The organism is Bacillus cereus group sp. BfR-BA-01350 (assembly GCF_022663775.1).
Classification (GTDB): Bacteria; Bacillota; Bacilli; order Bacillales; family Bacillaceae_G; genus Bacillus_A; species Bacillus_A paranthracis.
The window spans coordinates 115344-346029 of record NZ_JAKUGD010000001.1 but is presented as its reverse complement, the minus strand read 5'-3'; the positions used below and the strand labels follow the sequence as shown (position 1 = coordinate 346029).

Below are 230686 nucleotides of genomic sequence, written 5' to 3'. Positions count from 1 at the left end.
AATAAGCGATCGCTCCAACGCCTGCTAATGCAATTAAAATTTGCTCTGGACCGTAAGCAACCGATGATAAAGCGTCAGAAGATAAAATTGCTAGTGCCTTCGTTTTATTAAGCTTTTGTTCTCCTAACTCAGTTGATTTTAACGGTCTTCCAATTAAAAATCTTTTAATAGATGAAACCAATGCTGTCCACTCTCCAATAATTTTGTACGAACTTTTCTGCTAGTTACAGCGGATAAACGATTTCTTCAGAAAACAAAAAATGTCTACAAGCCATAACGAAATAGACTTGTAGACATTATTTTTTTTGTCGCACAAGCTCCACCTTCCTTCTCAATATAACGCTTACGAGGTTAGCTGTCGGATTCGGGCCTATGAGTAGCCCTACCTTTTTCAAGGATTCACCCCATTGGATTAAGAACTAATCCATAAGAACGGGTCCCCCGCACCATGCGGTTTCAGCGATTTAGAAAATTGAAACTGTGGATTATAATACTCCTTTATTTTCAAAATGTAAACAAAAATTTTGAAAAAGAAAAAATTAAAATGATTGCGCATAATCCGCTGGTAAATATACATAATGAATACTAAAAAATCGATAAAGGAGACCCATATGTCTAAAGAAAAGAAACCTATTTTTTCCGATTCCTATTTAGATGCATTAGCAAATGAAATTAATCAATTATACGGTAAACGTGAACAGGAAATAAATTTGACAGATAGAACAAAAAGAAACAAATAATTTGTCGTAAAAAAGAAAGCAATACACTTATATATTGCTTTCTTTTTTATTTTTTCATACATCCAATTCTATTGCAGATCTATTCAAGATCATTTTTTCATACACTTTCAAATTTTGATATACTGCTCCTAATAATGGTGCTTCTATAGAAAATTGTTTTGCTACATCTAGTAAGTATCCTTGCAAGTGCTCGCCTTCAATGGACGAATCTTTTTCCATATCACGTTGCATCGATGACTTCATATTATACGAAATTTTATCAATTGTTTTCATATGTTCTTGGACAATATTATCTTGAATTGGTGCTCCTATACATCTCATAATTTGCATACATTCTTCAAATAAGTTTTGGATAAAATCGTGTCCACCTTCACTTTCACGAATCGGTCCTATCGGTGCCCGCATTAATGTCGTCACACCCGACATTACAGCAATAAATAAATATTTATGCCACATATCTTGCATAATGTTTTCACTTAAAATAAAACTAGATTTCGTACCTGTAAATGCTTTAGAAATATGCTTTATTCTCTCTGAATCTTGAGACTTCATTTCTCCAAACACAAGTCTGTTGGCAGCGCTAGTTTGTACAATTTCTCCTTCATCGTTTAAAGTCGTCTCGATAAAGCATAAACCGCCAATTACTTTTTCCTCACCGAATTCCTTTTGTAATAGCGATACATGAGCGATACCATTTAACAATGGAATGATTGCAGTATTTTCGCCAACAAACGGCTTCAAATCTTGAATTGCCTCGTTTAAGTGATACGCTTTTGTTGAAAATAAAATAACATCAAATGGAGCAGTTCGATCTTCTTTCGTTATTAATTTCGGTTGAAAGGAAAAATCTCCGTTAACACTTCGGATTACAAGCCCTCTTTCCTCCAATTGTTTTTTCCGTTTACTACGAACAAGAAAAGTAACATCTTCTCCTTTTTCTACTAAGCGTCCCCCAAAAAATCCTCCAACGCCTCCCGCTCCTAATACTAAAATACGCATACAACATCCCCCTTTTCAAAATACAATTTTATAACATTCAGTATACATAACATTATACATGTCCCCTACTAAATAAGCTGAATTTTCATTCTTAATCAAGTATAAAACAGGGGTTATTTTCAAATGAATTTGGGCATGTTGTTTTTATAGCATATTTGGAAAGGAAACAATGTAAATGGAGGCAATACATACAATCGAGGAAAAAGATGTAACAACAGCTATATTTCAATTTATATTCCCGTTTTCTTTTAAAACTGGATATGAACAAAATATGTTCCCTTTCTTACAGAAAAATGATTTTCACCCTTTTCGACTCGATCATCTTGAAAATGAAAATACATACTACGGAAAGTTTCAAGTTTCACATCAAAATATGGAAGCATATTATCTTTCATTTACAAATAAAATACTCTTTCCTCACTCAGAGCATCAAAAAGGATTGCAGCGCTATTCTAAAGATCTTAACTTAACTGGACATTTAACAACAAATCTTATTTCCGTTCCATTCAACATTCATTCTATTGACGTAACACTTTGTCCTTATGAGCTTGGCTTCTTAACAATTCGGACAGAAGTAGAAACCGCTCCAAACATAACATTATCAGAAGCAATTGAATTTGCGGCCCGTTTCCGTGTACTTGAAACTAAAAATGATACAAACGAGACTATTTGTATTGAATGTAATGGAAAAAAGTATTCCCAAGTGGAAAGATTCATTTTTGGTTATTTATTCCATGGCATAACAGATTTCTTTGAGAAGAAGAGATTAAGAAGTTCTTACTTTCAAACCTTTCCTTTCTTTGAAGATCAGCGAATGTACGTACAAACTTTATTATCTATAAAAGAAGATATGGAGCTTACTGAAGTGGATGTTTATCGTACTTCTAGTCTTTCCGGGTTAACAAGTGATGGCAAGGCATATGTGAGTGCAAATAATTTTCCTTATATTCATGACTATTTAAAAAAACATGCTTACCAGAGATGGGCTCCAAATCGTTATTTCATTATGGAAGAACATATTTTTACATGTGTAACAAATGAAGGAGAACGCGAATTTACTAAACTTGCGAGTCAAATGTATGGGGAGTTTTATTACGCTTTATTATTAAATCTATTTCATAAAATTGTTTTATTGAAAATGGCCAACGCTTATGCTGAATTAAACATTGAACAAGATACAAATGAAATAGAGAAATTAATTTATTCAATCAATTCGTTTACGGCGAATTACTTTTCTTTAGAGCTAGTATCCCAATCACAGAGTGAAGATATTTTCTTCCGCTTAAGAAAGCTTTTTAACATCGAGATACTATACTCGAATGCAAAACAAAATCTTGATAGTTTGTTTAAATATCAAGAAAATGTTGCTTCAAAAAAAGATAGCCTTTTACTATTAATTTTAACGCTCTACTCTGTAGTAGGCCAAATGTTAGGGTTTACTATGATTGATCTGTTAAGAAACACCGATTCAAACAAAATTTCGTCACCACTTGAATTTTTCGCGCTGTTAATAGCAATTAGCGGCATAGTCATTTCACTTATTTTAGGTGCGCAAAGTTTATACCAATGGGGCATACAACATAAACGAAGAAAAGCGTGGGTAAAACAAACTGTACTTTCTGCTGTGAGAGAGAAAAATGATGAGAAGTAGGTTATTTTCACATTACAAATACGTAGTACACGTTTCAGTAAATTAAATTTTTATCGACGATTTTCCGATTATATCAGCGCAACTCGAAATATATCAGCGATTTTTAAGATATATCGACTTACCGACAAAAACCGACAAAAAACACACGTAAAAAAGTACTCCAAATTTTAGTTTGAAGTACTTTTTTAAACTATTATAGCTTACTTCCCTGCTTCGATTTGCTCTAATGCAGCAGCTACTTGTTCTTCTGTTAATTCATGTTGTATTACGTAGCGGTTACGTGGGCTTACACGGCATTCGTGAGAACATGCACGTAAATATTTCGCTTCGTTTTCTTCAGAACATAAAATTTTCTTGTTACATTCTGGATTTGCACAGTTTACATAGCGCTCACAAGGTTCACCTGTAAAGTGGTCTTTACCAACGATAACATGTTCTTTTTGATTTACTGGTACAGCGATACGCTCATCGAACACGTAACATTGTCCATCCCAAAGCTCACCTTGTACTTCTGGGTCTTTTCCGTACGTTACAATACCGCCGTGAAGCTGACTTACATCTTCATAGCCTTCACGAACTAACCAACCAGAAAACTTCTCGCAACGAATTCCACCTGTACAATAAGTTAAAATCTTTTTACCTTCAAGTACTTCTTTATTTTCTCGAATCCAATCTGGTAATTCACGGAATGATTCGATATCAGGTTTAATCGCACCTTTAAAGTGACCTAAATCAAACTCATAATCATTTCGTGCATCAATGATAACTGTATCTTCTTGTTTCATTGCTTCATAAAAATCTTTTGGCTCTAAATACTTCCCAGTTATTTCGTGTGGGTTAATGTCATCTTCTAGACGAAGTGTAACTAACTCTGGACGAGGACGCACATGCATTTTCTTGAATGCATGACCATCAGCTTCATCTATTTTAAATACGATACCGTCAAAACGTGGATCGTTGTTCATTGCTTCCATGTATTTCTCTGTTTGCTCTACAGTACCAGAACAAGTTCCGTTAATACCTTCTTTAGCTACAAGGATTCTTCCTTTTAACTCAAGTGAATTACAAAATTCTAAATGCTCTGCCGCGAATTCTTCTGGGTTTTCAATTGTTGTGTACATGTAATATAGTAATACTCTGTATGGTTTTGTAGTTGCCAATGTATTTCTACCACCTATCTAATTTTTAAAATCATGTATAAGTTAACGTCCATATCAAAACATATATAATAAGAAAATGAATCCCATTTCCTTCTCTTTATACTATTTTCTATCAGTTAACAAAAATAAAAAACAAGATTACACACCAAAACACTGTGGTTATGTTGTAATCCCAATATATTATATATCATACAAATGCAATTCCATCAATTAATATGCTGTATTATCGGCTTTATGTTCACATAAATTTCAAAAACAGCCCTTTAATTCATTATGTTTCCCCGCCTCATCACACCATAAACTCCCAATTTTTAATAACACCACACCATTCATTGTATAAAGGCATATAATTTGCACTAAGGAAACATTTGTGTTCAAATAAAAATGTAACCTAGTACATTTAAATGTATTGAAATAAAGAATAAGAATACTTACAATAATTTCATCAAGTTAACATTTCAAAGGGGAAAACGACTATGAATAAAGATATATCAAAAGATGAACATGTCCCTTCTCAAAGTACAACTGTTCAATCAGCGCATTTAGCATTAAGCGGACAAACGAAAGGCTTAAAAAGGCTATTACCATTCTTAGGTCCTGCTTTCATCGCTTCAGTCGCTTATATTGATCCTGGCAATTTCGCGACAAATATTGCCGCTGGATCACAATATGGATATTTATTACTCTGGGTAATTCTTGCTTCTAATTTAATGGCTGTATTAATCCAAACTTTATCCGCTAAATTAGGAATCGCTACGGGCAGAAACCTTCCTGAGATCGCTCGAGAAAACTTCCCAAAACCTGTTTCCATCGGTTTATGGATACAAGGTGAACTCGTTATTATGGCGACTGATTTAGCTGAATTTATTGGAGCCGCACTCGGATTGTATTTATTATTTGGGATTCCGATGTTACCCGCAGCTTTAATTACAGCTGCTGGATCATTTATTATTCTTGAATTTCAACGCAGAGGCTTTCGTCCATTAGAAGCGATTATAACAGGGATGATTTTTATTGTTGTTATCGCTTTTGGTGTACAAGTCTTTTATGCAAAACCGGAATTAAGTCCTCTACTTTCAGGACTTTTCATTCCAAAATTCCAAGGCGTAGACAGTATATTACTTGCAGCTGGAATTTTAGGTGCGACAGTTATGCCGCACGCAATCTATTTACATTCCGCCTTAACACAACGCCGCGTAGTCGGAACAAATGATGAACAAAAGAAAAAGATTTTCCGCTTCGAGTTTATTGATATCATTATCGCAATGATTATCGCTGGAGCAATTAATGCAAGTATGTTAATTGTTGCTGCTGCACTATTCTTTAAAAACGGCTTGCATGTTGAAGATCTTGATGTTGCTTTTAACCAGTTTAGTAACTTAGTCGGTCCTGTATCAGCTGCTTTATTTGGAATTGGTCTCTTATCAGCAGGACTATCTAGCTCTTCTGTCGGTACAATGTCAGGTGATATTATTATGCAAGGTTTCATTCGAATGCATATTCCGTTATACTTACGCCGCTTTATTACAATGATTCCACCATTAGTTATTATCGCTTTAGGTGTAAATCCAACTTACGCTCTAGTCATGAGCCAAGTCGTCTTATCATTCGGTATTGCCTTTGCATTAGTACCACTTATTATGTTTACAAGTAGTAAAAAAATTATGGGTGCACTCGTTAATCACCGCATAACCACCTTTATCGCTTGGATCATTGCTATACTTGTTATCATTTTAAATATTTTCTTACTGTATCAAACATTTGTAGGGTAATGAAAAAAGGGTATTCCAATTTTAATTTGGAATACCTTTTTTGAATGAAATGATTTTCTTCTAGTTACCACTTATGTATGTCCCTCTTTCTGGCATCATGACACCATTTTCAGTTCGAAAGTAAAGTGGCAATCCTTCCGCAAAAAACATACTTACCTTGGACGGATCTTGCCTTTGATGATGAATATGTAAATGCGGCTCACTTGAACTTCCTGAGTTACCGACTTGAGCAAGAAATTCTCCTTCATTTACACGTTGTCCTTCTCTAACTTTAATGGACCCTTTCTTTAAGTGGGCAAGAATCAAAAATGTCTCTGTTTCATCTATCCGTAAATATATGTAATTCCCTGCCATTGACTGAAAATCATCCAATCCGGGAATTAAATCTTTTTCATCATTATTGATTGATACAACCGTCCCAGAAGCTGGTGCCCTTACTTTCGCTCCATATATACCGTAATCCTCTAACTTACTACTTTTCACTTCAGCAGGTGGAATGAGAATATCATATGCCCATCGTTCATTCGGTTTTATAACGTGATAGTTCATTTCTAACCAATCACCACCCCAGCCTATTAATGCTCGTTCATTCAAAGGAAAACGAACTACTGCTTTAGGACTCATAGATTGTATATCTGCTGGGTAAGCAATTCTACCTATATTAGCAAACCAACCGACAGGCCAAGCTCCAATGATAGAAAACAGAATGATTAAAAATAGCGTTCTATCTATCCGCTTTCTAAAAATGCCTTTCCAAAAAAATATTATTACTGATCCTACCAAGAGGAAAACTGAAATAAAACTAAAAGCCTGAATACTCCACCAAACAAAAACTGATGTAACACCATTAGCTACATAAACTAAGATCCAACTTATAATTAAAAAAGAAACTATAATCACTAATAAAAATTTCTTCCACATGTCGCATCCCTACTCTCATATCCTTTTTCTCAATGATACAAAGTAAAAATTACGACATATAAAAGAAATACTTACGACTTTCTTACTTTTTTATACTGCGGTAATTTCACAGTGAAAACTGTTTCTTTATCGTTACTACGTACAGTTAGATCCCCTTGATGGAGCTCGGCTATACTTTTTGAAATTGCAAGCCCCATTCCTTTCCCACCAGTATAAGAACTACGTGATTTTTCACTACGATAAAATTTCTCAAAAACGTAAGGAAGGTCCTCTTCCGGAATACATTGTCCAAAATTTTTAATTTCTACTTCAACATTCATTGTTTTATTGGAAATTTCAATTGCAATTTCCTTTCCATCTTTTCCATACATAATACTATTACCTATTACATTTTCAAATAGTCTCACTATAAGTGCTACATCAACTTCTACATGCAGCACTTCATCACTTTTAATATAAAAGCTCATATTAGCATCATCTAATTGTGGTACAAAGTCAATCATGATTTGTTCAATTAATGCTTTCATATCTACTTCATCTTTATGTAATTCAATCTCTCTATAATTTATTTGACAGTATTCTAATAAATCATCTACTTGATTTTTTAATTCATAACTTTTTCGCTTTAATATACTTACATACTGTTCACATTCTTCTCCATTCGAATGAAGTTTATTTCCTAACAGATCTGCATAACCGATTAAAGATGTTACTGGCGTTCGTAAATCATGAGAAATATTACTAATCATTTCATTTTTCATTTCCTGTGATTTTTTTTCATTCTCGATAGACTCTTTTAAGCTTTTCGCCATTCTATTAACATTTGCCGCTAGTTCACCAATCTCATCGCTTTTCGAAATAGGTATATGTATTTCAAAATTGCCTTCACTTATTTCTTTCACGTTCTTGTTAATTTGAGACAACCTTTTCATCAGCGTTTTTGTCATGAATGCAAAGTATGTTGTAGTAAAAATCAAAAAAACTATAAAATATAAAAATGAATATTTTCCCTCTAAAACATTAACCTGACTATATATATTTCCAACCAAAATTTGAAACACTATTATACTTACAGTCGCTAACAAGATGCTACATATGAATGCGATAAAAAACTTAGCTCTAATGCCTTGTAATGATTTAATCTTCAATTTTATATCCGACTCCCCAAACATTTTGAATAAACTTCGGTTCTTTTGGATTCTCTTCAATTTTATTTCTTAATCTTGCGATATGAACCATTACTGTATTATTGCTTTCATAAGCCCTTTCTTTCCAAACGCTCTCATATATTTCTTCAATAGTAAATACACGATTCTTTGCAGCTGCCATTAAGTACAAAATTTCATATTCCGTTTTTGTAAGATTGATTGTTTCTCCATATAACATTACTGTTCTCGACACTTCATCTATTTCTAAACCTCTAATGTTTATTTTCTTTTCTATTACTTGGACAGCATTTTGATTGAAATATGTATACCTTCTTAATTGGGCTTTCACTCTTGCGATAAATTCAATTGTACTGAACGGCTTCACAATATAATCATCTGCTCCCGTACTAAATCCAATAACTTTATCTACATCCGATGATTTGGCGCTTAAAAATATAATTGGTAAACTATGTTTCTCTCTAATCCGTCTACACAATTCTATCCCATCCATTTGTGGCATCATAATATCCAAAATAGCAAGTTGAATGCTATTATTATTTATAATTTCTAAAGCCTCTTCTCCGTTATGAGCACTAAAAACTTTAAAACCTTCTTGCATTAAATTCACGTTCATAAATCGAATAATATCTTGATCGTCATCTACAATTAAAATTGAATTTTTCTCCATATACAAACCTCTTTTTGAAATATATTCCACAATCCATTTTATCATAAATTAAAACCATACTCCCCCTTGAATAATCTTTATTTTCAGACTAGATTATATAATAACAACACATTCTAGTTTCAAAAGAAATGGAGTGAAAGCATGTTTCCTATTTTGAAAACTGATCGACTCATTTTACGAGAACTTACTGAAGAAGATGCACCGGGTATACTACAATGCTTCTCTAATACTGACGTACTGCGCTATTATGGCCAAAAACCGTTACAAGATATTGATCAAGTTAAACAAATCATTCATAACTTTAAGTTGAGTTACAATGCAAGAAGCGGTATAAAATGGGGAATCGAATTAAAAGACAAGAAAGAACTCATCGGTACCATTGGTTTTCACGATTGGTCTTCTGAGCATAAACGAGCCAATATAAGTTATGCCTTTTTGCCTGAACACTGGGGAAAAGGATATGCGACTGAAGCTGTTTCTGAGGTTATATCATACGGTTTCCATACGATTCATTTAAAACGGATCGGGGCAATTGTATTTCTTGAAAATGAAGCTTCCAATAAAGTACTATTAAAATTAGGCTTTAAAAAAGAAGGCGTTCTAAAAAATTATATGTATCAAGATGATATCCCATATGATACGAATTTTTACGCTTTATTAAAATCGGTTTAATAGAATTCATGTGTAAAAAACCTTACTTCTAAAAAGTAAGGTTTTTTGTATTTATTCATTAGCGATATAAGCATTCTTATAAGTATAAACACCACCAAATTGATGCTTTTCAATTCCCTTTACGTAATCCTTTTGTACATATGCTGAACCAATATGATACAGCGGTGCTACAGCTGCATCTTCTAATAATACCTGCTCAGCTTCTAGCAATGCTCCCCATCGCTTCTCTGGTTCTAGTACAAAATCAGTTTTCGCTTTCTTTATTAATTCATCGAAACGAGAATTAGAGTAATTCATTTTATTATTCTGATTACCCGTCGTAAATAGCTCTAAATAACTAATTGGGTCTTTATAGTCAGGTCCCCAATTTGCCATAGTTATATCGTAATCACCTGTTTGTTCTAACTGTAATTTTTGCTTAAATGGCTGTTGTTTAATTTGTATCGTTAATCCATGTAAATTCTTTTCTAAATCACCTTTTATATATTCTGCCATACGTTTTGCATTATCTTGTTCAAATGTTAAAAACTCGAAGTTTACTTGGTCTACTCCAAGCTCTTTTTTCGCTTCTTCCCAAATCTTTTTCGCATTTTGCAAATCATATGAAGAAAGATTTCCGTTTTCTTTTCTAAAATCCTTACCAGTCTCTTTATTTACATGACCAACTGGTACCATTCCACTGGCAGGTTTTGCCCCGTTATTAATAAAGTGAGCAACGAAGTCCTCTTTATTTAACGCTAATGAAATAGATTGACGTACCTTTTTATTTGCTAATGCATTATTTTTTTCATTAAAACGTAGCATAGCAATTCCAGAATCACTCGACATATGTAATTCCTTATTCCCTTTATACTTGTCTACAAATTGAGAATTAATAGGTACCCTATCTAAATTACCAGCTTCGTATAAATTAACAGCCGTCATTGTGTCTTTTACAATATGAAAGTTTATTTCGTCTAACTTCACTTTCTTTTCATCCCAATATGTATCATTTTTCTTTAATTGAAACTCTTGTTCATGCTTCCATTTCTCTAATACAAATGGCCCATTATATATGAGATTACTAGGTTCCAATGCATAATTCTTTCCTTGTTCTTTCAAAAATGATTCATGCTGTGGTAAGTAAATAGGTAGCGCTAACAACTGTAAAAAATACGGGATTGGCTGTTCAAGTTCCACTTCCAATTTATAATCATTTATAACTTTAACCCCAAGTTCAGCAAGAGGCACTGTTCCCTTATTTATCTCTTTTGCATTTTTCACGTAAAAAAGCATATACGCATATTGAGACGCTGTTTCAGGATTAATTGCACGTTTCCATGCAAACATAAAATCATTTGCTGTCACACTGTCTCCATTTGACCATTTTGCATCTTTACGCAAATCAAATGTATATTTTTTACCATCTTCACTTCTTTTAAACGATTTTGCTACTGCTGGAATCGGCTGATCTTGATCATCTAATACATACAACCCTTCAAATATGTTCTGCATAACGTGCGCTGACGTACCATCCATCGTTTTCGCTGTATCAAGAGAAGGAATTTCTTCTGATACTGTTACATTTAATACTTGTTTTTTTGCCTCTTTATCACTTTTATTTTCCTTATTATTACAAGCTGTTAATAATAAGGATGTAACAAGTGCCATTACCATTAAATGGCTCTTTTTTCGCTTCATGAGTTGTTCTCCTTAAATATAAAATATTATAAAGCGTTATATATTATAGCAGAAATATGAACAGAAAGATGCGACATTCTTTTGAATATTTATTCGTTCAAGAAAAAAAGCTATCCTTTTTAAAAAGGATAGCTTTTTCAATTACCTATCTTTGCAAACCTCGTTTATATCGACTTGCTTCAAATATAATACGCTCTTCATCTAACGTTTTACATTCGCCATTCCAAACGACACGTTTTCCGTTAATAATTACATCGCTTATATCTTTTCCACTAGCAGCATATACAAGATGCGATAATACTTCATCTGCTGGTTGTAAATGAGGCTTATTAGACGGATCAATTGTAATGAAATCAGCGCACTTTCCAACCTCAAGTGATCCTGTTTGTTTCATGCCGATTACTTCAGCCGCTCCTTTAGTTGCAAGTGTAAGAGCTGTTTCAACCGGTAACGCTGTTGCATCTTGGTGAATACCTTTTTGTAGTAAAGTCGCTATGCGCATTTCTTCAAACATATCTAAATTATTGTTAGATGCAACACTATCTGTTGCAATTCCTACTTTCATTCCTGCTTCTAACATCGCTTTTACATTCGCTATACCAGACCCTAGTTTTAAATTACTATTCGGATTATGAGCTACTCGAACGTCATGTTCCGCTAAAAATGCACGCTCATTGTCATCTAATACTACACCGTGTGCAATCACTGTTGGTCGTTTAAACAATCCGCAACTTGCCGCATATTCTACTGGACGTTTTCCGTACTGCGCTTCAATATCACGTACTTCACGCTCTGTTTCGGAAAGGTGAATATGAACCATCGTTTGATTTTCTACTGCAATACGTGCACACTCTTCTAACAGTTCTGTACTGCATGTATATGGACTATGCGGTGCAACCATCGTAGTTAACATACCACTTTCGTTATAGTAACGCTTCACATATTTCTCAGCTTCTTCAATTGCTTTCTTTTCATCCTCTTTCGTTCCGAAGCTAAATAAAGTTCTTGAAACAGCAGCTCGCATCCCGCTCCTTGATACCGTTTCCATAATTGCATCTTGATCTACTCCAATTGGATTAAACATATCAGAGAAAGATGTTGTACCACTTTTCACCATTTCAAGTAATCCTAATTCCGTACTAGCAACCGCAAGTTCTGGAGTAAATTGACTTTCAAGTGGCCAAATTCTTGTCTCAAGCCACGGCTGTAATAACATATCATCACCAATACCTCTTAAGAGACTCATTACAACGTGTGTATGTGTATTGACAAGCCCTGGTAAAACCCATTTTCCTTTCATGTCAATTACTTCATCTACTTCAAAATCATTAGCGAATTCTCCGCTCTTCACATCTATAATTTGAGCATTTTCTACAATGATATATCCATTTTCTATCACTTCATTTTGTTCATTCATCGTTACGATTGTAGCGTTTACATAAGTTGTTTTCAAAAGTATTTCCCCTTTCAACTCTATGAAGATCCCTTTAATAAGTTACCACCATTATAGTAACTTATTAAAGATTAAGAGTCAAAAGATAATTTCAATTCTTTCGTTATCTTTTTCTTCAACATGCAATATTGTTTTTCATTTGTATCTGCAAATGCTTCTTCTCGATTTGATTCTATATCCATATAATTCAGTTTTTCATTAAATTGAGCCTCTGTAAAATCAAACCTCTGTCCATCTATAAAGTTATAAAAGTGCCACGCCTCTCTTACTTTTGTCTTTTTAATCTCTCCTCCGTATATGTCTTGAACGACCAAAGCCGTTACACCACACTGTCCCTTTGCTGGATTCTCAGTCGTCCACTTTGAACTTGTTTCAATCGACCACGATCTTATTAATGCTTCATATATTCTTTTTTCCTTTACATCATCCACTCTAATCTTCCCCTACTATTAATAGTTTTACACATCATATTTCAAAAGAGGCAGTAAACGATCCTTAAAGACCGTTGATGGTGTCTCTCCGATTAACTGTGCGCCCATTTTCAAGTAATATCCTTTTGCATTCGGATCACTATCAATCGTAAAACTTTTTAAGCCTAGTTCATTTGCTTTTTCTATTACATACTTCCAAATTATTTTCCCGTAGCCTTTCCCTTTGTAACGAGGATGAATGTACAGGAAATCGAGAGCTTTATCATTACGTAAAAATGAGAAAAATCCAATCTTCGTATTATCGTTTTCAAAAACATATACAAAATTATTATTTATATACTCTTCTGTAATAGTTAAATCTTCCTTACAGGCAATTATGAATTCTTCACTATAATCCCACGTCGCTTTTGATTGTAGTGCGAGTTCACTTAATTCATTTGCTTCACTTAATAACGCTTCTCTTATCTTCATGATTCTTTCTCCTCACCTTCGATATGTAAACTATTAAAATGATTCGAAAAGTAATTAAAAAACCCTCTTATTTTCATAAATCTTTATTATAATCAGTACGGCCTGTAGCAATGTATTTAAAGAAAAAAACGCCATCTTTGAAAGTTGGCGTTTTCTTCTTCTAAAATTTTTTTCAAACTCAATCTTTCGTTTTACTATTTCTAACGATACACACCTATACAGTTTCTACTACCGCTTCAAGCATTGTTCCATTTTTAGCATAATTCGTATGCCAAGAAAAAGCTTTTTCTAAAACATGAGGAGTTTGTCCACCTCTCGTTTTAGCTTCTTCGTAATAAGCTCTTAGCTGATCACGATACATTGGATGTGCGCAATTCTCGATAATTAATTCCACTCTTTCTCTTGGGGCCAGTCCTCTTAGATCAACATACCCTTGTTCAGTGACGATAACATCTACATCGTGTTCCGTATGGTCCACATGTGAAACAAAAGGAACGATACTTGAAATGTTGCCACCTTTCGCAATCGATTTCGTAACAAAGATAGCTAGGCGAGCATTTCTCGCAAAATCACCAGAACCACCGATACCATTCATCATTTTTGTGCCTAAAACGTGAGTAGAGTTCACATTTCCGTATATATCTAATTCTAAAGCAGTATTAATCGAGATTAATCCGAGGCGACGAATGATTTCAGGATGATTAGAAATCTCTTGCGGGCGCATCATTAATTTGTCACGATATTTTTCAAAATTGGAAAATACTTTTTGCATTTTCTCCTCAGAGAGTGTGATTGAACAGCATGAAGCAAAATTGACTTTTCCAGCATCCATAAGATCAAAGACCGCATCTTGTAAAACTTCAGAATACACTTCTAAATCTTCAAACTCCGAATCTAACATTCCATGAAGAACAGCATTAGCCACTGAGCCAATTCCTGATTGTAACGGTGCTAAACGATTTGTTAATCGGCCTACTTCGACTTCTTTTCGAAGGAACTCTATTAAATGCTGTGCCATAATAACAGTTTCTTCATCCGGAGGAACAATTGTCGAAGGTGAGTCTAATTGGTTCGTAAACACAATCCCTTTCACCTTTTCAACATCGATTGGAATGCCAATCGTTCCAATTCGATCATCCGTTTTCACAATCGGAATTGGAAGTCTTTCTCCTTGTTTACCTGGTTCATATAAATCATGCAGTCCTTCTAACTGCGTGGATTGAGCCATATTCATTTCAATAATAATGGACTTAGCATTTAAAGAAAACGCTAAAGAATTTCCTATTGAAGTTGTTGGAATAATCATGCCATCTTCAGTAATCGCAACCGCTTCCAAAATAGCAAAATCTACATCCATAACGTCAGCGCGAAGTAACTCTGATGTATGAGATAAGTGCTGGTCCACAAATAAAAAATCTCCGTTATTAATTCCTTTTCGCATAGTCGCATCAGCTTGGAAAGGCAATCTTTTCCCTAAAATTCCTGCTTCCGCAAATAATTTATCTACATCAGAACCTAAAGAGGCACCAGTATAAACATTTACTTTAAAAGATGTATCATTCTTAACTCGGTTTACAAGCGCAAATGGGACTGCTTTTACATCACCTGCACGTGTAAACCCACTTAAGCCTAAAGTCATTCCACTTTCAATCCATGAAGCTGCTTCTTCAGGTGTAACTACGCGATCTTTCAGACGTTCATCCCTAATTCTATCCAAATTATTCTCCATATGTAATCCCTCTCCCTATGAATATTCATAATTATTTTACACTTTAACAGTATCTAAATAGGGATTTCAGTATACAATGGCAAAAATTCAGACAAAACAGCGAATCTAGTCTCTAAAGCAGAATAATTTAGAATCCTAGAAGTTTACGAAAATAACTAGCGTATGATTGACTAACTGGAACCCTCTCTCCATTATCCATAGAAAGTAAAAAAGTAGAATGCGTATCAGGATAAATCGCTTGAATATGATTCACATTTACAATAAAGGAACGGTGGCATCTAATAAATGAATCTTTCGGAAGTAAGTATTCGAATTCTTGTAACGAGTATTTATGTGTCCCTGTTAACTCTTCTGCATTTACATACGTCTTTTTATCTTTCGCCTCTAAATACATGACTTTTGAAAAAGGAACCGGAATCCAGCCGTCCGTTGTTTTTAAAGTAACGACTGATTTTCCGTCCGTTAAAGCTGGATAAATGGCTGTCACGCAACCTTCAAGCTTTCCATTGTTTGAGAATGGTACGGCCATACCATGATAAGGAATACCAAAAACATCCCGATTCATAAACTCAGAGGTTTTTTGGTTTGTCACCATTGCTTTATGAGCAATCGTTCCTTCCTTTATAGGATCACCGACACTAATCTTTAAATCAATTCGTTTACTTGGCCGATAGTATATATATTCTTTCGTATTCGATACAGCAATTGAAATTTCATCTGAAAATAATTCCCCAACAACATCTAATAGTAAACCTAATGTTTTATCTTCCATTCTATTAACACCTCATTCACTATTATACTACTATTATGATTGGCCTCTGTTGCTTTATAAAAAGTTTGATTATTAATTTTATACATTTATCTCCTCATTTGCACAAGGCTTTCTATCTATTTAATTATATAGAATATAACCTACCTTCAAATATGTAAAAATGATATGAACACTACATCAGTAAATACTTGCAACACCTACAAACAAAAAGTCCAAACTATAAACAGTCTGGACTTAGCTTTCATTCTCATTTATTATGTTCTTCTAACCACGAAATCAAATCTTGAAATACTTCATCTCGATTTACTTCATGGAACATTTCATGTCTTCCATTTTCATATAAACGCAGTGTTACATCTTTCACGCCACATTTTTTATAATTCTCATATACTTCCTTTACACCTTTCCCCATATCCCCCACAGGATCACGATCTCCTGAAAAAATATGTATTGGAAGGTTTTGCGGTGTTTTCTTGAACTCTTCTAGTTTATTTACTTCTAATACACCAGAAAATAATTCTCGATAAAAACTAGTCGTACAAATGAATCCACATAATGGATCCGCAATATATTTATCTACTTGATTATTATCTGAAGATAACCAATCAAATTTTGTACGATTTGGTTTAAAGTGTGAATTGAAGTTTCCGAAAGATAAAAAGTTTAGCATCGGACTTTTCGTTTTTTCCCCGCGTAATTTCATCTCAATTGTCGCTACTTTATGACCGATACTTCCTAAAAGCCCTGGATTTCCACCAGTTCCTGAAATAAGAAATCCATCATACAATTCACCCTTCAATTGTACAGCACGCCTTGATAAAAAAGAACCCATACTATGTCCAAGTAAAAATAACGGGCATGTCTGCTCTTTTCTTATCGTTTCAGATACAAAGATAACATCAGATACAGCCTCATTCCAACCTACATTGGGTTTAAAATGACCATAATCTTCTTCTCTCTTCACCGTTTTCCCATGACCTTTATGATCATGCGCATAAACACCATATCCCGCTTCTAATAACGCATCAATAAAGTCTGTATAAACACCTGCATGTTCTGTCATACCATGTGCAATTTGAATAATCCCTTTCGGTTCACCTTCTGGTAACCACTTACGTAAATAAATTTCCGATCCATCCATTGCCGTAACGAAACTTTCCTGTACGTTCATTTCGTCAGCTCCCAACTCTATTATGTATCTCAAAAAATGAATATCCATTCATTATTCTTATTATGTATTATATGCAATTGCCTTCATTATGACAAATGACTCACTTTTCTAATTAGCTCTTAATTTAATATGTTGACGAACTATAGATAAAATTATATAGTTACTTACATAAAGTAATTATTATATTTTTAGGAGGTTTCTATTATGATGCCATCATTATTTTTAGCACACGGCTCACCGATGCTCGCTATTCAAGATACAGAATATACAAGGTTTTTAAAAACGCTTGGAGAAACATATAAACCGAAAGCAATTGTTATTTTCACTGCTCACTGGGAAAGCGAAGTACTAACGATTTCCTCATCAGATAACGAATATGAAACAATTTATGATTTTGGAGGTTTTCCTCCAGAGTTATACGAAATTAAGTATCGTGCAAAAGGTTCTTCTAGCATTGCATCCATGTTAGAAACAAAGTTTAAAAACAAAGGTATTCCAGTTCATCATAATATGACGAGAGGTTTAGATCATGGCTCATGGACACTATTGCACCGTATGTATCCAGAAGCAAATATTCCTGTCGTACAAATATCAGTCAATCCATTCCTTCCTGCAAAAGAGCAATTTAAGGTTGGAGAAGCATTAAAAGGACTTGGACAAGAAGATATTTTAGTAATTGGTAGCGGTGTTACCGTTCATAACTTACGAGCACTGAAATGGAATCAAAGTACACCCGAACAATGGGCAATTGAATTTGATGATTGGATTATAAAACATATGCAGACTAACGATAAAGATGCATTATTTCATTGGGAGAAAAATGCCCCTCATGCTCAATTAGCTGTACCAAGAGCAGAGCATTTTGTTCCTTTATTTATCGCTATGGGAAGTGGTGAAAATAGTGGTGAAGTCATTCACCGCAGTTACGAGCTTGGTACGTTAAGTTATCTTTGCCTCCAATTTTAAATAAAAAGGATGAAGTAATCATTGCTTCATCCTTTTCTTTTTCATTCACCTAGTTAACTAACTTCCAAATGTCGTTTCTCTGATACCTCTTCGTTCTTATTATGAAAATAAACCCAAATGCACGCAATAAATAATAGTGATGATGTAGAGAAGAAAACATATTGGAAGCCTGCATGTGCTGCAATTTGTCCACCAAGTACTGGTCCAATCATATTTCCTAAAAACTGAAACGATTGATTATACCCAAATATTCGTCCCGTTACATGAGTTGGTGTATGTTGTTTTAGTAGAGTTTGTACGGAAGGTAATAATCCTGCTTGTGCGATACCTAATAAAAATCGAAGAATTAATAGTTGCCAAGCTGAGGTTACAAATGCTTGCGGGATAAAAATAATTCCTGCAGCAAACAACGCTACAACTAACGTTTTTTGAGGACCGATATGATCTGATAATCGTCCTAATCTTGGTGCTGCCAAAATAACAGCTAATCCTGTCGCTGACATAACGGCGCCTGCAATTGTTTCAATATGCGCTGTTTGAGGACCAACTAAATTTTTCACGTACAATGTAACAATTGGCTGAACAGACATATTAGCAAGTTGAATAATAAATGTTGTTACAAACAAACTAATAATTAAATGCTTAGCTGGAACCATCGTCCATACTTTTTTCGTTTGTACTTTTTTTGCTTGAGCAGAGTGATTTTCTTCATGTAGAAAGAAAAAAACGATGAGAAAGGAAAGGAATAAAAAAGCTCCTGTAACAAGAAAAACATGACGCATTCCAATTAACTCAGATAAATAACCTCCAAGTAATGGACCAAGTAATGAACCGCTCACGCCACCAGTTGAAATTGTAGAAATTGCCCAACCTGAATGCTCTTTCGGAGTTTCTGCTGCAATAAATGTCATCGCTGTTGAAAGGAAACCAGATACTGCTCCCATCAAAAATCTTAGTGCGACTAGCTGATACACATCCGTTACAAACCCCATTAGCGTCATAATAATCGCCATACCAAGGCTCGCACGAATTAGCATCAATTTCCGTCCATGTATATCACCAAGCTTTCCCCATATTGGTGATACGATCGCACCCATTAAAAATGTTACACCAAATGCAAGTCCCGACCACTGTGCAATACTAGAAGTGCCCGTCACACCTAATTCCTCAATATAAAAAGATAAAAAAGGAATTACTAAACTCATACCGGCTGCAGTGGTAAAACAACCTAGCCAACAAATCATTAAATTTCGTTTCCAGCTGGCCATTTTCACACCTTCTTTCTTTAGATACCCATTCTACACCCTTTCTTGTAAAAAGTTTAGTAATTTGCTTTATTTGTAAGATTTACTACAAAACCCGCTATTTTCTAATAAAAATCACTACATTCCCACATTTTTTTCATAATAAAACCAACTCCACCTAAATGAAGTTGGTTAATAACCCATGATTGGTACTAAACGTGCATTACAACATCTCTCATAAAACTCAATTGGGCCCGCTTGCCCAATAATTGCATATTCATAACCCTCTTACTTCATACTATGCAGACTACAATGTAACAATTGCTTCCCTATACCTTTCACACGATTTTGTTTCGCCGTGCCCATTGGACCAAACAATCCTTTCTTTCCTCTCACTACGTCATAACAAGCAAAACCTACTATCACTTCTTCTTGTTCTGCTATATAAATAGGTACATTTTCTTTATATGTACGAAATCCGTACTCTATCGAATGTAACCAACGTTCACCGAATTCCTCACTAACAAAACTTACTAATTTCCCAAAATCAGAAGAGTTAGCCTTTCTAACATGACAAGTTAAATGAGTATAAGCAGGAACAAAACATTTTAAATCAACCGCTAAATCTCTTGGCTCTTCTACAATACGTAATATCTCTTTTTGTATTTGTGGATTTTCAATAAACGTATCCACGCGAAAGAGTGCATATATAACATGTCCTTCGTTCATTAATAGTTGCTGAAAACGTTCCATACGTTTTTTCGCTATTTGTAAAACTTCTAGCGTCTTATATGATAACTTATAATGCCCTATTTTTTTATACTCTTGATTCGTTAAATCATTTTGTTTTCGTATTGAAAGCTTTTCTAAAAAATCTGTACCCACGTTACGAAACAAATACATATACAACTCGCTGCATACGCCAGTACCTTCTTTACACATGCCAATAAATAAATGAACTGGTTGAATGATATTACTTTCTCCCTCTTCTGCTGCAATCTTCAATATGTTATGCACACGTTTTGTAAATTGAAATCCCTCCATATGTATTTCCTTCCCCTACTTTACTATTAAACCGTAACTATAAATAAGTGAAACAATGATTCCAACTACTAATATACCTGGAAGTAAATTTGCGACTTTAATTTTAATAAATCCCAGTAAGTTCAATCCAATAGCAGCTATCATAATACCGCCTGTAGCTGTCATTTCCACTATAAATTGATTCATTAATTCTTTCGGGACAACACTATTAATTTGTGTTGCAAAAACTGCGATGCCACCTTCATATAAAATTACTGGAATCGCTGAAAATACTACGCCAATCCCTAGAGTTGTCGTTAATATAATAGAAATAAATCCGTCGATAATCGCCTTCGTAAATAAAATATCGTGATTTCCGCGAATACCACTGTCGAGTGCACCCAGTATCCCCATCGCACCAATTGCAAAAATAAGTGTAGCTGTTACAAACCCTTCTGATATGCTCCCTTTCCCTTTTGATCCAACTTTATTTTCTAGCCAATCCCCTAACTGTTTTAACTTTCCTTCTAATTGTAACCATTCCCCAATGACCGTACCAATTACTAAACTTAAAATGACAACTAGAAAATTTTCACTTTTTAATGCCATTTGAAGTCCAAGCACAGTAACCGCTAAACCGATTGCGTGCATGATCGTTCCCTTCATACTTTCTGGAATCTTACTAAATAATTTACCTAGTAAAGTACCAAATATAATACAAACCCCATTTACAACTGCTCCTAATATAACCATTTCTCGTTCTTCACCCTTCGAATTCTTTATTTCTATATTTTGGTTTACACATTGATTTACAGGTTATCTATATGTTAACTTAATATTGAGAATATTAACAAATGTTTTTCACTACATAAACCGCATTTTTTTGTATCTGTACATACACCAATTACTTTTTTATAGACTCATTGCTAATCTAATTGCGAGATAAACTCAAAAGGGAAGGTATTTATGAAAACTTTACTAAAACGATTTTTGTTAATAGCCTTTTGTATTACACCAATTGTTGTATTAATTAACCACTCTTTTACTTCAAAGGCGACAGACAAACCCGATTTCCAAAACAAATCTAGTAAAACTACTTCAAAAAGCGACAAGAAAATAGAAGACCCGGAAATTACACTCACCTTCTCTGGTGATACAATGTTCGATTGGCAATTACGTCCGGTAATCGAAAAAAACGGGGCTGATTATCCATTCCAGCATGTAAAAGAAGAAATAACAAAAGCTGATATTTCTTTCGTTAATTTAGAGTCAGCATTTACAACGAAAGAAAAGAAAGCTCCTGGACAACTGTTTTGGATTAAAAGTGATCCATCCACGCTTCAAGCGATAAAAAACACTGGATATGACATCGTAAATATTGGGAATAACCATACACTTGATTATGGACAAGATGGATTATTAGACACGATTTCTCACGTAGAAAAATTAAAGTTCCCTTACATTGGAGCCGGAAAAAATGCAAAAGATGCATATACTGCACGAGAAATGACTGTAAAAGGAAAAAAATTCAAATTCCTTTCATTCGTCCGATTTATGCCTGATTTTACTTGGGTAGCTGATGACAATAAACCTGGCGTTGCGAACGGGTATGATTTAAATCTTGTAACAAAAACAATTAAAGAGCAAAAGAAAGATGCAGACTATTTAATTGTCTATATGCATTGGGGTGTCGAAAAATCAAATCGTCCGGTAGATTATCAAAAACAATATGTAAATAAAATGGTTACAGCAGGAGCCGACGCGATTGTCGGAAGTCATCCACATTGGTTACAAGGGTTTGAATATTATAATAACGTTCCTGTCGCTTACTCATTAGGAAACTTTTTATTCCCAAGTTATGTGAACGGAAAAAGTGCTGAAACTGGTGTATTAACTTTAACTTTTAAAGGAAAGGATGTCCAAATGTCATTCAATCCTTATATCATCCGTAACAACCAAGTTTCCCCTGTAAATGAGGAAGAAAAGAGAAAAGCTCTACAATATTTACAAGAAGTTTCAAGCGATGTAGAAATTGATGATACCGGAAAAATAAAAAACAGACGAAACTAAACAGCACATAATCTATTTTCCTGTAATATACATTAAAGAATAGGTGATGAACATGCTAAAAGATTTATTAGAAAATGTAAGTTTGTTAGAGAATATTTATAAAATGTCTATAGCCGTTCTACTTTTATGTTCACTTTTCTCTGTTAGACTCCTAAAAAAACTAAAACGGGAACGAAAACTTACTACCTTTGAATTTACTATGTATGTAATCATTCGTATTGCGATACTCTTTTGGTTAGCTAGCTTTATTCTTCTTGAATTTAATGAATATCTAGTTTAACTATAAAAAAGATAGAACAAGCATTATATTTCCTCGCTTGTATCTATCTTTTTTATTTGGGTGCTAACTCTTTCCTTCCATTAAATAAGCAAATCAAACAAAACAGGATTTTTATTAAGCTCCATAAATTGAATGTTATTTTCTTTAAAACGGGTAATTAATTGCTCGTAATCTTCTTTATGTTTTAATTCTACTCCGACTAATGCTGGACCATTTTCCTTATTATGTTTCTTAATATACTCAAAGCGAGTAATATCATCTTCTGCTCCTAATCCTTTATCAAGAAATTCTCTTAACGCACCTGAACGCTGTGGGAATTCAATGATGAAATAATGCTTTAACCCTTCGTAAATAAGAGAACGTTCTTTCATTTCTTGCATTCTATCAATATCATTATTCCCACCACTTAGCGTACATACAACTGTTTTACCTTTTATTTCATCTCTATATAAATCAAGCGCTGCAATAGATAGCGCACCAGCCGGTTCAGCTACAATTGCATTTTTCTTATACAGTTCTAAAATCGTCGTACAAACCTTTCCTTCTGGTATTAAAACAATATCATCAATTACATCTTTACACGTTTCAAATGTTAACTTTCCTACCTTTTTAACAGCTGCCCCATCAACAAAACTATCTATTTTCTCCAATGCGACATTTTCATTTTGAAGAAAAGCCTCTTTCATAGATGCAGCTCCCATTGGCTCTACACCAATGATCTTTGTAGCAGGACTAACACCTTTCACATATGTACCAACTCCTGATGCTAATCCACCACCGCCAATTGCTGTAAAGATATAATCAACCGTTTTCTCCATATCATGCATAATTTCAACTGCGACTGTCCCTTGACCAGCAATAACATATGGATCATCAAATGGGTGAACAAACGTCATCCTATTTTCTTCACAATAGCGCTGTGCTTCTTGGAAAGAGCTATCAAATGTATCACCAACTAATACAATTTCTGCGAAATCACCACCGAAAAATTGTACTTGTGACACTTTTTGTTTAGGTGTCGTCGTCGGCATGAAAATTTTTGACGGAATCTTCAATAAATTACACGTATAAGCTACTCCTTGCGCATGATTACCAGCACTTGCACAAACAACACCGTTTTGTAATTGCACTTTCGGTAAACTTTGAATTAGATTATACGCACCACGAATTTTGAAAGAGCGAATTAATTGTAAGTCTTCTCTTTTTACATAAACGTCACAATCATATTTCTCAGATAAAACTGTATCACGTTGTAACGGTGTTTTAATAACGATATCTTTCATGCAATTATGAGCCATTAAGATATCTTCAATTTTCACTCTCTCCTTTACCTTTTGCACCATTTCATATCATCCTTATCTCTTTTATATTGGCTCAATCAAAATTTGGGACTTTTAAGACTGCACCTGTATTCGCCGACGTTACCATCTGTGCGTAGCGCCCAAGCCATCCCGTTTTCACTTTCGGTTCTGGTCGTTTCCATTCTTTTTTACGCTTATCTAATTCTTCATCACTAATTCTTACTTCTAACAACCTTTCCTCAACATCGATACAAACGATATCCCCTTGTTCAAGAAGTGCAATCGTTCCGCCCGCAGCTGCTTCTGGTGAAATATGCCCTACTGAAATACCACGTGAAGCACCAGAGAAACGACCATCCGTTAATAGCGCAACATCTGCACCTAATCCCATGCCAGCAATTGCTGACGTTGGTGCTAACATTTCCGGCATACCAGGACCGCCTCTTGGTCCTTCATAACGAATAACAACTACATCGCCTTTCTTCACTTTCCCAAGCATAATACCCGCAAGAGCCTCATCTTGTGAATTAAAAATAACGCATGGTCCTTCAAATCGTTTTACTTCAGTTGCCCCACTTTTAATAACTGCCCCATCCTTCGCAAGGTTTCCTTTTAATATACGTAATCCACCTTCTTCACTATGAGGGTTTTCAAGAGAATGAATAACTTCCTTATCTTTAATCTCTGCATGAGCAATGTTCTCTCTTAACGTCTGCCCCGTAGCAGTAATACGATCTAAATGAAGTATTCCTTCTTTTCGGCTCATCTCTTTCAAAATTGCACTAATCCCGCCTGCACGATCAATATCTTCCATATGCCAATTGGAAGCAGGGCTTACTTTACATAAATGTGGTACACGCCTTGAAACGGCATCAATACGGCTCATATCATAATCTAGTCCTGCCTCATGTGCGAGTGCTAATGTATGTAACACTGTATTTGTTGAACCGCCCATCGCCATATCAAGCGCGAACGCATCATCAATTGCTTCTTCTGTTACGATGTCTCTCGGTTTAATATCTCTTTCAATTAAAATCTTTAATTTTTCTGCTGCTTCTTTAATTAACTCCTCACGTCTCGGATCAATAGCCAAAATACTTCCGTTACCAGGAAGAGCTAAACCTAACACTTCACATAAACAGTTCATAGAGTTCGCTGTAAACATACCGGAACAAGAACCACAAGATGGACAGCCATGATCTTCAATATCCTTTAATTCTTCTTCTGAAATTTTCCCAGATTGATACGCTCCTACTCCTTCGAAAACAGAACTTAAATCGACAACTTCTCCTTTAGATGTTTTTCCTGCTGCCATCGGGCCGCCCGAAACAAACACAGTCGGAATGTTAATACGTAGTGCAGCCATCATCATACCTGGTGTAATTTTGTCACAGTTTGGAATACAAATCATGCCATCAAACCAATGTGCGTTTACAACCGTTTCCACTGAATCTGCAATAATTTCACGACTCGGAAGCGAATAACGCATACCGATATGCCCCATCGCAATACCGTCATCTACTCCAATTGTATTAAATTCAAAGGGAACCATGCCTGCTGCACGTACTGCTTCTTTAACAAGTTTCCCAAACTCATTTAAGTGCTTATGACCTGGAATAATTTCAATAAAAGAATTACAAATAGCTATAAACGGTTTATCAAAATCTTCATCTTTCAAACCAGTTGCTTTTAATAAACTACGATGCGGCGCTTTATCAAAACCTTTTTTAATCATGTCACTTCTCATCTTGTCAAATCCCCTCTTACGTATTTTTCACTTACAATCTATTACTCTATTTCTTTACTAATTCTTTCGGTGCATGAATCCAGCTCATCATTTCACGAAGCTCTGCTCCTACTTTTTCTAACTGATGATTTTGCTCTGCTTTTTTCATCGCATTATACGTTGGACGCCCAGCTTGGTTTTCTAAAATCCATTTCTTCGCGAATTCACCTTGCTGAATTTCTGTAAGTACTCGTTTCATTTCTTTCTTCGTTTCATCTGTAACAATTCTCGATCCTGTTACATAATCTCCGAACTCTGCCGTATCTGAAATAGAATGGCGCATGTTCGTTAAACCACCTTCGTACATTAAATCAACAATTAACTTTAATTCATGTAAACATTCGAAGTATGCAATTTCAGGGCGATATCCGCCTTCTGTTAACGTTTCAAAACCAGCTTTCACAAGTGCAGTTACACCTCCGCAAAGTACCGCTTGCTCACCAAACAAATCCGTCTCTGTTTCTTCTTGGAATGTCGTTTCAATTACACCTGCACGTGTACACCCTACACCTTTTGCATACGCAAGCGCTACATGTAATGCGGTGCCCGTTGCATCTTGATGTACTGCGACTAATGCTGGAACACCATTTCCTTCTTGAAATACACGGCGAACGAGATGACCTGGACTTTTTGGCGCAAACATCGCTACATCTACGTAACTTGGCGGATTAATTTGGCCGAAGTGAATGTTAAATCCATGTGAAAAAAGTAACATTTGTCCTTCACGAAGATTCTCTTCTACCTCTGCTTTATACACATGAGCTTGCTGTTCATCTGGCAGTAACATTTGTACAACTTGCGCGGTTCGAACTGCTTCTGAAACAGACATCACTTCAAATCCATCTGCTTTTGCTACTTCAAAAGACTTACCAGGCCGAACACCAACTACAACTTCCACACCAGAATCGCGTAAATTTTGCGCCTGTGCATGACCTTGAGACCCATAGCCAATTACCGCAACTGTTTTCCCTTGCAATAACTCTACATTTGCATCTTGCTCATAATATGTTTTCATACTCCATACACTCCTTATAATTTGTTTACTTGCAGTACATTGATTAACTTTTTCAACTGACCGACGAGTAATATTGCTTCTTGTTCTGTACAAACTGCCGTTAACTCCATTTCACTTTCATTTAAATTTAATGAAGAAATATAATAACCACGCCGAGCAAAAATTCCACTTATGCGTAATAAGACATTTGGATCGTTATCGATAACTAATGAAAAAGTATGACTCATTCTTCCCACCTCTTCATAATCATTTCGTTATTCCCTTTATTTGGTGGAACCATCGGAAATACGTTCTCACCTTCTTCTACACAAAAATCAACTACGACAGGTCCTTCATGAGCAAATGCTTCTAACATCACTTGTTTCGCCTCAGTTGAATTTGTCGCTCTTAACCCTTTCACTCCATAAGCTTCTGCAACTTTCACAAAATCTGGCGATCCAATTTTCGACTCTGATAATCGATTTTCATAAAACATTTCTTGCCATTGCCTTACCATCCCTAAAAATTTATTGTTTATAATAAATACTTTTACAGGGATGTTATTTTCAGCAATTGTTTGTAGTTCTTGAATATTCATTTGAAAAGAAGCATCACCTGCAATACAAATAACGAGTTCTTCTTCTTTTGCAAGCTGAGCACCAACTGCCGCCGGGAAGCCAAATCCCATCGTTCCTAATCCACCTGATGTTAGAAAAGTCCGCGGGTTTTTCGCTTTATAAAAATGCGCAGCCCACATTTGATGCTGTCCTACTTCTGTCGTAACAATCGCTTCACCATTCGTTAATTCACTTACTAAGCTAATAACATGCTGTGGTTTTAACTCACTTTCTTTTTGAATATAGGAAAGAGGGTATTCTGCTTTCCATTCCTCGGTTTTCGTAAGCCATTCATCTGTCTGTGTACAAATTGGCATATGTAACAACATGTGTAACGCTTTTTTCACATCTCCAACAACTGGATATTCCACAGTTACATTTTTATGAAACTCCGAAGGATCTATATCAATATGTACCTTTTTTGAATAGGGAGAAAAGAGTTCTAATTTTCCTGTTACACGATCATCGAAGCGAACACCTAAAGCAAGTAATAAGTCACATTCTGTTACTGCCATATTTGCAGCGTACGTTCCATGCATACCGAGCATTCCTAAAAATAATGGATCTCCCGGCGGATATGCACCCAGTCCCATTAAAGTTGACACGACTGGAATACGATTCTCCCTCGCAAATTTGATAAGTTCATCAGATCCACCTGAGTGAATGACACCTCCTCCAATATAAAGAAGTGGGCGTTTCGCTTTTGAAATTTCTTTAGCTACCTCTTTAAGCTTCATACTATCTGGCATGGCCTCTATTTTGTACCCTGGAATCTCAATTACTTCATTGTAAAAACTTGTTACCTTTTCAATTTGAACATCTTTTGGAATATCAATTAATACTGGTCCTGGCCGCCCGCTTTCGGCGATGTAAAAAGCTTCTTGTACAATACGTGATAACTGATTCACATCACGAACTTGGTAATTATGCTTCGTAACAGGTACTGTAATTCCGACAACATCAGCTTCTTGAAACCCGTCTTTTCCAATGAGTGGTGTTGCAACTTGCCCTGTAATGACAACTAAAGGAATCGAATCCATATAAGCATCTGCTAAGCCTGTAACTAAATTCGTCGCCCCTGGGCCAGAGGTAGCAAATACTACCCCGACCTTTCCAGAAGCTCTTGCATAACCTTCAGCCGCATGAATAGCAGCTTGTTCATGACGAGTTAATATATGCTTCAATCCACTTTCATATAGCGCATCGTACACTGGTAAAATTGCTCCGCCCGGATAACCGAAAACAGTCGTTACGCCTAATTTCTTTAAGCATTGAATAACGTGTCCAGCTCCTGTCACTTCTTCACACTGCAATTTCTCATAAGTTGTATATTGCTTCATTTCAATTAACTCCTCTCCCTACCTACAGTAAGCTTTCTGCCAGCCCTGGAACACGTACGCCTCTTTCTCTCGTTAACTTTTTAAATTCCTCAGTCAATTGTTTCGTTACACTTCCTGGTTTCCCATCTCCAATTTCTCTTGAATCAACCTTTACAACTGGAATTAATTCAGCTGCCGTTCCTGTTAAAAACACTTCATCCGCTACATATACGTCATGGCGAGTGAATGGTCTTTCCTCACACGGAATACCCAGTCGCTCACATAACTCGATAACACTATTTCTCGTAATGCCTTCTAATGCCCCTAAATATGACGGAGGTGTTAACACTTTTCCATCTTTCACAACGAAAACATTATCTCCAGATCCTTCACAAACATATCCTTGTTGATTTAACATAAGTGCCTCTAGCACTCCTGCTTGTGCCGCTTCAATTTTTACAAGTACGTTATTTAAGTAGTTCATTGACTTAATTCGTGGGTCTAATGCATCTGGCATATTACGTCTTGATGCAACAGATACGACACTTAGTCCATTATCGTAAAATTCCTGTGGGAATAATTTTAATTGTTCTGCAATGATAATAACGCTCGGTTTCACACAACTTCTCGGATCGAGCCCTAAGTCCCCTTTTCCTCTTGAAACAATTAACCGAATATAAGCATCTGCATACTCATTTTTTTGAAGCGTCTGTAAAACTGCTTCTTCCATTTCGTCAACCGTCAGTGGGATTGTAAGTAAAATAGATTTTGCCGATTCATATAATCGTTTTACATGTTCTTTTAAACAAAATACATTTCCACCGTAACTACGAATCCCTTCAAATACACCGTCTCCGTATAAAAAACCATGATCATATACTGAAACAACTGCCTTTTCTTTTTCTACAAATTCCCCATTCATATAAATGTACTGATTTCCCATCTCACATCGCTCCTCTTTTTTTCTCTCTATTTTTGCAATCTATTTCTATATCGATTGCTGAGATGAGTGTTTTTAGCAGAATATTCAGTATATAAATCTTAAAAATATACTCGTCTCAACAATCGATTACATACATACTTGTAGCAATCCATTGCTGAGACGAGGGAATCGTGGTACCACTCAGCTTCCTTACACTTCTCACGAAATGTAAGCTCTGCAAGTCCAATTAGACTTTTGTTTTTCTATCGGAAACAACTCCGCTACTTTTTACTAGCTTTCAAAAGTAGTGCTCCGAGGTGATTTTCAAAGATTTGATTGTTACCACCCTCACAGCCTTGGGGCAGCTCTCTGAAACAATCTTTATCATTTACTCTCCTCTTCTACGCATTTTCTTATTCTATTTTTTAAAATAAAAACTCTCGCCTCAGCAATCAACTACTACAATTTAGTAGCTTTGATTGCTGAGGCGAGAGTTTCGCGTTACCACTCAGCTTCCTTATACTTCTCACGAAATATAAGCTCTGTAGGTCCAATTAGACCCCCGTCCTTTTACCGGAGACGATGCCGTCGCCCTCTACTCAGTTTCCCTTTCGCAAGCGATGCTCCGAGGTGATCTTCAATGACTCGATTGTTACTACTCTCACAGCCTTGGAGTAGCTCTCTGAAACGATCATAATCATCTACTTTCCTCTTCTTTGCATATACAACATATAAAGTTAGAAAATTCCCAATTAACTTTCATTTGTTAAACGTATTATAGGACGTTGTTCTTTTCATTGTCAACATGTTTTTTAGAAATATTTTTAATAATACATATATTTTCGAATCTTTTTTATTGCGCAATAAAACTTTTTATATAATACTATATAAAACATATATATTTAGGAGGATTACAGCAATGTCCGAAAAAACATACGAACTCGCAACCTTCGCAGGCGGTTGCTTTTGGTGCATGGTAAAGCCGTTTGATGAACTTCCTGGTATTCATAAAGTACTTTCTGGCTATGCAGGTGGTCATGTAGAAAACCCAACATATGAACAAGTAAAAGCGGGTACATCTGGTCATTTAGAAGTTGTACAAATTACATTTGATCCTTCTATTTTCCCATATGAAAAATTACTGGATTTATATTGGCCACAAATCGATCCAACTGATGATGGCGGACAATTCTTTGACCGTGGTCCATCTTATCGCACCGCTATTTTTTATCATACCGAAACGCAAAAAGAGCTTGCTGAAAAATCAAAACAAACTCTTGCAGAAAGCGGTATGTTTAAAGAGCCAATCGTAACTGAAATTCGCCCAGCTGCACCTTTTTATGAAGCTGAGGAATACCATCAACACTTCTATAAAAAGAACCCAGAAAAATATGCTACTGAGCAAAAAGAATCTGGCCGTGAAGACTTTATAAAAGAAAATTGGCAAAAGAAATAATAAAAACGCATCGTGCTTTTTTTCAAAGTGCGATGCGTTTTTATTTTTGATAAAAGTACCATACAATGATGAGAACAACCGCTGTTAATGTCCAAAGTGCGATTTCGTTTTTCACTCTACTCTTTTTCTTAGTCATTTCGTTTCCTCCTAGTATAGCAATTAAACATAGTCAAGACTTCCTTTGTTTAATTGTCCACTTCATAAAAGTAAATAAATCCTTACAAATTCTTACAACAAGACCACCAACGATTCCGATTGTAATTGAAATTACTAACATCTGTACAAAACTAAGAGTAGTTGTGTACGTTATGTAGATAACAATACATATAAGTAAAACATCCGGTAAAGAAAGTAAAAACTTTTTAAACATTTCTTTAGCTCTCCTATGTTTTATTTATAAATTATATCTTTTAAAAAAGAAATCTATTACCGTTTCTTAAATAAAAAACCTCCAGTTTAAGCACTAGAGGTTTTCCATTTTATTTCTTCAATCTCTCAATAAAATCCTGTAATTTATCAAGTGATTTCATATTCTGATTACAGGCCACGGCATCTTTGCAAATATAGTTTCCCTTTTTCACGAAAGTTCCTGGTATATCACCTTTAATTTCAACTAAAAACATCCCTACTTCTTCATGTCCGTGACATAAAGAACAAATGCTCTTTTTATTTAAACTTTGAAACGTTCCTTGCAGACCAACAAACTTATTTTTATCATTTTTTGCTATAATAAATTTCCTGCTTGACCCTTTATCAATCCAGCTTAAATAAGATAATTCTTTCATGTCCATTTCTTCCATATCAGGAAGTTTTAATTTTTTCACCTTAGGAAATAATTTTTTTAATGTTTGTGCTGTAACTTCCTGAAACGGAATGACGTACGGATTTATTTTCATTAAAAACGATTCTGCATCTTCTCTATTTTGAACTGTTAATACCGTATCGATTAACTCTTTCTGCTCATCCGTTAAATTCTCAAATACATGTATTATCTTTTCAATTGCTAATGATTTTAACGCTTGAATGACACCTCTATCATTTGCCGTTGCGTGCCCATTCGCTAAAATATAAGCTTGTGATTTTATAAAATTATATTGATCACTTCTAATAAAAGCTTCCATCTTTATCACTCCATACAAATTGTTGATCTAATCTTATTGTATACAATGATTTAGCTTTTTGGTATGTAAAAGATAACTTAGAAACGAATATTACATACATCGATTATATTTTACCGCTCCATTTCCTGACAAAAGAAGCCATCATCTGTTTTCCATTCCGCATATAACACGTCCTCAAATTTAGTAATCCCTTTTTTCTTTATTTGTTTATACAGCCATCCTTCATCAAAGCCCGCTTCTCTCAAATTATCTTTCACTACTTTTCCATCACTAATTAATGAAATTGGTAAGTATACAGGCTTATGTTTTAAACTTAAATCATTTATAGTAGGAGATTCGTATTTACTTTTTTTCAGAACACTTATATTTCCGTTAGGTTCTAATATCATATATTCAACTTCTCGGATTGAAAATATATCTTTTTGTTGCCTAAGCATTTGTTGTAATTGGTTAATGTCCAAATGATTTACACTTAATTGTTCACGATCAATCTTTCCATTACGGATAATAATGGAAGGATATCCTTCAAAAAACCTTCTTGTTCCTCTGATTTTTTGCGTTATCACTTCTATTGTATAAATTAAAATTACCCATACAAATACTGAATATAAAATAGACCACACTTTAATTTTAGGATCATATATTGAATTTCCAACGAGCTCACCAAGGACGATAGCAGAAATAAAATCAAAGGGTGTTAGCTGAGATATTTGTGTTTTCCCTAGTATTTTTGTAGCAATTAATAGAACAAAGAAACCAATTAAAAGCTCTATCGTTATTTGTCCAATATGATTCATATATGTTCACCTTTCTACTTTTCAAGTGCTCTGTATACCATTTTATAAAAAAACGGCACATTTTTTCTATTATCATGCCCGTTCACATCTCATATATCCAATACATATAAAACAAAAAGAGTCTGATTCAAAGTAATATGAATCAGACTCTTTTCCTCTTATTTAGAATACACAATCTTTTTAATCGTTTCTCCGGAAAGAAAATACTCTTCTGCAAGTTGATGAATAGCAATTCCACTTTTAAACGCTTCTTTAATGGCTTTGTTTCTTTCATCTAACTGTTTTCTTCCTCCAGATCGTGTCCCCCATTTATAATGTTTCGTTTCTTGTTTTGGAATGTAAATTGTTTCACCTTGTATATACTTTTGAATTTCAGTAATTAAACTCTCTGGTAAAACTGCCTTAGCTTTTACGTATTTCATTTCTGCTCGCCCCTTATTTTTTATGGTTCATTTCAATAAGGTGCAAAGCCAAATATAAAAATGATTCGAGCTCATTTAGGCGATTGTATATTACTTGTCTACCTCACGCAAAGTATCGCCATTTCCATACTTGGCTTTGCATGAGACGCTGCAGTGTCCGGCAATTGAATGATAATCGCCATGTAAACACCTCCTAATATACCTTTTTCATTACATTATATGATAAATTCCTTCCCCTTGCATCCACATCCTTTTTAAAGCATGAAATTACTTAGTTTGATATAATACTTTTTAGTCCAATCAAAAACTATAGTGAGGTTGCTTTATGAAAAAGAAAATAATTATTACAATCGTTACATTATTCATTATTACTGTAGCATTATTCGGAACATACAAATTGATGAATGCAAGAAGCTTTCAATTATTTGGAGATTTAACAAATCGAGTAGAAACAAATGAAAAGGTGATTGCTTTAACTTTTGATGATGGCCCTACTAACAATGTAAAACAAATATTACCGCTACTAGATACATACAATGCAAAAGCTACTTTCTTTTTAATTGGAAATGAATTAGAGAAAAACCTATCGTTAGGAAAATCTATCGTACAATCTGGACACCAAATTGGAAACCATACATATTCTCATAACAGAATGGTTTTTAAAACACCTTCTTTTATTAAAGAAGAAATAGAAAAAACAAATTCATTAATCCGCCGAATAGGATTTACAGGCGAAATTGATTTTAGACCACCTAATGGAAAAAAATTAATTGGACTACCATATTATTTAAATAAAAATAATATCGAAACGATTACATGGGATCTTGAACCTGATACTTTTTATAAATCTGCGGCAGATAAAATTGACTACGTTTCTAAAAATGTAAAACCAGGTTCTATCATTTTACTGCACTCTATGTATGATGAGTCTAATGAAAATTTACAGACTATCGAAGGTATTCTAGACTCTTTATCTAAAAAGGGCTATCAGTTCGTAACAGTAAATGAATTACAAAAAAGTGCAAAATAAAAAGGTAGCGTATCATAAAACGATACGCTACCTTTTTGTTTAAATAATGCCAAGTACATTTAAGAATACGATAATAATCGCAATTGGTGCGATGAAGCGAAGTAAGAATAACCATAATACAAACAATTTATAGCCTTTATTTTTACTTACACCAAGCTCTTTCATTAATACATCTTTCTTCATTTTTAAAGGAACAAAGATAGAAACTAATAAAACACCAAGTGGCATTAATACGTTACTAACTGCATAATCCGCTAAATCAAAGACTGTCTTTCCGAAAATCTTCAGATCGCTTAATATACCAAATGACAATGCTGATGGTACTCCTACAACGAAGATTAATAAACCTACGATTAAAGCCATTTTTTCACGTTTCCCTTTACCTTTTGCAGTTAAAGATGCCACGCTAATTTCTAACATCGAAATCGCTGATGTAATAGTAGCAAAGAAGAATAGTAGTAAGAAAACGATGAAGAAGAATTTTCCGAATGCCATTTTACTAAAAATAGCTGGCAGTACGATAAATAATAGTCCCGGTCCTTGAGATGGTTCCATTCCAAATGCGAACACTACTGGGAAAATTGCAAGTCCTGCAAGTAATGTAATTACAAGCGTTAAAGCTACGATAGAAAATGCTGAACGCGGTAAACTTTCTTCCTTCGGTAAGTATGAACTATACGTTACCATTACTGCTACACCGACCGATAATGAGAAGAACGATTGACCCATCGCATATAAAATTACTTCTGATGTTACATTTGAGAAATCAGGTTGTAAGAAGAAACGAACCCCTTCTCCGGCACCATCTAACGTAAGTGCACGAACGATTAATACAAAGAATAAAACGAATAGCGCTGGCATGAAATATTTATTTACTTTTTCAACACCATTTTGTACACCTTTACTTACAATAAAAATAGTAATAAGGATGAATAATAGCTGTGATCCTACTGCTAAATACGGATTGGAAATGATTTCACCAAACGTATCTTCGTATGCTCCATTTCCTTCCCATAGTCTACCTGTAATTGCATTCCATAAATATAATAAAATCCAGCCTCCTACAACACTGTAGAAAGAAAGTAATATGAAACATGTTACAATCCCTAATTTCCCTAACCATGGCCATAATGTTTTTGGTGCGATTTCTCTATACGCATCAACAGCCTCTTTTTGTGTACTTCTTCCAATTACGAATTCAGCTAATAATAGCGGTAAACCAATTAATAATGTGAAACCGATGAAAATAAGGAAGAACGCGCCGCCCCCTCCAATTCCGGCCATATACGGGAACTTCCAAATTGCCCCTAGACCAATCGCTGAACCTGCCGCAGCTAATACGAAACCTAATTTCGATGTCCATTGCTGTGAATTCATTTGTTAATCTCCTCTCTTTATCTTTTTCTGTTTTACAATTCGGTATTTATATTGTTCTATCCACACTCTTTTCTAATACGTTCACTTCCTCTCTACTAATAAAAAACGCCCCTACGTAAATACGTAGGGACGACAAAAATATCGCGGTACCACCCTAGTTATGAAGATACACCAAAGTTAGGACCTAAATAAAAAACGTCCCTACGCAAATACGTAGGGACGATAAATTATCGCGGTACCACCCTAGTTATGAAGCCACAACAAAGTTAGGACCTAAATAAAAAACGTCCCTACGTAAATACGTAGGGACGATAAATATCGCGGTACCACCCTAGTTGTGAAACAATCTTCACCACTTTATTTGATAACGGTATAAACTACCGTCTTTCATTTCCTCATAATGTGAGATTTATGAAAGATGCTCCAGGACGAACTTCATGAATAATCTATATACTGATTCACACCAACCATCAGCTCTCTGTAATAGGGAGATATTCACTACTATACCCTTTCATTGCCCAAATATTATTTTCCGAATTGATTACTATCATTTTTATCACACATTAAAAATAGTGTCAACTTATATTTTGAATTTTTACGTATTACATTCTATTTGAAAATGTAAAATATGACTTTTAAGTGAATAATATTAGAATATTTATGTTCCATACTATATTAACTACTCTAACAGGTTTATAGTAATATACGATAAACGTAAGACAGCACGAGTAGGAGGAAAGAATTTTGTCTACTTCAAAAGTTTTAAAAGGAACTGCTTTATTAAGCGGCGCAACAATGATTTCACGTATATTAGGTTTTATATACTTCTTCCCTTTTCAACTATTAGTCGGAACACAAGGGGTCGCTTTATATGGATATGCATACTCTTGGTACGGAATTTTATTAAGCTTTTCAACTGCCGGTATCCCTATTGCCGTTTCCAAATTTGTTGCAAAGCATAATGCGCTTGGTGATTATAGTACAAGCAAAAAATTATACAACTCTAGCGTAAAATTAATGTTGTTTATGGGATTTTTAGGGTTTTTAGTTTTATTTATTGGAGCACCATACATATCACAATTTATTATTCGCTCGAAAACGCCAGATCCACAATTTATCTCTGACGTAACACTTACGATGCGAGCATTAAGTTTTGCACTTATTATCGTACCAGCTATGAGTGTTACACGTGGTTATTTCCAAGGTTTTCAACATATGAAACCAAGTGCTGTTTCTCAAGTCGTGGAACAAATTGCACGTGTTGTTTTCATTTTAGTTGGTAGCTTTATCGTCTCAAAACTATTAGGAGGTTCCGTAGCCTCTTCTGTTGCAGTTGCTACGTTTGGAGCTGTTATCGGAGCACTTGCAAGTGTCTCTATTTTAATGATGTACTGGAAAAAATATAATGGGTTAAAACCTCCCGAAGGTGAATTAAAATCAAGAACATCCCATATCCCATTAAAAAATATTTATATAGAATTACTTCGCTATGCAATCCCAATTGTATTTGTCGGCATCGCAATTCCACTTTACACGTTAGTAGATCAATATACTGTAGCTGATGTCCTTAGAGCGATGGGAGAGCCGTTAGAAACAGCAAATGCAGTTTTCGCTTATATAACGAACTATGCCCAAAAGTTAATTATGATTCCAGCTTCACTTGCAACTGGATTCTCCTTAACGATCATTCCGGCTATAACGAAATCTTATACAAGCGGGAAATTAGAAGAATTACAAGAACAAATTTCAAAGATATTTCAAGTCTTGTTATTCTTCACAATCCCGGCTGCATTTGGTCTTGCTAGCATCGCTTACGATGCATTCCGCATGGTTTATGTAAATCCTGAAATCGCACTTGGTGGATCACAATATTTAATTTCATTCGCACCGTCTGCTATATTAAGTGCGATTTTCACAGTTTCAGCAGCTATTTTACAAGGAATCGATTATCAAAGAAAAACAATGATTGCATTCTCAGCCGGAATTCTCGTTAAAGTTGTAGTAAATACACCGCTCTTACATTTATTTGGCGGACACGGTGCTGTACTTGGAACCATTCTTGGATACCTCGTTTCCAATAGTATTATGTTGTACTGCATCGTTAAGTTTGCGAAATTTAAAATTAGTGAGACAGCAAAAACAGTATTTCTTATTACAATTTACTCCGCAGCAATGTCTGCTGTTGTGATGGCATTAAAATCAATTTTAACATGGTTAATTCCTGGACAAACTTATATGGAATCACTTCTCATTGTCGTTATATGTGGCGCCGCTGGAGGGCTTGTTTACCTTTTATTCGTATTAACAAGTGGACTTGCTTCACATATTCTCGGTGATAGAATTCAACGCTTACCTATACTGGGGAAATTAGTAAAATAAAAAACAAAGAGATGTAACAAGGGTTACATCTCTTTGTTTTTTATTTCGCATATTGAATACGCTTTTGCTGTTCAGCAATATGTAATTCCGGAGCATGGTGTTCTACTAACTGTAATAGCTCCTCGATTAACACTTCTAACTCTTGTACACTATACTCCGGTTTCCCTATTAACGTATTCGCCATACGCTCATATAAGTTTTCAGGCTTAATAATCATTCGTTCCACATTATATGGCATCCATTTAAACGCCGGGTGATGTACATACATTTTATTCAAACCAAATAAGACCCCAAATATATTCCTTTGTGCTTCACAAATAACATCATATAGCATAAGCCAATCTTTTCGTTTTAAAAGCGCCTCTCGATTATGCCAGCGATTGCTTAACCAAAGATTTTCTGAAATCATCCGTTTCGCTAGATTTTCTGGATATGCTACCACTCTATCTTTTAATTCATTCACTTTCTCTTCCCCATACAAACTAACACCGTCATGCACGGATGATACAATACATTGTTTTTCATAACTTATATCATATTGATCCACCACATCCGAAATCACTTTCTCTACTGTTTCTGTTAAAAAGTTACTAATCTCTAATTTAATTCCTTCTTTCGTCAAATACGTTTCCGACCATTCTTCTTCCTCATAAGGATGATATGACAAAATTGTTCCACCAATATAGTTAATAGGCCCTTTACGATCCTCATTCTCTGGTGGCATTGACCATAAAATATGTAGTTCTATATCTGAATGTTCATCTTCTAGCTTTCTAGCTACTGAACCGGCTAAAATAATAGCCTCCACTTTTGGGTTCTTCCTATAAATCTCTGACATTTCTATCGCTTTCTCTTTTAATCCCACTTCATTTCCCCCTATAATTGCATTACAGCCTTACTTCTTTTATTTATTTCGATATTACACATTTTATTCCCTTTTCAAAGTTCCACTACATCATATTTCTACCCAATAACGTTGTACAATTTCCCCAGTATGAGAAGAAACTACTTCATTTTCTAACACACCGCCAACCTTTTGAATCGTTTTAGCCGAAGCGATATTAGCTTTATCACAAGTTATTAACACTTTCTGCAATCCTAATTTTTGTGCTTCATCCAATGCAAATTGTAGTTGTTTTGTAGCGTAACCTTGGCGACGTTTATTTGGATGGACACTATATCCAATATGACCACTTTCCCGCAATAATTCTGAGTTTAGTCGATGTCTAATATTTACAAAACCTATAAGTTCCCCTTTTTCAAAACTTAAAAATTGGCTAGACGGTACTCGATTACCTTGTAAGTTTTCTCCCGCTTCTTGTATACTCACTTTTTCAAACCATTCATCGAGAGAATCAAAATTTTGTAAAGAACTACTGCCGTGTGGTTGTTCATCAGCATGTAAAAACGCATCGCGATACTCCATAATTTGTTTGCTATATTCATATGTTGGTTTTAATAGTTTCATTGTTATTCTCCCCCTCTTTACAACCTAAAACAAACACCTTACTCGTAACAATTTCACGAGTAAGGTGTTTTTATCATTTTCATTCAAATAATCCCATACTCAAATAACGCTCACCTGTATCAGGTGCAATACATAAAACTTTTTTACCAGCGCCTAATCGTTTTGCAATCATAATTGCGGCATAAACAGAAGCTCCGGAAGACGGCCCTACTAATAAACCTTCTTGTCTAGCTAAGTTTCTCATTGTCGTTAAAGCCTCTTCATCTGCAATTTGAATAATTTCGTTATACACTTCTGTATTTAAATTTTTCGGGATAAACCCCGGACTTGTTCCTACTAGTTTATGAGGACCTGGCACACCGCCTGATAAAACGGGAGATCCTTTCGGTTCTACTACTGCAATATATAAGTTTGGTAGTTTCTCTTTTAACGTTTCACCAGTCCCTGTAATAGTTCCACCAGTTCCAGCCGTTGCTACGAATGCATCAAGCTTTCCATCCATTTGTTCATAAATTTCAAGTGCAGTCGTATAACGATGAATATTCGGGTTTGCTGGATTTTCAAATTGTTGCGGAATAAAACTATTTGGTATTTGCTTTTGCAGTTCTAACGCCTTCGCAATTGCTCCTGGCATTCTTTGTTCTGCCGGTGTTAAAACTACTTCTGCTCCGTATGCTTTTAATAAATTTATACGCTCTTTTGACATATTATCTGGCATAATTAAAATCGATTTATATCCTTTTGCGGCTGCATTCATTGCTAAGCCTATTCCTGTATTTCCACTTGTCGGTTCAATAATTGTATCTCCCGGTTTGATGAGACCATTTTCTTCTGCAACGTGCAGTAAATTATAGGCAGCACGGTCTTTCACACTGCGCGATGGATTAAACATTTCTAGTTTTACATACACATCTGCTGCGTCTTCTGGAATAAATTTAGATAATCGGACGACAGGTGTATCTCCTATTAATTCTGTTACGTTTTCACATAATTTCATGGCGCATCCCCTATTCTATCGTTTTCTTATCACTTGGTAATAACCAAGAAGTAAGTCCAATTAATGGTAGACAACTACATAGTAACATAATGAATTGTAGACTATATATGTCCGCTAATTTCCCAAGGACTACAGATCCTAAAGCGCCGAGTCCAAACGCAAGCCCTACAATTAATCCAGATACCATTCCTACTTTTCCAGGAACAAGTTCTTGCGCATAAACAACAATTACACTAAAACTACTTGAACTAATAAAACCGATACATAAAAATAGCGGTACGACCCACACGAGCGAAACGTGAGGTAATAAAAGTGCAAGTGGTGCTGAACCTAGCATTGAGAATACAATAATTGTTTTCTTTCCAAATCGATCTGCTAATGGACCACCGAAGAAAGTTCCTAATACGCCGGCAATCATAAATGCGAATACGAAATACTGGGCATTTTTTATAGATAAACCGTAATGCTCAATTAAGTAAAATTGATAAAAATTCCCGATACCAGCACCATACCAAGAGCGTACAAAAGTAAGAAAAACAAGAAGTAAAATAACAAATTTAATATGTGTACTTACAATCGCATTTTCCGCCTCAAGCGCAGCCCTCTTTTTTCTTCTCACAGCGCCAGTCGCTAATTCATTTCTATACCAATTTGATACGAAAATTAATAATACAATTCCTACCGCTGCAAAGGCAGTAAAACCTAAAGAACCAATTTGACCGAGTGGAACGAAAATTAATGCTGTAAAAATAGGAGCTAGAGAATTCCCTGTATTTCCTCCCACTTGATAAATCGCTTGCGCTAAACCTCGCTTTGCACCAGCTGCCATATAAGCAACTCGAGCCCCTTCTGGATGAAAGACTGCGGAACCTAATCCGATAAATAAAACAGAAATAATAACAATAATAAAGTTCGGTGCAAATGCAAGTCCAATCATCCCAAGCATACTCGAAAACATTCCGAGCGGTAATAAAAATGGTGACGGTTTCTTATCCGAATACATACCAAAAACCGGTTGCATAATCGATGATGTCATATTTAAAGCAAACGCAATCCACCCTACTTGCATATAGGATAAATTCATCGTTTTTTCCAAAATAGGAAACAACGCGGGCACAACTGCTTGCATCGAATCATTTAAAAAATGACCGAAACTAATCGCAAATAATATTCGATATATTGTCGGTGTTTCTACTCTGTTTTTTTGCGAAACTGCCTGCATATGTGAATCTCTCCTTTCTGTAAAATATATATATTTATTACAGTAGGTGTAATAAATTCTGACTTTTGAAACATTTCTATTCTATACTGGTTTCATTTCTTTTTCCAGAAATATCACCTTTTAAATAATATATTTTTTCTATATGCTTTATCGGATTTATTTATAGAAATTTTCTATATTTTCTTTTATACTAAGGCAGAGATGAAGGAAAGGATGACAACTATGAAGAAAAAAACAAAGGGAATCGTTGCACTCTCAATCACATTATCTATGTTTTTAACAGCATGTGGTCAAAAACAAGAGGCAACAACTACCGGAGAGAAGAAAAAAGAATCTTCGAAACAAGTGTTAAACATTGTAGAAGCTGGGGAAATTTCTACACTTGATTCATCTATCGCAACCGATGGGTTTTCTTACGCTGCATTAAACAACGTAATGGAAGGATTATATATGCCTGGTCCTGATAACAAACCTGTTCCGGCAGCAGCTGAATCATACAAACTGAGCGAAGACGGAAAAACATATACATTTACATTACACGATTCAAAATGGTCAAATGGCGATCCAGTAACTGCCCATGATTTTGAATATGCATGGAAACGTGCCGTTAATCCAGAAACTGCTTCTGAATACGCACATATTATGTTCGATATTAAAAACGCTGAAAAAATAAATAAAAAAGAATTACCAATTGATTCATTTGGTGTAAAGGCGATTGATAATAAAACTCTTGAAGTACAGTTAGAACACCCTGTTCCATACTTTTTAGGTTTAATGGGATTTGCAACATTTTATCCTCAAAACCAAAAGATAGTAGAAGCGCAAGGGAAAAATTACGGGCTTGAAGCTGCAAATGTAGTTTATAATGGGCCGTTCCAATTAAGTGAATGGAAACATGATACAAGTTACAAAATGACGAAAAACCCGAACTACTGGGATAATAAAAATGTGAAGCTAAATGAAATTAATGTAAATATCGTAAAAGATACTTCAACAGCCGTTAATTTATTTGAAAGTAAACAAGTAGACCGTATTACGATCAATTCAGAGTTTGTTGATAAATATCAAAAAGATCCAAGCTTAAAGAAAATGGAACGTCCTTCTGTGACATTTTTCCGATTTAGTCAAAAGAATCCTTTATTAGCAAACAAAAATGCTCGTAAAGCTATTTCGCTTGCTTTTGATAAACAAGGAATCACAACAACGATTTTAAACAATGGTTCTATACCTGCGAATGCATTCGTTCCAAAAGGATTCGTAAAAGGACCTGACAATAAAGATTTTCGCAGTACAAGTAATGTAAAAGTAGAAACAAATGTGAAAGAAGCTAAAACACTATGGGAAACTGCGAAAAAAGAAACAAATTTACAAAACGCTTCTCTTTCAATCATAACAACTGATGAATCGAACGATAAAAAAATTAGTGAGTTTTTAAAAGGTGAACTGGAGAAAAACTTACCTGGACTAAAAATCACATTACACCCACTTCCAGTAAAAGCATTTTTAGATCGTGAAGGAAATGGCGATTTTGAAATTTCACTTTCTACTTGGGGACCAGATTATCCTGATCCTACAACATTTTTAAATATGTTCGTCACAGACGGACCGTTTAATAAGATGAGTTACTCAAACAAACAATACGACGAATTAATTGAGAAAACGAGCTCTACTTTAGTAACGGACTTACCAGCACGTTGGAAAGCGTTCCAAGATGCTGAGAAAATCTTACTTGAAGATGATGCAGCCATTGCTCCAATCTTCCAATCAGGGCTTGTATATTTAGAACGTCCAACCATAAAAGGTGTTGTTATTCGTCCATTTGCAGGAATTTATTCTTATAAATGGGCTTCTATTACAGAATAAGAAAAAGGCGATCCTAAAACATATTAGGATCGCCTTTTTATTAAATTGCAAAACGCTTATACTTTTCGTAATCGCTCGTCTTACATTCTACTTCTAGTTTCGTACCTTCGTTTTCATAACTCGTAGATAGAACGTGCGCATGATTATTGAAATAAGAAACTACCTGTCCTTGATCATATGGAATTAACATTTCACACTTCGTATACTCTTTATAGATGTGTGAGCGAATCATTTTTACAAGTTCTTCAATTCCAACGTGTTTCTTCGCTGATAAATAAACACGGTCTTCTTGTACTTTCGGAATTTCAACATCTACCATATCTGATTTGTTATAAGCATAAATTGTTGGAATATTTTCTACTCCAATTTTCTTTAACGTTTCATTTGTAATATCAATTAACTGTTCATAATTTGGATTTGCGTAATCTACAACATGAATAAGTAAGTCTGCTTCCGCTACCTCTTCTAATGTTGAACGGAATGCTTTCACAAGATGATGCGGTAATTTACTTACAAATCCAACTGTATCTGTTAATAAGAATGATTTGTTATCTGGTAAATCAATATTTCGCACCGATGTTTCTAACGTCGCGAATAACATATCTTTTTCAAATACTTGTTTTTCTTCTGTACCATTGTAAATTTCAAGCATCGCATTCATCGTCGTTGATTTTCCCGCGTTCGTATAACCTACTAATGCTACAACAGGAATTTCATTTTTCTTACGTTGTTTTCGCTGCGTTTGACGCTGCGCAACAAGAGCTTCTAAATCTTTATTTAAAACTGAAATTTGTTCTTCAATTTTACGACGATCCAACTCTAATTTCTTCTCACCGACACCTTTATTTTTCGTACCAACACCGCCGCTCTGTCTTCCTAACGATTCACGAAGACCAATTAAACGAGGCATCATATACTGAAGGTGGGCCACTTCTACTTGCAACTGCGCTTCTTTCGTTTTCGCACGTTGCGCAAAAATGTCTAAAATTAATATGGTACGGTCAATTACTTTACAATCTAAATCTGCTTCTAAATTTCGAATTTGAGAAGGCGATAATTCGTCATTAAAGATGACCATATTCGCACCTACTTCATTTACATAGGCTGCTACTTCTTCAATCTTTCCTTTTCCAATATAATGGGATGGATTTACACGTTGTAAATTTTGCGTCACTTGTCCAATTACCTCTACATCACAAGCTTCTGCAAGATTCGTTAGCTCTTCCATCGAATATGCAAAATCATCCTCATTACCTAAATTTACTCCAACTAAAACTGCTCTTTGTAATAATTCTTCCATATATTTATTCCTCCATTTCGATTACGTAAAATAAAAAACACAGGTCGCTGCCTGTGTTTTCGTAAACGGATAAGGGTTCACCAAAGAAATAGAAGAAAGTTGTGCTTTCATCCTATCTCATAGTTAAAAAGTCCCAAGATCGTATGCGTATCCACTATAAGTGTTCACCTATACAATCCCATTCTATTTATAAAGGCAAAACAAAAAGAGGGCGTATTCGTCCCTCCCTCTTTTTCACATATAAGCTTAATAAAGGGTTCCTTTAAAATAGGCAGACCAATCCCGTTCACTCTGCACACAGACAGAGCCTTTGAGCGCTATTCAATTATTGGCACAAAGTATTGAGACGTAATCTGATTAAGATCAAAGGAAGCCCCTCCGTTCATTTTAAGTTACATAAAGTGTAGCATAAGTAATTCGCTTTCACAAGATTAAACCACCTATAGAAACAGAAAGAAAATCTTTATATATTTACTTTAATCGTCATTTTTTGCGAGTTCTTCTCACAACAAAAACAATGATTAATAATAGACAAATGGAAATGATAGCAACTTGCCACCAACTGAAACCGCTCACCATCTCCCCTTTTAAATCCACTTTCTTCGTTGGAACAGACTCTTTTGCAATTTGACGTAAAGCCACTTTGTCCGCCCCTGCCTCATCTAATCTCTTCGTTCCACTACAACTATTTGTGTGTAATTGTTTTTCAGATCCTCTTTGAGAAGAATATATTAAGTACTCTCCTCCTTCCACGAAATGAAACACACAATCACCACCATTTGTATATACAATAATTTGCAAAGAATTTGTCCCTTTCCAAATTTTCTTCACTTCAAATAATACTTCAATTCCACCTCCTTCTTTCCTTCCAACCTCAATTACTTGTCCCTCAAACACTACATCGTTTTTTTGAAAAGCCTCTTCTGCTGATACGTTAATACAATCACAAGCATAAGATTTCTCTGGAAAAATAATAAAAATAAAGCTACAAATAATGACAAAAGGCAACATACGTAAAATTCTTTTCAAGGAGCCCAACTCCCTTCATTATCAATTTTAGAAACTTCTCGTATATTATTTTTACAACACTCGCTAAATTCCTCCATAGTAAGCTAAGTCGTTCAATACACTAAAAATCTATATTGACTTTTTTATAACCTGATATTAGTATCAGGTTATAAAATAAAGTTAGGAGCTGTTCCTATGAATTCTAAATCCCGTATTACTGCAATTGGTACTCATGTTCCAGAACAAATATTATCAAATCATGATTTAGAAAAAATGATCGATACGAATGATGAATGGATTGTACAAAGAACAGGAATGAAGGAAAGAAGAATCGCTAGCGAAGATGAATACGCCTCAAACTTAGCCATTAAAGCAGTTGAAAATTTATGTACAACATATAAGAAAAACTTAGAAGATGTCGACTGTATCATTGTCGCTACTACTACTGCTGATTACGTTTTCCCTAGTGTTGCTTGCCAAATACAACAATACTTCAACATACCTCATACAATGGCATTTGATTTAAATGCCACTTGCGCTGGTTTCACATATGGCTTGCACGTCGGTAATAGCTTGATTACTTCTGGATCACATAAAAAAGTACTTGTCGTAGCGACAGAGACATTATCAAAAGTTACTGATTACACCGATAGAACGACCTGCATTTTATTTGGCGATGGTGCTGGAGCTATTTTATTAGAAAGAGATGAAAACAAACCGAGCTTTATCGCGTATCATATGGGCACAAACGGTGACGGCGGAATTCACCTATACAGAACAAATTTATCTACCACTATGAATGGCACACAACTACAAACAAATGAAAAAATCGTTCAAAATGGGAGAGAAGTATATAAATGGGCAACACGCACAGTACCAGCAGGTATAAAAGAACTATTACATACCGCAAATATGCAAAAAGATGATATAGACTGGCTCATTCCTCATAGCGCTAACTTACGCATGATTGAATCTATTTGTGAAAAATCTCAAATTCCAATACAAAAAACATTAACGAGCGTGGAATATATGGGGAATACATCTTCTGTCTCTATTCCACTCGCTCTAGATTTAGCTAGAAAAGAAGGAAAATTAAGTAACGGAGACACACTTTTACTGTACGGATTTGGTGGTGGTCTTACACATTTAGGTCTTATTGTGGAGTGGGATTTAAGTTAAATGCATGAAAAAGAGGTTCTAGTCAATAACTAGAACCTCTTCTTTAATTTCTTTCTCCTTTTTGAGACCATATCACAACAGGAATAAGCATGAAAGCTAAAACCCCTCCAGCTAATGATAATGCCGCATAACTTGAATTCGCCACTACCATACCTGACATCGCTCCGCCTGAAGCTCCAGCTAACGCAATAAACACATCTATTTTCCCTTGTGTTTTTGCACGTGTGGAAGGTATAGTTGCATCAACAATTTGAGCAGTACCACTGATTAAACCGAGGTTCCACCCTAATCCAAGTAAAGACAAAGCAACGATTAATAGTATTAAAGAATCACTTGGTGCTATTGCAGCTATGACACCTGCTGCTAGTAAAATTACTCCGCCTGCTATACTCATCGTAGTTCTACCGATTTTATCAATTAACATTCCTGTAACAAGAGACGGAAGATACATTGCCCCCACATGAAAACCAATTACAAGTCCTACTGCACTTAATCCATGACCGTGGTGTCCCATATGAACTGGCGTCATCGTCATAATCGCAACCATCACGATTTGCGTAAGTATCATTACGATAGCTCCAACTGTAATGCCTCTTTTATTTTCTTTCGCTTTTTCTATTACCGCTTGCCCTTTATATGTATGTTCTTGTTTATATGATTCTATCATATTAGCAATAAGTAACGGATCTGGACGTAGCATAACAAAAAGGACAAGACCCGCCAGTATAAACGCCGCCGCTGATAATATGAATGGGCCAGCAAGTTCAGGAATTCCAATTGAATGAGCAAACCTTCCCATTACACCTACTAAATTTGGACCTGCGACTGCACCAAAAGTCGTCATTACCATCGTAATACTAATGGCAGTTGCTCTTTGCTTCTTATTCGCTAAATCCGTTCCAGCATAACGCGCTTGTAAATTTGTAGCTGTGCCCGCGCCATATATGAGTAAAGAAACTAGTAAAAGAATAATACTATTTATTAAAGCTGCCAATACAACTCCAATAGCCCCTAGTCCACCTACTATAAAACCCGCTGCAAGCCCTACGCGGCGACCATACTTTTGCGATAACTTCCCAACAAAGAAAGCCGCTATCGCAGATCCCATCGTAAACATAGCAGCCGGTAAACCTGCAAATGCATCTGTCCCAAGCATTTGCTGCGCAAGAAGTGCACCTACTGTAATCCCAGCAGCTAACCCAGCTCCGCCGAACATTTGTGAAATACTTACGATTATTAACGTTCTTTTGTATAATTTTTGTTGCTCTTCCTCTGTATACATACGATTACTTATTAAAGCCCCCGCCTTATGTAACAATTCTTCATCCTCCCTTTGAAATTAAACCCTCTTGTTAATGTACTATGTTTAACATTACATATTCAATGCCGTTTTCTATTTATCTCTTTCATTCTAAAAAATTTTCTAACCAAACTCGACTTCTCTTATGCTATATTAAAAATATTACTATTCACAATATGTAAGGGGAAAACAAAAAAACAGGCTGCTATTAGCCTGTTTTTTTACACTTCCTCTACTACTCTTCCACTTTTCTTTTTACTCAAAACCTTTCTTTCCGAAAATAACAAACTTACTAAAGCACAAATTAAAATAATTGGCACACTCGCTTTATATAAATCTGTAAAACTCATCGCCATCTGATTCTTAGCATAATGGTTTACATCATTCGAAAATGCGAGTACTTCTTTCTTTATACTTTCCTCTTGTTTTTCAACTTCATTTGTCACTTGATTCATAACTTCTTCTCTTTTTATATCTCTATATTCTACTGGAACAGCATTTAACACTTCATCTACTTTTTGGTGGATTAATTCGTCTTTTTTCTCTTTATGTAACCCTACAAATTTTTCATTTTGATGCTTTTCTACATTCGTTTCTATACTTTGATTCTCTATTTTTTCTTTTGTCATTTGTAATATCTCCGCTCGCTGAGTATTACCTACATGAATATTACGCACCTTTTCTTCTGCATAACGATATACATTCTCTTTATTTACAGTTAAGTTGTGAGTTAAGTTAGATACAAATATTGCGACCGCTAAAACAATACCTACTTGCCGCAACATTGACACGACACTTTGAGAAGCAGTTAATAGTTCCCCTTCAAACGAAGAAGCACTTAAAACTGTAATTGGACCTACTACTAAACCATACCCAACACCTAGTATCATACATGGAATAATAATTTCTATATTTGTTGAATTAACATCAATCATTTGCAGCCAATAATAAGATAAGCCCATAACAAGAAAGCCTGACAAAATAATAGTTACTTTTCCGAGTTTTTTAATTAAAGTTGCTGCAGCTGGTGAGACAAAAAATATCATTGCTGAAATAGGTGTCACTAAAAAAGCTGCTTCAATTTCCGTTCGACCTTGTATTTTCGTCAAGAACGTCGGAAGCAATACAGTAACTCCAATTAAAAATACATTACTTAATATGACAACGATAGATGCTCCGACAAACATTCGATCTTTAAATAAATTTAAATTCACCATGGGGTTATGAATCTTTCGCTCTACTAAAACAAATAGAATAAGAGAAATAGTGCTAATTGCATAACAAAACAAAGCTATATTACTTTGCCATCCCCATGTATTACCTTTTACTAATATGAGAGTAAAAGAAAAAATTGCTAAGCTACTTAATAGTAGTCCTACCCAGTCTATTTTTGAGATAATACGTTCTTCATTTTTTATTTTTAACATAGTGCAGCATAAAATGATTCCAAGAATACAAATTGGAACATTTACGAAGAACACCCATCTCCAACCAAAATTTTGTGTAATAATTCCACCTATTACTGGTCCCATTGCAGCTGACAGACCTTGTGTTACGCCTAAAATTGCAAGTGCAACATGCCTCTTAGCTAACGGCATAGCTGATACACCAATTACCATACTAGTTGGAAATAAAATCGCTGCCCCTACACTTTGTATAAAGCGAGAAAAGATAAGAAAATCCCCTGTATTAGCAAAAGCACAAAGTACCGATCCACCACCAAAAATCACCAGACCAAGAATATACATCTTTGCTTTTCCAAAGATATCAGCTATCCGCCCTAGCGGGATAGCAAGTACCGCTATTGTCATTGTATAAACATTTAATACCCAAGACATCTTTTCTAATGAAGTATTTACACTCGTTTGTATCGCCGGTAAAGCTATATTCATAATTGTCGTATCAATCATACAAAGAAATATACCTAAACACATTAAAAGGACAATCTTAATACCCTTTGATTGCTCCATATTCATCCACCCCTTTATTTATTGTGAACGTGTTTTTCATTCTTCTGTTTTATTGTTTTTTGCTTCTAATTGTTCTAGTTTTCTTTTCAATGTCTCAACTTGAGCACTATACGATGCGATACCTACATCGAGTGAAATTTCCTCAACAAAAGTAATACCTTCTCTCCACTTTTCATATTTCAGACGTAGATCCGCAATGTATGCTTCTTTCCTTTCAATTTCATCCTCAATCCATTTTTTAATTGCCTTATCATCACTATAATTACCGAAATACATCCTCATTAAAAAATCTGAACGCAAAACATCTTTCTCTACATCCGTTTGCATGTATTGATAAAACTCTTCACGCCCTGCATCTGTAATAAAGTACATTTTCTTATTCGGTTTCCCTTCTTGCATAACAACTTCTTTTTTTATTTTCCCCTCTTTTTCCAACTGACGTAACGTTGGATAGATCATCCCAAAACTTCCATCAAAGAAATGAGTAAATACATCTTCAAACACAATTTTAATATCATAACCAGACAATTCTTTTCCCATTAATAAGCCTAAAACAACATCTCTTCCTTTCAAAATAAGACCCCCACATAGTATATAATCAATAATCATATTAACATTGTTAATATGATTATTGATTATATACCTTATTCTGTTATTTGTAAAATGTTTCTAAATAAAAAACACCCTGTAATTTTATTGTTCAAAATTACAGGGTATTTCTACTTTATATTTCATAAACAAACTTTGTACTATTTTACAACTACATCTTAATTCGTTTTAAAATCTTCTGTCTTACCTTCTTTCATCTCATAATAATACGAAGGTAATTCTATATTATGTTCTAACAGGTAATCCTCAATTAACGAAATAATTACTTTCAACGTTTTCAATCTAGCGTATAATTTATCGTTACTCGCAATAATTTGCCACTTCGCATTTGGCTTATTTGTTTTTTCAAACATTTCTTCCATTGCTTCAACATACTCGTCCCATTTTTCACGGTTACGCCAATCTTCATCTGTAATTTTCCATCTTTTCAAAGGATTGTTCTCTCTATCTTTAAACCTCTTTAATTGTTCATCTTTACTAATATGATAGAAGAACTTCCCGATTATATAATGATCATCTGTTAATAGTTTTTCAAAATCGTTGATCTCGTCATACGCTCTCGTCCACTCTTCCTTTGTAGCAAAACCTTCAACCCGCTCAACTAACACACGGCCGTACCATGAGCGATCAAAAATAGTAATTTGCCCGTACTGAGGAAGTTTACGCCAGAAACGTTGCAAGTAATGGTATCGTTTTTCATGAGGTGCTGGTGCTCCAATTGGATTTACTTGAAACCCACGCGGATCAAGGTGTTCCGTCACTCGTTTAATCGCCCCACCTTTTCCAGCCGCATCCCAGCCTTCCATAACGAGCATAACTGCAATTTTTTCTTCTTTTACAATTTGCTGCAACGCTAATAAGCGCCTTTGATATTTTTCAAGTTTCTTATTGTACTTAGATTTCGATTCAATTCTTTTCGTTACATCTACTTTAGCAAGAACTCCATTTTCCATAAAACAAATCCCCCTTGTTGTATGACACTGTTATTTTAACATATTATTGGAAAATTTTTTACATTAGAAAAAACTGTGTAGAAAAATCTCTACACAGCTTCCTTCTCTAATTGCACATCTACTTCAATATTCTCATTTTTATTTTTCATGGCTTTCATAAAGAATATAGCAGTTAATATAACGGTAATAACTGCACCTATAATATAAGATGTGTTTAACGGGATATTAAAACCAATTTTCGCATTTAAAATATAAATAACAGTCATAAGCGTCATAAATATCGCTGGAATTAAGGAAACAACATACGGCTTTCCTTTTATGAATAAATACATCGTTCCAATCCATAACGCAATTGCTGCAGTCGATTGATTAGCCCAAGAGAAATATCTCCATAATAGTGTGAAATCAATTTTCGTTAAACCGTATGCAATAACAAACAATGGAATTGCAATCATTAAGCGGTTTTTCAATTTCGTTTGATTAAAATTGAAATAGTCCGCAATGATAGAACGTGCCGCACGAAATGCAGTATCACCAGATGTAATTGGTAGTACAATTACTCCGATAACAGCAATCGTTCCACCGACAGCCCCTAACATTGTCTTTGAGATTTCACTTACAACCGCAGCTGGTGTACCTGATTTAATTAACTCATTTAATTCACCATATGAGAAAATACTCATCGCCGCAGCCGCCCAGATCATCGCAATAATCGCTTCTGCAATCATCATACCGAAAAATACATATCTGCCGTGCTTTTCAGTTTGAATTGTCCGTGAAATAATTGGTGATTGTGTTGCATGAAATCCTGATAAAGCACCACATGTAATTGTCAGCATTAATAATGGAAAAATCGGCGCATTATCTGGATGCATATTTTCAAACGTTAATTCTGGGATAGGAGAACCTTTTATTATCATCATTCCCCCTATGCCAATAGCACTTATTAGCAATAATGCACCTAATACCGGATAAATCTTTCCAATAATTTTATCAATCGGCAAGATTGTAGATAAAATGTAATATATGAAAATAACGGATAAAATAATAGTTATTGACACTTTCCCTTGCAATACAATATCAAGTAATGATGCTGGTGTTGTAATAAACACAGTTCCTACTAATACTAAAAGTAACAGTGAAAAAACATTTACAATGTGTCTCATTGCATTTCCTAAAAACTTCCCTGCTAATTCAGGAATATGCGCCCCTTTATTTCGAATAGAAATCATCCCTGTAAGATAATCATGAACAGCACCTGCAAAAATAGCCCCTATTACGATCCAAACAAAGGCAACTGGTCCATATAAAGCACCTAATATTGGCCCAAATATAGGTCCAGTACCTGCAATATTTAATAATTGAATCATAGAATTCTTTCGCCTATCCATAGGTACATAATCTACGCCATCTTGGTTCACATAGGCCGGTGTCTTTCTTTTGTAATTGACTCCAAATATTTTTTCAATAAACTTTCCGTATGTAAAATAACCAATTATCAATACGACGATTGATGCTAAAAATGTAATCATTACTATCCCCTCCCCTTTACAGAAAATGCTTTCCTATTTCCATATAAGAAAACGCTTTCAATTTATTCTAGCATATTTAACCAAATTAACTAAATGGTTTTTATAGAATTTTTAGTATATTCTTTTTATAATAAAAACATCCCCCTCATAACAGTAAGAGTAACTTGATTATTCGTAACTTAATCCATTCCAACGATAAGGCTTAGTACCTCAATACTTATATACACAATTACTGCATTACATGGATTCAAATCTAATAACATTCCAGAAATAAATATATACAAAAATAACAATTGTAGAAAAATACCGCTTCCCATACTTACGAGTTCTTTCAATATATCTTCCCCCCTAAATCGCATGGTATATTATCTCAAAAAGAGAAGAAAATAACAAACAAATTCATTAAAGAATGGGAGCTCTCAAAAAATGAAACGAAAAATATTAACTCTCTTTACGCTTATATGCTTAGCACTACCAATACAAGCTAGTGCATACACATTTCAATCACTACCAATTGCATCAAAGTCTAAACAATGGTATATCGAAATTGATAAATCTCATAACGTAAACAAGCAAGCAATCCAGCCAAAACAAGGTGTATTTGATACATATAGTTTACTCGTAAAAAACATCGGTCATGATGTATCAAACGTATCCGTGGAAATACTTGATAACAATCCTACCTCTAAAGCTACCTTTAAACCTACTACACCTAATGAAAATATTTCTAAAAGTCATACAAGCTTTGACTACATGGTATTCCCATTAGACTTTAATAGCCATAATTTTAAAGTTGTGATTACTTGGGAAGAAAAGAACTTTTCTTACAACGGCCATCCAGTAAATGAAAGTAAAAAACTGAAACAAACATTTGTATTTAATGAAGAGTAAGCCCTAATTTAATTAGGGCTTACTCTTCATTTACAAAACCAGTTTGAATGGCTTCTGTCACTTCTTTTGTGATGTCCAGTTTTGTTGCATCGGTGCTAATTTTCTTATGCCAAATATGCACGGAAGGCTTTTCGTTACAAAAATGTTTTATTAATACTAGTTGATTATATGCTAGCTTATTTTCTCTATGGGTAGCAATATAGACTGTGAAATTTTTTGCTTCAAAGATCTTTTCCTGCAAAGTATATTGGTTGTCCCATTCCTTTGCGACTATATCGTTCAAATTTTTTATAAGCATATAAGTCGTTCCCACCTTCCCTTATATCATCAATCAAATCTTCGAATACTCGGCACACATAATGCTACTCCAATTGTTACAAGTACTAAAATAGCTAATGTTATAATCGTTATCTCGCCACCTATGACAGTAGCTAACCACCCTACAACTACATAACCTAGTGGCAATAAAGCAAATGAACCTAACATATCAAGGCTTGCCACTCTTCCAAATGCTTCTTCTGGCACGAGCTCTTGTAAACTCGTTTCCCAAATGAGTCCAAATATCATCATACCGAACCCTTCAATTGCCATTAATACAATTAAAACAGGTGCCCAAGCAATAAACGGCATTATTAAAAGCGCACAACCACTTATTAAAACACCACCATAGGCAAGTATTCCCCGCTTATACCACCGTTCTCTCCCGCCGAATATTAGCGCAGCAACTACAGCTCCAACACCAGAGGATGCCATTCCTAATCCATACACGTATGCTTCAAAATGATGATGAACATTAAATAACCATGGAATTAATACGACAATAATTCCTGCATAACAAATATTGATAAAAGAAAAAACTAAAATTGTAATCCATAGCCACGGATGACTTTTTAAAACGAAAACACCTTCCATAAACTCTTGTTTGTAATCGATCTTTCTTTTTTCAATCGTTTTTACTTTTTTAAACTTTATTTCCCTTAAAAATAATAAACAAAAAAATGATAACAAATATGTTACTGCATCTAGTCCAAACCCTATTCCAGCAGATGCAACTGAAACGATTAATCCTCCAAGAGCCGGTCCAATTAGTCGTATACCTTGATTGCTCATTTGCGTTAATGCATTAGCTGCATTTCGAATTTCTGGTACAAATACTTTCGCTCTTACAGCCGCATATGCTGGCTGAAATATCCCTTCCATAAGTCCATATAATGCTATGAGGACATATAGAAGCGGAATTGTTAAATCATCCATAAATATAAGTGTTGCAAGTAATAGCATTAATATGCAGCGAACTATATCTGTAAATAACATTACTTTCACTCGATCCATTCGATCTACGATTAATCCCGCAAACGGTAACGCAAGAATATTAGGAAGCATGTACATTGCCATAGTCATTCCCATTACAACTGTTGATCCAGTTAATGAATATACAACGACTGGCAAAATAACCATCGTTATCGAACTACCTAAAGTCGAAAGCAATTGCCCGATCCATAAAAATTTAAAATGTGGTGACGCTTTAACCGGCAATAACAATTTACCGATATAACTTAAACTTTTCTCTGTTGGTATTTCCCCTTGCATATACCTCTCCTCTTTTCAAATTAAGTTAACAATAAAAAACAGAAAATTCAATCTTCAACACTTTTAATTATATATGAAACGGTTTAATTATTGGTAAAAACATAAAAAAGAAACTCATACTGAATCTAAAAATATTACATGTTAAATATAAATAAAAAAGGTGTTTTCATAAGTGAAAACACCTTTTTTATTTATAATTTTAAGTTCTTCTTCAATGTCCAATATTTTTCTTGCGCATTTTCAAATGAAAATTCTACCCAGCCATTTGGATCTTCACGATATACATTTACTTTTGTACCATTTTCTAGTTTTCCAACTTCATTTTGTGTCACATTTGGTACACTCTTAATTGGATTGTTAAACGGGAATGGAACTTGATAGTAAGATCCTACCGATTGGACAGTAGCTTTTGCATCTTTTGCATAATCTTTATATGGAATCGCTTCACTTAATACTTCTACATTTAATGTATTAGGGTTTTTCGGTAGTCGTTTTGCATTTTGGTAATCTGCTTTATTAAAAGGCTTAATGCGTTCCATGATATTAGCGATTTTCCCAGCCCATGCTGTATCTGTTGAATACATAACATTCATTGCTGGCAATGTGTAACCTTTGAAATATCTTGCACCATCTTCTAAGTAGTTCTTTTTTACATAATCAGCGTTATATGAAATACTTAGTCCGTATGACGGTAAATATTTTGCATATGCAAATGGATCACGATCATATGCTCTTAAACCAAATAAATTATGTTTACGATATGCAATTTCTGATTTACCGTAACCAGATTCTAAGATTGCATGTGCAGCTAAGTATAGTGCATTCACACCATACTCATTTTGCGCTTTAATAAAGTCTTGTCCAATTCCAACTAACGGGCTATCTGGATGGAATCTTTGAATATAATTATCAATCTCTTGCGCTGTTACGTTAGATGGTAATGTCACATCTAGATTAATATATGATGGTTGTTCAGCAGGAACATCCTTTTTAATTTGCATCGCTCTATATAACAATTGTGCATAGCTTTCACGTGTTAATACACCTGATGGATCAAATCCTCCAAGCTCATTCCCTATTGATACACCATTAGATTGCAATGCACTAATTGCTTCTTTTGCCCACCAATATGATGCATCTATATCATTAAATGTATGTGGTGCTTTTACTTCTAATTTAAATGCTCTTTGCAAAATAACAGACATTTCAGCACGAGTTAATGATTCTTTCGGTCTAAACGTTCCTTTATCATCACCTACGAAAATCCCCATATCTGTTAATGCTAAAATTTCCTTTGGGAACATTGTCGTTCCTGCACTAATATCAGAGTATGGATTTTTATAATCACTTTTTGCTTCTGGTTTTAATGCGCGATACATTAATGCTGCTACTTGCTCACGAGTTACAACATCTCCGAAGCCGAATTTACCATTATCGTAACCTGCAATAATCCCTTTTGACGTTAAATCATTAATTGCTTCAAGTGCCCAATGATTTTTTGGAACATCTGGAAATTCTTTTGTAGATGCAAACGAAGTTGCTGGAGCCATCACTACTTGAAGCGCGACTGTCACTGCTAACACATTAGAAATAACTTTTTTCATAAATTTTTTAACACGTTTTTTATATGCTTGTCCCGTGTTAACTTGCCTCCCTTTATCGTATAATTTTCCCTATTAAACTAACAAACTCTTAAATAGTCAACAGTAAAAGTATACGTGATAAAAATCAACTAATCTACCATTATTTTATTTATAATCAACATAATACGATATATCTTTTTATTTCGATACAAAATTACATAAAATCACATAAAAAGCCCATCTCTATAAAGGCGATGGGCTTAGTAATCAACATTATTATTTTGTTAAATGGGATTTAGAAACATCAAAGCCTTTCCACTCATAATAATCTAAAATCCCCTCATAAATTGCCTCAGCAGCTATTTGTCTTCCAGATTCTGAAGCTAACTTCTCATAATCTGTACTATTATCTAAGAATGCTAGCTCCGTTAGTACTGCTGGCATTTCATTTTCTCTTAGTACATAAAAATCTTCTGGTTTTACACCACGATCTCTTGTATCTAGAGCTTTAACTAATCTCTTTTGTATTTTATTAGCTAACATATAACTATCTTTTTCACGTTCAGTTAATTCTTTCTTTTCAGATCCTTTATAATAAAAAGTTTCTGTTCCATATCCATCATGTTTTTGAGAAGCATTTGCATGGATACTTACAAAAATATCTCCATTATGTTCCTTTGCGAAATCCACACGCTTTTTAAGGTCTTCTCCTTGTTTTTCATCAAGGCGAATATCTGTTTCACGTGTTAACATCACGCGGAATGGAGTTTGTTTCTCTATTAAACTTTGTAATCTTTTAGATGTATCTAATACAATATCACTTTCATGTAATCCTTGCGTTGCCTTCCCAGGGTCTGTTCCTCCATGGCCCGGATCAATAATAATTACCTGTTCTACTAAAGGGTTACCTATTTTAAGAGAATCTGACTTTGCAATAAACTTCGCTGCTTCTGCTTTCGTTACAGTTTTATTAGGTAACCACTCTGTTTTATTTACACCTTGTGAAATATCTAATTCTACTAAAATGTTGGCCTTATCTTTCCCCCAACTATCATTTAAATCTGCAAATTTTGTTTGTACTGGTTGTTTTACTTTTGCCTCTAATTTATATGCTTCAACAAGCATCGCTGCCATTGAAACTCGGTCAATTTTCCCAGTTGGATCGAATACGCCCGCTCCTTTCCCTTTAACAACGCCAGCTTTTTCTACGGCTGCGATGAATGGAGTATACCATTGGTTTTGAGAATCACCGAAAGATGGTTTAGCATTTGTATCGATTCGTAAGTTTAAGATTTTAGCCATCATTGTAGCTGCTTCTGCACGAGTGATTTCTTTTCCTGGCTCAAACATTCCTTTTTCGTTACCTGTAACTGCACCTTTCTCTACTAAATAGTAAATAGAGTCTTCTGCCCAATGTTTAGCTGGGACATCTGGAAATTTTTTCGTTTGCGCGAAACTACTAGATGAATAAGATAATATACTAGCTGCAATTACTCCTGCTGCGATTATTCTATTTTTCATAGAATATATTCCCCTCTCAAGTACGATGTATTTATGTAACAGACTAATTATAGTTCTGAAAATTAGTAATAGTCAATTGAAAATTGTATAATTTTGTATTATTATTGTATTTTTTGTCATACATAACTATAGTTAAAAACTATAAGATTTTATTAAGAGGAGAGATTCATTTGAGCAACAATTGGAAAGATATAGAGCACCGTATGTATACAATGTGTATGATTCAGCGGAATAACAAAGTATTGTTAATACAGCGCCCCAATCACCTTGGCTTCCCTGGTTACATCGCTCCCGGCGGAAAAGTAGATTTTCCAGAAAGTATCGTTCAAGCTACTAAACGGGAAGTAAAAGAAGAAACTGGATTACTTGTTTCAACTTTAACCTTTAAGGGATTAGATGAATACGTAAATCCGAAAGAAAATGTTCGATATATGGTATTTAACTATTGGACAGATTCATTTGAAGGTGAACTCCTTTCGAATCCTCCTGAAGGTAAATTATTATGGGTACCAATCGCTACAGCACTAAATCTTCCTATGCAAGATTGGTTTAAAGAAAGATTTCCATTATTTTTTGAAAAAGGTACGTTTGAAATTCAACGTGTTTGGGACAAAGACTTAGATAAACAAGTCGCTATGACAATTACCCATACGTAAAAAAAGCTTGGAATCTCTCCAAGCTTTTCTTACTTCTCCTCTATTTTCTTAATCTCATAATCAATTTCTAAAAACTTAACTCCAAATATCCACATTTTATGGTTAGCTTCTAACATTTGATTGGTGCCCTCTTTAATAATAAACGTCTCAGCTAACGGTAAACGGATTGTAAAGAAACGAGTATGTATATAGATCCCCTCATCTCCCTTACCATTTCTTCTCAGCTTACTAGTAATAATTAAATTATTATTATCATTACGTAATTTTAAAACCCCCGTCATATTCGAACATGGTAGAGGCAATGCGATATTCATATATGTCTCATTCTTATACGTATGTTTTGAGTAAAGAGCTACAAAAATAGATGCTCCTGCTTCATTTTTCCTTAACCAAGCTCTTACACTCTCCCTTCCATCCTTCTCATCCATTATCCCTATGATAGAGCCGTGCATCGTTTCCCACTTGCCGCCCATTCCTAAATGTATTTGTCCTACACGCTTACTCATTTTCTCATAGCAAAATGCAAACGGGCGGAACCAGCGAGTCCATTTAATATGCGATTGTAATTCATACTCTGTTGTATTTTCATAAAAACGAATAATACTTACAGGAATCTTGGCCCTATCAAATATCCCACTATGGAAATCATTCATTTTATCAACTAAACCTTTGTATTCCTTGCTATCTATTACATTTCTGTTATGTAAAAATGCTTCACCAACTGTCGCCTCTCCTCTTAATCTGCTCATTGGTTTCCCGTAATATTTATAGTTCGGAACACTCTTTTCAATCATCCAGCCGACAAATGCCGGCAACGCTACTCCAATTCCATTAACAACACCGTGAATCCAAACCATTTGAGCAATTGTAATCGTCATTACATGTTTCAAATTCCCATACGAATATATAAGTGAAAACATAATTGTTACCATGAGCGTACTAGACGATATGATTAGGAGGATTTTTGCACTGATAGCATTAAATTTCGCCCGCCAAACATAAATTCCATACCCATAAATCGCACATAAATATAGGAACACTGCAAAAAATTCAAATACCCTTGAGTACGTAATTCCAATCGCAACTGTCATCGGTGAAATGACTATAATAAACATAATTGCATCATATACTTTACTGCTCTTTTCTCTCTTCCGCCCTATTAAACCAGCTGATAATGGCAATAGAAATGCAGAGTAATGAAAATGTGCAGCGGTAAGCAAAATGATGTCAGAACTAAAGTGCATAATGGAGAGTTTTGCTACAGAAGCAAAAAACCAAAAACCACCTAAAAACAAATAAATAAACGCACTATCGATAGCTGTCTCTTCTAACGGTGTCCATCCTCTTTCTAGTAATCTATTTATACCAAATAACGCAACGATCCCCGTATATACAAACCAAATTATCGCAAAGATATATTGATTTGTTACGAAAGCTAACATTGCACAAATCGCTGCTATCGGATATAAAAACGATACGGATTTATAAAATAATACATACGATCCATTTCGTGCTCTTTTATCAATAATACAAAAAGACATCGGTATACATAACAAAATAGATAATAAAATAATTGCTTCAACTGGGTTTACATTTGACCACTCACATATTAGAAAAATAATATAACAAGCAAGCCCAACTATTATATTTTTCATATCATTTATTTCCTCTCCACAAATGTTCCCTTATATGAAAATAGCGAACCAATTAACGGATTTTGTACTTGAACATGAATTCGAAAACATTGTAATTCGTCATCATAACTTTCAACAATGTTTGCCTCTCCGTATAAAAATTTCGGTAAAGAGATTTTTCTTCCAAACATGTAAAACCATTGTTTCTTTGAAGAGATATGCATTGCCCCTAACTCATCAATATAAAAATCCAATGTAGAGACGAGTAAATGTGGTTCACCAAAATAATCTACAATTTCATTTTCATCAAGTTTCATTACCGCATTAAAATATCTTTTCTTATTACGAAAGTAAAAAGTACGATTCCACCGCACAAGTTCATGTCCATGTTCATCTCGCTCAGCGGTATTATGTATTGTAAATGGCACTTTCTTCCCACGCTCAGGGAAAAACATTCGAAACTTCGATGCAATTTTTAATATCAATTTTACGAAAAAAGAACCTCCGTAAATTTCATCCATCTTTCCTTCTCCAGTAAAGCTATTTTCTTCTGTAATCTCATAGCGTTTCTGTAATTTTGGATGAAGTTTGTTATAAGAATCCCCTAATAGTCTTTCATACATATTAGCCATACATTATCCCTTTCTCTTCCTCTTGCAATTTTTTGCACTTGGTAAATCAAAACTATTTATATAACCGACAATCGATAATCCAATTAGAAGAAGATTTAACGTAATTGGATTAAACGGCTTTGTAAAGCTTGCGATATTCGTAAATCCTGCCACTATCGTTAAAGCTATTAACATAAAAATATGTAGTATAAATAATTTTTGTTTTGGAACTGGAAATAGCCATATGATACCAAAAATAATTTCTAACATCCCTATTACTTTAAGAATTGCAATACTATTTCCAGTTGAATCAATAATCGCAGAAAGCATCTTCATCTCTTCTGGATGACTGAAAATTATTTTTGGGAAGATCCCTTGATACATCCATACAAATGCAAATAAAAAACATACGAGCCAATATGTCATTGTTCTTCTAATTAGCAACCTAGGATGAAGCCCCTTTTCTAACCATAATTTTAAAGCATCAAAACTCCAAGCAGTTGCCCAGCCTAATAACGGCCGAAACATATAGAAATCTATTACATTCCCTATACGACCAAACCTCGTATCATAATCATATTGCGTCTCAAAATGAATGTGTTCTTTACGGGGTGTATACTTCCAATAACCACGCCCTATTTGAATAAGAGATAATGTATTATCCGTCCAAAATTTCAAAGAAGAAATCCGTTCTCCTGTTTCTTTTCTTATCTCACCTATCGATTCCCCCTCCCCAGCTATTTCAAGTCCAAATCCAATTTTTGTTTTATATGAAAACTTCTGTGGTTCTCCTTCTTTTTTCTCTACATACAAAATTTCAGTAAAGCGAGCATCCCATTCTGTATGTATATGTGGTTCTTGCGTGTATTTCCATAATTTCTCCATTGTTGTGTTCATTTCTGCCGAAACATAAATAGGCTTTTTCCCCTTCATTCCTCCACCTCCAATGCACTATAATTTTAATGTACATGTAATAAATTTATTTTGCTACATTTTTCACAAACTTTCTAACAAAAAGAAAGAATTTTTAAAATATATACAAAACACTTGATTCCTCGAAAAATATAAATTATTATAAAACAAATGTTACCAACAACTTCATAAATCAAACACTCTCGCCTAAAACGTGAGATAGAGGTTGCGATACTTATGAGTATTCTAATGGAGACACAGAGATGTCTATGAAATTAGATGAAAGGAAGTATTGCCGAAATCGATATATTTCTCTGTATGTATCGATTGGGGCTGTTTTCGAATAGAAACAGAACTGTCATATGTACAGACGTGTACATATGAAGAGCTATCTACAAAAAAGAGATATCATTTTTATGGTATTCCTTTTTTGGCGGTTTTTTTATTAGCTCCGTTTTCTGTTTCCCTTTTCCTGTAACAGCACCATCCTCACTTATTTGAGATGGTGTTTTTTGTTTTTCTCTGGTAACTACAGGAATATTGGGATTTATATATGTCCTAATCTATTCTTAAAAATGGATGAAAGAAGGAATTCGTAATGGAAACGATTGTACAAAAATTTGGTGGCACTTCTGTCGGAAGCGTTGAACGCATTCAACATGTAGCAAATTTAATTATTGAAGAATATGAAAGAGGACATAGTATCGTCACTGTCGTTTCGGCAATGGGAAAAAGTACAGATGAACTTGTCGCACTCGCTAACGCGATTACAGAAAATCCGAGTAAACGCGAAATGGATATGCTTCTATCAACAGGAGAGCAAGTGACTATTTCATTATTAACGATGGCACTACAAGCAAAAGGTTATAACGCAATTTCATTAACAGGATGGCAAGCTGGTATTACGACAGAATCTGTACATAATAGTGCACGGATTACTGACATTCATACAGATCGAATTCAATCTTATCTTGCTGAAGGTACGATTGTTATCGTAGCTGGCTTCCAAGGCGTTAGTGAAAACCATGAAATTACAACGCTTGGACGCGGTGGTTCTGATACAACTGCTGTTGCATTAGCTGCTGCACTGAAAGCTAAAAAATGTGATATTTACACAGATGTGACAGGCGTATATACGACGGATCCACGAGTTGTAAAAGATGCTTATAAATTAGATGAAATTTCTTATGACGAAATGTTAGAACTTGCAAACCTCGGTGCTGGTGTATTACACCCGCGTGCTGTTGAGTTTGCTAAAAATCATAATGTCATTTTAGAAGTTCGCTCAAGTATGGAACAAGAAAATGGAACAATTGTAAAAGGAGAATGTAACATGGAACAACAATCAATCGTTAAAGGTATTGCATTTGAAGATAATATTACACGCATCACAGTGAAAGGATTGGAACAAGGCTCGCTTTCAACAGTTTTCTCTACATTAGCAGCGGCACATATTAATGTAGATATCATCATTCAAAGTATTACAAATGAAGGAACTGTTCATCTCTCCTTCTCCATCCATTCTAATGATTTAAGAGAAACATTAGAAGTATTGGAACAAAATCAAGAGGCACTTCACTATGAATCAGTAGAATATGAAAATCATTTAGCAAAAGTATCAATTGTAGGATCTGGTATGGTCTCTAATCCAGGTGTTGCTGCGAATATGTTCACTACTTTAAAAGAAGAAGATATTCATATTAAAATGGTAAGTACATCAGAAATTAAAGTGTCTGTCGTTATTGACCGCCTTCATTTAGTAACAGGTGTCGAGGCGCTGCATCAATCATTTATGGCGAAAATTGAGCCTTTAGTGCAGATGAGCTAATTTCTACTAGTAAAACTTAAAACAAATTATATGAATCTACTTCCTTCCTATATAAATAGAAAGCTATTTGCATATAGAGTAATAAGAAATGTATTTATCATTTAAATAATACACTTCATTCTATACAACGATCGGGCCCTTTAAGAGCATACAGCGTAGAAACATTTTTCGGGGAAATCGCGGTATTGTTTGTTAACAAGATACTATATGACATACTTAAAAACAGCTTGTCACATTTTCCTATACTGTGACAAGCTATTTTTTGTTTGAAAGAAATTTGTAACTTTTTAATAGTATAATTAAGAAGATGATTAGATAATACACTTTTACATATAAGGAGATAAAGACAATGTCAAAAAATAAATTACTCAGAATGGACAATGTTAGCATCGTTGTAGAATCCCTTGATCATACAATCTCTTTCTTCGAGGAGATTGGGTTAAAACTCGAAGGGCGTGCCACTGTAGAGGGTGAATGGGCCGGTCGCGTAACTGGACTCGGTTCGCAGTGCGTAGAGATTGCTATGATGGTAACTCCAGATGGCCATAGCCGAATTGAACTTTCGCGATTTCTTACCTCGCCTGCTATAGCAGATCACCGGGCAGCTCCTGTCAACGCCCTCGGTTATTTGCGCGTCATGTTCACCGTTGAAGACATTGACGAAATGGTATCTAGGCTTACTACTAAGCATGGTGCTCAGCTCGTTGGCGAAGTAGTTCAATACGAGAACTCTTACCGTCTCTGCTACATTCGTGGAACTGAAGGCATTTTAATCGGTTTAGCGGAAGAACTCGGTAATAAATAAGTAATTTTTTATAAGAAGTCTTTACTAAAGTAAAAATATTTGAAAGAACTTTACACTTAATAAAACTTAGATTTTGAACCCCGCCCTAGCTTTAGAACGGGGTTATACTTGTTTGAGCTTTTTAACATACTATTAACATCCTAAAATTATTATAAAACAATTTAGTTTCTTGTTATACTCTTTCCTAGGAAATATAACTTACTCTTCTCACTTTTTGTCATATATATCTTTTCTTTTAAAAAACGATCTGAACTCATTCAAAATAACTTTCTTCACATCCGAATAAAAAACCATCATGAATAGTGCAATTACTAATACAACCACCTGTATTTTTTCATAATCAATGAACGCACTCATAATTAGTAAACCAAATCCAATATAAAAACCAAACTCGTTCTCTTTCTCAAAATCCTCATCTTCTGCATCACTATGTATTTTCTTTTTGAAATCTTGATTCCCTTTTATCAACTCATCTAGCGTAACATTATACATTTCGCTCAGTAAAATGAAATTATCAATATCAGGACAACTTTTATCATTTTCCCATTTACCCCGCTTTAACAGGCAGTAAATCTCATCAAAGCTTTTAAGCATAATCAAGGCAGCCAGATGCGATTAACTGCCTATAAAAGCCCGATTGGTTCAACTAATAATCAGTAGGATAAATCGCCCACTGATTAAAGTTTCACTTTATATACCGCTTGCCTGGTCACACCAATCTTTTTAGCAACATCCTCTTGTGAAAATCCATTTGACTCTCGTAATTTTTTTAACTGCTCCCCTAAGCTCATAACGTCCCCTCCTTTAACAAATTATTACATAAAAAGATATATAAAAGAAAGAAACCATTAGTAAAACTCACTGTAAACCATTCGTTTACACAATAAAAAGAGAGAGAATAGCTCTATATTTAAGCTATTCTCTCTCTTCTATTAAAATAGATGAATGTTTTCTTTCTTGCAAGCTTCACGTAAATCGTCAGGCCATACAGAAGATTGAACTTCACCAATATGTGCTTTACGTAAGAAGTACATGCACATTCTCGATTGTCCGATACCACCGCCAATTGTTAATGGTAGTATGTCTTCTAAAATACCTTTATGGAAATCATACTCACGTTTATAGTCTTCACCTGTTTTCGTTAACTGCTCATCAAGTGATTTACTATCAACACGAATTCCCATTGATGATAATTCAAATGAAGATTGTAGTACTGGGTGCCAGAATAAAATATCACCGTTTAATTTCCAATCATCATAATCAGCTGCGCGTCCATCATGCTTTTCACCTGAACGAAGTGCATCACCAATTCCGATAATGAAGACTGCACCGTGTTCTTTTGCAATTGCATGTTCACGATCTTTCGGTGTTAATTCTGGATATTTATCTTCTAGTTCTTGAGAAGTAACGAATACAATTTCTTCTGGTAAATACTTCCCAAGGAACGGATACTTTTCAAATAAGTGGTCTTCTAAATCTTTGAATATTCCATAAATTGTTAGTACTGTTTTTTGTAAATAATCTACAGTACGCCATTCTTTTTGAACGATTTTTTCCCAATCCCATTGGTCAACGTAAATAGAATGTGTTGCATCAAGTTCTTCATCACGACGGATCGCGTTCATGTTTGTATATAAACCTTCACCAGCTTCATATCCATATTCATGGAGTGCAAATCGTTTCCACTTCGCTAGTGAGTGCACAATTTCTAATTCTTCTCCTGAGTGTAACATATCAAATTCAATTGGACGTTCTACACCGTTTAGGTGATCGTTTAATCCTGATTTTTTCGTTACGAATAATGGTGCAGATACACGGAATAATTCAAGTCGTTTTGCTAATTGATCCTCGAAAAATGTTTTAACTTCCTTAATTGCGATTTGAGTCTCTCTTACTGTCATTAATGATTGATACATGGTGGTTTCCTCCTAAAATGTTTGGATGTTGTGAAAAGAAGCCAACAAAAAAAGCCCTTCTTTCCCAAAAAACTGGGACGAAAGGCTTTGGTTCCGCGGTACCACCCAAATTAGCAACAGAGGTTGCTCACTTATACAATACGGAGATGCAATATCTCGATACTGTTCTTCTTGTAACGGCGAAGTTCCCGGCTAAGTCTACTTTCCTATCAAGGATTTCGGTTAGCAACTCCAGGAGGTTCTTCATAATAGGCTTCGTATCAGGCTCACACCATCCCTGACTCGCTTAGACTACGTCCTACTACTACTCGTCCTTTCATAGTCGTTTTGTTGTCACATCTCTGAAACATTTTATTAATGATTATTCTATACAAAAAATAAAGAAAGTCAACAAAAAGTTTTAAAATATTTTTCAATTCTTTATTTTACGGCTTTATTGATTGTTTCCAATATACCTTCTTTACTTCTTTTGCCTAGGTATTCTAAAAAACGTCTCACTAACTGAAACTAACGTATATACGACGATTAATGTAATCGTTCGAAATATAGAATCCGCAGTATTTCGTATTATTTTCATTTTCTTTGTAATTCCTTTCAGTTTACTTGCAAATTCATGATATACTATAGCATTCAAGCAGTTTGTTTTCCTTAAAGCAAACATAGTCATTTATAAAGAGTATTTTCTAAATCATTGACTATTATCAAATTAGATTTTTATATAACGGAGTGATTATATGAGTAAAACGAAAGCAAAACCGAAAAAAGGTGTAGGACAAGGTACAGGAAGTAAAGGGTGGAACCGTTGGCAATCAAGTGCAAAAAAGAAGAAAGCTGCAAAGCCATACAAAAGTAAAGGTACAAAGAAATAACATTTAGTTTCTTTACTTTGTACAAAATAAAATATAATTATTACAACGAAAAAGCTATGCCCTCATATATTTGAAGGCATAGCTTTCTTTATTAGATCATTAAAATATCTCGAATTTCTTCTTCCGTGATGGATGATAATTTCTCTTCTCCCGGCTCAATCACTTCAGCAATTAAATTTTTCTTACTCTCTTGCAGTTCATGCATTTTTTCCTCGATTGTTCCGTGAGCCACTAACTTAATAACTTGTACCGTATTTTTCTGTCCCATCCGATATGCCCGATCTGCTGCTTGTTGTTCAACAGCTGGATTCCACCATAAATCGTATAATATAACCGTATCGGCACCCGTTAAGTTAAGCCCCGTACCACCAGCTTTTAAAGAAATGAGAAATAGGTCCCCTTCCCCTTCGTTAAATCGATTACATAGCTCTACACGTTCTTGCGAAGGTGTATTTCCGTCTAAATAAAAGTATGGAATCGCTTGACGATTTAATTCACGACCAATAATGGACAGCATCTTTGTAAATTGAGAAAAGATTAAAATTCTCTTACCAGTACTTCTGCATTCCTCTAGTATGTCTAACAGTTGCTCAAATTTAGCTGAACTCCCTTTATAATCATCAACGAATAAAGCGGGATGACAGCAAATTTGTCGTAATCTCGTTAAGCCAGCTAAAATTCTAATTTTATTTTTACGTAACGTATCTTTGTCTAAATGTTTTAACGTTTCTTCTCTTAATTTCGCTAAATAAGCAGCATATAGTCTCTTTTGGTCTGGTAATAACTCCGATGACTGTAAGTGCTCTATTTTATCTGGCAGCTCCTGTAATACATCTTCTTTTAATCGTCTTAATACGAAAGGTTTTACGCGCTTCGCTATATCTTCACGCCTTAAATCACCGAACTCTTTTCTTCCTGGCAATAATTCTGGAAATACAACGTGGAAAATAGACCATAGCTCTTCTAATGAATTTTCTACAGGCGTTCCTGTTAGTCCGAAACGATATTCAGCTTGAATTGTTTTCACTGCTCTTGCAGTTTGCGTTGTCGGATTTTTAAACGCCTGTGCTTCATCAAGAAATAGCGTATGAAACGGCCTCGCATACGACCTTATATCTCTTCTTAGTAATGGATATGACGTAATTACGACATCAAATTCTGCTACATCTTTTAAAATTTTTCGCCGTTCTGTCTGATTTCCATCTGCAATAACTGCTCTAATATGTGGAGCGAATTTTTTCAATTCACTAAACCAATTATAAATAAGCGAGGACGGTGAAACGACTAATATAGGCAGCTTCTTCTCTCGAATTTCAGGCAAAACAGAATCTATATAAGCAATACTTTGCAGCGTTTTTCCAAGTCCCATATCGTCTGCTAAAATACCGCCAAAACGGTAATAGGCAAGTGTTTTCATCCATTCGAACCCGTATACTTGATACTCTCTCATTACAGCATGTAAAGTTTGTGGCACTGTAAATTTTAATTTTTTCGGGTTTTGAATGCTTTCAACTAAATCTTGAACAGACTCATCTAAACTTAAAACATTACCTTCATGAAGTCCGTTCATCCATTTTACACTCCGAATAAGCGGAACATTCACTTCTTCCCCATGTAAAAATTCTTTTCGAATACCTGATTCTTTTACAAACTGATTAATTTCATTAAACTCTTTGCTCTCTAGTGATAATAGAGAACCATTCGCTAATCGGTAATATTTACGTTTCTCCTCAAGAGCCGCTAATACACCTTTAATTTCAGCTTCCGGTATTCCTTTTATATCAAAACGAAATGACAACCAATCAATTCTTTCTTTTCTTCTCACTCTAATAAGAGGTGCGGTATCCTCTTTATGAATGCGTAATTTGATTGCTGTTGTCGCGTAAATATCAACTAAACCTTTTAACGTTGGAACGATGTGATATAAAAAGTTATACTCAGCTTCTTCATTATGCATAAAGTAACCGCCTTCTGTTTTTGCAAAGGCACTTTCACTCATAATGTCTAAAATTTCTTTTTCCTTTTTCTCATCACGATTAAAAACAGAAGGTTGCCCGTCTTCTTCTAGCGGATTAATCACGACGTTTCCATAATGAAATTCAAGACCTGCTAGCAAACGATTTTTCACACGATCTAAATATAGCTTTGCTTTTAACGATGGCGTTTCAACACGATCGGATATGACTTCATCAATGCGCACTGTTCCAAGTTTCATTAATCCAGGCACAACTTTCGCTACGAAATGTTCCATCTTATTTTCAGGAATATAAAACTGATTGCTATTTGAGCGACTCATCATCTTTTGCAATTCAATAAGTCGCATACAATCTTCCATAGATAAATGATATAATTTCCCATCGTAAAGAGCGTTGTTATACATCTCCAAAACTCGAACACGATTTAGACCGTCTATATGAAGGGTAAACCCGCCATTATTCCCTTTCGTAAACTCAAAATGTAATGGCAATAACCCTTTTGAAATGTGTAATCCCTGAAACAGTTGCTCATTTTGTTTCAGCTTTACATACTCGGCTCTAGAAAGTGCAGAGAGCATATCATTCCAAGAAGCTGGCGGTATAAATATCATACTTTTATCTTGTTTCGCATGTACTTCTAGTGCATCTTCATACATTTTTTCGTTATGATATATTTTAATGAGTTGTTGTATAATCGCGTCTGTTTCTTGTTTAAAACTGTGTACATCTGGCGTATATGTAAATTCATTGGAACAATGAAAAGTCTCTCTCTTCTCCACTTTAGAAAGAAATTCTCTAATATGATTTATAAAATATGTTTTGGCAAGTTTTAACTGAATTCCAAGAAGAGCCCCACCGCTTTTCGTCGCTACCGGTGAACATATAAACGCAACATCTAATATTTCACGTGTATCAAACCGATGTTGTTTACTTTTTGGCCTCAGTGGTTTATCTGCAAACAACTGAAACATCCCGTTTGTTAATTGATCATTTCTGCTACTAATAGAGCCCATTCCACCCGTTTGCTGGTTATAATTTATTTGTATCAATACAGCTGCTACATGTTGACAGTACGTTTGGAAAGACGCTAACGAAGGACAACTACATCTCGCAACAACATCACCTTTCTTAGCTTTTTCTACCGTAACATGAAAATCCTCGTTCCCTTTTACCGTCGCCTCACAAATTTCTTTCGTTTCATCATAGTAATTCACGATTACTTTATTTGATTTATAATAAGCTTCGCCTCTTTTATATGAGGTTTCTCCACATACTTCTTTAATAATCGATTTATTTAATGTAAAACTCATTGTTTTGACACTTCCTTAATGTAAAACCATTTTCTCTTACTTAACATTTTACATGCTTCACGAGAAAATATAAAATGTTGATTTAACAAAAAAAGATGCTTATTTATAAGCACCTTTTCACTCTATCTCCATCAGTCGTTTCGCCTCAAAATACAACACTTGAATAAATTTTTTCGTATTAATTCGTATATGGCCAGAAGTCGCTACCCCATCCTTTGTCATTTCTGTCATCCGTTTTCTAACTACAGTGAAATCAAAAAACTTCGGAGCATAACTTTCAAATTTCGGATTTGAAAAGTCTGTTAGTCCAAGAGAAGCTAAATGGTTTAATGATTGATAAATTGCTCTTCTTACACGTTGTTCAGATGCTTTTCTCTCCTTCTCTATATCTGCATCTGAAGCTAGTTCCCCTAATTTTTTTACTGTTATTTGGTGAAAGATATCTTTTAAAGCAGGAAATCCAAACTCAAATGTTTGCGCCTTTTCTTGTCCATTTAAATATTCTAGCATACTAAGTAAATCTTTACTTCCGTTCTCTCCCGCAATACCGAGTTCTGATAGTAAGAAGCGTCCTGAATCTGATATCTTTTTCCCTTCTTGCACTGTTTCACTACGCATTTGCAGCTTTTCCCACTGAAACACATTATTCAATGATTTTTGAATGTCATATATAGAACGTTCCAAACGAATACGTTCTATCACTTTTCGTACAACAGATACTACTTCTATTTTGTTTAGTGGTTTTGTAATATAATATTCTACACCAAGTGTATATGCCTCACCAATGAGCTGTTTCGATTCAACTTGGGAAATCATAATAATTTTCCCAGTAAATGAAGATGCTATATGGCGAACTGTTTCAATGCCGTCTCTCATCGGCATTAGTAAATCAATAAATAAAATGTCCACTTTTTTATAATTTAACTGTTCTGCTTCAATAAACGCTCCATCTTCCGATTCTCCAATTACTTCCCCAAGATCGCCATCCTCAATAATTTGCGAAAGCATCGAACGGAAAACTTCATCATCATCTACGATATAATAAAACAAACCTATTCCCCTTCCCGCTTTAAACTGCACTCCGGTAAACAAACGATAAACTTACACCCGTTCCCATTTTCATTGTCTTCTAACCTTACTTCTCCGCCGAGCTCTGTTACCATTTCATCTATGTAAGAAAGTCCAATACCTGTGGACGGTGTTCCTGTTTGATCATACTTTGAAGTAAACCCGGGCTTAAATACTAATTTCTTATACTTTTGTGCGATACCTGGGCCATCGTCAATCACTTCAAAGATTACATTTGGTTCTCTTTTATATAACTTAATACGAATGAGACCTCTATCTTCAATTGCTTCAACTGCATTCGCAACTAAGTTATTAAAAATTGATAGCACCGTATACACGTGATATGCAGCGTGTTCACCTTCTATATGTTTAGAAAAACGTATATCTTTCTCTAACATTTCAGCATACTTTTCATTTATTCTTACAATCATTTCTGTAAGCTCATGACCTTCTACATACTCAGCCACATTTTTATCTAATAACAGTTTAGATAATCCTGCAAAAATCCTTTGATTATCCTTTTTTATTTCGTGCACTTCTCCTGCTATTTTCAATGCTGTTTTACTGCTGGAATCATCATTCGCTTGTAAATTCCGATATAATTGATACGCTTCTTGTGTAATTAATTCTGCATTTTGTAACGTTTTTTTCAAATGAACAGATTCTACATATAAATTTGAAAGGTGCATGAACATTTTTTCATTTTCTTTTCGAACTTGTGATTCTTTTAATTTCGTTTCATATAAATTCATCATATTTAAAAAGCCAAGTGCAAAGAAGCTACGGAAAATAGCAATAATGATGAGTTTATTTACTTCAGAAATTGTTATTGTTGTACCTAGTACTAACATGTGATAAAACGCAAGTTCCGACATACTTGCAACAATTTCAATTGAAATTCCAAGACATCCAATAACAATTGGCTTCTGATGAAACTTATTCACCCTACAAAGTGAAAAAAGACTTCCATAAATAAAATAATAAAAGAACACAGGATAACGCAAATAAAATGATTCTGTCATATGAAATGAGCCTTGCATGACCCAGTCAAGGCATACTCGGAATAAGACTACACATATACCGACAAGAATACCCGCAGCCGCTGCTGGTATTCTTCTTAAAAATAGTAATAAAAAGAAGAATAACGGTGTCCCAAAGCTAACACGAAACGTATCATTAAAAGGATGAAAATTAAGCTCTCCAGCAATCGGAACAACAACCATTAATATAATTAAAAGAGATATATCTTTCTTCCATAATTGATTCCAATTCAAAGGTGCCACTTCCTATACTCTTTTTTCAGTAATAAAAGTGAAAGCCCGCTTATATTATAAACGGGCTTTATTTCTATATTCTAACCTTTTCTACCGCTTTTATTTGGCGATACTCCGGCTCCCAGATTGCTTCTTTCACTGCAATCTTAATATCGTTATCACTTAAGTTCTCTCTCGCAACACCTTCCGCAACGGCAACTTTCGCTACTTCAATTGCTACCATTTCCGAGATATTACGTAACTCTTCAACTTCTGGCAAAATAGGTGCTCCTGGCTGACTTGTATCAACCATACTTGCAACTGCTTCAGCTGCTGCTGCGAACATTCCGTCCGTCATGACGCTTGCACGTACGACAATTGTTCCAAGACCAAGACCTGGGAAAATAAGTGCATTATTTGATTGTCCAATCACATACGTTACACCGTTATATATAACTGGTTCAAATGGACTTCCTGTTGCAACTAATGCTCTTCCTTCTGTCCACTCGATTAAATCAGCTGGTTTTGCTTCAGCAAGTGGCGTCGGATTCGACATCGGTAAAATGATTGGTCTTTCTACGTGAGAAGCCATTTCTTTAATAATTTCTTCTTTAAATGCGCCTGCAACAGTTGATGTACCAATTAAAATTGTCGGTTTCACATGTTTCACAACTTCAGCAAGTCCAATCACACCATTTTCTTTCCACTCACTTACTTCCGCTTCTTTTCTTGCATATGGAATTTGGAAATCAAGAAGATCTTCCATGTTATCTGTAACTAATCCGTTACGATCAATACACCAGAAACGCTTATATGCTTCTTCTTCTGATAAGCTGGCGCGTACCATCGCATCTCTAACTTGGTCTGCGATACCGATTCCAGCCGTACCAGCACCAAACACAACAACGCGGTGTTCACTTAACGGTACACCAGAAGCTTTTACTGCCGATAATACAGCGGCAAGGGAAACTGCACCTGTACCTTGAATATCATCATTAAATGTACAAATATCATGACGATATTTATCTAAAATTTTTCGTGCATTACGAGAACTGAAGTCTTCCCAATGTAAAAGTGCTTTCGGGAATTGCTTATTTACCGCTTGTACAAATGTATCAATAAATTCATCGTAAGCTTCACCTGTTATACGAGGGTGACGATTTCCAATATAAAATGGATTGTCTAATAATTCTTCACGATTTGTACCCACATCTAAAATTACCGGTAATACGCGGCTAGGATCGATTCCAACTGCGGCCGTATAAACAGCTAATTTTCCAATTGCGATGTTAATGCCACCAACGCCCCAGTCACCAATTCCAAGTATGCCTTCTCCATCTGTTACAACGACTAAATCAATATTTTCTGCTGTTGCACCGATATTGGCGAATGCTTCTTCAATACCTGACGGATCGTTAATTGATAAATACACACCACGTGGTTTACGATATTCATGACTATATCTTTGAATCGCTACACCGACAGTTGGTGTATATACGATTGGTAACATTTCGCGTAAATGATCTGTTAAAATACGATAAAATAATACTTCATTTCGATCATGTAACGCTGTTAAGTATACATTCTTTAATAAATCATCCGGCTGAGAACAAAATTGTTCGTATGCTCGGCGCGCTTGTTCTTCTAACGTTAAAACTGCTGGCGGTAATAACCCTTTTAAACCTAATTCTTCTCTTTCTTCTTGCGTGAAAGCAACCCCTTTATTTAAAAGTGGTGTTGATAATACTTCTACTCCTCTTAATGTCGTTTCTAATGAACCATTAGAAGCTACTGTAAACTTACTCATAACATCCCTACCTCTATTCATATATAGCATTTCTATATTGTAAACAAAAAAGAGGGGCTTGTCCCCCCTCTTCTTTTAGTTTTTCTTTAAAAGAGTTGCTCCTGCAATCCCTGGGTGTGTCATTTCAAATGGATCTAGAATTAACTCTAAATCTTCTTGTGACAATACACCATTTTTCACACAAAGTTCTCGAACGGATTGCCCTGTCGCGATTGCTTCTTTCGCAACGCGAGCTGCTGCTTCATAACCGATATGAGGGTTTACGGCTGTAATAATTCCTACACTCTTCTCAACATACTCTTTTAAGCGATCTTCATTCGCTTCAATTCCTTTTAAGCAATTATCTGTAAAGGCACGGAAACCGTTATTCATAATGCTAATTGATTGTAGTAAGTTGAAAACAAGTACTGGTTCCATCACGTTTAATTCTAATTGACCTGCTTCTGAAGCAAGACAAATTGTATGGTCGTTACCAATTACTTGGAATGCAATTTGATTAATTACTTCTGGCATAACAGGGTTTACTTTCCCTGGCATAATAGATGAACCTGGTTGACGAGCCGGTAACATAATTTCTGCTAAACCAACACGTGGACCTGATGCCATTAAGCGAAGGTCATTCGCAATTTTAGACATATTCATCATACATACTTTCAGTGCTGCAGATACTTCTGTGTATGCATCCGTATTTTGCGTTGCATCTACTAAGTCTTCTGCACCAACTAGTGGTAGTTCACTAATTGCAGCTAAATGTTTTACAACAGCTTGAATATATTCTGGATCTGCATTTAAGCCTGTACCAACTGCAGTTGCTCCCATATTCACTTCATATAAGTGTTGACGTGACTGCTGAATTCGTTTCATATCACGTTCAAGTACGCGAGAGTACGCTTTAAATTCTTGTCCAAGACGAATTGGAACAGCGTCTTGCAAATGCGTACGACCCATTTTAATAACATGATCGAACTGTTCTGCTTTTAATTCAAATACATCGTGCATATAACCCATCGTTTGTAATAAACCTTCTAATGCGTTTAATGTTGCGATATGAATCGCCGTTGGGAATGCATCGTTTGTTGATTGCGCCATGTTTACATGACTATTTGGACTAATATAATGATAGTCTCCCTTTTCCATTCCTAATAATTCAAGAGCACGATTGGCAATGACTTCATTTGCATTCATGTTCATTGAAGTACCTGCTCCGCCTTGGATTGGATCTACGATAAAATGATCATGCCATTTCCCATCGAGAATTTCTTGAGCAGCTTCTGCGATCGCGCCGCCCTTGTTCAATTCCAATCTTCCTACATCTGTATTGGCAAGCGCTGCAGCTTTTTTTACAACTGCGAACGCTCTAATTAAACCTTCATGGATTTTGTATCCTGTAATTGGGAAGTTTTCAACTGCACGCATTGTTTGTACGCCGTAGTATGCATAGTTTGGTACTTCTTTTTCACCTAAAAAGTCTTTTTCAATTCGAACACCATTTTTAACTTCAGTTAATGTTGCCATGATTATTCACTCCTTAACGATTTCTTATGCTGCTTTTGTTTCTTTGACTGTTTCTACATATTGTTTTGCTTTCTCATTATCGAATTCGCCTTCCCACTTCGACATAACAATGGCCGCTAATGCATTTCCTAATACATTGACAGATGAGCGAATCATATCTAAAATGCGGTCAATTCCCGCAATTAACGCGATACCTTCTAGTGGTAACCCCATTGAACCTAACGTTGCTAATACAACAACGAACGATGCACCTGGAACTCCCGCCATACCTTTGGATGTTAACATGAGAACGAATAATAACGTTATTTGCTCTGTCAGTGACATGTGCACACCGTACATTTGTGCAACAAACAATGCCGCTAACGCTTGATAAATAGCCGATCCAGTCAAGTTAAATGTATAACCTGTCGGAATAACGAAAGAAGCAACTGCCTTTGGACAACCGAACTCTTCCATTTTTCTCATTATATTAGGTAAAACAGCTTCTGAACTTGCTGTCGTAAATGAAAGAATAAGTTCTTCTTTTAAAATTTTCATTAATGTAAAAATGTTTACGCCAACCATTCGTGCATTAATACCTAATACAATCACAACGAATAGTATAACAGTTACGTATACAGCTAGCACTAGTTTTCCTAAAGGAAGTAGTGTTGCTACACCAAATTTTGCAACCGTAACCGCAATTAATGCGAATACACCAAATGGTGCAAATTTCATAACTTGATTTGTAACCCAAAACATCGCTTCGAGTACACCTTCAAAGAAATTAAAGACAGGCTTTCCTTTTTCCCCAATTGCTGCAACTCCTAAACCGAATAATACTGAGAAGAAAATAATCGGTAATAAGTCACCTTGTGCAATCGATTCAAATACGTTTTTCGGTACGATATGAACAATCGTCTCAGCGAATCCTTGCTTCTCTGTAGCATCTGCTGTTTGTTTATAAGAAGAAATGTCACTTTGCTGTAAGTTATTCATATCAACGCCAGTACCTGGCTGGAATATATTCGCCGCAAGTAATCCCATTAAAATAGCAATTGTCGTAATAATTTCGAAATAAAGAATGGTCTTCCCGCCCAATTTCCCAAGCTTCTTCATATCGCCTACACCAGCTACCGCAACAATTAATGCTGAAATAACAATCGGTACTACAATCATTTTAATTAAGTGAATAAATATATCCCCAATTGGTGTGATATAAGAAATCGCCGTTTTATTACCATAGAAGATTGCCCCTACTACAATCCCTAAAACAAGTGCGACAAAAATTTGTGTCGCTAATCCGAATTTTTTCATTTATGTTCATCCCCTTTATGCGAACGCTTTCATTTCATATTTATAAAAGCTTACTCACACATCATATAGGGGAACCTACAAAATCATACAAAAACCTACAAGTTCGTCACAAAAAATTCGAAAATTTTTCTTTTCTTTTTCATTGACACCTTTTCGTTAAAAAAAGATAAAATATACTTGATAAGTAATCAGATTGTTTTGTATAATCAAAAAGATATATACTTACAACAAACCAAAATGAAAAGGAGTGGATGATATGAAAAATTACGTACAAAAATTCGTCTTATCTTCTTCTTTTCTTTTTCATTTTCTTAAAAAGGAACAAGGGCATTCGCCTTTGTTCCTTTTTTGTTGCGATCTATATAGGGGGAATTGTTATGAGACCATATAAACGTGTCTTAATTAAATTAAGCGGCGGTGCACTTGCCGATCAAACCGGAAATAGCTTTAACTCCAAAAGATTAGAACATATCGCAAATGAAATTTTATCCATCGTTGATTTAGGTATCGAGGTATCTATCGTCATCGGTGGCGGTAACATTTTCAGAGGTCATTTAGCTGAGGAATGGGGAATTGATCGTGTAGAAGCTGATAATATCGGGACGTTAGGTACCATCATTAATAGCTTAATGCTACGCGGCGTTTTAACAAGCAAAACAAATAAAGAAGTTCGCGTTATGACTTCCATCCCGTTTAATGCTGTAGCTGAACCATACATTCGCCTACGTGCAGTCCACCATTTAGATAACGGGTATATCGTTATTTTTGGAGGTGGTAACGGGCAACCGTTCGTTACGACAGATTACCCAAGTGTTCAAAGGGCTATTGAAATGAATAGTGACGCAATATTAGTCGCAAAACAAGGAGTAGATGGCGTCTTTACTAGTGATCCAAAACATAATAAAGCAGCAAAAATGTACAAAAAACTAAACTATAACGATATTGTTAGGCAAAACATACAAGTAATGGATCAAGCCGCTTTACTGCTTGCTCGAGACTACAACTTACCAGCACACGTCTTTAACTTTGATGAGCCTGGGGTTATGAAAAGAATTTGTTTAGGTGAGCATGTAGGGACTTTGATTAATGATGATGCTTCATTGCTTGTGCATGAAAAATAATTATTTCCCATCAAAAAAGGGCGTCTTTTCTAGACACCCTTTCTTCCTTTATCATCACAAATAAAAATCAATCCATCCCGCAAATTTCTCCTTACAACGCTCCCAAAATGATAACTTCTCAAAAAATTCTTTCGTCATTTCTTTTGAATCATGAAAATCCTCCGTTAATGCATTATTAACTTGTCCTACAATTGAACCACCATGAATATACAAGTTCATTTCATCATTTATATTGAAGCTACGCGAAGTAAAGTTTGTTGTGCCAATAACGGTTAATTCATTATCAATAAGCATTAATTTTCCATGGAACATTCCTTTTTTATACCCATATACAGTAATCCCATTATTAATAGCTTGACGTATGTATGGATACGCCGCTTCTTTTATAAGAGGTAAATCTGGTTTATATGACCAAAGTATTTTCACTGTAACACCACGCTTTTGTGCTGCGATTAAAGCATTCATGCATTCTTTATTTTTCGGTATAAAATACGGCGTTGCAATTACAATTGAGTGCTGAGCTTGTTTTATTAGCTCTATATATTTTTCAGCAACGTAATGCCCATTGTAACTGACCATAGTATGCAATGTATTCCCTTTACTAGCCTTATTCGTACTCCTCTTTATATCTTCTTTCGTATCTCGTTTCCAATCTAAAGCAAATTGTTCCTCTAAATCTTTTGCTCCTTCCCCTTTAAGGCGCACATGATAGTCACGCCAATATCCAAAATGCTTATCTTTACCTAAATACTCATCTCCTATATTAAAACCACCTGTATAGCCAATCTCCCCATCAATTGTCGTAATACGGCGATGATTACGATGGTGAAGTGAATAAAACCCGAATGGTAATTCAGGCTTTCTACTATATGTAAAATGTACACCACTTTCCCGCAATTCACTTATCATCTTTCTTTCAAATGATAAATCATTAATGCGATCCACTGATAAATAGACGTTTACTCCTTCTTTTGCCTTCTCTTTTAATAAACTTAAAAAAGTATGGCTACTTTTATCATCCGACAAAATAAAAAAATACGTGTAAATAGATTGCTTTGCTTCTCTTATGTCAGTAAATAGCTGTTTATAAAACGACTTCCCTTCTACATATAATTGAAAATCACTATAGTGAGGGGCATACTCTGTCGGCATATTTTTGCCAGCTTCCATTTTCCTTCCTAAGGTAACGTCAATATGCATCCAAATTAAAATAAAAACGAAAATAGCAATAATAATAGAAGTAACTCGCAATATTTTTTTAATCATTTTAATTTCCTTCCGCTCGTTTTCTTTCCTCCTTTCTATTTTGTCATTCAAATTTAGATTTCATGCTTTATACAAAAAAGGATGTGACTTTACATCACACCCTTTTTGTATTAAACAAAGTTTCTCGCATCATTATTTCTTCCAAATTTATAAATGGCAATTAAGAAGAACGCAATCGCAAAAGCGAATAAAATTAATATGTTTAAATACAACTCAGAGAACGGAATTCCTTGTTGTAATTTTGCTATCGTATCTAATAACCAACGCTGCGGAAGAAAATTAGCTACTTTTTGTACTGCATTTGGCATAATGTCGTACGGGAAATAACATCCAGCAAGCAAACATGTTGGTACTATCACTAAATTTTGCATTGCATTTGAAGCAGCTGAACTTTTTGAAAAAGACACAATGACTAATGATAAACCAATTGCAATTAAAGCGAATATCATAAGCACACCAATCATTACTATGAAAGGCATATTAATATTTGTATGAAAAACATTCGTCAGAAATAGTACTGCAATGACAATTTGCAATGTTAATATCATCATATTTACTGCCACATTGGACAATATAAATTTCTTTCCGTCAATTGGTGTTGATAATAATCTAAAGTACGTTCTATTCTCTTTTTCTTTTAAAATAAATCCTGATAAGTTCACTGCTGAAAACAACATAAACATAATAAGATAACCCATCGTTTGATTTGTCATATCTTTATTTTTCGAAGTATCTTCTAGCGTCTCCGTTTTCATTTTAAATGAACTTTTTTGATACCCTGCGTACATCTTATCAAATGCACTTTGATCTGTTCCTGCTACTTTACTAATAGCTGCTACATTATCAATATAATTGTATAAATATGATTTTATAAATCCTGTTACTTGATCACCTTTAATCGATGCAATTTCAATATGATCTGGATTCCCTTCTCGAACGCTTTTTGAAAAACCAGAAGCTAATGTAATAACTCCATCAAGTTTTTTAGAAGTGAGTTTATCTTCTATTTCAGACTCCTTAACCTTACTCACATTCACATGATTTAATCCTTCTAAAAACTTTATCGTATCGTTTGCTATCGGCTCATTTTCTTTATTTACAATCCCGATATTTAACGTTCCTTGCCCTGCATTTCCGTATATCGAAAAAGAGATGAGCGTCCCAATTATTGGCAAACTAATAATAATCAATAACCCTTTTTTATTTTTCAAAAGTACAGATAACGTTTTTTGTATGAGCCATAAAATATCTTTCATACTATAGCCCCTCCCGTCTACGTAATGCAATAATTGCAATTAATAAAAAGAGTGCTGATATTCCAATGTTTAAAGAAATGACTGGTAGTGCTGCCCCTACATCATTCGCATAAATAATTTTCATAACAGCTGTATTTGCCCACGTTAATGGTGATAAATTCGTAACGAAATTTTCTTCTATTACGAAATATGCACCGCCAAAAATAGAAGCTAATTGCACTACCACCATAATAATTGCTCTAGACGATTCAGGTGTTTTTGTAATATATCCAATCCCTAAACCGAAGCTAATTGCTAGAAAGACTTCTGTTAATAAAATAAGAAATATGATTCCAAGGTGATCTCCCCAATTCGCTTGAAAGACAAATTTACTAAATAACATAACGAGTAATATGCACAGGGCATTTGCTACTAGACTACCAAGCACTTTCCCAATGAAAATTTCAGCCTTACTTATAGGTGCAGCAATAAGGCGATCTCCTGTTTTACGTATTCGTTCTCCTCGAATTAGAAAACTTGCTCCCATCGCAGCATACAGCGCAATCATCGTCGTCATTACAACCGCATAGTAATCCATAGAACCCGGTTTATTCGCAGCTTGTAAAGATGTTTCTTTTATATAATCATTATGATTTCCATTTGAAATAACTGCGCTCACCTTACTAGGATCAACTTTTGCAACTTCGGCTGCTACATTGTACTTATCAACAAATGTTATAAGCATACCTTCCACAATACTTCCCTCAATACTACTTTTGTCACTTCCGTAAGTTTTTGCACCATCTTTATTTAATTCTACATAAGCAGCATATTTATTTTGCTTCACTGCTTCCTTCCCATCTATACCTTCAGAAGCTTTTTTAAAATGAATCCCCGATTTATCAACTTCTTTCGCAAATGCTTCAAATGCTTGAGAAAACGTGCTACTCGCTTCATCTTTATATAGCACCTGTATATCTTTAATTGAATGACTATCACTATTAAACGCATTACTTAATGCTGTACCTAACACAAGCATAAGCACAATCGGAAAAGCTAACATAAAAACTAAAGTTCTTACGTCTCTGAAATCCCTTTTCATATGCATAATTGCAATATTGAAGATGTTCAATTGATGAACCTCCCTTTACCTTTTCTTCATTTACTCTTTATTTATCTCGTAAGTTTCTTCCAGTTAACGTAAGGAATACCGTTTCTAAGTTAGGAGCCTGCTCCTCTAACGAACGGATTTCAATGTCATGATTGATGAAGTGCTGAACAATTTTATTTAAATTATTTAATCCTGCATCAGAATTTACTTTAATTACGTTCTCTTCAATTTGAACAGCTTTCACACCGTTTATCTCTTTTAATTTTTCTACATCTAAATTCTCTACCGATTTCACTTCAATCCAAATATCTTTCGTATCAGTAATAATCGCTTTTAACTGCTCTTTCGTTCCTTCTGCAATCACTTTACCGTGATCTACTATCGCTATTTTCGTACAAATCTCTTCTACCTCTTCCATATAGTGACTCGTATAAATAATCGTACTTCCCATTTCGTTTAATTTCCGAACAGACTGCAGGATATAATTTCTTGACTGTGGATCAATTCCAACTGTCGGCTCATCCATAATAATTAACTTCGGTCTATGAGCAATTGCACAAGCGATATTCAGTCTTCGTTTCATCCCACCAGAAAAGTTCTTTGGATAGCTTTTCTGTTTATCGCTAAGTCCTACAAATTGAAGAGCTTCCTCGACCCTAGCTTTTAATTCAGCTCCTCGTAATCCGTACAATCCAGCAAAGAATTTCACATTTTCATAGGCTGTTAACTCTTCATAAATTGCAATATCTTGCGGAACGATACCGATATTCATCTTCGCAAATCGATTATGTTTCTTTATATTTTTTCCTAGTATGCTAATTTCACCTTCATTACTTCTTAACAAACCAGCAATCATGTTGATTGTCGTACTCTTACCAGCACCATTCGATCCTAAAAAGCCAAATATTTCTCCTTCTTTAATAGATAAAGACATATTATCAACTGCGATGAAATCACCAAATTTTTTCGTTAAATTTTTAATTTCTAAAGTATTCATCGTTTCACCCCTATTTCGGTTTCTCTGCTTTTAGTATAAACAAAAAGAATGAACCTGCTCAGTGCAGAAGTTCATTCTTTTCACATGAGATTATTCACTTTTTTCATATGAGATGATTCATCCTCATATCGGTAGCAACATTGTTACTGAAAAACCACTTGTTCCATCTACAATAATTTTACCATTTACAGACGCCGTTCGTTCCTCCATCCCCATAATCCCGAGACCTTTTTTAACAAGTGTTGCACCTTTTCCATTATCCTTCACTTGCACTTTCACCATCTTGTTAAGTACATGAATATCGATTGAAATGACTGTCGCATCAGCATATTTCATCGCATTTGTTAATGCCTCCGTAACATTTTCACCGATAATCTTCCACTGAATCGGTGAAATCATATCTAAATTCCCTTTATATACGAAAGGAATATTTATATCATGCTTACCGGCAAATTCCTCTATGAATAATTTCATACGATGAATGCCAATTTGCTCAGTTGGTGGCTTCATATTTTTTAATGTAATCCGAATGCTTTCAATACCATCTTTTGAAATATGAATTGCATTTTGTAATAACTCGGCAGATTTTTCTTTATCTATCCCCATTAATCTCTTTGCTGCTTCCATTTGAATGAGTGCCCCTGTCATCGAGTGGCCAATTTTATCATGAATTTCCTGTGATAACCGGTTTCTCTCTTCTAACTTAAATGTGTACTCTGATTGTCTTATATACTCTTTATTTTCATTTAAGCTTTTCGTCAGCCGCTGCATATCTTTTCGCATCTGATCATTTTGTGATTCAAGCTTTACTACACGCGATATATACCGTTCTGCCATAGTTAATACGAGAAAGGAAAATGCAACAATTAATCCATATGTCATTCTAATACTTTCATTTGTAAAGATAATAGGAATCATCATAATGATAAATAGCTGCCATTTCTTCTCTATATAACGGAATATAACTTCATATAAGTTCAATGGCAAAAACAAAATAAAAAACGGATGAATCTTCCATGTAAATAACATAACTAGACCAATTGATACGCAAGTTAATATGTTTTTGTACGTATCTTTTTTACATATAGAAATCAGCACGTTTACAGAAAGATATAAAAGCAAAGTAAGTATAATCCATGGTAAGTTCGCAACATTTAAATACATGTAACTAAACACAATATATATAAAGACAATTAATTTACTTACAATTAACCAAAATTCCATATCTTTAATCTACTTTCCCTGTTAAATAATAAATCGCGATTTGTGTACGATGTTCCAGTCCAGTTTTCCCTAAAACTGACGTAATATAATTTGCAATTGTTCCTTCTGATATGAAAAGTTGCTTCGAGATTTCTTTATTCGAAAAGCCTTTTGCAATTAATGCGATAATACTCAGCTCTCTTTCAGTAAAAAGACTTTTATCTATTTTACATTCTTCCTCTTTACTTTCCATTAAATTAGACTTAATTTTATCGAGAACTACATCTTGCATAACGGTTTGACCGTTATATACTCCTTTAATCGCATCTCGAATACGCTCTGGATCATTATTTTTTAATAAATAACCTTTTGCTCCGTTTTTTACTGCGTCCAAAATATATTCATCATCATCGAACGTCGTTAAAATAAGCGGTTTCGTTTCTGTCTCTTCACAAATCAATTTCGTTGCCTCTACCCCGTTCATATTTGGCATACGAACGTCTAAAAGTGCGATATCAACGTCGTTCTTTTTGCAATATTCCACTGCTTCTTTCCCATCATTTACTGTATCTACCACTTCGAACTCTTCATATGTATTTAAAATAATTTTCATACCTTCTCTTATAAAAGAGTTATCATCTGCTATTAATATTTTAATTTTCATGTTTGTTAGTATGGATCTTCCCCTACTAACATTCACATCCTTTCTTCCCGTAACATTTCTTACTTGCTCATTATATACTTCTCTTTACCATTTTTTCACACCTTTTTTCATCTAGCCCCCTTCCTAAAAATATATTATTCTTTTTTTACAACATGTGTAGGGTGACTTATCATTCTTTACGTCTATATAATAGAATGCGTCAAAAAGGAGGGAGAGACCCATTGAGGAAAAACAATTAATTGAAAAAGCACAGCAAGGAAGCGAACATGCTTTTCGTATCCTTGTGCAAACATATCGTCATTATATTTTTCAAGTTATCTTTTCTATTTTAAGACATGAAGAAGATGCGAAAGATGTTACACAAGAAGTATTCGTAAAAATTCACGCCTCTCTCCCAAATTATCAATTTCGCGGATTAAAAACGTGGATGGCGCGTATTGCCACCAATCACGCTATTGATTATAAGAGAAAGAAAGCTAGAGAAAACGAAGAACTCTCTTTATGTAAAGAAACTGAGGAAAATATAAAATCCTCTCATAATATTGAGGCTTTATTATTGACGAAAGAGCAGAAATTACTCATTGCTCAAAAACTGAGAGAACTTCCCGATAATTACCGTGACGTCGTTCTCGCACATTACTTAGAAGAAAAAAGCTATCAAGAAATTGCTTTACAGGAAAACATCGAAGTGAAAACAGTCGAAATGAAACTGTATCGGGCAAGAAAATGGATTAAAAAACATTGGAAGGAGGAAGAGTTTCTATGATGCATTATTCAAAAGAAGATTGGCGCAATTATACATTAAATGTTATAGAAAGCAATGAACGTGAATCTATGGAAGAACATCTTTATGAATGTGATCATTGTTTAGCACTTTATATGGAAAGTATTGATGAACAACAGGAAAACCTTCCAATGATAAATGATGATTCATTTACGAACGAAGTTATGACGCAAATTAATTTTGAAACGCTACAACCTAATGAAAATATAAAAACAAACTCACTAAAGCGCACCATCGTTCACTACATAATTGCGACTGCGGCTACAATTATTTTTATGGTAAGTGGTTTATTCCAATATATTTTCACAGCGACATCAAATTTCGAGAAATCTTCAAAACATAACGAGTCTTCTATCTCACAACAAATTGTAAACAAATCGGTAGATACATCAAAAAAGGACGGAGGTTCAAAGCATGAATAAAAATCCCTTTTTAGCACTTGTATTAGGGCTAATTCCTGGGCTTGGACATTTATATTTAAAGAAGTTTGGACGGTTTATTTTATATGGTGGAGGAGCTTTATTACTATTTTCCATTGCAGTTTTTTGCGTAGTAGAATTAATAGCGCGCGAACTTGCTTTTCTTTCTCTATTTTTACTAGCCGTGTTATGGGTGGTCAACTTACTAGATTTAGTTATCACAATTATTAACCAATCGAAAAAACAAGCAACCGGAGAATTGACAGAGTCCTCTAAAGAGAGCGAACGATTTTATATCATTCTTCTTTCCATCATCCCTGGACTTGGTCATTTTCAATTAGGACTTATGCAACGTGGCCTTACATTTTTAGTAGCTTGTACAGGAATCGGAAGTATGATCATTTTCGTTGCTCTTTTAACATCTCAAGAAAGTTTTCTTATCTTTCTCGTGACGTTACCTGTTTTATGGATTTATAATTTCTTCGATGTTGTTCAGCAACTCCAGAAAAAAGAACGTGGTGAGCAATTAATTGATCGTACCATTTTCGAAGATTTTGAAGAGCACCGTGAACAAGGAAAAAAAAGTAAAACATTCGCTTCTATTTTAGCGATGTTTCCTGGAGCAGGACATATGTATTTAGGCTTACAGCGCCGTGGTCTTCAGCTTATGGCAGCCTTTTTACTTTCAATATATTTACTCGACTTATTAAGACTTTCAGCGTTTTTATTTTTAGTACCCATCATTTGGTTCTATAGCTTTTTTGACGCTTTACAACAAACTGCAAAATATGGAAAAGAACGTGTAAATGATGAACCTATCATTGATTATTTTATCAATCATCAAAGGTGGATCGGTATTGGATTAATTACACTCGGTGGTTATTATTTATTAGATCAAACAGTCCTTCCTATTTTGAATGATTACTTCGCAACTATATTTAACATTCATCTTAGCGAGCTGTATTATCGCTATTTCCAAACATCTATCGTTGCACTCCTCTTAATTGGTGGCGGCTTTAAATTGTTACTTGGAAATAAAGAAAATAAAGGTGGTACGAAAGAATGAGAACATGGCGCGTTGGAACATTTTCAATGGGGCTTTCTATTATTGCATTAGGTTGCTTCTTACTATTTTCAGTTATAAAAGGTACTGAGGTATTAGATTCCTTAACAGCATGGTGGCCTGTTTTACTTATTATACTTGGCGCGGAAATTTTACTTTACCTTCTATTTTCTAAGAAGGAACAATCATTTATTAAATATGATATTTTTAGTATTTTCTTTATCGGTGTTTTAGGAAGTGTTGGCATTGCTTTTTACTGTTTATTATCAACTGGATTACTAGATGAGGTTCGTCATTCTATTCATACTACTCGCCAAACGAGTAATATTCCAAGTGGACAACTTAATATACCTGAATCTATAAAGAAAATTGTAGTGGATGCAGGGCAGCACCCTCTAACAATAGAGGGAAATGATACAAATCAAATTCATCTTCTTGGAACATATGAAATGACGACGAAAGCTAATGAAAAACTTAATTTAAAACAAGAAGATTTTCTTTCCGTTCAAACAGCCGGGGAAACGATGTATATCACTTTAAAATCATTACCAATTCAACATACGTTATGGAATTCCGCACCACAGGTCAAACCGACACTCGTTCTTCCACAAAATAAAAATGTAGAAGTTCGTGCTTCAAATAACGAACTATCCCTTTATCCAGGTCAATTACAAAATAATTGGTTTGTACAGGAAAGTTCAAATGTATCTGTTCATTTAACGAAAGAAAGCGATGTGTCTTTAATCGCCATAACAAACAAAAAAGAATCCCACGGAAACACACCTTGGGAACAAGTTGAAGATGTAACGAAAAAAGAAGAGAATACTTCAGAAGAAAATCCAGAATTAAACGGGCAAGAACATTGGTATAAAAATTCGATTAAAACCGGGAATGGAACGTACAAGTTAAATATTGAGAAAGCTTACAATTTAAATATGAGCGTTATTGAAAAATAAAAAAACCTTCCGCAATTGCGGAAGGTTTTTCTCATATAATCGCTTTAATTCCCTCTAACACTAAGCCAATCATAAATCCGCAAACAGCTCCGTTTACTCGGATCCATTGCAAATCTTTACCGACGTTATTTTCAATCATTTCAATTAACGTTTTATCATCTAACTTATCAAGATTTTCTTGCACAAGCTTTCCGATTTTCGAATGGTTATTCTCAACAAGCTTCACAACTTGTTTTTGTAACCAATCTTCTATTTTTTGAACAGTCACTTCGTCATCTTTTATTTTATTCATTTGTTTTTGTAAAAATGGAATAACATACTTATCCGCAAATTCTTCATTGTTTACAAAGGCAACTGCTTTTTGCTGCACTTGTTCCAGCATCTCTTTAATTTTGTCAGTAGCGTTCCAATTGGCAATCCATTTTTCTTTCCAATTTTCTAATTCTTGTAGTAAAGCTTCATTTTCTTTTACATTTATTATTTCTTGACGAATTTTCGCTAATATAAGTTGTCTCGTGCTATTATCAGCATCTTGTAAGCTGCTAATATTACTAATAATAAACTTCTGCAAAATACCGCCAATTTTATCTTCATCTACAATATTCATAAATGATTTCAAAGTAAACTGCAAGAATCCATCTACTTTTATATTTTCCATCGCCTTCATACCTAAGCTTCCGAGTTGGTAGCGAGCTTCATCTTGCGCTGTCCAGTCTTTCACTTTTACCAATATGTAATCAAGTGTCTTTTCATCATATTCTTGCACAACTAATTGATCAACAAGTACTTGTAAAATATTACTTGTATTCATTGTATGCAAATATGTTTTTAATTCTTTTTCAATAATAACCGCTAATTTTTCCGTATCTATTGAAACAATCGCTTTCTCCGCAATCGTTACAATCCCTTTTTTCACAGCATCAGACTGCATTTCTCTCTCTGCAATTTGCAGCACCATTTGTGCTAGTTGCATTTCTTTTACTTTATTCGTAATACTTTCTTTCGTTAGCCACTCATTTTCTAACGTATTAATGAGTCCTTTCGTTACTCGTTTACGATTTTTAGGTAACAAAGCTGTATGCGGAATTGGAATTCCCATCGGGTGACGGAATAATGCTGTAACTGCGAACCAATCCGCAAGTCCACCAACTAACCCAGCTTCAAATCCACCTTGAATAATCTCACCAGCTACCGTCCCTTGAAAAGGAATAGAAGCCGCAAAACCTACTCCCATAACCCCAAGCGAAATACCCGCTATATATTTAGTCTGTAATGACATCGTATACACATCCTCTTATTATGTAAAATAAAGCTTTTTTGTTGTATTTATTCAATATTAGTTATCCTTTATCTATACTATAAAGAACTATTGTGAAAATAACAAAGATTTTTATGTACATGAAAAAATGAGGCTACAACTAGCCTCATTTTTCTAATATTGTTAATGCCTCACCTGTTTTATAATACCCATTCATCACATCTTCTGGAACCATACTACCGCCCGTTCCCCATACAATATGAGCACCTTTTTGCATCTTCTCCATTAACTGTTGCTTTTGTAAATACGCATCTTCTTTACATACTTTCACTGGTCCTATCATACCTGCTAATGCAGAAGGTTCTAAATAAATATTCTCTGTATCAGCTAGTTCTTTTAACAATCTATATAACTCTTCATCGCTTACTGTGTAATTCCCACTCAAAAATGGTTCCATCGTTTTACCAACAAATCCAGATGGCCTTCCTACCGCAAGTCCATCCGCGTCTGTTACATTATCAATTCCGATATCTTGAACGGCGATTTTATCATGAAGTCCTGTCATTAACCCGATTAACATACATGGAGAATGTGTTGGCTCTGCAAAGAAACAGTGTACGTTGTCTTTATACAATAACTTTAAACCAAATGCGACTCCGCCAGGTCCGCCACCTACTCCGCATGGCAGATAAACGAATAAAGGATGCTCTTCATCCACTACAATCTCTAACTCTTCTAATTGTTTTTGTAAACGCGATGCTGCTACTGCGTATCCTAAAAATAAATCATGTGAGTTTTCATCATCTACAAAATAACAACTAGGATCTGCATCTGCTTGCTGGCGCCCCTCTTCTACAGCTTTACTATAATCAGCTTCATATTCAATAACATTTACACCTTTACTTCTTAATAAATCTTTTTTCCATTGTTTCGCGTCTGCTGACATATGAACCGTTACGTTAAAACCTAGTTTCGCACTCATAATCCCAATGCTTAGCCCTAAATTACCTGTAGAACCTACAGCAATTGAGTATTTGGCAAAAAACGCTCTACATGTATCACTATCTAAAATGGAATAATCATCTTCTTCTGTTAACATACCGTGCTGCAAAGCTAATTGTTCAGCATGTTTCAACACTTCATAAATGCCGCCTCTAGCTTTAATTGACCCTGATATCGGAAGATGACTATCACACTTTAATAATAATTCTCCTAATATAGGTTGCCCGTAATTTTTCTCTAAAGACTGTTTCATAGAAGGGATTTTCACTAAAGGTGATTCTATAATACCGCCTGTGTCTTTCGTTTCAGGAAAAACTTTCGCAATGTATGATGCAAAACGCTTTAACCTCTCCTCCGCATCTTTTACATTCTCTTCACTGAGTGGCGAATCTTTTATTGCCGTTTCATACTTTTCCATGTTCGGATTCACCCAAAACACTTCTTCTATTTCAATCAATTTATTTAATAGTGGATATTCCTCTTTTAATTTCTCTATTTCCTTCATTCCTCTTCCTCCTCATCACCTTGTAGCTTACGATTTAATAAATTATAATTAAATTAATTTTAATATAGTTTAACATAAATTATCCACTTTAGTTAATTTCAATTTAACTTATTTAAATATAATTTAATAATTAGTAAGGAGATTTTCAATATGGAAAATATAGATATTGGTAAAAAAATTGAAAAACAAAGAAAAGAAAAAGGTTTAACGAGTAAAGAACTAGCAAAGATGGCCGATATTACGCCATCTATGTTAAGTCAAATTGAACGCGGGTCTGCTAACCCTTCTATCCAAACATTAAAAGTACTCGCTAAAGCTCTTGATGTTCCAACATTTAGCTTTTTACTTGAAGATACCAATACAGACGATTTAATTGTACGTTCTCATAAACGCAAAAAAATGATTATCGATAATTTATCATATGAAATGCTATCACCTGATTTCACAGGAAATTTAGCAACAGCAATTATGACCGTCCCGCCGAATACAGCTTCATCAGAGAATGTACTAGAACATAAAGGTGAAGAATTAGCATTTGTATTAGAAGGGAAAATCACATTACATTTAAATGAAGAAGAATACATATTAGAAACGGGTGATAGCGTAAAAATACCCGCTTATTTAAAACATAAATGGGTAAATCCATTCGAGAAAAATGCCATTGTTTTATTTTCTGTTACTCCGCCGATTTTTTAAAAGATGTAATAAAAATAGCCACGTGCGGATTCCTCCATACATGGCTATTTTTATCTTTTCGGCACGAACAAAATCCCTAAACTCATAACACAAAAACTTAGTATTTGCTGCATCGATAAACCAAATAGAACCGAATTCTGTTCACTAACAAGCGAAATAATAATATGAGCAAACCCCTCAATAATTAGAAAAACACTTATATTCTTTCCATTTCCAAGCCTTTCATTTTTCATCCATAACAAGCCCACTATACAAAGAGCCAGAATGATCTCGTATACGAATATAGGATGATATAAAAAATTAGATTCATATACTTTCACACCCCAAGGCAATGTCGTTTGTACTCCTACTTTTTGGTGGAATAGAAAATAAAAAATAATACTCATACATAGCGCAATAGGTATTGCATCAAGTAAAGTATGAAGCGAAAATTGCTCCTTTTTACTTTTCCAAACAATGTATACACTTGCAATTATGCATCCTACTACAATATGTTTCGTACTTCCTATAGCTAATAATGCTTGCAGTGGCGACCTAATAGCCCATACTGGATTTAAAATTGCCGGTGCAAATTTCCATACAAATACGATGATAAGAAAAGCATTTGTTACTGCATCCATCATTTTTTCATATGGTACACTTTCGTTCTTCATCTTTCGTTTCATCAACATAAATCCAAATAAACTTCCAATTATAAGAGATACGGGTTGTAACCTTACGATCCACTCCATCACTATGAAATCCCCTCTTAACTCTCAATTAATTTCTTGAATTTCTCTTCTAATTGATCTGGAGGTAGTACGCCTCGTACTTGCTCTACAATAATTCCATCTTTATTAACAAAAAATGTAGTTGGTAAAGAAAACACTTTATAATCTAATCCGGCTACTCCGTCCATATCTAGTAAAACAGGAAACTTAAATCCGTGACGATCCGCAAAAGCGCTCGCTTCTTGCACTGGATCTCCTATTGTTGCATTTACCGCAAAGATTTCAACATCCTTTTTATATTTATCATACATACGAACTAAGTCAGGTGCCTCCATTTCACATGGACCGCACCATGATGCCCAAAAATTAATAAGATATGGTTTTCCTTTTGCATCATTTAATGAGTGCAGCTTCCCGTCTAATCCTTTTAATGTTATGTCTGGTGCTTTAAATCCTACTTGTGGTAATACTTCTGTTTTCTGTAATTCCGCTTGTTTCGCTTTTCTTTCTTTTTCTTCTTTCTTTGAATTATAAAAATTAACTCCGGCCCAAATTAATGCTCCGGCTAGTATAATAGCAATTAGTTTCTTCACTTTTCTTCCTCCCAAAACACTACATAAAGTAGTGTTAATTCTTAAAAAAAGAGGCTATATGCACTCTCCGACAATCAGTACAACCGACATACAGAATAAACCTACTGTTACATATACCGAATTCGTATGTAACGGAATAGTAAGCTTAACAACTTTTTCATGTAACACTTGCTCAATTCGTAAATTTATTGCTGTTTTTGCAAATGAAGCTGTCACACATCGGTTTTCCATTGCCTTTATTTTAATTAATTTTAATAACGCGCTACCTAACTCAAACGAAGACTCCATTTTTTGCATCGCATATTTATCAGCAGCTAGCTCCTGATACGTGTGATACCGCTGTAACAACCCTTTTAATATCGGTATGTACATCATTCCTTCTGCTAATAACGTAAAACAAAATAATTTTAGCGGATCTCGATTGTTTTGATGATATTCTTCATGAAAAATAATCGCATCCATTTCTTCATCTGAAAATGTTTGAATCATCCCTTCTGATATGACAACTTTCGGACGAAATAGCCCAATTGTAAATGCCGCAACTTCCGCAGTCGGCAATATATATATTTGCTTTCCTTTTCGGATGAAAGGGATAAGTACTTTTTGTAATCTTTTACTATAAAAAAATTGTCGCCATATCCTTTTACACACGATAAACACAGTAAGTAGTAGAAATCCAGCGATTATAATACGAATGAGCGATAACTCCTTCATATGTTTTTCTAATTGAAACAAGCAAAAATTCGAAAGAAAGAACATCTTATTTTGAAACAGAAATGGATATGTAACGTAATACACTAGCATACTGAAAAAGAGTATACTAACAATTCCTGCTAACAATACGATTTTACGCATTTGCCATTTCATTTCATTAATCCTCTTTTTTTAACTGACTCAATCTATCTTCTAACTTTTTTATTAAAGTCGGATCAACCTGCTCTAACTCATCTAGCATATGATTTACAACTAAATCTCCAAATTCCCCCATCAATTCCTGTGTCATTTTCTTCGTTTGATTGGATAAGAATTCATCTTTTGTTTGTACAGCACGATATATGCCACTTCTTTTCACAGTTTGTTTTTCTAAGTGTAATTTCTCTACTAACCTGTTCATAACTGTCATCACAGTGTTAAAATTCACAGGTGATTCTTCACTTAATTTCTGCTGCACTTCTTTAATCGTAATACCCTCGCTAGACCAAACAATCTCCATAATTTTTGCTTCAAGCGGTCCAAAGAAATGATTTAACCCTTGCTCATTTAGCTTATAGTTTTGAGTAAACATCATGCGGCTCCTTTCACACTACGAATTGTAGTATAAATTACATGAAAGGTCAAACGTAAATGATATATACAAAAATGAACTACCTATCATAGGCAATTCCATTCATTTTAAACCTAATTTTTCACCAAATGTATCAAAGAGATACTGCTCTAATATTTGTACACTAAACTTCTCATTACGTCCAAGTGCAAACAATTCTCGATCTTTCGCTACGATCGTATCTAACGGGATAACGACATTATCCACTATTTTTGTAATTTCAATGATGTTACTTTTTACATTTACCTCTGTTTTAAATTCAATGTTTTCTAATACGATATGCGAGCGTCTTCCTGATGCAAAAAAAGTAAAGTTAGGATTTTTATAAATACCAATTTCACTCTCTAGCGGATATAAATACTGAAAAATGATATCTCTATGTCCATCTTTTATTATTTTTTCATCCTTCTCATCATCCAAGTATTCTTTCACCTTCGTTGTAAATTCGAATCGAAAATCCACTTTTTTCACGCTCCCTCTTTGTATTTTTATATTAAATAAATATATTGAAATAATTTTACCATATTGTAATACAAGTTCCTATTAAAAGTAAAAACTCATTTGTAAAATCTCTATTATTTCCGATTCCTTTTTAAAGTATAAGCACTCATTCAATATGAATACATGCTTCTTTATATCCATTTAAACATATTGTTTCCATATTTTGAAACAATAGTATGAAGTATTATATATTAATAAATTGTTTCTAATTCATTTCCCAATATAACCAGCCCTTGCTTTACTATTCCGATATATTTAAACTATATTTTCTACTTAATCATTACATCACAGAAGGAATGTAACTCTCTTCTATCGAATTTTTATATAACAAAAATGATTAGGTGGTGCTTTACTATGAAATTAGCTGTCATTGGTGGCGGTGATTTACAAGATTCCAATCACTCGCCTATTAATGAGCGACTTATAGAATTAACAAATAAACAATATCCGAAAGTATTATTCATTCCTACAGCTAGTCATGATGATGAAAGCTATATAAAATTATTTTTAAACACATTTGAAAAACAATTACACTGTGACGTACAAATTTTACGTATTATAGCTGATACACCTTCTAAATATGAAATAGACGAAATGATTCAGTCTGCTGATTTAATTTATCTCGGTGGCGGGAACTATATTCAAATGGTTACAGAATGGAAAGAACATAAACTCGATGAAAAATTACTATTGGCTCTGCAGCAAGGAACACTCATTGCAGGATACAGCGCTGGTGCTATGTGCTGGTTCACATCTAGCATCCGCTCAGATTATGAAGGTTCCGGTTATATAGAGAGCAACGGCTGGGGAATTGTGAACAAAAGGTTTTGTCCACATTATAATCAATTAAATAGAATGAACGCCTTCCATTCCTTTTTACAAAATCATCAAGGGAATATAGAAGGCATTGCACTAGAGGATAATTGTGCCTTATATATTACAGAAGAATCTTTTGAAATTATCGGTGAACCAGAAAAAGCGTGGGAGTTTTATATGAGTGATAACAAACTCATTAGACAACATTTTGATATTACTTTAAAAAGCTATTTGTAACCTACACTTACAAAAAATGTCCCTAAGTATAATAACTTAGGGACATTTTCAATATTTAACTCACTAATCGTGTAATTCGTTTCTTCTGCCATGAAAGCTTATAATATGCATATTGTAGTATTAAACTGACAATAAACGCTGCTGGGTACCCAATCCATATCCCTTCTATGCCAAGACTTGTATGGTAAGAAAGGTAATACGCTACAGGTACTTCTACAAGCCATATTGATACGACGCCGATAACAGTTGGCCATAATACTGTACCACTCGCTCGCATTGTCGCACTAATAATTTGCGCATGCCCGAAAATTAAATAACTCCATAATGTAATCATAACTAGGCTATGAGCAATTTCAATTGTAGTTTGACTCGTTAAAAATAGTGATAGAATGTCTCTTGAGAACAAGTAAATGAGAGATATTAGCACACCACCGATGACGTAGTTCATAATAATTCCGGCCTTCACAACTTTCTGCAATCGATTAAATTGATTCGCACCAATTGATTGGGCAGCAAAAATGGAGACTGTAATACCAAGACTAACTGCTGGCATTTGCACATAACTTGCAACTTGGTTCACAACGCCATAAGCTGCTGTTGCATCCGAACCGTAACGATTTACAAACGCGATTACCGCAATTTCTGATAATGAAACTAATATCATATTAATACTCGCTGGAATACCAAGTCGTAGTAAAAGCTTTAATAACCCCCAATCCATTCGAAGATATTTCCTTACCGTACTATCTAATTGTAGTGGGTGATTTTTTTTCTTTAAATACACTAACATGACAATAAACGTAATAACTGTAGATATAACAGAAGCATAGGCTGCTCCATACACATCTAATTTTGGAGCACCTAACCATCCAAAAATAAGGATTGGTAATAAGATCATATTTAGCGCTGTACTTACAATTAAAAAGTAAAATGGCGTTTTAGAATCTCCTGTACCTCTCATAAACGTTGTGTATGCGAAATATAAAAATAAGATTGGCATCGATATAAATAAAATACGTGCATAATGTACACTTATTTCAATAATATTTTCTGGCGTCCCCATAAGGCGCATAATATCCATTGCAAAAATACTACCTACTATCGCTAACACAACTCCAATAATAAAGGTAAATGTTAGCGTCGTACCAACAATCGCTTTTAAACGATCTTCGTTTTTTGCCCCAAACGCCTGACCTATTAAAATAGAACTACCTGAACCAATACCAATTACAAATGAAACGAGTAAGAAAAATAGAGGAAAGAATGCCGATATGGCCGCTAAATCATTCACTCCAAGCCATCTTCCTACTACTACCATACCGAATAATTGTCCAACTGATTGTAGTACATTACTTAATAGTAACGGTACTAAAAACATGGACATCGATTTCCAAATCGGTTTACTCTCACTTTCTAACTTATGTGACTCCGCACCTTCTTTATTGTTATTTGTAGGTGGTTTCAAATTTCATTTCTCCTTTTATTAAAAATCTGTTTTTCAACTTCTATCTCTTTGTATAGTTGTTATAACGATGTGCTTCTATTCATTTTCTTGTCCCTATATTATAACTTCACCCAATATTGGCTTCCATCAGCTGTTCTATCTAAAAACCCGTATTCGATTAAATATCTTCTCAAAGTTACAAAATCCGGATATACGCTTTCTATAATAGCATTTACTTCTTTTTCAGTGTACTTTTTATGACTATCAAACTTCGTCACTAAATGACGTAATATAATTAATTTACGCTTTTGCTTTTTTGGAAATTTAGAAAGCGGTCCATCTAATCCCTCTGTAAAATGCGTTTTTAACACTTCATCATTTTCTTCTTCTGTAATATTGTAACGATCATCTACCATCGTTGCTGTTCTATGAATGGGTACAAATTTCGTTTGTACTTTTGATTTTTCTTCTGACAGTTCCATTAACGCTAAAAACACTTTCGCTTGCTTCATTTTCTCTCGAAGTGTAAACCGATGATTGCGGATGGTTGAAGTACTTCCGCCATCCACCTCTTTCACAATCTCTTTATCATTCAGCCCCATATGGAAAAACTGAACCATCTTCTTTTGCAAATCCGTTAAACCCGTATACTTCTTATCAAGGTTTAATAAATAGTCAAACATAGATGTATGTTCGTTTTGCACATGCAATTGTACAAACTTCTCTGCTTCATACAAAACTTGATTATCTTGATAAATAACACCCTTAATAAACGTTTCTCCACAAGCTAAACAAATATACTCTTCCGTTTCCTCATCAAACACATACCCTTTTTTCAATCCCTCTACCGACGCATCCCAAAACTTCTCTGAAATATCGCTCATACTAAACACTCCTTTAAAATGTCCGTTTTAAAATAAACAAATTTCAATAACGTTTATTATCACTTCATCATCTTAACATAAACAAAATAAACATTTCAATGTTTCGTTTACCTATTTTTCAAACCTTTATAAAAAATGTCTATAAAATATTCTTTAAAAAGGACATGAAGCAATAAAAAGCGAATGTATTTAATAAATAAATTACGATAGGATGTGAAACAAAACATGACTATTCTGCACGACCCTTGGTTTACTGTTAAACAAATTGCCCAAAATACATATGCAATTAGTGAATATGGACATTGGGAGAAAGTACATTCAATTTTAACTACAAAAAAGGTGTTTCCGTATACGAAAACACCTTTATCTTTTAAAGATTCTATTTACAGTCTCAACTAAAACCTTACTTGCTTGTACAAATGTATGCTTTCGGTTTCTATCTTCAACAAATGTATTAGCACAACTCCCCATAATCATCATACAACTAATTATGACTAACACTATCTTTCTATTCTTGTAAGTCACTTCATGCCACTCCACTATTACAAAACTTCTTTTGAATGTATTCCATCAAGAAATTTTACATGAATAATAAAACGTGTGAATATGCAATTATGCATATTCACACGTTTTATTACGATGTTATGATTTAATTTAGTTAAAGTACACGTATACCGAGGTGACTAACTTGAAATTTAAAGCGAAAAAAAATCCATTTCACGTCATTTCTATTACATTATTTATCATGATTTTTTTCATTTCACTATTTTTCCAAAATGAAAATTCTATTTTTTTCACCCTCATGATGCTGCTAAATATCGTGAATCTTTCTTCATTCTATTTCTCTCACTACAACGTAACGGAATCATCTCTTTTCGTAAAACATGGTTTCATACTACGTACTGAAATTCCCTTTGAAGATATTCGCCACATTAAATACTCTGGTAAAAAACTTCATTCAAAGAAATGGACTAGACAGCAATTAGAAATCCATTATAATTTATTCGACTCTGTGACAACTTTCGTACCACAAGAAGAAGAAAAATTCATTGCACTTTTAAAAGAAAACTGCCCACATATGAAAATATTGAATATGTCTGCTAACAAATAATATATTTTGGCATTTACAGTAATAAAAAAACCAAGATTCTAAACAAAGAATCTTGGCGTTTTTATTACTCTTTCGGAGCAATCATTTTTTTCGGATCGACAATTTCATCAAATTGCTCTTCTGTTAGTAGTCCAGATTGCAATGCTGCTTCTTTTAAAGTTAACCCTTCTTTATGAGCATGCTTCGCAATTTTCGCTGCATTTTCATATCCGATATGCGGATTTAATGCTGTAACAAGCATTAATGAACGATTCACATTCTCTTTAATGACTTCTTCATCTGCTTCAATACCAACTGCACAATTATCATTAAATGAAACAATTGCATCTGCTAATAAGTGAGCAGATTGTAAGAAGTTATATGCAATAACAGGTTTAAATACATTTAACTCAAAATTGCCTTGGCTCGCTGCAAATCCGATTGTTGCGTCATTTCCCATCACTTGTGCTACAACCATCGTTAACGCTTCACTTTGCGTTGGATTTACTTTACCTGGCATAATAGAGCTTCCTGGCTCATTTGCTGGAATAATAATTTCTCCTAGCCCACTACGTGGACCACTTGCCAGCCAGCGCACATCGTTAGCGATTTTCATTAAATCCGCTGCTAATGCTTTTAATGCCCCATGCGTATATACAACTTCATCATGACTCGTTAATGCATGGAATTTATTTGGTGCAGAAATAAATTGCTTACCTGTAAATTGGCTAATTTCCTCAGATACCATCTCACCAAATTTAGGATGGGCGTTTATACCTGTTCCAACTGCAGTACCACCAATCGCAAGCTCTTTCATATATGTATTGCTCTCTGCAATCATACGCTCTGTTTTTTCAAGCATACGGTGCCATCCACTAATTTCTTGTCCTAATGTTAACGGTGTCGCATCTTGTAAATGTGTACGACCAATTTTTATAATATGTTCAAATGCTTTTACTTTTTCTGCTAACGTTTCTTTTAATTTCGTAATTGCTGGTAACACGTGATTTTCTACTGCGAGTACACATGCTACATGAAGCGCCGTTGGAAATGTATCATTTGAACTTTGAGACATGTTCACATCATCATTCGGATGAATATGTACGTCAAATCCTTTCTCTTTCAAAATTTGATTCCCTCGGTTTGCAATTACTTCATTCACATTCATGTTTGACTGAGTACCACTACCTGTTTGCCATACGACAAGTGGAAAATGTTCATTCCATTTCCCTGCAATCACTTCGTCAGCTGCTGTCACAATTGCTTCTGCTTTTTCTTCTGATAGCTTTCCTAATTTTTGATTGCTAAGCGCTGCACTCTTCTTTAAAATTGCAAATGCTTTTACAATTTCAAGCGGCATTTGCTCTGTTCCAATCGGGAAGTTTTCTTTACTGCGTTGTGTTTGTGCTGCCCATAATTTATCAGCTGGAACTTTAATTTCTCCTAATGTATCTCTTTCAATTCTGTACTCCATGTTTTCATCCCCTTGAAAATATAATACCTACATCTCTTATAATAACAGACTTCCTCTTAAATGATAAGAATTCTCACTCTTATATACAGATATTTTATATTTATTTAAAAAAATTCCTCTTGACCTAAACTTAAGTTTAGGCTGTATCCTTTCCTTTGTAACCTACTATAACACTACTGGAGGAATTCAATATGAAAAAATATGCTTTTATAACAGGTGCGAATAAAGGAATTGGATATGAACTTGTTCGTCAATTAGCCGAAAAAGATACAACAAAAAATTGCTAAATATGAGGACGAGATAACTTCTTCGACCCCTATTAGAAAATAAAAAATCACCTTCTACAACACGTAGAAGGTGATTTTTTATTTATGACGCTTCTTTTCCTTTTTCAGCATCATCTACATACCAAATGAACTTGCCTGTATATCCGTAAATAACTGCTAAAATTAACGATACGAAGCTTAACCACATAAATGGAATGTATGATATCGTCGCAACACCTAAAATACCAGCCATAAAAATACCGTTATCCGACCATGGAACCATACCTGAAGTTAATGTTCCACCTACTTCTGAGTTACGCGCTAATACGCGGCGGTCGATTTTTAGTTTATCATAACTTTCTTGCATAATTTTCGGTGTTAAAATAAGTGATACGTACATCGCACATCCAAATATGTTCGCTAAAAATGCAACGATTAATGTAGATAATGTTACATTACCAGCAGAATTTAATTTCTTTTCGAATTTTGATACGATTACTTTTAAAACACCTAATTTTTCAAGTAATCCACCAAACCCTAAACCGAAAATAATTACGGCTACTGAACCGAGCATACCGTTAATTCCGCCACGGTTTAATAACTTATCGACAAACTCAACGCCTGATTGAATTGAGAATCCGTTATATGCTGTTCCAATTGCGTCTCCAAAGTGCATTCCTTGGAAAACAGTTGCCCAAATTGCGCCAAGTAAAGCTCCCATTGCAATTGTAGGCATAGAAGGCTTCTTCATTGCTAATAGGACAATAACAATAATCGCCGGAACTAACATCCATATTTTAATATCAAAGTGTTTTAATAATGATTCCTTTAAAAATTCTACTCGATTTAAATCTACGTTATCTCCGCCATACATCCAACCAGCTACAGTAAACATAATGCTAGTAATAATATACGCTGGAACGTCTAATACAAGCATAGCTCGTACGTGTGCAATAACATCTACTTTTGCCATAGATGCTGCAAGTACTGTACTATCAGAAAGTGGCGATAATTTATCCCCGAAATAAGCACCTGAAAGAACTGCACCAGCAACAAGTGGTAATGGTAACCCAAGACCTTCACCAATCGCCATCATAGCAATACCTGCTGTTCCTACCGTTCCCCAAGATGTTCCTGTTGCGATAGAAGTGATCGAACAAATAATTAATGTTGCTAATAGGAATATACTAGGGTGAATAAATTCTAATCCATAATAAATTAATGTTGGTACTATCCCACCAGCAATCCATGTTCCAATTAAAGCACCTACTGCAACTAAAATGAGTATTGCTTCTAATCCGTTAGAAATCCCTTTTGTAATTGCATCTTGCAATTCTTGATAACGAAATCCTAATCTTAATCCAAGCGCAATTACTAAAAACCATGAAATAAATAGCGCTAATTGAATTGGGAGATCAAAAATCGTTTGGAAGGAAAAGACAACAGCAAGAAATAATAATAAAAGAACTATGATTTCTAGCATCGATGGTAATCTTACACTTTTCATTTTTTTCTCTCCTTACAAGTCGATAACATGACGTGTGTCGTCTTACATGTATGTAATATACAATTAGCGAAGACAAAACAAAATTTTCATATTATTTCGATTTATTTTTCCAGTATAATATATTGGACACCTTTTCTATTGTAAAAGTAGATGCTACTTTTCGCAATGGAAAATATAAAAAATGTTACATTTTTTATATTTAACAATCAAAGAGTAACTTTTTTAATATTTGCCAACATAAAACTTTTTACTATTATCCTCACCGTTTAAAGGAATATCATTATTCCCCACACAAAAAAGCACGCATCATTCAAATGATGCATGCTCCACTTTTATTTATACATATTTTGTATTTCTTCTTTATTTTTAAGTATTTCCATAAACTTATCGCTACAACCTTTCGGAAATAATACGCCGAGTCCATATGAATGCTGGAACTGAAAATGAGGGTGCTTTGCTGTGACTTCATCCCAAAACTTATACACGCCGAAGTTTCGATCTTTCACCTCAATATCATGAAATAACACAATACCGTTATTCGCAAGTTTCGGTAACCATGTTTTATAATCATGAGAAACTGCTTCATACGTATGATAGCCATCAATATGCAACAAATTTATCGTTCCATCTTGAAATTGATCAACAGCCTCATCAAAAGTAGATTTAATTAAATTACCTATATTGGGATAGCTCATTTTCACCACTTTATCTACGATTTGGAAAACACCTTCTCCATATGGACCTGTATGCCCGTCTCCAGTCCAAGTATCTACAGCAAAACATTTTGTAGATAATCCCCCATCCTTTACCCCTTGACAAAAACTGAAAAAAGAAGCGCCTAGATGTGTACCTAGCTCAACTAATATTTCTGGTTTTTCAAATCTTACTAAATCGTATGCGAACTCCAAATGCCCAAGCCACGCAGTATTCGCACGAATAAATGGACTAAAATTATCAAATTCAAATGTTGGTTTATGAGTAACCCAGTTCATCGCGTATCTCCTTCTACACATATTTTTAACAAACCAAATTACTCTTATCTTTATTTTTTTATCCTGTTGATTATGATTTAATTTTATAATTTTATCTCTCTTTATTTAACCTGCTCGCTTGTATCGTAAATATAACTGGAACTATTCAAATCTCCACCATACAACACAGAAATTTCAGTTTATTTTTTATTCATTTCGTGATATATTGCATATTGTATACAATATATTTTCTGAAAGGAGGACTCTATACATGATGGATCCAAATCGTTTAAAAGGAATCATTATGGTTGTCATCGGTGCTTGTTTATGGGGCTTGTCCGGAACAGCTGCACAACAACTTTTTCAATATGACAATATTTCTACTGAATGGTTAGTTACAATCCGATTACTTATATCTGGCATTATCTTACTCATTATTGCATCATTCGGAACAAGCAAAAAAGAAATATTCGGCATTTGGAAACAAAAATCTGATGCTTATAAAATGATATTGTTTGGTTTATTCGGTATGCTTGCTGTACAGTATACGTATTTTGCTTCTATTAAAGAAGGAAATGCCGCCGTTGCAACATTATTACAATATTTAGCTCCTATATTTATCACTGTATACTTACTTTTCAAATGGAACGTTCGTCCATCAAAAATTGATTTTATTTCAATTACCCTTTCATTAGTAGGTACTTTCCTCTTACTAACAAACGGGTCTGTGCATAACTTAGCTGTTTCTACACCAGCTATTATTTGGGGGATTTTATCTGGATTATCTCTCGCTTTTTATAGTTTATATTCAAAGGGATTACTAGAAAGATGGTCTTCCTCTGTTATCGTTGGATGGGGCATGATTATTGGGGGTATTGGTGTAACGATTGTACACTTTATTTCTACGAAAGAATTTATTTTATTATCAACTATGAAATATGTAAAACTCAGTACCCTACCGCTCATCACATTTGTCGTCATTTTCGGAACACTTATTGCTTTTTATTTATACTTAGACAGCATACGATACTTGACTCCGAAAGAAACGACATTATTCGGTTGTACAGAACCACTCGCAGCTATTATTTCTTCTGTACTTATATTGCACGTGCCATTTCAATCTTTTCAGTTAGTAGGTGCTTTTTGTGTCATTGTAATGGTGCTTATCTTAAGCCAAAAACCGGATGAAGGGAAACAAAAATTAAAGCTTGTTACTGCGAAAAAGGAAAATATACAATGAAAGGATTGAATTCACTATGCCTGTCCCTCAAAATTATAAAAAACAAGGAAGAGTTTCAGCAAAATCACTTGTTTTAAATCAACTACAAGATTGGATTATTGAAGGTGTACTGAAGCCCGATGAAAAAATTAATGATGGGGAATTGGCTGAAGCACTAGGAGTAAGTAGAACACCTGTAAGAGAAGCCCTTCAAATATTAGAGCTTTCTGGATTAGTGGAAATGGTACCTGGGCAAAAAACAAAAATTGCTCCTATTAAGTTAGACGACATACCTACTATTTATGAAACGATGGCTGGTCTTCACTCTATTATAGGTAAGCAAGCACTTCAACACACTACAGAAGCTGATTTGAAACTACTTTCTGAAATAAATAATGATTTTCAGTACTCTATAGAGAAAAAAAACGCAAAACAAGCTTTAGAATTAGATATACAATTTCACAATGCAATTTCTTCTATTGCTAAAAATCAATATATTGAACCCTTTCTAGAAAATATGCAACTTCACGTTTTACGCCTTGAATATTTATTTTTCCAAAACTTTGTTCCAGCAAGTCAATCTATTGATGAACATCACGCTATCATTCAAGCACTGCAGAAGCAGGATGAAAAACAAATGGAACAAATGATGACTCAAAACTGGCTCCGTCCAATGAAAGAAATACAAAAAATAATTTCTACGAAATAGAAAGAGAGCTGGCTACATAAAATCGTAACCAGCTCCCTTTTTACTAATCTATATAGTTATGCCTGAATATCTGCATAATCTTCCATATCTTCGTATTCTTTTTCCAATTCCTCTAAAGACAGCTCGTATAACTGTCGGTCGCGAATTTTAAACACACCTGCTCCAATTAACTCATCAATTAAATGCCTCTTACGATTTTCAACAGCAAAACGGAGTTGACTACTCATCTTTTAAAAAAACTCCTTTCTACGATTATTGAAAATGATAATCTTTATCAATTACCACTTTTGATTATAAAAGATGACTCTTTATAAGTAAAGTAATTTCATGAAATATTTACCTTACAAAGTATTTGTGGCCACATTATATATATGTATGCCGCGCGAAAAATGTTATGACACTTTTTCTTATCCTTTTTCTTTCATACTTTGCAAGTTGTCTCACTATGATGAAATTCACCATCTATTTCTACTTGAATGGTGACATGTTCTACATGAAACTTCTCTTTTAATACTTCCGTAGCCTCTTTTAATACACTTTGTGTTTCATTTCCTTTAATAATCAAGTGGCAAGTTAATACTTGAAAATCCGATGTGACAGACCATATGTGCAAATCATGAACTTCTTTTACAACCGTAATATTTAACAATGTACTTTTTACCTCTTCAATATTTATGTGCTTTGGTGCACCTTCCATTAATATATGGACCGTATCACGTGTTACACGCCATCCACTAATAATGACTAAAATAGACACAAGAATACTAGCAATCGCATCTGCAGCAGTCCATCCGAAAAATTTAATAAGTAACGCAGCAATAATCGCTCCAACTGATCCTAATAGATCACCTAATACGTGTAAGAAAGCACTTCTTAAATTCAAATTCCCCTTTACATCTCCGCCTCTCATTAATATCCAAGCTGATAAAATATTAATAAGTAGACCAAGTACAGCAATAATAAGCATCCCATTACTAGCAATCTCAACTGGCTCTTTAAAACGGCGAATTGCTTCAATAAAAATGTATATTGAAATGACAATAAGGACGACACCGTTACATAATGCCGCTAACATTTCGACTCGCTTATATCCATATGTTTTCGCAGTTGTTGCTGTTTTTTCTCCGAGTTTAAACGCAAGTAAACTTAAAGCTAAAGATACTGCATCACTTAGCATATGCCCCGCGTCAGATAGTAGTGCTAAGCTATTTGTTACAAATCCCCCAATAACTTCAGCAATCATAAAACTGGTTGTTAGTAAGAATGCAAGTAGTAACGCTTTTTTATTTTTAGAATGCCCATGATCATGCGAATGTCCCATACAAAATGCTCCTTTAAGTGCAATATCTGTATGTTAGTATGAAACAAATTCCCTATCTTTATCCCGCTTCCTCTGTATACACACTTCGATACTTTTCAAACAAGTCCTTTTTCTCAACAAAAAATAAGACTACTTCTTTCTCAGCTTCATATTGTTTACTAATGAAAGAAATTTGAAGGAGGTTATTGAATTGAAACGACTATTTCTCTGTATGGAACGTGAACTTGTTGTAGTAAAAGAACGATATGGTAACTATGAAGCAGCGTATCACTTACAAAATATGCAACCTACCTGTATCGCTGTTGATCCATTTCAAAAGAATCGTGTCTATTGCGGCACATTTGGACGAGGTCTCTGGTTAAGTGACGATAGTGGAGATTCATGGAGGCCAATTGGAGATTCGTATCGTTACTTTGATTTTCCAAAAGAAGATGGTATTTTACATTCTTCGATCACTTCCATTACGATAAGCCCGAATGAACAAGTTAACGGCTATGGCGTCGTTTATGTCGGCACAGAACCGAGCGCTTTATTCCGTTCAGAAAATGGTGGTGAAACGTGGACAGAACTGAAAAATATGAAATCATTATTATCTTCTTATACGTGGGCTTTTCCGCCTAGACCTTTTACCCATCACGTACGCTGGATTACAGTTGATCCAAACAATCCAAATACAATCCACGTTTCAATCGAAGCTGGTGCTGTTATTCAAAGTAACGATAAAGGGCATACATGGATTGATAAAAAATTCGGTGCTCCTATCGATGCTCATCAATTACTTATGCACCCTGAAGCCCCAAATCGCCTTTATGCATCATGTGGTGACGGCTTTATGGGCGGACCTGATCGCGCATATCTTGAAAGTTATAACAGTGGAAACAGCTGGATTTCATGTAGTGATGGACTTGAACATCATTATTTATATAGCATGGCTATCGATCCAGCTGATTGTAATACAATTCTCGTTTCTGCCGCACCGAGTGCAGATCTCGCTCATCACCGTATTCCTTATGAATCTTATATTTATCGTAAAACGAAAGACACTCCGTTCCAGCAAGTACAGCAAGGACTACCATCTGCAATTGGTACAGTCATTTCGATGTTTGCGACAAACGAAGCAGAACCACATACATTTTACACTTTAAATAACAACGGCGTGTTTCAATCCAATGATAGTGGTGAATCGTGGGAACAACTAAACATTCCGTGGAAAGATGAATATAAAACGCAGCATCCGCATGCATTGCTCGTTACTAGTTCTTAACGAAAAGAGACTGCCTAATCGTTTTAGGCAGTCTTTCTTTTATTTCTTTAAATCAATTACGATATCATCTAGAACAATATCTTTGCTCTTCGCTTCTTTTTTTGGTACTTCTATTTTTTTCTCTTTCCCATTCACATACTCTACTCCACCATGATTTTCAGGTGTATGTACTCGCAAGTGCACGCGAGGTGTAACGATAAGCTTTGTTGCATTTTCATTTAACTTTTGGAATGTGGAACTCCAACTACTTTTGTGCGGTTCTGCTACTGTACTAGTTCCGCCATTTCCTTCACCAGCATATTTATTTCCTAAATCATCTTTTATTTCTAATTCCACATCAGCGCTATCCCATATACTTCTTAATACTTTAGATTCTTCCTGATTGAAAAAAACGATAAATGACATCGGAGTTACTTCCATTTTGTCTATATTTACTTTTATTAATTCATTTTCAGAAACCCCATTAACCTTTACTTCTTTACTATTCATTGCTTTTAAACTAAGTGCGAAGTTCCAGTTTCCCTTTATTACATTACCTTCATAATCCAACTCAATTGCCTCTATATCCCACCAAACATTTGCAACATCTAATCTTTCACTACCATGACCACTCATCGTAGTCATTCCTACATATTTCCCCTCTTCAACTTTTGTAACGTTCGAACTACCTCCTCCGCCATCAAAGCCCATAACTTGCGGACTTCCAAATGGGAACGGTTTCTCTCCTAAATCTTTTTCGCTCTCAATAGAATATGTGATTGTAATAGTTCTACCATCGAACACAGCATCATTAATTGTAACTTTAACCCCATTACTCTCCCTCGTCATATTCAATTCAGTCGAAAACTCTTTATAATTTTCATATAACCCTGTTCTACCATTATCTAAAAATCGGAATATGTCACCTACTATTGGTAATCCTCCAGCGTATGTCGGAAATCCGATGCCAAGCATGGCAACCGATACGCCGACTAAAATAGATGCAGCAGCAACGCCTTTTTTCCAACTTTTCATCTTTTTCTTCGTACGTATCGATTGTTTTACATTACGCTTTACTTTTTCTTTTTCAATTTCAGAAGCCTCAATTTCCTCAAGTTCTTTTTCATCTATATCAATATCATTTAATAGTTCATAAATGTCTTTCATATTACACTACCTCCAAAACTAATATTCGTAGCATTTTGTTGTAGTTTCTTTTTTCCCCGGTACACACGATTATCGATCGCTGCCCGGGTTAACCCTAACTTGTCACTTATTTCTTCTGTCTTCATACCGAGTAAATATTTCATAATGAACACTTTTTGATCTAACGGTTCTAATTGATTAATAAGCTTCAATAACTCTTCCCTATCTTCCATAACGATTAATTCGTCTTCTGCCGACTTTTCTGTACTAATATGAAACTCATCCGAAATAATTTCAACTTTTTTAGTCGCTTTCCGGTAATAATCAATCGCTTTAAACTTCGCAATTGCCGCAATCCACTTTTTAAAATCATTTGGTTCTCCATGAAATTTATTTGCGTTATTCCATATGGAAAGAAATATATCGTTTACACATTCCTCTATTAACCCATCATTTTGAACAGGAAGAAGAACTTTGTGCGTGATTCCTTTTATGAGTGGTAAGTATGTATCAACAACAAATTCTAGCGCATCTTCTTTTTGCCGCTTTAATCTTTTTATATAATTTTTCTCATTTGATTTCATGTAGCGATTCCCCTTATTTTTTTGTAAAAGCTTTTACACCCTATATAACGTCTAAAAAAATATTTTCTCTCATCTTTTTATTATTTTTTATATGTAATGGAATACTTTCCCTTAGCCATTGTCTCACATAACTATGCGTTCAAAGAAAATTTTCTCAAGTCTGCAATTTAATTCATGTAGTATACTATTTATATAGTCATTCTTTAACTTAGTGTACATTTTATTTCGTTAATCTACTATTTAAAATTAGGAGATGAGATGTGTATGTGTGGAATTACAGGTTGGGTAGATTGGAAAGAAGACCTTTCAAATCAACATGTTATTTTAAAAAAGATGGCAAATCGTATTGAGCATCGCGGTCCTGATGCTGAAGGATTTTGGTTTTCACCTCGCGCGGCTTTTGCACACCGCCGTTTAATTGTAATTGATCCAGAAGGCGGGACACAGCCGAAGACATTTCGTGCTGGTGATTATACGTATGCTCTTACTTATAATGGAGAAATTTATAATTTCCGTGAGCTGAGGGAACACCTTCAAAAATGTGGTCATACATTTGAAACGCATTCAGATACAGAAGTTTTACTACATGCTTATTTAGAATGGAAAGAAGACTGCGTGCAACATTTAAATGGTATTTTCGCTTTCGCCTTATGGGATGATCAGAAGCAACAACTGTTTTTAGCACGTGATCATTTAGGTGTAAAACCACTCTTTTATACAGAAAGAAATGACAGTATTATTTTCGGATCTGAGATTAAAGCATTATTAGCGCATCCATCTGTCCCCGCTGAAGTTGATGCGGATGGCATAAATGAAATATTTGGATTAGGCTTATTTCGAACTCCAGGATGTGGCGTCTTTAAACATATTCAAGAAGTGCGTGCTGGACATTGTATAACGTTTACACGTCATAAAAAAGTAGTTACGAAGTATTGGAATTTAGAAAGTAAGACCCATACAGATTCTATAGAAGATACATCATCGCATATTTTATCTATTTTACAAGATACAGTAAGAAGACAATTAATTGCCGACGTCCCTCTCGTTTGCATGTTATCAGGGGGATTAGATTCTAGCGGGATTACTGCACTAGCAGGGAAAGAATTTGCTGATGAAAATAAAACACTTCATACGTATTCCGTTGACTTTGTAAATAGCGCAAAAGATTTCGAGCTGACATTTGCTCGCACTGGTTTAGACGCTCCTTGGGTAAAACGCGTTTCTGAACATGTAGGGACATCTCATCATGATATTATTGTGAATGCTGAAGAATTAGCAAATCACTTATTCGTTCCCCTTCGCGCAAAAGATTTACCGAGTGCTGGTGAAATGGAAACTTCACTATATTTACTATTTTGCGAAATGAAAAAAGATGCGACCGTAGCTTTATCCGGAGAATCTGCTGATGAAGTATTCGGTGGATACCCTTGGTTTCACCAAGAAGAATTACTATATGTCGATAAGTTTCCTTGGCTAACAAATTGGAAAAACACTTCTCCTCTTCTTTTAAATGAAGTAAATAACCAATGTAACTTAGAAGACTATATTGATTCACGATTCCAAGAAGCGATACTTGAAGTACCTACTCTTGAAGGCGAAAGTAAAAAATCCGCGAAACAACGTCAAATGTTTTATTTATTTTTAACGAGATTTCTCCCATTCTTACTTGACCGTAAAGACCGTATGAGTATGGCTGTAGGATTTGAAGTTCGTGTACCGTTTTGCGATTATCGATTAGTTGAATATTTATGGAACGTTCCTTTTAACATAAAAAGCATTGATAATATTGAAAAAGGCATTTTACGTAGAGCACTGAAACCTGCTTTACCTGACGATGTACGCAATAGAAGAAAAAGTGCGTATCCAACTTCACAAGACCCACATTATTTACAAACAATTCGTCATTTATCACTCGACATGTGCAGTAATAAAAACAATCCTATTTTCTCACTTATTAATCATTCCACATTACTTGCCATTGCCGATCAAAGTAATAAAGAAATTAACAATTTCGAAGCAAGAAGTGCTATGGAATACATGCTACAAGTAAATGAGTGGTTAAAAACGTATCACATCCATATCGCTTAACAAAAAGAAGTTCAAGGATAAAAACCTTGAACTTCTTTTTTATTAATTAGCACATTGTTTGTTATCAGTATCAATGGACCATCCAATAATTGTGGCACAATCTCTCCCTTTCCACTGCAGTACATTTGTTAATACTGGTTCAATCTGTAAGCAACTTCCATCGTGCAATATTTCTACTAAAGATTGGTCATCATCAAACCTTCGTTTATCACACTCTAAAATACCGTCTGTTGCCATTACAATGTGATTCGTTCCTTTTTCTAATCCTCTTACACCTGACGTAAAGCAAGGTGTATTTGCTGCAAAAATATTTTTCCTACCGATATATTCGTAATTCTTCCGTTTATTTAATCGTCCTTTTCCATTCTTCGTTTTCTCAGAATGGAATAAATATGCGAAACAATTACCAACTGATAACCAATATAAAAATTCACCTTTTCGCAAACAAATTAAGCATGCAAGTTCCTCATCATCTTGATCACATTTTTCAATAAACAGCTCATCTGTAAATAATGCTAATAAGTACATATGTGTATGATGAAAAGCTAAATGTATCGGGTAGGAAAATAACTCTTTTAGTTTCTCTTTTCTTTCTGAAATTGCTTCTATTATATAATCTATATTTTTTGTTTTGTGGTGTGTATCAAAAATCATAACAAATTCAAATTGTAATTCAGGATCCCACCAAGCAAGCACCGCATCTCCTCGTTCATATGCATCACTCTCTTGATTCCCCCCATATACGCCGACTGAAAGAGGACCACATTTTTCAACATGTATTTCATCTACATACATCTGTTCATGACTCATCCATTTGAATGTATTCACAGCTATCATCCTCTCTCTTGCTAAATGTATACCTTTACACATAGATTACCTTATATTTCAATAAAAATAAACTTTTTCAACATTTTTTATCCAAATAAAAGGATTTTATTTCTATATTAACGAATATATCTTATTATACGATATAAAAACAGGAGGATTTATCATTATGAAAGACATCAATCAGCATTGGGAGAGCATTTATTATCACTTACGATATGAATATGAAGACAACCTTTCTCACCAAGCCATTCGTATTTTACAAATCGTTTCTCGTGAGAAAGATATAACAATTGGAAAAGTCGCTACTGAGCTTTCTCTCTCTCATAACACAACATCTGAACACGTAAAGCGCCTTATTCAAAAAGGTTTTATCATGAAAGAAAGAAACAAACAAGATGAAAGAGTTGTGAACCTTACTTTAACGAAAGAAGGCATTGAAGTATTAGAAAAGCATACTTTACTAGATAAAGAAAAGATAAAAATATTAGAATCGCAGTTATCGAAAGAAGAACAACAATTAATCGAAAAAGCTTTTTCGTTATTAGCGAAGGAGGCAAAGTATGCATTTCCTCGTTAAAGTAATCGTTTCGGCACTTATTATCGGTGTTATTACTGAAGTCGCTAAACATTATAGTACGATTGGCGGGTTTATTGCTGCCCTTCCTCTCGTAAGTTTACTGAGCCTATTTTGGATTTCTTTCGAAGGCGGGAACAAACAAGAATTAAGTCAATTTGCTATAGGTGTATTATATGGATTTCCTGCATCTGCACTACTATTATTTATCGTCTATATGGGTTTAAAAAACTCGTTTTCACTTAGTACATCTGTCCTATTCGGTATAGGTGTTTGGTGTATTGTTTTCGCTTGTCAAAAATTATTTCAAGCTTAGTTAGGAGGGTTTACTATTTATAAATTTGTAGAGGTATTGGGGCAAACTATAGAAGTATATATAAAAGGATGTAGTACACAAACTGTAGTCATTCAAACCGGAATGACTTGCTCATTTTATGATTGGTTTCCTATTATAGAAAAGCTTTCACAACACTTTACAGTCGTTTCATACCATCGCCCAGGTTACGGAAAAAGCGAACTAGGGAATCATTCACGTACTACAAGACAAGCGACACAAGAACTACATATGTTACTACAAAAACTAGATATTCACGAGCCTATCATTCTAATTGGTCATTCCTACGGAGGCTTATGCGCACAACATTTTACGATGTTACATGAAGATAAGTTGCAAGCACTTATTTTAGTTGATTCTACTTCCATGAACTTACACCGATTAGATGAACTTCATTTACCAATTTCTGATCAAACAGATTCGGATGATATGTGGCTTCAAAAATATAATACATATTCCAAAATGGATGTACACATGCTTTCTAATGAACTAAAACCTATGCTAGCCGGTCAATCAAGACAACAAATTGAATTTTCTACCTCTCCTTCATTATATAAAGCGACAGCTTCTGAACTATCGGAGTGGAAAAACTGTGCTCTTTCACTAAAAGAGCTATATAAAACATTAGAAATACCATTAATCGTTATCGGTAGAGACCCTCAATATTCTATTACTCAGTTGACTGAGGGCGGCATACAAAAAGAGGAAGCGACACAACTTGAAGCAATGTGGCAAGAACTGATTCATGAACAATTACAACTCTCAATAAACAGCCAATATATACTTGCCGAACATGCTGGTCACGAAATAGAAAATGATCGACCAGATATTATTATTGAGGCTGTTCACTCCCTAAAAATAAAAAAAGGAAGCAACTAAAGCTGCTTCCTTACTTATCTATTCATAATCTTCTTCATCATCGATTTCTTCGTAATACGCATTCCCATTACTTACATATATAGGACCATTCGCAACGTCAATACGTAATACCCATGCCCATGGCACAGCTAAACGCTTATGTATTGCTCGCCAAAAGCTCATTGATTTTCTTTCGTACTCCTGGAACTCCTGAAGTAACTCTTTGTAGGAGGAACCGTCTAACTGAATATTTGTTTCTAACAAACGAGAATGGGCATAGTACTGCAGCTCTAGTTCAGCAGCAATTTCCATTTCTTCTTCCGTTGCCATACCTATAATTGTTCCATCTGCTGGTGCAATTTCATATACGTTGTGAACTTCAATAAGCCCTTCTTTCTCTTTCTCAAACATGTAAACAGCCTCCTTTAACATATATTTTTTATGTTACAAAGTCATACTTCTACAATAACATCTCTCTTTCCTCTTTTTTTGATAAACTTTTACAAATTATTTATCTGATGACCCGTATTCTCTATCCTTTCGGCAGAAACTAAATCCTCATTATGAAAATTCAACTTAAATATATCGGGCATACGAATTGTTTTCCAAAATCGAAAATCATATTTTGAATCAAAATAATTCATAAGTAATACCATAATATTCCCATGAGTTCCTATTACAATATTCTTATCTTCATATTTTTTTAATATATTTTGCATACATATTACAGCACGCCTTTGCGCTACATCATTTGATTCTCCGCCTTCGTATGCAAAACTCCAATCTTCCCACACATTCTCGATAGCATCATTAAAATCTGCTACTGGCTCTGAACTTAATAACCTTTCTCGTAAATCTTCTTCTATTTCTATTGATACATGATATGTATTCGCAATTCCTTGTACAGTTTGAATTGCTCTTTTGTACGGGCTAGAAAGCACAACATCAATATGTTTATCTTTTAATAAGCGTGTTACATTCTCTGCATCTAAGTGCCCTTTTTCAGATAAAGGTCGCTCCCGTTCTTCTTTTGTATAGGTAGAATGGGCATGGCGAACGAAATATATTGTTGTCATTTATTCATCTCCTTTTTCCGTTTCTACCCAAATTCAATACATTACCATCAAATCCCTTTACTTTTACAATAAGTGCCGCCAAATTTAAATGTTGATTTCCATATTAATAAAAGAGAAACACCCCATATGGTGTTTCCCTCATTTAAAATAGCCTACATTCAATTAAATACTTTATCAATTTTATTTCTGTCGTATTCTAATATCCAATCATTATATGTATGATAAATACCCCTAATTGTATTAGGAGAGGTAGCTAATACATCACAACCTCTATCATCATAAACATGAAATATAGTATTCTTGTTAACATTTATGAAATACACCCTATGAAAAATACATGGTTTGATTCCCATATCTTGATTACAAATTGCTTTTAGCATAGGAATGTATTTCAAGTCTGAAACTTTACATTTCAAAGTATATCTATGCGTTTTATATACCCCGTCTTCATCGTCTTCTGGAAAAATATAAGGGATTGTATTTTTCTGTAACTTAAACAAATCAGACTTCTCTTTTACATACTTAGAAAAGATATTCAATTTGTGTTTGAAAGTTTCACCGTCTGCAAAATCATTTACATCCACTACAATATAAATATCGTCTGTTTTGGAATGTAAAGACTGAAATAAAGTAATGGCTCTATTATAAACGCCTTCTAAATATGGGCAGTTTTCATAAATATTAGTGCAATCATAGTTCACACCTAATTTAAAGCGAATACCAATATCCCCATTATAAAATAGAGGTGGTCTAAGTTCTAAATTTGGAAACGTTTCAAGCATATACTCCCTCAACCTCATCTCAACACCTACCTTTAATAGCATCTTGTTTACATAATAAAATTATTCTATTATAATTTATTTCTAAATTTCTCACTTGTTATAATGTCTCGAATAAAATAATCTATATTATTTCGCAGCTTTTGATATGCAACTTGATCTTCTATATCGTTAAACATAATGACAACTTCTACTTTATTCCCTTTCTTATCTGTAGTATACAAGCTTTTGGTCAATACGAATTCGGTAGAACCACCTTTTTGACCAGCATATTCAAACTTATTATTTTTAACTGTTCCTTTGAAAATGTTCTCGATTTCTTCTTGTATTGATTTTGGAAAATACTTTCTACTATTTATCTTTTCCATTATACTCATATAATCTTTAGCGTTTGCACCCACTAATCGATCTGACCAAATTCGCTGAAATTCCATATCTACCTTTAATGGGATATCCCGTTTTTTCCATTCTTCTTCATCTTTCATCCATTCCTGTATTTGTAACACATGTTTATTATATTCATCTTTTGACATGTTACGTAACGTTTTTAATGACTGATTTTCTGGCACATGAAGTTCTTTTTCTACGTATCCTCTCATATATAGTGCAGCCGTATAAGAAGTAAACTTATCATGACTAGTAAGCTCTAACTCTTTTATACTTTCATTTACTCTTTCTATTCCAAGCTTTTCTAACAAATATGTTGTATTTGCATTAGAACTATAATGAATCATCCCTTTAGCGACTTCTTCTAAAGCGATTTGTCCATTTTTCACTAACTTTCTAGCTGCAGCGTCTGCTAACCAGTCAGGATGTGCTCCACCATCAGTATTTTTAACGTAATATTTTTCTAGCTCCTGCAATGAAATTTGTTCATCTCGGCTTATCTTTCCTTCTGACACTTGCTTAGCAAATTCAACTGCTATTACGATTTTTGCCATACTCGCTAATGGCAATTTTTTATTTTCGTTTATAGAAGTTAATACTTCTCCATTTCTTTTAATAAGTAATGAACATGTTTCATCTTCTTTATGTTCTTTTATGTACTTTAATACGTAATCAGGATCTTCTTTTGACAAATAGTAATTCATAATAACGAAGAAAGCTATAACAGCTACTATAATGACTCCTACAATTATTCCTATAACCTTTAATATGTTCACAATATACCCCCTCTAATACATTCCCTTCTATCTCATAATTATAACGAATTAAATTACAAAATTATACAAATAGAGTAACTCTTCCTAAAAAGAAAGAGTTACTCTATTTCACATGGTGTTATTTGTCCATTTAACGTAACTACTATATTTGACTCGTCACTTTCTTTAACGCTACTTATACGATTTGAGTTAAGAGGACCAATTACAACTGACTCCTTAATTGGCGAAAGGTCCTTCTCTAATTTTTCTGCACTTACCCCGTATGCAGCTTGAAATACTTCTGGCGGTGTTAATCTAAGTATGTCTGATCCTTCTGCTGTTTCAAACTGATCGTTATTGAAGAACAAATGTAATTGTACTTCTTCTGTTACTGCTGTGATCCAATGCCACCATCCCATTGGAATAAAGACAGTTTGCCCCGCTTTCACATGATAATTTTGCAATTGATTCGTTTCGGGATTTAAGATGGATGTAACTGCTTCTCCTGATACTACAACATCCAATTCCCACGCATTCGGATGCCAATGTGGTTCCCGCATATGCCCTTTTGTCATAAATAAATCAACAAACGCACCACCTATCATTGCTGGTAACTGCGTTGACGTAACTTCATATGCAACGTTTTTCTCATTCCTCTTAAAAAAGATATTTTTTCGTGAATCAAAGAAAAGATTTGGAGTTCCTGAACTTTTCTTTAAATTTTTATTATCTGGAACATAACCTGAACTACTCATTTTATCCCTCTTTTCCACTCCGAACATTTCGGCTTTCACACTGTATCGTATGGAAAAAATGTATGAATGTGCCTATCATTCACATAACAAAAAAACATGCCTCATAATGAGAACATGTTTTGTGATATCCTTCACATTATTTAGCTAAAAATAAACTTTTTACTTACCATGATGTAACATTAAATCACTAAGTTCCTCTTCAATGTGATTTAATTTCGCAACGCCTTCTTTCCATTTATGAATATAACGTGAAACCCCAACGAAAAACAAAACAATAATTGTGGAAAGAATAATACCATACACGATTGCTACAGTACTCATAGTTACACTTCCTTATAATTAGTAATGTGGTTATTAGTTATATTTTTATTATAAACCTTTTTCTTTTAAAATACTTCGATTTCAACTTTTTGTAACAAAATTGATTTTTCTAATAATAGTACATAACATTATAATGCTAGAAGAAATCTCTTTCTGATTCCTTCTAGCCTTATAATTGAAAGAACTAAAACTCTCATTCATAGTCCTTTTACTTTACACCGACTGAAACTGTTTCTGGCAATGTGCTACCACCATCAATGACAATGTGTGTACCTGTTATGTAGCTTGATTCATCGGATGCTAAAAAACCTGCTAACTGACCTACTTCTTCAATTTTCCCTAAACGTCCTAAAGGAACACCAGAAGCAATTCCATCGATTACATTGCTCGGCTCATTTGGATCAGATTCATTTGCTATTTGCTCTGCCATTGGTGTCATAATGTAACCTGGACAAATTGCATTTACAGTAATATGATGTTTTGCAACTTCTCGTGCTAATGCTTTTGTAAATCCCCAAATTGCTGCTTTCGTCGTTGCATATGCAGTTTCACCTTCATCAGCAACCAATGTTCCTGTTACAGAAGACATATTCACAATCTTTCCGTAACTTTTCTCAATCATATATGGCAATACCGCTTTAGAAAAATTCCATACCCCATTAATATTTACTTGAAATTGAAAATCACGCATTTCATCTGACATATCTAAAAAATTTGCAAGTCGAATAACACCAGCGTTATTTACTAACACATCAATCTTTCCGTACTTCTCATATGCATCTTTCACTACTTCTTTTACAGCATTCATATCAGCTACATCGACGACATAACTCACAGCATCTAACCCTTTACTTACGATATTTTTGGCAGTTTCATGAACTGTCTCTGAAATATCAACAAGTAATACTTTCGCCCCTAGCTCTGCAAATACATGTGCAATTCCAGCTCCGTTCCCCATCGCAGCTCCTGTAACAAAAGCGACCTTACCATCTAATTTTCCCATTTTATAACCCCCTTATAAAATATATAACGTCTTTACATTTTTATCATACCAAATATTCCCTCTCATTCTTTACAAAGCTCCATTTGTTAAAAAACGTTCAAAAAAAGAAAATTTTTCACAAATTATACAAAACTTCACCTTATGTACTATTACCATATGAGTTATATTATTTAATAGGAAAAAGGGGATGATATAGTATGACGACTTGGTTTATTGTTATGTTGGTTGTATTTGGAGCATTTAAAATTATCGTTTCGAGCCTTCCTAACACTGTTATTGAATCCATTATTAGCAAGTACGAAACACATCCACAGCTCGAAGAAGAGACTGCGACTGTTACAATCAATGGAAATAACGTAGAAGGCGAACAAAAATCCAAAATTATTCATGATTTTAACGAAGGTTTATTTTTAGATCGCTATTATGCACCGCCACACAATGAGGGTACTCCTTTAATTATCAATGCAAAACGCGGCAAAAAGGATTTTACATTTTATATTTATAGTCATGAAGAGCATGTTGATGTTGTAAAGCAATATAAAAAGAAGGTAGTTGCTTATAGTTTACGTTCTAAAAACCTTCAAAATAGTGATATGTTCGTGTCAGCTGATTTAGCTTAGTGCTCATATATTAAAGAAGGAATCCATGACATATGGATTCCTTCTTTAATAATTACTGAAAAATAAGCTCTGTCTTCAAACTATCTTCCGGTAACAGCCATCCTTTTTGTTCTATACTCTTCATTAATACTTCTCTTTGTTCTTTCGCAATACTTTCCTCATTTGTTTTAAACGATACTTCTATTACGAAATCATCTTCGATTTTCCCTGTATTACTTAGTGGCCAAACTTCAATATTCGTTTTACTATTTTCAAACTCCCCTGTATACCTTTTCATTAATACAGGACCGTAAATACGGGAATCCCTTAACATCTCTTCTCCCCAATTCGTATACAACCATTTGTTCATTTTCCCTGGTAACTTTTCTAATAACATGTTTTGAGCAGCTTGTTCGTCTGGTAGATCAAGTACTCCATATCCTTTAGTACTGTAACTTTTCTTATTTGAAATACTTAACGTTTTCTTTTCAAATCCCCAATCTATTTCCGCATCATAGTTATCGGTTTTACTATCAAATCCATCATTTTTAGCTACTTCTAGTGCATCTTGAATTACACCGTTTGGAATAGGGTATCTTTTTTTATATGTTAGCTCAAAATCTTTACTAAATTCTTTCTTTCGAATTCTAGCAAACCAACCTTCATTACTTAAATTTTTATTTGCAGTATCTAAAAACTGTACTTGTATTCTTTCATAATTTGTACCAGCCTGGAAATGCTCTAGTACATCTTGCTTCATCTCTTTGTTAGGACCTAGTACTTGTTCTGGCTTTAATAATAACTTCACTTCAAAACTAGGTGTCATTGGACTAGCAGCAAACCCTTCCTTATCGGAATAAAGGAAACAACAAAAGAAAATACTTACGAATACAAATACTTTTTTCATATACCTATCCCCTTTACATGTTAAATAACTTCTATACGTTCCATAGTAAGTGAATATACATTTTCATACCCTGCCGTGCTAAGCTTTTTCTGTAATCGATCTGTATCCTCTTTTAAAGCGTGTACTAACACCGTATGTTCCGGTAATAATGCATTTAACATCTCTTTCACATCTCTTATACTTTGGTGAACTTTATATGGAACTCGCTTCACCCTACATTCTTTACCTATACGTTCTTTCAAAACTTTTTCTGCAAAACTCCCTTTAGCAACATGCCCAGTAAAGATAATAGAATTTCTTTCTTCATGCCGAATTTGTTCATAATATAACTGCGCTCGTTTCGTTTGCATATTCGCATCACTCATTACAATTATTCCAAAACTATGTTGCGTACCGCTTTCATCATCCATAACTATTATGTTTCTTTTTAAACTCTCCAACAGCTCTTCAAGTTCTTCATTATTTTTGATCCAATCTTTATATACGATCATTTCTTCGAATCCATCCAAAATTTCTTGATCTACTATAATGGGAAATTCTTTATATTTTTCATATAAATACAACACGATATCTTGCGCCCTACCAAGGGGTGGCAGAGGTAGTAATGCTATCCCTTTTTGCCCCGCAGCTCGTTCAATTTCTGCACATAGTTCGTTTACTCGTTCATGTTGCGAAACATCATCAGTATGATAAGCGGCATCTACAATTGCAACTTTTATATCGCCGCGCAATTTCTCAGGTAAATTCGCTCGTAATATGTTAGACTCTGCTGAATAATCGCCAGAATAAAATACATATGTATGACTCATATCCACTAAAAACCAAACAGCTCCTAATACATGCCCACTATACCCCCATTGAAACCGCAATGTAGGAGTAATCTGTATCCATTCATTCGGATTACTAATCTCATCAACATATATATAATTTAAATCTTTCACATTTTGGTCGTTATATGGCACATTCCATCCTTGCGTCACATTGTAGTTTCTCCATTTTTCATAGTAAGCTGGGAGTTGCTCCTTCGTATAACGAGTTGTCCAGATTTTTTTCTTATATCCATACTTCGCTAATAAAGGTAAGCCCATCGTATGATCTTCATGAATATGTGATAAAAATACTGCATCTAAAAACGGTACAACTTCCCGCTCTATTTTTGGATAACTATCCTCATATGATCGATTAATACCACAATCAAATAATATTTTTGTCTCTTTATTTTTTACGAAATAGCAGGAGCGACCGTATTCTCCCGCTCCTCCCCATACTTCTACCCTCATCATGCTACCCCTTTTCGTTTTTGCTCCATATGCTGCAGAAGTAATAAACATAGTGTTGTAAGTCCAACTGAAACGACAGCCATCGCCATTCCAATAGATACTTCTCCTTGTTCAAATTGAGCAAAAATAAATGTTGCTGACGTTTCTACTGATGGAGGTAGTACGAGAAGCGATGCTACTAACTCCCTTATCGAGATTGTAAATGTCATCGCCCATCCGGCAAGAATACCTGGGATAATAAGAGGTAATATTATTTTTCTAAAAATATACATATAATTCCCAGAAAAAATACTTCCTGCCTGCACGAGAGAATCATCGATTTGCCCGAGCGATGATTTTACATACTGCACTGTATAAGGTAAAAAAAGAACAACGTACGTTACGATTACCATGACTGGTGTATTGTAAATGGACAGGGGCATATAAGGGGAATTCCAAAATAAAATAAGCCCTACAACCATCACGATTCCTGGTACCATGTTCGGTAACATACCGCACATATCAAGCCATTTTTCAGAGGAATTTTTCCCCTTTCGAATCATAAGTGCTAAAAAGACGCCAATCATAACAGCAATAATCGCTGTTACGAGTGAAAAAAGAAAACTGTTCCATAGAGCTTCTAATCCTGGAGATCCGATTGTAAATAATGCTTCATAATGGCTCGTTGTAAAGTTGTGTAACTGTAAGCCTCCGCCTCTTAATTTTGACAAAGAAGCAATCAGTATAGAAAAATACGGGATTCCAATTGATACGATTAATAAACCAATTACATAAACCCATGCTACAACGCGCACATATATAGACAAAGTGTACCTTTTAGATTTCACACCTTTTCCACTAACCATTGCATATGAATACTTTCGATTTAATACGTTTTGCATATACCAAATGAGCATACATGCGCTAAGTAGTAAAGAAGATAATGCTGTGGCACTACTAAAATCAATTGGCCAACTCGAAATAAATTTATGAATTTCTGAAGTCAACACGTGAAATCCGATTCTCCGCCCAAATGTAGCCGGCGTTCCAAATTCAGCAATCGTCTTTACGAAAATGAGTAAAGCACCCATTACATAACTTGATACTAATAACGGTAATATTATTTTTCTTAAACGATAGAAAAAGCTTCCACCATGAACTGCTGCCGCTTCTTCTTTACTACTCCCAATTTGAAGTAATGTATTCTTCAACATGAAGTAAAGAAATGGGAATAAATGCAGACTCATAATTAAAACCATACCTCCTAAGCTAAAGAACGAAGATGAAACCGTCTTTAGCATCGGAAAAAACTGTTCAAAATATCCGTTCGGTTGCATGAACAAAATCCAGCCCATCGATCCAATATACGGCGGTGTCATAAATGGAATCATAAAAACAATATCTAACTTGCTATGCTTTCCAACATCTGTTTTGCTCATAATGAAAGCTAGTGGAAATGCAAAGATAGTTGCCCCTATTACTACGAGTACACCTAGAAGCATCGAATTCAGAAAAATCCCAGCTAATCCACCACTCTGCATCACTTCAAACGGCTTTAAAAAATTCCAACTACTATTTTCATATACACTAGAAAGTAAAATGAGAAAAAGCGGAATGACGATTAACATCGCCACAAGTAACAAAGCTACCGTCATTCCAACTTGCCTTACTGATATGAATCGATTTACCATGTAATCACCATCTTATTGAAATACTTTCTTAAATTGTTTTCCTATTTCATCTTGTTCTTTCTCAACTGTTTTCCAATCAATATTTAATACTGGAATCTCTTCCACGTTTGGTCTATTCTCCGCTTTTATATCTGTTCTACCAGGCAATAAATATGCTTTAGAAATTTGTTTTTGTACATCATCTGATAATAAATAATCAATAAACTCTTTTGCACCTTTTACATTTTTACTATCTTTCATAATACCTGCCGCACGTGGGCTAATAACTGTTCCGCTTTTTGGATAAACAATATCAACCGGTTCACCCTTTGCTTTTGCACTGTACGTCATATAATCAACACCCGCAATGACCATATCTTTTGCTCCTGTTACAACTGGATCTAATGCTTCTTGGTTTGCCCCTGCTACTGTAACTTCATTTTTCTTAAGCTGTTCAAATAAATTCCATCCATCTTTTCCATTCTTTTTCACATATCCTGTCACAAAGTCTAAAGCTGAACCTGAAAGTGCTGGATCTGGAAGATTCACTTTCCCTTTCCATTCTCCTTTCGTTATATCGCTCCAATCTTCAGGCGCTGTCTTCACATTTTTTGTGTTATACACAATCCCTAACGCTGAAGCACTATATCCAAAATAATGTCCTTTATCATCCGACCATTCAGAACGAAGCTTATCAGCTTGTTTCGCTTCTTTATAAGCTAACGTTTGACCATCCTTTTTTAATCCTTCCATCGCTGGTAAAGAAGCAAGTACGACTACGTCAACGACTGGCTTTTTCTTTTCAGCTTCCATTCGCGCTAAAATTTTTCCCGTTGTCCCTTGAAACATTTCTACTTTTATACCCGTTTTCTTTTCAAAGTCCTTTTGAATTTTTTCTGCTAACCCTTTTGGCCCTGCACTGTATACGACAATTTTCTTTTCATTAGTCGTTTTACTTTTTGCATCTGCATTACCTGTCTTTGAGCTACACCCTGTTACGACTGCAGAAAATAATAAAGTACATACGAATAAAGACTTAAGCGAACTGAATTTCTTCATACGATTTTCCCCCTATATGATGAATACATTTTTTTGGTACATATAACGATACTGGTTTCCCAATGCTTAGCTTACTATTGTGATAAGCTGTCCATATTCCGAGTGTCCCCATGTTTACTTTCACTTCATAACGTTCCCCTACATATGTAACGTGCTGAATTTCACCTGTATATATTTCGCACACTTCATTTTTCGTCCAGCTTACATGCTCTGGGCGAACCATTTGTTTCCCCTCTACAAGCCAATTTGCCTTACCAACAAATTTTGCAACAAATTCATGAGATGGCTTCACATAAATGTCTTCTGGTGTTCCTTTTTGTAATACTTCTCCTTGTTTCATGACAATAATTTGGTCTGACATTGACATCGCTTCTGTTTGATCGTGGGTTACATACAATGCCGTTAAACCAATGGAATGAACGATATCCATAAGCTCTAATCGCATTTCTTCTCGCAAAATTGCATCGAGTGCACTGAGCGGTTCATCAAACAAAATGAAATGCGGCTTTGTTACAATCGCTCTAGCAAATGCGACACGTTGCTGCTGTCCGCCAGAGAGTTCATGCGGATAACGTTTCTCCATCCCTTGTAAGCGAACTCGCTTTATTGCCTCTTCTACTTTTTCCCGTAATTGATTCGTTTGCTTTGTAGCTCTTAAACCAAATGCAACATTTTCAAATACAGTCATGTGTGGCCATAAAGCAAAATCTTGAAATACCATACCGATATTACGTTCATGAGGAGATGTTTTTATTTTTTTAGAAGAAGAATACATGCACGTATCTCCGAAATATATTTCACCTTTATCTGGCTCTTCCAGTCCTGCAATCATTCTGAGTAATGTCGTTTTCCCGCATCCCGAAGGTCCTAAAAGTGTGGTGAATTCACCTTGTTTCATCACAATTTGTAACGGCTTTAACGCTTGTACTTTTCCAAATGATTTTTCTAATCCACTAATTTTAATATCCATCGTTTCACCTCTCTCCCCTCACTCTTAACCTGCTTTCATTCTATATGGAAGATTTATACTGAATGTTAATGTACTGTAAAGATTAAATTAAAAAACTTCTAATAAACTATTTATTTCTATAGATTTTTTCTATAGTTAGAAGAAAAAGGGGCAACTTGCCATGAATCTCTTAAAATTAGAAATTGTAGTGCTTATTAAGAAATACAAAAAGCTCACGATTGTTGCAGAACAGCTTGGAGTTAAACAACCTACTATTACATTCCATATAAAAAGCTTAGAAGAGGAACTCGGTGTACCTTTATTTGAATTACGTTCTGGAAGATATTTCTTAACAGAGGCTGGTGAGGCATTGCATCATTATGCTTGTAAAATAGATGCGCTTATGAAAGAGGCTAGACGGGTCACGCAAGAGTTTAAAGATTTTCATAAAGGCGCTATAACAATTGGCGCTAGCTATGTACCAGCGACTTATCTTTTACCAGAAATTGTTTATCAATTTCAATGTGAATTTCCAAATATAAAAATAACACTCATGGTAAAAACAGCCCCTGAAATTCGAATGATGCTACAAAATCATGAAATCGATCTCGGTGTAATTTCCGCAGCACCGTTTGATGAATCATCTTTAAAACAGACGAATGTAATGCCTGATACACTTGTTCTTGCTTTCTCCAAAGAACATCATTTTTCAAAAAAAGAAAATGTATCATTACAAGATATCGAAAAGGAACGGATATTACTACATCGTAATCCATCTACAACGAGAGATTTACTTACAAAATGGATGTTAGCTCATAACATTACATTCCAATCAAAAATTGAATTAGATTCATTAGAAACGATGAAACAAATTTTAAAATACGGTAATGGGGTTGCCTTTATTTCTAAACTTGCTATTGAACAAGAAGTACAACGAAATGAACTACGCTACATACCGATCCCTGAATTTGAATTTCAACGTAACATTTATACCATTCATCATGAAGACAGATGGAATTCTAAAATTATTTCTTTTTTACTACAGAGTATCACTTCTTATGCAGAAAAAAGTTAAAAGGCTGTCGTTATACACGACAGCCTTTTACACTATGAATCTATTTATTTTTCTTCGCTTCAATTTTTGCTTGTGCCTCTTCAGCCTTATCTAATGCTTCTGAAACTTTTTTCTCTTTTTCTTTCACATCATCTATACTATCTACAGCCTTAATGAGTTTATCAATTCCTTCTTCTTCTACTTTTCTCCGCTTTGCTACTCTTTCATTCACTTTCTCTTCTACATCTTTTGCTTTTTGAAGCATATTTTCGGCATTTGATGTTACAGCTGTTTCAAGCGCATCGTCTTTTTTCATTTGTAACACTTCATTTGCAATGTCTTTCGCTTCTAAATACTTACCGTCTTTTAATGCCGTTGCTCCGTGATCCATTTTCTCGGCCATCTCTTTATATGATTTCGCTTCATTTCCTGATTCCTCTTTTTCTGCTTTTTCAAACCACATTGTTGCATCACTATATTTTTCATCTTTCAATGATTGCATACCTGTTTCAATATATGTGTCATAATTGCTACATCCAGCCATTACGACTAATAGAAAAAGCATAACAAAACTTAATTTTTTCATGCTGTTGTCTCCTTTTCTTTGCCTGCTCACTATACTGTAACATACATGAAAAAGAGTTTCAAAAACTAAAATACTAATTTGGTCATTTTTATTATTTTCTTGTTTTTAAGCCGACACATCCACTTGTTTTTTCGCCATATGTTGCCTTACTCCAACTAATACAACTAACAATAAACCTCCGCCTATTGTCATCATAACAATGCTAGTTGGCAACATATCTAACAATAACCCATATACAATCATACCGAGCGGTGCGATTGCAGTCGCAATTGTTTCAAGTAGGCCAAACACACGCCCTAGGTAGCTCGGATCTGTCGTCTTTTGCATATGTACTTGCATTGGAATATTTACAATCATAATTGCTATACCAGTTAACATCATGAAAGCAATATAGTAAATAAAACTTGCTACTTTTGGAATGGTAACTAACAACGGGAATACTGTACATAAACTTAAACCTGCAAACAAAAACAGTCCAGTATAAATAGAACGAAACGGATTATTCACTTCTTTACGCACTGATAAAGTAATCGCACCCATTAGCATTCCGACTGCTAACATTCCCTCTACAGTTCCGAGTTGCTTTGAAGATAAATGCAATGTACGTATGATAATGTATGGCAGTGCAACGGTTAGCCCACAAGCAAAAAAGTTTACCCACAATGCTATTTTCATTAAACCATATATTTCATGTTGTCGTTTTACATATGAAAAACCTTCTTTTATACTCGTCAAGAAATGCTCTTTACTCTCAGCCACTTCTTTTTTATATAAATCAAATACAATAAATAATTGCAAAATAACCGCTAAAAAGAATGTAATGCTATTTAACAAAAAGAACGACTGAATTGAAAGGAAACCAAATACAACTCCGCCAATAATTGGCCCTAAAATATTTGATAAAGAAGCTGCCGTTTGATTTAAAGCACTCGCTTTTTGAATACGCCCCTCATCTACTAAATTAGGAATAGACGAAGTTAATGCAACAGAATAAAAACTTGCACAAATTGATAATAATGCTGCTGAAACATAAATAAAAAGAAGTGATGGTCCAAATATAGTAGCAAGGATAAACATGATAAGCATCGTTAAACTACTTAATAAATCTGTACCGATGACAAGCCATCTTCGACTCACACGGTCAGCTACAGCACCAGCAATTGGTCCACAAATCATCCGTGGAAGTGACCCGCAAACGAGTGTAGTAGCAAAGCCCATCCCAGAACCTGTTGTCTTTAATACATATAACCCCATTGCGAACGTATAAATACCTGCGCCTAATAAAGACGTCATTTTTCCAATCATCATTAAAATGATATTTCTCGTTGCAATCTTCATTCTTGAATCATTTTGATCTATACTTACATCTTCCATTATGACACTCTCCCTTCAAAAGTTAAATTGTGTTAAACTTATTATATAATCAACTTTCCAATTATTACAACAAAAAAAGTTTAATTGTATTTAACTTTTTGATTATAAAGGAGCTACAATATGGCAACTCTCGGCGAAAAAATTAAAGCATTACGAAAAGAAAAAAAACTTACACAAACTGAGCTAGCAGGTTCTGAACTGACAAAAAGCATGCTTAGTCAAATTGAAAACGGAAAAGCTACACCTTCGATGAAAACATTACAATATATTGCAGAAAAACTTGGATGTGAAACGAGTTTTTTATTAGAGGAAGACGATGATGAAATTGTAGAACTCATTCAAAAAATGGAGCGACTCATAAAGAATAAATGCGATGAAGTATATGAAACTTTACTACCTATCGTTCAAAAAGAGCTACCTTCTACTTTAAATACAGCTCGTTTATATAAACAGTTCATAACAGCAGCAGCTGTTATGAACGATTATAATATTGAATATTACGTTGAAACCGCTGTTTCTATATTTGAAAAATATACTTTGTATCGCGAAAGTACTGAAACGAAACTACTGTTTTACTATATGCTCTTCAAGCAGAAAAAATATAAAGAATGTTTACAGATGATCGCCACAATTCGTGATGAATATAAAGCGAAAAATTTAGAAATGGATCTTATTACACATATACAACTATACTTAAAAGAGGCAATTATTTTACTCGCATACGGCAATTATGAAAAATGTGAAAAAGTCATTTTAGATGCACTTGCATTTTCAAAAAAACATCAAGTGTATTATAAAACAGATGAATTTTATCGCATTTTATCTTATCAAAAAATCATCACAACTGATAAAGAACAATATTTATATTACATAAAAAAATCGGAGCAATTTGCCATTTTTACAGAAGATACTTTATCCGCTGCAAATGTAGATATATTAAAAGCTTATTACTACAACACTGTTACGAATGAATATACAATCGCATTGGAACATCTAGAACAATTTCGAGAAAAACTAAAAAATGATCCAATTTTCCAAGACGATGGGCTGTATTATCTTGAAAAAGGAAAATCTTTGTATGGTTTAAAACGTTATAAGGAAGCTTTGGAAACATTAAAACACGCTACCATACCAGATTATATGAATCATCCACTTGATCAATCGTGGGTATTAACAGCTGGGTCTTATCGTGCCCTTTGCTATATAGAACTTCAAGATAAAAAATCTGCCTTAACAGAGGCAAAAGAAGCTGTTCAAGCAATAGATAGCTATCCTGATTCGATCTTCACTTCATTTATTAAAGAAACATTACAAATAATACAAAAACTTTAAGAATGTCTCGAAATGGTATATTATTCCTCTTTTTTAGCAAAGATAATAATGATGGGAGGAATATAAATGAATATTCAACGTGCAAAAGAGCTTTCTGTGTCAGCGGAGCAAGCGAATGTTAGTTTTCAAGGCATGCCTGTTATGATTCAACACGTCGACGAAAGCAATGAAACCGCCCGCATATATGAAGTAAAAAACCCAGGACGCGAATTAACAGTTCCAGTTAATAGCTTAGAGGAAATATAAGAAATGCCACTTCATTTTTTGAAGTGGCATTTTTCTTTGTTCTATTTAAGTATCATCATCCCTATTTGCTCCTTAGTAATCCATACAAACCAATACAAATTACAATGAAACCTACTATTCCACAAGCTAGTTTTATAATTATATCTCTTGTTTCATAACTTCTAACTTCGACTATACTCTTTTTCAGACGTTCCATTTCCTTTTGCTCACTTTCTACTCGCTCCCCATATACTAACAAACGATATTTACTTGATGTATATGGTTCACATGTAAGCAGTGTAACTTTGTCTTTTCCTTTTACTACATTTAATTTATCCACTTGATTTGGATTAATGATTTCACGTCCAATTATTTTATACACGTGCTGCTTTCCAAATACCTTTACATAGAATACGTCTCCTTCCCTTAATCGATCAAGATGACGAAACATCGTTGCCCTGTGATATCCACGATGTCCTGCCAATACAGCATGTGTATCTTTCCCACCAATAGGTAAAGAAGTCCCTTCAATTTGCCCTACTCCTTTACTTAAGTTTTCTTGACTTGCTCCTAAGTATATTGGCAACTCCTCATTTATTTTTGGAATTGAAATCGTACCAAATATCTCCTCTTTGTTTATAAAATTTAACTGTTCATTTTCTATTTCAGCACCATGAACAAATGGATCATTCATGTTGAAAGTAGTTCTTCCTAACAAACGATTATAGGTTTCCATCTTACGAAATTTCTCATTTATATCTTCTACTTTTAAGCCATCAACCATTTTTTCATAACATATTACTCTTGTTTTATACACATAATTGTTTATATAATTAGCAACCATTGGATATAGAAATAGAAATAATCCTGCAAGGAACAATACTAAACTTATTACTCCCCTTCTCACACACTCACCACTCTATACATACCATTTTCGTCTTTTTAAATATATCAATAAGAGTATGACACAAATCATAATGATAGGAAGAATAATCATCCAATCTTCTAAAATGAATGTCTTTGGAATCATTTCTTTTTCTCCGTCATTAAATGGAACACGATGTCCTCTTACCAATAAACGATGTGTGTTCACTCCATAAGGGGTACACGTGATTAATGTTGCATAATCTTGACCTTGTACTACTAATAAATCCTCTATCTCATTTGGTAATACAACTTTTATTTGATCTACCTTGTAAGCAAGAATTTTATCTAATGAATGAATATAAAATATATCATTCTTTTCAATTTTATCTAGATGGGTAAACATTAGCGCTGAAGGCAAACCACGATGTCCAGTTAATACTGTATGTGTATTTTCTCCCCCTACTGGTAATGAAGATTTATTCAGTTGTCCAATTCCACGGCTTAACACTGCTTCCGTCGTTCCTTGATAAATTGGTAGATTCACATCTATTTTCGGAATTTCTATATATCCCATAACATCGCCGATATTTAACATATCTACATATGAACTTTTTTTCTCATCACCATTTTCATGAAACGGATCCGAAAATGTTTGCGTCGTATTTTGAACCTTCTTATTATATTCTCGCGCTTCCGTTTCTTTACGATCAATCTCTTCTTTCTCTAACTTCTTTACCGCTTCATCATACATACTTACTTCTGTATAATGAGTTCTCGTGGCAAACCAATTGCTTACAGCCGGATATAGAAATATGCTTAATCCTAGCAAAAAAACACTTCCAAAAATAATATTTCGTTTCATAACATCCTCTTTCACTACGGATAAAATGTGGAAAAGAGGAAAGCATAAATCTTTCCTCTTCTCAAAACTCAATTATTATAAATTAAGAATTCTTTACAGGTTTTTTTCTAAAGAAAATAAACGCTGCTGTTGCCATTAATAACAGACCTGCTACTGTAAAGAAGATTGTTCCTATACCACCTGTTGCTGGAATAATCCAACCGCTCTTATTATTCTCAACCTGTAGCTCTATTTTTTGGTGTTTTTCATCAATTGTAATATCAATCGGATCTCTTAACTTTTGATATTGCTCAACTGCACCGTCTTTATCTTTATACTTTGGTGCTTCCGTTTCAACAATTTGATATTCACCGTACGGTATTTCATTCCATGTAATAATACCATTTGCATCGGTTACATCGTTCATTTCTTTCCCATTAATTTTTATAACATTACCTTTTTTATCTTGTAATTGGAACTTTGCACCTTCTAATTTAAGTGCCTTATCTTTACCATCAACTTTTTCAATTTTAATATTTCCTACTGTCGGTGTAACTACTACTTCATTAGATGGCTTTCCGTCTTTTTCTGATGAAACATCATCTTTATTCGTGAAATCAAGTGAAGCTACGTTCGGAATTTCTATTCCGGCTTGAGTATCTCCTTTAATTTGTGCAGTAATTTGTAAATGTAGCTCTTTTCCATTTATTTTTGAAAAATCTTCAATCGTAGCGGTTACTTTTTGGCCTTCTACAACTACTTTTACACTACCATCTTCAACTTTCTTTCCATCAATCATAACAATTGGGTGACCTTTTATTTCCAAACGCTCATCTAAAATATCTGTTACGACATATTTTTTATATAATTTAATATCTTCTGGAAGTAATGTTTTAATATCATACGTATAATCTGTTTCTTTATTAATTCCAGCTACTTTTGAACCGTTATTTATACTTTTAGTAATGGTAGGTTCTTTAAAGTTCTTTATATCGTCCAGCTTAACTACTTTACCAGATTCCTTAATAGAGAAAGGGTGCTCTTCTTTACTAGTTAAATAATCTGTTGGAGCCTTATGCTCAATAAAATAATAATAATCTCCATATTCTAGAGAATCTACATGAATTTTACCATCTTCTCCTGTTACTAATGAACTCGGTGTCTTAACTTGTGTACTTGTTCCATCTTTATTCTTTTTAAATAAATGGAACTCTGCATCTTTTAATACTTTACCGCCTTCACCTTTTTTTACGAATTCTACTGAACCACGTTTTGTTTCATTTTTAGGGTAAATATGAACATCGTAATTTAAATCTTTACCGTCTGGACTTGTCATTGGAATATCGACAATAAAAGTAGTCTCGTCCAATTCAATATGTTCTGGGCCTTTAATAGCTTTTACTTCATAACGTCCTAGCGGAAGGTTTGTAAAGACAGCTTCCCCTTTTGCATCTGTTATCTTTGTAATTGCAGCGTCTTTTACTGGCTTTGCATCTTCTTTTATAACAGTTCCATCTTTTGAGATTTTTTCAAATGACTCAATTCGTTTAATTTCAAAAGTTACACCTTCTAAAGGTTTTGCATCTTCTGGAACAGTTTGTCCTTCTTTTCCATTACCTTCTGTAGTTGTTTTAGAATCTTTACTTTGTTCAAATTTGTGAATCGTTAACGTACCTGTACTTCTAGATTCCGCACTAACAATCATGTTAGATAACGTTGAAAAAGCTAACATACAGATTAAAAATAAACTAAAAATCTTTTTCATTGTTGTCCACTCCCTATCATTTGCATTACTTTTGTTATTTCTATCTCTCATTATTTCTCTTTTTAACAAAGAGGAAGAATGTAACAAACATCAATATTCCACCAATTGCATAATAAATAATTGTCCCTATTCCACCAGTCTCTGGAATAACAAATTCACTCTTTTTATTTACTATTCTTATTCTTTGTGAATCCATTCCAGATTTCACTTCTATTTCTACTGGTTCTCTCATCAACATATATCCTTTTGGTGCTTGTACTTCTTTTAATGTATATTTGCCAACTATTAATGGAATAGAAGTTGCCAAACCATCTTTATCGGTTGTTAATTTACATACTATGGTTCCATCTTTGCTAATCACCTCAAATACTGCGCCTTCCAACTTGAGATTTTCATCGTTCGCATCTACTTTTTCAATCTCAAATTTCCCTAATGCTGGCGGTACTACGAATACTTCATTTGACACGGATTTATTCTGATCAAACAGTAATTCCGCTTTATTTGGAATACCATTATTTGCATTGTATTTCGTTAGTATATCTGCATCTACATTATCATTTAATCTTGACTTAATATGCATTGTATACGATTGATTCGCAAGATAAGTATAATTTCCGTCCTGCTTCGGCAACTCAATACTTACTTTCTTTAATTGTTCATCAATTTGCGGTATAACTTCTATTTCTTCTCCATCGCTGTTTACAAGTTTTACTTGTAGGATCGTTAAAATGTCTTCTAAGTCATCCTGCAATACTACTTTTTCGAGGTTCATAACATCATTACCAAAATTATAGTTTACATGCCATGTAAACTCTTCATCTATACTTTGTATTGTCGCCTTTTCCACTTCTTTCTCATCTGCATCCGAAACCATCTTTCTTACTTTAGGTTCCTTTGCCTCTACATTTGTTTTTACATTCGGTTTTTGTGGTGGCAAATCTTCATTATCTGGTGTTTTTCCCTCCACAACCGCTATGTTCTCAATTTCTTTCGTTTTTAATGCATCTTGCGTAACTTTCACGCTAAAAGTTATAATTCTTTCTTCTGTATCAAGCACGTCACCAAAGTTTACTTTAATCGTATTATCCTCATACGATCCCTCATCTTCGTCAACTGCATCTGTCAGGAAATTCCCATTCAATTTCATACTCCCAGCTACATACTCTATACCTTCAGGAAGTTTATCCATTAGACGCATGTCTTTAATAAGCCCATTTTCCACTTTATTTCGAGCTTTAATTTGATACTCAAATTGATCATTAACATGAAGTTTTTCTTGTTTTATACCAATAATCTCTTTTTTCGACTCTAGTTGTCCAGACAACGGATCAACCGGTGTTTCAACTTCTGGCTTCTCCTTATCTTTCGAACTATCAGTCTCAACTATTGCTATATTTTTTATTTTCTTATTCGCCATCTCCGGTTTTACAACAACTTCAAACGTGATTGCTTTCTCTTCCTCACCTTTAAGATCGCCGAAATGAGCATAAATCGTTCCATCTTTTAAATGTGCATAATCTTCATCTTCAACATCCGTTTGTTCCTTCCCGTTTATCTTTAACGTATTTGGAACATACTCTACTCCTTCAGGAAGATTATCCGTAATTTTAACTGCCTTTAAGATGGAATCTGGCACACTATTTTTAGCATGAATTGTATATTCTAGTTTGTCGCCAACTTTCAGCGTACCACCGTTTATATCTTTAGCTAGTTTAGTAGCTACTAACTTCCCGGGTTTCTCTTCTCGTTCGGGTAATACTTTAACTACTACTTTATTAGAATCGTTAGCTTCAACCTGACTTCCTGTTAACTCATCAACCCCTTGAACAACAGCGATATTAGGGACTTCTGTTTCTACCTTCTCTCCCCCTAATTTTGCTTTAAATTCAATTGTTGTCTCAGGTGTTTTATCCGTATAGATTCCACCTTTTGTAGCATTTGCTCCTTCACCAATTCTTATTGTTAACTTTCTTGTCTTTGCATCATAGTCAACTTGTTCTGTTTCATTTCCAGCATTCGGACCAGAAATGATTTTCACCGAATTTGGTACAAATTCTAGACGCGAATCTAAAACATCTTCAATTTTTGTATCAACAGAACTCGAATTCGGTTCAATGTTTTTCACCCTTAAACGGTATGTAACTTCATCACCTGGCTCATACTTTTCTTTTGCATCTACTACTTCCTTATCGATGACAAGCTCTGGCGCTGTTGCATTTACTGCAAAAGCTAATGTGTTTAATACGTAGTCATCACCAGCTGTCGCAGCTTTTAAGCGTATTTCCTTTTGCGCTGGTTTAATATATCCTGCTGGTAACTTGATTAAATCTGCATCAACTCCCAAATTATTTTTATAATCTGGGTTAAATGTACCCGGATACTTATCTCGCATATGTTCTTCATATTCAGAAATAGTGGAATTGAATATATTACCAGTTGGATTGAGCTTATCATTAATTTCTTTCCAAGCATTATCTGTGTGAACAAACAGTTTATCACCTTGCCAATATCTATCACCTTGGACAGCGAAAACAGAAACTTTCGGATCTAAATCTCCAGTTTTTGAAGCAATAAAGTTTTTCACTGTGAATTCTTTTTCACCTGATCCAGTAGCTCTTTTCAATCCACCATCATAAACAGTAAATGCTTTTCTTGTTTTTGACTTATCTTTCGTAATAACTAACATGTACCAACCAGCAAATGAATAATATCCATAATTATAGGCAAGTTTTGTATTTGGATAAGGAATATTTGCTACAGTATAGCTTCCTCCTTTTGAATTAGAGGACTGTAAAAGCTTTGTAACATCTGCATAGTTAGAATAATAAGTACCATCAATACCAAAACCATAAAGTAAACCACTTCCGTAATACGTATTACTTGGTTTTACTTGAAAGCTCTTGCCTGTTGGAGTAGTAAACTTAATTGGTGATACATACTGTTGTTGCGTTAATTCATAACGTGTTGAACTCCAATATAATCCAGCCCATTCAATTTCAGCATCTTCTGGAACGGGAATGTATGCCTTAGATGAATTTGTAGTTGTTGGATCATCATCTACATCAATGAGTTCACGGGTATAACCATTCGGTGCTGTCGCATAGGTATACGTTATATCCGAATACAATGCTGTTTTCTTCTGATCTTCAGTGGCTTTAATACCTAAATTTACATTCCCGGTAGAGTACATATCACCTTTATGAATAGATTGATAAGTCGGTGCATCAAATCCTTCTGCATCTGTAACTGCTGCTTGTGCCGTATTAATTGGACTTAAAAACTGCAACTGAGATAATAGCAAGAATAAACTCATAACAACTACAAATACATTTAATATTTTTTTATTTTCTTTCCTCCTACTGTACAAAGAGGTCACCTCCTTCAATAAAATTCATTAACATATTATATAAATATATCTTATACGTATTATTCTAATATAAATCACATATTTTGTTAACAAAATATGTGATTTATCCCTATTTTAAACATTCATATATAAAGATTTTTATCTCTAGTGATAATAAAATTTCGAACATCAATATAGAAACCATCTTACTTCATTCAAGTGACAATAAAAAAACGAAATATTAATAAGAAGCATGACTTCTTTTCTATTTATTACATGCTAAACTATATGAAAAGGAGGATTGTATATGAAAAATACTTCACAAAAAACGAGTCATTATTATGCAGTTATTTTCACTTCTCATTTATCAAATGATACGACAGATTATAGTGTCGCCGCTGACAAAATGGAAGAACTTGCAAAGCAGCAACCTGGATTTCTAGGCGTAGAAAGTGCACGAGATCATTCAGGACTCGGAATCACAATTTCTTATTGGAAATCACTTGAAGCAATTGAAAATTGGAAACAGAACGTCTTACATAAAGAAGCGAAAAAAAGAGGTCGTGAGCAATGGTATGAACACTTCCACCTACGTATCTGCCTTGTTGAGAAAGAATTTAAGTTTCATAGAGGTACTTTGTAGATATGAAGAAAAAATTAGCTCTCATTGCTGTTCATGAAATATATGGTGTGAACGATCATATGCATCACGTTACCCATCACTTCACTTCATCTCATATAGATGTATTCTGTCCTAATCTGCTACAATCGCAACATGCATTTCCTTATAGTGATGAAGAAAAAGCATATCATTTTTTTATGAATCATATTGGATTTGAAGATGGAAAAAAGCAAATTGAAACATTCATTACCCATCTTTCTAGTAGTTACACACATATTGGACTTATCGGCTTTAGTGTTGGTGCTACCATCTCATGGCTATGTAGTAACAATCCGAACATAGATTTTATTATCGGATGCTACGGTTCCCGTATACGTGACTATATTCATATGAAACCAACATGTGCTACCTTACTTATTTTCCCTGAAAAAGAAGCTAGTTTTTCAGTATCCTCTTTCATTCAATCGTTGCAGCAACAAAAAAATCCTTTATTAGAAATAAAAGAACTACATGGTGAACATGGGTTTCTGAATCCGTACACTAAAAAATATAACGAGTACTCAACAAAGCAAGCATATAATTTAATAGATGCATTTCTTGTAAAAAACACTTTTATAAAGGAAATCTAAATGACGCTTACATTATTCTTACTTATTTTCATGCTCATTGCCTTTTTCTTAGCGCTAACTATTATTTTAGCAACTGTAAAAAAGGGGGAGTTTTCCAAACGCCCCTACTTACAATCTATTATCGTTTGCATTATATTTTTTACAAATTGGATTTTATATTTATCAACTTTTTATGCGTTACTTCCTGAAAAGATTAGCGAGTTCCTATTCCTGCCCATTTGGTTTTTCCTTTGTATTTTAGGTTTTATCACTTTTTGGCGCGAATGGAGAAACAATCGTGTGTTCTCGATATGTATCGGTTTTCTTTCCTTTATTAGTTTTTTATTTGGTTTATTGTTGTTAGTTCTTTCGGGGATATGACTGTTATAAGGAGGATAAAAATCCTCTTTATAACAGTCTTTTTCGTTCCATAACGAAAGGAATTATTAAATAAAGAGCGTAAGCAATCACCATCCAAATGGTAAATGACATGATTTGCTGTGAGGTTAATTGTGAGAATATATTAGAAGAATGATACAAGATGTAAGAATCTAAAGTTAAACCAATCGCTGTGCCACATATACCTAACTTAATAACTGCATATTTCGAGGTATCCAGTTTTTGATATAACCACATTACAAAATATAAAGCTATAGCTGTCCCTAATTCAAGCAACGCCATTTGTAGAAAAAATCTATTTGAAGTGTATTCTAATAAAACAGAAGAACCGAAAATAATGAAGAACGCTGAGGCAAAAAACCAAACGCCGATAGAAAATAAAATAGTGAGCCAAAGTTTATTATTCACTACCATTACCTCCCTTTTGTAGCTCTATGAACTTTTCCAATAACAGGTACAAATCACCATATACTTTGTCGCTAGAAAAAGATGGATTGAATAAGGCTTGCAATGCCAAACCGTCAATTAATGCATTACATAAAACGCTCCATGTTTCAATTGAAATTTGAGATGTCATATTATCTCCTACTATTTCATTTAACACCCTTGCTAGTTCTTGATTTTCATACTGTAACAGTTCACCAATTTTATCTTTCATCGCATCATTTTGCAATCCACTAGCCACTAATTGAAAAAACAAATGATGATACATTGAATCTTTCACGCATCTACTTTCAGCAGACTGTAAAGCCTTTTCTAACTGTACATCCTTTCCTATTTGTTGCCACGACGCTTTACAAAACGATTCAGTTACTTCAAGTAATAATTGATCTTTCGTTTTAAAATGATAATATACGGTACCTTGTGTAACTTGAGCACTCTCTGCAACTGCTTTTAATGTCAACTTTTCCATCCCATGCTCTGCAATAATTTCTTTTGCTGCTTGTAGTAACTTCTCTTTATTAACAACATTCGGTTTTGCCATTTCTATGCCTCCTTTTAAGTCAGTTGAATAACTAACTTAAATTATACAGAAAAGTCAGATAAAACAAAAGGAAGAAAAGCCAACTTTCAACTTTTCTTCCTTTTATGTTTACCTTTAGATTTCACTGTCACTGATTCACAAGGTGTGTAATAAATTTGAGGTGTCGCCCTATCAACAAACATCATAAACGTAATAAAGCCGATAATAAAGAAAATAAACAACGTTAATAAAATTGCTCCTATCGTTAAAAGTATCATAACACCACCCCTATATTTTTCATGTTATTACACTTTTCGCTATTATATGAGCGTAATCCTTTTTAGAAAAAGAAACGTAACAAAATAATCACAATCACACCAGTTAATACTGTACCTAATAAACTACGAGTATATATCGCTACAAGAAATGTTGGAATTGCTGCAATCAAGTAATCCCACTGCATCGTGTCATGCATAAATAAAACTTGCGCTAAAAGTGCTGCTAATATCGCGATTGGTATGTAATTTAACCATTTTAAACCCCAGTCTGGAATTTGTAGTTTGCTAAATACGAGTAGAGGTAAAATACGTGGCACGAGTGTGACAGCTCCTGCTGCTAATAAAAGTAATATTACGTCTAATCTCATTTCCATTTTTCAATCACCACTCCAATCGTCGCAGCTAATAATGTTGCGATAATAACCGCTATACTATCTGGCATAAATAAGTGTGAAACGTATGCAAGTATAATCGCTACAATTGCAACAGTAAGATGAATTGCTAGCTTCGGTTTACTACTTATAAGCTGAAGTACAAATAATCCGATAAACATTGCTGGTAATGCATAATCCATCCCATACGTATGCGGGTCTGGTATCCACTCACCAAATAGCCCGCCAATGATAGTAGCAAGAATCCAATTTAAATACGCTGTTACGTTAAGGCCGATCATCCATCTTTCACCTAAATATCCTTTTTGTGCTGCATGCTGTACTGCAACACCGAACGTTTCATCTGTAATTTGCGAACCGATGATTAAGTTTTTAAATAGAGGAATTTTTGTAAAATACGGTGCAAGTGCTGCACTCATTAATAAATGACGTAAATTAACAAAAAATACAGTAAAAATAATTGCGGAAGCAGGAGCACCAGCTGCATACATACCAGCTAATATAAACTGAGCAGAACCTGCATAAATTAAAGTGGACATAAACGCAATTTCAATAATGGAAAAACCTGCTGTTTTTGCAATTACACCAGCTGCTATACCGATGCTTAAATAGCCAAATACAGTTGGTAAACAATCTTTTACTCCTTGCTGAAATGTATCATCGCTCTGCAAAGCTACATGTGCCTCAGCTTTACTCATCCTTATCATCCTCCATTCCTTCCAGAGTTCGTTTTCCTGTTACGACATGAACTAAATCTATATTTTCACGCCATAACGTATCTAACTTATCAGCTCCAAATTCCTTTGTGATTTCTTCAACCATAATATCGTGGCGCACATACTCTGTAGCAACGAGAACTAGCGCTGGGTCATATGTTGTAACAGCCCACGAAGTGCTATCATTTGAGAAGTTCGCAATTAATACTTCTTCCCCGTCACGCGCGATTACAGTTAAATGACCACCCATTCTCTTTTCAACAACGTGAGGCGTCATATAATTATGGTGAAACGTCGCGCCTATTTTTGTATCAGGAGCGCCAAATAAGATTGAAAATATATGTACGCCTTCCTCTTCCTTTTGATGAATGTATGGCTCAATTTCATGCACTTGATCTTCCCATACAGAAATCCATAACTCTTCCTTTGCTCTATTAATTATATTGCAAATTTCTTTTAAAACACGATCATTTGAGCGAATATGCGAAATTACATCTATTTGTCGCTCTTGTTCTAAACCATTTAATTTCTCATCTAAAAATTCAAAGGACTTCTCAAAGTCTTTTCGCATTCGATTCATTAATTCGGTAGCTGGTACTGGTACATATTTAACTGGTTCAGAAGGTACAATATGTACTGCTCCTTTATCCATTAACTTTCCGAGTACCTCGTAAATCATAGAACGAGGTACTCCTGTTTGTTTACTCACTTCATACCCAGTTACTGGGAAATGTTTTAGTAGTCCAATATACGCTTTACATTCGTACTGGGAAAAACCTAACTTTTGTAATTCTTTTATAATTTCATCCATCAGTACCCCTCACAATCTAAATCGCTCTAACTTCAAAGCGACGATTTTGCTTCCCTTTACTTTTTACTTTATCAATAACCAGTGTTCCTATTTCACTCGTATTTTTCACATGTGTGCCTCCACAAGCTTGTTCGTCTAAATTTTCAATTGTAACAATGCGGATTTCTTGGATAGTAGTTGGCAGGAGGTTTATTGCTGTTTTAATCATTCCTACAGCATTTTCTGCTTCTTCGCGGCTCAAATAACCAGTGGAAATTTCTTTATTTTGTTCAATAAGTTTATTCACTTTCTTAACAATTTCTTCTACTTCTCCGCTCGATAACTCTTGTAACTCATTAAAATCGATACGTGCTTTGTCAGGATAAATTTGATTTCCAGTGCATAGAGCTCCATATTTTTCATAAACGACAGCTCCGATAAGATGCAGCAAAGAATGATGCCGCATTAAATTATGACGTCTTTCCCAATTAATCTCTAATTTAACTGGACCTAATTTTACTTGAGCTCCATCTTTTATATAGTGAACTATTTCTCCCTGCTCCTTCTTTACTTTTTCAACTTCAAATACAGACCCGTCTTGTACAATGACACCCGTATCACATTCCTGCCCTCCACCAGTTGGATAAAAAACTGTTTCTTTTACAAATACCTTATTCCCTTCTACTTTTATCACTTCTGTTTCGCAACTCGTTTTGTATGCATCTTCTAAATATAATGCCGTTGTCATACTCTCACCTCTTTAGTAGTTATAATTATACCTACTAATATAAAAAAGAAGCTCCGCAAAGTCAATTGATAATTCTGAAATTTAAAATTAATAAAAGACTCCTTTATTAGGAGTCTCCTATCTCAATATTTCATTCGCTTCTTTTTCATAAATTTTATCAAATGAAGTCATAACGCGTTGTGATGCTGAAATCATTTTTTGATCTGTCATAAGATCAGCCATCTCCTTCGTCATATCTACATTTGAATTTTCTAGCATATGGTTTTTTACTAATCCTGTTCCGTTCGGTAAATCAGCAATGTTTCCTTCTGCTAGTGTAAAGCTTTTGTTTTCACGTTGCACAAGGCGATTATTCGCTTCTGCATCTACTGTTTTCGTTTGCAAGCGGGCAATATTATTTTGTGTTACTTCATCATATAATGTACCATCTGCTTGTACAGCTACCTTTGCTCCTTCAGGAATACGAATACGTTCATTATTCTCTCCCATAACATAAGCACCTGAAGATGTTTGCAAGTAACGATCACTATTTATTGTAAAACTACCATCCCTCGTTAAGAATGTTTCATCGTTTTTAGATGTAACGAAAAATGATGTTGTACCGGCTGCACCGTCATCTAAAAAGAAATCTGTAGCACTATTTGTCATTTGTATATTTCCTTGTACTAAGTTCACATGCGTTGCGGCTGGCACTACAGCATAATCGACCGAACCGATATTTGTTACAGCCCCATCTCCGCGACGATATGTGTCTTGTACATCAAATACTTTAGAAGTCATATTTTCTGCTTTAAATCCTGTCGTTTGAGCATTTGCAACGTTATTTGAATGAACATTAATACGCTGCATGTAATTCATCATACCCATAGAACCTATATAAAGACCGTTCATACTCGTTTGAATAAGGCAGTTGCCTTATCCTTCACCTCTTTTCTATGATGTTTGCAACATTTGTTTCGCTAAATGTTCCGCTGTAGCGATATGTATGTTTTTCTTCACGTCTTGTCCGTCTGTCATTAATACAATAGGAGCTGATGATACTGCTGGAATTTTCAACAATTCACCACTACTTGCCGTTTCATCAAATTTCGTAAAGACGATACCATCAATATGAATATCCTTAAAGTTCGTAATGATTTCGATCATGTCTTTACTTTTCATCGAAGCTGATAACGTTAAACAAATATAATCTGGCTCTACTTGTCCCATCGTTTCAATCATTTCTTCCACTGTTTCTGACGCACGATAATTTTTTCCAGCTGTATCAATTAAAATATAATCGACGCGCGCTTCTTCTTTAAAGTACGTAAGCGCTCTTGTCATTGCAGCTTCATCACGTACAGCGATTACTTCAAATCCAATTGTCTTTACGTAATCTTGCAATTGCTGCACTGTTCCAATGCGAGAATGGTCTGTCGTAATAAAACCAACCGTTTTTTTCATACCGTGAAATTGCCATGCCATTTTCGCAAGTGTCGTCGTTTTTCCAACACCAGTTGGTCCAATTAATGCAATTGTTTGTACTTCCTTTTCAAATACGTTTTCCGTATTGAAATGAGAGCTCATATCTTCCAATATATATTTGATCACTTCTTCTTCTGTAATCATCGTTGCATTCTCAAACTTCACTTTTAACTTTTCAGCATATGCATGAATGAAGTATTGTTCTACGTCGTTTTGCTCTAGCATACGAATTACTTTTTGAATAATAAATGGTACAGATTCTTGCTTTTCTTTCTTTACAACCACTTCTTCTTTCTTGACAGGAACGACTTTTTTCACAGCTTTTTGCTTTTTCGTTACTTTCGTTTCTTCCTTCTGTTTCACAACGACGATCCCTTTGTTAAACAGCTTTAATAGTTTCTCTTTCTTTCTTGCCCATTCTTCACTATTTCCTGTTTGCATCGCCGCGTATGACATAGGAGTCGTCACGTTTTCTAAATTGTGTAGTACCGATTGAATTCCGTTCGCCTTCACAATTTGTTCTGAAGGCTCATTCACAACATCCATTAATTGCGCATGAAATTGAGCTGTGCCTTCGTTCACTTCTTCCTGTTTATCCTCTGGAAAAGCAACTAACATTTCATAATTCTTTTTCCAAAAAAACGGGATATTTCGTTTCACACTTTCATCGACAACGTAATAATAATCTGTACCATATTGGTCAAATAACTTTCGATACAATTCATTTTTCGAAGCTGCTTTTATTCGCATTAACGCTTCTTTCTTTTCTGTACTTTCCATTACTTCACCCCCTACTATTCAATATAGGCAATTTGATCTACAACAATTTCTGGTGCTAATTCGCTAATACAAAGTACTTGTGCTTCTACTTGATAACGCTCAAGAAGTCTTACAATCGCAAATCTGAAATCTTTTCTACGCGTTAATAATACTGGTTCTCTTCCCATTAACCTCGCTTGTTTCAATACGCGTTGTACTTGCTCAACAACTCGCGTTTCTAAATCTAAATCCCAGTTTAATAAATAACCTTGATAAGAATTGTTCACAACATCTGCGTCTAACTCAATTGAATCTGAGAAGAGCGCCGCATATATTTTACCGTCAGGATTTTTCGCATTTTCACAAATAACTTTTGAAATACATTCCCGGACGAATGACGTTACACCGTCAACATGATTTTGATAAATTTCTTTTCCGTCAATAATACCTTCGATAATGGTTGGTAAATCACGAATAGAAATACCTTCTTTTAGCAATTGTTTAATAACATTTTGAACGAGTGATAAATCAATTTCTTTCTTCTTAATCTCTTCTAATAAAACGCCGTTATCATTTTCAAGGGAGTTAATTAAGTCTTTCACATGTTGACGCTGAATTAACTCATGAAGATTACGTCTAACGACAACATCTAAATGCGTAATTAATATGCTAAGTGGCTCTAACACTTGATAGCCTTTCAATTGTGCATCTTGTACCATATGCTCTAAAATCCAATATCCATCTTCACCAAAAATCGGATCTTTCGCTGGTTCTGCATCTAAATCGGCCATTACATTCGGTGTTTTCAGTGCTAATAAGTAACCTGATTTCAAAACACCTTCAGCTGCCTTCGCACCTTTAATGCGAATAATGTAACGTCCGCGTGGTCTAAAACTCGTATTATCTTTAAAGTTAATTCCAGGAACGTTAATACCAAGGTCGGTAATAATCGACTTCCTCATAAGAACAACTTTATCACGAGCTGTTTCCCCGTTAATTTTCTGCTTTACAAGTGCTGCTAAATCTAAACCTAGTTCTACAATAATTGGATATTTATCTGTAAATACGCCGAATGAATCTTCCACTTGTTGCAGTTGCTCATCTTCACCTTGAATCATTTCTATTTCTTTTTGAAGCTCGTCTTCTTTTTCTTTCTTTATTCGGTTTTTATTACGAATTCCTAAGAAGATAATTGTTCCACCAACGAGCGCGAATGGTAGAAATGGTAGCGGAGTGAAAATACCCATTGCGATAAATAAACCACCAAGTGCATATACAACGACTTCATGCGCTAATAACTCTTTAAAGATACCTTCCGTTACCGTATCCGGTGAACCGTCAAATACACGCGTTACGATAATACCTGTTGAAATCGCAAGCATTAACGAACCAATTTGGTTTACAATTCCGTCGCCGACAGTTAGCTGCGTGTAATGAAGAGCCGCTTCACCAAAGCTCATGCCCTGCTGCATCATACCAACAATTAAACCGAAAATAATATTTACGAATAAAATGACAATCCCGAAAATAACGTCCCCTTTAATGAACTTTCCGGCACCATCCATCGCTCCGTAAAACTCTGTTTCCATATTTAATTTTTTTCGTTTTGCCTGTGCATCTTTTTCTGTAATAATGCGCTGATTTAAATCCGCATCGATAGACATTTGTTTCCCAGGTAAAGAATCAAGTGTAAAACGAGCTGCAACTTCAGCTGTACGTGATGCACCGTTTGCAACGATAAACTGGAATATGATTAATACTGTAAAAATAACGATACCAATTAATAAGTTCCCGCCAATTACGAATTGACCGAACTCTTCAATAACATGACCGGCATTTCCGTTTGTCAAAATCGCTCGCGTCGTCGATACGTTAATCGATACGCGGAAAATTCCGATTAATAACAACATCGTCGGAAATGACTTTAATTCATCCCACTCGTTAATACTTGTCGCTCGCATATAAATAAGCACTGACATACTTAGTAGAAAAACGATAATGATATCAAGTATAAATGGTGGAAGTGGAATTAAGAGCGCCACTACGAATGACGCTGCTAAAAAGATAGAAAAATAGGTTCTTGCAGAATCTATCTTAAACAAAGAGATCTCCTCCAAACGCGCTATTATACTTCAAGTTCATTCGTTTGAATTAAATAGCGCATAACTTCAATTACAGCTACGTATAAATCTTCTGGAATCGCCTCATCTTCCTCGACTTGATAATATAAAGAACGAGCAAGTGGACGGTTTTCCACCATTGGTATTTCTTGTTCACGGGCAAGCGTTCGTATATATAATGCGAGCTCATCTTCCCCTTTTGCAACGACAATTGGCGCTGCATCAACGTGTTTATTGTACCTGAGTACGACCGAAATATGAGTCGGGTTATTTACAATAAACGTTGCGCCATCCATCTTCTTCGCAATTGTCCCTTGCAATATGGCGTGCATAAAGTTTTTTCGTTTCCCTTTTACTTGCGGGTCCCCTTCATTATCTTTATGCTCTTGTTTTACTTCTTCTTTTTTCATCTTAATATCTTGTTCGTACTCCCACTTTTGATATATAAAATCGATAATAGAAAGAACAATTAATATAATTAAAATAGCTAAAAAGATAAATTTAATTTGCCTAATAATTTCAGTAAGTGACGCAGTCCAGTTAAATCCAATCATACTAACGATTTTCTCTAAATTCTTTTTAAAAAGAACGTAAGCGACGTAACCGATTAATCCCATATAAAACAATGATTTCAAAATATCTACTAAACTTTTACGACTAAATAATCTCGTAAAATAGTTTTTCGGATTAATACGTGACGCTTTTGGCTTAATGACTTTAGAAGAAAATAAGAAACCAACTTGAATCATATAATTGAATAAATGAAAAGCGTATACGAGTATTAATATCGGAGCTGATACTTTCAGAAGTAATATACCCATTAAATAAAAATACTCAGTCGAATCTGTATTTTTTCCAATTTGATCAAACAGCACCGCTACGGAATTCGCAATCTCAAACCCTAGCCAATCTCCGAAAAAGTAAACGACAACTGCTAATACAAGAATGGAAAATAAATTATTTAAATCTTTACTCCGGGCGATATTCCCTTCTTCACGCGATTTTTTACGCTTCTGCGGGGTGGCCTTTTCTGTTTTATTATCCTTTGCCATGCGCGTCCCCCTACTTCGTTAAGAAAAAGTTAAATAGTTTCGTATATTCCTCAAGCAATACATCCGTCATATTTTTAAACACATAACCGAGCATCGGTACACTCATCGCAATAAACAAAATACCACACGTTATTTTAATTACGTACGCATTCATAAAAACGTTTAACTGCGGTGCGTTTTTTGCGATTAATATAAGGACAAAGTTAATAATGAATAAACTTCCCATTAGCGGAAGCGCAATTTCAACCGCTGATGTAATTGCAAATAATAACGTTGCGAGTAGACTATCTAAAAAACTAGTCGTCAGCAATTTTGAAATCGCCTCTGTATATTGAAACGACTTTAAAATCGTGGCAACGAAATAATTAATGCCGCCAAGCGAAATGAAAATAATAAGAAAGAACATATCAAAAAGTGTTGAAAGTAAAGTAGACTGTGATCCTGCATTTACATCAAATAAACTTGCCTGTGATAAGCCGATATCAAAGTCTAAAATATGTCCAGCCATTTTCGGAATGTTCCACAGCATTTCTACAATTTTTGAGAGAGATAATCCAATTACAATTTGTGTTGCTGCATAAGCTGCAACGTCCCAAACTGTCTTTATATGAGAGATATCCACTTGATCAGCAACTGTAACCGAAAGACCGAGCCCGAATGTAACCTTCGCCATCGCTGGAATGGATCGACCAGAGAAAAACGGTAAAAAATATAAAAATGAAGTAATGCGGCAAAACGCAAAAAACGTCGCCGCCCATAATTCCATATTCATTTCAGTTCCCCTATCTTAGTACGAACGCAATAGCGATGGAATTTTATCAAATAAATCTAAAATAAGCGTCGTTAACTCTTGAAACATCCACGGACCTAAAATGATAATAACGAGTACAATACTCGCCATTTTCGGTAAAAATGTCAGCGTTTGCTCTTGAATTTGCATCATCGCCATAATAACAGCGATGATAATAACGACAATCATACTTACACCGGCAACCGGCATTAAAATCATTACCCCTTTATAAAAAAAGGTTTGAAAAATATCTATAATTGGTGACGTATTCATTTATATGACTCCTATCACATAGCATCAAACGCTTCAGGCGACCGTTTTAAACATAATGTCGACGATTTTTGTATATCCACCTAAATATACGAAAACGAGTATTTTAAATGGTAAACTTAAAATCATCGGCGGTACCATCATCATCCCGAGGTACATTAACAGTGTACTAATAATCAAATCTATAAATACAAACGCTAAATAAATGAACATCCCTGTAAGTAAACCTTTTTGAATTTGCGTTAACGTAAAGGATGGCACAAGCGTAAATAGTGAAAGGTCCTTTAAATCTTTCGGTAACTCTTCTCCGCGTACTTTCAGCATCATTTTTAAATCATGCTTATACGTATGCTTCGACATATACTCTTTCATAATTGGAGCTGTCGTCTCCGCAGCTTGACTTACTGTTATTTTCTCTTTCGTCATCGGATCCCACACATCGCTCTTCAGTTGCCCAAGTACAGGCTGCATCGTAAAGAGTGATAAAAATAATGCAAGTCCAACAAGTACTTGGTTCGGTGGTAAATTCATTACCCCGAGTCCTTGACGTGTAATCCCAAGAACGATCATAAAATAAGTAAAATGTGTAAATAATAGAACGATAGATGAAGATAATGATAAAAGGGTAACGAGCGCAAATAGCTGTACACTTGAATTACTCGTAAACTCTTTTCCATTTTCGAAATTAATAAAACCGTTTTGGGCTGCATACGCTGGATTTACAAAAATAATTGAAAAAACGATAGAAAATACGAAAATAACGGCTAATAATGATAACTGTTTCTTTATTCTCATGATGGATCCTCTACTTTTTTCGTTTCACTCTTCACCGCGTCTTCTAGCGCTTGTTGAAACTGATTTCCTGTTCCTGTTAATTGCACAGATTGTACACCGTTATTACTAATAACAGTGAACACTTGCTTGCCGTCTACTTCAAATAAAAAGGCGCTCGTTTGATGATTTAAATAAACGCCGTCCTTCACTTGAATGTGGCCATTTTCACCTTGTTTAAAAAACTGCTGTTTGCGCGTCTTTTTCGTCATATAATATGCACCGTAACCGAGCGCACCAAACAGTAAAACGACTTGAAATAAGGTCGTCATATACGACATATGACTCCTCCTCTACTCTTTATCTTGCATTTGACTTTGTGCTTTCATAAGCGCAGCTTGCTTCTTGTCAGCTTCAATTTCAGAAATAATAATACCGAACTTCTCGTCCATTACGATCGCTTCCCCAATGCCGACTTTCATATTACTTAAATACACATCTACTTTATGTCCTAAGTTTTTCTCTACTTCCAGAACATCGCCCACTTTTAACGCTTTCACATCACCAAGTGTAATAGATGTTTTTCCAAGCTTTACACCAAGTTCAATCGAAATATCTGAAACAGTATCAATATGTGCTTTACTTGCTTCATTTCGCTTTCCTGCAAATTCTTCTAACCCCATTAATGACACAGGAGATACTTCATGCTTCATATGGATCCTCCTACTCTACAAAACTTTTAAATAAGAGCGCCTTACGCGTTCCGTCTTTTCCAATAAAACAATTAAATTTATGCTTTCCATCTACATAACCACGCAATTGGTCCGAAACTTTCGTATAAAGCGGAATAATATCGCCCTCTTCAATTTGTTCAATCTCACCCATTGTCATCTTCTGCTCACCAATCGCAACGTGAACAGGTTTATACACTTGATTTACTTTCACTTCCACTTCAGACGTATACTTTTTACGCTTATCCGAAGAATGTTCGACAATATTTTCAGACGTTAACTTATCCATAATTTCTTCAACAGATAAGAATGGAATCCCAATACGCACCGTCGTATTCCAAAAATCTGTTTTCATATTTACGTTCAGCAATGAAATAATATCGCTCGCTGTCGTAATCTTAAGTGCATTTGGATCTGTCTCAGTCGTTACAAATGTCGGTTTAATCGCAACAACGCTTTCAAATGATTGCTCTAAATTTTTACATAAAAGTGAGAATATATTATCAAGCGTTAAAAACTCAAATGCTGTTAACGGTCTACGCATCGTAAAATTACGCTTACTATCTCCGCCAAGCCAGCATTCATGAATATAAATAACAAACGCTAAATCAATCTCAATCACAATTTCTCCAAGCTCTGGGAGTCCGAGATCAATGACGCAATATAAATAATAATCTTTCGGCATTTTCTCCACATACTCACTCGTAAATGGAACTTGCTCAACTGTCGAAGGCTCTAGCTCAATTGGAATACGCATACGCGCTGACAACGTCTGTGACGTCTGTTTCCCAAACGTCGAAGCAATCGCTTGCAGACTACGTAAATGTTCCACACCGAACTTCTCCGGTCTATTAAAATCATACTCTTGAAATTTATTTTGCTTCCCTGCTACTTGTGTGAAAGCTGGCATTTCCTCGCCTTCATTTACCGCCTTCAGCAGGGCATCAATTTGTTCTTGGCTTAATTTATCGCCACTCATGAAAATCCCCTTCCCTACCTTTTCAACTCAACGATTTCGACATACATTTTTCCATTTTTCGTCAAAATCTTTCCGGTTCCAATCTCTTCATTCTCAAGCATAAGACGCACCGTATTTTTCGTTGAATTTTCAAGACGATACAATGTACCTTTCGTAATATGAAGCAGATCCTCAATTTTCTTTTTCGTATTTCCGATTTCAAAATAAATTGTTAACGGAATATCATCTTGTAATTTCAAATCTAGCCAACTCCCATATCATGTTCACGAAAATTTCATATTCTCTCTATATAATGAAATTCTTTATTTTGAAACGTCGATATTTAATATTTTTTTAATATATCCTTGCGTTTCTTTAAATGGAGGTACACCCCCGTATTTTCTCACATTACCAGGACCAGCATTATAAGATGCAAGCGCTAGTACTAAATCGCCGTTATTTCTCTTTAAATAACCACTTAACTCTTTCACGCCGCCCTCAATACTCTCAGCTGGTGAAAATGGATTTTTTATACCCATCTCTTTCACATTCGCTGGCATAAGCTGCATAAGCCCCATCGCCCCTGCATGAGACACCGTTTTCGGATTGAAATTAGACTCAACTTCAATCATTTTTTGAATTAATGTTTTCGGAATTCCATATGTACGACTAACGCGCTCAATAATATCCTCATACTTTCCTTCATTCAAAGAACGTATTTTCTGAATATTATACTTCTCCGTTAATTTCCACGTATCAGCAACCTCATTTTTCGTTTCTGGGAAACGTCGCTCAAACTCTTTTTGTGCAACTTGCACTTCATCTGCTTTCTTCGTTTCAGACTTACTTACTCCCTCTACTTTATGAATAGGTTCCCCCGGTTTATTAACAACCGTTTCTATTTTAGTAGATTGTACCGGCTGACTCATATCCTCTACTTTTGCCGGCTGCGTAGTAGCCTTCGTCTCCTTCACAGGTTCACTCTGCAATTTCTCTTGAAAACGACTACTAACGAAAGCCTGTGGACTACTTAACTTTTGCTGAAATTGTCCTTTTTTATATGCAAGTACTTCTTTTACTATATTTCCAACTACCATAATATCACCTTTTCGGTAAACAAAGATAATCTAATATTAGAGTTTTTTTTAAAAGTTTGCAATAATCCTTTGTAATAAAAAAACAACTAAATTGTTAAACTGTTATTTTTTTATATTTATTAATTCAAATTTTCAGTTGACACTTGATATAGCAAGGATTACAATAAATTCGAAATTGTTTTTTTTGTATATTACCGTTTAGGAATTAACAGAAAAATCAAAATTAAAAAATGGGGGTTCTTAATCATGAGAATTAATACAAATATTAATAGCATGCGTACACAAGAGTACATGCGCCAAAACCAAGCAAAAATGAGTAACTCAATGGACCGTTTATCAAGCGGTAAACGTATCAACAACGCTTCTGACGATGCAGCAGGTCTTGCAATCGCAACTCGTATGCGTGCACGTGAAAGCGGATTAGGTGTTGCTTCTAACAACACACAAGACGGTATTTCTTTAATCCGTACAGCTGACTCAGCAATGAACTCAGTATCTAACATCTTACTTCGTATGCGTGACCTTGCTAACCAATCTGCAAATGGTACGAATACAGATAAAAACAAAGCGGCTCTTGATAAAGAGTTCTCTGCATTAAAAGAGCAAATTGACTATATCTCAAACAATACTGAGTTCAATGACAAAAAATTATTAGATGGTAGTAACAAAACTATCTCTATTCAAACACTAGACTCTGATGTTACAGGTAAACAAATTCAAATCCAATTATCTAACACTTCTTCTACTTCACTAGGTATTAAAGGATTATCAATTAATGGTGCTGCTTCTGGCACTCCAATATCTAGCGTTGCAACAGATTTAATCAATGCAGCAACAGGTACAAACGCGAAGGAAGCAGGCTCTGCTGAACAATTAAAAGCTTACGTTGCTGCTGGTGACCCTGCTACGCACGACTCAGCAAGAAGTGCGGCAGTAGCAGCCTTTGAAGAAAACTTTAACAAAGTTAAATCAGCTATGACTGCAGAAGATGTAGCTAAAGTTTCAGCAGCACTTGATACTTTCAAATCTACTAGTGTTCCTGGCAATACTGACGAAAATGTACAAGCAATTGGAAAAGCATTTTTAGCGGCTGCTAAACCAATTGATACTGATGATGTAACAGCTGCAAACCAAAAAGCTCAAGAATTATCAGATTTAGCAGCTGATGATGATGCCGGTTTAGCAATGAAAAATTTTGTAGCTGAATTTGATAAAGTTAAGCGTGGTATGAATAAAGAAGATGTAGCTAAAATTTCAGAGGCTATTGATAATTACAACAAAGTTGATGGTTCTGGTAAATCTTTAACAGCAGCACGTGCAATTGGTGATATGTTTAAAGCTGCAACATCTTCAGCAGCAGAAACTCCTACTGGAAATGCTAATTTAGCAATTAAAGCTATCGACGAAGCTCTTGAAAAAATAGCTTCTAACCGTGCAACTCTAGGTGCTACATTAAACCGTCTTGACTTTAACGTAAACAACCTTAAGAGCCAACAATCTAGCATGGCTTCAGCTGCTTCTCAAGTAGAAGATGCTGACATGGCGAAAGAAATGTCTGAAATGACTAAGTTCAAAATCTTGAACGAAGCTGGTATCAGCATGCTTTCTCAAGCAAACCAAACTCCACAAATGGTTTCCAAATTATTACAATAATCCATTTGAGATGAATAAACCTCTTCGCTTGCGAAGAGGTTTATTTTTTCTATATAGATAGATTCAAAGCTTTCTTTTTGACTTAAATAGAAGCTCTAGCCATATTTTGAAGCGGTCAGGGCTTATTTTCGTTCTCTTCCCTTGTTTTAAAACAAAAAGATACAATAAGCATAAGGCTTTCTATCCTTCCATAGCTATTTACTAGCCTTAAAACACCTACCGCATATAACAACCTATAAAGAGTTGCTATTATGCGTATTGATACGAATGTTTTGAGTATGATTGCTAGGCAGTCGTTGTATGGAAATAAGCAATGCATGAATATTATGGATTTTTTTGCGTCAAGTAAGATATGTATTTTGATTCGTATTGTTTCTCAAGTTAACACAATCCTCCTTTACCGTTGTGTTCTTAAAAACATTCCCATACAAAAGCAAAAGGGAAATACATATAAACTATGTACTTCCCTTTTATTTTGTACCCAATACTTTTATGGCGCTACCGTCATAACTTGTCCTCTACGGTCGATCCTTATTTTCATTTTTCCGTCTTGTGCGTTATATAATCCCAGTTTATGTAATTCTATTTTACAATCTTGTACGAAAGTTGGTAATTTACGAATTTGATCGACATCGGAACTTTTAATGAAATAAGTTAAATGTTGCGTCATATCTTTCACATCTTGTACAAGCTCTTCCTTTTCACGTTTTAGCCTTTCATTTTCTAATTTTAACGCTTGCAATTCACTTTCAAGACTATTTCTATTCGACTCTTCTTTGAAATGCCCTGCAGCCATGCTAGACAGCTTATAAATACCTTCCATAAACTGATGCAATTCATCTTCTTTTCTTTCACTATATTGACTAATTGTTTCAAAGTTATCAACGATACCAGATATAATTGTTACGAGACTTTTTTCATTCTCTTTATATGGAACTTCCTCTTTTAATACCTGTTTATTTTCTTTTTTTGGTTCAACATTTGTTTCTTTTACAGGTATATATTTACGCTTTCTTCCCGGTTTTTGTTTTTCAATATTTTCAAACGGTATTTCACGTTTTTTTAATTTGTAATACGTATTTTGTAATTGACTTTCTGTTTTCGGGAAAAGATTTAGTTCGTTTTTACTAACATATTTTGAAATGTTAATAATGTTTAAATCGTGACGTTGGCAAAATTGATACACTTCATACAGTAACTCTAGTTCAGACTTGAGCCATGTGATCGTTGATTTTTCATATGCTCGCATCCCGCCATGTTTTTCTATATCTATTTGAAATAATACCATTCTATTATGTAAATCAACTAGTTCTTCATATTTTACTTGGAATTGTTTTTCTATTTTTTTAAATTCCGCTTCTAGTTGCATATCGTTCATTTTATTATTTGACATGTTTTGTAAGAGACTTAATACATTGATTGCTGTGTGGTGATACATAATCTGTGCCACTCCCCCTCATCCTTTCACAATTCTCATCTGACTCCCATGTCTTTTCAGAAAATAGCAATTTTTTCATATCCATATTATAACATTTCTAAATTGTCTGTCAAATAATAAACATACAAAAATGTATAGAAAGTATAGAAATAGAAAAAGATTTTTTATTCATATGCATAATTGCATATGAATCACTTTTAATTATATTATATGGTATTTAGAATGTAATTTCACCGAAAAAATTTGCGTTATCACGAAAAATTACTAAAATAATCCAAAAATGCATTTTTATATTTTTAAATCAAACATCTTCAAATGAAGATTGTTCATACATACAACCAAAAACACTCCAAAAACATTCCATCTTTCCACCTATACAGAATATAGAACACTAAAAAGGAACTAACCAATACTACATATGGCTAGTTCCCTTCTCTCCACTATAATAATAGAATTGTAAATAGCGTCTGCAAACCCTCAATCAAGGCCTCACTTCTTCTACTTACCTAATAAAACCACTCCATATCTCTCGTCTCACATCGTATAGTGCTTTATTAAGCGCTAATTACTACCATACATAGCTAGTTCATCTATTCCTATAAATAGATGAGAGTTATACTCCAACTCTTCTAAAACTATCTTGGCCACTCTCTTGCCTCACTTACCCAAAACCACTTCATATCTCTGGTCTCACATGGCATGAGGTTTTATTAGGCACTGACCGCCACCACACATAGCTAGATCTTCTATTCAAGCAAAACAAGCGCTTTTAACACTCTTTTACAACACTAACTTATCTACTAAACCGATTAACTCTTGAATATCTGGCTTGCTTACTTGAGCATTTGCTCCCACAGCTTCGCCTTTATGGAATAATTCATTTGTAATTAAGGAAGAGAAAATAACGACTGGTAAACGATTCATTATCTCGCTGTCTTTAATTACTTTCGTTAAATGGTGTCCATCCATTTTTGGCATTTCAATATCCGTAATGAGCAAGTGAATATGTTCAAACATTTTTTCGCCTTGCTCTTTCGCTAGTTTTTCAATTTGCGCTAACGCTTCTGCACCATTACTGAAGAAGTTCATTTTCGTATATCCAGCTGATGATAATGTTTCTTCTAATATTTGACGAAGCATCGCTGAGTCTTCTGCAATATAAATAACTTTTTCAGCTCGATCTGTTTTTTGCTCTAATCCTGCGAGTGATTTATTTTCATAACCAGTGTTGCTAATTTCGCAAACAATTTTTTCATAATCTAATAGTAAGATGATTTTTCCATCTAGTTTTACAATACCAGATGTCGTTTCTTCTAATCCCATAGATAATGAAGCTGGCTCATCAATTTGCTCCCATGAAATACGTTGAATACGATGCACTTCATCCACACGGAAAATAACCTTCATTTGGTTTAACTCTGAAATGATAAATTTCGTTTGATCAAGTGGCTTTGTCGATTTTAAATTAAGAGCTGTCGCTAAGTTAATAACTGGTAAAATTTCACCGCGTACTTGAACAACACCTTCAACTGCATGATGAGATTCTGGCACAGTTGTAACTGGGAATGGATTAATGATTTCACGTACTTTCATTACATTGATACTAAATAGATTTTCGCCAACAGTATATGTAACAATCTCTAATTCATTTGTTCCGCTTTCTAATAAAATACTTTGTGCTTGTGACATAAAGATGTAGCTCCCCTTTCATTAATTCCGTATATCTAATTATTAAGCTTTATAAAAACGAAAAAGTCAACTATCTATATAAAAAATATAGATAGTCGAACGATTCATTTTTTAAAACGATCTTTCATCTTGTATAATCGAAGCAAGTGCCTCTAGTAATACTTCTTGCGCTCCTACAATTTCAGTCGGCATTGCTTCCCATTTTTTCGAAAGCTCTGTTTCTACTCTCATTCTTAACTCTTGGTTCATTTCTCCAAGCACATATTCTTTCGTTGCAATATCAACATCCAGTAGCGCAAGTGCATATAGTTCTGGATCATTTATTTCTTCAAATAATCGTTTTAAAACTGCCGGTGCTATATGTTTTAATTTTTCAATATGAATTTCCTTATCTGAAAATAGTAACTCATATTGAATAAACGTAACATTTTCTTTAATTACTTTAAAATAACAATTATTTTTTTTATCATTTACAAAATAACCGTTCGGATCAGCAATAATACTCTCTACTTTACGAATTAAATCTGGCAAACTACTCGCTATCATTACAGTCCGCTGCTCAACCTCACTTGGCGAAATGAATGTAACGCGATACTTATTCTGCGCCATCCTCCTCACCTCTCCTTTGATAGAAATTCAGTCTAATTGTATACTAAATTAACTTAAACTTATTTCACATGAACGCTTCTAAACTTAGATAGATCCTATCGTAAAAGAACGAAGGAGTACTACCCAACAATTTGCCTTAGAACCAATCAATATCTCTCTGTTCTTACAACACACGAGCCACTTATTGACACCGACGACTGCGACTACACTTCACTTAAATCTTCTCAAACTACCCTAGCAACTCTACATATCTCTGGTCTTAAACACCAGTCGAGATTCTATTAGGCACTGACCGCCACCACACATCGCCAGGTCCTCTCTCAAAACCTAAAAAAGAGCTTTTAAAATCTTTTAAGATCTTTTCAGTAACTCGATGTTATTAAACCAAAACGCAATTTGCTGATCCGTTATCCCTGATAACGTAACAAAAAACTCACGGCATTTCATCTCATCTTTAAATAGTTGATACTTCCACTCGCCATCACTACCAACACTTATGAAATAAAACTCATGAATACGGCCAATGATTGCTTGTTTTTCACCAAATGAATAGGGAGGCACTTGCTTAATTTCAAATTGATCCGGTAAATATACATGCTCTTCTCGTTCTATTTTTAACACTTGCTCAGCAAGTTCACGCTTATTTTCGAAAAAAGGCAATTGTAAAATTCGCTCTTGTCTTGTCATACGAATAAAAAACCCTTTCTACTTCCTTATAAATTTTCTTTATGATTTATTATCGAATTAAGTTGACAACTTCATTTAATACTTCATCTGAAATTTTAATTACTTTTGCATTTCCTTGGAAGCCACGTTGGTATAGCATTAAATCAACGAATTCTACAGATAAATCTACGTTTGCACCTTCTTGTGCACTACCACGTACTTTTCCTGCACCATTTTGACCAGATACGCCAAGTGTTAAAATACCAGTTGTATTTGTCGCTGTAAAGTTACCATTACCAGTTTTCATTAGGCCGCCTTCATTCGGGAACATCCCAACAGCTAATTGACCTGCTGCTTTCATACTTCCATCAGAATATTTTACCATTACATATCCACCGTCAGCAATAAAGCAATCTTTCACAGTTGCCGCTGGTCTACCATCTACATTTGTTACTGCTATCGTTTTCTCAGTTGGGTGGTTTGTTAATTTACTAAAGTCTATTTTTACTGTTCCATTATTAAATGGTATATTCGCTTCAGGGTTTACCGGATCTGGCTTCCCTACCTCATTGAATTTTACATTACCACCTGCGCCTTGAACCTCTGTAAACTCTGTTTCTTTCTTCGATTCGTTACGCATCTTTACTGTATATTTATAATTATGTTCACCATCTTGTGTAAACTCTACGCGCATTGTCCATGTATTACCGGCATCATCGTATGCAGGCAATTCTTGCGTAATTTGTTTTGCATCAGCTGGAATGTTTCCTCCAACGATTCCTTGTGACGTTCGAATACCACCGATTGCTGATCCCATTGGAATTTGCAATGGTCCCGGAATACCAGATAAGTCAACATTACCAGTTGATGGATCGGCTGGATAAGCAAATACATATTGACCTTCTGTATTCGTAATATAGTAATCTGAAGATATTGCAAATGTTCCTTTACGTGTAAATTCCATATTTCCGCCTTTTGAATCACCTACAACGAAGAAACCATTACCTTCCAATGCTGCTTGTGTTTTACCACCAGTTAACGTAATTGTACCATCGGTATAATCCGTCACCGTTCCGCTCATTTTCACGCCGTTACCGATACTTTTTGGGTTCGTCCCTGCGTATCTATCGTCACCTTTTGCACCAACTGAATTGTTGTACAATAAATCATCAAACATCGCTTTTTGTTTTTTATAACCTACTGTTTGTGCATTCGCAATATTATTTGAAGTTACACTTAATGCATTTTGTGTTGCATTCATCCCTGAAATACTTGTATATAATGCTTTAATCATAACGTATGAACACTCCCTTATGAATTTGTTGTTTTTACTTCTTCAGTTACTTTCTGGTCGTCTTTCTTTACGTCTTCTGGATTCGTTTCTCCAATCGGTTTATCAGACACTCTCTCAACAAAGCGAAGAGAGACAACTTTATTATCAATTACGAGCTGTACATCGTTATTTTCTGCAAGGCGAACTGTCTCTACTTGACCAGTTACTTTGTTACCGTCACCGTCAACACCTCTTACGTACTTCCCTAAAAACTTCATTCCGCCATCAAGCGCTGTCGAATACATCGTCGTTCTTAAAGAGTCAACTGCCTTTGTCATATTTTGCACTTGTTCCATAAGAGATAACTGCGCTGTTTGATTCATCATTTGATTCATATCCATCGCATTGAATGGATCTTGGTGCTGGAAACTCGATAAAAACAATTTTAGAAAATCGTCTTTTCCCATTACACCAGGCGTTTTCTGTTCACTTGCTGCTACTCCATTCGTTTGCCCTACTGGCGATTGTACACCGTTAACAGGGACATTACTTCTTTGCGCTCCTGCTTGTAACGGAATATGATTTGTACTCGTTGTATTTAATCCAACTGTTGGCACGCTTTATTCCTCCAATAACCCCGCAAATTCTTTTGATTGTTGATTCTCCTGTTTCGTACTCGCTACTTTTTGTTTTTGCCTTTGCTCTTGTTCTCGCTGTTCTTTACGGTTTTCATCTTTATCTGAATAGCTAATTTGTATATTGATTTCTTTTTCTTTTAACTTTAATCTCAATTCATCAAAAATGATTTCAACACGTTTTTTTGCATCGTGTTTTTCCATTTCTACATGAACATCAATTTGATCTCCGTGTTTTCTCATAAACACAGTTAATGTACCAAGTTTTTCTGGATTGAGCTGGAATAAAACACGTTCTTGTTTCACTACAAATTTTTGCAGCGCTTCTACTTGCGCTTCCATTTTCTTTCCTAAGTCAGGCAATGAAACCTTCTCAGCGCCACTATTTGACTTTCCTACTTGATCGGTACTTGTCGCTTTATTTAATAACTCCGCACCCGCAGAACTTGAATCGTTTAATGTATCACCTTCTGGTAACTCTACCTTTACATCATCGCTCTCTGATTTTAAAAGATCTAGGTCTAAGTCTTTAGAGTCTTCTTGTTTCTTTGCGATATTACAAGTTTCTGCTTCTACAACTTTCAATGCTTCCATCGTTTGCTCTGGCATCGTCACTTTGTCTAATACCATTTGCATTGTATCTTCTAAACATATGGCATTTTTGATATTCATATTGGAAAGGAGCTCTTGTAATTGTTGTAATTCACCTGCCGGCAATTCGTTAAGTTTTATATTTCCATATTCTTTATATAGCTCTTGTATTTTTTGTATGTATTGATATAACAATTCTGGCTGCACACGTAATTGCTCAATTGCAACCATTTGCTCAGATACAGCTAATAATAACTGTTCTGTCTCTTTTTTTTCTTCTTTCTTTACAAAAGGTGCTTCTTTCGTTACCGATTTTTTAGAAAGACTATACTCTTTTTTCTCTTCAATTGGCGCTTCTTCTCGTTTCGTTTTCTCCGTTTTCGGCTGCTTTTTATTTTCCATTCTCATCGTACTATCGAATGAAGAATTTTCACTTTTTAATTGTATTTCTAGCCCTTTTTCTTTTTGCGGAGGTAAACTTTGTTGCACCGGTAATACAGATTGTATCACTACATTCACCTCATCCATTCATACACATTTTCAAATCAAGAAGCATTTTTTCTTCCAGCTTTTCTTGTATTTTCGCAAGCTTCTTACAATCTTCTTGATACATTTCATCAATAACACGTTCTTTTTCTTTTACTTGTTCTAAAAGGCTTTCATTTTTTTGAATAAAATCTTCTGTTTTTTTTATTTTCCGATTCCATTCTTCTATTCTTTCAGGTGAAAACGTATGTGATGAAAGCATACCAGCCATAATACGTTGCCCAGTTTGTACGACTTTACTACGCGATTTCACAACATATAAATCATATTCTTTTTTTTGTTCTATTTTTCTTTTTTCAGCTGTTAATTCGTATACTTCTTTTAAAATCTGTTCTTTTTCTTGATTTATTTGTAATTTTATCGTGTCGTACTGCTGCTTATCCACCTGTTTTCATAGCCCCTTCCTATTATAACGCTCTCTTTTTCTATTATATAGTTTTTTTCCAAAAAAATCTGTGAAATATTAAAAAACAAAAAAATAAGACCTCAGAGCATGAGGCCTTATATTATATGGTGCATCGCTTGCACAATATCATCAAATTGGAAGCTATCCGATCGACCTTGCTTTAAAAATGTATTTATACCTTCTACTTTATTTTTACATTCAAAAATATAAGCATTTTCTTCATTTTCTTGAATCGTTCCCAATTTGAAATACAATTCATTTTCCTTATAAATAGATAAGATTTTTCTCATTTCATTTGCAAGTTGCCAATGGTTCGCCGACACGATTTCTTCCATAATCCTACTTACTGAATCTAATACTGAAATCGCAGGATAGTGACTGAGTGTTGCAAGCTCACGTTTTAATACAATATGCCCATCTAAAATACCACGTGCTAAATCTGGTACAGGGCCATTTAAATCATCTCCATCAACGAGTACAGTATAAATACCTGTTATGGATCCTTTTTTCGTTTTTCCAGAACGCTCTAACAACTTCTTCATGTAACTTTCCATTAAGAGTGTTTTGCCACCAATCGGTAACTCTTTAACGGCAATGTCAACACTTCTACGTGCATCAGCAAAACGAGTAACAGAATCCATCATAAGTAGTACGTTGTTACCTTGATCACGGAAGTATTCGGCAATAGATGTTGCAAGCTTAGCGGCACGAAGTTGCATAAGGTGACTTTCATCTGACGTCGCTACAACAACGACGCTTTTCCTCATACCTTCCTCGCCTAATTCTTTTCGAATAAAGTCTTTTACTTCTCGGCCACGTTCTCCTACTAAACTAATAACGTTTATATCCGCTTTTGCATTTTTCGCAATCATGCCGAGTAAAGTAGATTTCCCAACACCAGACCCAGCGAAAATACCAATCTTTTGACCGATACCAATTGTTAGCATAGAATCAATGGATTTAATTCCCGTTTCAAATACTTCAGTAATCTCTTCACGTTCAAATGCATGAATCGGCGGAGCATCTAGTTTTATTTTTTGCAGCGGAATGTTTTCAGCGTTCTCATTTAACACTTCACCATTTGCACTTAACACTTTTCCGAGCAAATGATTACCACGAGGTATAACAACATCTTCTGCAATTAGTGTAACTGAATCTCCGTAACATACTTTTTCTGTCTGTTCAAACGGAAGTAACATATTGTTTTCTTTTTCAATTGCAATTACTTCACATAAGACGTTATGTTCCCCAACGAGACAAACATCACCGATTTTCGCCTTCGGTCCCTTCGCTACGAAAAACTGCTCTTGCACACTATGAACTTTACCGACTTTCGTATAAAACGGTGTTTCAATAAATGTATTCCATTTTTGGTTTTCATTCATTAATATTCGATTCATACATTTTGCTCCTCAAATAACTTCTCTTCTTCCCATTTCTGGCGAAGTTTCGCAAATATAGGTACAAATTTAAATTCAAAGAACTCTTTCTCTTCTTCCAGAACAAATTCACCAAACTGTAAGGAAAAATCATATTTCCATTCTACTAATTGTAGTAGCCAGTATTCTTTCGTATTTTCCTTCTCTTCTTGAATACGTTCAAATGTTTCTGGATGTACTGTAATGACTAGTTTTTCAAACGAAGTAGGCAATGTTTGAACAATGCCAGTTAAAATAGGTAATACATCAAGTAATCGCGAATCTACTGCTTGATTTACAATTTTTTCTGCTAGTTGAAAAGATTGATCCCATAATAATTCTGTCCATTCGTACGCTGTTTCTTGTTGCTCTTTTTGAAACTGCAAACGCTCAGACTCTATCTGTTTCATTTGCTGCTGAACATGCATTTGAAATTGTTCCTTATCTTGCAATAGCTGTTGACGCTCTCGTTCTAACACTTGCTGCTCTTGTCTTAGTTGGTGCATTTCAATATGTAACGATTCTTGCTGTGCACGAAGCTCTTCATGATCTACTTGTATTTCTTCTTCAGCGTAAACGGGTATTGGTTTTGGAAATTGTAGTTCATACGTTTCTTCAGAAAAAGAAACAGAATTCTTCGGAATTCTGTTTTTAAATAAGGACATCCTCTTCACCTCTTTGAACGATAATTCTTCCTTCTTTCTCTAGCTTTTTCACTGTACCAGTGATCGTTTGCTGTGCCTTTTCAGCATCCGTCATCTTAAGCGGTCCTAAGCCATCTAATTCTTCTAGAATCATCTCTTTACGGTTTGAAGACATACATGTAAATAATTTCTCTTTAATTTCTTCTTTTGCAATTTTAAGTGCCTTCGCAAGTACGCCGTTATCCGTAATTTCTTCTAATACACGGCGAAGCGCAAGATCTTCAAGACCGAGTAAATCTTCAAAGACAAACATATTTTCTTTAATTTTCTCAGATAACTCATAATCGATTTCATCCAGTCTTTGAAAAACAGTTTTTTCAACACCTCGTGAAACGTTATTTAAAATGTTCACTATCGTTTTCAAGCCATCTGTTTTATTAATCGCACTAAATGCCATATTATTTAATTTTGATTTTAATAACTCACCAATTTGATTAATTAATTCACCATCAACTTGCTCTAGTTTCGCAATACCCATTACCGTTTCTACTCGCTTATGATCTGGTAATCTCTCAATTAATTGAGAAGCAAGTTGCGGTTTAATATAAGAAGCGATAATCGCAATCGTTTGTGGTGATTCATCATTAAGTACTGTAAGAAGTGGTTCTAAATCTGTAAGTGAATTTAAGAATTCAAACGGATTATCTTTGTTATACCAAAGGTCTTCTAATAATTTTTCCAACTCATCTTCTGGCATATTTTTAAATATGCGACGAATATACTCTTTATCTGGAGTTACTAGATTCAATTCTTTTACATTCAGTTCATATAAGAACTCCCCTAGTACATTTTCTAACGTTTCTGGTTTATATACACGAAACTTCGCGATTTCACGAAGTAACACTTCTTTTTCCTCAGCCGTCATGTATTCAATGACTTTTGCTGCCACCTCTTCATCTAATGTACGAATGAGGATGGCAGCTTTTTCTTTGGAGGAGATTTCATCTAACATCGTTATTCCTCCCTTACTGTCCGTTTAACCATTTTTTAATTACTTTCGCAGTACCTTCTACATGTTCTTTCGTAGCGTCCTGTACTTGTTCATCTAACGTTGGTTCTTTCGCTTTTTCTGGTTCAGGTTTTGGTTCTGGCGCTATTTCTTCTTCAGGAATTTCCATAATGCTTTCACTACTTGCAGCAACTTCCTCTTCTGCTAAGTATTCTTCATATTCCTCTTCTTCTTTCTTTCTCTTACGTCTTGCTAAGAAGAACCATATTAGACCAAAGAGCGCTAATAAGCCACCTGTAATACCGCCGATTAACCACCAGTTTATACCACTTTCTTCTGGTTCTTTCTTCTTCTCTTCTTTCGGCTGATCAAACTGAACAGTTACAACGTTTACTTGACCATTTGTAAAGTTGCCATTCTGATCTGCTTGAAGTCCTGCCGCTGTTCCAATCGCCTCTTTGAAAGTTGTCATATCAATTCTTCGTTTTACTAACGTATCATTATCTACCCACACAACAACATTTGTTTTCGTTAATTCTGGATGTTTCTTAATCGTTTCAACTGTTTTATCTATTTCATAGTTTTCGATTTTGTTACCATTTTTATTATCGTAGACGATTTTACCATTTTGATTATTGTTCGTACCATAGTTTGGTACTTCGCCATTCGCTGTAATACCAGCGCCTTGCTTTGTCTCTGTTCCTTCTTGTGCAGTAGAACTTTCTTCTTGCTCTTGTTTACTACGAAGTACACCTTTATCACCATATTTTTCTGACTGACGTGTAACTTCATCATAGTTTACAGACACTTTCGTATTTACTTTATATTCATTTGGTTTAAACATCGTCATTAACGTTGCATCGATATCTTGCTTTAATTTACCTTCAATTTGGTGTTGCATCTCTACTTCTTTCTCATACGAAGAGGAACTACTAGAATGCGCTTCATCGGCTCCTTTTGAGATAACACCTTTTTTGCTATCAATAACGCTTACTTCTTCTGCTTTGACACCAGGAACTGCTGCACTAATCATTTGCTGTATACCCGCTACTTGATCAGCCGTTAATAATTGTCCACGTTTTACGCCAACCGTAATCGCCGCTGTTCCTTTTGCTTTTTCTTCATCAAAAATTGTCTCTTTTTCAGGTAATGTAATTTGAACATTTGCCGTCTCAACCGTCGCAAAGTTTCTTACAATATCTTGCTCCAACTGCTTTTTCGTACCGACAATTTGTTTCATTTTTTTATCTTGCTCACTTGAACCGAGAGAGCTTTCTAATAAAATTTCCTCACCGCTTTTAGAATTAAACGGTAAGCCCATTCCATTCATTTCTTTTCGAACCCATGGAGCATCATTCTTTTGCACACGAATCGAACCATCGGCTGCTAATTGGTAATCGACACCTAGCTTCGATAATTCTGCTGTAATCTCTTGCTTGTCTGCATCATTTAAATTTTGATATACAACAACATATTTATCTGGCAAGGTGAAGTATAAAAGTGCTCCTGTTACAATTGCTAAAAGCGCTGCACCAATAACTAACTTATGCCACGTTTTTAACGATTGGAAAACATTTTTTATCTTTTCCATTTAAACACACCCGTCCATTTTCCTAAATTTGCATATTAATTAGTGACTTATAATTTTCAATAAGATTATCACGTACGAGAGCAGCCGTTTTCATTTGAGACTCAGCTTTCTTTTGCTGAATTAAAACGTCATGTGTTTCTCCTACCCCTTTTGTTAGTAAATCATATACGGCTGTTTGCGCGTTATTTTGTGTTTGATTCATATCTTCCAATAAATCAATAAACTTTTTCCCCGAAACTACAGATGTTTGCGAGTTTTTCTGTGTACCAATTGACTGAATCGCACCAAATGGCTGTGTGTTTAACATTGGTTGGATTTTCATATTCCCATTTCCCCCTTTATCCTCGGCCGATTTCTAAATCTTTATCAAGCATTTTTTTATTTGCATTTAATACACTTGTATTTGCTTCATACATTTTTTGGGCAACCATTACATTCGTCATTTCAGCCGTCACATCAATATTCGGATAACGTACATACCCTTCTTCATTTGCATGCGGATGCGTCGGATCATACACTAAGTTTTCAGTTTTGTCTGCCTCAATACTTTTTATTTTCACACCGTTAGTAGGAGTCCCGTCTAACATACTAGCAAAACTATTATTTGATTCAAGTACTACACTACGGCGCTCATACAAATCTGCCCCCGGAGCCGCTGTTGTATTTGCATTTACAATGTTATTAGAAGTAACTTCCATCCACTTTCTCGCTGTCGTTAGCCCTGATCCACTTGCATTAATCGCCTGAAACATCGTTGTCTCTCCTTCTACTTTTAACGTCCACGTGCTGCTTGGTTAATTGCGTATTGTGTATTAATTGCGTTAATTGAAATACCATATAATTGGTTTACTTTCATTAAATCTAGCATTTCTGTCGTTACATCCACACTATTTCCATCTTTATTCGTTTGCATTGACTTCGTTTGAATCTTTGCATATGTATTTTTCGCATTTACTGTCGGTAAGTGCATTTCATTCGTTTGATATAAATCTGCATTAGTTTTTAAATCCGCAGTATTGTTCTTATATAATGCACTACTTTTATTCATTTGCTGAGCAAATGTAACGTCTTGTGCTTTATAGCCAGGTGTATTCGCATTTGCAATATTACTAGAAACAGTATTTCGTTTCGTCACTAAATAATTCATATAATGGCTTACATCAGTCACTAAATCTGGCATACTCCACACCCTTCCTTTTTAACTTATCATTTTGGAATAATAATCCACTGATGGAAGTTTCACTTCATTATTTAATTTCCTATATGTATTTATTAAAATATTAACTATTATGTACCCTTACATATTTTATTCCATTTTTACATTGTTGTCTTTAGAAAAATACAAAAATATAAAAAAGAATACAAAAAAGCTGTATACGCGTAGTAATCTATATAATATTTGAACATATTTACGACTAGCTGTAGATTATTTTTATATTATTTAGATTACTTCTATTTTTTACAGTCATAAAATGAAACCTCAATCAGCGGAACTCTTTATTTACATGAAGGAATGGATCCCCTTGTAATAAGGGGAATCCGTTTCCACACTTTATAATTAATATTTACCGTAAAATGAATTAGCTTTCATTCGCCCATCATTTGTCATAATCATTTCTTCCAAAATCTTTTGCTTATCTCGAATATGCTGTGCTGCCTTAATAATGAATGGACTTACTTCTGCCGCAACTTGTGCGCGCGTTTCTTCATCCAATGTCATCATCCAGCGATTTAACATCGCACTCTTCTCAGCAAACTCTTCATCTGACACTTGCAATTCACCGATTTCATTAAAACAGCCGACAAATGCTCGATAAATATCATTGTTCATTTTCAAGCGCTCCGCGATAACCGTCTATTAAATCTTGTAACACTTTCACAATTGCATCAATATCTTTCGCTTCACGTGTTACTTTCATCGTTTGAATTTGAATGCTAATCCAATCATACAAACCAAATAGACTATCATATAAATCTTTCGTAATCTCAGGGTTTAATTGAAGCTTTAATTCTTCAAAAATACGTTCTAACTTCTCAAGAAGCGCATCTCCCTCTTGTAGTTTAAAAGTATGTAAAAGCTCTTCTAAATTACGAAACTCTACAATGCATCTTTCATAAATAAAAATTGTATTTTTAATCGGATTACTCGTCATAATATCATTTTGCATATAACGTTGCCATGCTTGCATACGATCACTTCCTCAACTTTCATTAATCATCACTTTTTTGTTTTGTCATTGCTTTAATTGTTTTTAATTGGCTATCTAGCGCCGCTAATGTACTTTCTAGCTTTTGATACTTCTTCACAATTTCATCTTGTTTTTGCAAGTTTTGTGCTTCAATATCTTTAATCTTTTTATCTAAATCACTTACACGTGAATCAATACTTTTTACTCGTTCTCCTACTACACCTTTATCACCAAATAATTTTTCAAGTGGTTCTTCCATCATTTTTCCTATACCATTTGAACTAAAGAAGAACTGCTTCGCTGCATCCGGATTATCTTTTAACGCCTTAGTTAACTTTTCATCATCCACTTGCATCGTTCCGTCTTGTTTTAATTGAATACCATACGTGAACAAATAGTTACCGTCCTTTGAAAACGTCACAACATTATTCATCATTTGACGTACACTTTGCATAATTGCTTGTCCTTGAAAAGCACCATTTTTTCCATCGAAAATATCAACTGTACCTACAGCTTTATTGTAATCAGCAACCATTTTTTTAATTAAATTAGCTGCATCTGTTACATTTGAATCACTAACCGTAAACTTTAAATCTATACCTTTTTGGTCTGCAGCTTTTGTATCTGTACCCGTTTCACCACTAGGCTTATTATCAACTATTGGATCTGTTACTTTTAAAAGCTCAACCTTTACACCAGGAAGTGTTTCAATTGTGTTGCTTGCGCTTGTTTCTTCAATACCATTAATACTATATATTGCATCTAACGCTTTATTAATCGTGTTTAATTTCACTTCTGTTTTTGGCAAGCCTGTTTCTGTATCTTTAACTTCCACCTCTGAATAAAACAACTCTGTTAGTACGTTAGGTGGTGTCTGTTGTAAATTAATAGCATGCGCTGCCCCTTCTTTCGTAGAAGACATGAAGATTTTTTTACCAAGTGTATATGCTGATACGCCATAATCTCCATCATTAATTTTATTAATTAAATCTTTATATGTCATATCAGTTGTTACTTTAAGTTCTTTTTCACCTAGTTTTATCGTTTCATTTCTAGGAAGCTTGTCATCTAATTTAATTTCTTTAGATGCGATTTGATGACGCTGCGCAAGTTGATTAATTTTTATATTAAATGTCCCTGCAATAGCTCCACCATCTGCTTTTACGTTAATATAGCCATCTTGTGATGTCGTTACTTTTTTCTCATTCCCTTTAAAAGCCGCCAAGTTTTTAAAAGTTTGCGTGAAAGAACTAAATTCCGATTTTAAACTTGTATATAATAGCTTATCTTGAGAAAGTTGGTTTTTTTCATTTGAATACGGTGTTTTTCTCATTTCTAGTGCATTCATTTCTAATTCAACAAAGTTAGAAGTATCGATCATATTATTACCGAGGTTCCAAATCTGTTGTCTACCGCCAATACCCGTTAACGTTCCTGCCATTTTTCTCACTCCTTATCCTTTACATATAATCTAAAATACTCGTTTTACTCATCGTACTAACTGCTTTAAGCGTCGCTTCATACGTTGCATTTATGTAAGCTAACTCTGAAATGGCTGCTGCTAAATCAACATCTTCAATTTCTTTACGGTTTTCTTGAAGCGCTAAGTTTTGCTCACTTAAAATCGTCTTAAACGTATCTACAGTGTTCATTGTTGATCCTACTTCTGTTGTACGGTTAATAACACTGTCTAAGTTTTTCTTATTTTCTTCTAAAAACGGTTGTAACGCTTTTTGATCACCGCTTTGCAAAGCATCTTTCATTTTTACTAACGTTTGAATAACAGGAGTTAATAAATCTTTACCTTTACGAAATGCTTTAATTTCATAACCATCATTTAGCTTCCACATTACATCTTTTTCGCCACCTTGGTATGTCCCATCATCTGCAAACGGCGGTTTCTCTGCACTATCTCCACCAAAAAGGTAACGACCTTGTTCTTTCGTATTTGCTAAATAAACGACTTGTTTTAGAAGTTGATCCACTTCTGCTCCAATTGCTTTTAATTCTTTTTCACTATTCGTGCCATTTAACGCTTGTATCGTTAACTGATCCACCCTCGTTAAAGACTTCACAATACCTTGCAATGTATTTTCTGTTTGACTTAGCATATTTCTAGAATCCGCTATATCTTTTTGCATTTGTTCAATATTCGCCAATGAATGTTGAATCGCAAATGATTTACTTGCTGCAAGCGGATCTTCACTCATAAGAAGATTTTTCTTCCCTGAAGTTACTTGATTTCGATGATATTGCTGTTGCACATTCAAATCCATTAACTGGTTCTTTGCCCAGTTTGCATTTTGAAATGTAGATACTCTCATTTCTATCTCCTCCTTTATCTATTTCAAATTAATTTGAAGAAGAAACCAAAATTATTTCCGGCTCTCCCCTTACCTAACTTATCCCTCTACCGCCTCATATCTCTGGTCTCACACCAATAGGCCCACTGTTAGGCACTGACCGCTTCTTCACTACGCTGACACTCTCTTCAATCACAGAAGAAAAGATCTTCGCTTTGTCACTTCATTCGCGATTCATGGCTGTTCCCTCTTCTAACTTATCCGGCAACTGCCCCATAGCTCTGGTCTCACACCAATAGGTCCACTGTTAGGCACTGACCGCTTCTTCACTACGCTGGCACTCTCTTCAATCAAAAAAGAAAAGGGTTTTGTTTTTATCTCTCATTATCTAATAATCGAAAACAGACTATCAAACACTTCATTCATCGTACTAATCGCTTTCGAGTTCGCCACAAAGTATTTTTGATAGGCCATTAAATTTACCATTTCCTCTTCCATATTAACGCCTTCGATACTCATTTTTTCTTGTTGAATACCATCCAATAAATCCCCATGAATACTTTGATAAGCATTCACTGCATTTTTATCAGAAGCTATTCCAACTATGAATTGGTCTAATGCCTGTTTATAAGAAAGTCCCTCTTTATAATCTCCATCTGTAATTCCTGCCAGTTTATTTGCTGTTTCAGCAGATATTTTCATTTTCGAAACATCTTGTGCAAATTCCGGATTTAATTTCATCTCTTGCGCATAATCTCCAACGAAGAAATCTTTTCCCATCACTGTATTCACTTGTTTTTTCACTGAGCTCATTAAATCTTCAAGATTTTTCTTATAACCTGCAATCTTCGCTTTCGTATCTATTGCAGATTGAATTGCACCACTAGTTAAAGGAATTTCCGAACCATAAATTTCAACAGACATTGGTTCTTTTTCTTTATTTAATTGAATTGAATATGCATCTTGTCCATTGACTGTTAAAACACCATTCATTCTAACACTTGCGATATTAGGATTCATAGATTCATAAGATACTTCTATATTTGCATACTTAGACATCTCTGTAACGATACGATCACGTTCGTCTAAAAGTTGATTTGGTACTTGTGTACCAGCTTGCCCGATTTTTTTATTTGCTTCTGCTAAACTAGCCGCGAGACGATTAAATTCATTAACATGCGCTTCAATATCTTCGGTCGTCTGAATTTCCGCTGTAGCTAAATTTTTTGCAAGACGATTTACCTGACTTGTGAATTTCCCCGTTTCAGCAATTAATGTATCATAGTAATTTGATTGGTCCGGATTTTTTGCAACTTCACGAAAAGCATTAAAGAAACCGTCCATTAAACTAGATAACGAATTCTTTCCAGTCGTACCTACCATAGACTCTACTCTTGATAAAGTAGAATTCATATATGCATAATAAGAGAACTGTGACAATTGATCATTATATTGCTTCGTTTTCACTTCATCCGTAATACGATCAACACCTAATACTTGTACACCGTAACCAATTCTTTGTGCTGGTATATGGCCATTACTCGCTCCAGCAGAGGTAATATTCACTGCTTGACGTACATACCCAGGAGTATGAATGTTAGATAAGTTTTGCTTTGTTGTTTGTAACCCCATTTGTGCCGCTAACATACCCGATAACGGGGTATTATAATCAGATAATCTCATAATGCTTCACTTCCCCTTTACAATAGTTCGTTCATAAAGATTTGCGAATTATTGTTTCGTTCTAAGTTATATTCAGAAACAGAATCCACAATACTTTCTGTAGTTTTTAATAGTACGTTTAAATAATATTGATTTTTCAAAAGAAGCATTTTTGCATTCTCTTCTAATTCCGCTAAGTTTTTTTGTAATTTTTCCATTTTTTCAATTTCTTCATGGGAAAAACACGAAAATAATGCACTTACGCGACATACTTCTACTCCCTGCTCTTTACAAAACTGAACAACCATCTCTTCAAATGAACTTGATAATTGCTTTAAACCATCAACGTACTGCAATTGTTCTACTTGTAACTTTTGAACTGCATTTATGTTTTTATTTTTTAAATTCTCATATATTTGTTCTCCAAGCGCTTGAATGTTTTCATATGCTTTTTGAATAATAACGAGCTTTTCATATAATTGTATATACATATAGCTTCCTTCCCTTTTACAAGACTAAATTCACAATTAAACCGTGGATTTCTCCAATTTGATTTAACATTTCTAAATGTCCCGTTTTTGTATTAATTAAATTCATAACATCTTCTAACTCATTCAATCCCATTTCTGCCTGCTTCACAATCGTCATTTTCTGAGAATATCCATAACGTGGATGACGAGACATGACATCTTTATATTGCAATACATTATCAACGTAAAAATTCAAAAATGATTTTACTGTATTTTTGTATTCCATTACATTATCGAGTGTTAATTCCATTTCAATTTTCTCTTTAATTTCTCCAATGTTATCAACAAACGCTTCCATTTGTTCTAACAATTTATCTTTTTTCGGATCTGCATGCAAATTATCCGAAAATGCAAGTCCTGTTCTGACATTTGCTTCTTTCGGCATTTGAGTAGCAGGCGGTATATGCGATAAAATTGGATTATGCGAGATAGAACGTAGCATATATATCACCTATTTATTTTTTTATTTCTTCCTAAAGTTAATCGTAAAATCTAATTATTTATAATTATACTCTGAACACTAATATTTTGCAGTTATTTTTTATAGAAGATATGTTACAATTTAGCATGAGGTGGCACAATTCTATGAATATTTTTCTTTGTGGTTCAAATCAATTAACAGCATTAGATCAAGAAGAAATAAAAAAATTTTTAACTGACTATGCTCACAAACATAAAATTTACATATTATGTTATAAATCTATTGAAAATGAGGTACTTCGTTTTTTCGTCGAAAACGAAAGACTCGCTCAAAATTTATGCTTTTATACGCTTCAACCGTTACAAGCAGTAACAGATGAATTTCAAGAAATCGTTGATTATTTAAAAAAACACGGAGCCGAGTATGTTGCTTTTGATCATCCTTCCGACTCTATTTACCGATCAGATTATATATTTTTTGTTAAACAAATTATTGAAGATACCGATTTAGTTCTCTGTTTTTATAACGGAGACAAACATACATCTGTCATTCCCATTGACATTGCAAAAGAAGTAGGGATTGATGCTGTTATTTATGATTTACCAGGTTTACATGAAAAACAAATGAAAAAAAGCTTTGAACAAAAAATTCGTATGATGTAAAGGGGGCGGCACAATATCGTTATTGTGCCCATTGTAAATATGATAATTGAACAAGATTACGATCATTTTATCACGAGTTTTAAACAACAATTCAATATGGATATCGCTTCGTATAAACAAGATAGGATGCGCCGTAGAATCGATGCTTTTATTTCAAGGAAAGGCTTTGAAAACTACACTATATTTTTAAGTACTTTACGTATTGATCAAAACTTATTTTTAAGTTTTATTGACTATATCACAATTAATGTTTCAGAGTTTTTTAGAAATAAAGAACGTTGGCAAACGTTAGAATCGAAAGCACTGCCAAAATTACTCGAACAAAATAACGGAAAATTAAAAGTATGGAGTGCCGCTTGCGCCGCTGGTGAAGAACCATATACACTCTCTTTAATTTTATCGAAACATCTCTCTCCATTTCGCTATGAAATACTAGCAACAGATCTTGATTTTCATATTTTAGAGAGTGCAAAACGCGGCCAATATACGGAACGTTCTTTAAAAGAATTACCTAGCGATTTGAAAGAACGTCATTTCACAAAAGAGGATGATATATATTCATTGCATCAAAATATTAAGCAACACGTCACATTTAAACAGCATGACCTACTCATGCAATCGTTCGATACAAATTACGATTTAATTGTTTGTCGTAATGTAATGATCTATTTCACAGAAGAAGCAAGAGTCAAGCTGTATGAAAAATTTAGCCGTTCTTTACGAAAAGGCGGTGTGCTATTTGTCGGTAGCACAGAGCAAATTTTAACACCTGAACGATTCAATCTTCAGCGTTTTGATACATTCTTTTATGAAAAAATATAGAAAAAAGCAGGATTATTGCACCCTGCTTTTTTTGTATTTATTTACTAAAATCATAACAAAGAATTGCGTGATTCCGTTCATTTTTTATATAACTCGAATTAAAATAATACAAGCAACCCATATAAAGAGAAAAAGAAACGTCATAGACCATTTATGTTCTTGCACCGTTTGTTTCAATGCCTGTGATAATTGTGTCATATTCATTTCTGCAAGTGCTCTCCATACACTTGCATCCCGCTCTTTAGCTGTGCGATTCGTGACGCTAATTAAAATGGTTTCGTTAGACAATTTCGTGATATACGCAGTAATAACCGTTACCATTAAATTTATATTTCCTTCTGACGAGTCACTCTCCACGCTAGAGAGGAGTGCACTTACATCTAATAACGGAATGTGTACCTTTTTACCAAATGATAGTTGTACTTCAGCGAAATCATACGTTCCATCTAATAAAGGCAGTTCTTTTATATGCGCCTGTTTCACAAGCCCTTGTAAGCTTCTCATTACTTGTTCAAATATTTTATCTGTTTGCTTTCCTTCTCCAGATAATGTATGTAACTTTTTAAAGAGTTGTAATACTGTATCCATCTCTTTAGAAAGCATTTCCTTCATAACCTTTCCATCACCTAAACTCGCAAGTAAAATCCCTATTTCGTTATTTTTCGAAATAATTTTAGACTGTCCAGTAAACACTAGATTGCTATGCTTTCGTTCTTTCTGGATTTCATGTTCTGAAATAGCTGCAGGCTGTTTTAATGGTTGTAGCGTCTTATTTTCAATTGTCGTACGTTTAATTTCCATTTAAGCGCCTCCACTATGATGAAATTAATTAGCCCCATTCTTTATTGCTCTTTAAAACTAAAAATAGTACGAATAAACCTGACATAATAGCAAATACATTAGAAGCTTGTATTCCATGGTCACTTTTAGTTTCTTTCTTATCTTCTGGCCCTTCTTTTTTTTCTTTCTTTTTCAAAATGACTTGATTGTTATTATCTTTATCTTTTTGAGCCTTCGTATTATTTACTTCCTTGTTGTCTGTGAGAGGCTCTTTTATAACATAAGTAATTTTTTCTTTCTCTTTCAATGGTTCTTTTATAAAGTCGTTTACTTTCTCTTCTTTTTTCGGAATTTGAACAACTGGCTGTTTTTCTTCCTGAAGCGGGATTTCTACTTTCGTGTCTTCCTGCTTCTCAGTTTCTTTCTTATCTTCTAGTTTATTTTCTAATTTATCTTCGTTCTCTCGTTCTTCTGTCTTTTTATCCTCTTCTGTTTTTTGCTCCAAAACAGAAACGACATACTCACTTTCTTCAACGAGTTTATTTCCAGCCGCATCTACTACTTCTACAAGTAGTTCGTATGTCCCATTTGATAATGCATCCGTTATTTCAAATACTTTTTGCCATTCCATGTCGCGCTTATTGTAATCTAATAAAAATGTAATCTCTTTATTTTCTTTTCCTTTTAATGTAACACGAACTTCTTTCACAACCGATTCCACGTCTGCCGCCTTCACTCTTACACGTATAGAATCGCCTCGTTTTCGTTCGATTACATTCTCCTTCGCCTCGTCAATAGTGACTTTATGCAACTTCGGCATCTCTTTATCTATTGTTGGCGCTTCATTATTTATACGAATAAGTGGGACTTTCACTTCATTTTCTATAAGCTCTTCTTTCTCATTTTCTTTAAAACTTTGAATAAGCTGAAGGTTCCAATCACCTTGCAAATCAAAAATCCCGACCTTATAGTTAGCAATCCATCGCTTCGTCTCTTCTTCATAGTCAAAATGTATCATTCTTTCTTGCTCATACAGATTACTTTTTTTGGGCAAACACAACATACCTTTTATACTTTGAATATTTGTCTCTTTTGGCTCTACAATAATCCGCACTTCTTCGCCAACTTTTAATTCTCGCTTATTTATTGTAATAATCCCTTGATCCGTCTCTATCTTTTTTTCGGTTTCTTGCTCATTCTTTACTTCTTGTTGTTCCTCTTTATCTTGCTTTATTTCCACTTGTTCGGGCTGTTCTTGAACTTCCTTGTTCTCTTCTTGTACATTCACTTCATTTATATTTTGTTCTGGCACATTTTGCTCTTCCGCCTGACTTTGCAGTGGGAAGAGCAAGCACACATGTATGCATAGCCAGCAAATTAGAAAAAACTTTACGCTTTTCATCTACTATTTCAACGCCTTATAGTGATTTCGTCACTTTTACTCCGAAAAATCCATCTACATTTACAAGTTCACCATACGCCACCAATACATCATTTACATAAATTCGAATTGGTTCATCGATATCTTCATCTAATACAACGGCTTCATTTTCTTGTAAACTTAATATATCTTGAATCGTTTTCACTGTACTTCCAAATACAAATTTCACATTCATTTCTACATTTTGTAGAATCGATGTATCCATATACACTGGCTCAATTTGTTTTACTTCTTTAAATTCAATAGGTTGTACAACAGGTTCTACAACCTCTTCTTCCATTTCTTCCTCAGCAATCTCTTCTTCCGCTTCCACCATTGGGTATAGAAGTCGTCTTACCATTTCTTTCGCTTCTGAAATCGGTAAGATTTGATACATTTTCGATTGAAGCAAGTCGCCAATTTCAAGGTTGAACGTAATTTGAACGAGTTCATCCACTTCCATTGACTCTCCCAAATATTCCATTTCTTCTTTTAACGTGACAAATTTGACGTCTGGCGGCGTCATGTCCATCTTCTCTTTAAACATTTCTGACATCGCTGTTGCCGCATGCCCCATCATTTGGTTCATGATTTCTTTAATACCGCTCAGCTCTAATTCACTAAGCTCTTTCTCTGGATCGATTTCCCCTGTTCCCATCATCATTAAATCTACCATTGTCAAAGCAACATCTTTCGTAAATACGAATACGTTCTCATTCTTTAAACCTTCAACAAAATCGACATTTAAAATAACAAAGGGCACCGGTACGCCGTCATAATGACGCACATTAATCGCTTCTACATTTGGTGTACTAATCGTAACCGGCTGATTTAAAAGCGTTGATAATACCGTTGAAGCTGAACCGATTGAAATGTTGGCAATTTCCCCAAGTACATCTTTCTCCTCTTGCGTTAACTGCTCTTTTTCAACATGTTCTTCTACAATCTCAGCTTCCACTACTTCTGCCGGCTCGTCTTGCTCTTCTACGCCACCAGATAATTGTAGTAATTTATTTATCATTTGTTTCGCATGTTCAACTGAAACAATTTGCACGAGTTTTGAGTTTACAAGATTATCTATTTTAAGGTCAAACGACACTTTCACAATTGTGTTATTTCCAGTTATTCCAGAGATTTTCTCCATCTCTTCTAATAACTTTACAACTTTAATTGTCGGCGGAGACATGTCTACTGTATCTTGGAAGAATTCCGACATGGACGTCGCTGCGAACCCCATCATTTGGTTCATCGCTTCTTGTACAGCACTTAACTCTAATTCGCCAAGTTCTTTCCCCTCTTCCACTTCCCCTGTTCCCATCATCATTAAATCAGCAATAGATAAAGCAACATCTTGCTGAAGGACAAGTAGATTTTCCATATCTAATCCTTTTGTAAAATGAATGTTTAATACAACATGAGGAACCTCAACATCACTTGTATCGTATAAATCTACTAACTCTACATGAGGAGCAGTTATACTTACTTGCCTATTTAAAATTGTTGATAATACTGTCGAAGCAGAGCCAAATGATATATTTGCAATTTCGCCAAGAATATCACATTCTTGAGGCGTTAAAAGCTCCTTTTCTTTTTCTAGCACAATTGTGCTCGTATCCCCTTTTGTGTGTTGCTCAGGCATTTTCCCTGCCTCCTCATTTTTGTTTTTCTATTAAATGAATACACTCATTACATTTTAACAAATTTATTACGTAAATCGTGAACATGTATTTATTTCCTGTTATATATATTAGTATGTAATTAACCAAAAAGCTCCCCAATTGTATACAAGTGGGGGGCTTTCCTTCATTCCTATTATAAACCTTCTGGGTTTAAAATGAGGACCACTCGTCCATCGCCGAGAATCGTCGCGCCAGAGAAATAGTTCGAACTTTCTGCAAAGAAATCGCCTAATGACTTTAAGACAATTTCTCTTTGGCCGATAATTGTGTTTACAATAAGTCCATAGCTACGATGTGTATTACGAACAATTAACACAGGAACCATTTGACTTTCATATGATTCAAATGCCTCATCTACTGTTTTTTCACCAAATACAGTACTTAAATGTTTCACTTCAATAATTTGATCACGATAGTTTAACACATCTTTTCCTTGTATGGATTGGATGTCTTCTCTCTTAATTCGAATTGCTTCAACAATATTACCAAGAGGTAAAGCATAACGTTTATCATTCGTTTGAACAAGCATAGATTGAATAATGGACAACGTTAATGGAAGTTCAATTCTAAATGTACTTCCCTTTCCTTCTTCTGAATCAATAATTAAATGTCCACCTAAACTATGGATTGTATGTTTTACAACATCTAATCCAACCCCGCGCCCTGAAAGATCCGATACTACTTCTGCTGTACTAAATCCTGGTTGGAAAATGAGATCAAACACTTCACGATCCGTTAATTTATTTGCCTCAGATTCTGTTACAACACCATTTTTAATCGCTTTTTCTAATACTTTCCCTTTATGAATTCCATTTCCATCATCCGTAATTTGAATTACGACATGATTTCCACTATGGAACGCTTCTAATTTAATTGTACCCGTCTCATTTTTCCCTGCATCACGACGTTTTTCAACAGTCTCAATACCATGATCAATTGCATTACGAATTAAATGAACGAGTGGATCACCGATTTCATCAATAACAATTTTATCAACTTCTGTATCTTCACCCGTAATTTGTAAATCGATTTTCTTCCCTAAATCTTTCGCTAACATACGCACCATACGCGGGAAACGATTAAAGACTGTTTCAATCGGCACCATACGCATGTTTAGAAGTACATTTTGAATATCTTTTGAAATATCGCCTAATCGATTTAAATGCTCAATTAATTCTTTGTTTTGAATTGCTTGTGCCAATTCATCTATGCGACCACGCTCAATTACACTCTCTTCAAACATATTCATTAATCGTTCAATTTTCTCTAGCTGCACACGAATGGAACGATTCTCACCTTTAGCATTTTTCGTTTTTGCAGTGCTTTTAGTTGGCGTAGCACTTGCAGGTTGCTTCGCTGTCTCAATAGGTGCTTCCACCTGCGCAACTACAGACGGCTGTATCATTTCTTCTACTCGCGTAGTTTCTTGCGTAGCAACCATCGAATCTACTTCCTGTAATGATTCTCCTTGTTTCACTACTACTTTCTCAATTTCAGAAACGTGAAGCACTACCTGTTTCACTTCTTCTTCACTACGATCCGTATTCATAAATACTGTAAACTCAAAACCGAAAGCATCCGCTTCGATTTCTTCAATACTAGGAACCGTTTTTTGTATATCGCCTATATTTTGCAGTGCTTCAATACACATAATGGCACGTACTGCTTTTAAAATAGCTTGCTGTTCAACGGTTATATGCACTTCATGCGAAACTGCATCATCATTGTTTATAGACTCTTGCTCTACATGTTCCATAGAAGTTTCTACATTTCCGTTCAATAACGCTTCTAATTTTTGCTTCGTTGCGACTACATCAATATTACCCATTCCGCCTTGCTGCACATCTGCAACCATTTTCTCTAAATTATCAATGCATTCAAAAATGACATCAATAATATCCGCATGTACTACTATATTCCCATGACGAATTTCATCTAAAACGTTTTCCATTTTATGCGTTAAATCCGCCATTTCCGTAAATTCCATACTCGCAGACATACCTTTGAACGTATGAGCTGAGCGGAATATTTCTCCCACTACATCCATATCTGTAGGATTCTGCTCTAAAATTAGCACATTTTCATTTAGCGACTGTAAATGTTCTTCCGACTCTTCAAAAAATATATTTAATAGATCTGTTTGCATTTTCATCCCCTACCTGTCTAACAAACATTTCATTTATGTATAACAATTTAGTGTTTTAAAATAAGAAAAAAGGGGCCACACATCTATCCGTTATCACTGTTTTGATTCCTTGTGGCACCCCTTTTATATTAGCTATTTGCTACTTTTGTTAAAGCTTCGATTACGCGATCTGCTTGGAATGGCTTTACAATAAAGTCTTTTGCCCCGCCCTTAATTGCATCTAATACCATACCTTGTTGTCCCATTGCTGAACAAATAACAACCTTTGCACTTGAATCAATTTTCATAATTTCTTTTAATGCTTCAAGTCCGTCCATTTCTGGCATAGTAATATCTAATGTTACAATATCAGGTTGAAGTTCTTTATATTTTTGAATTGCCTCCACTCCATTTTCCGCTTCTCCGATTACTTCAAATTCAGAATTACTCTTTAATAAGTTTTTAATCATTGTTCGCATGAACATCGCATCATCTACAACTAAAATTTTATGTGCCATTCTTTTTGATTCTCTCCTTCTATGTATAAATATATCTTAATATTTCACCTTATCATTCTCACTCATTATACAAAATAAAACGAGAAAATTTAATATTTTTTTAAAAGAATTTCTTCATTTTAGTATTTTATTACTAAAATACTAAAATACTATTCTTTAATGTAAATGACAACGCGACGGTTTTTCTCCCAATTTTGCGGTGAATCATTCGGTACAACTGGCTTTGTGTCTGCATATCCTACCGCAGCTAACCTTTTATCCTCCACATTATACACTTCAATTAAATGGTGGATCATATTAGCTGCTCGTGCTGAAGATAATTCCCAATTAGAAGGGAACTTTTCATTATGGATCGGTCTACTGTCTGTATGTCCTTCTACAACAATGGGATTTGGTACCGATTGGAAAAACCCAACTAATTGACTTATTATCTCTTTCGCTTCTGGTTTAACGTTCGCGTCACCCGTATCAAATATTAAATTATCTACTATAACAACGCTTACTCCCGTATCCTCTCGATATACATTCACTTGACTAATACCGTTATTATCTACATATGCTTTTAACTTCTTATATAATTCATCCATTCTTTTTTTCGAAATCATTTTTTCATCATTTTTTTCATGCGAAATATCTGGTATAGTATTTTCCATTACTTTTGCATCAACTTGCTCCGTATCACTAAACTTTTCAAGCATCTTTGACAATTTTACTGCATCCTGCTTTGAAGTAGCAACTAGTAACACAAAGAAAGTTAATAATAACATCGTTAAATCTGTAAAAGTCGTCATCCAACGAGGCGATCCCTTTTGCGGTCGTTTTATCATCACCATACCACTCCTTGCAATATTAGGCTGCTCGTTTTACTTTTTTTATCTTTGTTTCGTATACATACGTATCAAGTTTTAACTTTAATTTAGACGGAATTTGTCCACGATACAATTCTGAAATTGCTTCAATAACAAACTTCTTCTCTGTATATAAATCCTCAATCCCTCTATACACTTTTTCAGCAAGTGGGATTGCAATCATATTTGCAAGTACGGATCCATACAATGTCGTTAACATCGCAACTGCCATCCCGGTACCAATTTGCGATGTGTCTTGCAAGTTTTGAAGCATAATGATAAGACCAATTAAAGTCCCTATCATACCCCAAGCAGGAGCGAAATCACCAATTTTATCTAATAACGCCGCTCCTTTTCTTAACTCATACACTTCCGTTTCAACATCTTTCATTAACACTTCTTTTAATTCATCTTCATCGTAACCACTTAACATTAATCGAATTCCTTTTTGAATAAAAGGATTGTCCACCTGCTCTCCATCAACTTCTAAAGAAAGCAGGCCGTGTTTTTTAGATTTTTTCGAAAAATCAACAAACAAATCCGTTAACTGTTCTAAATCTTCTTCTCTTCTATGTAAAACAGTAAAAATACTTTTCGTATATTTTTTTATTTCTCCAAATCGATATGCCACAACAATTGTCGCTGTAGTTCCCCCTATGACAATTAAAATAGATGAAACATCTAAAAAGTTTTTAAAACCTTTTATTCCGCCTCCGCCAAGCATAATTGCCGCTATCACTATGGCAAAACCTACTATAATGCCAAATGGGCTAGAAATGTCAAACTTCCTTTTTCTTCTTTCTGGTCTAGCAAATCCTTGATTTTCGTCTCCCATATTCCTGCCCTTTCCTTTTCATTTTTATAAAACATTTTTTTATTTTAATAATACGTTTTCACATATAATGTTTATTATACGCTTATCATCTATTTATCGCAATATACTCATAAAATTGACACATTTCATTTCCATATTAGAATTATGGTATAGAAGTATGAGGAGGATCACGATGGAACATAACATTTTACAAGTCATTGCACTAGCAGAAAAACTAAAATATGAAATGCGACATAGCTGGCTTTCTAACGGACGTCAAGAAAGTGTTGCTGAACATACGTGGCGCATGTCTCTAATGGCCATTTTAGTTGAACCTTATTTAGATCAAAAAGTAAATATTGAAAAATTACTTAAAATGGTTATTATTCACGATCTAGTCGAAGCAGAAGCTGGTGATATTCCTGCTTTTGATACAATGAATAGTCATGAATTACAATTACAAAAACAAATAAATGAACAAGAAGCAATTTCAAATATTAAACGAACATTAAAAGGTTCTCTCGGCGAGGAATTATATGATTTATGGATGGAGTTTGAAGCGAAAGAAACGTACGAAGCAAAAGTTGCTAACGCACTTGATAAGCTTGAGGTAAAAATTCAGCATAACGAAGCTGATATTGATACGTGGCTGCCAATTGAGCATAAAATGACATTCCAAGTAGCAAAGCATACAAACTTTGATTCTTTCCTATCTAAATTACAAAAAATCATTGAGCAAGATGGTGAAAAAAAATTATTAGCTGCCGGCATTGACGTTGAAGCCTGCAAGCAATAATGAAATAAGACACTCAGTACGAGTGTCTTATTTCATTATTGTTGATACAGCCTGCTTGTAAATAAGTTGTTGTTTTCCATCAACTAACATTAAAACGGTAAATTTGTCTATTGCAACAACTTCTCCTACTATTCTAACGCCACTCTTTAAAAAAATTGTAACAATACCTTTTTCTTCTTTTATTTGTTTATATAGCTCTTCTTGTAAATGTTCCAAATATATCTCTCTCCTCTTTGTTGAATATCTTAATATAAAAAACTACAAATTATTTATTTATGTACTTTATCTTTCACATTCATAAACTTATTAATAAGTATATCTAAATCTCGGCTAAATAACAAAACTTTATCATGATCCAATCCATGTCTCGCAACAAGTTGAATTAGCTCTTTCTTTTTGTTTTCTATTTTATTTTTTAATTGTCCCATCTCCATCTCTTCACTAAAACTCCCTTTTCCCATAATATTACTTGTAAAATTATAGTACAAATTCTCTCATAAAAAAATATAAAAATGGTTTTTTTTACAATTTATATATTTTTTTATGAACAAATCGCAAAATATATAACGATTCATCCCTATATCCGTAGCTCTATATACAATTAGAATGACCATACAGGCGTTTGTCTAATTACAAAAGAGACTGGCTCCTTTTCTATACAAAAAACATACTGTATATAGTAGTCCATGAATTATATAGATTAACTTACTCAAAAGGAGGAACACATATGAGTTATGGTGGAAGTTGCGCTGGTTTCGGCGGTGGATTTGCTTTGCTTATCGTACTATTCATCCTTCTAATCATCATCGGATGTAGCTGTTGGGGTGGCGGCGGATACGGATACTAATATATATCCTATCCTTAACAAATGAACGAAAAACTATAAGAAAACAGCTCATATTTGAGCTGTTTTTTCATACTTTCGTATGAAGTGATGTCCCTCCTTTTTCTGATTTCAACTCATAAAAAAACGTTTACTATGAAATAAGAAATATTTTTACTTAGGAGGATTACAATGATTAAAGGTCTTTACGAAGCACATTTACCCGTCCGTAGCTTAGAAGTGTCTATACCTTTTTACGAATCGCTAGGACTAAAATTATATAAAAGAGGAGACGATATTGCTTTCTTTTGGATTAAAGAAAATGAAAGTTGGCTCGGTCTTTGGAAAGGTACAGAATACAAAGTGAATTATCATCCCTCTTTACGACACATCGCCTTTCAAGTAAGCTTACATGATTTAGAACATGCGATACATTGGCTAAACCAAAAAGGCATTTCAGCACGAAAAGACTTTGGAATGGAGCCAATTGAACCGATTGTTTTTCCAAAATTAGCACATGCCGCCGTATACTTTAACGATCCTGACGGAAATAGTTTAGAATTGATTGCACAATTACCTGTTGGACTTCCTACAGAGGAGAAAGTGTATTTAAGTGAGTGGAAAAAACAAGTTCAAGCATCATCATTACATAAGGATTAATCTTTTATGTCAGTTTCTTATTCCACGCTTCTTAAAACAAATAAAAACTTCAACAAACTATTTTACGGACAAACATTAAGTGTACTTGGAGATTGGTTTCATACAGTAGCTTTATTAACATTCGTCTATAGCATAACAGAATCTCCGTTTATGATTGCACTTACTTTTATAAGTAAAGGTTTACCACAACTACTTCTTAGCCCTTTCATAGGCGGAGTGGTAGATCGTTTTTCTAAAAAGAATATTATGATTTTCACCGATATTACACGGGGAATTCTAGTCCTTACATACATACTCGCAAGCTATAAAATTGAAATTATTTTCATTGCTAATATATGTTTATCTGTACTTTCTTGCTTATTTGAGCCAGCTAAACAAGCAACCTTAAAAAACATCGTACACGAAAATCATTTCGTAACTGCTAACTCTCTTTCTAGTACAATGAATGGTTTTATGTCTATTATGGGTGCTTCTTTAGGCGGTATAATTGCACAATCTTTACATATTGAGTTCGCTTTTTTAGTAAATAGCCTATCATACTTTATTTCAGCCTATTTTATTTATAGTATGTGTATCCCTTCTCATAATACTTGTAACAAGAAAAAAGCATTTTTGACTGATATAAAAGATGGTTATACATATATATCGCAAACAAAAATCATTTTAACATTAATTGTTGTCGGCATTTCATGGGGGCTTATTGGCGGCGCTTATCAGCTACTTCTAACAATCTATGCCGAAAAAATTTTCCACACGAACATTGGGATTTTATATACGGTTCAAGGAGCTGGGCTTATGATAGGAAGCTTTCTCGTTAATCTTTATATATCCCATAATAAAGAAAAAATGAAAAAAGCATTTGGCTGGGCCTACTTCCTACAAGGCATTTTCTTTCTTGGATTCATTCTATCCGATCAACTTATTTTCGGTATCATTACATTACTATGTATGCGCATAGCAGGAGGAATCATCGTTCCACTTGATACGACATTACTTCAAACTTACACGCGGGAAAATATGATTGGTAAAGTTTTCTCCTTTCATTACTCTATTTATGGCTCACTTATACAGTTATCTATGCTCATCACAGGATGGTTATTAGAAATCCTTTCTCCTCAAATGATTGGTAGTTTATTAGCTACATGCTGTATATTTGTAAGTTTTATATGGCTTTATCTGTTTTATCGCGGGAAACTTAATGAAGAATCTACTATTACTTAATAGCATGTTTATGTACATGCTATTTTTATTTATGTCGAAATATAAAGGAAAAAGACGATTTATTTTCCTTACGTTCTAATTTTTTAGAATGTACAATAAATTTAGATTATAAGAAAGGAGATGTCGTAATGTTTGACGATAGACTTACTATTTCAGCTGAGCAACAGAAGCTCATTTCTAATGCGACTCGTATTCAAATTCTTCACCTTTTAAAAGACGAAGCACTCACCGCAAAGCAAGTAGCTACTAAACTAAATAAATCTGCTGGTAGCGTACATTATCACGTTCAAATTCTATATGATGGAGGGTTACTTGAATTAGTAGACACGAAAGAAAAACGAGGAATTATTGAAAAATATTACAAGGCAAAATCCGCTCATTTCTATATTGAAGAAAGCGGCACAGAAGGAACGAATACAGGCAGTCATATTGTATCTCATTTATTTTTAACTCCAGAGGAATTACAACAGCTTACTTGGGAAGTTACACAAGTTTTATTACGCTGGGAAAACAAAACCGCTCGTCAATCAAACTCTGAAGAGGAATACTCTATTTCCTGCAGGATTAAAAAACAATAAAAGAAAGGTCTAGCCGCTCATGAAAAATAAATTATTATTATTGTCGGGAACAGGAATTTCTCGTTTAGGTGATTTTATGTATCTCATCGCCCTAAACGTAATGGTGTTACATAGCACAAACTCCCCTGCTGCTGTAGCAGGATTATGGATTGTCGGTCCAATTGCGACCGTTGTTACAAAAATATGGTCTGGTAGTATAGTAGATCGATTAAACAAGCGGTCCATTATGCTCATCACAGATATAATTCGAGCAGTTCTCATTGGCTGCGTTCCACTATTTGATTCTATTTGGGCCATTTATATTTTTATCTTTTTAACTCGTATCGCTACATCATTTTTCGATCCAGCTTCATTTTCTTATAAAACAATGCTTATACCTGCTGAAGAACGCGCTCAATTCAACGCTTGGAGTAGCTTTTGTACAAGCGGAGCTTTCATTATCGGTCCAGCTCTTGCTGGAATACTTCTCACCACGCACTCAGCATCCTTTGTAATTTACTGCAACTCACTTTCCTTTCTACTTTCTACTATTCTCATTTATTTCTTGCCTAACATTACGTTACAAACAAAGCAAAACGAAGAAGTTGCAAATACTTTCGTACAAACTTTACGAAGTGATTGGAAACAAGTTTTTTCATTCGCTCGAACTGAAACGTACATTATTCTCATATTCGTTTTATTTCAAGCGACTATGCTTGTCGCTATGGCACTTGATTCACAAGAAGTTGTTTTTACAAGACAAGTACTGTTTTTAACCGATATAGAATACAGTATGCTTGTTAGTATAACTGGCGCTGCTTACGTTTCCGGTTCATTTCTTGTCTCTCTCTTTGCCAAACGTTTACCAATTCAATATTGTATTGGATTAGGGACAATTTTCACAGCAATAGGTTATGTAATTTTCGCCTTTTCAAATTCATTTATCGTCGCGGCAGGCGGTTTCATTTTACTGGGCATTTCTTCATCATTTGCTGGTACTGGCTTTTTTACATTTTATCAAAATAACATCCCGATCCATATGATAGGACGTATCGATAGCGTATTTGATTCCATAAAAAGTTTTATCCAAATCTTTTTCATTTTAGCAATTGGAGCATCCGCACAATTTCTTTCCGTTCAAATGACTGTAATAAGTAGCTCGTTACTCATCCTTTTCCTTTCCTGTTTATTAGCAATCCGAGTAATGACGCCTTCACGAGAAAAATATTTTAAGGCTACAGGATCATCATTGGAATATTAACCGCAACATAACAAGCGGCGATTTGCTAGGTAGTAAGCCCTCACTGATTAAAGTTTTACTTTATGTTAAAATATTAATGAAATTTGATTATGTAGGGGGGCTTTTTTGAATACTATATTCATGTTCATTTGTATTATATTAGTAGCTTCTATTTTACAAACAAGTACCGGTTTTGGCTTTTCTATTATGGCAACACCTTTCTTACTCATGTTATTTCTACCACAAGAAGCTATACAAATAAATATCATTTTATCATTCATTATTTCTATATCACTCATTTGGAAAATAAGAATGGACATTGATTGTATTCTACTGAAAAGATTAATTTTCGGCAGTATAGTTGGTGTTCCTTTTGGTATTATCATTTTCACTTCTATTAACATCAACACATTTAAATTAGCAATTAGCATCCTACTCTTACTATTAACTTTGATGCTAATCTGTAACTTTAAGATTCAATCAACAAAATCTAGAGATTTCATAGTTGGCGGATTATCCGGTCTTTTAACGACAAGTATCGGTATGCCAGGACCACCCCTGTTACTGTACTTTACAGGAACTGATACAAAAAAAGAGAAGCTGAGAGCAACTACTTTAGCTTTTTATCTATTTATATATTTCATTAGTCTACTAACGCAAATACTCTTTACCGGCACAAACAAGACAATTTGGGAATCAAGTTTTTACGCTATTCCAATCGTATTTCTAGGTTTGTATATAGGTCAAATTATTTTCAAATGGCTTAATCAACGGATTTTTAAAATATTTACGTACATCCTTTTAAGTTGCACGGGCATATATCTTCTTATTGAAAGTTTGCATTCGTTATAGAAGGTGCTTTAGTATGTGTCATAACGGCGGATAAGTTTTCAACATTTTTAAACGTGATAACAATAAAAAGCGGCTATTATGCCGCTTTTTATTTTCAAATTAAATATTTTAAAACTAGAAGCCCACCCATCGCTATTACAAACACATTGAAAAAAATCAGCCAACTTTTTTCAAACTCTTTATATCTCTCTTCTTTCACCCCGCGTTGTTTTAGCTTCTCAATTACAGTTTTCAATTCTTGCTCATGCTCGGTACTTCCTAATTGTATATAGTTATTATCTATAGTAATTCCATATACATTCTTCATTTTTTTATGTCGCGAAACTGCTTGAATTGAGCTTATTAACACATTGTACTCATTTATTTTTTTGAAATAACAATCTAACGATTTAATTCGTAATCTTGTATTTGTTAAAACAATATAATAGTAAAAGGTAGCACCTGCTGTGAATATATTCGGTATAACTTTAGAATTTACAAGACTTCCTTCTTCCACTAATATTTCATATTCGATTTTTTCTCCTTCTTGTAACTCTTTACGAACTGATTCTTCCAACATTTGCACCGTTAATTTCTTCAATAATTCTCCGTTTTTCACATAATACTTATCTATATTGATAGACTCATCCGCTTCTTTCTCTAAACGTGTAATTTCTTCCTCTGAATATTGGAACTCATTTAACATAGATAATAATCTTTTATCCATATTACACACTCCCTTTCCATAGTTTTTGAATTTTTTTCTTTCCACGAGAAATTCGATTGTATATATAATCCGCCGTTACTTTTAATTCTTTTGCAATGTCGTCAATGGAATATCCATCAATATACCTCTTTAAAAAGATATATCGATCTTTCTTATTTAAATCTTGAACTATTTCCATAATCTCTTCTTCTTTTTCTATTTCATATCTATCATGAATACCTGTATCTATTTCTACGTTTTTATCAATTTTATTCTCTTTATATACTTTCTTTTTATATTCCAATGCCTTTAATTTTGTAATACCAATCATCCAAGATTTTAAGTTTCCCTTTTCTATATCAAATTGATCGATATGAAACCAAATGACAGTAAATACATCGTTATAACAATCATCCACATATTGTTTTTCAATAGGGGTACTTAACGATTTATGAATAATGTACAAAATTAATTTTCCATATTGATCAATCACTTCTTTCAAAGCATCTTGATCGCGTTTTTTCATAGCTATAATTAAATCCACTTCAGAATCGAAAATCATAAACATCTTCCTTCCTCAATTCCCCTTTAGCAGCTGCCTTTACTTACTATTGGCATTTCACTCTCATTTTCTATCACTTTTGTAAAATTTTTTTAATTTTTATGTATATGATAACAAATAAAATACCTAAGTTCAGAAAGTGGTATCTACATTCTGAACTTAGGTATTAACAATTAAATTATTCACTTATACTAACGTTTCATCACAAAGCTCTGTTACATTTTTAAAGTATTGCAAGTTCTCCTTCGCTTCAGCTTCATTAAATAAATTGAGCTGCCTCATTATTTCAGTAGCAAATTCAACGTACGCAGACCCTACCGCTGTTATTATTTTTCCATCAACCGTTACATCTTTGTTTTGTTTATATTCCCATTCATGTAAATGAGCTAATTGTTTTTCATCTGATGTTAATGATGTTGAGAATTTCTTCTTATTCAGCACCCCTGCTGCATGTAATAAAGATGTTCCGGCACAAATACCCGCTATCCATTTATTTTGCTTATGTAATTTGTTCACAATAGATAACAATTGTTCATTTTCTAAATGATCAAAAATATGTCCGCCTGGTACGATAAACACTTCATAGTCCTCTATTTTAATTTGCTCAATAGAGACATGTGGTTGACACAAAAAACCGCCTTCTCCTGTAACTGTTTTTCCGTCTACAGTTGCTGTTATTATTTCAAATTGCTTACTTATCAAAAATAAACTCGCTATATTCACTTCAAATTCTGCAAATCCATCAAATAAAAAGATTAAAGCTTTTTTCATATTATCCCCTCCCCCTATACTTATTCGAAGACAATCACCTTTCTCCTCCAAAAAAGGCAAACCTACATCACAGGTTTGCCTCTTTACTCATTTCTTATTTAATCCTCTCTCATTTAAAAACTCTTTCATGTGCATTCTTTTTTCTTTAGACATAAATGAACTCATTGATTCCGTCCATGTTACGCTTTTCTTGTTTGATGATCTTTCTTTATAATACGCGCTCATCGTTTCATCGTATTCGTTTAGTAATTCATCATATTTCTTTTCATCATATTCATTTTCATGAAGGATTGCTGCTACTGGTAAGCGTGGTTTTACTCCATGATCTTCATCTGGTACACCGACTGTCATTCCGAATACAGGATATACTTTATCCGGTAAATGAAGCAATTCGCTCACTTCTCTCGGATTATTACGAATACCACCAATATAACAAATACCGTATCCTAACGATTCTGCTGCTAACGCTAAGTTTTGCGCAAAAAGTGAAGCATCTACCGTTGCTACGATAAAGTCTTCTACTCCTTCATGCTTTATCTCTGTACCATGTTTTTCACATGCCATTTCAAGTCGTTTTAAATCTGCACAACAAACAAAGAATGCTGCGCAATCTTTCACATGACGATTTCCAGACAACTCTGCTAGTTTCGCCTTTAAGTCTTGATCGGTTACATATATAACAGAATAGGCCTGTACAAAATGAGAGGACGCAGCATGCTGCCCAGCTTGCACCATTCTTTCTACTACATCTTTCGGAATGGACTCTTCTTTATATTTACGAACTGAAACGTGTTGCTCCATTTTATGTATCATCTCATTCATGAAAATCACTCCTTTTTCTCTTCATAATGAAAAATTAACATATCTTTTCCAATATTCACAACTTATAAGCACAAAAAGAGCAATTCTTTTGAATTGCTCTTTTTAAAAGATCTATTAATACGGTAAATGAAATTATATCGTCGATTTTTTCAATATATCAACGATTCCCTGCACTATATCGACGATTTTTCAAATATATCGTCGATTCGACAAAGAATATCGACTTACCGACAAATAATGACAAACTCACTCCGAATTATTCCTTATCTTATTACGCTGTTTTCAACACTTTAACACCTTTTACGATATTCCAAATGAAGTAATAAATTCCTACAAGAATGAACACTGCATATGTGATCATGATCCCAATTCCAGCACCATCAGATTGATTGAATCCTAAACCGTATATTCCTGATATCGCTACCCCTCCGAATAAAATTGCATATGGGAAAATATGTGACCAAAATGCTTTTTTCGCGTGATATTTCACTTCATCCTCTGCAACGAAGTACACGATAATTGGTAATAAAAATGGGGCAAAAAAGATACTAAAGTAACATAGTGAAGATAATATATTATTTCCTTTCATCCGATTCACCTCTAAATAGTTTTTGTTATCTTCATTATGTCAGGAATCCATTCTAGAAACTATCGCTTTACCTTTCATTAAGATGACATATTTGTAAGATTCCCCTCAAAAAATCCCGCCTATAATGCTAGGCGGGATCACTTTCACTATATTCGATTCATAAACCAATATTGCGTAATAGCTAAATACTCTCGTATATTCGATGGAATGACAATTCGCTTCGGTGTTTCGGCCGGAAGACCTTCTAATTGTAAACCTTGCTTAGCTGCTATTTTTTTCGCTCTAAACATGTGGAAATCGTTTGTTACGATCATTCCTTTTTTCATATTGTCCGGAATTAAAGGTTTTGAGAATTTAATATTTTCATCTGTACTCGTTGACTTATCTTCCATAATAATGCGGTCTTCTGCAATATTTAGTTTCATTAATTCATTTTTCATTGCTAATGCTTCTGAAATATCTTCTCCTTTTCCTTTCCCTCCAGACACAATAGCAATTGCTTTCTCATGTGCTTTCAAATACTCAGCTGCTTTATCAATACGATATTGCAATGAGTACGATGGTTTCGTTCCGTTTACTTTCGAGCCTAATACAATGATATAATCAGCTTCATAGGTCGCATTCATTTGCCCATGCTTATAAATGTTATATTGTAAAAATCCCACATAAACGGCGCAAACCATTATAATTCCTATCATATACTTCATTATTTTCTTCTTTTTCATATCCATATACTCCTATGTTCTTTGCTTCTTTTATGATAATATCCATTTATTTGTTTGTATACGGACAAATTCCAATTCACCCTAATTTATCCTCTAAAAAGTAATATTTATATTCCTTTCGGGAACAGTAAGTACAACTTTGCACGAAGGAGTGTCTCTATTGCTTCTCTTTTTATGTAACGTATCGTTCTTTTTTATCTTATTTTTACTATCACTTAAGATGCTTGGTAAATCAGCTTTAGCACAACTAACTCCTCATGATTTTGGTGCGATTATCTTTTTATCTTATTTAGCTTTTCAGGCCATACCAGTCTCTGGTGCTTTGCAAGCTTTTCTCGGTATGGTCGTTATTACATGTTTGCATTTAATCCTTACAAAATTAAGCCTATTCAACAAACTAAATCGTTTTATTCTCGGGCACCCCATTATTTTAATTAAACATGGTGACATTATTTTTGAGAACTTACAAAAAAGTAGATATCCCATTGCTGAATTACTTTCTAACCTTCGCGTCGCAGGATATCCAAGTGTTCATGAAATTGAATACGCTATTTTAGAAGCAAATGGAGCCATTAGTATTTTACCAAAGCGTGAACTTGTCCCATTAACTCCGAAAGATTTGAACATAGATGTTAAGTATGCTGGATTACCAATTGCCCTTATTGTTGATTCGCAAATTCAATACGATAACTTAAAGTTAATTCATAAGGACGAAAAATGGTTATATAAAGAATTAAAAGAAAAAGGAATTACAAACATTAAAAATGTTGCCTTTGCTTCTGTTCAAGAAATTGATGGATCTTTTGCTATTAGTTTAAAAAAATAAAAAATCCCCTTACTTGCTCAAGGGGATTTTCTTCATTATATTACTTCCTTCTCTCCTGCCATGTTTAATGGAACAGGATGTTTCATACGATTCATCGTAAATAAGATAATCGCTGTTATTACTTCAGCTACTGGCATAACGAGCCAAATTCCGTTTATCCCAAATAACTTTGGCATAATCCATAATAATGGAATAATAAATAGTAGCCCTCGGCTCATTATAATCAGTACTGATTTCTTCGTTTGTCGTACTGATTGGAAGTACTCTCCATACACAATGTTATAGCCTAAAAATACGTATTGGATAAAGAACAAACTAATACCTGTTAGTGTTAACTCCAATAATTGTGGAGATTGGACATCAAATAGGCCAATAATATATTTCCCGAAGAATAATCCGACAATTATCGCAACGCCGCCAAGTATAACTGCAATTTTCACAGCAAACTGTAATCCTTCACGTAATCTTTCTGATAAATTTGCACCGTAATGGAAACTAGCAATTGGTTGCAATGCAGCACCTACACCGAAGAATAATAGTAATGTCATCGCATGAATGCTGTTTACCATCGCATAGGAAGCTACGCCTACTTCTCCTGCATATTGAACGAATGCTATATTAAAACCAATCGTTACGATTGCCACTGTACTTTCTGTTATAAAGCTCGGAAACCCGATTATCATAATTTGTTTAATCGTATCCCATTCAAAATGGAATTTCGTCCACTTTAAAATACTACTTTTTCTCAAGAAGTGCGTTAATAATACAAGGAAACCAATCGCTGCCGAAAGAATAGTTGCTGAAGCAGCTCCTGTTACGCCCCATTTAAAGATGAAAATAAAGATATAGTCAAACACTATATTTAATACAGCTGTTACAACTAAACCTGCCATTGCTAAATTAGGATTTCCATCATTTCGTATAAATGTACTTAAAATATTTTCTAAAACGTATATCATTCCAAATGTTAATAATACGTGTAAATAGTCTAATGCATACGGTAAAATCACTTCGTTTGCACCGAATAAGTATGCTAAGTCTTCTATTCTCCATAAGCAAATCGCCGCTAAAACGCCTACGATAATGACTGCCACTGTCATGGATTGAGTAAAAATAGACCTTGCTCTTTCTATTTTATTTTCACCTAGCGCAATGGAATATAACGTTGCCCCTCCCATTCCAATCCATAATGAAATAGAGAAGAAAATTGAAAACGCTGGAATAGCCACGTTTACTCCTGCTAATCCGTTCGCTCCAACTCCCCTACTAATCATAACCGCGTCAATCACAATATTAACTGACATTAATACCATTCCGAGAACGGCTGGTATTAAATAAGTGATAAATAAACTTTTAATTGGTTTTTCTCTTAATTTTTCTGTTACTTCCATACTATTTTGCTCCTTTTTTCAACGCTCTGTTCACAGTTTAAACCTTAAAGTAACTTGAAGGTCAAGAGAGAATTAAAAAATAGGTAACTGAATTATATTAACGAATATAAATTTGTCATCAGTTCAAAGGTTTTTACCTTATTTTTTCACTACAGGAATTTGAATTTCTGTTACTTGCTCCTCTGGATTTTCTGTTACAGACCAATCGATTAATCCAATCTCAATCGCATCTCCACTTACTTCATATCCTTTTTGATCAATGTATGCAAGTAATTCCTTATACGTTGCATCTGTTTCTTCATACGGTCCATGATGATAAGAACAAGCATATAAACCTTCCTTAATCTCATCTGAATTATGCACTTCATACGGCATATAATCCAAAAGAATAAACACGCTACTATACGCTTGAAACTCATTTTGCATAAATCCTTTTTTCGAAACAGTTACACCAATATCTCCAGAAAATAAACTATCATCCATTTGTCTCATATTTTTTTGCAACGAATGGATGTAGTACTCAAACATGTCATCCGTCGTATTTGGAGCAACCGCAATTGCTGTAATTTTTCGACGCGGGATCTCTTTCACTACCATTTGTTTAGCTTTTGCTTTTGTTGCTTCCTTAATCAAATGAATTCTATGCTCCATTTTCGCCAAAGCGTACTCAATTTCTCTTTGTTTTTTCAACATCATTTCTTGTTGTTTTTCCAACAAATTGAGTGCGTATGCTGGATTTCTTTCATCAATATATTTCTTAATTTCCTTTAATGGAATATTTAATTGGCGTAAAAACTTAATCGTATCTAATAGTGAAAATTGATCGATTGTGTAATAGCGATAATTTGTTTGTGGGTCCACAATGGACGGATGAAATATTCCTTTTTCATCATAATAACGTAAAGTAGATTCCGCTATATTATGCATTTTTGCCATTTCTCCAATTGTAAAACGTTTATTTAATAACATCTTTTATTCCCTTCCATTCCTATTTACTTCATTATATGTTCATTCTGTTTTCAAAACAAAAAAGAATTCTCTTAAGAGAATTCTTTTTATTCATTATTACACCTCTATAATTATAGGAAGAATCATCGGCTTTCTTTTCGTATTCGTATATATATACTTCCCTAAAGCTTCTCTTACTTCTCTTTTCAAAATACCCCAGCTATTCACTTTCTCTTTCTTTACATTATTAATCGTAATAACAGCTAATTTATTTAATTCCTTCAAAAATTCTTCTGAATCACGAACATAGACGAATCCACGGGAAATAATATCAGGACCTGAAATTATTTCTCCATCCACTTTATTAAAAGTAATAACTATAACGAGCATTCCATCTTCTGAAAGTTGTTTTCGATCACGTAATAATGCATTTCCAACATCACCAATTCCTAATCCATCTACATATATATTTCCTGCTTGTATTTTTCTCGATTGAATTGCCACTTCATTACTTATATCTACAACATCTCCATTACGAACGATAAAGATATTTTCTTTTTCGACACCAATTGATTCCGCTAGCAAGCTATGGTGATGTAGCATTCTAAACTCTCCATGAATGGGGATAAAATATTTTGGTTTCATTAAAGCAAGCATTAATTTCAATTCTTCTTGATACGCATGACCAGATACATGGACTCCAGTAGAACTACCTGATCCGTAAATTACTTTTGCTCCTAATGCGAATAAATTATCTATAATTCGTGAAACGTTACGTTCATTTCCCGGAATAGGCGTTGCCGCTATAATAACCGTATCTTCTGGTAAAACATCCACTTGCCTATAGTTTCCACTAGCTAACCGCGCTAAAGCTGCCATTGGTTCTCCTTGGCTTCCTGTACAAAGGATTGCAACCTGCTTTGGATCTAAACGATTTACCTCACTTGCTTCAATTAACATACCATCTGGAATATTTAGATACCCTTTCTCTAGAGCAACTTCTACTACATTTACCATACTTCTCCCGAGTAAAGCCAGTTTTCGATTTGTTTTTATACAAGCTTCAACTATTTGCTGAACACGATTCACATTAGAAGCAAAAGTAGAAATAATCACTTTCCTATTTGCTTTCATAAATATTTCTTCTACCCGTTCCCCTACCGACCTTTCTGATGGAGTAAATCCTGGTCGTTCTGCATTTGTACTTTCAGATAATAAAGCTAGCACGCCTTCACTACCTATTTTAGCCATTTTATGAATATCAGGCTGTTGGTTATTTACTGGTGTTAAATCAAATTTAAAATCACCTGTATGTACTACAGTACCTTCTGGTGTATGGAAAGCAATACCAAGGCAATCTGGAATGCTATGATTCGTTTTAAAAAAAGTTGTCTTAATAGCACCGAAATCAATTTCTGATTCTGAATGAATAACGATTAATTCTGTATCATTTTGAAGGTTATGTTCCTTTAATTTAATTTCAATTAAACCTAACGTTAACTTCGTCGCATAGATTGGTACGTTTAGTTGTTTTAAAAAATATGGTATTCCGCCAATATGATCTTCATGTCCATGCGTTACTACTAATCCGCGAATTTTTTCTTTATTTTCTTGTAAGTATGTGACGTCTGGAATGATTAAATCAATTCCTAATAAACTTTCATCTGGAAATTTAGATCCGCAATCAATAACGACAATATCATTTTCATATTGAATAGCATACATATTTTTCCCTATTTCATTTACTCCACCTAAAGCAACGATAGACAAGTTGTTTTTTAATGACTTCAAATGATAAGCCCTCCCTTTCACTGTTATAATTCGTGAAATCGTATTTAGGCTTTATTATTTGTAATAGAAAAGGACTTCATACTGTTTCATACATACAAAATTCACATGCCACTCTTATACCTATATCCGCAATAACACAAGTTCTCCGTAAAAAAGCTCCCATTTTTTCATTGATTTTTTGTAAAATCTATTATATATTAATTACAGGTTCAAATTACGAGTTCAAAAGAACTTGTAATCAGACCCTTTGTTTAATGGGTTTTACATATTTTCATTAGGCAAATTCCGAGAAATCGTATGATAAAAATAAAAATGATAAGGAGAGGATCCAATGGAATTCGAATTTTTCTTTCAAATTGCACTTATTTTATTAAGTACAAAGCTTGCTGGTGATCTTAGTGTTAGATTAGGCCAGCCTTCTGTACTCGGTAAATTAATTGTCGGTATCGTTATCGGTCCAGCTGTATTAGGTTGGATTGAAAATTCAGAACTTCTGACACAATTAAGTAATGTTGGGGTTATTCTTTTAATGTTTATGGCCGGTCTTGAAACAGACTTAGAGGAATTAAACGCAAATCGTAATTCTTCTTTAGCTGTTGCACTTGGAGGTATCATTCTTCCATTCGTAGGTGGTTACGTTTCTGGTCTTATTATGGGAATGGAACAAGGAAATGCTGTATTTTTAGGATTACTTCTATGTGCAACAAGTGTTAGTATTTCCGTACAAACACTTCGTGATTTAGGAAAGATGAAAACACGTGAAAGTACAACTATGCTGGGCGCAGCTGTATTTGATGACATTCTTGTCGTTATTTTATTAGCATTTGCAATGAGTTTCCTAGGTACAGACGATGTTAACTTAACAATGATTATCTTGAAGAAAGTTGTATTCTTCGCTTCTATTATTTTAATCGGATGGAAAGGTGTTCCTGCGATTATGCGCTGGTTATCACCGCTACGCGTATCTGAGTCTATCGTGAGCGCGGCTCTTATCATCTGTTTCTCATTCGCATATTTCGGCGAACTATTAGGAATTGCTGGTATTATCGGTGCTTTCGCAGCTGGTATCGCTATTTCTCAAACGAACTACAAACATGAAGTAGAAAAGAAAGTAGAGCCAATCGCTTACGCTATGTTCGTTCCAGTATTCTTCGTAAGTATCGGTATGAATATTACATTTGACGGTATTGGCGATCAAATTTGGTTCATCTTAGCATTAACAGTAATCGCTGTATTAACGAAATTAATCGGTTGTGGCTTAGGTGCACGAATGACTGGATTTGACGCTAAGTCTTCTGCAATTATCGGTTCTGGAATGGTTTCTCGTGGTGAAGTTGCACTTATCATCGCAGGTACAGGACTTTCTTCTGGACTACTAGCACAAGATTACTTTACAGCAATTGTTATTGTCGTTATTTTAACTACAATGATTACACCACCAATGTTAAAATATACTTTTGGTGCAAAAGATAAAGCAATGAAAGCAAGTAAATAATTTTAATAAAAAGGAGATTGCTATCTTATAAGATAGCAATCTCCTTTTTTGTTTTATCTTTAAACAATACTGTTCTTTTTTAACCATTTTTCAAAAATAATTCGTGCTTCATCATCATCAATATTATTACGAAATGAATACACCACAATGCCATAATTATCTATATATTCACCTAATTTAATTTCCTCCACTTTCTTATAAAAATCGTCTACCTCATAGTGTGGAATATACGCATCCCAAACTGGTTCATGTATTCTTTTGTACGCTGTCACTTCTAAATCATATCCATCTTCATAATATCCGATGTGATAATGTTTACTAGGTTCATATTTCTTCATAATAAATTCCCCTCTCTTTGAAAATTTATCATATTTGACATCATAAACAAAAGCGAGCTGTATATTACAGCTCGCTTCATTCATTAAATACGTTCCATCGCTGTCTTCAACGTTCCCACAACGAAAGCAATTTCTTCACTTGAAATAACAAGTGGTGGTGCTAATGTCAAGACGTTATTATATCCTGCTGTTGTCATACCGTTTCGTCCTATAATTAACCCTTTTTCTTTACAAGCATTTACAACACTTGCAATTTTGTCGTTATCAATTGGCTCTTTCGTCTCTTTATCATTTACTAGTTCAATTCCAACTAGTAGTCCTTTTCCTCTAATATCCCCTACAAGTGGATGTTCTCCAATTTCTTCTTTTAATTGCTCTAATAAAAGCGAGCCCATTTGTGCAGATCGCTCAATTAAATTTTCATTTTCCATGATCTCTAAGTTTTTAAGTGCTAATGCACAAGCTGCAGGATTCCCACCAAATGTATTAATGTGGCGGAAAAATTCATATTCTCCTTTTCCTTTAAATTCTTCATATATTTCTTTTTTCACAGCTGTTGCTGATAATGGTAAATATGCACTCGTAATCCCTTTTGCCATTGTAATAATATCTGGTTTCACATCATAATTCATAAATCCAAATGCCTTTCCTGTACGCCCAAAACCGCAAATCACTTCATCGCTAATGAGCAAGGCACCGTGTTTTTGACACGTTTCATGAACAGCTTTCATATAGTCTTGTGGCGGCATTAAAATGCCTCCGCCTGTAATAATTGGTTCCATAATAAAAGCTGCAATCGTTTCACTTAGTTCCCATGTCATGACCCGATCTACTTCTTTTACACATTCTACATCATAAATGTTCTCTCTTTCTATTCCAGGCATACGATAACAATCTGGCGGCGTTACATGTAAAAATCCTGAAGCAAATGGCTCATATTGATATCTACGCTGCGCTTGCCCTGTCGCTGCCATCGTTGCCATTGTATTCCCATGATAGCCGCGGTAACGTGACATAAATTTATAACGATGTGGTTCACCTTTTTGCGCATAGTATTGTCTTGCTATTTTAAAAGCTGTTTCGTTCGCTTCCGAACCACTATTAGAGAAGAAAATAACATACTCTCCTCCAAGCCATTCATTTAATTTTTCTGCAAGCTTTATAGCCGGTTCATGTGATTGTGACATCGGAAAGTATGATAATGTTTGTAATTGCTTATATGCCGCTTCTGCAAGCTCTTTTCTGCCATATCCACTATTCACACACCAAAGACCACTCATACCATCTAAATATCTTTTTCCTTGTATATCTTCAACCCAGCACCCTTCTGCTTTTGCCCCTACCATTGTACTATTTGGACTAAAGGGACGCATTCCGTGCCAAACATATTGCTCATCTTTTGCTAATAATTCATCAGTCTGTTTCGTTTTCATCATTTCTTCCACCTTCCATAACAACTTATTTTTCACAAAAGCTGCGCTGGTACCATGATGATTTAAATTTCTCCCTGCTTATTTTCATTCCACAAAATTAAGACAAATCCTACTTACAAAGCAGTATTATTTACAAGAAAATGACAAAAGAAAAAGGAGCTTTTCTTATCTATCGAAAAGCTCCTCTTTTTTAATGCGAAGACACGTCACTAATACCATGCCCAGTATTAGATTTCACAAGAATTTCATCAAATTTCGCTGCATCTTCTTTCTTACTAGATAAAACGGTTCCTAAATACGCTGCAAGAAATCCAAGCGGAATCGAAATAATTCCAGGTGTCGTATATGGGAATATCGCTTCCCCAACAAATATAGCTTTTCCAGCTACAGGGTTCCATACATTTGGGCTTAACGCTACAAGAACAATAGCTGATACAAGACCAGCAATCATACCAGAGATGGCACCTGTTGTATTGAAGCGCTTCCAATATATTGTGAATAATATAACTGGCAAGTTAGCACTCGCTGCAACTGCAAATGCTAACGAAACTAAAAATGCTACGTTCAACGTTTGAGCAAATAACGCTAGTATAATAGATAATACAGCTACTCCAATAGACGCATAACGAGCCATGGATACTTGCTCTTTTTCCGTTGATTTCCCCTTACGGATAATTTCATTATAAAAATCATGTGCGAATGCGGATGCTGCTGTTAATACAAGGCCTGCCACTACAGCTAAAATCGTTGCAAAGGCAATTGCTGATACGAAAGCAAATAAGAAATCTCCGCCCAATGCTTTCGCTAATAAAGGTGCTGCCATATTACCAGCTGGATTTGCTTTCATAATTGCCTCATTTCCTACAAACGCCGCTGCCCCAAATCCTAAGAAAATCGTCATAATATAAAATGCGCCAATTAACCATGTCGCATATACGACAGATTGACGTGCCGTTTTTGCATCACGTACTGTAAAAAAGCGGACAAGAATATGTGGTAACCCTGCCGTACCAAGAACTAGTCCTAAATTTAAAGATAGCGTATCAAGACCATCTTTATACTTTACACCGGGATTTAAAAACGACTCTTTTAACGGAGTTGCTGTTTTCATTTGCGCGAACATTTCCGTCACACTAAAATTAAATTTTGCGAAAACGATAACAGAAATAATAAATGTACCAGCCATAAGTAATACAGCCTTAACAATTTGTACCCAGCTCGTCGCGGTCATTCCGCCAAAAATAACGTACACTGTCATTAATGTACCAACAATTAAAACGGATGTTGTATATTCGATCCCTAATAATAACTTAATAAGTGCACCCGCCCCAACTAATTGTGCAATCATATAAAAAATTGAAATCGTCATCGTATTAAGCGCTGCAACTCCGCGAACTTTTTTCGCGTCAAAACGCGCCGCAATCATATCCGCTAACGTGTACTTCCCTAAATTCCTTAGCGGTTCTGCGACAAGGTATAGAACAACTAAATAAGCAACTAAAAAGCCGATACTATAAAAGAAACCATCAAACCCAGTTAATGCGATCGCTCCAGCTATACCAAGAAAAGACGCAGCAGACATATAATCTCCCGCAATGGCCAGACCATTTTGCCAACCAGTTAATCCCCCTCCAGCTGTATAAAACTCACTCGCATTTTTCGTTTTTTTCGATGCAAAATAGGTTATGACGAGCGTACCAAGGACAATAATTAAAAATAGTGCAAATGCCGTCGTATTCAAGTTCAGCCCCTCCCTTTTTGCATATTTTGTAGAATTTTTTGCGAGATTTCATCAAAGGATTCCGCCTTTTTGCTATAAATCATACATAAAGCCCAAGTCATAATAAATTGTGCAAAAGCAAATACCCACGCCCACGTAACATCACCAAATGCCGGTGTATTGAGTACCTTTGAATACGATGTTAAAATAGGTAACGCAATAAAAAAACTTAAAAAGAAAATACTCATTGGAACGATAAACTTCTTTTTCTTATTTAATAACAATTGAAATTCTTCTGACTGAACAACCTCTGTATAATTCACCTCATTTTGTAACTTACGTGCTGACGTATCATCTCTTTTCATTCTCTTATCCCCTCTCTTACTAGAAATACAATTCCCCCTTGTATACCTAAAGACTAAATTTTATAAATATTCAGAAACTTATTTTCATTTTAGACAATCCATACATTCCTGCAAAGATTTTTCGATAGACATTTTTCGGCATTTTCCCCTAAGTTTTTAATATACTTTTTCAAAATAAAGTGACACCTTACTTATTTTTTCCTCATTAAAACAAAAGCAGTGCTTAACGCACTACTTTTTTCTTTTTTTCCTTTTCTAAATTACGAGCTGTTTCGCTTAATTCAACATCTTTTCCATCTTTAAGCGTTCCAAATATGAAATCGAATACTGGATTTGAAACACCAAACCAAAACTTTTCATTTTTATAATGGTGTAATATGTGCTGTTTTTTTAGCCATCTTCCAAACTTAGTAACAGGACGTATTGGCTTATGTGCAATATAATGTTTCCATTCATAAACGAGAAGCATAATAATCATTCCAATTCCGAACGAAAGTGCAATAGTAACACTTTTTGTTATAGCATATGATATAAGTAAATATATAGTAAAGCTCGGTATACTAAACCATACAGGTAAAAATAACAGTTTTAAATCATCTGGATATACGTGATGGTCATAATGTAATCTTCTTAGCATTTTTAATAAAAATACGTTTTTAGGTGGTTTTAAATGAAATAAAAACCGGTGTGTCATATATTCGTTTAGTGTATAAAAAATAATACCAAACAAACAGGATAACAAACCGATCCATGTGAAAAATTTCATTTTTAAAATAATGATAAAAACAAATAAAATACTATACATAATAACGATATCATGTTGTAAAAAGAACTCTTTCCCCACCCTCTTCATCTTCCTTCCCCCTTTTCAAAAGAAATAGTCGCAACATATCGTTACGACTATTTCTCTTCTATATCTTATTCTATACGCTTTACAAATTTGCCTGTTGCTCTATTGTCGAGAAAAAATTGTTCGGTCCAAATATATTTTGCTTCGGAATAATATGTTCCACCGCAAACACTGTTACTTCTCCTCTTTGTACCTCTCCAATGATAAGTCCAAATATTTCATGGTTTACAGCAAACGTTGGTTGCTTTGTTTGTAGTAATCTTGCTGCATTCTGAAATACCGCTTCATATAGTGGATTTCTATCAGTAATTTCTTTTCTGATTTTTGGTGCTAACGTAATAATGATTTCTTTTCCGTCAATAGTGGTTCGATACATAAAAATCTCCCCTTCAATCTTATGTGAACAACTGTAAAGCTTTGTATGCAAAATGGATAGAATATCCTACTAAAATAATACCTGCTCCGGCTGTTATATAGCCAAGTGCTTTTTGCTTTAATAAAGTTCTGCCAAAATGGACAGAAAAAGCAATATTTAAATTCCATAAAATAATACCAACGATAATACAAAGACTGTACAAAAAGGCTTCTTGTTTCGTTACCTTCGTAAGCAATGAGCTAAGTGTACTACCGTATATACCAAACCAAAAAACAAGATTTAATGGATTAGATATTGCAATGAAAAAACCTGCCATAAACGATTGTTTAAGGCCGCCTACCTCTTCCTTTTTATATTCCATATTCGAGTGAGAAATTCCTTGTTTTACACTTTGAAATCCTAAATAAAATAATAAGAAAAACCCTGTGCAATACATAAAAGCTTGTACATATGTATACATAAACAGAGAAGATAAACCGAAGTAGATGAGAAGCATAAACAAAATATCTGCAGTCATACCACCAATTCCAACAATCCAGGCATGCCAAAAACCTCGTTCAATTCCTCGTTTTAACATTTCAATATTAATCGGACCTATTGGCGCCGCTAATGAAATCCCTAATACAATTTGTTGTATAATCGCTCCAAACATCGCTCTATCCTTTCTACTTCCTTTACTATTAAGTAATGATGTAATGATTGAAAATAGACTAGCTTTCATCAAAATATGTACTACTAAAATACCCTTTTTTATCCAAAATATGCAAAAGAGCCATTTAGGTGATGGCTCTTACTTTTCTATCTTATGAAGAAAAGGACATTTTCCTTTTATCGGCTCTACATCGTCTCCTATGAAATATTGTTTCCATTCCCGATGTTCCGGATCACCATAATGACTAATGTTAGGATGTTTCGGCAACTGATCCCATTTTTCAACTCGATCTCGGACCGTTTGTCTTGAATATGCTCCTTTAGGACGGTCGCCTTCTAATCCATCAAAAATGGTACTTGGCTGAAATCCAATAACGAGAGAATTTCCTAAATGCCTAGTTTTTCGTTGTTTATAAGCTGGTGCATTTCCAAATGCAAATATCGGTTCCCCGCCAAATGAAAATTCCCATAAGTAGTGATCTGGGTCTTCCGGAATTTGCTTCGGCCACGTTTGATCATCATTTTCATGTAAATATTGTAGTACTTTCCAAAAGTAATCACGATAATATTCGATTGATTGTTCCTCACATTCCGGTTCCACAAAAAGAAAAAAACCTCTTCTTACAACTGGCCATTCTTTCATTAATTCTAAAAAAGATAACATTGTATGCGGCAAATGACTCCAATCATTATGAGATAGAAAGGAATAGCGAAGTTCATTCTTTTTCAAAGCAGTTACACCAAAATAACATGGGAAAGTTGGTTCTAATACGACGTTAGAAAAATTTTTAAATTCTTTTGCAACCCAATTCGGTATATCCGTTCTCCTTCTCATTCCTTCATTATCTAATAAATAAGACTTATTCATTCTTTCACCTCATTATGTATAGCATTCAATTAAGACTATTACATACTCGGCCTGTCCTATACCTATTTAAAAATTTGGCTGAAAAATTATTTAAAAATACAAAAAAATAAAATCGCTTACTTGACTAAATTCTCCCAATTCGTGTATATTTAAATTAATCATTTAGCAGAATATTCAAGATTATAGCATTTTTAGTTTATATTATCTTTTCAAATGAATTTCACTAAATGAAAAAAGCAAATGTTTTTAGGAGGAATTGTAACATGCAAGGGAAAGTAAAATGGTTTAACAACGAAAAAGGTTTTGGATTTATCGAAATGGAAGGCGCTGACGATGTATTCGTACATTTCTCTGCGATTCAAGGCGAAGGCTACAAAGCTTTAGAAGAAGGTCAAGAAGTATCTTTTGATATCACTGAAGGAAACCGCGGACCTCAAGCTGCTAACGTAGTAAAACTTTAATCCAACATATAACAGGAGGTTACCTTACTTGGTAACCTCCTTTGTTATTCCTTTGTATATTTCCGTTTTACAGAGCAAAAACTATGTGAAATGCGCAATATACAAAGGAGGCAGTAACAATGGGATCAGAAGTAAATGATTTTGAAGAAGTGAAATTCCGTGTAGAAACAGCACAAAAAATGGTGGGATCAGCAACAATTTCAATGGATCCAGATACATTAGAACACGCTACTACTGCTGTAGAAGCAGCTCGCTCTCAGCTTGAAATTATGAAATCTGTTGCAACTGATTTAGATGAGCCATTTTTAATGAACGAGGAAAAGAAATTAAATAAATGTGAGCATCAACTAAACGAAGCAAGACACTAAAAAACATCCAGAGAATTTTCTCTGGATGTTTTTTCATGACAACTGTTCCCCATACTTTTTCAATGTTTCTCCAACTGTACATTGCCTGATACAAAATGAATGAGCATAATACTTACTATTTGTCTTTCGATTATGTTCTCGCAAAAAACATCCTTCACAATACGTTTCTAATAAGTCATTTACCTCTGTAATGAGTTGCTTTTTATCCACCGTTGCACCTCTCTATTCGGTTATTTCTTTATGACTATCAATGACTGTTCCTTCTAATGCTTGCGTTGCTAATTGATGTGCTTCTTTATTTTGTTTTCTAAAGATTGGCTCACATACAAGTTTTAATTTCATTTGCTTCGCTTTTTGCTCAATTTGGTCTAAATAATGATTTAAATGTTCATCATAACAAGGCCATTCCCCGGCCAATTGTTGCAGTACAACTTGAGAATCCCCGCGAAGTGTAACTGCTTCATACTTAATCCCTAATTCCTCGAGTATATTCATGCTATATAGTAATGATGCGTATTCCGCTTCATTATTATCATATATGCCTTCTATATATGCATTACGGCGAATTCGGTATTTTGCATTTCCTTTTTTATAGTATACACATATACCTACCCCAGCTTCTTTCGTCTGTACATCATAACCACCATCAAAATAAACGAGTATTTCTTGGGGTTCTTCCTCCACTTGTTTACTCAGCTTTTTTATTTCCTTTAATAACCATTCTGTATCCATTTCATCGTAAAATAATAATTCCTTCACTCTTCCTGTTTTCTCGAAATCCTCCGCAAATTGAAGTGCTTCTTCTATGTTCATATAATCTGTCGTTAATTCCGTCTGCAAACCGCGCTTTGTTTTATACAACCAATGAATTTTATATTTCATACTAGATTCCCCTTATGTAAGACTTCTTATATGTATCCAGCTAATGAAAGCCTCACTTTATTTTATTATATTTTATCAAGAGTCACAGAATTATATTCAATATAATCACATGTAAAAAAGAGCTATCCCTATAGGAATAGCTCTTTCATCTATTACATAAATCTTTCAAATTGTACTCGTTTATTAATCCAGTACATTACAGGCATACCAATGGCCATGACAACAAATTCACCGACTGCACATGTTAACCAAGTCAACATAAATGGTAAATCAAATGCAAGATGAAGTTCAATTGCAATCATAAACATTGTAATTGTAAAGATAACTGTATTAAAAATCATACGAGCCCAAACACCTTTAATGAATCGCATAGAAATAATGGTTGCAACTAATGCAAGAATAGATTGCCCTACTCCAAATACTAAATCGTAAGCGATCATAGGTGAGAAAAAGAGATTCGTTAAAAATACACCTAATACAATTCCGTAAATTGCTTTCTTATTAAATACAACGAGATGATTAAACATCTCTGAAATACGAAACTGTACATTCGTAAAGCCAAATGGCTGAATAAGCATAGAAACAGCAATATATAATGCCGCTAAAATACCATTACCGACTAATGTTCTAATATTCATGACAAAATCTCCTTAGTTTTTTTACGTGGGATGGTTTCGAACCACGTTATTCGTTTTTTAAGCAACAAGATTATATTTTACGCGGTAGCCCCCCTTTCGTCAATAGATTCCTATCATGAACTACCTTTTTTCTTTTAGACAACGTATAATGAAATATATGAAAGATTTAGGAGGTTTTACTTCATGACTGCAACAATTCAAAATGAAAAAGTGATCGTTTCCATATCCGACAAAGGTGCAGAATTACAAAGCGTTCGCTTAAAAGAAGACAATACAGAATACTTATGGCAAGGTGATTCTACTTATTGGGGACGCCGTGCACCAATTTTATTCCCTATCGTCGGCCGATTAGTAGATAATACATACTACGTAGATGGTAAGCCTTATTCTTTAACACAACACGGCTTTGCTCGTGATCTTACATTCACTGTAAAAGAACAAAGTGAAACGAAAATCACTTATATCGTTACTAGTAATGAAGAAACATTAAAAAAATACCCATACGAATTCGAATTACTCGTTTCTTATGAGCTAGACGGACAAATCGTTCATGTAACATACGAAGTAAATAACCCTACTTCAAAAGAGATGTTCTTCTCAATCGGGGCGCATCCTGGTTTCAATTTCCCGTTATTAGAAGACGAATCATTTACAGATTACCATCTATCATTTAATGGTTCTGAACGCTTAGAAACAAGTGTATTAGAAGGACCTTACCTTTCAAATAAAAAGCAACTAATTGCTGAAAGTACGAATGAATTACCACTTACATATGATCTATTTAAAAACGATGCGCTTATTTTTGAAAATATGAATACGGATGAAATCTCTATTCGTTCTCATAAACATAATAAATTTGTAAAAGTAGAATTTGACGGATTCCCATTTGTCGGCGTATGGACACCAGGCGAGAACGCACCTTTCCTATGTATCGAACCTTGGTACGGAATAGCTGATGAAGTAAATCCAGCAAAAGATTTCAAGGAAAAAAAAGGAATTCAATCTTTACAAGCGAATGAAACATTTACATGTCGTTATAGTATTACAATCGGCTAATTGCCCTATCCCCTACTGCAAAGAAACATATAAGTAGGGGATCATCTTATCATTTGGAGGTTTCTCATTTTGATTGAAGTATATATTGATGGTGCATCAAAAGGAAATCCTGGTCCTTCTGGTGCAGGCGTATTTATTAAAGGGGTTCAACCCGCTGTACAATTATCATTGCCCCTTGGGACAATGTCCAATCATGAAGCAGAATACCACGCTTTACTTGCGGCATTAAAATATTGCACGGAGCATAATTATAACATTGTCTCTTTTCGTACAGATTCGCAACTTGTCGAGCGAGCTGTTGAAAAAGAATATGCAAAAAATAAAATGTTTGCACCACTATTAGAGGAAGCACTGCAGTACATAAAAAGTTTCGATCTCTTTTTTATTAAGTGGATTCCAAGTAGTCAAAATAAAGTTGCTGATGAATTAGCTAGAAAAGCTATCTTACAAAATTAACGGGGGTATGAGTGTGAAAAAAGATTGGATTGCTCCTCTTGCTTTATTATTTGTGTCTTTTATTTGGGGAGCTACATTTGTTGTCGTTCAAAATGCTATGTCTTTCGTTGGTCCATTTACATTTAATGGTATACGTTTTTTATTCGCTGGAATCATTTTATTATTCGTTCAAATGATTTTCTCAAAAAAAACTTCAAAACAACATATAAAACAGAGTAGCCTCGCTGGATTAACCGTTGGATTCTTTTTATGCGTCGGCTATGTATTACAAACATTCGGCTTACTTTATACAACTTCTTCAAAAGCTGGTTTCTTAACAGGGCTTAGTATCGTTATGGTACCAATCTTGTCTTTTATTTTTTTAAAACAAAAAGCTACTATTTTTATCGTAATTGGCATTGCGGTAGCAACAGCAGGTTTATACTTATTAACGGCTGGTGATTCTTTTCAATTAAACATTGGAGATATACTCGTTCTCGGTTGTGCAGTTGCTTTCGCTGCTCATATTCTCGTTAACGGCTTCTTCTCTAAAAAAATATCACCTTTATTGTTAAGTACATCGCAAGTATTGGCTGTCGGACTGTTTTCTTCTATTTGCGCCTTTTTGTTTGAAGATTGGGAAAAATTATTTTCAGTAGCACTATGGACGAATTCTTCCTTTTTATTTGCGCTATTTCTAACTTCCCTATTCGCGACATCCATTGCTTTTTTCATCCAAACGTCAGCACAAAAACATACATCTCCAACGAGAGTAGCTATTATTTTCGCAATGGAGCCCGTTTTTGCTGCCTTAACAGGCGTTCTCGTTGCAAACGAACAACTTTCTATCTCTGCTATTTTCGGATGCCTATGTATTTTCCTAGGCATGGTTTTTGTTGAATTACCTTCCAAAACAAAAAAAGAAGCGCAGGCTGCGTGAAGTTACGCTTGTAACTTCCGCATAAAAGCCTTAGCGCTTTTTTTATCTGTAATCTCTTCTTCTTTCAATCGTTCTAATAACGCAACAAAATAACTGCCATCAAACTGCAATTGATGCTTAATTGTCGCTTCTATTGCTGCGTTTACAATGCCATCAGATGCACCCGTATATCCTTGTCCGAACATAATAAATCCTTGTGCTTCCTCTGATAATTTAAATCCTTTCGTATGTAAGAATGAAAGATAATCTTCTACTGTTTGCATGTTATTCCCACCTACTCAAAAATTCTCCACTTCCTATCATACATGTTTTTATACGCCATGAGAATGAAATTTCTTTGACAACTTTGTAAATCAATCGTCTACTTCGCTTATAAATAGAGGATTTCTTTACAATATGAAGGAATATGTACAGTGGAACTTATTCCATATTAAAGGGGAGACATGATGAAACAAGCACTATTAATTATCGATGCGCAGCAAGAATTAATGGATGGAAATGAACAAGAAAGTGAAGTTTTTCGTAAAACCAAATTATTATCTACACTCAATACAGCCGTGCAGAAAGCAATAGATTCCAATGCCCTTATTGTTTTCGTAAGAGATATCGATGTTGCTTCTGGTAGCGGCGTAGGCTTTGAAGTACATAATGAAATTCAAGTACCTCAGTCTGCAATTCTTATTAATAAAGCAGCCACAAACGCATTCTATGGCACTTCTTTACTTGAACTTTTAAAAAAAGAAAAGATTAACCATATTGTTATCGGTGGATGTAAAACAGAGCATTGTATTGATACCGCTGTGAGGACAGCAACTGTACAAGGCTTTGATGTTACATTAATTAAAAACGGTCATTCCACAACTGATTCTGACGTATTGACTGCAGAACAAATTATCTCTCACCATAATAAAATTCTCCATGGTCATTATAATGTTGATCATTTTTCTATGGTAAGGGATATCGAGGAAGACCCCTTTCAGCCGACTCATGATCAATATCGTGATTAGCGAAAAAGAATCCTTCGTTCAGAAGGATTCTTTTTCACCCAAAAATTTGTGCTGCAATGCTATATAACTCATTATTCCTTTTTAATAATTGACCGCTATTTTTCATCATAATTGGTGGTGTATTCACCTTTTTAAAACCAGTAATCTCTAATACTTTCATGAAATCTTTCTTTCCTTCTAGTACATCAATTCTTAATTTACCATTATGCCCTTTTGCTAAATCATGTACAATTCTCATTGCCATCTCATCATTTTTAGCAACAATTGGCCCTATTATTTTATTTTCTGGCGTTTGTATACTTAAACCGTAACCTAATACATTTTGTTCCTTGTCCTTTACAACAGTGCACTGTTCACTTTGCATAATTCTTTTCTTTAAAAACTCTTTTCTATTTGTTCCAAACGCATATCCATCTATTTTTATTATTTTTTCTAAATCCCCCTCTTTATAATTCATCATATAATCTTCATTTCCTACACAATGATCAGTCACATTGTACGAGTTACATATGTATTTAGAAACATAGCTTACTGCCCTAAAGCCCAATTTTTCATATAAAGGTTTCCCTTCATCCGTAGCAATAAGCATAATAGGAGTTTGAGCCGATACGCTCTTCATGCATGCATTCGTTATCGCCTTTCCAATCCCTCTTCCCTTATAATCCGGATGTACAATTACCATTCCGATAGATGCCAACGCCTCCCCGTATAATATTATTGCTCCGCTAGCAATAAGTTCCTTTCTCTCATTCCATACGCCGTATACAATACCTGAGTTAAAAATTGTTTCAACTTCTTCCCTGTTATAATCCCAACCAATATAAGATGATAATGCTACAATATCGCCTATTTGTTCTTCCCTAAGACGCTCCACGCTAAATTCCAATTCAATCATACTCCACCCCCTTATCTAGCCATCTTCCCAATTCAACTTGTACATGTTACCCTTTATTTGTCACACACATATCCTATTTTGACCAAGACTATATTGTAAGTGAGGTGACAACATGCCCATTACAAATCGATTTTCTACCACCACTAACGGCGCACTTGCGATTACAGGAAACACACTCGGTTTAAGTAAAATCAGTAATCAAAACCGTGCTGGTACAATCGGGGCAATTGGCGCATTTATAACTACCAATACCGCTTTACAAGTAACTTCTTTTCCTGCTGGTACAACATTAAACTATACACAAAATAGTTCTACCGCTCTTTTAAATATACCTGCTGGTAGTACGATTCTTTACGCAGAACTCGTTTGGGGCGGAAACTATTTATCTCGTGATCAAAACATTACGAACGTATTAGGCAATCCTGTTTCTTTTACAACACCTGTTTCAACATACTCGATTACTCCATCGGCTGTTACAGCTTCCAATCAAACATTCGTTTCTGGATCTATCACATTTGGATTCTATACACGTTCTGCAGATGTAACATCCCTCATTCAAGCAGGAGGATCTGGCTCTTATACAACCGGCTCTGTTCCTGGACTTGTAGATCCTATAGATGCTTCTAACGGAACAATTAATTCAGCTGGGTGGACGCTTATCGTCGCTTACCAAAATGGAACATTACCTGCAAGAAATTTAACCATTTATGTAGCAGGCAACCGGGTTTCTGCAGAAACTGGTAGTGCCGATGTATCTGTTTCAGGATTTTTAACACCTTCAGGAGGGCCTGTAAGCGGGAGATTGTTTTTAAGTTCTACCGAAGGAGATGCTGATTTAATTGGGGATCAGGCTCTATTCGGGCCAAATTTCAGTTCATTAAATGCCTTATCTGGACCTAACAATGCTGTAAATAATTTCTTCGGTTCTCAAATTAATAATGCCGCTGGAAACTTAGATACAACCGGGACATTTGGAACGCGAAATCAAAGTGCTTCTACAGGTACAAACATCTCAGGCGGGAGACAGGGCTGGGACATTACTTCTATTGATATTTCCCCTTATTTAACAAATTCCCAAGTGTCCGCCGCCATCCGTTTAACTACTAACGGAGACGCGTATATGTTAAATACAGTCGGTTTACAAATCAACATAAATTCACCTAACATACAAGCAACGAAAAGCGTAAATAAAAGTGTCGCGGCAATTGGAGACGTTCTCACTTATACCGTTACTATCCCTAACACCGGACTTCTTCCTGCTAATAACGTTACTTTTACAGACATTCTCCCTAACGGTACTTCCTTTATACCTGGCACTGTAACGGTAGATAATATCCCGCAAACAAATGCAAATCCGGCTGCTGGTATATCTCTCGGAACTATTAATAATAACGCTTCTCGTACAGTAACTTTCCAAGCAACTGTCGTTTCCCTTCCAAATCAAAATCCGATTTCTAACACTGCTAATATTACATTTCAATATACACCAATCGCCGGAGGAACGACTTTTAATGGTCTTGCAACAAGCAACTCTGCTGGAACACAAATTAACCTCGCAGATATTAATGGCACAAAATCAGTTAACAAACTTTTTACCGATATTGGTGAAACGCTAACTTACAGTATTGCCTTAGCTAACATAGGAAATATCGCTGCAACTAACGTTATATATACAGATCCAATTCCAAGCGGAACTACTTTCATTCCAGGGAGTGTAACTGTTAACGGGGTTACTCAAGCAGGAGCAAATCCTGCTACTGGTATATCAATTGGATCTATTGCCGCAAATTCCACTACTACTATTTCATTTCAAGTATTCGTTCCGTCCATCCCCCAAACAAATCCAATATTAAATAGTGGAACAACAACATACCAATACATTCCTGTACCAAATCAACCGGCAGTAAGTGGGACCGATACGACGAATATTGTCTCTACTCAAGTGAACAATGCTACTGTAACTATGACAAAAGCAGTAGATAAAAATTTTGCAGATATTGGTGACACACTAACGTACACCGTTTCCTTTACAGGTACAGGTAATACGAATGCGAATAACGTTATTTTTACAGATGTCATTCCTACTGGAACAACTTTTGTTCTCAACAGTTTAACAATAGATGGCACGACACAAGTTGGAGCAAATCCCGCTACTGGTGTGAATATAGGATCTATTCCAACTGGCACAACAAAAAACGTTTCATTTCAAGTAGTAGTAAATACAATTCCAGCGGCGAATGTCGTATCTAATGGTTCAAGCGCTTCTTATCAATATACCGTCAATCCTAGCCAATCACCCGTTACAAAAAACATTTCTTCGAATCTCGTTTCCACTCAAATTAACAATGCGAATGTAACATTAACAAAATCAACAAATAAACAATTTGCTACAATTGGCGAAACAATCAGTTATACAATTCTTATTACAAACAGTGGAAATACAGCTGCAACTAACGTGCAACTAACAGATTCACTTCCAAATGGAACGATATTGACTCCTGGTACTGTAACATTAAACGGAGTTTTGCAAAATGTAGATTCTCTCGTTGCTTTACCTATCGGAACAATTCCTGGCGGAGCTACTTTTACCCTTTCTTTCCAAGTAACAGTCATCAATATTACCGCCCAAAATCCTATCATTAATAATGCTTTCGCTTCTTATCTATATACTGTAAACCCAAGTCTGCCACCAACTTCAAAAACAGCAAATTCTAATTCTGTTACATCAACAATTAGACTAGCAAATCTTCATGCTAATAAATCTGTAAGTCAAACGTTTGCGGAAGTTGGGGATGTATTAACGTATACCTTTTCTCTTACAAACGATGGAAATGTTGCGGCGAACAATGTAGTACTATCCGATTCAATCGCGAATGGTACTGCCTTTGTACCAAACAGTGTTATAGTTAACAATGTTACTCAGCCAGGTGTTACACCAGCTAACATCAATATCGGTAGCATCAATGCGAATACTACAATTACAGCTTCATTCCAAGTATTAATAACTAGCATCCCAAATCCAAACCCTATTTCAAATAGTGCTTCTATTTCCTATAACTTTATCGTGGATCCAAACGCTTCGCCTGTAAGTAAGAACACTACTTCAACTACTACATTTACTCAAGTAAATGACGCAAATGTTATTTCAGCAAAAACAGTGGATAAAGGGTTCGCTACTGTAGGAGATGTATTAACTTATACCGTCGTTTTAACGAATGAAGGAAGCGTTACTGCTGATAGTCCCACTTTCGTAGATACAAATCCAGACGGCACTACCTTTATCCCAAACACTTTCCTTATTAATGGTGTACTTCAAAATAACGCAGATCCAAATATAGGTGTTCCATTACCTTCCATTGCTGCGAACGGCTCACTTACCGTCTCTTATCAAGTAACTGTCACCTCTTTACCAACACAAAATCCAACAATAAATTCATCTAGTACACAATATAGCTTTATTCTAAATCCAGGCGATCCACCAACTATAGAAACATCTGTAAGTAATACTGTAAGTACACAAATCAACTTAGCAAATGTAGTTATTGTCAAACAGGTAGATGTAACTATCGCTGATGTTGGGCAACCAATCACATATACCATTGCTTTAGCTAACACTGGAAATACTCCAGCAAATAATGTTGTCGTTACCGATATACTCCCTCCTGGCACAACTCTCGTACCAAATAGTATTTTTATAGGCGGTACTTTACAGCTAGGTGCGGATCCAAGTGCCGGCCTTCAAGTTGGTACGATTCCAGCAGGCGGCATTACAACAATTGTTTTCCAAATTAGTGCAAATAGTTTACCTTCACCAAATCCAGTTCAAAACAGCGCTGCACTCCAATATAGCTTTATCGCAGATCCAAATTTACCTGCTGTTATTAGGAACGCTATTAGCAATATCGTAGCTACACAAATTAATACTGCTAATATTGTTGCTACGAAACTAACAAGCACAAATTTTGCTGATGTTGGCGATGTCATAACTTATGCAACGATTTTAACGAATAACGGCAATATCCCTGCCTCTAATGTAACGTTTACAGATATCATTCCAGCTGGTACCATTTTCCTTCCTAATACTGTAACGATTAACGGTGTCCCTATAGCTAATGCAAACCCTGCTAACGGCATTTTAATTGGCACGATAGGAGCGAATTCATCACGTACTGTTTCATTCCAAGTTTCTGTACCAACTATTCCTAGTCCAAATCCGATTACGAACCAATCGAGCACTACATTCCAATACACGTACGACCCATCCAAGCCAGTTGTAATGCAGATGGTGGCCTCCAACACCGTACAGACAACTATTAATAACGCTACAATTACCTCTGTAAAATCTGCAGATAAACAGTTTGCGAACGTAAATGATATTATTACGTACACGACTACTTTAACGAATAACGGAAACACACTTGCATCAAATATAGTATTTACAGATGCCATTCCTAATGGAACGTCATTTGTTCCAAATAGTGTAACAGTAAATGGCACTACACTTCCTAATGTAAATCCAGCAACTGGTGTAACAATTGATCCAATAAATCCAAATGCAAATACGATCATCTCGTTCCAAGTAATCGTAAATTCAATCCCTAGTCCGAATCCAATACCGAACCAAAGTAATACAACGTACCAATATGTCGTAGATCCTAACTTACCTCCAGCATCCGCCAATACGCTAAGTAACGTAATAACAACTCAAATTAATAATGCTACTATTGTCGCTACGAAGTCAGTAAATACGCCGACAGCTGCAATTGGTGATATCGTAACCTATACGATTGCAGTTGCAAATACGGGAAATATTCCCGCTAATGCTACTGTTTTAATAGATGGACTTGGACCAGGTTCCTCCTTCATCCCAAATTCCGTGACGATAAATAATGTTTCACAACCTGGCTTAGATCCTTCACTAGGAATTCCGTTAAACGACATTTCACCAGCAGATACTGTATTTGTTACATTCCAAGTACAAATACTTGCAATTCCCTCTAGTGGCACTTTAACAAATAACGCCCTTGTAAATTATGAATATACAGTGAATCCAAACCAATCACCTGCTGTTGGTAGTACTGTAACAAACACGACCGCTACCCCAATTGTTGACGCTACTTTAGTTTTAAATAAAAATGCTAGTACAACTTTCGCTACAATTGGTGATACGATTACATTCACTTCATCTGTTACAAACACAGGAAATACTACTGCTAATAACATTATTTTTACAGATACAATTCCAAGCGGTACTGCCTTTGTCCCAAATAGCTTTAAAATAAACGGGGTAACCGTTCCAAATGCAAACCCACAAAACGGTATCAATATTGGTAACTTGAATACAAATGCATCGATTACACTCAGTTTTCAAGTAAACATTACAACGCTCCCAAACCCTAATCCAATTCCAAACCAATCATCACTTCAATATAGTTTTATTGTAGATATAAATGAACCGCCTGTTTCACGAACAGTTCAATCCAATACAACTTTTACGCAAGTAAATTCGGCTTCCGTTATCGCAACGAAAACTGCAAGCAGTGCCTTTGCCGCTGTTGGAGATACAATTACGTATACAACTACGCTCACTAATAACGGAAATACTACCGCTAACACACCTGTTTTTATCGATATATTGCCACCTGAACTTTCATTCTTCCCTGATAGTGTACAAATTAATACGATCCCACAACTCGGCTTTAGACCAGATAACGGGATTTCTTTAGACACAATTCCGGTTGGAGGAACGATAACAATTAGTTTTCAAGCGATTGTTGGCTCAATACCAGCTACAAATCCAACTTTGAATCAATCTAGCACAACTTATTCTATCATTGTGGATCCTACCGAGCCGCCAGTGACAGAAACAGCTACAAGTAATCCAACTTTAGTGCAAATTAACGAAGCAATTATTCAAGCAACGAAAAGTGTGGACCGTATCTTTTCTGACATCGCACCTGGAAATTCATTTTTAACGTATACTGTTTTATTAGAAAATATAGGGAACACAACTGCTACTAATATCATTTTTACAGATCCGATTCCAAATAATACAGTATTTATAGAGGATAGCGTTCGAGTAGGTGGGGCTTTATTACCTGGAGTAAATCCAGCGAACGGGATACCAATTGGGGATATTATTGCAGGAGATTTTATAAACGTTACCTTCCGTGTGCAAGTAGTTAGCATCCCAAATCCTATTTTTACAATCGGACCTGGAGGACCAAACTCACCAGTTGTAAACGGCGCCTCCATTGATTATCAATTTATGACAGGACCTAATTTACCACTTGTTTCACGAAATACGACATCTAATTCTGTTTCAACACAAATAAATTCTGGTGAAATCGCACTTGTTAAATCTGCAGATAAAACTTTCGCAACGATTGGGGATACACTTTCTTATACAATTTCATTAAGTAACCCTGGAAATGTCACTTCACAAAATATAATTTTCACGGATGTTTTACCTGAAGGAACAACATTTATTTCTGGAACACTTACAAACGATACTGGTACACAGCAAATCGGAAATCCTGGAAACGGAATACAAATTGGAAATATAAATCCAGGCGAAACTGCTAATATTACACTTAACGCACTTGTTACAAACATCCCAAGTATAAATCCAATTTCTAATTTTAGTTCCGCACAATTTGAACATGTAGTTGATCCTAGCCAACCTTCTGCATTACAAACAACTATATCAAATACAGTTTCAACAACCATTAATAGTGCAATATTAACTACAACAAAAAGTGTTGATAAATCTATTATTTCCGTCGGGGATACACTTACGTATACAACGACTATTACGAATACAGGAAATACACCAGCAACGAATATAACTTTTACAAGTGCCATTCCTCCTAGCACTACTTTCGTACCAGATTCGGTCACAATAAATGGCATCCAACAGCTTGGTGCACAGCCAGCACTTGGAGTAACTATACCAAATATCGCTCCAGGTGAAACAGTAACTGTTACTTTCCAAGTAAATGTTATTTCTGTTCCCCCTTCAAGCTCGATTATGGGTAACGATACAATTTTATACTCTTATACTGTTGATCCAAACGGAGCTCCTACTACTACTTCTACTTCAACGAATATTGTTACAAACCCTGTACTAGATGCTATGATAACGATGGTAAAGTCTGTAGATCAAACACTTGTAACACTAGGTGATACCATTACCTATACGACACTTTTGACAAATACCGGTAATACAAACGCTATGAATATTACTTTCACTGACCTTATACCAGATGGTACAACGTTTATTATTGATAGCGTTACAATAGATGGCATCACGCAAATTGGTCTTAATCCTAATACAGGTATAACAATTGGATCAATCGCTCCTAACAGCTCAATATCTATAGCATTTCAAGTTACCGCTACTTCTAACCCTGTTCAAAATCCTATTGCCAATTCTTCCAGTGCTTCTTACACATTTATCGCTGATCCTAATGCCCCTATTGTTTCAAGGAATGTTACTTCAAACACAGTGTTTACTACGATTAATACAGCTACCATTCTTTCATTAAAACAAGTCGATAAATCCTTTAGTCGTATTGGGGACACACTCACTTATACTGCTGATTTAACAAATGACGGAAACTCATCCGCACAAAATGTTATATTCACTGATACCGTACCGAACGGAACAGCATTTATTGTAGACACATTTTCTATTAATGGAATTCCTCAAAGTGGCGCAAATCCAGTGAACGGTGTAAATATCGGAACTATAACAGCTGGGACTACAGTAACAGTTTCATTCCAAGTTACTGTAACGTCATTACCAACTAAAAACCCCATTGTAAATTTCTCATCAACATCGTACCAATTAGTCTCACCGCCTGATGCAGAAACTTCAATTAGTAATCCTGTTTCAACACAAATTAACGAAGCTATATTATCCATGACGAAAAATGAAAGTGTCTCCTTTGCAGATATTGGGCAAACTGCTTTTTACACTACCTCTATTTCGAATATAGGAAATACAGATGCAACTAACATTGTATTCACGGATGTATTACCGAGCGGACTCATATTTGTTCCTAACACATTAACTGTTGATGGTGTTTTACAACCTGACGCGAATCCAAATACCGGTGTATTACTTGCAGCACTTCCGCCTAATGAAATATATAGTATCGTCTTTCAAGTTGCGGTGAACAACATTCCACCTATTAATCCAGTACCGAATACCGCATCCACGAATTATGAGTTTACTGTTGATCCAAATAATCCTCCCGTTTCAAGTACAGCTAATTCTAACACGACACTTCTTCAAATAAACAATGCAACTATTATTAGTACAAAAACAGCAAATCTTACTTTTGCGGATGTTGGTAATACAATAACATTTACACTTAACCTTCCTAATACCGGGAATGTTGCTGCAACTGATGTTACCGTTATCGATATACTTAATAGCAATTTAACTTTCGTTCCGAACAGTTTCACAGTTAATGGGCAAACTATTCCAAACGCTGATTTATCTACTGGTGTAAATATCGGTTCCATTAATGGTGGAAGCACATCAATTGTCACATTCCAAGCCACCGTTTCAACGCTTCCAATCAACAATCCTATTTCTAATTCAACTCTTACCACTTACCGTTATATTGTTGATCCCAATCAGCCGTTCATTTCAAATTCTAATCAATCTAATACAACGACGACACAAATTAATAGTGCTATCCTTACTGCACAAAAAAATTCAAATGTGTCAACAGTAGACATTGGGCAAGATATTATCTACTCCGTTACGATTACAAATAGCGGAAATGTTAGTGCAACGAATGTTATTTTTACCGACCTAATTCCAGACGGAACTTCCTTTGAACCGAATAGCTTTACACTTAACGGAACTACCATCCCAAATGCAGACATCATTACAGGCGTTCCGATTGGTGATATTGCGCCAAACCAGTCAGTCATCGTAGCATTTCATATTAATGCCGATGAAATTCCACCTATAAATCCAATTACCAATCAAGCTAGCGTTAGCTTTCAACATATCGTCAATCCAGCTAATCCTCCTGTTTCAAAAAACATTACTTCAAATAGTGTTACAACAACAATTGAAAGTGCTATATTAACTACTACTAAAATCGGGGATAAAGCTTTTGCAACGATCGGTGATACGATTACGTATACAACTACTATTACGAATACAGGAAATATTCCAGCTAACAACGTTGTTTTCTCAGACCCTTTACCATCATGGACACAATTTGTTGCAGGATCAGTTGTTGTTGATGGCACTCCGTTACCATCAGCTTCTATCATTGATGGTGTTGGTATAAATACAATTAGCCCAAATCAAACTGTAACAATCATATTCCAAGTTCAAATCGTAAGCAATCCAACAACATTCACTCCTGAACTCCAAAACTTAGGTTTTGTTAACTTCCAATATAACGTAGGCAATACATTACAAGCTCAACCTGGCAATGTGGAAACGAACGTCTTCGTTACTTCTATTAATTCAGCAATACTTTCAGCTGTAAAAACTGCTAGTACAGCCTTTGCGAATATTGAAGACACGATCACTTATACAGTTTTAATTCAAAATAGCGGCAATACGAACGCTACGAATGTAAATTTCTCAGACCTAATTCCAGCAGGAACTACCTTTATTGAAAACAGTTTTACTGTAAATGGAAGTACCATTCCAGGTGCAAATCCAAATAATGGAGTGAATATCGGAACCGTGAACACCGATAGTTCCTTAACAGTTACTTTCCGAGTCATAGTTACATCTACTCCACCTTCAAACCCAATTACAAACGTTGCATCTATTCAATACGAATTTATAGTTAATCCAGCCTCTCCTCCTGTTACAGGTACAATAACTTCTAATAGTGCTTCCACACAAATTAATAACGCTACAGTTACAACTGTTTTAGAAGCAAATCGATCAATCGTATCTATCGGAGATACCATTACGTATACAGCAACATTAACGAATACTGGAAACTTCCCTGCAAATTCTGTATTACTCATTAACGGAGTTCCTGAAGGAGCATTATTTGTTCCAAATAGTGTTACGCTTAACGGGATTTCACTTCCAGATGCAAGTCCAACTCTCGGTATTCCAGTTGGTATTATCGCACCAGGTGATTCTGCTACGATTACATTCCAATTCCTTGCAAGTTCTATTCCACCGCAAGGAGCGATTATAAATCAAGCACTTACAAGTTACACGTATATTGTCGATCCAAGTCAACCACCAGTTACAGCAACATCTTCATCTAATACGGTGAATACAGCTGTCGTTGATGCATCACTATCTGTAATTAAAAATACAGATTCCCTCGTACAGTCTACTAACGGTACAATCACTTACACTGTAGTCGTTCAAAATAACGGGAATACAACTGCAAATACAGTTACTTTAACAGATTTAGTCCCAGAAGGAACTGCATTTATTCCGAATAGCGTAACCATTAATGGCGTTGCAACTCCAGGTGCCGATCCAAGCGTAGGGATACCATTAAACTCCATCGCGCCTTCAGACATTATCACCATAACATTCCAAGTTATCGTTCAATCCATTCCAAGCGTGAATCCAATTTCTAATATAGCTCGTATTGACTATACTTTTATCGCGGATCCAACCGCTCCTACCATCTCTCGAACAATTACGTCTAACCCAGCTTCCACACAAATTTCGGATGCGAATGTTCTTTCTTTAAAAGCAGTCAATGCACAACAAGCAACAACAGGTGATATTTTGACCTACACGATAGCGCTAGAAAATACCGGAAATATTCCAGCTACGAATCTCATATTTTCAGATACTATTTCAGAAGAGACTACATTCATAGAAAATAGTTTTACACTTAACGGAACAGCTATACTTGGTGCAAATCCAAACGCAGGGGTTACTTTACCTAACCTAGCAGCAAACGCTACTCACCTTATTTCGTTCCAAATTCTTATTAACGATTCATTCTCGCAACAATCGATTACAAATCAATCTAATACAACATATATAATTCAACCAGACCCAGGACAACCGCCTATTACTGAAACATCTACAAGTAATATTGTCATTACAAATTTCGTGCTAGCACAATTGACAGTTACAAAAACTTCCAATCCAATAACTGTAGATATTGGCGGAACTATACTTTATATTTCTGAAGTGAAAAATATCGGCAATGTTGACGCAATAAATATTACTTTTACAGATGCTATTCCAGCTGGGACTACATTCGTTCCAGACAGTGTTACAATTAACGGTGTACTTCAGCCTGGTGTAAATCCTGAAAACGGAATACCAATTGAAACGATTCCACCAAACAGTTCCAAAACAATACTATTTCAAGTACAAACAAATAACCCACCAACTGAAACTGAAATTGTAAATCAATCATCTGTAAATTACCAATATGTAAGTATTCCTACAGCTCCACCAGTGAATCGCTCTGTAAATTCTAATATCGTTACAACATCACTTCAAAATGCAAATATTATTTCTGTTAAACAGGCGGATGTTACTTTCGTATCCACCGGGCAAAATATCACCTACACAAATACACTACAAAATATCGGAACGGTTCCAGCTAACAATACGGTGTTCATTGACAACATTCCAGAAGGGACAATATTCATTGAAGATAGCTTATCAATAAATAATGTCATTCAGCCTGATACGAATCCTGAAAATGGAGTAACTCTCGGCACGATACAACCAGATGAAACAGTCACTATTTCATTCCAAGTACAACTTACAAATATACCAGAGGGCAACACAGTCATTAACATCTCAGACACTTCATATGAATACCAAATTGACTCTAGTTCTCCAATTATTCAGCGTAGATCATTATCAAATACAGTAAACACGGAAGTCCGTACAGCAAATGTTAGTGCAATTAAATCTACTAACAGATCCATTACACGCATCGGTCAAATTATCACATATACCATCGCAGTTACAAATGCTGGTACAGTACCTATTACAAATACTCTCCTAATTGACGCAATCGCTGCTGGCACCACATTCGTTCCAGATAGCATTCTTGTAGATGGCATACCAAGACCTAACGAAAATCCAAGTACCGGAATCTCCCTTAATATTATCCTTCCAAACAATACAATTATCGTTACATTCCAAGTAAATGTAGACTCGATACCTTCTCAAAATAACATGAATAATATCGCCGTCATCCACTATGAGTATCAGCCAGATCCAAGCACACCACCAATCTCAGAAACGACCTCTTCCAATAGTACAAATATACAATTTATTGATGCTATTCTTATCGCTACAAAATCCGTTAATACAGTATTAGCTAATATTAATGAAACGATTGAATATACAGTACTCATTCAAAATAACGGATCCACTACAACTAACTCCATCTTTTTTACAGATACGATAGAGGATGGATCTGTATTTATCCCGGGAAGTGTAATAGTTAACAATACCGTACTTCCTGCAGCAGATCCGAATATCGGCTTTTCCATTCCGAATATCGCATCAGGTCAAGTGGCTACAATAACATTCCAAGTTTCGGTTACGAATTTACCTGCTGCAAACCCAACACCTAATACCGCAAACATCATCTACGACTTTATTTTCAACCCTGACTTTGCACCAATTCAAAAATCGACTACTTCCAACACTACTTTCGTTCAAATTAATGATGCTGATATCGTTTCACTTAAAACTGTTGATTTGACTTCTGTAACAATTGGTGATGTTTTAACTTATACAACAACTTTAACAAATACAGGGAATACGGATGCCACTGCCGTTGTATTTACAGACAATATTCCTGGTGGAACAACCTTTATAGACGGTAGCGTTTTAGTAAATAACATTCCGCAGCTTAATGCCAATCCAAGTACCGGTATATTGGTAGGAACGATTGCTCCTAACATTTCTATCCCAGTCACATTTTCTGTTACTGTCGTAGCGATTCCAACTAGCGGCCATGTTCAAAATCAAGCAACTTCTCGTTATACAATAAATGGAGAAGAACAAATATCGACTAGTAACATTACTTTCACTGAAGTTATTTCTGCTAATATAATCGCAGTAAAAACAACACCTATCCAATATGCTGACCTACAAACAATTATCCCTTACACAATTTCCATTACAAACAATGGGAATATACAAGTGGAAAACATTATCGTTACAGATATCATCCCAGCAAATACAAACTTTATAGAGAATAGTGTTATTGTGAATGGAAACACTCGTCCAAATGACAATCCACTTAGTGGGATACCAATTGATAACATTCTGCCTAATACGACAGCAACTGTTCTATTCCAAGTACGGGTTACTTCGATACCTCAAACAAATCCAATCTCTAACACAAGTACAATTGAATATGAATACACGGTAGGAGATCAACCACCTATTACCAAAACTATTATTTCATCAGCTGCTTTAACAGAAATTAATCATGCGAATTTGAATAGTAATAAAGCTGTTGACCTTGCATTTGCAATGGTCGGTGATACGTTAACGTATACGATTACACTCAATCAAACTGGTAATGTTGCAGCAAATGATGTAATCATTCAAGATATGATTCCTCAAGGTACTACATTTATAGAAAATAGCGTTATTGTAAACGGAGAGGCTCTTCCGGGAGTGGATCCAGCAAGCGGCATACCAATTGGTACTATAATTGTAGATGGGGACGCTATCGCTTCATTCCAAGTAACTGTGACTTCTATTCCAATACGAAACGAGCTCAACAACCAAGCAATCACTACTTTTAACTATATAGTCAACCCAAATAACGTACCTGTTACAAATACGACGACAACAAATACAGTCACAACAACCGTTCAAAATGATAATATCATTGCGATAAAAGCTGTTGATTTCACGAGTGCCTTACCTGGTCAAACTTTAACGTATACCATTACGATTACTAATAATGGTAATATCACTATTGAAGATCTTCTTCTAGTAGACACGGCACCTGTAGATACGACATTTGTTATTGGCAGTGTTACGATTAACGGAATCAATCAGCCTAATGCGAATCCTGAAAATGGTATTACGTTAGGAACTCTTGCTCCAAACGAATCTGTTATTATTACATTCCAAGTGACAATATCTTCTTCTACTCTTCAATCTACAATCAATAACGATGCTACTATTTCCTATACACCTATTGTCGGTCCAACCGAACCTCCTATTACGATTACAAGGCAAATAAATACCGTTACAAAGCAAACAAATACTGTTACAACAATAATAGTTGATCCAATGGTTAGTATTGAAAAAACAGCCGATAAATCTATCGTGGCGACAGGGGACATCATAACTTTCACATTAGAGGTGATAAATCATTCACCAATTCCTACAATCAGTACTTCCGTCCTAGATATAATTCCAGCCGGTACAACATTTATAGAAAACAGCGTATCAATTAATGGTACTCAAGTTCCAAATATCCGTCCAGACACTGGTATTAATATCGGCTCTTTACCTGCAGATGGAGTAGCAACGATAACATTTAGAGTTCTTGTAACTTCTATTCCTTCAAACAGTACAATTATAAATTCTGCAACAGTTACAGCCGCTTTCCAATTGACACCACAGGATCCGATTATTACTTTCGTTGTTAATTCGAATATTGTTCGTATACCAGTTCAATTTGTAACTGCGACAGTCACGAAAAACGCTTCCGTCAGCTCAGCTTATTTAAATCAATATTTTGATTACACGGTGCGTATTACGAATACTTCCGAGATTTCACTCTTAAATATTTCTTTACAGGATACTATTCCAGTAGGTTTACAATTTATGAGCGGCACCGTCTCCATTAACGGAGAACGCTCTCCACTAGCGAATCCGAATATCGGTTTCCTAGTTGCTACTAATTTAGAACCAAGCGAAACAATTATCGTGTTATTCACAGTACAAGTAATAAGTCCACCTGTTAATAATGAATTTAAAAATACGGCTAATATTTCGTTACAACTTCAAGTCTCGCCTACTGACCCACCAATTATAGTAACTGTTACAAGTAACGAAAACATCGTCACCTTTGTTCCAGAAAACCAAGATGAAACACTTCCAAATTTAAATTGTTTCTTTGATGGTGAACGTTTTGTACGCATTACTCCTCGAAATATACGAAACTACTTTTGGACTTGGATATGGTGGCGTTAATAGATAAAATTAAAAGCGTGCAGCTTGGATACTTTCCAATCTGCACGCTTTTTTATGAACAAAATAATAATACTCAATTGCTAGTAGCACTATATGCTA

At 34.8% G+C, this 230686-nt stretch carries 228 protein-coding genes, 2 pseudogenes, 3 riboswitches and 4 other annotated features (2 of these 237 only partly in view); of the genes and pseudogenes, 60 read left to right on the top strand and 170 right to left on the bottom strand.

All coding sequences use genetic code 11. The features are described 5' to 3' along the window. Positions 1 to 181: the 5' portion of an APC family permease gene (locus tag MR147_RS01780; RefSeq protein WP_000254881.1), read on the bottom strand. 1646 nt of this gene lie to the left of the window's left edge; only the first 181 of its 1827 coding nucleotides appear in the window; the start codon lies at positions 179 to 181; the stop codon falls past the left edge of the window. Between the two features lie 144 nt (positions 182 to 325). Continuing rightward, a riboswitch (cyclic di-AMP (ydaO/yuaA leader) is annotated at positions 326 to 472 on the bottom strand. Positions 473 to 611: 139 nt separating this feature from the next. Between MR147_RS01780 and MR147_RS27030 the strand changes: the two genes are divergently transcribed. Further along, positions 612 to 740: a hypothetical protein gene (locus tag MR147_RS27030; RefSeq protein ID WP_000031869.1), complete on the top strand. Its 129-nt coding sequence runs from the start codon at positions 612 to 614 to the stop codon at positions 738 to 740. Positions 741 to 794: 54 nt separating this feature from the next. Here MR147_RS27030 and panE read toward each other — a convergent pair whose 3' ends face one another. Continuing rightward, positions 795 to 1739, bottom strand: coding sequence for a 2-dehydropantoate 2-reductase (gene panE / locus MR147_RS01775; RefSeq protein ID WP_074608438.1), 945 nt, complete (start codon positions 1737 to 1739; stop codon positions 795 to 797). Positions 1740 to 1914: 175 nt separating this feature from the next. Between panE and MR147_RS01770 the strand changes: the two genes are divergently transcribed. Then, complete coding sequence (locus tag MR147_RS01770) at positions 1915 to 3390, top strand: hypothetical protein (protein ID WP_074608436.1); 1476 nt, start codon at positions 1915 to 1917, stop codon at positions 3388 to 3390. Between the two features lie 200 nt (positions 3391 to 3590). On the opposite strand, the gene trhO is transcribed toward MR147_RS01770, so the two are convergent. Then, positions 3591 to 4550, bottom strand: a complete 960-nt coding sequence (gene trhO, locus MR147_RS01765) for an oxygen-dependent tRNA uridine(34) hydroxylase TrhO (RefSeq protein WP_000246230.1) — start codon at positions 4548 to 4550, stop codon at positions 3591 to 3593. A 476-nt stretch (positions 4551 to 5026) separates the two neighbouring features. Here trhO and MR147_RS01760 point away from each other — a divergent pair, with 476 nt between their 5' ends. Beyond that, complete coding sequence (locus tag MR147_RS01760; protein ID WP_070805763.1) at positions 5027 to 6322, top strand: Nramp family divalent metal transporter; 1296 nt, start codon at positions 5027 to 5029, stop codon at positions 6320 to 6322. Between the two features lie 60 nt (positions 6323 to 6382). Here MR147_RS01760 and MR147_RS01755 read toward each other — a convergent pair whose 3' ends face one another. From MR147_RS01755 to MR147_RS01745, 3 genes are all read right to left on the bottom strand, one after another. After that, a complete protein-coding gene (locus tag MR147_RS01755) occupies positions 6383 to 7243 on the bottom strand; it encodes a M23 family metallopeptidase (protein WP_074608434.1) in 861 nt (286 codons plus the stop codon). Positions 7244 to 7314: 71 nt separating this feature from the next. Then, positions 7315 to 8415, bottom strand: coding sequence for a sensor histidine kinase (locus MR147_RS01750; protein ID WP_242303566.1), 1101 nt, complete (start codon positions 8413 to 8415; stop codon positions 7315 to 7317). Further along, a complete protein-coding gene (locus MR147_RS01745) occupies positions 8381 to 9079 on the bottom strand; it encodes a response regulator transcription factor (RefSeq protein ID WP_074608440.1) in 699 nt (232 codons plus the stop codon). The genes MR147_RS01750 and MR147_RS01745 overlap by 35 nt, the downstream gene beginning before the upstream one ends. Before the next feature lie 141 nt (positions 9080 to 9220). On the opposite strand from MR147_RS01745, the gene MR147_RS01740 reads away from it, so the two are divergent. Then, positions 9221 to 9751, top strand: a complete 531-nt coding sequence (locus MR147_RS01740) for a GNAT family N-acetyltransferase (protein WP_029440879.1) — start codon at positions 9221 to 9223, stop codon at positions 9749 to 9751. 51 nt (positions 9752 to 9802) lie between these two features. Here the strand turns inward: MR147_RS01740 and MR147_RS01735 are convergent, their stop codons facing one another. The 7 genes from MR147_RS01735 to MR147_RS01705 all read right to left on the bottom strand — a co-directional run bounded on the left by MR147_RS01735 (position 9803) and on the right by MR147_RS01705 (position 17458). Then, positions 9803 to 11431, bottom strand: coding sequence for a peptide ABC transporter substrate-binding protein (locus tag MR147_RS01735; RefSeq protein ID WP_074608431.1), 1629 nt, complete (start codon positions 11429 to 11431; stop codon positions 9803 to 9805). Between the two features lie 145 nt (positions 11432 to 11576). Beyond that, positions 11577 to 12902 carry a bifunctional S-methyl-5'-thioadenosine deaminase/S-adenosylhomocysteine deaminase gene (locus MR147_RS01730; RefSeq protein WP_139302809.1) on the bottom strand — a complete coding sequence of 442 codons (1326 nt, stop codon included), beginning with the start codon at positions 12900 to 12902 and terminating at the stop codon, positions 11577 to 11579. Between the two features lie 53 nt (positions 12903 to 12955). Next, on the bottom strand, positions 12956 to 13315 hold the full coding sequence (locus tag MR147_RS01725; protein WP_000342916.1) for a YunG family protein: 360 nt from the start codon (positions 13313 to 13315) through the stop codon (positions 12956 to 12958). 27 nt (positions 13316 to 13342) lie between these two features. Then, complete coding sequence (locus tag MR147_RS01720) at positions 13343 to 13786, bottom strand: GNAT family N-acetyltransferase (RefSeq protein WP_000701903.1); 444 nt, start codon at positions 13784 to 13786, stop codon at positions 13343 to 13345. Between the two features lie 214 nt (positions 13787 to 14000). After that, positions 14001 to 15515, bottom strand: a complete 1515-nt coding sequence (locus MR147_RS01715; protein WP_000429782.1) for an acetyl-CoA hydrolase/transferase family protein — start codon at positions 15513 to 15515, stop codon at positions 14001 to 14003. A 127-nt stretch (positions 15516 to 15642) separates the two neighbouring features. Then, entirely contained in the window at positions 15643 to 16287 is a 645-nt protein-coding gene (locus MR147_RS01710; protein ID WP_000389714.1) for a LytTR family DNA-binding domain-containing protein, read from the bottom strand. A 247-nt stretch (positions 16288 to 16534) separates the two neighbouring features. Next, a complete protein-coding gene (locus MR147_RS01705) occupies positions 16535 to 17458 on the bottom strand; it encodes an alpha/beta hydrolase (protein WP_074608427.1) in 924 nt (307 codons plus the stop codon). A 204-nt stretch (positions 17459 to 17662) separates the two neighbouring features. Between MR147_RS01705 and MR147_RS01700 the strand changes: the two genes are divergently transcribed. Further along, the gene (locus MR147_RS01700) at positions 17663 to 18424 is read left to right on the top strand and encodes a DODA-type extradiol aromatic ring-opening family dioxygenase (protein WP_074608426.1); all 762 of its coding nucleotides are present in this window, start codon (positions 17663 to 17665) and stop codon (positions 18422 to 18424) included. A 53-nt stretch (positions 18425 to 18477) separates the two neighbouring features. Here MR147_RS01700 and MR147_RS01695 read toward each other — a convergent pair whose 3' ends face one another. The 3 genes and pseudogenes from MR147_RS01695 to MR147_RS01685 form a co-directional block, all read right to left on the bottom strand. Continuing rightward, the gene (locus MR147_RS01695; RefSeq protein ID WP_002194988.1) at positions 18478 to 19692 is read right to left on the bottom strand and encodes a multidrug efflux MFS transporter; all 1215 of its coding nucleotides are present in this window, start codon (positions 19690 to 19692) and stop codon (positions 18478 to 18480) included. 168 nt (positions 19693 to 19860) lie between these two features. Continuing rightward, positions 19861 to 20712, bottom strand: a pseudogene (locus MR147_RS01690) (GNAT family N-acetyltransferase). A 15-nt stretch (positions 20713 to 20727) separates the two neighbouring features. Continuing rightward, positions 20728 to 21444, bottom strand: a complete 717-nt coding sequence (locus MR147_RS01685) for a DUF554 domain-containing protein (RefSeq protein ID WP_071730305.1) — start codon at positions 21442 to 21444, stop codon at positions 20728 to 20730. 213 nt (positions 21445 to 21657) lie between these two features. Here MR147_RS01685 and MR147_RS01680 point away from each other — a divergent pair, with 213 nt between their 5' ends. Then, positions 21658 to 22761, top strand: a complete 1104-nt coding sequence (locus MR147_RS01680) for a CapA family protein (protein WP_074608423.1) — start codon at positions 21658 to 21660, stop codon at positions 22759 to 22761. A 52-nt stretch (positions 22762 to 22813) separates the two neighbouring features. After that, positions 22814 to 23041: a hypothetical protein gene (locus MR147_RS01675; protein ID WP_074608421.1), complete on the top strand. Its 228-nt coding sequence runs from the start codon at positions 22814 to 22816 to the stop codon at positions 23039 to 23041. Positions 23042 to 23121: 80 nt separating this feature from the next. Here MR147_RS01675 and ilvA read toward each other — a convergent pair whose 3' ends face one another. From ilvA to ilvE, 6 genes are read right to left on the bottom strand one after another with little or no spacing between them, the layout of a single operon-like run. After that, positions 23122 to 24384: a threonine ammonia-lyase IlvA gene (ilvA, locus tag MR147_RS01670; RefSeq protein ID WP_074608419.1), complete on the bottom strand. Its 1263-nt coding sequence runs from the start codon at positions 24382 to 24384 to the stop codon at positions 23122 to 23124. A gap of 31 nt (positions 24385 to 24415) precedes the next feature. After that, on the bottom strand, positions 24416 to 26089 hold the full coding sequence (ilvD, locus tag MR147_RS01665) for a dihydroxy-acid dehydratase (RefSeq protein WP_074608418.1): 1674 nt from the start codon (positions 26087 to 26089) through the stop codon (positions 24416 to 24418). Positions 26090 to 26135: 46 nt separating this feature from the next. Then, on the bottom strand, positions 26136 to 27143 hold the full coding sequence (gene ilvC / locus MR147_RS01660) for a ketol-acid reductoisomerase (protein WP_074608416.1): 1008 nt from the start codon (positions 27141 to 27143) through the stop codon (positions 26136 to 26138). A gap of 14 nt (positions 27144 to 27157) precedes the next feature. Continuing rightward, on the bottom strand, positions 27158 to 27370 hold the full coding sequence (locus tag MR147_RS01655) for an ACT domain-containing protein (RefSeq protein ID WP_139302808.1): 213 nt from the start codon (positions 27368 to 27370) through the stop codon (positions 27158 to 27160). After that, positions 27367 to 29079, bottom strand: a complete 1713-nt coding sequence (gene ilvB, locus MR147_RS01650; RefSeq protein ID WP_074608413.1) for an acetolactate synthase large subunit — start codon at positions 29077 to 29079, stop codon at positions 27367 to 27369. The genes MR147_RS01655 and ilvB overlap by 4 nt, the downstream gene beginning before the upstream one ends. 22 nt (positions 29080 to 29101) lie before the next feature. Further along, a complete protein-coding gene (ilvE, locus tag MR147_RS01645) occupies positions 29102 to 30001 on the bottom strand; it encodes a branched-chain-amino-acid transaminase (RefSeq protein ID WP_074608411.1) in 900 nt (299 codons plus the stop codon). A 152-nt stretch (positions 30002 to 30153) separates the two neighbouring features. Beyond that, positions 30154 to 30393 (bottom strand) — a binding site (T-box leader). Between the two features lie 67 nt (positions 30394 to 30460). Next, positions 30461 to 30706: a binding site (T-box leader), on the bottom strand. A 193-nt stretch (positions 30707 to 30899) separates the two neighbouring features. Between ilvE and msrA the strand changes: the two genes are divergently transcribed. Continuing rightward, positions 30900 to 31436, top strand: a complete 537-nt coding sequence (gene msrA, locus MR147_RS01640; protein ID WP_074610654.1) for a peptide-methionine (S)-S-oxide reductase MsrA — start codon at positions 30900 to 30902, stop codon at positions 31434 to 31436. 169 nt (positions 31437 to 31605) lie between these two features. Here msrA and MR147_RS01635 read toward each other — a convergent pair whose 3' ends face one another. The 4 genes from MR147_RS01635 to MR147_RS01620 all read right to left on the bottom strand — a co-directional run bounded on the left by MR147_RS01635 (position 31606) and on the right by MR147_RS01620 (position 33776). Further along, complete coding sequence (locus MR147_RS01635; RefSeq protein WP_074610659.1) at positions 31606 to 31806, bottom strand: hypothetical protein; 201 nt, start codon at positions 31804 to 31806, stop codon at positions 31606 to 31608. 109 nt (positions 31807 to 31915) lie between these two features. Beyond that, a complete protein-coding gene (locus tag MR147_RS01630) occupies positions 31916 to 32557 on the bottom strand; it encodes a FusB/FusC family EF-G-binding protein (protein WP_000387076.1) in 642 nt (213 codons plus the stop codon). A gap of 110 nt (positions 32558 to 32667) precedes the next feature. Then, entirely contained in the window at positions 32668 to 33354 is a 687-nt protein-coding gene (locus MR147_RS01625) for a DUF421 domain-containing protein (protein ID WP_071730324.1), read from the bottom strand. Between the two features lie 158 nt (positions 33355 to 33512). Continuing rightward, on the bottom strand, positions 33513 to 33776 hold the full coding sequence (locus tag MR147_RS01620) for a CD3324 family protein (RefSeq protein WP_000878319.1): 264 nt from the start codon (positions 33774 to 33776) through the stop codon (positions 33513 to 33515). A gap of 325 nt (positions 33777 to 34101) precedes the next feature. Between MR147_RS01620 and MR147_RS01615 the strand changes: the two genes are divergently transcribed. Beyond that, positions 34102 to 34806 (top strand): polysaccharide deacetylase family protein, encoded by a 705-nt coding sequence (locus MR147_RS01615; RefSeq protein WP_074610662.1) that lies wholly within the window; start codon positions 34102 to 34104, stop codon positions 34804 to 34806. Between the two features lie 39 nt (positions 34807 to 34845). On the opposite strand, the gene MR147_RS01610 is transcribed toward MR147_RS01615, so the two are convergent. Then, the gene (locus tag MR147_RS01610; RefSeq protein ID WP_242303565.1) at positions 34846 to 36183 is read right to left on the bottom strand and encodes a sodium-dependent transporter; all 1338 of its coding nucleotides are present in this window, start codon (positions 36181 to 36183) and stop codon (positions 34846 to 34848) included. A gap of 301 nt (positions 36184 to 36484) precedes the next feature. Next, positions 36485 to 36707 (bottom strand) — a binding site (T-box leader). A 220-nt stretch (positions 36708 to 36927) separates the two neighbouring features. On the opposite strand from MR147_RS01610, the gene MR147_RS01605 reads away from it, so the two are divergent. Continuing rightward, positions 36928 to 38562: a putative polysaccharide biosynthesis protein gene (locus tag MR147_RS01605; protein WP_074610666.1), complete on the top strand. Its 1635-nt coding sequence runs from the start codon at positions 36928 to 36930 to the stop codon at positions 38560 to 38562. A 40-nt stretch (positions 38563 to 38602) separates the two neighbouring features. Here MR147_RS01605 and MR147_RS01600 read toward each other — a convergent pair whose 3' ends face one another. The 4 genes from MR147_RS01600 to MR147_RS01585 form a co-directional block, all read right to left on the bottom strand. Beyond that, positions 38603 to 39427, bottom strand: a complete 825-nt coding sequence (locus MR147_RS01600; RefSeq protein ID WP_074610668.1) for a DUF4037 domain-containing protein — start codon at positions 39425 to 39427, stop codon at positions 38603 to 38605. Between the two features lie 90 nt (positions 39428 to 39517). Further along, complete coding sequence (locus tag MR147_RS01595) at positions 39518 to 40030, bottom strand: GNAT family N-acetyltransferase (RefSeq protein WP_000771318.1); 513 nt, start codon at positions 40028 to 40030, stop codon at positions 39518 to 39520. 79 nt (positions 40031 to 40109) lie between these two features. Then, positions 40110 to 41027, bottom strand: coding sequence for a cysteine synthase A (gene cysK, locus MR147_RS01590; protein WP_074610671.1), 918 nt, complete (start codon positions 41025 to 41027; stop codon positions 40110 to 40112). Between the two features lie 10 nt (positions 41028 to 41037). After that, positions 41038 to 42249 carry an MFS transporter gene (locus MR147_RS01585; protein ID WP_001149406.1) on the bottom strand — a complete coding sequence of 404 codons (1212 nt, stop codon included), beginning with the start codon at positions 42247 to 42249 and terminating at the stop codon, positions 41038 to 41040. 222 nt (positions 42250 to 42471) lie between these two features. Here MR147_RS01585 and MR147_RS01580 point away from each other — a divergent pair, with 222 nt between their 5' ends. After that, positions 42472 to 44112 carry a peptide ABC transporter substrate-binding protein gene (locus MR147_RS01580; RefSeq protein WP_074610673.1) on the top strand — a complete coding sequence of 547 codons (1641 nt, stop codon included), beginning with the start codon at positions 42472 to 42474 and terminating at the stop codon, positions 44110 to 44112. Between the two features lie 40 nt (positions 44113 to 44152). Here the strand turns inward: MR147_RS01580 and hflX are convergent, their stop codons facing one another. Next, the gene (hflX, locus tag MR147_RS01575; RefSeq protein WP_044790464.1) at positions 44153 to 45412 is read right to left on the bottom strand and encodes a GTPase HflX; all 1260 of its coding nucleotides are present in this window, start codon (positions 45410 to 45412) and stop codon (positions 44153 to 44155) included. 483 nt (positions 45413 to 45895) lie between these two features. Further along, positions 45896 to 46441: a cobalamin biosynthesis protein CbiN gene (locus tag MR147_RS01570; RefSeq protein WP_080493773.1), complete on the bottom strand. Its 546-nt coding sequence runs from the start codon at positions 46439 to 46441 to the stop codon at positions 45896 to 45898. 174 nt (positions 46442 to 46615) lie between these two features. Between MR147_RS01570 and MR147_RS01565 the strand changes: the two genes are divergently transcribed. Further along, positions 46616 to 47599 (top strand): ketoacyl-ACP synthase III, encoded by a 984-nt coding sequence (locus tag MR147_RS01565; protein WP_074610678.1) that lies wholly within the window; start codon positions 46616 to 46618, stop codon positions 47597 to 47599. Positions 47600 to 47642: 43 nt separating this feature from the next. On the opposite strand, the gene MR147_RS01560 is transcribed toward MR147_RS01565, so the two are convergent. The 6 genes from MR147_RS01560 to MR147_RS01535 form a co-directional block, all read right to left on the bottom strand. After that, entirely contained in the window at positions 47643 to 48881 is a 1239-nt protein-coding gene (locus MR147_RS01560) for an MFS transporter (RefSeq protein WP_396022873.1), read from the bottom strand. Positions 48882 to 49120: 239 nt separating this feature from the next. After that, positions 49121 to 50869 (bottom strand): MFS transporter, encoded by a 1749-nt coding sequence (locus tag MR147_RS01555; protein WP_074610682.1) that lies wholly within the window; start codon positions 50867 to 50869, stop codon positions 49121 to 49123. Between the two features lie 36 nt (positions 50870 to 50905). Next, positions 50906 to 51442, bottom strand: a complete 537-nt coding sequence (locus MR147_RS01550) for a PadR family transcriptional regulator (protein ID WP_074610685.1) — start codon at positions 51440 to 51442, stop codon at positions 50906 to 50908. A 194-nt stretch (positions 51443 to 51636) separates the two neighbouring features. Then, entirely contained in the window at positions 51637 to 52431 is a 795-nt protein-coding gene (locus tag MR147_RS01545; RefSeq protein WP_046197724.1) for a polyphosphate kinase 2 family protein, read from the bottom strand. A gap of 89 nt (positions 52432 to 52520) precedes the next feature. After that, complete coding sequence (locus MR147_RS01540; protein WP_074610978.1) at positions 52521 to 53963, bottom strand: carbon starvation CstA family protein; 1443 nt, start codon at positions 53961 to 53963, stop codon at positions 52521 to 52523. A gap of 179 nt (positions 53964 to 54142) precedes the next feature. Continuing rightward, positions 54143 to 54298, bottom strand: coding sequence for a hypothetical protein (locus tag MR147_RS01535; RefSeq protein ID WP_175574548.1), 156 nt, complete (start codon positions 54296 to 54298; stop codon positions 54143 to 54145). 91 nt (positions 54299 to 54389) lie between these two features. Between MR147_RS01535 and MR147_RS01530 the strand changes: the two genes are divergently transcribed. Next, positions 54390 to 54854: a hypothetical protein gene (locus tag MR147_RS01530; RefSeq protein WP_000823325.1), complete on the top strand. Its 465-nt coding sequence runs from the start codon at positions 54390 to 54392 to the stop codon at positions 54852 to 54854. Between the two features lie 19 nt (positions 54855 to 54873). Here MR147_RS01530 and MR147_RS01525 read toward each other — a convergent pair whose 3' ends face one another. From MR147_RS01525 to MR147_RS01510, 4 genes are all read right to left on the bottom strand, one after another. Further along, the gene (locus MR147_RS01525; RefSeq protein WP_000905834.1) at positions 54874 to 55152 is read right to left on the bottom strand and encodes a hypothetical protein; all 279 of its coding nucleotides are present in this window, start codon (positions 55150 to 55152) and stop codon (positions 54874 to 54876) included. A 29-nt stretch (positions 55153 to 55181) separates the two neighbouring features. Further along, positions 55182 to 56444, bottom strand: coding sequence for an MFS transporter (locus MR147_RS01520; protein WP_074610981.1), 1263 nt, complete (start codon positions 56442 to 56444; stop codon positions 55182 to 55184). Positions 56445 to 56635: 191 nt separating this feature from the next. Further along, positions 56636 to 58048, bottom strand: coding sequence for an S-layer homology domain-containing protein (locus MR147_RS01515; protein ID WP_074607597.1), 1413 nt, complete (start codon positions 58046 to 58048; stop codon positions 56636 to 56638). A gap of 255 nt (positions 58049 to 58303) precedes the next feature. Continuing rightward, a complete protein-coding gene (locus MR147_RS01510) occupies positions 58304 to 59548 on the bottom strand; it encodes an N-acetylmuramoyl-L-alanine amidase (RefSeq protein WP_074540116.1) in 1245 nt (414 codons plus the stop codon). Between the two features lie 170 nt (positions 59549 to 59718). Between MR147_RS01510 and MR147_RS01505 the strand changes: the two genes are divergently transcribed. Further along, positions 59719 to 60204, top strand: coding sequence for an 8-oxo-dGTP diphosphatase (locus MR147_RS01505; RefSeq protein WP_048557495.1), 486 nt, complete (start codon positions 59719 to 59721; stop codon positions 60202 to 60204). A gap of 29 nt (positions 60205 to 60233) precedes the next feature. Here the strand turns inward: MR147_RS01505 and MR147_RS01500 are convergent, their stop codons facing one another. Genes MR147_RS01500 through MR147_RS01490 form a run of 3 tightly spaced genes read right to left on the bottom strand, consistent with a single transcriptional unit; the run spans position 60234 to position 63382 of the window. Next, positions 60234 to 61859 (bottom strand): YndJ family protein, encoded by a 1626-nt coding sequence (locus MR147_RS01500; protein ID WP_074607595.1) that lies wholly within the window; start codon positions 61857 to 61859, stop codon positions 60234 to 60236. 5 nt (positions 61860 to 61864) lie between these two features. Beyond that, entirely contained in the window at positions 61865 to 62470 is a 606-nt protein-coding gene (locus tag MR147_RS01495) for a DUF4166 domain-containing protein (RefSeq protein WP_000002643.1), read from the bottom strand. Positions 62471 to 62473: 3 nt separating this feature from the next. Beyond that, complete coding sequence (locus tag MR147_RS01490) at positions 62474 to 63382, bottom strand: DoxX-like family protein (protein ID WP_074607594.1); 909 nt, start codon at positions 63380 to 63382, stop codon at positions 62474 to 62476. Positions 63383 to 63573: 191 nt separating this feature from the next. Further along, positions 63574 to 63760: riboswitch (Lysine riboswitch) on the top strand. A gap of 199 nt (positions 63761 to 63959) precedes the next feature. On the opposite strand from MR147_RS01490, the gene MR147_RS01485 reads away from it, so the two are divergent. Next, positions 63960 to 65189 (top strand): aspartate kinase, encoded by a 1230-nt coding sequence (locus tag MR147_RS01485; protein WP_074607592.1) that lies wholly within the window; start codon positions 63960 to 63962, stop codon positions 65187 to 65189. A 349-nt stretch (positions 65190 to 65538) separates the two neighbouring features. Next, complete coding sequence (locus MR147_RS01480; RefSeq protein WP_074607591.1) at positions 65539 to 65994, top strand: VOC family protein; 456 nt, start codon at positions 65539 to 65541, stop codon at positions 65992 to 65994. Positions 65995 to 66201: 207 nt separating this feature from the next. On the opposite strand, the gene MR147_RS01475 is transcribed toward MR147_RS01480, so the two are convergent. From MR147_RS01475 to MR147_RS01460, 4 genes are all read right to left on the bottom strand, one after another. Beyond that, entirely contained in the window at positions 66202 to 66588 is a 387-nt protein-coding gene (locus tag MR147_RS01475; RefSeq protein WP_139302767.1) for a helix-turn-helix domain-containing protein, read from the bottom strand. Between the two features lie 83 nt (positions 66589 to 66671). Next, the gene (locus MR147_RS01470; protein WP_074607587.1) at positions 66672 to 66785 is read right to left on the bottom strand and encodes a helix-turn-helix transcriptional regulator; all 114 of its coding nucleotides are present in this window, start codon (positions 66783 to 66785) and stop codon (positions 66672 to 66674) included. A 141-nt stretch (positions 66786 to 66926) separates the two neighbouring features. Beyond that, the gene (gene asnA / locus MR147_RS01465; protein WP_000284909.1) at positions 66927 to 67910 is read right to left on the bottom strand and encodes an aspartate--ammonia ligase; all 984 of its coding nucleotides are present in this window, start codon (positions 67908 to 67910) and stop codon (positions 66927 to 66929) included. Between the two features lie 70 nt (positions 67911 to 67980). Next, positions 67981 to 68239 (bottom strand) — a binding site (T-box leader). A gap of 131 nt (positions 68240 to 68370) precedes the next feature. Continuing rightward, positions 68371 to 68544: a hypothetical protein gene (locus tag MR147_RS01460; RefSeq protein ID WP_001983127.1), complete on the bottom strand. Its 174-nt coding sequence runs from the start codon at positions 68542 to 68544 to the stop codon at positions 68371 to 68373. Between the two features lie 100 nt (positions 68545 to 68644). Here MR147_RS01460 and MR147_RS01455 point away from each other — a divergent pair, with 100 nt between their 5' ends. Then, positions 68645 to 68779, top strand: a complete 135-nt coding sequence (locus MR147_RS01455) for a DUF3934 domain-containing protein (protein ID WP_000047591.1) — start codon at positions 68645 to 68647, stop codon at positions 68777 to 68779. A 91-nt stretch (positions 68780 to 68870) separates the two neighbouring features. On the opposite strand, the gene MR147_RS01450 is transcribed toward MR147_RS01455, so the two are convergent. From MR147_RS01450 to MR147_RS01425, 6 genes are all read right to left on the bottom strand, one after another. Continuing rightward, on the bottom strand, positions 68871 to 72065 hold the full coding sequence (locus MR147_RS01450; RefSeq protein ID WP_074607584.1) for a DEAD/DEAH box helicase: 3195 nt from the start codon (positions 72063 to 72065) through the stop codon (positions 68871 to 68873). Between the two features lie 117 nt (positions 72066 to 72182). Next, a complete protein-coding gene (locus tag MR147_RS01445) occupies positions 72183 to 73115 on the bottom strand; it encodes a response regulator (RefSeq protein ID WP_074607582.1) in 933 nt (310 codons plus the stop codon). Between the two features lie 2 nt (positions 73116 to 73117). Then, on the bottom strand, positions 73118 to 74416 hold the full coding sequence (locus tag MR147_RS01440; RefSeq protein WP_074607581.1) for a sensor histidine kinase: 1299 nt from the start codon (positions 74414 to 74416) through the stop codon (positions 73118 to 73120). A 64-nt stretch (positions 74417 to 74480) separates the two neighbouring features. After that, entirely contained in the window at positions 74481 to 76193 is a 1713-nt protein-coding gene (gene malS, locus MR147_RS01435; protein WP_139302765.1) for an oxaloacetate-decarboxylating malate dehydrogenase, read from the bottom strand. A 75-nt stretch (positions 76194 to 76268) separates the two neighbouring features. Further along, on the bottom strand, positions 76269 to 77708 hold the full coding sequence (aspA, locus tag MR147_RS01430) for an aspartate ammonia-lyase (protein WP_000224208.1): 1440 nt from the start codon (positions 77706 to 77708) through the stop codon (positions 76269 to 76271). Between the two features lie 24 nt (positions 77709 to 77732). Beyond that, the gene (locus MR147_RS01425) at positions 77733 to 79004 is read right to left on the bottom strand and encodes a cation:dicarboxylate symporter family transporter (RefSeq protein WP_000713273.1); all 1272 of its coding nucleotides are present in this window, start codon (positions 79002 to 79004) and stop codon (positions 77733 to 77735) included. 377 nt (positions 79005 to 79381) lie between these two features. Here MR147_RS01425 and pyrH point away from each other — a divergent pair, with 377 nt between their 5' ends. Beyond that, positions 79382 to 80125 (top strand): UMP kinase, encoded by a 744-nt coding sequence (gene pyrH, locus MR147_RS01420; protein WP_001248049.1) that lies wholly within the window; start codon positions 79382 to 79384, stop codon positions 80123 to 80125. 54 nt (positions 80126 to 80179) lie between these two features. Here pyrH and cls read toward each other — a convergent pair whose 3' ends face one another. The 6 genes from cls to MR147_RS01390 form a co-directional block, all read right to left on the bottom strand. Then, a complete protein-coding gene (cls, locus tag MR147_RS01415) occupies positions 80180 to 81391 on the bottom strand; it encodes a cardiolipin synthase (protein ID WP_139302920.1) in 1212 nt (403 codons plus the stop codon). Positions 81392 to 81501: 110 nt separating this feature from the next. Beyond that, positions 81502 to 82647 (bottom strand): ABC transporter permease, encoded by a 1146-nt coding sequence (locus tag MR147_RS01410; protein WP_242303564.1) that lies wholly within the window; start codon positions 82645 to 82647, stop codon positions 81502 to 81504. A gap of 1 nt (position 82648) precedes the next feature. After that, the gene (locus tag MR147_RS01405; protein WP_001020164.1) at positions 82649 to 83758 is read right to left on the bottom strand and encodes an ABC transporter permease; all 1110 of its coding nucleotides are present in this window, start codon (positions 83756 to 83758) and stop codon (positions 82649 to 82651) included. Positions 83759 to 83795: 37 nt separating this feature from the next. Continuing rightward, positions 83796 to 84734, bottom strand: a complete 939-nt coding sequence (locus MR147_RS01400) for an ABC transporter ATP-binding protein (RefSeq protein WP_001093819.1) — start codon at positions 84732 to 84734, stop codon at positions 83796 to 83798. A gap of 123 nt (positions 84735 to 84857) precedes the next feature. Then, entirely contained in the window at positions 84858 to 85958 is a 1101-nt protein-coding gene (locus MR147_RS01395) for a sensor histidine kinase (RefSeq protein WP_074610817.1), read from the bottom strand. A 4-nt stretch (positions 85959 to 85962) separates the two neighbouring features. Continuing rightward, the gene (locus tag MR147_RS01390; protein WP_074610815.1) at positions 85963 to 86601 is read right to left on the bottom strand and encodes a response regulator transcription factor; all 639 of its coding nucleotides are present in this window, start codon (positions 86599 to 86601) and stop codon (positions 85963 to 85965) included. Positions 86602 to 86884: 283 nt separating this feature from the next. On the opposite strand from MR147_RS01390, the gene MR147_RS01385 reads away from it, so the two are divergent. Genes MR147_RS01385 through exsE form a run of 4 tightly spaced genes read left to right on the top strand, consistent with a single transcriptional unit; the run spans position 86885 to position 89823 of the window. Beyond that, entirely contained in the window at positions 86885 to 87367 is a 483-nt protein-coding gene (locus MR147_RS01385) for an RNA polymerase sigma factor (protein WP_001195469.1), read from the top strand. Next, entirely contained in the window at positions 87364 to 87807 is a 444-nt protein-coding gene (locus MR147_RS01380; protein ID WP_000972367.1) for a hypothetical protein, read from the top strand. The genes MR147_RS01385 and MR147_RS01380 overlap by 4 nt, the downstream gene beginning before the upstream one ends. Continuing rightward, positions 87800 to 88870: a hypothetical protein gene (locus tag MR147_RS01375; RefSeq protein WP_048557486.1), complete on the top strand. Its 1071-nt coding sequence runs from the start codon at positions 87800 to 87802 to the stop codon at positions 88868 to 88870. The genes MR147_RS01380 and MR147_RS01375 overlap by 8 nt, the downstream gene beginning before the upstream one ends. After that, positions 88867 to 89823 carry an exosporium protein ExsE gene (gene exsE / locus MR147_RS01370; protein WP_242303563.1) on the top strand — a complete coding sequence of 319 codons (957 nt, stop codon included), beginning with the start codon at positions 88867 to 88869 and terminating at the stop codon, positions 89821 to 89823. Before MR147_RS01375 ends, exsE begins: the two co-directional genes overlap by 4 nt. A 31-nt stretch (positions 89824 to 89854) precedes the next feature. Here the strand turns inward: exsE and MR147_RS01365 are convergent, their stop codons facing one another. Then, the gene (locus MR147_RS01365) at positions 89855 to 91102 is read right to left on the bottom strand and encodes a DUF445 domain-containing protein (protein WP_000058329.1); all 1248 of its coding nucleotides are present in this window, start codon (positions 91100 to 91102) and stop codon (positions 89855 to 89857) included. 145 nt (positions 91103 to 91247) lie between these two features. After that, the gene (gene dsdA, locus MR147_RS01360; RefSeq protein ID WP_074610811.1) at positions 91248 to 92588 is read right to left on the bottom strand and encodes a D-serine ammonia-lyase; all 1341 of its coding nucleotides are present in this window, start codon (positions 92586 to 92588) and stop codon (positions 91248 to 91250) included. Positions 92589 to 92738: 150 nt separating this feature from the next. On the opposite strand from dsdA, the gene MR147_RS01355 reads away from it, so the two are divergent. Next, complete coding sequence (locus MR147_RS01355; RefSeq protein WP_074610809.1) at positions 92739 to 93284, top strand: helix-turn-helix domain-containing protein; 546 nt, start codon at positions 92739 to 92741, stop codon at positions 93282 to 93284. Positions 93285 to 93334: 50 nt separating this feature from the next. Here MR147_RS01355 and MR147_RS01350 read toward each other — a convergent pair whose 3' ends face one another. The 5 genes from MR147_RS01350 to MR147_RS01330 form a co-directional block, all read right to left on the bottom strand. Continuing rightward, entirely contained in the window at positions 93335 to 94015 is a 681-nt protein-coding gene (locus tag MR147_RS01350) for a prolipoprotein diacylglyceryl transferase family protein (protein WP_074610823.1), read from the bottom strand. Between the two features lie 17 nt (positions 94016 to 94032). Beyond that, positions 94033 to 94587, bottom strand: a complete 555-nt coding sequence (locus MR147_RS01345) for a TlpA family protein disulfide reductase (protein ID WP_074610808.1) — start codon at positions 94585 to 94587, stop codon at positions 94033 to 94035. A gap of 54 nt (positions 94588 to 94641) precedes the next feature. After that, positions 94642 to 95454 (bottom strand): M56 family metallopeptidase, encoded by an 813-nt coding sequence (locus tag MR147_RS01340; RefSeq protein ID WP_074610806.1) that lies wholly within the window; start codon positions 95452 to 95454, stop codon positions 94642 to 94644. A gap of 4 nt (positions 95455 to 95458) precedes the next feature. Beyond that, entirely contained in the window at positions 95459 to 95872 is a 414-nt protein-coding gene (locus tag MR147_RS01335; RefSeq protein WP_074610804.1) for a BlaI/MecI/CopY family transcriptional regulator, read from the bottom strand. 102 nt (positions 95873 to 95974) lie between these two features. Next, positions 95975 to 96373 carry a DUF3942 family protein gene (locus tag MR147_RS01330; RefSeq protein ID WP_001983153.1) on the bottom strand — a complete coding sequence of 133 codons (399 nt, stop codon included), beginning with the start codon at positions 96371 to 96373 and terminating at the stop codon, positions 95975 to 95977. 393 nt (positions 96374 to 96766) lie between these two features. On the opposite strand from MR147_RS01330, the gene MR147_RS01325 reads away from it, so the two are divergent. After that, positions 96767 to 97465, top strand: a complete 699-nt coding sequence (locus MR147_RS01325; RefSeq protein WP_074610802.1) for a peptidase E — start codon at positions 96767 to 96769, stop codon at positions 97463 to 97465. Positions 97466 to 97520: 55 nt separating this feature from the next. On the opposite strand, the gene MR147_RS01320 is transcribed toward MR147_RS01325, so the two are convergent. Together MR147_RS01320 and MR147_RS01315 are read right to left on the bottom strand one after the other, a co-directional pair. Next, the gene (locus MR147_RS01320; RefSeq protein WP_074610801.1) at positions 97521 to 98930 is read right to left on the bottom strand and encodes an MATE family efflux transporter; all 1410 of its coding nucleotides are present in this window, start codon (positions 98928 to 98930) and stop codon (positions 97521 to 97523) included. Positions 98931 to 99028: 98 nt separating this feature from the next. Beyond that, the gene (locus MR147_RS01315) at positions 99029 to 99793 is read right to left on the bottom strand and encodes a DUF2087 domain-containing protein (RefSeq protein ID WP_074610799.1); all 765 of its coding nucleotides are present in this window, start codon (positions 99791 to 99793) and stop codon (positions 99029 to 99031) included. 225 nt (positions 99794 to 100018) lie between these two features. Between MR147_RS01315 and MR147_RS01310 the strand changes: the two genes are divergently transcribed. Both MR147_RS01310 and MR147_RS01305 read left to right on the top strand, forming a co-directional pair. Beyond that, complete coding sequence (locus MR147_RS01310) at positions 100019 to 100192, top strand: hypothetical protein (protein ID WP_000153821.1); 174 nt, start codon at positions 100019 to 100021, stop codon at positions 100190 to 100192. 289 nt (positions 100193 to 100481) lie between these two features. After that, positions 100482 to 100904, top strand: coding sequence for a PH domain-containing protein (locus MR147_RS01305; RefSeq protein WP_074611010.1), 423 nt, complete (start codon positions 100482 to 100484; stop codon positions 100902 to 100904). Between the two features lie 64 nt (positions 100905 to 100968). Here MR147_RS01305 and fumC read toward each other — a convergent pair whose 3' ends face one another. Next, on the bottom strand, positions 100969 to 102357 hold the full coding sequence (gene fumC, locus MR147_RS01300; RefSeq protein WP_074611008.1) for a class II fumarate hydratase: 1389 nt from the start codon (positions 102355 to 102357) through the stop codon (positions 100969 to 100971). A gap of 191 nt (positions 102358 to 102548) precedes the next feature. Here fumC and MR147_RS01295 point away from each other — a divergent pair. Then, positions 102549 to 102626: pseudogene (locus MR147_RS01295) on the top strand (SDR family NAD(P)-dependent oxidoreductase); the annotation flags it as partial. Between the two features lie 100 nt (positions 102627 to 102726). On the opposite strand, the gene nhaC reads toward MR147_RS01295, so the two are convergent. Continuing rightward, positions 102727 to 104130, bottom strand: coding sequence for a Na+/H+ antiporter NhaC (gene nhaC, locus MR147_RS01290; protein WP_000843974.1), 1404 nt, complete (start codon positions 104128 to 104130; stop codon positions 102727 to 102729). A gap of 332 nt (positions 104131 to 104462) precedes the next feature. Continuing rightward, positions 104463 to 105122 (bottom strand): class I SAM-dependent methyltransferase, encoded by a 660-nt coding sequence (locus tag MR147_RS01285; RefSeq protein ID WP_074609919.1) that lies wholly within the window; start codon positions 105120 to 105122, stop codon positions 104463 to 104465. A 253-nt stretch (positions 105123 to 105375) separates the two neighbouring features. Between MR147_RS01285 and MR147_RS01280 the strand changes: the two genes are divergently transcribed. Both MR147_RS01280 and MR147_RS01275 read left to right on the top strand, forming a co-directional pair. Beyond that, the gene (locus tag MR147_RS01280; RefSeq protein WP_139302884.1) at positions 105376 to 106341 is read left to right on the top strand and encodes a DMT family transporter; all 966 of its coding nucleotides are present in this window, start codon (positions 105376 to 105378) and stop codon (positions 106339 to 106341) included. A 16-nt stretch (positions 106342 to 106357) separates the two neighbouring features. After that, positions 106358 to 107029 carry a GntR family transcriptional regulator gene (locus tag MR147_RS01275; protein ID WP_001145068.1) on the top strand — a complete coding sequence of 224 codons (672 nt, stop codon included), beginning with the start codon at positions 106358 to 106360 and terminating at the stop codon, positions 107027 to 107029. A 56-nt stretch (positions 107030 to 107085) separates the two neighbouring features. Here the strand turns inward: MR147_RS01275 and fbpA are convergent, their stop codons facing one another. Then, positions 107086 to 107256, bottom strand: coding sequence for a Fur-regulated basic protein FbpA (gene fbpA, locus MR147_RS01270; RefSeq protein ID WP_000098301.1), 171 nt, complete (start codon positions 107254 to 107256; stop codon positions 107086 to 107088). A 194-nt stretch (positions 107257 to 107450) separates the two neighbouring features. Then, on the bottom strand, positions 107451 to 108350 hold the full coding sequence (locus tag MR147_RS01265) for a cation diffusion facilitator family transporter (protein WP_074609917.1): 900 nt from the start codon (positions 108348 to 108350) through the stop codon (positions 107451 to 107453). A 190-nt stretch (positions 108351 to 108540) separates the two neighbouring features. On the opposite strand from MR147_RS01265, the gene MR147_RS01260 reads away from it, so the two are divergent. Then, complete coding sequence (locus MR147_RS01260) at positions 108541 to 109614, top strand: WD40/YVTN/BNR-like repeat-containing protein (protein ID WP_074609914.1); 1074 nt, start codon at positions 108541 to 108543, stop codon at positions 109612 to 109614. Between the two features lie 39 nt (positions 109615 to 109653). On the opposite strand, the gene MR147_RS01255 is transcribed toward MR147_RS01260, so the two are convergent. Next, positions 109654 to 110760, bottom strand: a complete 1107-nt coding sequence (locus tag MR147_RS01255; protein WP_074609911.1) for a DUF4179 domain-containing protein — start codon at positions 110758 to 110760, stop codon at positions 109654 to 109656. After that, positions 110757 to 111323 (bottom strand): sigma-70 family RNA polymerase sigma factor, encoded by a 567-nt coding sequence (locus MR147_RS01250; RefSeq protein ID WP_074609908.1) that lies wholly within the window; start codon positions 111321 to 111323, stop codon positions 110757 to 110759. The genes MR147_RS01255 and MR147_RS01250 overlap by 4 nt, the downstream gene beginning before the upstream one ends. 264 nt (positions 111324 to 111587) lie before the next feature. Here MR147_RS01250 and asnB point away from each other — a divergent pair, with 264 nt between their 5' ends. Continuing rightward, positions 111588 to 113411: an asparagine synthase (glutamine-hydrolyzing) gene (gene asnB / locus MR147_RS01245; protein WP_074609906.1), complete on the top strand. Its 1824-nt coding sequence runs from the start codon at positions 111588 to 111590 to the stop codon at positions 113409 to 113411. Positions 113412 to 113453: 42 nt separating this feature from the next. On the opposite strand, the gene MR147_RS01240 is transcribed toward asnB, so the two are convergent. After that, entirely contained in the window at positions 113454 to 114281 is an 828-nt protein-coding gene (locus MR147_RS01240; RefSeq protein WP_074609904.1) for a PP2C family serine/threonine-protein phosphatase, read from the bottom strand. A gap of 124 nt (positions 114282 to 114405) precedes the next feature. Here MR147_RS01240 and MR147_RS01235 point away from each other — a divergent pair, with 124 nt between their 5' ends. Genes MR147_RS01235 through MR147_RS01225 form a run of 3 tightly spaced genes read left to right on the top strand, consistent with a single transcriptional unit; the run spans position 114406 to position 116026 of the window. Beyond that, complete coding sequence (locus MR147_RS01235) at positions 114406 to 114816, top strand: MarR family winged helix-turn-helix transcriptional regulator (RefSeq protein ID WP_074609902.1); 411 nt, start codon at positions 114406 to 114408, stop codon at positions 114814 to 114816. Then, positions 114800 to 115129 carry a DUF3147 family protein gene (locus MR147_RS01230; protein ID WP_074609900.1) on the top strand — a complete coding sequence of 110 codons (330 nt, stop codon included), beginning with the start codon at positions 114800 to 114802 and terminating at the stop codon, positions 115127 to 115129. Before MR147_RS01235 ends, MR147_RS01230 begins: the two co-directional genes overlap by 17 nt. A 36-nt stretch (positions 115130 to 115165) precedes the next feature. After that, positions 115166 to 116026 carry an alpha/beta hydrolase gene (locus tag MR147_RS01225; protein WP_074609897.1) on the top strand — a complete coding sequence of 287 codons (861 nt, stop codon included), beginning with the start codon at positions 115166 to 115168 and terminating at the stop codon, positions 116024 to 116026. Between the two features lie 18 nt (positions 116027 to 116044). Here MR147_RS01225 and MR147_RS01220 read toward each other — a convergent pair whose 3' ends face one another. From MR147_RS01220 to ucpA, 7 genes are all read right to left on the bottom strand, one after another. Then, positions 116045 to 116416: a hypothetical protein gene (locus tag MR147_RS01220; protein WP_000461770.1), complete on the bottom strand. Its 372-nt coding sequence runs from the start codon at positions 116414 to 116416 to the stop codon at positions 116045 to 116047. 89 nt (positions 116417 to 116505) lie between these two features. Then, the gene (locus tag MR147_RS01215) at positions 116506 to 117081 is read right to left on the bottom strand and encodes a histidine phosphatase family protein (protein WP_074609895.1); all 576 of its coding nucleotides are present in this window, start codon (positions 117079 to 117081) and stop codon (positions 116506 to 116508) included. A gap of 158 nt (positions 117082 to 117239) precedes the next feature. Then, on the bottom strand, positions 117240 to 117881 hold the full coding sequence (locus MR147_RS01210; protein ID WP_074609893.1) for a DUF3885 domain-containing protein: 642 nt from the start codon (positions 117879 to 117881) through the stop codon (positions 117240 to 117242). Between the two features lie 50 nt (positions 117882 to 117931). Then, entirely contained in the window at positions 117932 to 119023 is a 1092-nt protein-coding gene (locus MR147_RS01205) for a serine hydrolase (protein ID WP_074609891.1), read from the bottom strand. A 98-nt stretch (positions 119024 to 119121) separates the two neighbouring features. Further along, positions 119122 to 119757, bottom strand: a complete 636-nt coding sequence (locus MR147_RS01200; protein WP_242303562.1) for a cupin domain-containing protein — start codon at positions 119755 to 119757, stop codon at positions 119122 to 119124. 159 nt (positions 119758 to 119916) lie between these two features. Continuing rightward, on the bottom strand, positions 119917 to 120078 hold the full coding sequence (locus MR147_RS01195; RefSeq protein ID WP_000108701.1) for a hypothetical protein: 162 nt from the start codon (positions 120076 to 120078) through the stop codon (positions 119917 to 119919). Positions 120079 to 120286: 208 nt separating this feature from the next. Next, positions 120287 to 121081 (bottom strand): SDR family oxidoreductase UcpA, encoded by a 795-nt coding sequence (gene ucpA / locus MR147_RS01190; RefSeq protein ID WP_074609887.1) that lies wholly within the window; start codon positions 121079 to 121081, stop codon positions 120287 to 120289. Between the two features lie 197 nt (positions 121082 to 121278). Between ucpA and MR147_RS01185 the strand changes: the two genes are divergently transcribed. Beyond that, on the top strand, positions 121279 to 121701 hold the full coding sequence (locus MR147_RS01185) for a YfmQ family protein (protein WP_074609885.1): 423 nt from the start codon (positions 121279 to 121281) through the stop codon (positions 121699 to 121701). Positions 121702 to 121753: 52 nt separating this feature from the next. Here MR147_RS01185 and MR147_RS01180 read toward each other — a convergent pair whose 3' ends face one another. Genes MR147_RS01180 through MR147_RS01160 form a run of 5 tightly spaced genes read right to left on the bottom strand, consistent with a single transcriptional unit; the run spans position 121754 to position 127545 of the window. Further along, entirely contained in the window at positions 121754 to 122587 is an 834-nt protein-coding gene (locus MR147_RS01180) for a hypothetical protein (protein WP_074609883.1), read from the bottom strand. A 20-nt stretch (positions 122588 to 122607) separates the two neighbouring features. After that, the gene (locus MR147_RS01175; protein WP_139302883.1) at positions 122608 to 123870 is read right to left on the bottom strand and encodes an MBL fold metallo-hydrolase; all 1263 of its coding nucleotides are present in this window, start codon (positions 123868 to 123870) and stop codon (positions 122608 to 122610) included. Next, positions 123867 to 125537, bottom strand: a complete 1671-nt coding sequence (locus MR147_RS01170) for an ABC transporter permease (protein WP_074609881.1) — start codon at positions 125535 to 125537, stop codon at positions 123867 to 123869. The genes MR147_RS01175 and MR147_RS01170 overlap by 4 nt, the downstream gene beginning before the upstream one ends. A gap of 12 nt (positions 125538 to 125549) precedes the next feature. After that, positions 125550 to 126575 (bottom strand): ABC transporter substrate-binding protein, encoded by a 1026-nt coding sequence (locus MR147_RS01165; RefSeq protein WP_074609879.1) that lies wholly within the window; start codon positions 126573 to 126575, stop codon positions 125550 to 125552. Further along, positions 126553 to 127545: an ABC transporter ATP-binding protein gene (locus MR147_RS01160; RefSeq protein ID WP_074609877.1), complete on the bottom strand. Its 993-nt coding sequence runs from the start codon at positions 127543 to 127545 to the stop codon at positions 126553 to 126555. The genes MR147_RS01165 and MR147_RS01160 overlap by 23 nt, the downstream gene beginning before the upstream one ends. Positions 127546 to 127705: 160 nt before the next feature. Between MR147_RS01160 and MR147_RS01155 the strand changes: the two genes are divergently transcribed. After that, positions 127706 to 128599: a LysR family transcriptional regulator gene (locus MR147_RS01155; protein WP_074609875.1), complete on the top strand. Its 894-nt coding sequence runs from the start codon at positions 127706 to 127708 to the stop codon at positions 128597 to 128599. Positions 128600 to 128639: 40 nt separating this feature from the next. Here MR147_RS01155 and MR147_RS01150 read toward each other — a convergent pair whose 3' ends face one another. Both MR147_RS01150 and MR147_RS01145 read right to left on the bottom strand, forming a co-directional pair. After that, the gene (locus MR147_RS01150) at positions 128640 to 129164 is read right to left on the bottom strand and encodes a DUF4398 domain-containing protein (protein ID WP_074609873.1); all 525 of its coding nucleotides are present in this window, start codon (positions 129162 to 129164) and stop codon (positions 128640 to 128642) included. Between the two features lie 105 nt (positions 129165 to 129269). Then, positions 129270 to 130538 (bottom strand): MFS transporter, encoded by a 1269-nt coding sequence (locus MR147_RS01145; protein ID WP_074609871.1) that lies wholly within the window; start codon positions 130536 to 130538, stop codon positions 129270 to 129272. 120 nt (positions 130539 to 130658) lie between these two features. Here MR147_RS01145 and MR147_RS01140 point away from each other — a divergent pair, with 120 nt between their 5' ends. Together MR147_RS01140 and MR147_RS01135 are read left to right on the top strand one after the other, a co-directional pair. Continuing rightward, a complete protein-coding gene (locus tag MR147_RS01140; RefSeq protein ID WP_074609870.1) occupies positions 130659 to 131870 on the top strand; it encodes a helix-turn-helix domain-containing protein in 1212 nt (403 codons plus the stop codon). Positions 131871 to 131936: 66 nt separating this feature from the next. Further along, positions 131937 to 132116, top strand: a complete 180-nt coding sequence (locus MR147_RS01135) for an H-type small acid-soluble spore protein (protein ID WP_001025740.1) — start codon at positions 131937 to 131939, stop codon at positions 132114 to 132116. Positions 132117 to 132177: 61 nt separating this feature from the next. Here the strand turns inward: MR147_RS01135 and MR147_RS01130 are convergent, their stop codons facing one another. From MR147_RS01130 to MR147_RS01115, 4 genes are all read right to left on the bottom strand, one after another. Next, positions 132178 to 133002: a class C sortase gene (locus MR147_RS01130; protein ID WP_242303561.1), complete on the bottom strand. Its 825-nt coding sequence runs from the start codon at positions 133000 to 133002 to the stop codon at positions 132178 to 132180. A 12-nt stretch (positions 133003 to 133014) separates the two neighbouring features. Beyond that, the gene (locus MR147_RS01125) at positions 133015 to 133824 is read right to left on the bottom strand and encodes a class C sortase (RefSeq protein ID WP_074609866.1); all 810 of its coding nucleotides are present in this window, start codon (positions 133822 to 133824) and stop codon (positions 133015 to 133017) included. Positions 133825 to 133906: 82 nt separating this feature from the next. Then, complete coding sequence (locus MR147_RS01120; RefSeq protein WP_074609921.1) at positions 133907 to 135568, bottom strand: SpaH/EbpB family LPXTG-anchored major pilin; 1662 nt, start codon at positions 135566 to 135568, stop codon at positions 133907 to 133909. Positions 135569 to 135608: 40 nt separating this feature from the next. Then, on the bottom strand, positions 135609 to 138944 hold the full coding sequence (locus MR147_RS01115; RefSeq protein ID WP_396022871.1) for an isopeptide-forming domain-containing fimbrial protein: 3336 nt from the start codon (positions 138942 to 138944) through the stop codon (positions 135609 to 135611). A 277-nt stretch (positions 138945 to 139221) separates the two neighbouring features. On the opposite strand from MR147_RS01115, the gene MR147_RS01110 reads away from it, so the two are divergent. From MR147_RS01110 to MR147_RS01100, 3 genes are read left to right on the top strand one after another with little or no spacing between them, the layout of a single operon-like run. Further along, a complete protein-coding gene (locus MR147_RS01110) occupies positions 139222 to 139557 on the top strand; it encodes an antibiotic biosynthesis monooxygenase family protein (RefSeq protein WP_074610687.1) in 336 nt (111 codons plus the stop codon). Positions 139558 to 139559: 2 nt separating this feature from the next. Then, positions 139560 to 140165, top strand: coding sequence for a dienelactone hydrolase family protein (locus tag MR147_RS01105; protein ID WP_074610690.1), 606 nt, complete (start codon positions 139560 to 139562; stop codon positions 140163 to 140165). Beyond that, a complete protein-coding gene (locus MR147_RS01100) occupies positions 140166 to 140525 on the top strand; it encodes a hypothetical protein (RefSeq protein WP_074610692.1) in 360 nt (119 codons plus the stop codon). A gap of 27 nt (positions 140526 to 140552) precedes the next feature. Here the strand turns inward: MR147_RS01100 and MR147_RS01095 are convergent, their stop codons facing one another. The 19 genes from MR147_RS01095 to MR147_RS01005 all read right to left on the bottom strand — a co-directional run bounded on the left by MR147_RS01095 (position 140553) and on the right by MR147_RS01005 (position 154443). Next, positions 140553 to 140951, bottom strand: a complete 399-nt coding sequence (locus MR147_RS01095; RefSeq protein WP_042874825.1) for a DUF5367 family protein — start codon at positions 140949 to 140951, stop codon at positions 140553 to 140555. After that, positions 140944 to 141528 (bottom strand): TetR/AcrR family transcriptional regulator, encoded by a 585-nt coding sequence (locus tag MR147_RS01090; protein WP_074610698.1) that lies wholly within the window; start codon positions 141526 to 141528, stop codon positions 140944 to 140946. The genes MR147_RS01095 and MR147_RS01090 overlap by 8 nt, the downstream gene beginning before the upstream one ends. Before the next feature lie 86 nt (positions 141529 to 141614). Further along, on the bottom strand, positions 141615 to 141785 hold the full coding sequence (locus MR147_RS01085) for a DUF3951 domain-containing protein (protein ID WP_000602240.1): 171 nt from the start codon (positions 141783 to 141785) through the stop codon (positions 141615 to 141617). A gap of 62 nt (positions 141786 to 141847) precedes the next feature. Next, positions 141848 to 142159: an AzlD domain-containing protein gene (locus MR147_RS01080; protein ID WP_000425933.1), complete on the bottom strand. Its 312-nt coding sequence runs from the start codon at positions 142157 to 142159 to the stop codon at positions 141848 to 141850. Continuing rightward, positions 142150 to 142875 carry an AzlC family ABC transporter permease gene (locus MR147_RS01075; protein WP_074610700.1) on the bottom strand — a complete coding sequence of 242 codons (726 nt, stop codon included), beginning with the start codon at positions 142873 to 142875 and terminating at the stop codon, positions 142150 to 142152. The genes MR147_RS01080 and MR147_RS01075 overlap by 10 nt, the downstream gene beginning before the upstream one ends. Then, entirely contained in the window at positions 142868 to 143704 is an 837-nt protein-coding gene (locus tag MR147_RS01070; protein ID WP_074610703.1) for a TrmB family transcriptional regulator, read from the bottom strand. The genes MR147_RS01075 and MR147_RS01070 overlap by 8 nt, the downstream gene beginning before the upstream one ends. A 16-nt stretch (positions 143705 to 143720) precedes the next feature. Continuing rightward, positions 143721 to 144431 carry an alanyl-tRNA editing protein gene (locus MR147_RS01065; RefSeq protein WP_074610705.1) on the bottom strand — a complete coding sequence of 237 codons (711 nt, stop codon included), beginning with the start codon at positions 144429 to 144431 and terminating at the stop codon, positions 143721 to 143723. 117 nt (positions 144432 to 144548) lie between these two features. Further along, a complete protein-coding gene (locus tag MR147_RS01060; protein WP_074610707.1) occupies positions 144549 to 145322 on the bottom strand; it encodes a flagellar basal-body rod protein FlgG in 774 nt (257 codons plus the stop codon). 42 nt (positions 145323 to 145364) lie between these two features. Next, a complete protein-coding gene (gene flhF / locus MR147_RS01055; protein ID WP_074610710.1) occupies positions 145365 to 146675 on the bottom strand; it encodes a flagellar biosynthesis GTPase FlhF in 1311 nt (436 codons plus the stop codon). Positions 146676 to 146689: 14 nt separating this feature from the next. Beyond that, positions 146690 to 148756, bottom strand: a complete 2067-nt coding sequence (gene flhA, locus MR147_RS01050) for a flagellar biosynthesis protein FlhA (protein ID WP_074610711.1) — start codon at positions 148754 to 148756, stop codon at positions 146690 to 146692. Positions 148757 to 148779: 23 nt separating this feature from the next. Further along, on the bottom strand, positions 148780 to 149826 hold the full coding sequence (flhB, locus tag MR147_RS01045) for a flagellar type III secretion system protein FlhB (RefSeq protein ID WP_074610713.1): 1047 nt from the start codon (positions 149824 to 149826) through the stop codon (positions 148780 to 148782). A 10-nt stretch (positions 149827 to 149836) separates the two neighbouring features. Further along, on the bottom strand, positions 149837 to 150598 hold the full coding sequence (locus MR147_RS01040) for a flagellar biosynthetic protein FliR (RefSeq protein ID WP_074610715.1): 762 nt from the start codon (positions 150596 to 150598) through the stop codon (positions 149837 to 149839). A 15-nt stretch (positions 150599 to 150613) separates the two neighbouring features. Further along, entirely contained in the window at positions 150614 to 150889 is a 276-nt protein-coding gene (locus MR147_RS01035; protein ID WP_001098085.1) for a flagellar biosynthetic protein FliQ, read from the bottom strand. A gap of 33 nt (positions 150890 to 150922) precedes the next feature. Beyond that, positions 150923 to 151681 carry a flagellar type III secretion system pore protein FliP gene (locus MR147_RS01030; protein ID WP_001220586.1) on the bottom strand — a complete coding sequence of 253 codons (759 nt, stop codon included), beginning with the start codon at positions 151679 to 151681 and terminating at the stop codon, positions 150923 to 150925. Then, on the bottom strand, positions 151678 to 151998 hold the full coding sequence (locus MR147_RS01025; protein ID WP_000121176.1) for a hypothetical protein: 321 nt from the start codon (positions 151996 to 151998) through the stop codon (positions 151678 to 151680). Before MR147_RS01025 ends, MR147_RS01030 begins: the two co-directional genes overlap by 4 nt. A 12-nt stretch (positions 151999 to 152010) precedes the next feature. Next, positions 152011 to 152370, bottom strand: coding sequence for a flagellar motor switch protein FliN (gene fliN / locus MR147_RS01020; protein WP_062922203.1), 360 nt, complete (start codon positions 152368 to 152370; stop codon positions 152011 to 152013). A gap of 10 nt (positions 152371 to 152380) precedes the next feature. After that, entirely contained in the window at positions 152381 to 153367 is a 987-nt protein-coding gene (fliM, locus tag MR147_RS01015; RefSeq protein WP_074610717.1) for a flagellar motor switch protein FliM, read from the bottom strand. 14 nt (positions 153368 to 153381) lie between these two features. Then, complete coding sequence (locus tag MR147_RS01010) at positions 153382 to 153606, bottom strand: flagellar motor switch protein FliN (RefSeq protein ID WP_000775712.1); 225 nt, start codon at positions 153604 to 153606, stop codon at positions 153382 to 153384. 63 nt (positions 153607 to 153669) lie between these two features. After that, the gene (locus MR147_RS01005) at positions 153670 to 154443 is read right to left on the bottom strand and encodes a lytic transglycosylase domain-containing protein (RefSeq protein WP_074610719.1); all 774 of its coding nucleotides are present in this window, start codon (positions 154441 to 154443) and stop codon (positions 153670 to 153672) included. Between the two features lie 246 nt (positions 154444 to 154689). Between MR147_RS01005 and MR147_RS01000 the strand changes: the two genes are divergently transcribed. Beyond that, on the top strand, positions 154690 to 156096 hold the full coding sequence (locus tag MR147_RS01000; RefSeq protein WP_074610721.1) for a flagellin N-terminal helical domain-containing protein: 1407 nt from the start codon (positions 154690 to 154692) through the stop codon (positions 156094 to 156096). 490 nt (positions 156097 to 156586) lie between these two features. Here MR147_RS01000 and MR147_RS00995 read toward each other — a convergent pair whose 3' ends face one another. From MR147_RS00995 to MR147_RS00890, 22 genes are all read right to left on the bottom strand, one after another. Then, entirely contained in the window at positions 156587 to 157534 is a 948-nt protein-coding gene (locus tag MR147_RS00995) for a DNA-binding domain-containing protein (protein WP_139302916.1), read from the bottom strand. Between the two features lie 780 nt (positions 157535 to 158314). Continuing rightward, on the bottom strand, positions 158315 to 159223 hold the full coding sequence (locus MR147_RS00990; RefSeq protein WP_062922195.1) for a chemotaxis protein: 909 nt from the start codon (positions 159221 to 159223) through the stop codon (positions 158315 to 158317). 111 nt (positions 159224 to 159334) lie between these two features. Beyond that, positions 159335 to 159832: a LysR family transcriptional regulator gene (locus tag MR147_RS00985; protein ID WP_074610725.1), complete on the bottom strand. Its 498-nt coding sequence runs from the start codon at positions 159830 to 159832 to the stop codon at positions 159335 to 159337. A gap of 351 nt (positions 159833 to 160183) precedes the next feature. Further along, complete coding sequence (locus MR147_RS00980) at positions 160184 to 160519, bottom strand: DUF3964 family protein (RefSeq protein ID WP_062922194.1); 336 nt, start codon at positions 160517 to 160519, stop codon at positions 160184 to 160186. Between the two features lie 49 nt (positions 160520 to 160568). Beyond that, positions 160569 to 161792, bottom strand: a complete 1224-nt coding sequence (locus tag MR147_RS00975) for a flagellar hook protein FlgE (protein WP_242303559.1) — start codon at positions 161790 to 161792, stop codon at positions 160569 to 160571. A gap of 17 nt (positions 161793 to 161809) precedes the next feature. Then, positions 161810 to 162388, bottom strand: coding sequence for a flagellar hook assembly protein FlgD (locus tag MR147_RS00970; protein WP_062922192.1), 579 nt, complete (start codon positions 162386 to 162388; stop codon positions 161810 to 161812). A 3-nt stretch (positions 162389 to 162391) separates the two neighbouring features. Next, complete coding sequence (locus MR147_RS00965) at positions 162392 to 163525, bottom strand: flagellar hook-length control protein FliK (protein WP_074610728.1); 1134 nt, start codon at positions 163523 to 163525, stop codon at positions 162392 to 162394. Further along, positions 163518 to 163928: a hypothetical protein gene (locus MR147_RS00960; protein ID WP_062922191.1), complete on the bottom strand. Its 411-nt coding sequence runs from the start codon at positions 163926 to 163928 to the stop codon at positions 163518 to 163520. Before MR147_RS00960 ends, MR147_RS00965 begins: the two co-directional genes overlap by 8 nt. Before the next feature lie 116 nt (positions 163929 to 164044). Next, on the bottom strand, positions 164045 to 165349 hold the full coding sequence (fliI, locus tag MR147_RS00955) for a flagellar protein export ATPase FliI (RefSeq protein WP_074610730.1): 1305 nt from the start codon (positions 165347 to 165349) through the stop codon (positions 164045 to 164047). Continuing rightward, positions 165346 to 166032: a FliH/SctL family protein gene (locus MR147_RS00950; RefSeq protein WP_074610731.1), complete on the bottom strand. Its 687-nt coding sequence runs from the start codon at positions 166030 to 166032 to the stop codon at positions 165346 to 165348. The genes fliI and MR147_RS00950 overlap by 4 nt, the downstream gene beginning before the upstream one ends. Further along, positions 166019 to 167023 (bottom strand): flagellar motor switch protein FliG, encoded by a 1005-nt coding sequence (fliG, locus tag MR147_RS00945; RefSeq protein WP_074610733.1) that lies wholly within the window; start codon positions 167021 to 167023, stop codon positions 166019 to 166021. The genes MR147_RS00950 and fliG overlap by 14 nt, the downstream gene beginning before the upstream one ends. A 13-nt stretch (positions 167024 to 167036) precedes the next feature. After that, positions 167037 to 168611, bottom strand: coding sequence for a flagellar M-ring protein FliF C-terminal domain-containing protein (locus MR147_RS00940; RefSeq protein ID WP_074610735.1), 1575 nt, complete (start codon positions 168609 to 168611; stop codon positions 167037 to 167039). Between the two features lie 22 nt (positions 168612 to 168633). Beyond that, a complete protein-coding gene (gene fliE, locus MR147_RS00935; RefSeq protein WP_074610737.1) occupies positions 168634 to 168933 on the bottom strand; it encodes a flagellar hook-basal body complex protein FliE in 300 nt (99 codons plus the stop codon). A gap of 16 nt (positions 168934 to 168949) precedes the next feature. Next, positions 168950 to 169363 (bottom strand): flagellar basal body rod protein FlgC, encoded by a 414-nt coding sequence (flgC, locus tag MR147_RS00930; RefSeq protein ID WP_062922185.1) that lies wholly within the window; start codon positions 169361 to 169363, stop codon positions 168950 to 168952. A gap of 20 nt (positions 169364 to 169383) precedes the next feature. Further along, positions 169384 to 169791: a flagellar basal body rod protein FlgB gene (flgB, locus tag MR147_RS00925; RefSeq protein WP_074610739.1), complete on the bottom strand. Its 408-nt coding sequence runs from the start codon at positions 169789 to 169791 to the stop codon at positions 169384 to 169386. Between the two features lie 378 nt (positions 169792 to 170169). Beyond that, positions 170170 to 170442 carry a hypothetical protein gene (locus MR147_RS00920; RefSeq protein ID WP_001058066.1) on the bottom strand — a complete coding sequence of 91 codons (273 nt, stop codon included), beginning with the start codon at positions 170440 to 170442 and terminating at the stop codon, positions 170170 to 170172. Next, positions 170432 to 170800, bottom strand: a complete 369-nt coding sequence (locus MR147_RS00915) for a flagellar export chaperone FliS (RefSeq protein WP_074610741.1) — start codon at positions 170798 to 170800, stop codon at positions 170432 to 170434. The genes MR147_RS00920 and MR147_RS00915 overlap by 11 nt, the downstream gene beginning before the upstream one ends. A gap of 22 nt (positions 170801 to 170822) precedes the next feature. Then, positions 170823 to 172241: a flagellar hook-associated protein 2 gene (locus tag MR147_RS00910; RefSeq protein WP_074610742.1), complete on the bottom strand. Its 1419-nt coding sequence runs from the start codon at positions 172239 to 172241 to the stop codon at positions 170823 to 170825. A gap of 19 nt (positions 172242 to 172260) precedes the next feature. Next, a complete protein-coding gene (locus MR147_RS00905) occupies positions 172261 to 173124 on the bottom strand; it encodes a flagellar hook-associated protein 3 (protein ID WP_074610744.1) in 864 nt (287 codons plus the stop codon). A 363-nt stretch (positions 173125 to 173487) separates the two neighbouring features. Further along, positions 173488 to 174786 carry a flagellar hook-associated protein FlgK gene (gene flgK, locus MR147_RS00900; protein ID WP_242303558.1) on the bottom strand — a complete coding sequence of 433 codons (1299 nt, stop codon included), beginning with the start codon at positions 174784 to 174786 and terminating at the stop codon, positions 173488 to 173490. Between the two features lie 17 nt (positions 174787 to 174803). Further along, positions 174804 to 175256, bottom strand: a complete 453-nt coding sequence (locus MR147_RS00895) for a hypothetical protein (protein WP_242303557.1) — start codon at positions 175254 to 175256, stop codon at positions 174804 to 174806. Positions 175257 to 175272: 16 nt separating this feature from the next. Further along, positions 175273 to 175737 (bottom strand): YaaR family protein, encoded by a 465-nt coding sequence (locus MR147_RS00890; RefSeq protein WP_000946323.1) that lies wholly within the window; start codon positions 175735 to 175737, stop codon positions 175273 to 175275. Between the two features lie 143 nt (positions 175738 to 175880). Here MR147_RS00890 and MR147_RS00885 point away from each other — a divergent pair, with 143 nt between their 5' ends. Both MR147_RS00885 and MR147_RS00880 read left to right on the top strand, forming a co-directional pair. After that, a complete protein-coding gene (locus MR147_RS00885) occupies positions 175881 to 176378 on the top strand; it encodes a flagellar motor switch protein FliG (RefSeq protein WP_074610148.1) in 498 nt (165 codons plus the stop codon). 39 nt (positions 176379 to 176417) lie between these two features. Continuing rightward, the gene (locus tag MR147_RS00880) at positions 176418 to 177200 is read left to right on the top strand and encodes a CheR family methyltransferase (RefSeq protein ID WP_139302896.1); all 783 of its coding nucleotides are present in this window, start codon (positions 176418 to 176420) and stop codon (positions 177198 to 177200) included. Between the two features lie 84 nt (positions 177201 to 177284). Here MR147_RS00880 and MR147_RS00875 read toward each other — a convergent pair whose 3' ends face one another. The 7 genes from MR147_RS00875 to MR147_RS00845 form a co-directional block, all read right to left on the bottom strand. After that, positions 177285 to 178001, bottom strand: coding sequence for a hypothetical protein (locus MR147_RS00875; RefSeq protein ID WP_074610144.1), 717 nt, complete (start codon positions 177999 to 178001; stop codon positions 177285 to 177287). Positions 178002 to 178029: 28 nt separating this feature from the next. Continuing rightward, a complete protein-coding gene (locus MR147_RS00870) occupies positions 178030 to 179382 on the bottom strand; it encodes an Ig-like domain-containing protein (protein ID WP_074610142.1) in 1353 nt (450 codons plus the stop codon). A 16-nt stretch (positions 179383 to 179398) separates the two neighbouring features. After that, the gene (locus MR147_RS00865; RefSeq protein ID WP_074610140.1) at positions 179399 to 181039 is read right to left on the bottom strand and encodes a flagellar motor switch protein; all 1641 of its coding nucleotides are present in this window, start codon (positions 181037 to 181039) and stop codon (positions 179399 to 179401) included. 173 nt (positions 181040 to 181212) lie between these two features. Continuing rightward, positions 181213 to 183225: a chemotaxis protein CheA gene (locus tag MR147_RS00860; protein WP_242303556.1), complete on the bottom strand. Its 2013-nt coding sequence runs from the start codon at positions 183223 to 183225 to the stop codon at positions 181213 to 181215. 128 nt (positions 183226 to 183353) lie between these two features. Continuing rightward, positions 183354 to 183722, bottom strand: a complete 369-nt coding sequence (locus MR147_RS00855; RefSeq protein WP_000940577.1) for a response regulator — start codon at positions 183720 to 183722, stop codon at positions 183354 to 183356. 149 nt (positions 183723 to 183871) lie between these two features. Next, entirely contained in the window at positions 183872 to 184549 is a 678-nt protein-coding gene (locus MR147_RS00850) for an OmpA family protein (protein ID WP_074610136.1), read from the bottom strand. A 22-nt stretch (positions 184550 to 184571) separates the two neighbouring features. Beyond that, complete coding sequence (locus MR147_RS00845) at positions 184572 to 185405, bottom strand: flagellar motor protein MotP (protein WP_074610134.1); 834 nt, start codon at positions 185403 to 185405, stop codon at positions 184572 to 184574. A gap of 172 nt (positions 185406 to 185577) precedes the next feature. Between MR147_RS00845 and MR147_RS00840 the strand changes: the two genes are divergently transcribed. Continuing rightward, positions 185578 to 186180: an HD domain-containing protein gene (locus tag MR147_RS00840; protein WP_000400760.1), complete on the top strand. Its 603-nt coding sequence runs from the start codon at positions 185578 to 185580 to the stop codon at positions 186178 to 186180. 27 nt (positions 186181 to 186207) lie between these two features. On the opposite strand, the gene hfq is transcribed toward MR147_RS00840, so the two are convergent. Together hfq and MR147_RS00830 are read right to left on the bottom strand one after the other, a co-directional pair. Continuing rightward, complete coding sequence (gene hfq, locus MR147_RS00835; RefSeq protein ID WP_000400661.1) at positions 186208 to 186396, bottom strand: RNA chaperone Hfq; 189 nt, start codon at positions 186394 to 186396, stop codon at positions 186208 to 186210. A gap of 53 nt (positions 186397 to 186449) precedes the next feature. Continuing rightward, a complete protein-coding gene (locus MR147_RS00830; RefSeq protein ID WP_002080856.1) occupies positions 186450 to 186668 on the bottom strand; it encodes an aspartyl-phosphate phosphatase Spo0E family protein in 219 nt (72 codons plus the stop codon). Positions 186669 to 186907: 239 nt separating this feature from the next. On the opposite strand from MR147_RS00830, the gene MR147_RS00825 reads away from it, so the two are divergent. From MR147_RS00825 to MR147_RS00800, 6 genes are all read left to right on the top strand, one after another. Then, positions 186908 to 187027, top strand: coding sequence for a YjcZ family sporulation protein (locus MR147_RS00825; protein WP_000120179.1), 120 nt, complete (start codon positions 186908 to 186910; stop codon positions 187025 to 187027). 168 nt (positions 187028 to 187195) lie between these two features. Further along, on the top strand, positions 187196 to 187663 hold the full coding sequence (locus tag MR147_RS00820; RefSeq protein ID WP_074610133.1) for a VOC family protein: 468 nt from the start codon (positions 187196 to 187198) through the stop codon (positions 187661 to 187663). A gap of 6 nt (positions 187664 to 187669) precedes the next feature. After that, entirely contained in the window at positions 187670 to 188884 is a 1215-nt protein-coding gene (locus MR147_RS00815) for an MFS transporter (protein WP_074610131.1), read from the top strand. Positions 188885 to 189012: 128 nt separating this feature from the next. Continuing rightward, positions 189013 to 189462 carry an ArsR/SmtB family transcription factor gene (locus tag MR147_RS00810; protein WP_046955174.1) on the top strand — a complete coding sequence of 150 codons (450 nt, stop codon included), beginning with the start codon at positions 189013 to 189015 and terminating at the stop codon, positions 189460 to 189462. 19 nt (positions 189463 to 189481) lie between these two features. Next, a complete protein-coding gene (locus tag MR147_RS00805; RefSeq protein WP_242303555.1) occupies positions 189482 to 190702 on the top strand; it encodes an MFS transporter in 1221 nt (406 codons plus the stop codon). 105 nt (positions 190703 to 190807) lie between these two features. Then, entirely contained in the window at positions 190808 to 191533 is a 726-nt protein-coding gene (locus MR147_RS00800; protein ID WP_001092069.1) for a sulfite exporter TauE/SafE family protein, read from the top strand. Positions 191534 to 191627: 94 nt separating this feature from the next. On the opposite strand, the gene MR147_RS00795 is transcribed toward MR147_RS00800, so the two are convergent. The 6 genes from MR147_RS00795 to MR147_RS00770 form a co-directional block, all read right to left on the bottom strand. After that, positions 191628 to 192239, bottom strand: a complete 612-nt coding sequence (locus MR147_RS00795; RefSeq protein WP_139302895.1) for a flagellar motor switch protein FliG — start codon at positions 192237 to 192239, stop codon at positions 191628 to 191630. Position 192240: 1 nt separating this feature from the next. Continuing rightward, complete coding sequence (locus MR147_RS00790; RefSeq protein ID WP_139302894.1) at positions 192241 to 192786, bottom strand: sigma-70 family RNA polymerase sigma factor; 546 nt, start codon at positions 192784 to 192786, stop codon at positions 192241 to 192243. A 180-nt stretch (positions 192787 to 192966) separates the two neighbouring features. Continuing rightward, complete coding sequence (locus MR147_RS00785) at positions 192967 to 193551, bottom strand: type 1 glutamine amidotransferase family protein (protein WP_074610124.1); 585 nt, start codon at positions 193549 to 193551, stop codon at positions 192967 to 192969. A gap of 87 nt (positions 193552 to 193638) precedes the next feature. Next, a complete protein-coding gene (nfsA, locus tag MR147_RS00780; protein ID WP_074610122.1) occupies positions 193639 to 194373 on the bottom strand; it encodes an oxygen-insensitive NADPH nitroreductase in 735 nt (244 codons plus the stop codon). A gap of 271 nt (positions 194374 to 194644) precedes the next feature. After that, the gene (locus tag MR147_RS00775; RefSeq protein ID WP_000678046.1) at positions 194645 to 194962 is read right to left on the bottom strand and encodes a magnetosome magnetite crystal formation protein family; all 318 of its coding nucleotides are present in this window, start codon (positions 194960 to 194962) and stop codon (positions 194645 to 194647) included. Between the two features lie 146 nt (positions 194963 to 195108). Beyond that, complete coding sequence (locus tag MR147_RS00770) at positions 195109 to 195660, bottom strand: YdcF family protein (RefSeq protein WP_313897172.1); 552 nt, start codon at positions 195658 to 195660, stop codon at positions 195109 to 195111. Between the two features lie 187 nt (positions 195661 to 195847). On the opposite strand from MR147_RS00770, the gene MR147_RS00765 reads away from it, so the two are divergent. Next, positions 195848 to 196513 (top strand): DUF421 domain-containing protein, encoded by a 666-nt coding sequence (locus MR147_RS00765; protein WP_000923930.1) that lies wholly within the window; start codon positions 195848 to 195850, stop codon positions 196511 to 196513. A 35-nt stretch (positions 196514 to 196548) separates the two neighbouring features. Here the strand turns inward: MR147_RS00765 and MR147_RS00760 are convergent, their stop codons facing one another. From MR147_RS00760 to MR147_RS00750, 3 genes are all read right to left on the bottom strand, one after another. Beyond that, positions 196549 to 197904, bottom strand: a complete 1356-nt coding sequence (locus MR147_RS00760; RefSeq protein WP_074610118.1) for an MATE family efflux transporter — start codon at positions 197902 to 197904, stop codon at positions 196549 to 196551. A 138-nt stretch (positions 197905 to 198042) separates the two neighbouring features. After that, positions 198043 to 198873 carry a MerR family transcriptional regulator gene (locus MR147_RS00755; protein WP_074610117.1) on the bottom strand — a complete coding sequence of 277 codons (831 nt, stop codon included), beginning with the start codon at positions 198871 to 198873 and terminating at the stop codon, positions 198043 to 198045. Positions 198874 to 198969: 96 nt separating this feature from the next. Next, complete coding sequence (locus MR147_RS00750) at positions 198970 to 200643, bottom strand: ribonuclease J (protein ID WP_242303554.1); 1674 nt, start codon at positions 200641 to 200643, stop codon at positions 198970 to 198972. A 331-nt stretch (positions 200644 to 200974) separates the two neighbouring features. Between MR147_RS00750 and MR147_RS00745 the strand changes: the two genes are divergently transcribed. After that, positions 200975 to 202138, top strand: a complete 1164-nt coding sequence (locus MR147_RS00745; protein WP_000393887.1) for a cation:proton antiporter — start codon at positions 200975 to 200977, stop codon at positions 202136 to 202138. Between the two features lie 59 nt (positions 202139 to 202197). Here the strand turns inward: MR147_RS00745 and MR147_RS00740 are convergent, their stop codons facing one another. The 8 genes from MR147_RS00740 to MR147_RS00705 form a co-directional block, all read right to left on the bottom strand. Beyond that, a complete protein-coding gene (locus tag MR147_RS00740) occupies positions 202198 to 202560 on the bottom strand; it encodes a DUF3986 family protein (protein ID WP_139302899.1) in 363 nt (120 codons plus the stop codon). Next, positions 202560 to 203909 (bottom strand): aspartate aminotransferase family protein, encoded by a 1350-nt coding sequence (locus MR147_RS00735; RefSeq protein WP_139302898.1) that lies wholly within the window; start codon positions 203907 to 203909, stop codon positions 202560 to 202562. The genes MR147_RS00740 and MR147_RS00735 overlap by 1 nt, the downstream gene beginning before the upstream one ends. Before the next feature lie 190 nt (positions 203910 to 204099). Then, a complete protein-coding gene (locus MR147_RS00730) occupies positions 204100 to 205650 on the bottom strand; it encodes a solute symporter family protein (RefSeq protein WP_217695699.1) in 1551 nt (516 codons plus the stop codon). 2 nt (positions 205651 to 205652) lie between these two features. Next, positions 205653 to 205994 (bottom strand): DUF485 domain-containing protein, encoded by a 342-nt coding sequence (locus MR147_RS00725; protein ID WP_000817360.1) that lies wholly within the window; start codon positions 205992 to 205994, stop codon positions 205653 to 205655. A gap of 223 nt (positions 205995 to 206217) precedes the next feature. Further along, entirely contained in the window at positions 206218 to 206847 is a 630-nt protein-coding gene (locus tag MR147_RS00720) for a sterol desaturase family protein (protein ID WP_074610212.1), read from the bottom strand. Between the two features lie 79 nt (positions 206848 to 206926). Then, the gene (locus tag MR147_RS00715; RefSeq protein ID WP_000286373.1) at positions 206927 to 207220 is read right to left on the bottom strand and encodes a hypothetical protein; all 294 of its coding nucleotides are present in this window, start codon (positions 207218 to 207220) and stop codon (positions 206927 to 206929) included. A gap of 19 nt (positions 207221 to 207239) precedes the next feature. Next, positions 207240 to 207872 (bottom strand): LysE family transporter, encoded by a 633-nt coding sequence (locus tag MR147_RS00710; protein ID WP_074610225.1) that lies wholly within the window; start codon positions 207870 to 207872, stop codon positions 207240 to 207242. A 138-nt stretch (positions 207873 to 208010) separates the two neighbouring features. After that, complete coding sequence (locus MR147_RS00705; RefSeq protein ID WP_074610210.1) at positions 208011 to 208739, bottom strand: YqcI/YcgG family protein; 729 nt, start codon at positions 208737 to 208739, stop codon at positions 208011 to 208013. Between the two features lie 263 nt (positions 208740 to 209002). Between MR147_RS00705 and cspB the strand changes: the two genes are divergently transcribed. Together cspB and MR147_RS00695 are read left to right on the top strand one after the other, a co-directional pair. Next, positions 209003 to 209200, top strand: a complete 198-nt coding sequence (gene cspB, locus MR147_RS00700) for a cold shock-like protein CspB (RefSeq protein ID WP_001161732.1) — start codon at positions 209003 to 209005, stop codon at positions 209198 to 209200. Positions 209201 to 209319: 119 nt separating this feature from the next. Then, positions 209320 to 209568 carry a DUF2564 family protein gene (locus tag MR147_RS00695; RefSeq protein ID WP_000534392.1) on the top strand — a complete coding sequence of 83 codons (249 nt, stop codon included), beginning with the start codon at positions 209320 to 209322 and terminating at the stop codon, positions 209566 to 209568. A gap of 33 nt (positions 209569 to 209601) precedes the next feature. Here the strand turns inward: MR147_RS00695 and MR147_RS00690 are convergent, their stop codons facing one another. The 3 genes from MR147_RS00690 to MR147_RS00680 all read right to left on the bottom strand — a co-directional run bounded on the left by MR147_RS00690 (position 209602) and on the right by MR147_RS00680 (position 211088). Further along, the gene (locus tag MR147_RS00690; protein ID WP_000358801.1) at positions 209602 to 209778 is read right to left on the bottom strand and encodes a zinc-finger domain-containing protein; all 177 of its coding nucleotides are present in this window, start codon (positions 209776 to 209778) and stop codon (positions 209602 to 209604) included. A 12-nt stretch (positions 209779 to 209790) separates the two neighbouring features. Next, positions 209791 to 210450 (bottom strand): ribonuclease H family protein, encoded by a 660-nt coding sequence (locus tag MR147_RS00685; RefSeq protein WP_074610207.1) that lies wholly within the window; start codon positions 210448 to 210450, stop codon positions 209791 to 209793. Between the two features lie 152 nt (positions 210451 to 210602). Further along, positions 210603 to 211088 carry a QueT transporter family protein gene (locus tag MR147_RS00680; protein WP_001026469.1) on the bottom strand — a complete coding sequence of 162 codons (486 nt, stop codon included), beginning with the start codon at positions 211086 to 211088 and terminating at the stop codon, positions 210603 to 210605. Between the two features lie 6 nt (positions 211089 to 211094). Continuing rightward, positions 211095 to 211139, bottom strand: a riboswitch (PreQ1 riboswitch). 132 nt (positions 211140 to 211271) lie between these two features. Between MR147_RS00680 and MR147_RS00675 the strand changes: the two genes are divergently transcribed. The 3 genes from MR147_RS00675 (at position 211272) to MR147_RS00665 (ending at position 213519) form a co-directional block, all read left to right on the top strand. Beyond that, complete coding sequence (locus MR147_RS00675) at positions 211272 to 212144, top strand: aldose 1-epimerase family protein (RefSeq protein WP_000127422.1); 873 nt, start codon at positions 211272 to 211274, stop codon at positions 212142 to 212144. Between the two features lie 69 nt (positions 212145 to 212213). Further along, positions 212214 to 212600, top strand: a complete 387-nt coding sequence (locus tag MR147_RS00670; protein WP_000573873.1) for a reverse transcriptase-like protein — start codon at positions 212214 to 212216, stop codon at positions 212598 to 212600. A 13-nt stretch (positions 212601 to 212613) separates the two neighbouring features. After that, the gene (locus MR147_RS00665; protein WP_139302897.1) at positions 212614 to 213519 is read left to right on the top strand and encodes a DMT family transporter; all 906 of its coding nucleotides are present in this window, start codon (positions 212614 to 212616) and stop codon (positions 213517 to 213519) included. 2 nt (positions 213520 to 213521) lie between these two features. Here the strand turns inward: MR147_RS00665 and MR147_RS00660 are convergent, their stop codons facing one another. Continuing rightward, the gene (locus tag MR147_RS00660; protein WP_001195212.1) at positions 213522 to 213782 is read right to left on the bottom strand and encodes a DUF6123 family protein; all 261 of its coding nucleotides are present in this window, start codon (positions 213780 to 213782) and stop codon (positions 213522 to 213524) included. A gap of 183 nt (positions 213783 to 213965) precedes the next feature. Between MR147_RS00660 and MR147_RS00655 the strand changes: the two genes are divergently transcribed. Next, on the top strand, positions 213966 to 214526 hold the full coding sequence (locus MR147_RS00655; RefSeq protein ID WP_074610202.1) for a cysteine hydrolase family protein: 561 nt from the start codon (positions 213966 to 213968) through the stop codon (positions 214524 to 214526). Positions 214527 to 214560: 34 nt separating this feature from the next. On the opposite strand, the gene MR147_RS00650 is transcribed toward MR147_RS00655, so the two are convergent. Continuing rightward, positions 214561 to 215421, bottom strand: a complete 861-nt coding sequence (locus MR147_RS00650) for a GNAT family N-acetyltransferase (protein WP_074610200.1) — start codon at positions 215419 to 215421, stop codon at positions 214561 to 214563. A gap of 112 nt (positions 215422 to 215533) precedes the next feature. Here MR147_RS00650 and MR147_RS00645 point away from each other — a divergent pair, with 112 nt between their 5' ends. After that, positions 215534 to 230587 carry a DUF7507 domain-containing protein gene (locus MR147_RS00645; RefSeq protein WP_242303553.1) on the top strand — a complete coding sequence of 5018 codons (15054 nt, stop codon included), beginning with the start codon at positions 215534 to 215536 and terminating at the stop codon, positions 230585 to 230587. A gap of 73 nt (positions 230588 to 230660) precedes the next feature. Here MR147_RS00645 and MR147_RS00640 read toward each other — a convergent pair whose 3' ends face one another. Further along, positions 230661 to 230686, bottom strand: partial view of an FbpB family small basic protein gene (locus MR147_RS00640; RefSeq protein ID WP_001228046.1) — the final stretch only. 115 nt of this gene lie beyond the right edge of the window; 26 of the gene's 141 nt are visible here — the last part of the coding sequence; its start codon lies beyond the right edge, outside the window; its stop codon occupies positions 230661 to 230663.

Bases quoted from the DNA above. Each gene is read 5' to 3' on its own strand.
- MR147_RS01030 (WP_001220586.1), bottom strand. From the start codon at position 151,681: ATGAGAATAAAGAAACAGTTATCATTATTAGCCGTTATTTTCGTATTT.
- MR147_RS01710 (WP_000389714.1), bottom strand. From the start codon at position 16,287: ATGGAAGATAAAACATTAGGTTTACTATTAGATGTTGTTGGGGAATTA.
- MR147_RS00795 (WP_139302895.1), bottom strand. From the start codon at position 192,239: ATGGATAAAAGATTATTATCTATGTTAAATGAGTTCCAATATTCAGAG.
- MR147_RS00815 (WP_074610131.1), top strand. From the start codon at position 187,670: ATGTCAGTTTCTTATTCCACGCTTCTTAAAACAAATAAAAACTTCAAC.
- MR147_RS00890 (WP_000946323.1), bottom strand. From the start codon at position 175,737: ATGCTACGTTCTATCTCGCATAATCCAATTTTATCGCATATACCGCCT.
- MR147_RS00895 (WP_242303557.1), bottom strand. From the start codon at position 175,256: ATGTATATACAATTATATGAAAAGCTCGTTATTATTCAAAAAGCATAT.
- MR147_RS00870 (WP_074610142.1), bottom strand. From the start codon at position 179,382: ATGAAAAGCGTAAAGTTTTTTCTAATTTGCTGGCTATGCATACATGTG.
- MR147_RS00875 (WP_074610144.1), bottom strand. From the start codon at position 178,001: ATGGAAATTAAACGTACGACAATTGAAAATAAGACGCTACAACCATTA.
- MR147_RS01325 (WP_074610802.1), top strand. From the start codon at position 96,767: ATGAAATTAGCTGTCATTGGTGGCGGTGATTTACAAGATTCCAATCAC.
- MR147_RS01720 (WP_000701903.1), bottom strand. From the start codon at position 13,786: ATGAAGATAAGAGAAGCGTTATTAAGTGAAGCAAATGAATTAAGTGAA.
- MR147_RS01530 (WP_000823325.1), top strand. From the start codon at position 54,390: ATGAAACGAAAAATATTAACTCTCTTTACGCTTATATGCTTAGCACTA.
- asnA (WP_000284909.1), bottom strand. From the start codon at position 67,910: ATGTATCAATCATTAATGACAGTAAGAGAGACTCAAATCGCAATTAAG.
- MR147_RS01035 (WP_001098085.1), bottom strand. From the start codon at position 150,889: ATGAATACGTCACCAATTATAGATATTTTTCAAACCTTTTTTTATAAA.
- flhF (WP_074610710.1), bottom strand. From the start codon at position 146,675: ATGGAAAGTACAGAAAAGAAAGAAGCGTTAATGCGAATAAAAGCAGCT.
- MR147_RS00920 (WP_001058066.1), bottom strand. From the start codon at position 170,442: ATGAACAATGATATTTATCGAGCATTTGTCGGCTGTTTTAATGAAATC.
- MR147_RS01090 (WP_074610698.1), bottom strand. From the start codon at position 141,528: ATGGCAAAACCGAATGTTGTTAATAAAGAGAAGTTACTACAAGCAGCA.
- MR147_RS01470 (WP_074607587.1), bottom strand. From the start codon at position 66,785: ATGAGCTTAGGGGAGCAGTTAAAAAAATTACGAGAGTCAAATGGATTT.
- MR147_RS01500 (WP_074607595.1), bottom strand. From the start codon at position 61,859: ATGAAAAATATAATAGTTGGGCTTGCTTGTTATATTATTTTTCTAATA.
- fumC (WP_074611008.1), bottom strand. From the start codon at position 102,357: ATGGAGTACAGAATTGAAAGAGATACATTAGGAGAAATTAAAGTTCCA.
- MR147_RS01080 (WP_000425933.1), bottom strand. From the start codon at position 142,159: ATGGAAATGAGATTAGACGTAATATTACTTTTATTAGCAGCAGGAGCT.
- MR147_RS00905 (WP_074610744.1), bottom strand. From the start codon at position 173,124: ATGAGAGTATCTACATTTCAAAATGCAAACTGGGCAAAGAACCAGTTA.
- MR147_RS00985 (WP_074610725.1), bottom strand. From the start codon at position 159,832: ATGGCGCAGAATAAGTATCGCGTTACATTCATTTCGCCAAGTGAGGTT.
- MR147_RS00885 (WP_074610148.1), top strand. From the start codon at position 175,881: ATGAATATTTTTCTTTGTGGTTCAAATCAATTAACAGCATTAGATCAA.
- MR147_RS01510 (WP_074540116.1), bottom strand. From the start codon at position 59,548: ATGAAAAATAGAATAATCGCAGCAGGAGTAATTGCAGCTAGTATATTA.
- MR147_RS01365 (WP_000058329.1), bottom strand. From the start codon at position 91,102: ATGTCATTACAGACTAAATATATAGCGGGTATTTCGCTTGGGGTTATG.
- MR147_RS01770 (WP_074608436.1), top strand. From the start codon at position 1,915: ATGGAGGCAATACATACAATCGAGGAAAAAGATGTAACAACAGCTATA.
- MR147_RS01480 (WP_074607591.1), top strand. From the start codon at position 65,539: ATGTCAAAAAATAAATTACTCAGAATGGACAATGTTAGCATCGTTGTA.
- MR147_RS00965 (WP_074610728.1), bottom strand. From the start codon at position 163,525: ATGGATGAGGTGAATGTAGTGATACAATCTGTATTACCGGTGCAACAA.
- panE (WP_074608438.1), bottom strand. From the start codon at position 1,739: ATGCGTATTTTAGTATTAGGAGCGGGAGGCGTTGGAGGATTTTTTGGG.
- MR147_RS01630 (WP_000387076.1), bottom strand. From the start codon at position 32,557: ATGGAAGCTTTTATTAGAAGTGATCAATATAATTTTATAAAATCACAA.
- MR147_RS01615 (WP_074610662.1), top strand. From the start codon at position 34,102: ATGAAAAAGAAAATAATTATTACAATCGTTACATTATTCATTATTACT.
- MR147_RS01135 (WP_001025740.1), top strand. From the start codon at position 131,937: ATGAATATTCAACGTGCAAAAGAGCTTTCTGTGTCAGCGGAGCAAGCG.
- MR147_RS01625 (WP_071730324.1), bottom strand. From the start codon at position 33,354: ATGAATCATATTGGACAAATAACGATAGAGCTTTTAATTGGTTTCTTT.
- MR147_RS00880 (WP_139302896.1), top strand. From the start codon at position 176,418: ATGATAATTGAACAAGATTACGATCATTTTATCACGAGTTTTAAACAA.
- MR147_RS01595 (WP_000771318.1), bottom strand. From the start codon at position 40,030: ATGAAACTATTAAAACCAACATATGAATATAGCAAACAAATTATGGAG.
- MR147_RS00855 (WP_000940577.1), bottom strand. From the start codon at position 183,722: ATGGCACATAAAATTTTAGTTGTAGATGATGCGATGTTCATGCGAACA.
- MR147_RS01740 (WP_029440879.1), top strand. From the start codon at position 9,221: ATGTTTCCTATTTTGAAAACTGATCGACTCATTTTACGAGAACTTACT.
- MR147_RS01620 (WP_000878319.1), bottom strand. From the start codon at position 33,776: ATGAAATACGTAAAAGCTAAGGCAGTTTTACCAGAGAGTTTAATTACT.
- MR147_RS27030 (WP_000031869.1), top strand. From the start codon at position 612: ATGTCTAAAGAAAAGAAACCTATTTTTTCCGATTCCTATTTAGATGCA.
- MR147_RS01060 (WP_074610707.1), bottom strand. From the start codon at position 145,322: ATGAACGGTCTTTATATAGGTTCTATGGGTATGATGAATTACATGCAG.
- MR147_RS01760 (WP_070805763.1), top strand. From the start codon at position 5,027: ATGAATAAAGATATATCAAAAGATGAACATGTCCCTTCTCAAAGTACA.
- MR147_RS00785 (WP_074610124.1), bottom strand. From the start codon at position 193,551: ATGAAAAAAGCTTTAATCTTTTTATTTGATGGATTTGCAGAATTTGAA.
- MR147_RS00805 (WP_242303555.1), top strand. From the start codon at position 189,482: ATGAAAAATAAATTATTATTATTGTCGGGAACAGGAATTTCTCGTTTA.
- MR147_RS01285 (WP_074609919.1), bottom strand. From the start codon at position 105,122: ATGAACTGGGTTACTCATAAACCAACATTTGAATTTGATAATTTTAGT.
- MR147_RS01040 (WP_074610715.1), bottom strand. From the start codon at position 150,598: ATGAATATGGAATTATGGGCGGCGACGTTTTTTGCGTTTTGCCGCATT.
- ilvD (WP_074608418.1), bottom strand. From the start codon at position 26,089: ATGAGAAGTGACATGATTAAAAAAGGTTTTGATAAAGCGCCGCATCGT.
- MR147_RS01390 (WP_074610815.1), bottom strand. From the start codon at position 86,601: ATGAAAATTAAAATATTAATAGCAGATGATAACTCTTTTATAAGAGAA.
- MR147_RS00680 (WP_001026469.1), bottom strand. From the start codon at position 211,088: ATGAATATTAGAACATTAGTCGGTAATGGTATTTTAGCGGCATTATAT.
- aspA (WP_000224208.1), bottom strand. From the start codon at position 77,708: ATGGCAACATTAACTGAAGTTAAAAATGGTGTTCGAATTGAAAAAGAC.
- MR147_RS01520 (WP_074610981.1), bottom strand. From the start codon at position 56,444: ATGCAAGGGGAAATACCAACAGAGAAAAGTTTAAGTTATATCGGTAAA.
- MR147_RS01705 (WP_074608427.1), bottom strand. From the start codon at position 17,458: ATGAACGTACAGGAAAGTTTCGTTACGGCAATGGATGGATCGGAAATT.
- MR147_RS01155 (WP_074609875.1), top strand. From the start codon at position 127,706: ATGAATCTCTTAAAATTAGAAATTGTAGTGCTTATTAAGAAATACAAA.
- MR147_RS01680 (WP_074608423.1), top strand. From the start codon at position 21,658: ATGAAAACTTTACTAAAACGATTTTTGTTAATAGCCTTTTGTATTACA.
- MR147_RS01255 (WP_074609911.1), bottom strand. From the start codon at position 110,760: ATGAAAGACATTTATGAACTATTAAATGATATTGATATAGATGAAAAA.
- flgB (WP_074610739.1), bottom strand. From the start codon at position 169,791: ATGCCAGATTTAGTGACTGATGTAAGCCATTATATGAATTATTTAGTG.
- MR147_RS01700 (WP_074608426.1), top strand. From the start codon at position 17,663: ATGATGCCATCATTATTTTTAGCACACGGCTCACCGATGCTCGCTATT.
- MR147_RS00725 (WP_000817360.1), bottom strand. From the start codon at position 205,994: ATGAAAAGAGATGATACGTCAGCACGTAAGTTACAAAATGAGGTGAAT.
- MR147_RS01350 (WP_074610823.1), bottom strand. From the start codon at position 94,015: ATGGAGTGGATCGTAAGGTTACAACCCGTATCTCTTATAATTGGAAGT.
- MR147_RS00735 (WP_139302898.1), bottom strand. From the start codon at position 203,909: ATGAAAACGAAACAGACTGATGAATTATTAGCAAAAGATGAGCAATAT.
- MR147_RS00760 (WP_074610118.1), bottom strand. From the start codon at position 197,904: ATGGAAGTAACAGAAAAATTAAGAGAAAAACCAATTAAAAGTTTATTT.
- MR147_RS01075 (WP_074610700.1), bottom strand. From the start codon at position 142,875: ATGAGTAAAGCTGAGGCACATGTAGCTTTGCAGAGCGATGATACATTT.
- MR147_RS00940 (WP_074610735.1), bottom strand. From the start codon at position 168,611: ATGGAAAAGATAAAAAATGTTTTCCAATCGTTAAAAACGTGGCATAAG.
- flgC (WP_062922185.1), bottom strand. From the start codon at position 169,363: ATGTTTCAGGCGATTAATGCAAGTGGATCAGGGCTAACGACAGCGAGA.
- MR147_RS01455 (WP_000047591.1), top strand. From the start codon at position 68,645: ATGAGTAAAACGAAAGCAAAACCGAAAAAAGGTGTAGGACAAGGTACA.
- MR147_RS00655 (WP_074610202.1), top strand. From the start codon at position 213,966: ATGAAACAAGCACTATTAATTATCGATGCGCAGCAAGAATTAATGGAT.
- MR147_RS01180 (WP_074609883.1), bottom strand. From the start codon at position 122,587: ATGAAAAAAGTATTTGTATTCGTAAGTATTTTCTTTTGTTGTTTCCTT.
- MR147_RS01335 (WP_074610804.1), bottom strand. From the start codon at position 95,872: ATGTTTACTCAAAACTATAAGCTAAATGAGCAAGGGTTAAATCATTTC.
- ucpA (WP_074609887.1), bottom strand. From the start codon at position 121,081: ATGGGAAAATTAGATGGTAAGGTCGCTTTTGTTACAGGAGCTGCGATG.
- MR147_RS00975 (WP_242303559.1), bottom strand. From the start codon at position 161,792: ATGATTAAAGCATTATATACAAGTATTTCAGGGATGAATGCAACACAA.
- asnB (WP_074609906.1), top strand. From the start codon at position 111,588: ATGTGTGGAATTACAGGTTGGGTAGATTGGAAAGAAGACCTTTCAAAT.
- MR147_RS01085 (WP_000602240.1), bottom strand. From the start codon at position 141,785: ATGATACTTTTAACGATAGGAGCAATTTTATTAACGTTGTTTATTTTC.
- MR147_RS00820 (WP_074610133.1), top strand. From the start codon at position 187,196: ATGATTAAAGGTCTTTACGAAGCACATTTACCCGTCCGTAGCTTAGAA.
- MR147_RS01560 (WP_396022873.1), bottom strand. From the start codon at position 48,881: ATGTATACAGAGGAAGAGCAACAAAAATTATACAAAAGAACGTTAATA.
- MR147_RS01215 (WP_074609895.1), bottom strand. From the start codon at position 117,081: ATGACAACAATATATTTCGTTCGCCATGCCCATTCTACCTATACAAAA.
- MR147_RS00950 (WP_074610731.1), bottom strand. From the start codon at position 166,032: ATGTCCTTATTTAAAAACAGAATTCCGAAGAATTCTGTTTCTTTTTCT.
- MR147_RS01755 (WP_074608434.1), bottom strand. From the start codon at position 7,243: ATGTGGAAGAAATTTTTATTAGTGATTATAGTTTCTTTTTTAATTATA.
- MR147_RS01195 (WP_000108701.1), bottom strand. From the start codon at position 120,078: ATGAGTACTGTAGCAATCGTGTATGGTATTATTCTTTCCACAATTATT.
- MR147_RS00995 (WP_139302916.1), bottom strand. From the start codon at position 157,534: ATGTATCACCACACAGCAATCAATGTATTAAGTCTCTTACAAAACATG.
- MR147_RS01585 (WP_001149406.1), bottom strand. From the start codon at position 42,249: ATGCAGGCAGTTTCGCAAAAAAACAGAGTAGAAACACCGACAATATAT.
- MR147_RS01145 (WP_074609871.1), bottom strand. From the start codon at position 130,538: ATGGAAGATGTAAGTATAGATCAAAATGATTCAAGAATGAAGATTGCA.
- MR147_RS00745 (WP_000393887.1), top strand. From the start codon at position 200,975: ATGGAATTCGAATTTTTCTTTCAAATTGCACTTATTTTATTAAGTACA.
- MR147_RS01005 (WP_074610719.1), bottom strand. From the start codon at position 154,443: ATGGTAGTTGGAAATATAGTAAAAGAAGTACTTGCATATAAAAAAGGA.
- MR147_RS01450 (WP_074607584.1), bottom strand. From the start codon at position 72,065: ATGAGTTTTACATTAAATAAATCGATTATTAAAGAAGTATGTGGAGAA.
- MR147_RS01150 (WP_074609873.1), bottom strand. From the start codon at position 129,164: ATGAAAAAATTAAGTTTTGTTATGCTTTTTCTATTAGTCGTAATGGCT.
- MR147_RS01495 (WP_000002643.1), bottom strand. From the start codon at position 62,470: ATGGCTAATATGTATGAAAGACTATTAGGGGATTCTTATAACAAACTT.
- MR147_RS01540 (WP_074610978.1), bottom strand. From the start codon at position 53,963: ATGATTACATTTTTAGCATCAATCGTCGTATTGATAATTGGTTATTTT.
- MR147_RS01230 (WP_074609900.1), top strand. From the start codon at position 114,800: ATGCATTTCCTCGTTAAAGTAATCGTTTCGGCACTTATTATCGGTGTT.
- MR147_RS01175 (WP_139302883.1), bottom strand. From the start codon at position 123,870: ATGATGAGGGTAGAAGTATGGGGAGGAGCGGGAGAATACGGTCGCTCC.
- MR147_RS01410 (WP_242303564.1), bottom strand. From the start codon at position 82,647: ATGAAAGATATTTTATGGCTCATACAAAAAACGTTATCTGTACTTTTG.
- MR147_RS00720 (WP_074610212.1), bottom strand. From the start codon at position 206,847: ATGAAGAGGGTGGGGAAAGAGTTCTTTTTACAACATGATATCGTTATT.
- MR147_RS01745 (WP_074608440.1), bottom strand. From the start codon at position 9,079: ATGGAGAAAAATTCAATTTTAATTGTAGATGACGATCAAGATATTATT.
- fbpA (WP_000098301.1), bottom strand. From the start codon at position 107,256: ATGAGTAGTCAACTCCGTTTTGCTGTTGAAAATCGTAAGAGGCATTTA.
- MR147_RS01380 (WP_000972367.1), top strand. From the start codon at position 87,364: ATGATGCATTATTCAAAAGAAGATTGGCGCAATTATACATTAAATGTT.
- nhaC (WP_000843974.1), bottom strand. From the start codon at position 104,130: ATGAAAAGTGTAAGATTACCATCGATGCTAGAAATCATAGTTCTTTTA.
- ilvC (WP_074608416.1), bottom strand. From the start codon at position 27,143: ATGAAAACATATTATGAGCAAGATGCAAATGTAGAGTTATTGCAAGGG.
- MR147_RS01170 (WP_074609881.1), bottom strand. From the start codon at position 125,537: ATGGTAAATCGATTCATATCAGTAAGGCAAGTTGGAATGACGGTAGCT.
- MR147_RS01340 (WP_074610806.1), bottom strand. From the start codon at position 95,454: ATGAAATGGCAAATGCGTAAAATCGTATTGTTAGCAGGAATTGTTAGT.
- MR147_RS01490 (WP_074607594.1), bottom strand. From the start codon at position 63,382: ATGAAGGGGAAAAAGCCTATTTATGTTTCGGCAGAAATGAACACAACA.
- MR147_RS00865 (WP_074610140.1), bottom strand. From the start codon at position 181,039: ATGCCTGAGCAACACACAAAAGGGGATACGAGCACAATTGTGCTAGAA.
- MR147_RS00790 (WP_139302894.1), bottom strand. From the start codon at position 192,786: ATGTTTATGATTTTCGATTCTGAAGTGGATTTAATTATAGCTATGAAA.
- MR147_RS01235 (WP_074609902.1), top strand. From the start codon at position 114,406: ATGAAAGACATCAATCAGCATTGGGAGAGCATTTATTATCACTTACGA.
- MR147_RS01120 (WP_074609921.1), bottom strand. From the start codon at position 135,568: ATGAAAAAGATTTTTAGTTTATTTTTAATCTGTATGTTAGCTTTTTCA.
- MR147_RS01515 (WP_074607597.1), bottom strand. From the start codon at position 58,048: ATGAAAAAAGTTATTTCTAATGTGTTAGCAGTGACAGTCGCGCTTCAA.
- cspB (WP_001161732.1), top strand. From the start codon at position 209,003: ATGCAAGGGAAAGTAAAATGGTTTAACAACGAAAAAGGTTTTGGATTT.
- MR147_RS01545 (WP_046197724.1), bottom strand. From the start codon at position 52,431: ATGGAAAATGGAGTTCTTGCTAAAGTAGATGTAACGAAAAGAATTGAA.
- MR147_RS01485 (WP_074607592.1), top strand. From the start codon at position 63,960: ATGGAAACGATTGTACAAAAATTTGGTGGCACTTCTGTCGGAAGCGTT.
- MR147_RS01280 (WP_139302884.1), top strand. From the start codon at position 105,376: ATGGATCCAAATCGTTTAAAAGGAATCATTATGGTTGTCATCGGTGCT.
- MR147_RS00685 (WP_074610207.1), bottom strand. From the start codon at position 210,450: ATGAAATATAAAATTCATTGGTTGTATAAAACAAAGCGCGGTTTGCAG.
- MR147_RS00660 (WP_001195212.1), bottom strand. From the start codon at position 213,782: ATGCAAACAGTAGAAGATTATCTTTCATTCTTACATACGAAAGGATTT.
- MR147_RS01160 (WP_074609877.1), bottom strand. From the start codon at position 127,545: ATGGATATTAAAATTAGTGGATTAGAAAAATCATTTGGAAAAGTACAA.
- MR147_RS01715 (WP_000429782.1), bottom strand. From the start codon at position 15,515: ATGGAGAATAATTTGGATAGAATTAGGGATGAACGTCTGAAAGATCGC.
- MR147_RS00770 (WP_313897172.1), bottom strand. From the start codon at position 195,660: ATGATAGGAATTATAATGGTTTGCGCCGTTTATGTGGGATTTTTACAA.
- nfsA (WP_074610122.1), bottom strand. From the start codon at position 194,373: ATGAATGAGATGATACATAAAATGGAGCAACACGTTTCAGTTCGTAAA.
- MR147_RS01395 (WP_074610817.1), bottom strand. From the start codon at position 85,958: ATGGAATTTTGGTTAATTGTAAGTAAATTAATTGTCTTTATATATATT.
- MR147_RS00740 (WP_139302899.1), bottom strand. From the start codon at position 202,560: ATGAATGAAGCGAGCTGTAATATACAGCTCGCTTTTGTTTATGATGTC.
- MR147_RS01110 (WP_074610687.1), top strand. From the start codon at position 139,222: ATGAAAAATACTTCACAAAAAACGAGTCATTATTATGCAGTTATTTTC.
- MR147_RS01265 (WP_074609917.1), bottom strand. From the start codon at position 108,350: ATGGGACATTCGCATGATCATGGGCATTCTAAAAATAAAAAAGCGTTA.
- MR147_RS00710 (WP_074610225.1), bottom strand. From the start codon at position 207,872: ATGTTTGGAGCGATTATACAACAAATTGTATTAGGGATTTCATTAGCG.
- MR147_RS00910 (WP_074610742.1), bottom strand. From the start codon at position 172,241: ATGGCAGGAACGTTAACGGGTATTGGCGGTAGACAACAGATTTGGAAC.
- pyrH (WP_001248049.1), top strand. From the start codon at position 79,382: ATGAGACCATATAAACGTGTCTTAATTAAATTAAGCGGCGGTGCACTT.
- MR147_RS01525 (WP_000905834.1), bottom strand. From the start codon at position 55,152: ATGCTTATAAAAAATTTGAACGATATAGTCGCAAAGGAATGGGACAAC.
- MR147_RS00715 (WP_000286373.1), bottom strand. From the start codon at position 207,220: ATGTATCGAACCACTATTGACGGAAAAGAAATCATTATTACGTTAGCA.
- MR147_RS01220 (WP_000461770.1), bottom strand. From the start codon at position 116,416: ATGTTTGAGAAAGAGAAAGAAGGGCTTATTGAAGTTCACAACGTATAT.
- malS (WP_139302765.1), bottom strand. From the start codon at position 76,193: ATGAGTAAGTTTACAGTAGCTTCTAATGGTTCATTAGAAACGACATTA.
- MR147_RS01315 (WP_074610799.1), bottom strand. From the start codon at position 99,793: ATGAGCGATATTTCAGAGAAGTTTTGGGATGCGTCGGTAGAGGGATTG.
- MR147_RS01065 (WP_074610705.1), bottom strand. From the start codon at position 144,431: ATGACAACGGCATTATATTTAGAAGATGCATACAAAACGAGTTGCGAA.
- ilvA (WP_074608419.1), bottom strand. From the start codon at position 24,384: ATGGTGCAAAAGGTAAAGGAGAGAGTGAAAATTGAAGATATCTTAATG.
- MR147_RS01695 (WP_002194988.1), bottom strand. From the start codon at position 19,692: ATGGCCAGCTGGAAACGAAATTTAATGATTTGTTGGCTAGGTTGTTTT.
- MR147_RS00645 (WP_242303553.1), top strand. From the start codon at position 215,534: ATGCCCATTACAAATCGATTTTCTACCACCACTAACGGCGCACTTGCG.
- fliG (WP_074610733.1), bottom strand. From the start codon at position 167,023: ATGTTAGATGAAATCTCCTCCAAAGAAAAAGCTGCCATCCTCATTCGT.
- MR147_RS00705 (WP_074610210.1), bottom strand. From the start codon at position 208,739: ATGAATAAGTCTTATTTATTAGATAATGAAGGAATGAGAAGGAGAACG.
- MR147_RS00850 (WP_074610136.1), bottom strand. From the start codon at position 184,549: ATGATAAAACGACCGCAAAAGGGATCGCCTCGTTGGATGACGACTTTT.
- MR147_RS01125 (WP_074609866.1), bottom strand. From the start codon at position 133,824: ATGAAACGAAATATTATTTTTGGAAGTGTTTTTTTGCTAGGATTAAGC.
- MR147_RS01025 (WP_000121176.1), bottom strand. From the start codon at position 151,998: ATGTCGTATATGACGACCTTATTTCAAGTCGTTTTACTGTTTGGTGCG.
- MR147_RS01400 (WP_001093819.1), bottom strand. From the start codon at position 84,734: ATGAATACTTTAGAAATTAAAAATTTAACGAAAAAATTTGGTGATTTC.
- MR147_RS00915 (WP_074610741.1), bottom strand. From the start codon at position 170,800: ATGCAAGCATGGCAACGTTATATGCAAAATGATATTATGACGAGTAAT.
- MR147_RS01200 (WP_242303562.1), bottom strand. From the start codon at position 119,757: ATGAGTAGTTCAGGTTATGTTCCAGATAATAAAAATTTAAAGAAAAGT.
- MR147_RS01355 (WP_074610809.1), top strand. From the start codon at position 92,739: ATGGAAAATATAGATATTGGTAAAAAAATTGAAAAACAAAGAAAAGAA.
- MR147_RS00980 (WP_062922194.1), bottom strand. From the start codon at position 160,519: ATGACAAGACAAGAGCGAATTTTACAATTGCCTTTTTTCGAAAATAAG.
- MR147_RS01555 (WP_074610682.1), bottom strand. From the start codon at position 50,869: ATGGAGCAATCAAAGGGTATTAAGATTGTCCTTTTAATGTGTTTAGGT.
- MR147_RS00695 (WP_000534392.1), top strand. From the start codon at position 209,320: ATGGGATCAGAAGTAAATGATTTTGAAGAAGTGAAATTCCGTGTAGAA.
- MR147_RS00825 (WP_000120179.1), top strand. From the start codon at position 186,908: ATGAGTTATGGTGGAAGTTGCGCTGGTTTCGGCGGTGGATTTGCTTTG.
- MR147_RS01635 (WP_074610659.1), bottom strand. From the start codon at position 31,806: ATGTTTAAAAAGTTTTTACTTTCTTTACCGGATGTTTTACTTATATGT.
- MR147_RS00650 (WP_074610200.1), bottom strand. From the start codon at position 215,421: ATGATTGAATTGGAATTTAGCGTGGAGCGTCTTAGGGAAGAACAAATA.
- MR147_RS00860 (WP_242303556.1), bottom strand. From the start codon at position 183,225: ATGCAAACAGATCTATTAAATATATTTTTTGAAGAGTCGGAAGAACAT.
- MR147_RS01735 (WP_074608431.1), bottom strand. From the start codon at position 11,431: ATGAAGCGAAAAAAGAGCCATTTAATGGTAATGGCACTTGTTACATCC.
- exsE (WP_242303563.1), top strand. From the start codon at position 88,867: ATGAGAACATGGCGCGTTGGAACATTTTCAATGGGGCTTTCTATTATT.
- MR147_RS01750 (WP_242303566.1), bottom strand. From the start codon at position 8,415: ATGTTTGGGGAGTCGGATATAAAATTGAAGATTAAATCATTACAAGGC.
- MR147_RS01000 (WP_074610721.1), top strand. From the start codon at position 154,690: ATGAGAATTAATACAAATATTAATAGCATGCGTACACAAGAGTACATG.
- MR147_RS01375 (WP_048557486.1), top strand. From the start codon at position 87,800: ATGAATAAAAATCCCTTTTTAGCACTTGTATTAGGGCTAATTCCTGGG.
- MR147_RS01140 (WP_074609870.1), top strand. From the start codon at position 130,659: ATGGCAACTCTCGGCGAAAAAATTAAAGCATTACGAAAAGAAAAAAAA.
- MR147_RS01655 (WP_139302808.1), bottom strand. From the start codon at position 27,370: ATGAGTCATACTTTTTCATTAGTTATCGATAACGATCCAAATGTCTTA.
- MR147_RS01425 (WP_000713273.1), bottom strand. From the start codon at position 79,004: ATGAAAAAATTCGGATTAGCGACACAAATTTTTGTCGCACTTGTTTTA.
- MR147_RS01580 (WP_074610673.1), top strand. From the start codon at position 42,472: ATGAAGAAAAAAACAAAGGGAATCGTTGCACTCTCAATCACATTATCT.
- MR147_RS01070 (WP_074610703.1), bottom strand. From the start codon at position 143,704: ATGGATGAAATTATAAAAGAATTACAAAAGTTAGGTTTTTCCCAGTAC.
- MR147_RS01240 (WP_074609904.1), bottom strand. From the start codon at position 114,281: ATGTGTAAAGGTATACATTTAGCAAGAGAGAGGATGATAGCTGTGAAT.
- dsdA (WP_074610811.1), bottom strand. From the start codon at position 92,588: ATGAAGGAAATAGAGAAATTAAAAGAGGAATATCCACTATTAAATAAA.
- msrA (WP_074610654.1), top strand. From the start codon at position 30,900: ATGTCCGAAAAAACATACGAACTCGCAACCTTCGCAGGCGGTTGCTTT.
- MR147_RS00810 (WP_046955174.1), top strand. From the start codon at position 189,013: ATGTTTGACGATAGACTTACTATTTCAGCTGAGCAACAGAAGCTCATT.
- MR147_RS01610 (WP_242303565.1), bottom strand. From the start codon at position 36,183: ATGAATTCACAGCAATGGACATCGAAATTAGGTTTCGTATTAGCTGCG.
- ilvE (WP_074608411.1), bottom strand. From the start codon at position 30,001: ATGGGAAATCAGTACATTTATATGAATGGGGAATTTGTAGAAAAAGAA.
- MR147_RS01675 (WP_074608421.1), top strand. From the start codon at position 22,814: ATGCTAAAAGATTTATTAGAAAATGTAAGTTTGTTAGAGAATATTTAT.
- MR147_RS00840 (WP_000400760.1), top strand. From the start codon at position 185,578: ATGGAACATAACATTTTACAAGTCATTGCACTAGCAGAAAAACTAAAA.
- flgK (WP_242303558.1), bottom strand. From the start codon at position 174,786: ATGAGATTATCTGATTATAATACCCCGTTATCGGGTATGTTAGCGGCA.
- MR147_RS00755 (WP_074610117.1), bottom strand. From the start codon at position 198,873: ATGTTATTAAATAAACGTTTTACAATTGGAGAAATGGCAAAAATGCAT.
- MR147_RS01565 (WP_074610678.1), top strand. From the start codon at position 46,616: ATGAATTCTAAATCCCGTATTACTGCAATTGGTACTCATGTTCCAGAA.
- MR147_RS00775 (WP_000678046.1), bottom strand. From the start codon at position 194,962: ATGAAAGGAAATAATATATTATCTTCACTATGTTACTTTAGTATCTTT.
- fliE (WP_074610737.1), bottom strand. From the start codon at position 168,933: ATGAAAATCCAACCAATGTTAAACACACAGCCATTTGGTGCGATTCAG.
- MR147_RS01475 (WP_139302767.1), bottom strand. From the start codon at position 66,588: ATGCTTAAAAGCTTTGATGAGATTTACTGCCTGTTAAAGCGGGGTAAA.
- MR147_RS00675 (WP_000127422.1), top strand. From the start codon at position 211,272: ATGACTGCAACAATTCAAAATGAAAAAGTGATCGTTTCCATATCCGAC.
- MR147_RS01185 (WP_074609885.1), top strand. From the start codon at position 121,279: ATGACGACTTGGTTTATTGTTATGTTGGTTGTATTTGGAGCATTTAAA.
- MR147_RS01165 (WP_074609879.1), bottom strand. From the start codon at position 126,575: ATGAAGAAATTCAGTTCGCTTAAGTCTTTATTCGTATGTACTTTATTA.
- MR147_RS01210 (WP_074609893.1), bottom strand. From the start codon at position 117,881: ATGAGGTTGAGGGAGTATATGCTTGAAACGTTTCCAAATTTAGAACTT.
- hflX (WP_044790464.1), bottom strand. From the start codon at position 45,412: ATGGAAGAATTATTACAAAGAGCAGTTTTAGTTGGAGTAAATTTAGGT.
- fliM (WP_074610717.1), bottom strand. From the start codon at position 153,367: ATGAGTGGCGATAAATTAAGCCAAGAACAAATTGATGCCCTGCTGAAG.
- MR147_RS01100 (WP_074610692.1), top strand. From the start codon at position 140,166: ATGACGCTTACATTATTCTTACTTATTTTCATGCTCATTGCCTTTTTC.
- fliN (WP_062922203.1), bottom strand. From the start codon at position 152,370: ATGAAGCATGAAGTATCTCCTGTGTCATTAATGGGGTTAGAAGAATTT.
- flhB (WP_074610713.1), bottom strand. From the start codon at position 149,826: ATGGCAAAGGATAATAAAACAGAAAAGGCCACCCCGCAGAAGCGTAAA.
- MR147_RS00990 (WP_062922195.1), bottom strand. From the start codon at position 159,223: ATGTCACAAGCACAAAGTATTTTATTAGAAAGCGGAACAAATGAATTA.
- fliI (WP_074610730.1), bottom strand. From the start codon at position 165,349: ATGAATCGAATATTAATGAATGAAAACCAAAAATGGAATACATTTATT.
- cls (WP_139302920.1), bottom strand. From the start codon at position 81,391: ATGATTAAAAAAATATTGCGAGTTACTTCTATTATTATTGCTATTTTC.
- MR147_RS01105 (WP_074610690.1), top strand. From the start codon at position 139,560: ATGAAGAAAAAATTAGCTCTCATTGCTGTTCATGAAATATATGGTGTG.
- MR147_RS00845 (WP_074610134.1), bottom strand. From the start codon at position 185,405: ATGGGAGACGAAAATCAAGGATTTGCTAGACCAGAAAGAAGAAAAAGG.
- cysK (WP_074610671.1), bottom strand. From the start codon at position 41,027: ATGAAATTATGTGAAAACGTAACAGAATTAATAGGAGATACACCTGTC.
- ilvB (WP_074608413.1), bottom strand. From the start codon at position 29,079: ATGAAGCAATATACAACTTATGAGAAATTGCAGTGTGAAGAAGTGACA.
- MR147_RS01275 (WP_001145068.1), top strand. From the start codon at position 106,358: ATGCCTGTCCCTCAAAATTATAAAAAACAAGGAAGAGTTTCAGCAAAA.
- MR147_RS01250 (WP_074609908.1), bottom strand. From the start codon at position 111,323: ATGAAATCAAATGAGAAAAATTATATAAAAAGATTAAAGCGGCAAAAA.
- MR147_RS01685 (WP_071730305.1), bottom strand. From the start codon at position 21,444: ATGGTTATATTAGGAGCAGTTGTAAATGGGGTTTGTATTATATTTGGT.
- MR147_RS01310 (WP_000153821.1), top strand. From the start codon at position 100,019: ATGACTATTCTGCACGACCCTTGGTTTACTGTTAAACAAATTGCCCAA.